The sequence below is a fragment of the Leucobacter albus genome, assembly GCF_039528015.1.
Taxonomy (GTDB): domain Bacteria; phylum Actinomycetota; class Actinomycetes; order Actinomycetales; family Microbacteriaceae; genus Leucobacter; species Leucobacter albus.
The window spans coordinates 206,737-433,924 of record NZ_BAAAKZ010000002.1 but is presented as its reverse complement, the minus strand read 5'-3'; the positions used below and the strand labels follow the sequence as shown (position 1 = coordinate 433,924).

Here is a 227,188-nt window from a genome sequence, read left to right as displayed (position 1 = left end):
CGGAGCCGACGAACCTCGTTCACCTCGTCGACGAGGTGGTGACCGCGCTCCGGCCGCTGTCGCCGAGCCTCATCGAGGTGCGGCCACTCGGGGGGTACACGCCGATCGACGTCGACGCGCGGCGCATCAGGCGCATCATCTCGAACCTCGTCGGCAACGCGATCGAGCACGGCGAGGAGCGGCCGATCGTCGTGACCGTCGACTCGAACCCCGCGGCGATCGCGGTCGCGGTGCGCGACTGGGGCGTCGGTATGACCGCGGCCGACGCCGAGCACGCGTTCGACAGGTTCTGGCGCGCCGACCCCTCGCGCAAACGCACGCTCGGCGGCACCGGGCTCGGCCTCGCGATCGCGCGCGAAGACGCAGCCGTGCACGGCGGGTTCCTCGAGCTCTGGTCGGAGCTCGGGCTCGGCACGAACTTCCGCCTGACCCTGCCGCGCCACGACGACGTCACCAACTACCTCTCGCCGCTGCCGCTGGTGCCAGAGGACGTCTCTGAGGCATCGAGCATGAAAGACACGACGGGCGGCTGGCTGCGGCGCCCGTTCAGGCGCAGCGTGCGCGCACCGAGGGAGGGCAAGGCATGAGCTTGACAACCCGCAGGCGCCGCGCGCCCTTTGTCGGCCTCGCGCTGCTCGCGGCCGTGACGCTCGCTGGCTGCGCCGGCATTCCCGGATCCGGTAGCGTGCAACCCGGGCTCACCGACATCAACCAGGCGGAGCAGCTCGTGCAGTTCAGCGCGTTCGGGCCGACAGCGGGAGCATCGCAAGAGGAGCTCGTGCGAGGCTTCTTGACCGCGGCGAACTCGCCGGGCGACGACTACTCGGTGGCCCGCGAGTACCTCACCCCCGAGTACGCGAGCCAGTGGGATCCATACTTCGGGGTGCTCATCTGGGAGGGCTCGCGGCCGTACAGACAAGACGGCGACGCCGCCGGCATGCTCTCGCTCTCGGTCGTTGCCGAGGTCGACCCCATCGGGAAACTGCTGCCGACAGAGGCGGGGGAGAGCACCGAGCTGAGGTTCGAGTTCACGCGGCGGGGCAGCGAATGGCGCATCTCCTCGGCGCCAGCCGGGGTCATTCTCGACAGGTCGACCTTCGAAGCGATCTGGTCGCAGCACCAGCTCATCTTTCTCGGCCCCGGCGACCGCCCGGTCGCTGACACCCGGTGGTTCCTCTCGCGCGCGGCCCTGTCGACCGAGATCGTCGGCGCCCTCATCGAGGGGCCGAGCAAGCGCTTCGAGCAGGTCGTGCGCACCGGCTTCCCGCAAGGGGTCACGCTCACGAAGGCCGCCGTGCCCGTCGAGTCTGGCCTCGCCCGTGTCGATCTGAAGGGCGAGGGGCTGAGCAACCCGCAGGCGCAGCAGGAGATGCTCACTCAGCTCCAGGGGAGCCTGCACGCGGTTCCCGGGGTGAGCCGCGTCGAGCTGCTCGTCGACGGCACCCCGGTGCGCGACGCGACGGGGCCGGCCTCGCCAGCGGCGCCGGTGCCGGCCGGGGCGAAACTCGCGGGCAGCGTCGACGGCCGCTTCGGAGTTGTGACAGCGGCTGGGGTCGAGCCGATTACCGGCGTGACCGCTGCCGTCGAGGCCCTGCACGGCGACGCCGTCGCACTGTCGCGCTCCAAGACCGTCGCGGCCGTGCGCGGAGACCAGGGCATGAGCATCGTCGAAGACGGCTTCACGGCGGTCATCGACACCCGCGAGGGTCTGCTCCCGCCGAGCGTCGACGACGACCTGTGGGCCTGGTCGGTCTCGGCGGCAGACCCGGGCGCCGTGAAGGTCGCCGCCCCCGCCGGTACACAGCACGAGCTCGACGCGCCCTGGCTCGACGGGCTCGATGTGCGCGCGGTCAGGGTGTCGCCAGGCGGCAGCCTTCTCGGCGCACTCGTGAGCCAGGGGGCGAAGAGCTACGTGCTCGTTGGCGGTATCGCGCGCGACCCAGACGGCACCCCAACCGCGCTCACCCCTGAGGCCGATATCGAGATGTGGGCAACCGGCGAGGCGATCGACTTCGACTGGATCGACGGGCAGCGCTTCGTCGCGCTCACGAGGCAATCTAACGCGGGCAAGGTGACCGTTGGCGGCACCGGTATGTTCGCGATCGAGCAGGGCTCGGTGCCCGACGCCGTCGAGATCTTCGGGGGAGGCAACCGCACGCAGCTGCGCGTGCTGACTGCCTCGGGCGAGCTGTATGCGCCGCAGGGGGCGAGCGGCTGGCAGCGGGTCATCGCAGACATGGAGCTGCTGGCCAAGCGGGGGTAGCGCGGCGGCCCGAGGTGCGGGTGCGATCGCGGCTTCTCCACACCCGGGTCGCTTCGCCGTTTCGCACCTGTGGGCTCCACGTTCCGCGGCGCGAGCCGCGCCACGCGCCGCTCGCGCGGAAGGCTGAGGCGATGAACCAACACCACACGAAACTCAAGCTGCGGGAACTCGCGCTCGACGCGCTCGCGCTCCTGTGGCCGACGGCCTGCGCCGGGTGCGGGGCGCTCGACAGGGAGCTCTGCGACGGTTGCCGCGACGAGATCGTCACGGGGCCGCCGGCGCAGCCGCTCGTGCGGGTCGACGGTGCCGGAGCGCCGTGCTACGCCGCGAGCGAGTACGCGGGGGCGCTGCGCAGCGTGCTGCTCAGCTATAAGCACGGCGGCGCCTACGGGTTTGTGCGCCCCCTCGGCGCGCGCCTTAGAACTACCCTCGTCGCAGCGCTCGCCGCGACTCCCGAGACCACGCCTGACGCCAGGCCCGGCGCGCGCCCGGGCAGCCCCATGCCGCTCGTCGTGCCGGCGCCCTCCCGGCGCCAGCGAACGCGCGAGCGCGGGTGGCGGCACGTCGATGAGCTTGTGCGGGTGGCGCTGCTGCGCGGGCGGCTGCCGCTCGAGCGCTGCTCGGCGCTCGCAGCATCGCGCGGCCGAACCGGGCAGGTGGGGCTGAGCGCCGTTGCGCGCGAAGCGAACGCTAGCCGCATCACGGTGAGGCGATCGAAGACGCGCACGGTGCACGGGCGAAGCGTTGTGCTTGTCGACGACATCGTGACAACCGGCGCGACGGCGCGGGCAGCGGTGGCAGCACTCGAGGCGGCGGGCGCCACCGTCGTCGCCGTCGTGGCACTGTGCTCGGCGGTGCGCCGCGACGCGCCACAAAAAACAGAGTGGAACCTCACAGGCGAAAGAGGGTAATGTTCGAGAAAGGCGTAGTGGTGCGCCACACTGGCCCACCCGCCCGAGTCACCTGGGAGGTCGTCATGGACGTCAGCATCCACGGTCGGAATGTCGAGATTACAGATCGGTTCGAGCAGTATGTCGAATCGAAAACGGAGAAGGTCGCAGGCCTCCTTCCGAAAGCGCAGGCCTTCGAGGTGCGCGTCTCGCGGCTGAGTGACAAGAGCCCGAAGCACGGTGATCGCGTCGAGATCACCCTCGTCGGGCCCGGCCCGGTGATCCGTGCCGAGTCAGTCGGGCCAGACAAGTACTCGGCCTACGACATCGCCTACGGCCGTGTGCTTGAGCGCATTCGCCGCTCGAAAGACCGCGCACACGACCGCCGTGGCAAGGGCCGCACGTCGCTCGGCGACGCGGCAGCGAACGACTTCGCCGTGGTCGACCTGCAGCCCGCCTCGGCAGAGGTGATCGACGCTGTCGCCACTGGCTCCGTGCCCGTCGTGGCCGAGACCGACGAGGCATACAGCCCCGTGGTCATTCGCTCCAAGGAGTTCCCGGCAGAGCGCCTGCCCGTGGAAGACGCGGTCGACCAGATGGAGCTCGTTGGCCACGATTTCTTCCTCTTCATCGACGCCGAGACCGACAAGCCGAGCGTCGTGTACCGCCGCAAGGGGTGGAACTACGGCGTCATCTCGCTCGCAGAGTAATCGCCTGCGCACGACTGACCGCCCCGAGCATCTTCGGGGCGGTCAGTTTCGTTGCGAGGCCCGCTGCGACGCCTGTGATCGCACCTCTTTGCCCCAGCGGAGCACGTTCGTGAACGCCTCGCGCATGATGCGCCACGACATTTTCGAACGGCCGGCCGCGCGCTCGACAAACGTGATCGGAACTTCGGTGACGCGGCACCCCTGCCGCTCGAGCCGCCACGCGGTTTCGACCTGAAACGCGTAGCCCTCGGAAACGATGGAGTCGAGCTGCAGTCGCGTGAGGCTCTCGCGTGAGAGCACCCGAAAGCCGCTCGTCAGATCGCGCAGCTCAGATCTCAGCGCGCGGCGGGCGAAGGCCGTGCCCCCCTTCGAAAGCACGCGGCGGTGCAGCGGCCAGTGGACGATCCGCCCACCGGGCATCCACCGCGTGCCGATGACAAGATCCGCGCCATCGCGCGCCGCGGCGAGGAGCCTTGGCAGGTCGCCGGGCTGGTGCGAGCCGTCTGAGTCCATCTCAACGGCGAAGTCGTACCCGCGCTCGAGCGCGGCGCGAAACCCCGCGATGTAGGCGGTTCCGAGACCGAGTTTGCCGCCGCGATGCATGACGGTGACCCTCGGCGAGCCCCCCGCGAGCGCGTCTGCGATGTCGCCAGTGCCGTCGGGGCTCGCGTCGTCGACGATCAGCAGATCGACGCCGGGAGCCGCGGCGAGCACGGCCTCCGCGACAGGTTGCAGCGATTGTCGCTCGTTGTAGGTCGGCAGCACGACGAGCACTCGCGGGCGCAGCTGGCGATCTCGGGCTTCAGAATGCTGCACGAACCAATCCTTTCAGACCGCGAGCATAAAACGCGAGGGCCGGGGCCAACCGTTTGGTTGACCCCGGCCCTCGCTCGTGAGAACTACTCGGAGTTACTTCGCGTAGTTCGCGCGCAGGGTCGCGCCGAGCTCAGCGTCGACGTTCGTCCAGTACTGGAAGAATGCCTCGCGAATGCGGTCGACGGTGATCGACTCAGCCTGGCCGCCGAGCACGGCATGGAAGCGCGCCTTCTCCTCAGCCGAGAACACGTCGCGGTAAAGGGTGCCCGCCTGGCCGAAATCGTCGTCGTCGGCGCGCAGCGTTGCCGCGGAGCGCACGAGTGCGCCGTCGGCCTCCCAGTTCGCCTCGACGCCCTTGATCGGGTCGGCGACGGGGCCGCCAGCCTGACCGTACGAGTTCGGCGAGTAGGTGCGGTGCTCTGCGCTGTTGAAGTGGTAGCGCATGTTGCCCTCGTGCTGGTAGTTGTTCACCTCGCCAGCGTGCGGCTGGTTCACCGGCAGCTGGTTGAAGTTCGCGCCGATGCGGTGACGGTGCGCGTCTGCGTACGAGAACACGCGAGCCATGAGCATCTTGTCGGGTGAGATGCCCGTGCCTGGAACCTGGTTGCCCGGGGTGAACGCGGCCTGCTCGATCTGAGCGAAGAAGTTCTCTGGGTTGCGGTTCAGGGTGAAGGTGCCGACCTTGATGCGCGGGTAGTCAGCCTTCGGCCACACCTTCGTGAGGTCGAACGGGTTGAAGCGGTAGGTCTTCGCCTCTTCGTACGGCATGATCTGCACGTAGACATCCCACGACGGGAAGTCGCCGCGCTCGATCGACTCGAACAGGTCGCGGCGGTAGTAGTCGGCGTCTGAGCCGGCAAGCTTCTCTGCCTCTTCGGGCGAGAGGCGCTCGACGCCCTGCTGCGAGATGAAGTGGTACTTCACCCAGAAGCGCTCGCCCTCAGCGTTGATCCACTGGTAGGTGTGCGAACCGTAGCCGTTGAGGTGGCGCCAGCTCTTCGAGAGGCCGCGGTCGCCCATGAGGTAGGTCACCTGGTGCGCGGACTCGGGCGAGAGCGTCCAGAAATCCCACTGCATGTCTGCGTCGCGCAGGCCCGAGGCGCCGAGGCGCTTCTGCGAGTGGATGAAGTCGGGGAACTTGATGCCGTCGCGAATGAAGAAGGTCGGCGTGTTGTTGCCCACGATGTCGAGGTTGCCCTCTGGCGTGTAGAAACGCAGCGAGAAGCCGCGCACGTCGCGCCAGGTGTCGGGGGATCCCTGCTCGCCGGCGACCGACGAGAAGCGGATCAGCGTCTCGGCCTTGGCGCCGGGCTGGAACACGGCAGCGCGGGTGTACTGCGACACGTCTTCGGTGACCACGAACTCACCGAAGGCGCCGCCGCCCTTTGCGTGCGGGTTGCGCTCGGGCACACGCTCGCGGTTGAACGAGGCGAGCTTCTCGAGCAGGTAGTGGTCGTGGAGAACCGTGGGGCCGTCGGGGCCGACGGTGAGCGAGTGCTCGTTGTTTGCGACGGGGGTGCCCGTCTGGGTCGTCAGAGTGTTCTTCTCAGCCATAATGTCTCATTTCGTGGGGTTGAGTCGGATGGGAGTTTGGGACAGAAAGATCGTGGGCTCGGCGCCCGCTCGGTGCTGCTAGTTTTCGGGTGCCGCGTGCCCTGTGCCGCGTGCCCTGTGGCGGCGGGGGCGGGCTAGCCGGTCGTCGCGCAGTCGCTGCACAGGCCGTGGAACGTCACCTCGGCAGATTCGATGCTGAACCCGTGGTCGGTCGACGGCGTGAGGCACGGCGCGGCCCCCACCGCGCACGGCACGTCTTCGAGGCGACCACACGACCTGCAGAGCAGGTGGTGGTGGTTGTCGCCAACCCTTGCCTCGTACCGCGCTGAACCGCCAGCCGGGGTCACCCGGCGCACGAGATTTGCCTCGGTAAGCGCTGTGAGTACGCCGTAGATTGCCTGAAGCGAGGTGCCCGGGAGCTCGTTGCGCAGGCGCTCGTAGAGCTCGCTGGCATCGAGGTGCCCACCCGGCTGCAGTGCGTCGAGCACCGCCCGCCGTGGCGCCGTTGAGCGCAGGCCGGCGGCATTGAGCCGGGCGGCTGACTCGGTGGCGTGGTGTGTGATGGGCATGTACCCAGTGTAGCCCTTATTTTGAATGATTCAAATTAAGGGAGGAATTCCCAGCGCAACGCCCACAGCCGTTGCTAAGCTGAGGAGTTGTCACAATTAGGCAACGACGATGCCCTGCGCCGCAGCTCATCGCGCACTACCGTACAGGAGACACAACGTGGCGACAGTCCTCGAGAAGATCCTTCGCGTCGGCGAAGGACGCACGCTCAAGAAGCTCGAGCGGTTGGCCAAGACCGTCAACGATCTTGAGCCCTCCTTTGAGAGTCTCAGCGACGAGGAATTGCGCGGGGAGACCGACGAGTTCAAGGCCCGCCTCGCCGCGGGCGAAACGCTCGACGATCTGCTTCCCGAGGCGTTCGCGGCCGTTCGTGAGGCGGCGAAGCGCACGATCGGGCTGCGCCCCTTCGACGTGCAGGTGATGGGCGGCGCGAACCTGCACCTCGGCAATATCTCCGAGATGAAGACCGGTGAGGGCAAGACGCTCGTGGCAACGATGCCCGCGTACCTCAACGCCCTCGCGGGCAAGGGTGTGCACGTCGTCACAGTCAACGACTATCTCGCGAGCTACCAGTCAGAGCTGATGGGGCGCGTGTTCCGCGCGCTCGGGCTCACGACCGGGTGCATCATCTCCGGGCAAGACCCGGTGGAGCGTCGCAAGCAGTACGACGCCGACATCACCTACGGCACGAACAACGAGTTCGGCTTCGACTACCTGCGCGACAACATGGCCTCGACCGCTGCCGAGCGCGTGCAGCGCAGCCACTTCTTCGCCATCATCGATGAGGTCGACTCGATTCTCATCGACGAGGCGCGCACGCCGCTCATCATCTCGGGCCCCTCCTCGGGCGAGGGCAACCGCTGGTTTGGAGAGTTCGCGCGCATCGCGAAGACGCTCGAGGCAGGCGTTGACTACGAGGTCGACGAGAAGAAGCGCACCGTCGGCGTGCTCGAGCCAGGCATCGAGAAGGTCGAGGATCACCTCGGCATCACCAACCTCTACGAGTCGGTAAACACCCCGCTGATCTCGTTCTTGAACAACTCGATCAAGGCGAAGGCACTGTTCACGCGCGACAAAGACTACGTCGTGCTGAACGGCGAGGTGCTCATCGTCGACGAACACACCGGCCGTATTCTTGCCGGGCGTCGCTACAACGAGGGCATGCACCAGGCCATCGAGGCGAAGGAGGGCGTGCAGGTCAAAGCAGAGAACCAGATGCTCGCCACCGTCACCCTCCAGAACTTCTTCCGCCTCTACGACAAGCTCTCGGGCATGACAGGTACCGCCGAAACCGAGGCCGGCGAGTTCATGTCGACCTACAAGCTCGGCGTCGTGCCGATTCCGACGAACAAGAAGATGCAGCGCATCGACCAGCCCGACCTCGTCTACAAGAACGAGGAGGCAAAGTTCGCGGCGGTCGTCGACGACATTGCGGAGCGGCACGAAAAGGGCCAGCCCGTACTCGTCGGCACCACGAGCGTCGAGAAGAGCGAGTACCTCTCGCGCCAGCTCGCGAAGAAGGGCGTGCGCCACGAGGTCTTGAACGCGAAGAACCACGCGCGCGAGGCCGCGATCATCGCGCAGGCGGGCCGCTTCGGCGCCGTCACCGTCGCCACGAACATGGCCGGCCGCGGCACCGACATCATGCTCGGCGGCAACGCCGAGTTCCTCGCCGTGCAAGAGATGACGGCGCGCGGCTTCTCCACTGAAGAAGACCCCGAGGGCTACGAGGCAGCCTGGGACGAGGTGTTCGAAGCGGTGAAGGAGGCCGTTGCGGGCGAGGCCTCGAAGGTCACCGACGCCGGTGGGCTCTACGTGCTCGGCACCGAGCGCCACGAGTCGCGCCGCATCGACAACCAGCTGCGCGGCCGCTCCGGCCGTCAGGGCGACCCGGGCGAGAGCCGGTTCTACCTCTCGCTCGCAGACGACCTCATGCGCCTGTTCAACTCGGGCGCAGCAGCTGCCCTCATGAACCGCGACAGCTTCCCCGACGACCTCGCGATCGAGTCGAAGATGGTCACCCGCTCGATTCAGAGCGCTCAGAGCCAGGTCGAGGCGCGCAACGCCGAGATTCGCAAGAACGTGCTGAAATACGACGACGTGCTCAACCGCCAGCGCAAGGCGATCTACAGCGACCGCGCGCAGATTCTTGACGGCGAAGAGATCGAGGAGCGCGTTATCGCGTTCCGTGAGCAGACCATCGACGCCATTCTCGACTCGCACGGCGCAGACGAGAACTGGGACTTCGACGCACTCTGGTCAGACCTCAAGCAGCTCTACCCGATCGGGTTGACCGTCGACGAGGTCGTCGCCGAGGCGCCGAACGGGCGCGTCGACAAGAACTACCTGCGACGCGAGATTCTCTCTGACGCCGAGGTCGCGTACGCGAACCGCGAGGCGTCGCTCGGCGAAGAGGCAATGCGCGAGCTCGAGCGCCGTGTCGTGCTCACCACGATCGACCGCCGCTGGCGCGACCACCTCTACGAGATGGACTACCTCAAGGAGGGCATCGGCCTGCGCGCGATGGCGCAGCGCGACCCGCTCGTCGAGTACCAGCGCGAGGGCTTCACGATGTTCGAGGGCATGATGGGCCAGATCAAGGAGGAGTCGGTAGGGCTGCTCTACAACCTCGAAGTGCAGGTTCGCCCGAACGAGCCTGGCCACGAGGGCCACGTGCACCTCGAGGGGGGCGGGCTCGACGAGCAGACGAAGCCCGACGAGGCGCAGCTCAGCTACAGCGCGCCAGACGAAGACGGCACGCCCGAGGTGAGCGGCGCAGCGGCGAAGGGCGCGAAGGGCAAGCAGCGCCCAGCGCAGCAGGCTCAGCCGACCACCCGCGGCGCCTTCGGGCAGCAGGTGCCAGCCGATGAGGCAGGCCCGGCCAACCGCGCCGAGCGCCGAGCTAAGAAGAAGTAGCAAGCGCACCAGCGCTTTGCCCATCACCCTGCATCGACCCACGATGTCTCTCTGGAGGAAACACAGCAATGTCGAATGACACCACGTCACGACTGTCGAAGAACGAGCGCCGTGCTCAGGCACGGGAGCAGGCAAAGCTCGCTCGTGAGGCAGAGAAGAAGCGCGAAAAGCGCCGCCGCCTCTATATTCAGGGAGGCGTCGTGCTCGGCGTCATCGCGATTCTCGCGATCGTCGGGCTCATCTTGACGCAGACGCTCAAGCCAGCAGGGCCCGGCCCGAAGAACATGAGCTCGGGCGCCGTCGTGTTCACGAAAGACCTCAAGGTCGTGCCGTCGCCTGCGCTCGCCGACCCGAGCGCAGAGCGCGTTGCGCCCGAAACGAACCGCGACGAGCTGCCGCTCGATGTCACCGTGTACGTCGACTACATGTGCCCAGCCTGCGGTAACTTCGAGGCCCAGAACGGCGTCATGCTTGAGAACTACGTTGGCTCGGGCGACGCGAACCTCGCGATCTACCCGATCAACTTCCTCGATTCGACCTCGCTCGGCACCAAGTACTCGACCCGTGCGGCGAACGCCTTCGGTTGCGTCGTCGAGCAGCAGCCAGACTTCGCCTTCGAGCTGCACAAGCGCCTGCTGAGCCCCGAGGTTCAGCCGCAGGAGCGCACCCCGGGTCTCGACGACAAGGAGCTGCTCAAGCAGGCAGAGGCCGCCGGCGCGAAGCCAACGAGCGAGCTCAAGAGCTGCATCCAAGATCGCCCGTTCAGCGCGTTCTTCACCGAGAACTACACGAAGGCCGGCGAGGGCATCTCGGGCCTCGCAGAGGGCCAGCGCCTGCTCATGCCGAACAGCGCGACCGAGCTGCAGCCCGAGGGCGGGCCGCAGCGCCTCGTCTCGACACCGCTCGTGCTCGTCAACGGTCAGCAGTGGAATGAGGGGCGCGATGGCTCGCTCGAAACCTTCATGCTGAAGATCAAGGGTGAGATCGAACAGGCCGGTGCCGCTGACGCGGCAACGGAGTAACAAATTTCCGACTAAGATCGGAGGGGCGGCTTCGGCCGCCCCAGCGCCTCCTTAGCTCATCTGGTAGAGCAGCAGCCTTGTAAACTGCAGGTGATCGGTTCGAGTCCGATAGGGGGCTCACACGAACGGCCCCGCCTCGGCGGGGCCGTTCTGCGTGTGCGCGGGCGTGTGCGTGTTCGCGGGCCCCGCGCCCCGGGCCCCGGGCCCCGCCCGACAACTTTCTGCGGGAAACGCGCAGTATGGGCGTCTCTAAACGCGCGTTACGTGCAGAAACCTGCGTTGGGGTGGGCGGGTCGGGGCGGGGCACGGCGGGCACGGCGGGCACGGCGGGCAGGGCAGGGCACGGCTGGGAGCCGATATAGTTGGGCAAATGGCGCACCCCAAACTGCAGCTCGCGGCGGCCCTTGTCGGCTCTGGGCTCGCCGGAGTGCTCGTGGCCCTGCAGTCTCGCATCAACGGGGGCCTCTCGCAGCAACTCGGCAACGGCTTTGTCGCCGCTGCGATCTCGTTCGGCGGCGGCCTCGTCGTGATGCTGCTTGTGCTGCTGGTGTCGCGGCGCGGCCGGCAGGGCATTGGCCTGGTGCGGCGCGAGATAGCCGCCGGCAGGCTGCCGCGCTGGGCGCTGCTCGGCGGGGCAGGCGGCGCGTTTCTCGTGCTCAACCAGGGTCTGATCACCCCGCTCATCGGCGTTGCACTCTTCACCGTTGGCATCGTGGCCGGTCAGGTCTCTGGCGGCCTCGTGCTCGATCGGCTCGGGCTCGGCCCCGGCGGCAGAATTCGTGCCACCCCAACGCGTTTGGTCGGGGCGGCCCTCGCGATCGTTGCCGTTGTCGTCACGGTCGCGGGTGCGCTCGACTCGTCGCTTGCGCTGCTCGTCTTGGTACCTGTGATTGTGGGCGCCGGCGTCGCTGCGCAGTCGATGGTCAACGGGCTCGTGCGGGCGGCGGCGCAGAGCGCGGTGACCGCGACGCTCACGAACTTCATCGTTGGCACCGCGCTGCTCGTGCTCGCAGCCGTCGTGTCGCTGCTGTTCACCGGGTGGCCGACGCACTGGCCGAGCGAGCTGTGGCTCTACAGCGGCGGCCTGATCGGCGTGGTGTTCATCGCCGTCGCTGCGATGCTCGTGCGCAGGGCCGGCGTGCTACTGCTCAGCATGTCGAACGTCGCTGGGCAGCTCGTCGCCGCGATCGCCTTCGAAATCGGGTTCCCGCTGGCAGGCGGGCTCACGCCGGCACTGGTTGCGGGCACGCTCATCGCGCTCGTCGCCGTGGTGATCGCGGCTGTTCCGAGCAAGCCGGTGGCGGGCCGAGAATGACGGGCCGCGCCGAAGCGGACCAGCCCGCAGCGGATTAGCCCGCAGCGACCAGCCCGCAGCGACCAGCCCGCAGCGGATTAGCCCGCAGCGACCAGCCCGCAGCGACCAGCCCGCAGCGGATTAGCCCGCAGCGACCAGCCCGCAGCGATTTAGTCGGCCGCGTCGAAGCCGAGAGCAAGCGAGTTCATGCAGAACCGGTTGCCGGTCGGGGTGCCAAACCCGTCGGGGAAGACGTGCCCGAGGTGCGAGCCGCAGTTCGCGCAGCGAACCTCGGTGCGCACCTGCCCGAGGGTGGTGTCTTCGAGCAGCTCGACCGCATCGGGGTTGATGCTGTCGTAGAAGCTCGGCCAGCCGCAGTGCGACTCGAACTTTGTGCCGCTCTTGAAGAGCTCGGCGCCGCAGCCGCGGCACGAGTACAGGCCGTCGCCCCATTCACCGAGGAGTTCGCCGGTGCCCGCGCGCTCGGTCGCCGCCTCGCGGAGAATCGCGTACTCATCTGGCGTCAACCGCGCCCGCCACTCGCTATCGCTGAGTTGGAACGGGTAGTTGCCCTCGCCGATTGCTGCCATCATGCACCTTCCGAAGTTTGCTGCTGCGCCCAGCATACGCGCGATTCGCCGGGCGCCCGCTGTGCAAACCAAGCGGGGCGGAGCGCTGCCGAGGGCATGGGTAAGTGCCAAAGTTGCATCATCAGACGATATTCGTCAGACTATTACGGTGTATGCGAACTTAGGTCAGCCTCAGTTCGATCCGATGTGTGCCTGGGCGCCCGCAAAGCAGCCAAGCAAAACGAATTCTAGGAGACGCCCGTAGTGAGCACTCTCGCCGCGAAGAATGGCCGCCTCGGCGCCAAAACTCTTGCCGTTATTACCTCCCTGCTCGTGGCTCTGAGCGGGCTGCTCATTACGCCTGCGGCGCAGGCTGCCGAAACCGCAGCGGGGGCGGCCGCGAAGACGACCGTGCAGTCGGCGAGCGCCGCCGGGCTCGAGATTCGCGTCGAGTTCTCGGGCGTCGCGCCCTCGCCGCTCGGGCCCCCGCAGAACATGGGCGTCTACGCCGCGCTCGTGAAGCAGGGAACCGTCGAGACCGTTGGCCAGGGTAACTGGGTCACCCCCGCGCAGATGCCCGATGGGGCGGGCAGCACGACCTTTGTCGCCGCGCCTGCCGACGGCCTGAACCGCGACACCGCCTACGAACTGCTCATCTGGTACGCGCACGGCAACCCCTCAGACGAGGCGATCGTGCTGCGGCAGGCGATGACGGTGACCGACGAGCAGTGGAACCTCGTGTTCCCGCCCGCCCCCGAGGCGACCGCGACGAGCACCACGCTCACCGCGGCCGCGACGACAGTTGAGGCTGGCGCGAGCGTCTCGCTGACGGCGACCGTCGCGCCGACCGAGGCGGCGGGCTCCGTCGCGTTCGTTGATGCGGCCGGTGCGCCCGTGGGGTCGCCACAGCAGGTCACTTCAGGATCCGCCACGGTCACCACCCAGGCCCTCGCGGCGGGTTCGCACGCCTTCACCGCCACCTTCACCCCCGCAGACGCCGCGGCGTTTGCGCCCTCGACCTCCGCCGCCATCTCGATCACGGCGACCGAGGAGACGACGCCCGTCGAACCGGCCGAGCCCACCGTCGCGGCGGCCGTGACCGGTGCCTCGACCACGGGGCTCGAACTGTCGGCCACGATTGAGAACATCGTGCTGCGCGCGGCGGCCGATGTGCCCGATACGGGCAAGGACGACCAGGGTGTGTACGTCGGCATCATCGAGAAGGATCGCGTTGACGAGTACGCTGCCGACGCCAAGGCCGGTGCCACACAGGATTTCGCCTACAAGACGCTCATCAAGGGCGGCAAGGTGACGCGCGACATCAGCGTGCCGGCAGACAAGCTCGATCGCTCGAAGCAGTACGTGGCGGTCTCATGGCTCGCGCACGGCATGATGACGAAGGAGCGCTACCTCGGCCAGGCAGACCTGAAGGTCTCGACGGCTCAGTGGGACGCCGTCTTCCCGCCGAAGATCGCCGTGAAGGCCGCGGTCAAGGCTGAGGAGGCAAGCGCCAAGAAGCTCGAGCTCGACGTGCAGGCGAGCGGCATCGCGCTGCGCCCCGGCTCGGAGACCCCGAGCGGCCGCCCCGACGCGGGCGTGTACATCGGCATCATCGAGAAGAGCCGCGTCGGCGAATACGCAACTGACGCGCGGGCAGGCGTCTCCCAGACGAGCATCGGCGCGGGCTCGATCGTAGACGGCAAGTTCACGCAGACCGTCACGATTGCCGCCGACGAGCTCACCGCGGGCGCCGAATACGTCGCAGTGATCTGGCGCTCCCACGGCTACCTCACCGAGGCGAGCTTCGTCGGCCAGGCCGACGTGCAGCTGAGCTGGAGCCAGTGGCAGGAGCTCACGGGCGAGGCGGCGATGCCGACCTCGGTCGCTATCACGAGCTCCGCTCCGTCTGTGAGCGCAGGCCACAGCGTCGGCCTCGTCGCAACAGTCACGGCCTTCGAAGCAAACCCGACCGACAAAGCGCTGCCCATCGGCACCGTGCAGTTCTTCGCCGACGGCCAGCCCCACGGCAAGGCGCTCCCCGTGAGCCTCGTAAAGAAGTCGAAGACCGGTGCGACGCAGATCACCAGCCCCGAGATCGCCGAGGGCGACGCACGCGTGTTCACCGCGGAGTTCACGCCGCTCGACGCAGGCGACTACGCGCCGTCGAAGTCGGCCGATGTGACGGTCACGGGCACCGAGGCTACGGGCCCGTGGAACCCGCAGATCGAGGTCTTTCTGAAGATCAACGGCGAGGTCACCCCGTACACGGGGCAGAAGGTCTACCGCGGCGACGAGATCGTCGTGCGCGGATCGGGCTTCGACCCCGAGGCAAACGTCGGCGGCCGCGGCATGCCGCTGCCGTACGGCCCGCAGGGCAGCTACGTCGTGTTCGGCAACTTCACGGCAGACAAGTGGCGGCCCTCGCAGGGCTTCCCGGCGACCGCGCGCGCGGTGAGCGCTGACGCCCAGGGTTGGGTGCTCGCGCGCTCTGTCTTCGACACGGTGCCGGCGATGTACAAGCCGGCCGTGCAGAAGCAGTGGGTGGAGCCGACGGAGGGCGGCAGCTTCGAGTGGACGACGAAGCTCGTCACCCCGAAGGAGCTCGCGCCGGGCGGCAAGTTCGGCGTCTACAGCTACGGCGCCGGCAGCGTGAACAACGCTGCCGAGGAGCTCGAGGTCGCCATCGACTACGTCGACGCGGTGCGCCCTGGCAACCCCGCCATCACGGTGACGCTGCCCAACGGCACCCCGTACACGAACCAGGAGCTGCGTGAGGGCGACAAGCTCGTCGTGAAGGGAACCGGCTTCGACCCGTACGCAAATCTTCCCGAGAACCCAGCGGGCGGCATGCCCATTCCGAACTCGCTGCCGCAGGGCACCTTCGTGGTCTTCGGCTCGTTTGCGAACGAGTGGCAGCCGTCGAAGGGCGCCGCGGGCGCGACGCGCACGATGCACAAGGATTCTCGCAAGTGGGCGCTCGCAGAAGACACACTCGAGGCCGTGCCAGCGCAGTTCCGCGAGACGATTCGCAAGGAGTGGGTCGAGATTGACCCGGCGACCGGCGCGTTCGAGGCGACGCTCACGCTGCACACCCCCGAGAGCCCGCTCGAGGGCGGCACGTTCGGCGTGTACACCTACGCCGGCGGCGCGGGCCAGGCGGCCAACGCGGCGCAGGAGCTGCAGCTGCCCGTGAACTACAAGACGAAGACGACCGAGCCCGAGGTGCCAGTCGAGACCGTTGGCGGCCTCGACTGGGCGTTCAACACGGGTTGGAACGGCTACGTGCGCTTCGTGGCGGGCGGCACGATCACGGGCTCGAAGGGTGCGACGACCGACGCGAGCGGCCTCACGAACTACACGCAGGTGAAGGGCGGCAACTACGACCCGAAGACCGGCATCGGCTCGATTCACTACGAGGGTACGGTGCGTTACCAGAGCCAGGCCCACGGCTTTGATATCGCGATTAAGGACCCGCGCATCACGTTCACGTCTGCGACCGTGGCCGAGCTCTCGGCAGAGATCTCGAACACCGACACCGCCGGGGTCGGCAGCATGTCGCGCGTTGTGATGGCGAAGATCGCGCCGGGGGCGAGTGCTCTCGACGACACGGGCCTGCGCTCGTGGGCGAAGGCCACTGGGGTGTTCGCAAAGCTCTCGCACCCCGAGGGCTGGGTCGATTACTCGGGCAAGGACACTGCGCCGCTGAGCTTCAGCTTCGGCACCGCCGGCACTGTTGACCCGGGCGGGCCAGACGGGCCAGGCATCACCCCGCCGAAGCCGCAGCCCAAGCCGCAGCCCAAGCCGGTCGGTTCGTCTGGCCAGGCGCAGGCGGGCTCGCTCTCGTGGGGCATTTCCGCTGGCTTCAAGGATTACATCACCGGTCGCATCGCCAAGGGCGCGATCTCGACGAGCGGCGTCGGCGGCAGCGGGGGAGCATACCTCTTCCCGCAGGCAGCCGGCGGCTCGTGGAACGCGGCCACCCAGACCGGCACCGTGCAGTTCTCGGGCGTCGTGACCTTCACGGGGCACAGGGGCCTGCTCAACGAGCCGTTCGCGAACCCCGTGATCACGGTCACGAGCGCGACCTCTGGCACGCTGAGCGCGGGCGGCCGCACCTTCGGCCTCGACCTGGGAGCCGCGTCGAAGAGCGTCGGCGCGAACGGCGAGGTGACGTGGAGCGGCGTGCCGGTGAGCGGCTCGATCTCGGGTGGCGGCAGTGCGGGCGGCGCGGCGGGCAGTGGCTCGTTTGCGGCGGATCCGCTGAGTTTCACCGTCGGTGCAGCGAGCCGCGTGCAGTTTGGCTCGACCACCCAGACCGAGCAAAAGGCCGAGCGCGAGCCCGCTGCGACGGCTCCCACCACCGAGGGCATTCGCGTGATCACGCCGAAGGAGGAGCTTGTGCCCGGCGGCACGATCGAGTTCGTCGCCGCCGGCTTCGAAGCCGACGAGCGCGATGTGCTCGTGGTGCTGTACTCCGACCCGATCGTGCTCGACAAGAAGGCTGGCGCGAACCAGTTCGGCGAGGTGCGATGGATCGGCCAGCTGCCTGACGACCTTGAGCCGGGCAAGCACACGATCACCCTGCAGGGTTCGAAGGATGCCGGCGCGATTATCGACGTCATCGACCCGAAGAAGGCCAAGCAAGACAAGCCCGTCGTGAAACGCCAGGATACGGGTGTCGCTGAGGCCCAGGCCGCCGGCGTTATCCCCGAGGCCGCTGGCGGGGCAGTGTGGATGTGGTGGGCAGGCGCGGGAGCGCTGCTGATTCTCGCCGCAGCGCTGACCGCGCTGGTGGTGCGGCAGCGCCGCGCCGCAGGCGGTGCTAACGTCGATTAAGGCAACGCCAGTTAGCCGCTTGACCCTCCCGAGGAGACACACGTGAAACGAGACACCGCGCGCCGCACCGTGGCAGCAGGGGTGGCAGCCGGGCTTGCCGGCGGGCTGCTTCTGCTTGGCCCGGCAGGCCCCGGCTTTGCGAGCACCAGCGAGGCAGCGACCTGCACGGTGAGCGGCGGCGAGCTGAAGTGGGGCGTGAAAGAGCGCTTCCGCAACTACATCAGCGGCAGCATCGCGAACGGCGAGTGGACGACCGAAAACGGGGCGACGTACGAGACACCGGCCTTCGGCTGGGCGAACGGCGCCGGGCAGGTGCAGCCCGATCTCGAGGCCGGCGCCGTGAGCTTCACGGGCGACGTGCACTTCACCGGGCACGCCGGCGCGATGAAGCTCGACCTGCAAGACCCCGCGATCGAGTTCACCGGCCCCGGTGCCGCGCAGCTCGTGCTCGGCATGGGCGCGGTCGACACCGAGGGCGCCGACGTCGAGCTCGAGCCCGTCGTCGCCGCGCTCGTCGACCTGAGCAAGGCCACCGCGACAGGCACGAGCTACTCGGTGGCAGACGCCCCGGTGCGACTCACCGCCGACGGCGCCGCGGCGTTCAACGGCGAGTACGGCGACTACGTCGCCGGCGACGACATGGACGCGCTGTCGCTGTCGTTCACGGTGTCGGGCTGCGAGCTCGGCCTCGCGCCCGTCACGGAGACCCCCACCCCGTCTGAGGAGCCAGAGGACGTCGCGGAGGATCCAGCGCCGGAGCCCCAAGCGGCCCCGATCCCGTGGCTCGCGATCGCGATCGGCGGCATCGCGCTTGTCGCCGTTGGCGTCACCACTGGCATGCTCATTGCCGGGCGTAAGAAGCCCTCGAGCGACGACGCAGCGGCGCAGACCTCCGACGGGGCGCCGCCCCGCGACTAACTGCCGCAGCGTCTCTACGACAAAGGGCCTGGGCCACACCCGAAGGTGTGGCCCAGGCCCTTTTGCTGCGCTGGGGCTTAGAAGTCCATGCCTGCACCCGGGTCAGCTGCCATGGGAGCAGCGGGCTCGGGCTTGTCAGCGACAACTGCCTCGGTGGTGAGGAAGAGGCCTGCAATCGACGCTGCGTTCTGCAGGGCCGAGCGGGTGACCTTCACCGGGTCGTTGATGCCGGCTGCGAGCATGTCGACGTACTCGCCGGTCGCTGCGTTGAGGCCCTGGCCCACGGGGAGCTCCGAGACCTTGTGCGCGACGACGCCGGGCTCGAGGCCAGCGTTGAGCGCGATCTGCTTCAGCGGTGCCTCGATAGCGACCTGCACGATTGCCGCGCCGGTTGCCTCTTCGCCGGTGAGCTCGAGGTTCGCGAACGCCTTCGCGCCTGCCTGGATGAGTGCGACGCCGCCGCCGGGGACGATGCCCTCCTCAACAGCTGCCTTCGCGTTGCGCACTGCGTCTTCGATGCGGTGCTTGCGCTCCTTGAGCTCGACCTCGGTCGCGGCTCCTGCCTTGATGACTGCGACGCCACCAGCGAGCTTCGCGAGGCGCTCCTGGAGCTTCTCGCGGTCGTAGTCGCTGTCGGTGTTGTCGATCTCGCGACGGATCTGCTGCACGCGGCCCTCGACCGCTTCCTTCTCGCCGCCACCCTGAACGATGGTGGTCTCATCCTTGGTGATGATGACCTTGCGAGCGGTGCCGAGCATGTCGAGCGTTGCGTTCTCGAGCTTCAGGCCGACCTCTTCCGAGATGACCTGGCCGCCGGTGAGGATAGCGATGTCCTGGAGCATTGCCTTGCGGCGATCGCCGAAGCCCGGAGCCTTGACGGCTGCCGACTTGAAGATGCCGCGGATCTTGTTGAGCACGAGGGTCGCGAGTGCTTCGCCCTCGACGTCCTCAGCGATGATGAGGAGCTGCTTGCCCGACTGGATAACCGGATCGACGACGGGGAGCAGATCCTTGATGTTCGAGACCTTGCTGTTGACGACGAGAATGTAGGGGTCTTCGAAGACGACTTCCTGGCGGTCAGCGTCGGTGACGAAGTACGCCGAGAGGTAGCCCTTGTCGAAGCGCATGCCCTCGGTGAGCTCGAGCTCGGTGCCGAAGGTGTTCGACTCCTCAACGGTGACGACGCCCTCCTTGCCGACCTTGTCGATAGCCTCGGCGATCAGTGCGCCGATCTGCTCGTCGGCTGCGGAGATCGAAGCGGTCGCTGCGATCTCGGCGGTGGTCTCGATCTCCTTCGAGTTTGCGTGCAGCTCGGTGATGACCGCTGCCACTGCCTTCTCGATGCCCTTCTTCAGGGCGATGGGGTCGCTGCCAGCGGCAACGTTGCGCAGGCCCTCGCGCACGAGCGCCTGAGCGAGCACGGTTGCGGTGGTGGTGCCGTCGCCTGCGACGTCGTCGGTCTTCTTCGCGACCTCCTTGACGAGCTCGGCGCCGATCTTCTCGTACGGGTCGTCGAGCTCGATCTCCTTGGCGATCGAAACGCCATCGTTGGTGATCGTCGGGGCGCCCCACTTCTTCTCAAGGACGACGTTGCGGCCGCGCGGGCCCAGCGTCACCTTGACAGTGTCAGCGAGGATGTTGAGACCCCGCTCAAGGCCGCGACGTGCCTCTTCGTCAAACGCAATCATCTTTGCCATGTAATTCGCCCCTCCCGGACGTCTAGGGAAAGCGGCAGACACCACAGGTGTACTGCGCCAGGTTTAGCACTCAGTCGATCCGACTGCTAACACTAATTTTGGCACTCTGGTGCTGAGAGTGCAAGGAGAGGCGCTCGCCCGGAGCGAACGCAGATCGCCCGCGGGGCTACGGCTTGCCCGGGCCGGCGTAGTCGGTGCCGATGAGCACGGTGAGTCGCGCGCCACTGTCGGCGTATTCGGTCGCGAGGTAGGTCGAAACCCCTCCGAGCTCCTTCGCGAGCCCCAGGGCAGCGGCCTCGTCTGCGGCGTCGGCGTAGAACACCGCTGAGATCTCAATATCGGCGCTCGCTGCGGGCCCAGCAAGCGCGATCACGCCCCAGCCCTGCTCGGTGATCGCGGCGGCGACCCCCGAGGCGACATCGCCCTGGCTCTCGGTGCCATCGAGCACGGCGACGGTGGCCTCGGGGTCGAGTGCCGGCTTCACCTTGGCGGGGGCCTCGGCAGTCTCGGTCTCGGGCATGAGCGGGAGCTTTCCACTCGAGCCAGCGAGCGTCACACCGACGATGCCGATCGTGGTCAGCAGCGCTGCGCCAATCAGCCCGCCAACGACGAAGTGCCAGGTCACCCTCGGCTGCGCGGTGACCCGGTGGCTGCCGACGGCGCGGTCGTTGGAAATGTCGTCGAAGCGATCCTTGGGGTAGTCGGTCGTGGCCGCGCGGCGCGGATGTGTTCCGTGCGCCGCCTCGTGATCCTTCGCCACCCGCAACTCCCATTTCATTCGCCAGCGTCGGGCCGGGCGGCCTCGACAGCATTACCGATACAGAATACCCCGCCGGTGTGCGGCGATTGCTGAACGGGCTGGGAGCAGCCTACAGCGAGTCGGGAATATATATCGCGCGAGCGAGGGCATCGATGACGTCGGGCGTGCGACCGGCGCTCGCGAAGAGCAGCGCGTCATCAATGTCGATGATGCGGCGCTTCTTGCCCGCTGTCGTGAGCGCGATGCTCGGCTGCGCCTCGATCAGGCCGTCGACACCGTCGGTGCTGTTAAGCCCCTTCGACATCACCAAGATGATGTCTGGATCCATCTTCACGAGCGCCTCGTCGGTCATGGGGCGCTCGCCCTTCCAGCCGACCTCCTCGGCAACATCGATGACGCCGAGGGAGTCGAGGAGCGTGTCGACCCCGCTGCCCTCGCCAAACAGGTAGAACACGCCAGCGCCGCCTCGCACATACAGGAAGGCGACGCGGGGGCGCTTGGTCTCGTCGCTGGGAATGAGCCGGGAAACCTCGGCCTCCTTCGCTGCGATGGCGTCGGCGACCTTCTGGTTGAGCTCGGCCGCGGCGTCGGCGACGCCCAGAGCGGCGGCAATCTGCTCGGTCGCGGCGGCGCTCGACTCAGGGTCGACCGATCGTTTCACCACAACGACGGGCACGCCGGCGTTGCGCATCATGGTCACGAAGTCGATGCCCCCGACGCTCAGGTCAGTGAAGATCACGGAGGGCTCGAGGCCCAGCACCGACTCGGCTTCGATATCGTGGCCACCGCGCACCACGAGTGGGAGCTTCTCTGCGCCTGGAAATGACGTCGTGGCGTCTCGGCCAATGAGCTGGTCGCCGAGCCCGAGGTTGTAGACGATGTCGCTCAGCGTGCCCGTCAGCGAGACCGCGAGCACGCGCGACGTGTCAGTCACCTCGACCGGCACATCGCCCGACCGGTCGTGCGATTGCACGGTCACCGGCAGCGAGGCGGTCGGTTTCTCGGCGAGCGGCGTCACCGTCGGTGGGCCAACGAGTGCGGTCGTCGGCCCCTCGTAACTCAGCGGGTCTGCGAGCGGGGTGAGCGAGTCGAGGGGAGCGAGCTCCGCCGCGGCGCTGCCACCGCCCGAAGCCTCGGGAGCGCCCGTCTGGCAGCCCGTCAGCGTGAGGGCAACGCCGAGGGCAATTACGAGTGCGGCTCTCGTGCGAGATGTGCGCGGCTTGTGCATCGATACCCTCTCAAAAGTGTGACCCGAGCAAGCTTAACCTCACAAAGGTATGATGATGCGGGGGATTCGCTGAAATTCCCTCTGTACACGGCGCGATCTGCGCCCGGATCTCCTAGAAAGCCCCCCGCGCGAGCATGAAAAGCACCGACCGAACCTCGCTGTCGCGGCGAGGCAGTCGCGCACCCCTGTTGTTTGGCGTACTCGCGATTCTGCTCGTGCTCAGTGTGCTGATCTCGGCGGGCACTGGCCAGCTGGCGATTCCGCCGCACGAGGTGCTCGGCTCCGTGCTGCACCGCCTGGGCATCGATTGGCTGCCGTTGCCCTCGGTGCCAGCTGGTGACGAGGCACTCTGGGCGATCCGCTTCCCCCGCGTCGCGATGAGCGTGCTCGTCGGTGTTGGCCTCGCGGTCTCTGGCCTCATCATGCAGGCGATCTTCGGCAACCCGCTCGCGGAGCCCGGGGTGATCGGTATCTCGTCGGGCGCCGCGGTTGGCGCGGGCATCTCAATCGTATTCGGGCTCACGATGTTCGGCCAGTGGACCACCGCGATTCTCGCGTTCGTGACCGGGCTGATTGCGACCCTCATTGTCTACTCGATGAGCCGCGCCGACGGGCGAACCGAGGTGGTGACCCTCGTGCTCACGGGCATCGCAGTGAACGCGATCGCCGGGGCCGCGATCGCCGCGCTGACCTTTGTCGGTGACACCCAGTCGCGTGAGGCCATTGTGTTTTGGCAACTCGGCAGCCTGAAGGGCATGAGCTGGTCGCAAGTCGCGATCGTCACCCCGATTATTGCGATCGGCCTGATCGCCGCCTACGTCACCTCGCGCAAGCTCGACCTGCTCGCGCTCGGCGAACGCAACGCCCGCCACCTCGGCGTGAACGTGGAGCTGCTGCGCATCGGCATGATTCTCGTCGTCTCGCTGCTCGTCGGAGCGTCGGTCGCCTTCGCCGGCATCATCTCGTTCGTCGGCCTCGTGATTCCGCACCTCATGCGCATGGTGCTCGGCCCGGCCCACCTGCCGCTCGTCACCGCGTCGGCGCTCGCTGGCGCACTGCTGATGACGCTCGCAGACCTCGCCGCCCGCACCATCGTGCCGATGGCCGAACTGCCGATCGGCATTCTCACCTCGCTCGTCGGCGGCCCCTTCTTCTTCTGGTTGCTTCGACGCACCCGCAAGCGCTCGGGCGGGTGGGGCTAATGAACGCACGACACATCGCGCTACCCGAGCTCACGCCAGTCGGCTCGGTGGTCTGCTCTGCGAACTCGGTGATGATCGAGCGCGGGCGCAAGAAGCTGCTCGATGACGTCTCGCTTGAGCTGCGCGCCGGCGAGGTGCTGTCGCTGCTCGGGCCGAACGGTGCGGGCAAGTCGACGCTGCTCAGCCTGCTGTCGGGCGACGTCGAACCAGACGCCGGGCAGGTGCAGTTCAGTGGCAGGGCGCTGAGCGAGTGGTCGCTCGTTGATCTGTCGCGCCGCCGCTCGGTGCTGCTGCAGGAGAACCAGCTGCTGTTTCCGTTCACGGTGCATCAGGTCGTCGAGATGGGCCGTGCCCCCTGGCGCCGCACTGAGCTCGAAGACGACGATAACGAGGCGATCGGCGAGGCGATCGATGCCACCGACATCGGTCACCTCGGGCATCGCCGGGTGCCATCGCTCTCTGGGGGCGAGCGGGCGCGCACGGCCTTCGCGCGCGTGATCGCGGGCCGCACGGGCGTGCTCATGCTCGACGAACCGACGGCTGCGCTCGACCTCGGGCATCAAGAGGCGGTGCTCACGCTCGCGCGGGAGCGTGCTGCCGCTGGCGACGCCGTGCTCATCGTGCTGCACGATCTGAACCTCGCGAGCGCGTACTCCGATCGCATTGCGCTGCTGCGGCAGGGGAAGATCGTCGCGAACGGGGCGCCGAATGAGGTGCTCGACGCTGAGGTGCTCACCGACGTCTATCGCACGCCGGTCGAGGTGATTCGCCACCCCGAAACGGGAGATCGGATCGTGCTGCCCAAGCGGGCCTAGCCGCGCCGCACCCGAACACACTGCGCGGTGCGAAAGATTTCGCGCGGGGCCGCCGTGGCTGATAAAGTAGTTCGCTGTACGGGCACCGCCCGCACGGGTCCTTAGCTCAGTTGGTAGAGCGCGTCGTTCGCAATGACGAGGTCAGGGGTTCAATTCCCCTAGGATCCACCATTGTGATGAGTCGCGAGATGCGACACAGTTAGCGGGAGTCAGGCCATCGGCCTGGCTCCCGTTCTTCGTTCCGCCAGAAGCTTCGTCGACGGGTTATGTTGCAAAAGCGTGTGGATAGGCCCGGGCGCGTTCTGCACTTGCCTGGCATCGCGTGCGGTGTCATAGAGCGCAGGGCCCAGGGCTGGTTCTGTGAACCGGGGTCGTCGTTTCTGCTTTGTGTGATTTTGCTTGAGTGGCAGGAATCTGTTTCAGGAGCGCTTCCCACGCGACCTGAGAGTCGGCCCCGCACCATTGCCATGCCGGCGGGTGTGGTGTTCGTCGGTCGCGATGAGTGGGCACCAGGATCTGAGATAGGTTCCATCGATCATCACGCACTTGGGTGGGATCGTGACCTCGGCACAGGTAAGGGTCCGGGGTATACCGTCCCTGATCTTGCGGCGTGATCGCGGGGCTAGATGCTTTCGAGTACAGGCGGAATGACCTCATCATGCGCGGGACTGCTATGTGAGATTCATGCGAAGCCGCTAAAGTGGTAAATTGGCCCGGAGGCATGCCCTGGGCTGGGCCATAGGGGGGGGCAAGAGAACATGCAACCAAGCGCACAACAGCTTGGGGAACAAACAGATCGACGCTTGTCGCTGACAGTGTCTCGGCGCAGCTACGTGCAACAGGTGATCGAGAAGTCGCAGCAGCAGAACGGGATGCTGTTTGTCGTCGACGGCGAGGCCGGCATGGGAAAGACAATTCTGCTGCGCGCACTGGTCGACGCAGGGGACGAAGCCAAGTGGAACACCACCTTCGTGCGTGCCGACGAGATCGAACAACTCGAGCCCTATAGCTTCATCGAACGGCTCACCGCGAGCAATCTCTTTCCCGATTGGTATTTCATTCCCGACGCGAACACGACCCCGGTCGATCTTGCCCGCGAATGCGTACAACGACTTACGGCGGAGAGCCGCGATCGTGGCAACGTCATCGTCATCGATGATGCCCAGTGGATCGACGAAGCCTCGCAGCGGGTGCTTCGCTACGTGATTCCCCGAGTCATACGCAGGGGCACGTTCCTCGCGTTCGGTGCTCGTGCGCCGCATGTGCCAGGTAGCTTTGGGGAATTCTTGGTCACCCTATGCGGTGACAGTTCGCGCGATGCCGCTCATCACCTCAAAGCGCTCACTCCGCTGGAGATCTCGGGTCTTGTGCTCGAGCGTCACGGTGCAATGATCTCGGCACAGTCCGCCCAGCGTATCCTCGACGCGACCGGAGGCACCTTTCTGGGGGTCGATAGTGTGCTGGCCGCCATGTCGGATCGTGAGGTCTCGCAACTCCATCTCAGTTGGGAAACTGACATCAAGATCGACTTGCCCACGGACGCCCTGGTCCACTCCTTCAGGCAACTCGACCCGGCTGCCCGGCGCACTGCCGAACTTGTGTGCCTCGCTGGTCACGAACTCACGCTGCAGCAGTTGCGTCTCGCGGCGTCGCTGCTCGGTGAGCCTGTGCAGTACGAGCGCGCCATCGATGCAAATGTACTCGCTCATTCAGGGCACGATGAAGTTATTCTGCCGCGGCATGCGTTGCTAGCCGAAGCGATAGCAGACACTGTTTCCGCGGAGCGGGCGCGGCAGGTGTTTCGTGCGCTTGCGGAGACAACCTCGGGCCACCGTTCGATCCGTCATCGCATTCGGGGCGCTGAATCGTGGAACGACGAGCTGCACGAGTTCGTCGATTCGTATGTGCACGATGAAGCATCACAGGGCAGGCTCGTCAACGCGAGCGAGGCCCTGCGGGAAGCTCTCGCCCGTGCCGAGCTTCCTGAGGCACGCGCAAAGCTGCTCGCCGACCTCGCACTGCTGCACATGGAGGCGAAGACGAGCTACCTCGTGCTTGACATTCTCGACGAGCTCGAAACGCTGCCGAAAGACATGTTGCATGAGATGCTCTGCGTCGTGCTTGCCGCGCACCGCGTGGGAGCCGAATCACCTCAGGAACGCATGCAGCGCTTGCTCATGATGCACCCGAAGAACGCTGACGAGCTCGTTGTGCTCTCCTACTTTGCGTTCATGGTTGTCATTCTCACGATGCGCAGTCCCGACACATCGGGAGTCGCTCAGATTATCGCGCTGGCCAAGGGGCTCGCAGCGCAGTTGCCGGCGGATCCCGCTACTGTTGCAAACCCTCGTCTGAGATGGATGGTTGACCCAGTCGCGCAGGCCGTGGTTCTCGATTGCTACCTCCTCGTAGGCGCGCAACGCATCGCCGACGCGGAAACCGTAAAATCATCGCTCCCAGACCTAGTTGCGCGCGCGGAGCAACTGCCCGAAAGCGCCCTCAAAGTCGATGCGCTAGTCGCAATTGCTGGCAGCGAAGTATCGATCGGCGACCTCGCCGCGGCGAGAAACCACGCGCAACAGTCGGTCGACATGATCGACCGCGTACCCGAGCCGTGGGCCGCGGGAACTGCGCGAGTGATACTCGTCGACTGCATGATCTTGCAGGGCGACTACCAGGCGGCGAACGACTACCTGAGTCTGCTTGAAGAGTTTTCGTTCACCACGATGGACGTCGAGATGAGGCCAGCACTCGCGGCGCTTCGGGCCAGGCTCGCGGCGATCACCCAAGAAGGCGATTGGGTAGCGCACGCGGAGCACGCGAGGCGTCAGCGTGACTTCGTGTGGGAAGCCTACGAGCCCGCGCTTAACCTCATCACCGACTGCGAGGTGTCGCGAGTCACAGGCGACGTTACGGGGGTGCTCGTTGCGAGTGAAGGGGAGTGGGTCGAACGACTCGAGAACACGAGACACGGATTTCTCACGTACCGGGCGCACGCGCTCATTGACGCGGGAGAGCTCGATGAGGCTGCAACCCTCATCGAGCAGCTCGCGGCTTGGCGGGGAACGCGCTGGCTCGAGTATTGGGGCAGCCTCGACTGGCTGCAGGCGCGGCTTGTGCAGGCACGTGGCGATCACGATACCGCGCTCTGGCACTACGCTGCAGCGATCGAAAACGAGCCATACCCCTTGCAGCTGGGCCTCTGCCGCGCCGACTACGGCGAGCTCCTGCATGTGATGGGACAACGCGACGAAGCGTCGCACCAGCTCAGTCTCGCGGTGCGAGGACTTGAAGAGATCGGCGCCCTCGGTTACGTGCCCCAGGTGCGAAACCGGCTCGCGTCGATGGGCGTGCCGGAAGCTAACCAGATCGATGATGCTGCGCTCGACCTGCTTACCGATCGCGAGCGGCAGATCGTGGCGCATCTCGCGAAGGGCCGCTCGAACAATCAGATTGCCGAATCGCTGGTCGTATCAGTCGCGACCGTTCGCACGCACGTGTCGAACGTATTGCGCAAGCTGGGGCTCTCGTCACGCGGCGAAGTGGCGAAGCTGCACTACGACTATGCTCCCGGTGGAGTGAGGAAACTCGAGGCCTGATCCTCGGCGAGCAGATCGTGGAGCTTCTCAAGCAGCTCGGCGCGATTCGATGCGCCGACCCTTCCCTTAATACGGGCCACATGGTGTTCGACAGTCTTCGGTGAGATGTAGAGCTGCTCGCCGACAGAGCGATACCCGTGGCCGTCGAGTACGAGCCTCGCAACCTCCACCTCGCGAGCCGTAAGCACCGACGGTTTCACCGCAGACGCGTGTGAGCCCTGCTCTCTCATAACTTCGCGAGCGAGCTGCATCAGTGACAGCGCACTCTCGCGTTCCGGATGCTGCAACGCTGCTTGCCCGGCGAGGCGCGACGCATCCCACGTATGGCCGATTGATGCGAGGGCTCGCACGCTACGCTCAACCGAGTCAGCGTCGGACTCACCACGCAGCACCTCGAGCCACGTGTGTCCGGCCGTCGCGAGCACCGCCGCGTATGGGCTCTCAGCGCCGGCGTGAGCGAGCGCTTGCGCATAGGGGATCAGCGAGGCGGGGTCTTCAGCCTGGAACGCAGATTGCACTCCCTGCCAGAAGAACGGGGCGGCCCAGACCGGAGGGTGATCGAGCGACTGCAGAAGGTCGGTCGCATCGATGACCAATTGCTCGATGCGGTGCTCATCTCGCAAGCGCGCGGCAAGCACCATCATCTCGCCGAGCGCAAGCAGATCGAAGAGTGTGAGACGGAGACCGAAAGTGTGGCCGCGGATCTCGCGCCACGCGTTGTACATCGCTGAGAGATCTGCACGCCTTCGCGCGATGCCACCCTGCAAGCACCAGTAGAGCAGGAGGTCGCGTTCGCTGAGCGCCTGGGGCTTGCCACACCTGGCAACGTGCTGCTCGGCAGCGTCGAGTCGTCCCTGCACCATGAGACCCCACGAGAGCAGTAACAGGTGCCGTCGCCTCCCGCCCTCGCCGCCGAGGTGGCTCTGTAGCGCTCGGGTGAGGATGATTTCGGCGGTCGCGGGATCGCCGGTGCCAAACGCGACAAGCGCGGCGAGCGCAGCCGGACTCTCGGGAAACACCTGGTCCGCGCCGATTGGGGTGAGCGCAGAAGCTGACTTCGCGAGCAGATCGAGCGCACGTGGACCGGCCTCGTTGAGGCTCGCGATGAGCCCGTCAGCGAGATTGGACATGCCGGCCGAATAGCTCGTGAGACCATGAGCTGGCATGGCACCGCGCCACTGCACCGCTGACTCGAGGTCGCCCAGCCCGACTGCCGCGACTACGGCCCACGCACCGTGAACTCCGATGTGATCCGCACCGATGGAGCGGTAAATTGCGCTCGCGCGCTCGCAACGATTGCTTTGCAGGTGGGCACCCGCCGCAAGCAGCGCTGCACTGCGCTGCTTGTCTGAAGGTTTCGAGTCGAGGAGCTCTTCGGTGAGTGCGAGCACGAAGCTAGGTCGACACCTCGCCGCGGCATCGGTCGCGCGCCGAATGCGTTGAGCCGCATCATCCTCGTTGCGGGCCCGCGCCACCATAGTGAACGCACTGAGCGCCGCCGCGTCGTCTGGTGTCGTACCGAGAGCTCGCGTGAGTAGCTGCAGGAGTGCCTCGTCTGCGCACCCCGATTCCGCGAGCGCGAGGAGCGTTGACGTTCTTGGTGCCCCACCCGAACGCAATTCGGCGAGCACCTGATCATGAATCTCGCGGATTGTGCCCGCGTCTGCCTCGGCGATCAGGCGGGGAGCGGCAGAGGTGCGTAGCGTCCCCTCGTGCACGTGCACGATCCCGTCACGCATGAGGGAAGTGAGGTCGTCGTGGATCGCCTGCTGCGGCCTCGCAATACGCATCGTCAGCTCGCCAGCGTTTGCCGGTGCCGACACCGCGATATGGAGGAGCAGCGTCGTGACCTCACGCTCTCGGTCAGCTGCAAGCTGCGTGGCGGTGCTCATCGAGTCACCACGCTCTGCTTGCTGGGTGCGGCGGTGTGTGAGGGACGCGGAGCGCCTGCCTGCCCGAACTCCGCGGCCTTAGAAATCTTCTCCAGGCGGACCAGGCGCGCTTGCTCTCATTCACACCTTGGTTCAACGCGTTCGCACCCTCCGCTATCACCATGCCTAGGTTCTCAGGGACGTGGACGTCGAGTTCGAGATCTGCCGACAGTCGCTGGGTGAGGAGCGGCATTGCGGCGAGCCCGCCCGTGATGAGTGCCGCCTGTACTTCCTTGGGTGACTGCTCGATCGCTGTGCGCACCATGCTCACTATCGTGTCTGTCCACGGGGTTGCGAGCTCGTCGAGTTCGCTTCGCGCAACCAGCACCGGGTGAGCCGATCCCGGAAGATCTAGCTGCAGCGACGCCGTCGAACGCTGCGACAGTGCCTCTCGCAGCTGCCGGCACTCAGCGAGCGCGACTTGCGCCGCGGAAATGGTTGCCGCGTTGCGCGTATCGATCTCATCACCCACGTTCTTGAGACCGACCACAAGATGCCTGAGCACGGCTGCATCGAGTGCATCCCCGCCTTCTCGGTGAATAAAGGTGGGACTCAGCAGGGCGTGTGGTCTTGCCTGGCACTCTTGCACCACAACGACGCTGGTGAAACTTCGACGCGCGTCGATGACCACCACCTGCTGCGGCAGGGAGGCGCCGTTCAGCCGGTAGCCCGCGACCGCGGCCTCAGCCGCGTTCACGAGCGAAACGTTCATGCCGTGCGTGCTGAATGCCGCGTTGATGCGGCTGAGTACCTGTGGCGACCACCATCCGGGCACCGCGAGCATGAGCTCCCCCGCGAGGCCCAGTTCGGTGGTGAGGCTCAGTTGCTGCCCCGCGAGACTACCCGCGCGAAGGGTGGCGGCGAGACGCGCGGCATAGAGCTCCGCCGCGTCCTCAATCACGGTCGTGGGCTCACCGTCGGCGCCGACGCCAACGAGTACTAGGGGGAGAGCATCACCTATGCGTACGAGGAGATCGCTGTGCTGCGAGACCGGCTTGTCGCGCGGCTCGAACGGCAGGCGTTCTCCAGAACTCAGTGTGATGCGAGACGTGCCCGCTGCAATGCCAACCATATGCTCCCCCGTGTGCAGCCCCCCGACTGCGCTGATGTATATCGCGGCGCCAGCTCCATGCGTTGCGACGCTCGACGCAAGGCAGTGCCGCGCTACCCCGTATATGAACGATAGCCGCATGAGGTCAGAAATACCGCACTCCTAACTACCGATCTTGTGCTTCGAATCCCCTCATCTATCCCCTAATCACCCATCATGCTTGGGGCCCTGCACGGATGGTGCATCGGGAGGCGATCAGGGGGGCCCTCCCCGTCGTGTTGGGGGTGCCTGCGAACTTACAGTTGCCTAGGCGCTCGCCGAATTTGCGGTGGGCCAGATCAGACCCAAGGAGCACGTAGTGTCAGTTACATCAACGGAGCTTCTCCGTTTCATCCTCGGGCTGCTCGGTGACTCGGCGAAGGCAGAGGAGTTCATGGCAAACTCCTCTGACGCGCTTGCATCGGCAGGCCTTGCGAACCTCACTTGCGCAGACGTCGACGCGATCACCCCGGTGCTCGCAAATGCGTCGCAGGGCGCGGTGGCAATTGCTGGAGTGGGTTCGACCCCGGCTGAAATGGTGCAGCATCTCATCCAGAACGTTGCCGTGAGCAACTTCGATAACAGTGGAATCATTCAGAACGTCTGGTCTGCCGGCGAGCTGCGTCAGGCGTTCGCAAGCGACGGTGGCCTCGCCTTCGGCGGCGACTTCCAGACTGACGCCCCGATTATCACCGGCGACGGCAACATCGTCGCAACCGACACCGCTCAGGCGTCGGGCCGTGACACCATTCAGAACCAGGGCGATGGCAACCTCGCACTCGGTGGCGACCAGACGATCGCGCAGGATACCGGTGTGATTGCGGGCGGCGACGCACTCGCACAGGGTGACAAAGTCGGCGGCAACAACAACGAAGCTGAGAACACCGGCAACCAGTCTTCGATCTCGTTTGGTGGGAACAACAACGCGGCAGAGAACACCGGGAACGACAACTCGGTCTCGATCGGTGGGAACAACAACGCTGCTGAGAACACGGGCAACACACTGTCGGTCGGCGACGTCGCGGTGGATCTGTCTGACCGCTCTGATAACTCGGTGAGCGTCGGCGGCAACCAGAACAACGCCGAAAACACTGGCAACACGGTCGGCGACGTTGCGGTGGATCTGTCTGACCGCTCTGACAACTCGGTGACCATTGGCGGCAACAACAATGCCGCGGAGAACACCGGGAACACCTCATCAATCGGCGGGAACAACAACGCTGCTGAGAACACCGGCAACACCCTGAACATCGGTGATATCGCGGTGGACAGCTCCGAGACCATCGGAGGCGACTACTGGGAGAACGGCTCGAATACCGGTGGCATCGGCAACATCGACAATCGTAACCAGGGCAACACGACTGACTCAGGCAACACTGTTGCGATAACCGAGAACCACGACATGTCGACAAACTTCGGCAGCATCGCGCTCGATCTGTCGGACCACTCTGACAACTCGGATCATTCGAACAGCTCCGACAACTCGACGAACACCGTGATCGACGATCACTCGGTGACCACGGGTGACACGTTCACCGACTCGTCGACCACCTCTGGCGACCTCGCGATCGACCTCTCCGACCACTCGGACAACTCGAACAGTTCAACGAATACCGTGATCGATGATCACTCGGTGACGTCGGGTGACACGGTCATTGATGCGTCGACCGAGACCACGGGATACGTTTACGACGATCACACCTACAACGCGGGTGACACCTATACGGATGCGTCTTCGAGTTACGGCAACTACTACGAGGAGGGCTCGGGCAACTCGAACGTGACTGAGACCACGGTCGCGCCGGTGACGACCGACTACTCTTACACATTCGGCGCGTAAGAGACTCTGACCAAGCCCGAGGGGCCCGCGCTGCCGCGGTGCAGGCGAGCGGGCCTCTTCGAGCATCCCCACCACAGAGGAACCCCATGACTCACCCCACGCAGGCGGCCACAAGCCTAGCAGCGGTCATCGACGAGATGACAGCGACGGCGCAGCGATCAGGGCGACCTGACCTTGCAGAACGTCTTGCTGCGGCCGCAGCCTCGGTCGCCGACTCCAGCGTTCGTGTGGTCGTAGTCGGGCAGTTCAAACAGGGAAAGAGCGCCCTGGTGAACGCACTCGTCACCGCTCAGGTCTGCCCAATCGACGACGTGATCGCGACCTCGGTGCCGACGGTTGTGCGGTGGGGAGAACGGCTCACCGCCACTCTCATCACTGAACTCACCGGAGAGGACCAGGTGATCCGCACCGCCATCGACCCCGCCGAACTCCGTGCGCACGTCACGGAACTAGCCGGTGACACGGGCACCTTCGGCAACCTGCGCGCAGAGGTGACCCTGCCGCGGCGGGTGCTCGAGTCGGGTCTCGTGTTCGTGGATACTCCGGGTGTCGGGCGCACCCAGTCGCGGGCGGCCACCAACCTCACTCTCCTGCCGCAAGCAGACGTCGTCGTCGTCGTGACCGACGCGACCCAAGAACTTACCGAGCCCGAGCTTGCATTCCTCTCGCACGCAGCGGAGTTGTGCCCCCGCCTCACCTGCGTGGTGAGCAAAAGCGACCTGCAACACAATTGGCGCGCCGTCGTCGAAGCAAATACCGAGCACCTCGTCGCCGCAGGAATCGAAGCCCAGATGCTTGTCACGTCGGCAGTGATTCACAATCTCGCCGTGCAGCGGCAGGACCGAGAATTGCTCGCCGAAGCGGGTGTGACCGCGCTCGCCAGGCACCTGCACAGCCAGTGGAGCTCGGTGCTCGCAGAGCGCTACCGTCTTGCGGTCGAGGAGATCCGCTCCGTGGGCGGCCTGCTCGCAATGGTGGTGAATGCCGAACTCGAAGTGCTCGCGAACCCCGAAAACGGGGCCGCGGTGATCGTGGACCTCACGCAGGCTGAAGAACGCGCCGAACGCCTCACCAGGCAATCGGCGAGGTGGCAGCAGACGCTGGCTGACGGGTCAATCGAACTCATTGATGACATCGAGTTCGATCTCAGAGACCGTCTTCGCGCGGTCGGGCGTGAGGCCGACCAGCTCATCGAGAGCAGCGACCCGGGCAAATCCTGGGACGACATCGGAACCTGGCTTGCAGAGTCCGTGACTCAGGCTGTCGCAGACAACTTTGTCTGGGCGCACACCCGAAGCATGCACCTCGCTGACGTCGTTTCGCAACACTTTGTGATTGACGGAAGAGCTTCGGTGCCGGGGTTATCACTCGCGGGAAGCGAGAAGGCACTTCGCGCCATTGGCAGCCTCGACTACGTGGAGTCCGACGCGCTCTCCATCGGGCAGAAACTCATGATCGGCCTCAAGGGCTCTTACGGTGGAGTGCTCATGTTTGGACTCATGACCACGCTCGCCGGCATGGCGCTCGTCAACCCGATCTCGGTCGCTGCCGGCCTCATTATGGGTGGGTTCGCATACCGCAACGAGGCAAAACAGCGGCTCGAACATCGACGCAATGAGGCGAAACATGCTGTTCGCCGGCTCATCGATGAGGCCATCTTCCAGGTGAGCAAGGAGTCGCGGGACCGTTTGAATGGTGTGAAGCGAGTGCTGCGCGACCACTTCATTTCGGCCGCCGAGGATTTCAAGCAGTCGCTCGCTGAGTCGATGCGCCGTGCCAAGAGCGGAGCGGCCATGCCGCCTACCGAACGGGCGACACGTGTCGCGAAGCTGCGTCGCGAACTGCGCGAGCTGCAACTGCTCGGCGACCGCGCCGACGCGTCGCTCGCCGGAACACCGAGGGTCTCTGAGACTGACGGCCAGCCCGTCGTTCAGGAACGGCGGGCACTATGAGAAACCCGACTGAGTCTGCGACGTCGTTGGTGAACGCCGCGCGACGGCTCTACCCTGTCACTGACGATGTGCATGCGCAGCTCGACGCCCTCGAAGCACGCCTCACCGAACCATTGCGCGTCGCGCTCGTGGGATCGGTGAAGGCAGGCAAATCCACGCTGCTCAACGGACTCATCGGCGAGCGCATCGCCCCCACCGATGCCAGGGAGTGCACCCGTGTCGTCACGCGCTACGAGCACGGCCGTGTGCCACGGGTCACGGCACACCTGCCACACGGTGAAATCGTCTCGATCCCCGCGCGACGACAGAGCGACCGGCTTGAGCTCGACGTCGCGGGCCTGAGGCCCGAAGACGTGAGGCAGATCGATGTCACTTGGCCGGCCGAAGGCATCGCCGGTATCACCCTCATTGACACCCCTGGCACCGCATCAGTCACACAAGAGGTCTCACGGTGCACCGACCAATTCCTCCTACCCGAGGAGGGGGCAGCTGGCGCAGATGCCGTCGTATACCTCCTCCGATCCCTGCACGAGACCGATGTGAGATATCTGCGGTTGCTCAAAGAACGCACGAGACACGGCAACGCGGCAATAGGAGCGATTGCCGTGCTTTCGCGCGCTGACGAACTCGGATCGGCCCGTCTCGACGCACAGGTCGCCATCAACGAGACCGCAAATCGTCTGCGCAACTCGCCAGAACTCGAGGGAATCTGTGAAACTGTAGTTCCAGTCGCAGGACTACTCGGCCTCGGTGCAATCACCATGAAGCAGGCCGACTACACAACGTTTGTGCGTCTTGCAGCGCTTCCCGCAGCCAAGACCGACGCCGTGCTGCTCACTGCCGAGCGCTTCATCACCGCACGCTCGACCGAGCTACCCGCCGAGCGTGAGCGCAACGACCTTATCGAGAGGTTTGGGCTGTACGGTATTCGTCTCGCGCTCGCCGCAGTGCGAGGTGGTATCGAGGATGCCGGTGCGCTCTCTGCCGAACTGCTCAGGCGCAGCGGTCTCGATGAGCTCAGGCGTGTCATTGACGTACACTTCACCGGGCGGCAAGCCGAGCTCAAAGCACAGTCAGTGGTGTTCGCGCTGCACCAGTTGCTACGGCACCATCCTGCTGAGGGAACAGAGGAGTTGCTCGCGTCTGCTGACCAGCATATGGCTACCTCCCACACATATGCGGAGATGCAACTTATTGGCCGCATCTCGAGCGGGCGCCTCGACCTACCCGGCCCCCTCACCGAAGAACTCGAACGTCTCGTCGGGGGGAGTGGTGCGAGTGCAGCCTGCCGACTAAACCGCGACGCGGACGCCACTGGGCCTGAGCTGAAATTAGCGGCGGTGGATCATCTCTTGCGATGGCGCGAGCTCCGCGAAAACCCGCTGCTCGACCGGAGCACCTCGATGGCCTGCGCGATCGCAGAGCAGAGCTGCGTGCGCCTCATTGCAGGGCTCGAAGAAAACGCCGAGGGCGCGTTCGCCTGAATGCGGGCCGCCAGGTCATTCCGTTGCGCCGCGGGAACCCGGCCTCACTCGCTGTCGCCCGCACGCCCGGTCACCGCGTCTGCGAGCACAATCGTGCGCCGTTCCTCGCTTTGACGCAGCCATCGAGTCACCCGAGGGGTGCAGATCAGCACGGTAGCGAGCAACACCAAGCAGCAGGCGGTTGCGCTGAGCGCAAAGTCCCAAGCGCTCGGCTCTCTGAGTACCAGGCCGACCCCGAGCGCCAGAATAACCGCGATGCTCGCCACTGAGAACGTCACGCGTGCCGCGCCGCTTCGTGCCCGAATACACGTGCTTAGGCTCATCGCCTGCACGACCAGCGCGACGATAAGCGACGCCGCTGCAAGCGCGAGCAGCACGCTGGCAGCCTGCTCCACACTCTCCTCCGAATATTCCGTCGTAATGTCGTCTGGGAGTGCCGTGACAAGGTATGCGCGAAGCGCATCGAGTGTCATCCAACCGCCCACGATCGATGTGAGGGCGCCAAGCGCGGCTGCGACAATCAAGGCCGCCGCGACAACCGTGCGCTTAGGTCTCGCAATGAGCGTCTCAGCGTTGAGGTTCGACAAAACTGCCGGTCGTTCCGGTAGATTTCTGCGCTCCGTCTCCCAGGAGATCGGCGCGGGGTCAGGGTGTTTCGCCATGGTTACTCCGCCAATTGTTCGATTGCATATTGCACTTCTTCGAGCCCCGGCATGGTTTCTTTACCGTCGGCGCTACGCAGAATTGTTACGTCGTTGACACGAATCGTCGGGGTTGACGTGACGTCCGCGTCAATCGCCGCGTCGAGCGCCTGCGCAGCCCAGCTCTCAAACGTACGATCCGCGATGCACGACACCGCATCTGCGACCCCTGCTTGCTCCGCGAACTCCGTGAGTTGATCATCGGTGAGGCCGGTGGCACCCTCCTCTGGTTGGTTCGCGAGCAACAGGTCATGCATCGCGATGAATGCACCCACTCCGCCGAGATCAGCGACACACGCCGCAGCATTCGACGCGCGCTGCGTGTACTCGTCAGGGGAAGCATTCACAAGGAACGCAATGGGGCGATATTCGACGTCGATCGTGCCAGCGGTGACCTGTTCTGCGAGGTAGTCGGCCGTCTCATCATGAAAGACCTTGCACGAGGGGCAGAGGAAATCCTCATAGATGGTCACGGTGACTGGATTTCGTCCCGCGGCGGCGTCGGAGGTGTGCAGAAAACCGAACTGCTCGGTCGAGTTCTGCGGTGCTGCGACATCGCTGTCAGCCGTTCCGGACGTCGCGAACTGCAACCACAGCACCGCTGCCGCGGCAACCACCGCGATGAGTGCGACGAGCACTTTGAACACGAACTTGCTGCGGCCGCTGCCGTGAAGGTGTTCGTCGCGGATCTTATCAGCGAGCGCCTGACGGCCTTCGTGTCGATCGCTCAAGCGCTGATCCTCCCGTCGTGAAATGGACGTCTTCAGCGTACCAATTGGGCGTGGCCGTTGGGCGGCACCCCGGTTCTCATTGGAAGGGCTACACCTAAGGTCGTCGGTTACGACACCTACGACTGAAAGGCGCTGCGCTTCCGTGCTCGCACGCTACCGCCACCCGACCCTTGGCGACCGAATCGAGATTGAATTCCGTCTCGCAATAGGCGACACCAAAGCCCAGAGCGCGCGCATGCTCGGTGTTCACCGCACCACGATCTGCCATGAACTCCGCGGGACTTCCTAGCGGCCCGAACGCGGGCACGCGCACGCAGGGTCTGTGGGGCTGCTGAAGGCCTGATTAAGTTCAGAGTGTTTTATGCTGCCAGCCTGGTGGCATCGACCGGTGTCAGGCGGCCCAACCCACGCTGGCGACGTTTCCGGTGATACTCGCCCTCGATCCAAGCCGCGATCGCGAGCTTGAGCTCATGCTTCGTTGCCCAGTACTGCCGATCGAGCACACTCTTCTGCAGCACCGAGAAGAGCGATTCTATCGCCGCACTGTCACCAGCACTGACCTTCCCATCCACCTCACAACGGGTGACGTCTCAAAGCGCAACGGAAATTCTTCGAACCAAGCTGAGGCCCGCGGTCTGAACGGATCACAACATGTGACGGGTACCCGCGCTGCACGACGGCGTTCTCCTACGCCCTGACCGCGAGCGAGGCTTTGATCCGGTCATCGACCGCGCATCTTTGATCGAGCAGAGATACAACTTGCCCTCATGCGCGGTCGGATGCTCGATGAGATCGGCAATCCCGCACTCGTTTGGCGCCCCTTGTTCTTGTGCTGATGCATGGTTCCATTCTCTTTCCCAAAGCATGAAGTCTCTGAAAGCACCTGGGTCAGTACCAGTAGGCGTTCAGCGGGATCCAACGGCTCATACCGAGATCAAGAGCGATCATTTTCAGTGTCTCCGTGGTTTTGTGTCGTTGTACCGCTTCCTGGAACACTAGGTCGGTCGAACGCGGCACAGGGAAAGGCGCCTTCTTGCCCGAACCGATTCCTCGGCATGTTAGAGCCAGCGGGCGAAACCGAGTAGTCGGGTGAACAAGAACGGGCATCAGTAGATCTGGGGCAAGCTTCGAACCCTGCCGCCTACTACCAAGGCTCTTCTCACCCACTCACCTCCCCGCTGCGCTCGGTATCGGATCTGCAGGAGATCGCCCGGATTCGATCTCTTGGGGCCGATCGACGGCGGATTAGCGATTGAGCGCAGGCATTCACTGGTTGGTGCGGCGGGCTCGGCTCCGCTAGCGTGCCTCCGCGAGCTCGAGCCGCAGTTCGGTGACCCTGGTCGCTGCCTCGCGCAGCCGCGCGTCAGGGAGTGTGCCAGCCTCGGCAGCTGCGGTCACCCCGTCGACGAGGGCGGCGACTCCCGGCGCGTCCATGCCGATGACGGTGAGCGCCAGGTCTGCGCCGGCGGCGAGTGCAGCGACGGTCGTCGCGGTCGCATCTTGGTACTCGGGCACCCCGCTTGCGCGCAGCATGCCGAGGTCGTCGGTCACCGCCACCCCGTCGAACCCCAGCTCGTCTCTCGCCAGCGCGTACCACTCTGGCGCGAGCGAGGCCGGAGCCAGTGAGAGTGACGGGTAGCTGAGGTGGCCGAACATCAGCAGCTCGGCGCCCGCGTCGATGCCTGCGGCGAAGGGCAGCTTGTCGTTCGCTCGCCAGGCATCGAGCGAGAGGTCTGTGCGCGGAATGCCGGAGTGAGAGTCGTCGTCGGTCGCCCCGTGGCCAGGGAAATGCTTCAGCGTCGAGGCCACAACGCCGCGCTCGCCGGCAACCGCAGCGGCAACGCGCGGGGCTGCCTCGGCCCCGGTCGCACCGAGCGTGCGCTGGTAGATGAAGCTCCATTCGGCTGAGGTGACGTCGGCGACAACGCCGAAGTTGACGTTCACGCCGCTCGCGCTGAGCAGGGCCGCGCGCTCCGAGAACGCGGCGAGCGTCGCCTCGGGCGGCTCCGATCGGAGCGTATCTGCGCCAGCCAGTGTGTCCCACGGCAGCCGCGTGACGAGCCCGCCCTCCTCGTCGATGCCGACGAGTGGCGGCAGCTCGGGGTCGACGGTGAGCTGCGCGGTGAGCCCGGCGAGCTCCTCTGCCGTGCCTGGCACGTTCGCTCCCATGAGAATGAACCCGCCGATGCCGGTTCCTGCCATCAGCTCGCGCAGTTGCCCAGGGTCGGTCGTCGGCACGCTCGCCATGATCACCGCTCCGGCGAGCTCCCTGGTCGAGGCGGCAGCCACCCACTCGGTCGCTCGCGCGTGCCGCTGCTCGGCGGCGGTTGGCGGCTTTGGGGCGGGCTGCGTATCGTGTGTCGGCTGCGGTGTGGGGGAGGGCTCAGGCGCGCAGCCCGCGAGCGCGGTTGTGGCGATCGCAGCGCATCCGAGCAGCGCGCGGCCCAGCCCGCAGGCAAAGCCGCCGCGACGGCCCGCCCTGCCGGCAAAACCGGTGCGCTGCCTGTGTGTCTGCATACCGAGAGTCTATGCCCGGGGTGCGGCCCCGGGGCCCGTGCACGGTCGACACAGGGGTCGCACGACCAGTCAAAGTGGTCTATTCGAATTTGCCCCAAGTGGGCCTTGTGGTAAACCAAAATGCTCGAAAGGGTTGACGGTATGAACTCACGAACCGAGACCAACAGCATTGATTTTTCTGCCATCACCGATCGCTTTCGCGGGGGCGTCATCATGGACGTCGTCACGCCCGAACAAGCGCGCATCGCCGAGCAGGCCGGCGCAGTCGCGGTCATGGCGCTCGAGCGGGTGCCGGCAGATATTCGTGCCCAGGGCGGGGTTGCCCGCATGAGCGATCCCGATCTCATCGACGGCATTCGCGCCGCGGTCTCGATTCCCGTCATGGCCAAGGCGCGCATCGGGCACTTCGTCGAGGCGCAGGTGCTCGAGGCGCTCGGCGTGGACTTCGTCGACGAGAGCGAAGTGCTCTCTCCCGCGGACTACGTGCATCACATCGACAAGCGAGGGTTTCGCGTGCCGTTTGTGTGCGGCGCCACGAACCTAGGCGAGGCCCTGAGGCGCATCGCCGAGGGGGCCGCGATGATTCGCTCGAAGGGCGAAGCGGGCACCGGCGACGTCAGCGAGGCAACGAAACACATTCGCACGATTCGCGCGGAGATCGCGAGCCTTGCGAGCCTCGCGCCCGACGAGCTCTTCGTGGCGGCGAAAGAGCTGCGTGCCCCCTACGAGCTTGTCGCTGCGGTGGCGCGCGACGGGGCGCTCCCCGTGCCGCTGTTTACCGCGGGCGGGATCGCGACACCGGCCGACGCCGCGATGATGCTGCAGCTCGGGGCCGACGGTGTGTTCGTCGGCTCGGGCATCTTCAAATCGAATGCCCCTGAGCGCCGCGCCGACGCGATCGTGCGCGCCGCTCAGAACTACTCCGATGCCGCGGTCATCGCTGACGTCTCACGCGGCCTCGGGGAGGCAATGGTTGGCATCAACGTCGCCGATCTGCCGGCCCCGCACAGGCTGGCCGAGCGCGGCTGGTAGCCCCGCGCGCTGCGACCGCGCGTACACTGTGCGAGTGTCGTTCTCGCTCTGGATCTCGCTGCTCACCGCCTGCGTGGTGATCAGCCTGACTCCGGGGGCCGGGGCGATCAACACGATGTCGAACTCGCTCGCGAGCGGGTGGCGTCGCTCGCTGTGGGGCATCATCGGCCAGCAGCTCGCGCTGATTATTCACATCGTGATTGTCGCCGCGGGAGTTGGCGTCTTTGTAGCGCGCTCCCCGGCGGTGTTCGCAGCCATTCGCTACGCCGGCGCGGCCTATCTCGTGTACCTCGGTGTGCGGATGATCTGCGCGCGGCCGCGGGCCGCAGACCCCTCGGAGCCGGTGAGCGTGGTGCCTCGCATCACGAACCGGGCGATGCTGGTGCGCGGGTTTTGGGTGAACCTGCTGAACCCGAAGGCGATCGTGTTCTTTCTCGCCTTCATTCCGCAGTTCGTGCGTATCGATGCCCCGCAGTTACCGCAATACATGCTCATAGCCGGCACCGTGATGGCGGTTGACATCGTCGTGATGTGGCTGTTTTTTGCGGCCGCCGCGCGGCCCTTTGGGAGGTTCGCGGCGACCGCGCGGGGGCAGCGGGTGCTGAACACGGTGTTCGGGGCGCTCTTCGTTGGAGTCGCGGGTTTGCTTGTGTTTATCCACTAGTTCGTATGAGACTTGTATCCTTCAGCTATGAAGCTAGGGGGGAGGGGGGGGTCGTTGGAGGGCGAGCACGGCGCGGCGTCGCGGGCCGCGGGAGAACACCCGCGCGGGCCAGCGGGCTCGCGAATGCCTCAGGCTCCGCCAGAACTGCCCTCGCGCGTGCCTCTCGGCAAAGCGGCGCTCACCGCAGTGCGCGACGGGGCCACCGTCGTCGTTTGCGGCCCGCACGGGGCAGGGCGATCCACGCTGCTTCGCCGGCTGGCTGCGCGCACGGTGGCGCCTACCGCAGCACACACCGCAGCGCTCACGGCGGCGCGCGCCGAACCCTGCGCGCCGCAGGGTGGCGCCATCGAACTCCAGGGCAGCGCGGCGCTCCAGGGCACCGCCTTTGCACACCTCGCGGCGCTGGCCACTCGACTGCCGGAGCTCGCGGGGTACGCGGCGGATCCGCTCACGAGCATGGGAAGGCTCCGCGCGCGCGTCGCTGCCGGCCGCGTGACGGTCTTCGTCGACGACGCCGAGCACCTCGACGAGCCCAGTGCTGCGGTGCTCGGGCAGATCGCGATGCTTGGCGGGCTGCAGCTCGTGCTCGCCACGACGAGCCTTTCGGCGCTTCCAATTGACCTTCGGCAGCTCTGCGACCGCGGCAGCGCGGCGGTGACGCGGCTCGGCGAACTCGACACCGACGACGCCAGGGTGCTGCTCGAAGCGCGCCTGGGGCAGCCCGTCAATGCGAGCGCCGTCACCAGGCTGATGGAGGCAGCGGGGCCGACCGCCGCGGCGCTCGCACGCGTCGCTGACGAGGCGAAGCTTGCGGGTCAGCTCGTGAGTTCGCGCGGTTATCTGGTGCTCGTGCCTGCGCACCTCGCGCCCGGGCCGGTGGCTGGCGCTGCCTCGCGCCCTGCGGCGGCGACACTGCCCCCTGCGGCGGATCCTGTGCCCCCAGCGGTGGCCCCCCACGCCGTCGCAGCCAACTCGGAGGCGCCCGATGCGGGCCGCGCTGGTGCCGATGGGCGCGCGGCCGACCTCGCCGGTGCGAGCTCGGCGTTTTACGCGGGCGATTGGGCGAGTGCGCTCGCACTGCTGGGCGAGCTCGACGAGGCTGCAACCCCAGACGCGCGGCTACTCGCGGGCCGCATCGAGATACTCTCGGGCGACCCCGAACGCGGCAGGCTACTCCTCACGGCGCGCACCGACGACACCGAACAGTTTCGTGCGATGAGCGCGCTCTGGCTCGCGCACGGGGGCGACGGGCTCGACCCGGCGGCGTTTGGTCGCTGGGCGATCGAGCCGGGCTTCCCAGCGGAGCTGCGGCTCGCGTTTGTCGCCGCGCTCGTCGTGTGGGACTGCTATGGCGGCGACCCAGAGGCGGCGCTCGAACGCGCATTTGCGGCCCTTGAAAGCCCCGACTGGCGCTATGCCGAGGGCGAGGAGCGCGGTGCGCTGCTCTACGCTCTGCACCTCGCGATGCTCTGTGAGGGCTCCCACGAGCTCGGGCACGCGCACCGTGTTGCCGACATCGACTGGGATTCCCTCGCGCTCGATCACGGCATATTTATTGCGGGGCGTGCGCAGGTAGCCCTCGAGTACGGTCGCGTCTCTGAGGCGCTCGAGCTCGTCGAACAGGTGCTCGCGCTCACCCAGTTCAGCGACCCGCATGCCATCGCCGGGTTCGCCGCTGGCATCGGCGCTGCCGCCGCCACGATGCTCGAAGACACCGACCGGGCGCGCGAGCTGCTCACGCTCTACCACCAGGGAGCCGCCGCGAGCGGCCAGCTGCTTCGCCCCGAGGCCGAGCGGCTCAGCATCGCTTCGACGCTCTGGGTCGAGGGCGAGGCAGCCGCCCGCCAGCTCTTTCAGCGGCTACGAGCCCGCGCGGTCGCGGCCGAGCAGCACTTCCTGGTGATGCGCCTCGAGCACGACGCGTGGCGGTTGCGGCTCACTGATTCGGTGGATGCGCTCGCAGCTGCCGCCACGGGTGTCACCGGGCAGCTCGCTGGCTCGCTCCGGGCGCTGCCAGACCCGGCCCTACTTGAAGACATTGCCAGCACTCAGCACGCCAACGGACGATCGATCTACGCCGCAGAATTTCTCGCGGCGGCCGCGACCGCCGAGCGCGCAGCGGGCAACCGTACACGCTCGCAGCAGTTGCTCGCCGAAGCCGCGGAGCTTGCCGACGGGCTGCCTGGCGTGAACACGCAGCGCATCGCGCGGGTGCGGATCGACCCCGCGAAGCTCAGCGCTCGCGAAGCAGAGGTGTGCGTGCGCGCGGCCTCCGGGCTCACGAACGCCGAGATCGCCGACGAGCTCTTCCTCTCGCCGCGCACCGTCGAGGGGCACCTCCAGCGTGCCTACACGAAACTCGGCGTCAGTGACCGACGGCAGTTGTTTCTGCCGTACCCGGCGGCAGAGCCTACCTGATTCGCGGCGCTGGGGTACGCAGATCGTTGCGTTAGGGCGATCGTCGGGGGAGAGTTAAGCGTTTGCGGCGGCCAGCCGTAGTCGTGCACCGAAGGACCGAGCCATGATTGATCAACCCTCCACGCCCCCCGCACTACCCGAACCGGCGCCCGCCGCGCCGGCGCCCGCGGGGCAGGCCGGGCCCACCGGGACCACCGCGCCCACCGGGCAGGCAGCGCCTGCCGCGCCAGCACGCGCCGACGCAACCGACGTAACCGACGCAACCGCGGCCGTGCCTCGCGGGAGCTGCCCGCTCGGGCACGGGGCTGGGGAGGCCGGCAGTGGCGGATCCGCCGCCCTCGCAGAATCGCTCCGCGCCGCCGCGCGCTCCGACGATGGCTACTTCGGCCCAGACAGCGTGAGCTGGCGCGTGTTCGCCGACCCTGCGACGAAACTCGGAGGCGTCGCCGCGGTGCTGCTGCAGTCGCTGAACCCGATGATGATGCGGTTGTTCGCCGAGACCAGCGACTACGCGACCGACATTGAGGGGCGCGGCGAACGCACCGGGCTGTACCTCGACACGCTCGTCTACGGCGATCGGCTGCACGCAGACGCCGCAGCCGAGGCGGTGAACCGGCTGCACGCGAACAGCGTGTGGACCGACCCGAAGACGGGCCAGACACTGCGTGCCGACAACGAAGAGTGGCTCGCCTGGACTCATAACTGCCTCATCTACGGTCTGCTGCGGGCCGCTGACTCGTTCGGGCTTGAACTCACCGCCGCGGAGCAAAACCGCTTTATCGTCGAGCAGCACGCGGCCGCGACACTGGTTGGCATCGAGGCCCCCGAGTACCTGCCGAGCACGCGCGCGGAGCTCGACGACTACATCGACGACAACCGCCACTGGATGGCGCTGACGCTGCCGGCAGCCGAGATCTCGCGGTCGCTGCGCAAACCCTCGCTCGCGGGCAACCCCGTCACGACCTGGATCACCGTGAACGTGCAAGACGGCATTCTCTCGCTGCTGCCCGACTGGGCGCTGTTGCTGTTCGGCATCGAGGGGCGCCCAATGAACCTCAGCGCGGCCGCGAAGACGACGAGGCGCATCATTGACTCCGCCCGAAAGAACTCCTCGACTGCTGACATCATCGCCGAGGTCACCTCCCGGGTCGAGACCCACCCATATCGCAAGGCAAGGCGGGCATGACCCGAATTCGTCGGATCCGCCGCATGACCGCACTGCTGCTCGGCGGCGCGGCGATGCGGCTCCGTGCGGCCGGGCTCCCGCTGCTCGCGGCGATTCTGCTCACCCAGCTCGCGGTGTTCGCGATCGTGCTCCCGGTCAACCAGTGGCTGTTTCGTGAGGCGCTGCGCGCCGTCGGGCATTCGGGGCTCGATCTCGCCGCGCCGATCCGCCCGGAAGGGGTGCCGTTCACCATCGCGCTCATCGCGCTCATCGTGCTCATCGCGTTCTGGGCGATGGCGCTGCAGTTTGTGCTCTTCACCGTGTTGCTCAGTTCGACGGGCGAGCGCCCGGCCGCGCGCGAGCAGCGTCGCCACCTCGCGCTCGTGCTCCGAAAGATGCTCCGCCCGAGTGCGCTCCCGCTCATCGGGTACCTGTTCTTCCTGCTGCCGCTGACGGGCTTCGGTTTCACCTCGCTGCTCGCCAAGGGAATCGCGATTCCGCCGTTCATCTCGGGCGAGCTCGGCAAGACTCTCACGAGCTGGCTCGTGCTCGTGCTGTTTCTCTTCGTGCTCGGGTCTATCAACACGCGCCTCGCGCTCACCGTGCCAATTTTCGCGCTCACGACCGCGACCGGCGGGCGCGCATCGCGCCTGAGCGTGCGGCTCACGCGCGGCGCTGCGCCCGAGTGGGGAATCGTGTTCGCGGTCGCCACGGTGCTCGCGCTCGCGGCGCTCGCCGCCGTCGCGCTGTTCGTCGTCGCGCTGCTGCCGACGCTGCTCGCCGACACGATCGCTCCGGGCGCGGCGCCAGCGGTCGCCGCAGTGTCGCTCGGCGTCGCCCAGCTCATCACCCTCGTGCTCACGGGCGGTGCGACCGCCGCAATCGCCGCCGTGCTCGTGCACGCCTTTGGGGTGCAGCGGGCGAAGCTGCCGGCCGATGTGCGCGAGCTCGCGCCGAGCGGGGCAGGGGGCGCTGAGCGCTTGGCGCTAAGCGGGCGAGTAGCGCGGGGCGGGCGGGGAGCGGTCGTGCTCCCCGCGCTGATCGTGTGCGCTGCGGTTGCTGGATCCGCGGCATTTACCGCCGCAGGGTGGAACACACTGCACCGCCTGCACGCCGCGCCCGACACCCTCGTGCTCGCGCACCGCGGCTTCTCCGATGGCGGCGTCGAGAACACGATCGGCGGGCTCGAAGCCGCCGCGGCCGCCGGCGCCGATCTCGTCGAGATGGACGTGATGGAAACGAAAGACCACCGCTTCGTCGTGATGCACGACGCGAATCTTGCGCGGCTGGCGGGGGAGCCCGCTCGGGTCGCCGACCTCACACTCGCGGAGCTCACCGAGGTCGCGGTAACCGACCTCCACGGAAACGCAGGCACGATCCCGTCGCTCGAGGAGTACCTGCTGCGCGCGGCCGAACTCGAGATGCCGCTGCTCGTGGAGATTAAGCTCGGTGGCAACGACAGCCCCGACCATGTGGAGCGGCTCGTCGCCGAGATGGAGGGGCTCGGGGTGCTCGACGACCACATGTACCACTCGCTCGATGCGGCGAGCGTCGAACGGTTGAAGCGACTCAGGCCAGACCTCACCGTCGGCTACACCATGGCGTTTGCGGCCGTCGAGGCGCCGCGCACCGACGCCGACATGATCGTGGTCGAGCAGTGGACGGCGACCGACGAGGTGCAGCGGTCGGCGGAGCGCGCCGGCCTGGGGTTCTTCGCCTGGACGGTCAACGACACCGGCTCGATGCGCGACCACCTGCGCCGCGGCACCGACGGCATCGTCACCGATCACCCCGACGAGGTCGTGCGACTGCGCGGGGAAATGGCGGATCGGAGCGGGCTTGCCGCGGTGCTGTTCGACGCGCTCGCCAGGTTCGTGACGCTGGGGTAGGTTTCTTCCGGGGGCTTTGCGAACATTACCGCAAGGGCGGTGGTGACCGGCATCGACAGGACGAGCCCGGCGGCGCCGATGAGGGTGCGGATGACCTCCTGGGCAATCTGCTCCGAGGTGATGAGGTCCATGAGGTCTCGCGGGTAGGTGTAGATCAACAGCAGCACTCCGAGCATGGCCCCCGCGTAGGCGAACACCAGCGTGTAGATACTCGAGGCGATGTGGTCTCGACCGATGCGCATCGCCGACAGGTACAGCCTGCGCTTCGGGGCCTGCGGGTTCAGCTCACGCATCTCCCACACCGCCGACGCCTGCGCGACGGTGATGTCGTTGAGCACGCCGAGACCAGCGATGACAATCGTTGCGGTGAGCAGATCGTTCATGTTGAGGCCGGGCACCGCGATTGCCAGGCTCGCGTCTTCGGTGGAAGCTATCCCGCTGAACCGGAGCCACCTCGTGGTGACGAACCCAGCGCCCGCCGTGAACACGATGCCGAATATCGCCCCGAACAGGGCAGCAGTGGTGCGGTGCGAAACGCCGTGGGCGAGGTAGAGCACGAGCGTCATGATGCCCACTGAGCCAGCGACGGCGACAGGAACCGGTGGTTTGCCTGCGAGCACGGCGGGGAGCACGAACACGATGAGCACTCCGATGGCCGCCGCGACCCCGACGAGCGACAGCGCGCCGCGCCACCGACCGACCCACACGACGATGAGTGCGAACACGATCGCAACCGCGAGCATCTTGCCGCTGCGGGGGTAATCGTAGAAGTAGTAGTGCGTCTGCGACTCTCCGGGGGCGCCGCTTTCGCTCGCGATCACCCGCACGCTGTCTCCGGGCTGCGGGGCGACGTGGTGGAAGTTCGCCGGGTCGATGGTGAAGCCTATCGGTTTGCCGATCGGGAGCGTCGCCCGCACTTCGAAGCAGTCGCTCGCCTCGGGGGCCTCACCGGGCTGCTGGCCGGGCTGTTCGCCGGGCTGCTCGCCGGGCTGTTGCTGGATCAGGCTCCCCGCGGTCGGGGCGCCGCTGTTTGCGCACGGTATCGGCGTGAGGTTAGTCACACGAACTTCGAGAATCTTGCTGCTCGGCTGCACGGTTTCAGCCTGCACGCGAACGTCTGCGGGGTCTGGCCAGAGCGCGATGATGGCGGCGGTTGTTGCGAGCAGCAAAGCAACGAGAATGCCCCCGAGGAGCAGGTTGAGGCGCCGGCGGGCCCGCTTGCCCGGGTCGCGGGGGAGCTGTGCATTGGGCGCGGGGCTGGCCATCATGCATTAATGATATTGGTTTTCATTTGCCTTTGGCTAGGGCGGGGCGCGGTTCGGGGCGCGGGCGCGGGCGTGTCTGTGCTGGTCGGCTTCGCGTGAACAAATCCGATAAGCTATTCGAGTTGGCCCCTATAGCTCAGCGGTAGAGCTACGGACTTTTAATCCGCAGGTCGTAGGTTCGATCCCTACTGGGGGCACAGTTGTGTGATCTGGTTTTGCTCTTGAGCGGCTGGCTGAGTCGGCGGGCTGGGGAACGGTGCGTGAGGTGCCTCGCGCACTTGGTTCGGGTTGTTACTAGCTCTAGCGGCCCCCACTGGGGTTGGCCAGTGTGCGTCTCGGGAACGCAGATGAGGCAAACTGTTCACTCTAAGCGCTTTTTCAACTATGCTGAACGTGCCCTTAGGGTGAACGGAGGTGTTGTATGGACCCGCTACTTGCGGAGGCTCTCTCCGCGCGTCTGCGCGACTACGGCCTCGACGTCGGAAGCGACCCCGATCTGAGTCGCATTGAGCCTTATGCCACCGTTCCATTCGCCCTGAAGTATCGCGGGCAAGAAGAGCGCTTCCAGGTGACCTATGCACCTCAGATGACTCTGTCTTCGCTCGAGCAACCTATTCACACCAAGCGCGGGGAAGGTAAGCAGCTCATTGTTGGGCCCCGGATTACCGATCGCAGCGCGGAAATATTGCGGAGCAATGGGGCCAACTATATCGATGGGGGCGGCAACGCTTACATTTCGTTTGGCGACGTGCTGATCGACGTACGCGGGCGCAAGCCTCTCACACGGTTGGAGCGGAACGCCCTTGTGCATTCTCGCGGTGGTGTGAACCTCATGAGCCCGAAGCGTGCGCAAGTGATCTTTGCAATCCTGTCTTGGGAGCATCTTCTTGATGGGCCCGTGCGCGCCTTGGCAGTTGTCTCGCAGGTTTCCGTCGGACAAGCGCAGCAGACACTAGATCTATTGACCGAGCATGGGTTCCTCGAACGAAACCGTACGATTCACCAGTTCAGTCGAGACCGGCTCCTCGAACAGTGGGTGCAGGCCTACCCCTCGGGGCTCGGCGCGACACAGCTTCGCATGCAACTCGTCGGTGAGACCTCGTTGCCCCTCGAGTCCGACAGCCCGCTAGTTCTCAGCGGAGAATCCGCCATCGGTGATGCGCTTCGTCCGGAAACGTTAACAATCTATTCTGCGCAATTGCCCAACGATCTGATTCGTGCAAGACGATGGCGGCGAGCCGAGGGTCAGCCCAATATCTTCTTAAAAATGAAGTTTTGGGAAGACCCTAACCAGCAGGGTAGTGGCGGAGACGCTGCCCCACCGCTCCTTGTCTACGCGGACCTTCTCGCCGCGCAGGATGGGCGTCAGCGAGAGGCAGCCGGTGAGTTTCGACGACAGCGTGATCAACTACGCGCAGGCTGACTCCAGACTTTTCGATGAACTCACCAGTGTCGTCGACGCACTTGTAAGAGAAACAGGTATCGATCCCGGTCAGATTCTCGTAGTCGGCGCAGGCTGTCGCGACATCATGCATTCGGCGCTTGGCCACCCATTCACGCTCAGGGGCACCAGTGACACCGATTTGGGTATTGCGGTCGCGGATTGGACGATGACGAAAAGTATCGAGCGCAGCTTCCCCCGTACGGGTCACACCGGAATTCGCTACATCATCGAAGGCATGCCGGTCGATATCATGCCGTTTGGTGAGATCGAAGACCCGGCTGGCATCTCGACCCCAGAACCGCGGGGTTCGGAGATTGTGGTCTTTGGCTTCAATGATGTGTACCAGAATGCCGGCCGGTTGCTTCTTCCTACCGGAACTCAGATCCGCATCCCGAGTGTTCCTGGATATGCGGCCCTGAAGCTTCGTTCCTGGATCGACCGGTCCCCGTCGGGCGAGGACAAAGATGCGAAAGATCTCGCGATAGTTACGTTCTGGTACCGGGAGTCCCAGTCAATCCTCAATCGTCTCTACGGCACCGCCCAAGGGATTGAGGTGCTCGAGTCCGTAGGTTTAGACGTTCCACTTGCCGCGGCCCAGCTTCTTGGAGCTGATGCCGCTTCGCAACTCTCGCCTGCTGGGCGTGCGGATCTCATAGCTCGATGGGTGGAGACTCCTCAAGAGCTGCTCGCTCGCCATTTCACGCTCCCTCCTGGCGCTTCTGGAGACTTTGGCCCGGAGCGGCGGCAGGAGATTGTGGCGCATCTTTCGTTGGGTATAGCGAACTCCGGCAGCTGACGGCAAACTCCATGATGGGCTCGTACAGCTAGAATTCCTGGGTAATTTCAAAGCGAGCCCGGCCGAGGAAACTCCTCGGCCGGGCTCGCTTGCTTGGCTCGTGCCTACTCCTTGCGGCGCCCCGTGATGAGGCCCCAGGCAAGCAATACGACGAGCGCGCCTCCGATGGCAAGCGCCCAGGTCTGTATCGACCAGAACTCTTCAAGCGGTGCGTTGAACAGCAGCGAGCCGAGCCAACCGCCGACGACTGCGCCGACGACGCCGAGTATCAGCGTCGCGAACCAACCGCCGCCGCTCTTGCCCGGCATGATTGCCTTCGCGATAGCCCCAGCGATGAGCCCGAGCACGATGAAAGCTAAGAATCCCATGAGTTTCCCCTTTCGCTTGGGTCATCAATTATTCTCTGTTTGCCATGTGAGTCAAGGAAACTTTGAGTTTTCACAGTTGCCTGCCGTCGCCGAATTCAGCCGAAAGCGCACCTCCGTGAATCGTCAGCTCCGAGCGCCTACAGTTGAAGACATGCGGGCGTGCGAGGCGCCCAGTGTCGGTCGCCGACCGACAGGCCGCGACGTGAAGGAGGCGCTGCGTGAGCTGGGAACTCATTCCCGACGGGGGCACTCCCGGGGGGCCGCGGCGCCGCTTTCCATGGGGTGTGCCGCTTGCCGTTGGCATCGTCACCGTGGTCATCGGGCTGAGCCTGTTGATCTGGCCCTTCTTCGCGGCAAGCCGCATTCTTGCGCTCCTCATCGGCGTCGCATTCATCGGCAACGGCATCGCCGCGATTGTTGGCTCTCGGGCACGTGGGCTCGCCACGCCAGCGGCGATCCTTTTCATCGTGCTTGGCGTGATCGCAATCGCCTTCCCCGAGCTGACCGTGAGCGTGCTCGTTGGCTTTGTCGCGGCGACAATGCTGTTTGTGGGCGTGGTCTGGCTCGCGATCGCGATTCGCATGCGCGCCGCAATGCACTGGGCGTTCGTCGCGCTGCCCGCCGTGCTCGTAGCGCTCGGCCTCGTCGCGTTCGTGTGGCCGTCGCTCGCGCTGGTGATCGCTGCGTTCGTCGCCGGGCTCGTGACGACGCTCGTGGGCGGTTCGCTCATTTGGGCAGCGGTCGCGCTCCGGCGGCGAAGCGCGTAACCTTGCTCACCGTATGACACGAGAACACCAGCGCCCCGTACTGCAACCCTCAGCGGCCTTCGACGGCATCATCGGATCCGACGACCCCGAAGCCGCGCACCGACTTGCCCAAGAAACCTCCTGGGCCCTTCTGCACCGTGTGCGCGACGGCGCCGACCCTGAAATAGTGCAGCGCGTCGTTGATGTCGCGGCAGGCGACGGTATCAACGACATCGCCGAGCTGTGGGCGCGCGAGAGTGCGCACTCGCTCGCGGGTGTGCTCTGGCGCCTCTACCTGCTGCGCAGAATCACACTTGCTGACCCGGTAGGCACGGCAGACCTGTTCGCGCGCGGGTCGCGGCGGATCGGCACCATCGACCCGATTGTCGTCGGTGCTGTCGAGCCCGCCACGCCCGAGACGATTGCGGAGCTGTGCGACCGAATCTTGCGCGGCGCGTTTGTCGGTGACCTCGGGGTGACCCTCGATCGTGCCGCTGCTTACTCCCGAGTAATGGCCGCGGGGGCGGCCGAACTCGCTGACGATCGCGACCCCCACGACGAGGCACACGGAAGTCAGCTCACCACCAGGGCCCTGCGCTATGCCATGATTGCGAGGGAACTTGATGGGGCCGCCAGGCGATGGCGAGACGGAACGCTCGGCTAACGCACTGCGGGCTCAGTAACTGCGGGTACACTTATTGGTGCCGGGCCGCATAACCCCGGGCTCCAAAAATTGCCGCTTCGAGCGGCCTTCCGCCGAGAGGCGTTTTGCGGTCCGGTACTTTTGTGCCCGAACGCGGGGCCTGAGATTTGGGGCGCTGCGCGCGCCGTCGGCGCTGCGCAAGATAGGCAATCGGCGCTGCGACGGTTCTCGGTGGCTGGATGCGGTCGTAGGAAGGCGGATCGCCTAGCGTGTGCACGCCCGGGCGCCTGACTCGGGCGCCTGCCTCGGGTGCCTGCCTCGGGCGCCTGCCTCGGGTGCCTGCCCGCGAGCCGAGGGCTAGCTTCGCGAGCCGAGGAGCCGCTCGATAACGATCGAACCATCGGTCGCGCGTGGGAGCAGTAGCCAGGCGATCGCGTAGGTGCCGAAGCCGATCACCGGCAGGAGAAACGCGATGACCGTCACGAGGCGCACGGTAGTTGGGTTCCAGCCGAACTTCGCGGCAATGCCGCCGCACACGCCGCCGAGCACGCGGTTCGGGCCGCGGTGGATCGGGGATCGACGGAGGGTGTCGAAGAAACTGCGATTAGCCAATGCACTCTTCCTCTCTGAGCGGTGAGTGGGGTGTACCCAGGCTACGGAAATAACGACGGCTCGTCGCGCTGAACCCGGCGATCTCAGGGGAACCTCGGGGCTGTCTCGGGGGCGTCTCGGGGCTGTCTCGGGGCATCTCGGGGGCGTCTTGTGGGGTTTCCAGGCGGCGAGGCAGGGTGCAGCCATAGCGTTGCCAGCACCCTGCCAGCACCCTGCCAGCGTGGGGCCAGGGTGTGGGCGGGTGGTGGCGGGAAGCCTGCGCTGGATCGGTGATCGGCGCAGCCAGGGATAGAATCGGCTGCTAGCGTGCGGTCGACTGCAGATCGCCTATTGAGCGCTGCGGCGAGGGGCGCGCGGAGGCGGCGAGGGGCGCGCGGAGGCGGCGAGGGGCGCGCGGAGGCGGCGAGGGGTGCGCGGAGGCGGCGAGGGGCGCGCGGCGGCGGCGAGGGGCGCGGCGGTGGCGCGCCCGCGCGCGGTGAGATGCGGGGTCGCTGCGCTGGTGGAGCGAGGGATATCGCGGCACACGATTGGTGCGGTGAGCCCGTGGGCGGGGCGGCTTGGGGGGCGGTGAGGTCGAGCAGCCGGGGAGCTGCGCTCGCTCTGGGATCTGCGAAGGAACGTGCTGAAGCGGCTTGGTGCATGCTCGGGACGGCTGATCCCATATCTTTGGCTGGTGGCTGGTGGCTGGTGGCTGGTGGCTGGTGGCTGGTGGCTGGTGGCTGGTGGCTGGTGGCTGGTGGCCGGGCCGGGCGGGCCTGGCCCGCGGCACGCGCAAAGAACCCCCGCGGCACGAATGCCGCAGGGGTTCAGTTTGCGCAGGGTTGAGGCTTAGCCGAAGCGGCCCGAGACGTAATCCTCGGTCGCCTGTACGGTGGGCGCGCCGAAGATCGTGGCAGTGTCGTTGTACTCGATGAGCTTGCCCGGCTTGCCGGTGCCCGCGATGTTAAAGAAGGCGGTCTTATCGGAAACGCGCGAGGCCTGCTGCATGTTGTGGGTCACGATGACGATCGTATAGTCCTGCTTGAGCTCGGCGATGAGATCCTCGATCGCGAGGGTCGAGATCGGGTCGAGCGCCGAGCAGGGCTCGTCCATGAGTAGCACCTCGGGGGAGACGGCGATCGCGCGGGCGATGCACAGGCGTTGCTGCTGGCCGCCGGAGAGGCCGGCGCCCGGCTTCTCCAGGCGATCCTTCACCTCGTTCCACAGGTTCGCGCCGCGCAGGCTCTTTTCGACGAGATCGTCGGCATCGGTCTTCGAGATCCGCTTGTTGTTGAGCTTCACACCAGCGAGCACGTTGTCGCGAATCGACATCGTGGGGAAGGGGTTCGGCCGCTGGAAGACCATGCCCACCTCGCGGCGCACAAGCACGGGATCAACGCCGGGCGCGTAGAGATCCTCGTCGTTCAGCAACACCTTGCCCTCGACGCGAGCGCCGGGAATGGTCTCGTGCATGCGGTTGAGCGTGCGGAGGAAGGTCGACTTGCCGCAACCCGACGGGCCAATGAACGCGGTGACCGAGCGGGGCTCGATCGCGAGCGAGACGTCTTCGACTGCAAGGAACTTCGAGTAGTAGACGTTGAGGTCTTCAACTTCGATGCGCTTCGACATGTGCTGCTTTCTTGTGGGTGTGGTCGGTGATTATCGCGAGACGGCGGAGAACCGGCGGGCGATGAGGCGGGCAACAAGGTTGAGCGCCATCACGATGAGAATGAGGAGGAGCGCGGCGGCCCAGGCGCGTTCGATGAACGCGGAGGCCGGGTTGCCCTGGTTAGCGAACTGCGTGTACACGTACACGGGGAGCGACTGCATGCGGTCGCTGAACAGGTTGTAGTTCATGCTCGCGGTGAAGCCGGCGGTGATGAGCAGCGGCGCGGTCTCGCCGATGACGCGGGCGATCGCGAGCATGACACCGGTGGTAATTCCGGCCATCGAGGTGGGGAGCACCACCTTCAGGATCGTGCGCCACTTCGGCACGCCGAGCGCGTAGGAGGCCTCGCGCAGCTCGCCGGGCACGAGCCGGAGCATCTCCTCGCTCGAGCGGACGACGACGGGGATCATGAGCACCGCAAGCGCCACCGCGCCGATGATGCCCATGCGCACGCCGGGCCCGAAGATGAGCACGAACGCGGCGTAGGCGAACAGGCCCGCGACGATCGAGGGGATGCCGGTCATGACGTCGACGAGGAAGGTGATGATCTTCGCGAGCCGGCCGCGGCCGTACTCGACGAGGTAGATCGAAGTCATCAGCCCGAGCGGCACCGCGATGATCGTCGCAGCGAGCGTGATGAGGAGCGTGCCGATCATCGCGTGGAGCGCGCCGCCGCCCTCGCCCGTGACGTTGCGCATCGACGAGGAGAAGAACTCCGGGTCGAACCGCGCGATGCCGTTGGAGACGACGGTGATGGCGAGCGAGACGAGCGGAATCAGGGCGACGAGGAAGGCTGCCGTGACGAGCGCGGTGACGAACCGGTCGGTGAGCTTGCGGCGCCTGGTGGTCGCGGTCGATGCTGCAGAGAGAGACATGCTTACGCTCCGGTCCGTGCGGTCTGGCGGCTCACGATCCACCGCGCGAGCGCGTTCACGAGGAAGGTGACGATGAAGAGGATGAGGCCGGTCGCGATGAGCACGTTCACGTTCTCGCCGTAGGCCTCGGGGAACGTGAGGGCGATGTTCGCCGCGATCGTTGACGGGTTATCGGCCGTGAGGAGCTTGAACGAGACGATGCCGCTCGCGGAGAGCACCATCGCGACGGCCATGGTCTCGCCGAGCGCGCGGCCGAGGCCGAGCATCGCGCCCGAGATGATGCCGGGCTTCGCGAACGGCAGCACGGAGAGGCGGATCATTTCCCACCTCGTCGCGCCGAGCGCGAGCGCGGCCTCCTCGTTGAGCTTCGGGGCCTGGAGGAAGACCTCGCGAGAGATCGCGGTCATGACGGGGAGGATCATCACGGCGAGCACGATGGCCGCGGTGAGAATCGTGCGACCAGTGCCGCTCGCGGTGCCGCCGAAGAGCGGGATCCACCCGGCGTGCTCGTTGAGCCAGACGTAGAGCGGGCGAACCGCGGGGGCGAGCACGAGGATGCCCCAGAGGCCGTAGACGACGCTCGGAACTGCCGAGAGCAGGTCGATGAGGTAGCCGAGGAACTGGGAGAGCTTGCGGGGGGCGTAGTGCGAGATGAACAGCGCGATGCCGATTGAGAGGGGGAGCGCGATGATGAGCGCGAGCACCGCCGCCCAGACGGTGCCGAACACGAGGGGACCGACGTAGTCCCAGAAGTTTGTGGTGAGCACCGATGCGGTCTCGCCAGTGGCGACAAACGCGGGGATGCTCTGCACGATGAGGAAGATCGCGACGGCGGCGAGGATGACAAGAATCATGCTGCCTGATGCGATTGCCGTGCGCGAGAACACTCGGTCGCCGCGGCTGAGAACCTGACGCGGCGCGGTCGTGGATGCAGTCACTGGGGAGTGCCTTCCGGTGGGAGTGGGTGAAGCGGCTGTGATGACGCGCTGGGCGCGATCGGGTGGACCCGGCTCGTGTGAGCGGTTGCCGGGTCCACCCGAGAGTGGCCTAGCTGATCGCTGCGACCGCGGCGCTAGCCTTCTCGCGGAGCGAGTCGGAGATCGGGGCGGATCCCGCTGCCTTCGCAGCGGCCTCCTGGCCGTCGGCGCTGACGATGTACTCGAAGTACGCCTTCACGAGCTCAGCGTTTGCCGGGTCTTCGTACTTCTCGCAGCCGACGAGGTAGCTCACGAGCACGAGCGGGTAGACGCCGTCTTCGGTGCTGGTGCGGTCGAGCTCGATCGCGAGGTCGTTCGCGCCGCGGCCCTCTTCGAGCGGCGAAGCATCAACGATCGCGGCTGCAGCCTCGGGGGTGAACGGCACGTACTTCTCGCCGACCTTCACCGAGACGGTGCCGAGGCCATCGGCCTTCGACGCATCGGCGTAGCCGATGGTGCCGACGCCGCCCTTGACTGCCTCAACGAGGCCCGAGGTGCCCTGAGCTGCCTCGCCGCCGGTGATCTCGGCGGGCCACTCCTCGACCGAACCCGCGGTCCACGCCTCAGGGGCTGCGGCTGCGAGGTACTCGGTGAAGTTGCCGGTGGTGCCCGACTTGTCAGAGCGGTGCACGGGCACGATCGCCTGGTCGGGGAGCGTAGCGTCAGCGTTTGCCTCGGCGATCGCCGGGTCGTTCCACTTCGTGATCTCGCCGGTGAAGATCTTCGCGATGGTCGCCGCGTCGAGGTTCAGGTTGTCGACGCCGTCGACGTTGAAGACGAGGGCGATCGGGGAGATGTATGCGGGGATCTCGACGATGTCACTCGTCGTGCAGGCATCGAACGGGCCAGCGGTGATCTCGTCTGCCTTGAACGCGCGGTCAGAACCGGCGAACGCGACAGCGCCCTGCTGGAACGACTCGCGGCCAGCTCCGGAGCCCGACGGATCGTAGTTGATCGTGACGTCAGCGTTGGCGGTCTGGAAGCCAGCGATCCAGCCCTGCTGCTGAGCCGCGTCCTGCGACGAAGCGCCAGCGCCAGCAAGCGTGCCGGAGAGCGACGAGGGAGTGGTCTCCCCGCCGGTTTCGGGTGCGGCCTCGTTGGTAGCGCAGCCGGTGAGGATAAGCAGGGCGGCGCCGCCGACAGCGGCTGCCTTCATCGTGGATGAGAACTTCACGAGTGTCGTGTCCATTCTGATGTGGTGTGATCCTGAATGCCGGGCGAGTGCCTGACGCTGTCCACGCTAAGGAGCGGGTGTGACCGGGAGTCGACCGAAAGGTAAACATGAGGTGAACTCGCGGTGATGCTCGGGAGACGCCCAAGCGGAGGCGAAGCTGACGTAGGATGGCGAGCATTCGCATCGACGTGAAGGAGCGCGACGTGATCGCTGCAATTGCGGGATATGACGGGTACCTGTTCGACCTCGATGGGGTGCTGACACCGACAGCCGAGGTGCACATGCGCGCGTGGCAGCAGGTGTTTGACGAGGTGTTCGCCGAGCACAACATCGCACCGCCCTACACGGCCGACGACTATTTCACCTACGTTGACGGAAAGCAACGCTACGACGGAGTGGCGAGCCTGCTGGCCTCGCGCGGTGTGGTGCTCGACTGGGGTACGCCGACAGACGGCCCCGAGCAGCGCACCGTGTGCGGGGTCGGAAACCGCAAGAACGCCGTGTTTTCTGCCCTGCTGTCGAGCGAGGGAGTCGCTCCCTACCTGGGTGCCGTCGCCCTGCTTGATGCCCTTGCCGGGGCACCACTGGCGGTGGTGTCTAGCTCAAAGAACGCGGCAGAGGTGCTGCGCGCAGCCGGGCTGCGCGATCGGTTTGCCGCCGTCGTCGACGGTGCAAGGGCCGAGCACGAGGGACTGCGATCAAAACCCGAGGCCGACATGTTTCTGCGAGGTGCGGAGCTCCTCGGGGTCGAGCCAGGGCGCTGCGTCGCCTTCGAAGACGCGCTCAGTGGGGTGGCCTCGGCTGCCAGCGCTGGCTGCGGCCTCGTAGTCGGAGTCGACCGGGCGGGCGCGGCGCATCCGGGCGCCGCTGAGGCGCTGCTTCGTGCTGGAGCGCATATGATCGTTGGCGACCTCGGGGAGCTCGTCGCGGGCGGCGAGCAGTAGCAGGCGGTCGCCGGGCGATGGCTGGGTGACGGCTGCGTGACGGCTGCGAGACGGGGCGACCGGCCCCGGGTACACGAAACTTAAGGAAAAAGGACTGTAGATGCTCTCAGGTGGCACCACCCCGGCCGATGAGTGGGTGATTTCGGAGCGCGAGTACAGCGCCGAAACCGCGGGGCGCAACGAGACGGTGTTCGCACTGGGAAACGGCTACCTCGGGCTGCGCGGCAACCACACGGAAGAGGCAGAGAGCTACGAGCTCGGCACGTTTGTCAACGGCTTCCACGAGAGCTGGCCGATTCGGCACGCCGAAAGCGCGTACGGCTTCGCCAGGGTTGGCCAGACCATCGTCAACGTGCCCGACGCGAAACCCATGGAACTCGAGGTTGCGGGGGAGCGCTTCGCGCTTTCGGCCTCGCGGTTCACCGACTATGGGCGCGAACTCGACCTGCGCGGCGGGGTGCTGCGCCGCTCGGTTGTCTGGCACACCCGCGCTGGCGCGCGCCTGCGCATCGAGCTTACGCGCGTCGTATCGTTCGCCGAGCGGCACGTCGCGGCGCAACGCCTGTCGGTGACGCACCTCGGCGGCGGTTCGGCAGAGCCCGGCGCCGGGCCGCTCGCCCTCACGGTGATCTCGGGGCTGACGAACAGGGACGCCGCGCCAGCGGTCGTGCAGTCTGGGCCGAACGACCCGCGTCGGGCCGAGCGCGCGGAGGGGCGCACCCTCATACCCGCGGCGGCAGAGTTCAGCGATGACATGCTGGGGCTCGCGTATCGCACGGCCGGCTCCGAGCTCGCGGTCGCGGTTGCCGCGAGCCACGACGCCCCGGGAGCGGTGCTCCAGGCAGCCTCTGGCTCCGATGACGAATCGACGGAGACGATTCTCTTCGAGTTGCGCGAGGGGGAGCGCGCCGACGTGACGAAATACATCGCCTATTTCGACGGCGATGTCACCGAGGTCTCGGAGCTCGTCGTGCGCGCAGAGGCCGCCGTGGCGAGCGCAGCGCGGCGGGGGTTCCCGGCGCTGCTCGCCGCGCAGCGAGAGTGGCTTGACGATTTTTGGCGGCGCAGCGACGTGACTATTGCCGGCCAACCCGAGGCGCAGCGCTCGGTGCGCTGGTGCATCTTTCAGCTCGCGCAGGCGGCCGCCAGGGCCGACGGCCGCGGGATCGCCGCGAAGGGCGTGACAGGGTCGGGGTACTCGGGGCACTACTTCTGGGATTCCGAGGTGTACGCGCTGCCGTTTCTGGCCTACGCTGATCCGCTCGCCGCTCGCAACGCGCTGCAAATGCGCGTCGACATGCTGCCAGCCGCCCGGCACCGCGCCTGGGAGATGAACGAGGCCGGGGCCCTGTTTCCGTGGCGCACGATCACCGGCGAAGAGGCCTCGGCTTACTACCCCGCAGGCACCGCGCAGTACCACATCAACGCCGACGTGTGCTTCGCGGTCGCGAAGTACGTTCGGGCCACCGGGGACACCGGGTTTCTCGCTGCCGGTGGCATCGACATCGCCGTTGAGACCGCGCGAATGTGGCTGAGCCTCGGGTTCTGGCGCGGCGATACGTTTCACATTCACGGCGTGACCGGGCCAGACGAGTACACGGCCGTCGTGAACGATAATTTCTACACGAACGCGATGGCCCGCTTCAATCTGCGCTTCGCGGCCCGCGCCCTGTCAGAGCTGGCAGAGCTCGACCCCGACGCCTATGCGCTTGCGATCGAGCGGCTGCGTGTGGCGGAGAACGAGCCGCTGTCGTGGCAGCGGGCTGCTGCTGGAATGCACATCGGGGTCGATGAAGCCCTCGGCATTCACCCGCAAGACGCCGCCTTCCTCGACCGCGAGGTCTGGGACTTCGACGGGACCCCGCGCGAGCGGTACCCGCTGCTGCTGCACTTTCACCCGCTGGTGATCTACCGGCACCAGGTACTGAAGCAGGCTGACGCGGTGCTCGCGCTGTTCTTGCTCAGCGACGAGTTTACGCCCGAGCAGAAGCGCGCTGACTTCGAGTATTACGACCCGCTCACGACGGGGGATTCGACGCTGTCGGGAGTCGTGCAGGCGATTATTGCAGCCGAGGTCGGCTACTCAGATCTTGCCGTTGAGCACTTCACGAACGCGTGGTCGGTGGATCTGCGCGACCTGCACGGCAACGCCGCAGACGGTGTGCACGTCGCGTCAGCCGGCGGAGTCTGGTCGGCGCTGGTCTATGGGTTCGGCGGGCTGCGCGATGCAGGCGGCGCGCTGTCGTTCGACCCTCGGCTGCCGGCCGAGTGGCCCGAGCTCGCATTCTCACTGATGGTCGAGGGGCGGTGCCTGCGCGTCACCGTGCGCCAGGAGTCGCTTTCGCTCGCGCTCGACGCTGCGGCGAGCGACGCGGGTGCCGCGCCATCTCGTGGCGGATCCGCGGCTCCCGGCGAGGGCGCGGGCGTGAGCGTGCAGGTGCGCGGCGAGGCAGTGTCGCTGACACCGGGCGAGGCTGTGACGATCGCGCTCGCGGGGCAGGGCCCGCGGCTCACAGGGCGGCCTCGACGGCGCTCACGCTAGCGAGGGCCGCCCGGGCCGCCAACCCTGCACTTGCCTCCGAGAGCGGGTAGGTATCTGCGTGAAAAGGTAGGGGGCCTCGGAGGGAAGTGCCGGGCTCAGCCGGCGCCGGTGGGTCGCGGCGCCGGTGGGCCGGGGCGCCGGCGGGTCGGGGCGCCGGTGGGTCGGGGCGCCGGTGGGTCGGGGCGCCGGTGAGGTCAGGGGGCCGAGGTCGAGGCGCGCAGAGCGAGCGCCGTCGGCTCGATGATTCGCTCGGGTGGCAGCGTGGGGTCGCCGAGCCGCTCGAGCAGCAGCTGTGCCGCTGCGATGCCCTGCTCGTGTGGGCGCTGCCGCACGGTGGTGAGCCCGAACATCTCGGCGTGCTCGTGGTCGTCAATGCCGACGATGCTGAGTTCGTTGGGCACCGAGATGCCGAGCCGCTGGGCTGCGGTGACCACGCCGATGGCGACCTCGTCGCACACGGCAACGATGCCGGTTGGCCGGGTGCGCTGGTCGCCGAGCAGCCCGGTTGCCACCTGGTATCCGCCGGGCACCGACACCTCGGATTGCGCGTGGCGCGATAGCTCATCGAGGCCCGCGTGCGCCATTGCCTCGCGGTAGCCAGCGAGCCGCTTCGCATCGCCGAAGCTCGACTTGCGGCCGTCGGGGTCGCCGCCGACGAAGGCGATATCGCGGTGGCCGAGCTGAATGAGGTGCTCGGTGGCGACCCTGGCCGCTGCGTGGTCGTCGATCGAGACCAGGCTCGTGCCGAGATCGTAGCCGCCGATGCTCACGAGCGGCAGCCTGAGCTGCGTGAGCTGCTCGACCTCGGCCATGTCGGGGTCGAGGCCCGCGACGATGATGCCGTCGAAGCGGCGCCGCCCGAGAAAGTACCTGAACACGTCGGCGCGCGAAGCTGTGCCGCGCCGCACGTGGTAGAGCACGAGGTCGTAGTGTGCCTGCTGCAGCGCCTCTTGAATGCCCTCGAGCACCTCGCCGAAAAACCACCGCCCGACCGAGGGGCTGACGACCCCGATCGCGTGGCTGCGGCCGGTGACGAGGCTCGCCGCGTTGATGTCGACTGAGTATCCGAGCTCCGCGGCGGCGTACTCGACCCTGGCCCTGGTCGCCGGCGCGACGGCGCCCCTGCCGGTGAGCGCACGGCTGGCGGTCGCCGGCGAGACGCCGGCTGCACGGGCGACGTCGCCGATCGTCGGTGACTTTGGAAACGTTTCCATGTCACCATCATGCCTCACGCCGCGCCGAGTCGGGCACATCTCACCCGAGATTCGGCGTTTCGCCGCTCCTCGGAGCAGAGAGACACAATCGAAATGTTCGGCACTTGATGAACTCGGCCGCTCGGGTTAGCGTAGGGATGAAAACGCTTCCGCTTTTCCGTGTTGCCACCCTGTATCGGCACACAGGGTGGGCGTCAGACACAAAGGAGTGCTCAGTGAACACGCAAACTCAACAACGGCTCCTCCGGGCCATCGGCGTCGCCGGTGTGGTTGGCCTCGCGCTCGCGGGCTGTGCTGGCGGGCCGGCGGGAGACGGCGGCGGGTCAGGAGACGGCGAGTTCGCCGGGACTACCCTCACCGTCGCGGCAGCCTGGTCGGGCGCAGAGCAGAAGAACTTCGAGGCGGTGCTCGACAAGTTCGAGGCTAACACCGGCGCGAAGGTCGACTACACGAGCTTCGGCGACAACGGCCCGACCTACATCAAGAGCCAACTCGAGGGCGGCGCGCCGCCCAACGTCGCTGTGCTCGGCCAGCCTGCTCTCATGCAACAGCTCGCGGCAGACGGCGATATTAAACCGGTGAACGACGCGGTGAAATCTGCGGTCGACGCCAACTACTCCGAGTCGTGGATTGACCTCGGCTCGGTCGACGGCGAGCTCTTTGGTGTCTGGTTCAAGGCTGCGAACAAGTCGACTGTCTGGTACAACGCCGACATCTACGACGAGGCAGGGGCCGAGGCTCCCGAAGACTGGGATGGCTTGCTCACCCAGCTCGGCCTCGTGAACGACGCCGGCTACGCTGGCGTGTCGGTCGGGGCCGATGTCGGTTGGCCGCTCACCGACTGGTTCGAGAACGTCTACCTGCGCACCGCGGGCGCCGAGAAGTACGACCAGCTCACCAACCACGAGATTCCGTGGACCGACCCGTCAGTGAAGGAGGCGCTCGACACGCTCGCAACCCTGTGGGGCAGCGACCTCGTGCAAGATGGCGGCGCCCAGCGCGACTTCCCGACGAGCGTCACCGAGGTGTTCGGGGCCAACCCGCAGGCGGGCACCGTCTACGAGGGAGACTTTGTCGCCGGCAACATCACCGAAGACGGCAACTCGACCGTGGGTGAGAACGCGCTCTTCTTCGACTTCCCGGCCATCAACGGATCGGCCCCGGCGGTTGTTGGCGGTGGCGACGTCGCCGTGCAGTTCACCGACGACGAGGCGACCAACGCGCTCATGGAGTATCTGGCCTCGCCAGAATCGGCGGCCGAGTGGGTGCCGAACGGCGGCCTGACCTCGCCAAACAAGGGCGTCGACACGAGCCTGTACCCCGACGACACATCGCGGCAGATTGCCGAGGCGCTGACTGCGGCTGAGACCTTCCGTTTCGACATGTCTGACCTCACCCCGAGCGCGTTTGGCGGAACCCAGGGCCAGGGGTTCTGGCAAGAGATGATCACGTTCTACGAAAAGCCGAGTGACGTGCAGGGCGCGATGGAGCGGCTCGAGGCCGCCGCGGTCGAGGCATACAAGTAGGCGTCGGCGGTTCACAGTGACTGACACGGTCACCGCGGCGCCCCGCGGCGGGGGGACACGGGCCCCCCGCCGCACGGGGGCGCTGCGCCGCGGCGCGCTGACTGCCTCGTTTCTGGCCCCGGCGATGGTGGTGCTCGGCGCGCTCGTCGTTTACCCCATCATCTACACGGTGATTCGTTCGTTCTTCAGCCCGGACGGCGAGGAGTTCGTCGGCTGGCAAAACTACGTGACGATGTTCACCAACGAGACTACGTTCACCGCCATTCGCAATAACCTCATCTGGGTGCTTGTCGCGCCGCTCGCGTGCACGGTGCTCGGCCTGATTTTTGCGGTGCTGCTCGAGAAGCTCAGGTGGCAGACGGCATTCAAACTCATCATCTTCATGCCGATGGCGATATCGATGCTTGCCGCCGGCGTCATCTTTCGCGGAATGTTCCAAGAGAGCCCGAACCTCGGCGTCGTCAACGCGACGATCGTCGGTGTGAACAGCGTGTTCTCAGACTCGGCGTCTTACCCCGGCGCAAAACCTCGCCCTGACCAGGGCGTCGCGCTCAACGACGGCATCATCGCTACCGAGAGCGCGGTGCGGCCGGGCAGCACGGTCGTGTTCCCGTTGACCGGCGTGAAGGCAGCGGCGGTGCCCGAGGGTGCCGAACAGGCGGCCGAGGCGCGCTCAGCCGCGGCGACGGAGGTGGCGGGGACGGTGTTTCTCGACGTCGTGCGCGGCGGTGGCGGGGTGAACGGCGAGATCGAGGCTGGCAAGACGGGTCTGCCTGGTGTGCGCGTCGATGCGGTCGCCCCAGACGGCTCGATTCACGGCTACGCGACAACGGGGGCCGACGGCACGTTCTCGATCGCTGGCCTCGACGGCGCGACCGAGTACCGGGTCGCGTTGCCGGCTGCGAACTTCGACGCCGGTTTCCAGGGGGTGTCGTGGCTGAGCGCGTCGTTCATCAATATCGTCGTGATTCTCTCCTACATCTGGATCTGGGCGGGCTTCGCCATGGTGATGATCGCTTCGGGGCTGTCTGCGATCGACCGGTCGCTGCAGGAGGCCGCGCGAGTGGATGGCGCGAGCGAGTGGAAGGTGTTCTCGAAGATTACGGTGCCGTTGCTCGCGCCCGTGCTCATCGTGGTGTTCATCACCCTGCTCATCAACGTGCTCAAGATCTTCGACCTGGTGTACGTCATACCGCCGGGCACCTCGAAACCCGCCGCGAATGTCATCGCGGTTGAGATGTGGACGGTGTCGTTCGGCGGCGGCAATAACCAGGGGCTCGGCTCGGCGCTCGCGATCTTGCTGTTGCTGCTCGTCGTGCCCTCGATGATTGTGAACGCTCGACGCATGCGCAGAGAACGGAGCGGCAGATGACCGCGCTAGACGACCCGGTAGCGACGCGCCCGTCGTGGGTGCAGCCGAAGGCCGTGACGCCGAAACCAAAGTCGCTCGGTGCCCGCCTGCTGCGCGGGCTGAGCTCAGGCTTCGTGAACGCGCTCCTGCTGTGCGTCGCGCTGTTCTGGCTCGTGCCCACAATCGGGTTGTTCTTCACATCGCTGCGCTCGGTCGGCGACAACGCGTCGAGCGGCTGGTGGACGGCGCTGACGGCGCCGACCCAGCTCACGCTCGAGAACTACACGAATCTGCTGCAGAACCCCACGATCACCGGGTCGTTCTGGAACACCGTGATGATCGCTGTGCCCTCGACGGCGCTCGTGGTGCTCATCGGGGCGCTCGCAGCCTACGCCTTCGCCTGGCTGAAGTTTCCCGGGCGCGATTGGTTGATGATCGCGGTGATCGTGCTGCTCGCGGTGCCACTGCAGGTGGCGCTCATTCCGCTCGCGCGACTGTTCGGGGCGATGGGCCTGTTCGGCAGCATCGTCGCGGTGATTCTGTTTCACACCGCGTTCGGGCTGCCGTTCGCCATTTTTCTGCTGCGCAACTTCTTCCTCGAGATTCCCGAGGAGATGTTCGAGGCCGCCCGCATCGACGGCGCGAGCGAGTGGCGCATCTTCACGCGAATGGTGTTGCCGCTCGGGCTGCCAGCGATTGCGTCGCTCGCGATCTTCCAGTTCTTGTGGACGTGGAACGACATGCTGGTCGCGCTGCTCTTCACCAATTCCGATTCGATGCCGCTCACGGTCGCGATTCAGACGCAGCTGCGGCAGTTCGGCTCGAATATCGATGTGCTCTCGGCCGGGGCGTTTCTCTCGATGCTCGTGCCGCTTATCGTGTTCTTCGCCTTCCAACGGTTCTTTGTGCAGGCGCTGCTCGCGGGCGCGCAGAAATAATGAGGGGCGGATCGGAGGCGAGCCCCACTCGGCTGCGCCTAGACTCAAGCTATGCGAATCCTAGGTAACGGCACCGCGTCGACGCGGGCCATCCGGCGCTCGGTCTGGCGCAGCGGCGCGACGCTCGCCGTGCTCGCCCTCGTCGCCGGGGCGGCGGGCTGCGCTCCGGAGCCCACTGCGGAGCCGACCAAGACCACGGCACCCGAGCCGGTCGAGACTCCCGAGCCCGAGCCCGCCCCAGAGCCGCGGCCCGGTGTTGGGCCTGCGTGCCCGACCGATCACTGCGTGAGCGTCGCGTTCGCCGGAGACTTTCTGTTTCACCCGGGGCTCTGGCGGCCCTTCGCAATTCCGACGAACGATGCCGGCCAGAACTTCGACTTCGTGCCGCTGCTCGAGGGCGCGAAGCCATACCTCGACAAGAGCGACCTCGCGATCTACCAGCAAGAGACCCCGCTCGCGGCTCCAGGCGGCCCGTACGCCGGGTTCCCGCTGTTCAGCACCCCGCCCGAGGTCGCCGCCGCGGCCAAGGCGATCGGCTTCGACGTCGCGACGACGGCATCGAATCACAGCGTCGACATGGGCACCGAGGGGCTCGTGCGCACGCTCGACGTGCTCGACGCGGCGGGTCTCGAGCACACAGGCACCTACCGCGCCGAGGGTGAGCGCGACGTGCCACTCATCGTCGAGGCGAACGGCGCAAAGATCGCCATCATCACCTCGACCTACGGGTTGAACGGCAACTTTAGCGAGTTCGATTGGCAGGTCGACTTCAGCGGCACCGACTTCGACCTCGACATCCAGCGCTCGATCGAGAAGGCGAAGGCGGCCCGCGCGCTCGGAGCCGATATTGTCATCGGGCTGCAGCACAACGGTGCCGAGTACTGGTCGGAGCCAACGAGCGAGCAGACCGCTGACGCGCACGCGCTCATGGACTCGGGCGAGTTCGACTTCATGTACTCAAACCACACGCACTCGATTCAGCCGTTCGAGCTGTACGAGGGCAAGTGGATCCACTACGGCACAGGCAACTTCATCAGCGAGAGCGCGCCGCCAGCAAACCGGGTGAACAACGAGTTTCTGCTCTCGCGAATCCAGTTCGCGAAGCAGCCTGACGGCTCGTGGAGCACGACCGATCTCGCGTGGGCGGCGGCAACGAACCTGCAAAATCAGGGCTACAAGTGGTGCTCGGTTGCGAGCGATGCGCCGCAGGGCGTGTGCCAGTGGGCGGAGTTCGACGCCGACGTGCGCGAGCGCACCAGGGCGACGGTCGAGTCGATGGGCGCGGCCGAGCACGGCCTGCGCGAGTGGCGCATCACCGAGGAGTAGCGGGGCCTGCTCCAGCGCTCACCAGCTGCGCTCACCAGCTGCGCCCGCCGGCGCTACGCCAGTAGCGTGAGCGCGCCGGGCGCGACCCGCACCTCAAACGGCCCGCTGCCGACGAGCTCGCCGTCTGAGAAGGCGAGCTCGTCGCCAGCCTCGATCTTCACGGCAGGGACCCGGGTGATGGTTACCTCTGGCAGGTGCTCGTGCTTCGCCCTGGCAAGCAGCCCGAGCACGCTGAGCACGCGCAGCTTCGACCCGTGCGACACCTCGACGAGGTCGAGCATGCCGTCGTGCACCGAGGCCGAGGGGGCGAGCGGAATGCCGCCGCCGATCGCGCGCGTGTTCATCACGGTTGCGAGGATGCCCATGAACGAGTGCTCGCGTGCCCCGATCTGCACGACGAAGCGCCGCGACTTCAGCACCGCGAGCTCGGCGAGCAGCGCGAGGTGGTAGCGCAGCGGGCCAAGCGGCAGCCTGATCGCGTTCGCGCGCCGGTTGATCGCCGCGTCGAGCCCGATCGAGAGGCCGCCGGCAAACCAGTGCGGGTCGTGGCCCGGGCGCTCGACGACCCCGAGATCGACCGACAGCGGTGCCCCCTCGGAGCCGAGCAGCCTGGCGACCGCGGCCGCGGGGGAACGCGGCAGACCAAACTGACGGGCGAAATCGTTGCCGCTGCCGGCCGGCACCACGCCGATCGGTAGCGCCCGCGCCTCGGCGACCTGCAGCACGAGCCCGATCAACCCGTCGCCGCCGACGAGCACGATCCCGCGCAGGCCGCGCTTGCACGCCGCGCGCACCCGTGCCTGGCAGTCGGCCGCATCGACCCCGGTGATCTCGACCGCGTCGACGCCCGCCGCCTGAAACGAAGCGAGCACCACGCGGGCGACCCGTGCCCCGCGGCCGAGCGCCGAGCTCGGGTTCACGACCACACCGTATGGCGCATCATCGCGCATTGGCACCCCTTGACTGACGAGCCCGCACTAGTGTTTGAGCGGATACGACTCAACGCCGAGAATACCGGCGCCGGGCCGGGAACGCGAAAAGTGGAAGACCGAGAACCCGGCTGGTGGCAGCGCCGCCGCGTCGGCGATGTACTCGCCCGGCAGGCTCCCGCTCGCGAGCATGAGCTCGCGCGCGAGGTCGCCGAGCACGGGGAGGTGGCTGCAGACCACCGCCGATCGCCCGCGCGTCACGATCTTGCCGACGAGCCTGCGGGTCAGCGTGAGATCGCCCTCCTCCCAGAAATCCTGGCTCAGGCACTCGTGCTCGCGCACCTCGCGCTTCGTGCGCTCGGCGAGCGGCGCGACGGTCTGCAGACAGCGCGTCGCGGTCGACGAGTAGATGCGGCGCGGCGCGAAGCTGCGCAGAATCGGCACGAGCGTCGCCGCCTGCCGCTCGCCGGTCTCGGTGAGCGGGCGCAGGTGGTCGACCGGCTGCGCCTCGTCGCGCGGCGCGGCCTTCGCGTGCCTGAGCAGCGTGACCGAAAACGTATCGAGCAGGCCGGGGCCAGCGAGCCGCATGAAGACGTCGAAGAGCTCGCGATCCGCCTCGTAACTCAGCAGATCGCGCGCGGCGGCGGCAGGCACCCACTCGAGCGCCTGCACCTCGGAGTTCGGCTTGAACGTCGACGCGAGCGCCGCCTTCGGGGTCACCTCGGCCGCCCAGTACTGCACGATCTTCGCGTTGCCGCCCGGCATCTCGTAGTGGATCGTGCCGAGCGTCGCGCCAAGCGTCAGCCTGAGCCCCGTCTCCTCGCGCGTCTCGCGCACGGCGGCCTGAGGCATGCTCTCGCCCGGGTCGAGCTTGCCCTTCGGAAACGACACGTCGCGCTGCTTGCGGCGGTGAATGAGCAGCACCATGAGCTCCTCGTCGCCCGACGGGGTGCGCACGCGCCGCCACGGGATCGTGCCCGCGGCAAAGACCTGCTTCGCCACAGCCGCTACCTGGCTCGCCTCGCCTGGGTGCGGTCGATCATCACCAGATCCTGCAGATCGGGGAGCGGCTCGCCCTCCTCGCTGACGACACGGCGCTGCCAGGTGCCGTCGGCAAGCATGCGCCACGACGACACCTCGTCGCTGAACGCGAAGCCGAAGAACCTGTCGATGCGCGCGAGGTGGTCGCGCTCGACGATGCTCACGAGCACCTCGATGCGGCGGTCGAGGTTTCGGTGCATGAGGTCGGCGCTGCCGATGAAGACGTCGCGCTCGCCGCCGTTTTCGAACCAGTAGATGCGCGAGTGCTCGAGGTAGCGCCCGAGCACCGAGCGCACACGAATGTTCTCGGAGAGCCCGGGCACGCCCGCGCGAATCGAGCAGATGCCGCGCACCCACACGTCAACCGGCACGCCGGCCTGGCTCGCGCGGTAGAGGGCGTCGATGATGGCCTCGTCGACCATCGAGTTCGCCTTCAACCTGATGCCGCTCGGCAGCCCTGCGCGCGCGTTCTCGGCCTCGCGCTCGATGCGCTCGAGCAGGCCGGAGCGCAGCTGCAGGGGAGCAACGAGCAGCCTGTCGTAGTCGGTCTCGATCGCGTAGCCCGACAGCACGTTAAACAGCTTCGTCGCATCGCGGCCGATGTCTGGCGAGGTCGTGAACAGCCCGAAGTCTTCGTAGATGCGGCTCGTCTTCGGGTTGTAGTTGCCGGTGCCAATGTGGCAGTAGTGCCTGAGCCTGCCGCCCTCTTCGCGAATCACCTGCACGAGCTTGCAGTGGGTCTTCAGCCCCACGATGCCGTAGACGACGTGCACGCCGGCCTGCTCGAGCTTACGCGCCCACGTGATGTTCGCCTCTTCGTCGAACCGGGCCTTCACCTCGACGAGCGCGAGCACCTGCTTGCCGGCCTCGGCAGCCTTGATGAGGGCCGCGACGATGGGGCTGTCACCCGAGGTGCGATACAGCGTCTGCTTGATCGCGAGCACGTCGGGGTCGGTCGCGGCCTGCTCGATGAACGCCTGCACGCTCGTCGCGAACGACTCGTACGGGTGGTGCACGAGCACCTCGCGGCGCGCGATCGCGGCAAACATGTCTGGTTTGTCGCTCGGCGAGCTCGTGCGGAACGCGGGGTGCGTGACCGGAATATGGGGCTGAAACTTTAGGTCTGGCCGGCGCAGGCCCGAGAGCGCGAACAGCCCGGAAAGATCGAGCGGGGCCGGCAGCGTGTAGACCTGCTCCTCATCGATGTCGAACTCGCGCACGAGCAGCTCAAGCGTCGCCTCGTCGAGATCATCAGAAATCTCGAGGCGAATCGGCGGGCCGAAGCGCCGCCGCAGCAGCTCCTTCTCGAGCGCCTGAATGAGGTTCTCAGTCTCGTCTTCCTCGATCTCGACATCTTCGTTGCGCGTGACGCGGAAGACGTGATCGTCGATCACCTGCATGCCGGGGAAGAGGCCGTCGAGCTGGTTGGCTATGAGCTCCTCGAGCGCGATGAAGCGCACGTTGTCGTCGCTCTCACGCCGATCCACCCGCACGTAGCGCGGAATCATCTGCGGCACCTTCAACCGCGCGAACTCGACCTTGTCGGTGTTCGGGTTGTGCACCCTGATCGACAGGTTCAGCGCGCGGCCCGAGATGTACGGGAACGGGTGGGCAGGGTCGACGGCGAGCGGCATGAGCACCGGGTAGATGCGCTGCTCGTAGTAGTCGGTGAGAATCTCGCGGTCGGCGTCGTCGAGCGCCTCCCACTCGACGATGTGCACGCCCGCGTCTGCGAGCTGCGGCTTCACCTGCTCGGCGAAGCAGCGCGCGTGGCGCAGCTGCAGCTCGGAGGCAATCCGGTTGATCTCAGCGAGCACGTCGGTGGGCGCGGTGCCAACGTTCGTCGGCACGGCGAGTCCGGTGAGAATGCGGCGCTTGAGCCCCGCGACGCGCACCATGAAGAACTCGTCGAGGTTCGTCGCGAAGATCGCGAGAAAGTTCGCGCGCTCGAGCAGCGGCACGGTCTCGTCTTCCGCGAGCTCGAGCACGCGCTGGTTGAACGCGAGCCAGCTGAGCTCGCGGTCAATGTAGCGATCGGCGGGCAGCACCCCGTCATCGATGAGTGGAATCTCGCGGGTCTCTTCGCTCATGGCTCTATTCTGACACCTGTGGGCCGCGCCACTGCGTGCTTCGTGAATCAATGGTGAACCCGGCAGCCTCGTACATGCGCACGGCGCGCTCGTTCTCGCCGTCAACATACAGCGTGACACGGCTCGGGTGGTGCTGCGCCATGCGGGCGAGCGTCACGTCGAGCAGGGCCCTGCCGAGGCCCTGGCCCGCGAACCCTGGCACGATGCCGATGGCGTAGAGCTCCGTTTCGACATGTTCACCCTCGCGCACCGTTTTCACCCAGGTGAAGCCCGCGAGGGCGGCGGGGGCCGGCGCGGCGAGCAGAAACAGGTCAGCCGGGTTAAACCACGGCTCCGCGCGCATGAGCGCGAAGTCTTCGAGCGTCACTTTCCCCTGTTCGGGGTGCGAGGCGAAGGCCGCGGCGTTCGCGGCCACCCAGGCGCGCGCGTCGGCGGGGTCAGAATCGGTGGGGTGCGCGTCGGCGGGGTGCGGATCGGCGGGGCGATGACCCTCGCCGCCAGCTCGGCCGCCAGGGCCGTCCACGCGATCCGCCCCGAACGTGCGCAGCGCGAAGCCCGCTGGGAGAGCGACAGCGAGCGGATCCACCCCGCCGCCGGGGAGCAGCGCCGGGTCGAGCGCCATGCGATACAGCGACCGCACGGGAACGAAGCCCGCGCCGCGCAACAGCGCGCTCGCCGCGGGGTTCTCGCCGTGCGCCCAGGCGAGCAGCCCAGTTGCCGGCGTGCTTGTCTGGCTCGCGGCCTGGTCGCCCGCCGGCTCGCCTGCGCCACCGGGTGCGGCGCCGGGCCGCGCCAGGAGCTCGCGCAGCGCCCGGGTGCCGATGCCGCGGCCGCGGGCGGGCGGATCAACGACGAGATCGAGCTCGCCCTGCCCGAGAATGCCGACCGCGACGACCCCCGCCTGTTCGCCTGCGGCCTCGTCGCTCGCGAACAGCAAGAGCTCGCGCTGGCCCTGGGCGACTGCGAGCAGCGCCTGATCCGACACCGGCGACGACCCGTCGGCGCGCTCCGCCCGTTCGATGAGTGGCCGCGCGAGCTCCGCCGACCCAGCCACCGTCACCCAGTTCTTCGCCATGTCGCGCTCCTTCGTTCGCCTTGTCTGCCCTGTTCGCCCGTGCGGCTGTGCCCGCGTTGCCCGTGCGGCTGTGCCCGCGTCGCCCGCGTGCGGCACGCCCCCACCCGCGGTGCCAGCTACGCCTCGTAGCCCTGCTGGCCGCGCTGCTCCGGCCGGCCGCGCGCGAAGCCGTACCCGACCCCGCGCACCGTGCTGATGAGCCACTCGTGTTCTCCCAGCTTCGCGCGCAACCGCCGCACGTGCACGTCGACCGTGCGCGCGCCGCCGAAATAGTCCATGCCCCACACCTCGCTGAGCAGTTGGTCACGGGTGAATACCCGGGCCGGGTGCAGGGCGAGAAAATGCAGCAGCTCGAACTCCTTGTAGGTGAGGTCGAGCGTGCGCCCGTGCACGGTCGCGACGAAGTTTGACTCGTCGATCTCGACGCCCGCGGTTTCAATGGCGGTTGTCTGGGCAGTTTCGTCTGCGGCGTCGTCGCCTGAAGCTGGGAGCAGTCGCAGCCGGGCCTCGATCTCAGCTGGGCTCGCGTCGGGGGTGAGAAAGTCTGCGACGCCCCAGTCGTGGGTGAGCGCCGCGAGGGCGGCGTCGTGCAGCAGGGCGATGCGGGGCAGCCGCGTTCGCCCGGCGAGCGCGATGGCAGCCTGGCGTGCCGCGCGCGGATCGGCGGTGCCGTCGAGCAGGATCGCGGCGACGCGGTGCGGGGTTCGCTCGTACGCGAGCGCGGCCTGCAGCGGGGTTGCGAGGTTCGCGACGGCAACGGTGTGCGGCAGAATCTCGAGCGAGGGGAGCGGGCCGCCGCGATCGGACCCCGCGCGAGCCTCGGAGTGCGTCGGGGTGTGCACCGGAGTATGCCGCGCGTTGTGCGCCGGCGTCTGCGGCGCGGTTTCGACCGCGGTGAGCAGGAGCAGTTCCATGACTGACCTCCCAGATTTCCCGTAGGGAATCATCCTACTCGGCCGCGCGCGTCGGCAGTGTGGGAAGATGTGGGAATGAGTGCAAGCGAAACGACCGAGGCCGCGAAGGTTTCGTGGCATCTGCCGCGTCTCATCATCGCGTGGGCGGTCGCGGCGGTGTTCGGCACCCTCGTGACGCTGTTCGTACACGAGTCGCGGTTTCAGTGGCTCGCGCTCGCCGTCGGGGTGTCCACGCTCGTGACGTTCGCGCTGCAGCTCGGCACCGCGCAGCGCGAGGGCTTCATCAGCAGGCTCGCGTTCAGCATCTCGGGTTCGGTCGTGATTATCGCCTTCATCGACGTGGTTGGCACGCTCATCAACTAGCGGGCCCGCAGTCTTGCTAGACTGGGCTCATGCTTATGGCGCTTGAACTCTTCTTCCTCGGCCTGCTCGGCCTCGCGGGTGTCGCGATCGCTTGGGTCTCTGGCACGGTTATTTACAACCTCTTCAAGGGTCAGCGCTAGGCGCTCACTCCCATGACGAGCCCGTTCCTCTCTCTTCCTGGGGCGGTCGGTGAGCCTGTTGCGCTCCATTACGGCTCGCCCGTGATTGAGCAGCGCGCGCTCGACGCGGGCAACGCGATCGTCGATCTGTCGCACCGCGGCATCATCACGGTCGCGGGAGCAGACCGGCTGAGCTGGCTGAACTCGATGACGAGTCAGCAGCTGCTCGGACTTGCGCCGGGTGTCGCGACCGAGACGCTGCTGCTCGACCCGAACGGGCGCATCGAGCACGCGATCCGCGTCGTCGACGACGGCGAGACCACCTGGCTGCTCGTTGACGAGGGGTCGGCTGAGCCCCTCGCCGCGTTCTTACTGCGGATGCGCTTCGCGCTGCGGGTCGAGGTTACCGACGTGTCGGCAGACTACGCGGCCGTGCTTGCATTCGAGGGCGGATCGGCGGCTGCCGCACTCCGCGCCCTCTCTCCCGCTATCGAGTGGGCCGACCCCTGGGCCGAGGTTACCCGCGGCGGCACCCAGTATGCCAACGGCGAGCACGCCGGGGCGGGCTGGAGTGCGGTGCAGTTCGTGTTCGCGCGTGCCGGCCTTGCCGAGGTGTCGCTTGCGGCCCCGGCCGCGGGGCTCATGGCACTCGATGCGCTCGAGATTCGCGCCTGGCGGCCGTCGCGGGTCGGCGACGTCGATGAGCGCGCCATTCCGCACGAGTTCGACTGGCTCCGCAGCGCGGTGCACCTCACGAAGGGCTGCTACCGCGGGCAAGAGACGATCGCAAAGGTGCACAACCTCGGGCACCCGCCGCGGCGGCTCGTGCTGCTGCACCTCGACGGCTCAGAGGGCGAGCTGCCAGTTGCCGGCGCGCTCGTGTTCAAGGAGGGGGAGGGCGCTGACCCCGAAGCGCGCCCAGTCGGGCGCATCACCCGCGCAGCGCTGCACCACGAGTGGGGCGCGATCGCGCTCGCGCTGCTCAAGCGCTCGGTGCCCGGCGATCTCACACTTGCCGTGCGCGCGGGCGCCGAGGCAGGCGACCCGGCCGCCCCCGTCGAGGGCGTTATCGCGGCGGCGCAGGAAATGATCGTGCCGACCGATGCCGGGGCGACGCGCACCATTCCGAAGCTCAAGCGGCTGTAGTTTTCAACGCGCGCCTGGCGAACCTCGCTAAGCTGGAAGCATGACCAACACGTTGATCCTGCTCCGTCACGGCCAGAGCGAATGGAACGAAAAGAACCTGTTCACCGGATGGGTCGATGTTCGACTCACTGAGCGCGGGCGGGGCGAAGCGGCTGCCGCGGGCGCGCTGCTCGCCGAGTCGGGGCTGCTCCCCGATGTGCTGTTCACGTCGCTTCTGAGCCGCGCGATTCAGACCTCAAACCTCGCGCTCGAAAGCGCCGATCGCATGTGGATTCCCGTCGAGCGCTCGTGGCGCCTGAACGAGCGCCACTACGGTGCGCTGCAGGGCCTCGACAAGGCCGAGACGCTGCAGCAGTACGGCGAGGAGCAGTTCATGGAGTGGCGGCGCTCGTACGACACCCCGCCGCCCGCACTCGACGATTCGAGCGAGTTCTCGCAGGCGAACGACCCTCGCTACGCAAGCATCGACGGCGACGCGCCGCGCACCGAGTGCTTGCGCGACGTTGTTGAGCGCCTCGTGCCCTACTGGGAGGGCAGCATCTTGCCAGAGCTGAACTCGGGCAAGACCGTGCTCGTGACAGCGCACGGCAACTCGCTCCGGGCGCTCGTGAAGCACCTCGAGGGCATCTCGGACGCCGACATCGCGGCGCTGAACATTCCCACCGGCATGCCCCTCGTTTACGAGATCAACGAAGACGGCACCCCGACCGGGCCGGGTCGCTACCTCGACCCCGAGGCGGCAGCGGCTGGCGCCGCAGCGGTCGCCGCTCAGGGCAAGTAGCGTACAAGCGAAAAATTCTGGCCGTCTCGGTACCTACTGAGACGGCCAGAACTCTCTGATGCGAGTGTCGGAGACGACCTACCTGTCGTCTTCCTCCGTGTCCTCGTCATCGACGTTGTACTTGTCGGCAAGATCCGCCCAACGCTCTTCGTCAGAGCTATGACCCGAAGCGAGCTCGCGCTCAAGCTCCGAGTAGTTGGTGGCCGGGCTGAAATATTTCAGCTCCCGAGCGACTTTAGTGTGTTTTGCCTTCTGACGGCCGCGCCCCATGCGTGACCCCCTTACACATTTCGGGCCCCGTAGGATGTTCTCCCACGAGGCAGTACTCAATCAACATGGACGTATGGGCATGATCTTAGCACGTTGGGAACCAGGGTTTGCGGCGCTAACATAAGGTCATGACCTCGCAAGCACCGCGCCGCTCGGTAAAGCGCATTGTTCTCATTGGTGTGCTCGTGCTTTCGCTCGTCATTCTTGGCGTGGTTGCAGCGATTGTTGTCCCTATCCTGACGCACGCCAACAGCGGCAGCTCCGGTCAGCGCGTGCCAACGGGCTTTGTCGCGGAGTCAACCGCAACCGGCGCAGACGGCAACACCCGCACGCTCGCGGTCGAAAACCCCGACGGCACACCGGCGAAGCTCGATGCTCTCGTGCCAGGTGATGAGGTCGTCGTGCGCGGCTCTGGCTTCGATGCCGGTCTCGGCATATACGTCGGTTTCTGCGCGATTCCGCCCTCGGCCGACGTGAAGCCGGGGCCCTGTCTCGGGGGCATCCCCGAGGGTGCAGAACAGGGCGAGGCAGCAGCGCAGGAGGCCCTCGCAAGCGCCTGGATCACCGACGACTGGGCATGGAAGGCGTTCGCCACGCAAACCTACGACGACGCGAAGCTCGGGAGTTTCGAGGTCACCCTGACCGTGCCAGAAGCCACGGTCGAGGGGCTCGACTGCACGGTCTCGAAGTGCGCGATTGCGACGAGGTCAGACCACACGGCGATGAAAGACCGCGTGCAAGACATGCTGCTCCCCTTCGCCTACCAAAAGTAGCGCCCCGCCCGGCCCGGCCCGGCCCTGCCCGCCCCGACCCCACCATCTTTCTGCACGTAACAGGTGTTTGTTGGGTGGGTTAGCGCGTGTTTCGTGCAGAAAGTTGTGGGCCTAGAGCCTAGGGCCCAGGGCCCGGGGCCTATGCCGCGAGCGAGAGGGGGGCGCGGGCCGACAGCGCCGAACCGAGCAAGATCATCCGAATGCAGCGCTCGGCCGCGTCGCGCAGCAGCCGCTCGCCCTGCTCCACGGCCTGCTCGAGCTCCATCGGCACGGTGAGAATCGACGCGATCGCGTCGATGCCAATGTCGTGCACGTCGGGCGCGCCCGACCCGAGCGAGCCTGCGATACCGAGCACGGGCACGCCGGCCTGGCGCGAGCGCAGGGCGACCTCTGCCGGAACCTTGCCGCGCGGGGTCTGAAAATCGATCGCACCCTCTGCGGTGATCACGAGATCGGCCTGCGCAATGAGGGTGTCGAGGCAGGCGGGGGCCATACTCGGGTCGAGCAGCACCTTGAACCGAGGCGCAAGCCGCGCCCCGAGCACCGCGGCAAGCCCGGCCCCGAGCCCACCGGAGGCGCCGGTGCCCGGGCCAGTACGCAGATCGAGCTCGGCGGCACCCGGCGACACCCGCCCGAGCAGCGCGGCCCAGTGCTCGAGCCCCGAGGCGAGCTCCTCGACCTGCTCCGGGGTCGCACCCTTCTGCGGCCCGAAGACCCGGGCGACGCCGCGGGGCCCGCAGAGCACGTTGTGCACGTTGCAGGCGAGCACGATCTCGACCTCCCGAGCTCGCGGGTGCAGGCCAGCGAGGTCGAGGCGCGCGGCCCTCGCGAGGTGCCGGCCCCCGTCGGGGAGCTCGGCGCCGTGTTCGTCGAGGATCCGCACCCCGAGCGCAGCGAGCGCCCCCGCGCCCCCGTCGCTCGTGCCCGAATCACCGCACCCCACGATGATGCGCGTCGCGCCGTCGTCGAGCGCAGCCGCGATGAGCTCGCCTACCCCGCGCGTCGACGTCGCGCCCGGGTCGCGGCGATCGCGCGGCACGAGCCTGAGCCCGGCCGCCGCGGCCATCTCAACGACCGCCGTGCCGCTCGCCCGCCCGCCGAGCCTGGCCCAGTGGGCGAGTACCGGCTCGCCGACCGGCCCCGTCACGCGCAGCGGCACGAGCTCGCCGCCCGTGGTGCTGGCGAGCAGCTCGGCGGTGCCCTCGCCGCCGTCTGGCACCGGGTACTCGTCGACCTGCACCCCGGGTATGACGCGGCGAATGCCGGCCGCGATCGCTGAGGCGACGGCGTCGGCGCCGAGGCTCTCCTTGAATCCGCTGGGGGCGACGAGAATGCGCTGGGGAATATGCATGGACATGGTGGGCCTCCGTGAGGGGTCGACGAAGCACCGGGGTGGCCCCGGGAGCTGCGTGTGGTGGGTAGTGAGAGCTGGGCGGCCAGGGGAGTGCCCGGCCGACGCGGTTAGGTGAACGCGGGCAAGCCGAGAAGCGGCCACACCCACAGCGAGAACGCCATGATGAGGGCGAACATGAGCGGGGCGAGCCACCGCGACAGGCTGAGTAGATCTGCGGGGTCGATGCCGGCACCGGCCTCGGCGCTGCTGAACATCGCCACAGGTTTCGCCGAGCTCGGCAGGGTGTGACAGAAGCCGGCGGCCGCGGTCGACGCGAAGGCGGCGGCAGCCGGGTCGACGCCGAGCCCAGGCGCGAGCGCGATGATCACAGGGATCAGCGCGGCCGACCGCGCCGAGCGCGACTGGATGACGAGGTGCGCCGCGAGCGACAGCGCAACCACTAGCACGAGGAACACGAGCCCCGAGCCCTCGCCGAGGCCGCGCACCGGGCCGAGCAGCGTCTCACCGAGCCAGGTTGCCGCGCCCGTTTGCGTGAGCGCGGTGCCGAGCGCGAGCGTCGCCGCGAGAAACAGCATGAGCTGCCACGGCACCCGCTTCACCGCGGTACCGAGCGCGATGCAGCCGAGCCGCGGTGTGGTCGCGGCGATCGCCCCGAGCAGCGCGACGAGCGCGGGCGAGAGGCCGTGCAGCGGCTCGGAGCACCACAGCGCGACGACCACGGCGAGCAGCGTGAGCGCGCGGCGCTCGACCCCGGTGAGGGGTCCCTGCACGGGAGTCTCGGCGTCGCGCGCGAGATCTGCGAGCGTGACGCGCACGGGCGTGCGGCGCTCCGCCCGGTCTGTGAACCGCAGCAGCACGAGCTCGCACGCGAGGTGCGACGACACCACGGCGAGCGGCAGCCCGAGCACGAGCCAGCGCAGAAAGCCGATGCCCTCGCCCGTCGCCTGGGCGAGCAGCTGGCTCGTGATGAGGTGCGCCCCGGCCCCGAGCAGTGACCCAACGGCCGACAGCAGAATCACGGTCGGGAAGATGAGCGCGAGCGCGCGCAGCAGCCTCTGCCGCCCGGGCAGCGCCGAGGCGAGCGCGGCATACACGGGCAGCGAGAGCGCCGCGCGGCCGCTCGTCGCGGGGATAGCGAACGCCGAGACGATGAGCGCGGCCGTGCTCGCGTGGGCGAGCGCTCGCGGGGTGCGCGCACGGGTGACGAGCTGCGCCGCCCCGCGCAGCGCGAGGCCAGAGGCCGCGACGCCCGCGGCAAGAATGCACGCGCAGATGAGCAGCCAGATCGTCTCATCTCCGAGGCTCGCGAAGAAGGTTTCGGCCGGGAGCGCCCCGACGAGAATCAGCGCGACGGCCGCGAGGAAGGCGACCAGGGTGTCGTCGAGCGGGGTGAACACCCACGCCCAAACGGCAGCGAGAAACACGGCGATCGTGGCCGCGGCTGGGAGCGCGAGCGCGCCGGTAGTAGCGCTCACCGCAGTACCCGCAGCTGCGAGGCCCGTGCCGGGGTCGGGCCCAGCCCCCGTCGCAGCGCCTGCGGCAGAGTCGCGCAGGGCTGCCGGCGCGATCAGCCAGGCAGCGAACACCACGACGAGCGCCGCCGCGCCCCACCGTCGCAGAGTAGCTGGGCTCGCCTGCGGCGCCGCCAGGCGCTTGTCGCTTCGAACGGCACCGGCACGGGCGCGGGCGACGGCACCGGCACTGGCCCGGGGCGCGACCCGCGGCGGCACGGTCGCGTAGCGCACGGTGCCCGGCTCGGCCGCCGTGGCCTGCCGCTCGGCCGCCGTGGCCGGCAGCCCTGCTGAGGTTTCTGTCGCACTCATCGCAGCCGGTACCCCGCCCCGCGCACCGTCTCGATGCGCTCCGGGCCGATCTTCGCGCGCAGCGCCCGCACGTACACGTCGACGACGTTCGACGCCGGGTCAAAATCCATGCCCCAGACGTGCCCGATGAGCTGGTCGCGCGAGAGCACCTGCCCCGCGTGCTGCAGCAGCACCTCGAGCAGGTCAAACTCGCGCGCGGTGAGGTCGGCCGCCTCCTCCCCGACGGTCACCCTGCGGGCGCGCACGTCGAGCGTAAGGTCGCCGTGACTGAGCACGGGGCCGGCCTGGCGCTGGTCGCCGTCGCCGATGCGGATCCGCACCCGCGCGAGCAGCTCCGCGAACTGGAAGGGTTTCGTGACGTAGTCGTTCGCGCCGCCCTCGAGGCCGCGCACCGTGTCGATCACCGAATCGCGCGCCGTGAGCACGATCACCGGCACCGTGACGCCCTCGCCTCGCAGCTGGCTGAGCACCGTGAACCCGTCAATGCCGGGCAGGCCGATGTCGAGCAGCACGAGGTCGAAGGAGCCTGAGCGGGCGAGTATCAGGGCCGTCTCGCCGTCGGCCGCGGCGGTGGTGTCGTAGCCGGCGGTGCGCAGCCCGCGCGCCACGAACGAGGTGATGTGCGGGTCGTCTTCCGCGATGAGAATGTGGCGCATGTTACGACTCCTGGTGTGAGGGGGCTGGTGGTGCGGGGGCCTGCCGCGAAGTCGGTGACGGATCGGCGGCGGCCCGCTGCGTTTCGGCTGCGCTGGCGAGCTCGGGTGCTGGCAGGTCCATTCCAAACGTCGCGCCCTCGCCGAGGGTGCTCTCCACCCAGGCCGAACCGCCGTGGCCGTCGGTGATGGCCCGCACGATCGCGAGGCCGAGCCCCGAGCCGTGCCGCGGGGAGGAGCCTGCGGTGTCGCTGCGGGCGGTGTCGCTGCGGGCGGAGTCGCTGGTGGCCCCGGGTGCGGCGCTGGCAACGACATGGCCGCCGTGGCTGACGTGGCCGCCGTGCACGAACCGCTCGAAGATGCGCGTTGCTGCCTGCTCGGAGACGCCGGGCCCCTCGTCGGCGACCCAGACGTTGAGGCGGCGCTCGGCTCCGTGCCCGTCGAAGCGCGACCCAATGCGAATGCGGTCGCCAGCGTCGGTCACCTGCACCGCGTTCGCCGCCAGCTGCAGTACGGCCTGCGTCACGCGCTGCGCGTCGACCTCGGCCTCGCCTTCGGCGACCTCCATCAGCTGCCACCGGCGATCGCCGAGGGCCTGCGCCTTCGCCTCGATATCGAGCGTCAACGCCGCGATGTCGTGGGCGGCGAGGCGCACGAAGTCGTGCTGCTGGGCGCGGGCGAGCACGAGCAGGTCTGAGACGATGCGGCTCATTCTGGCGAGCTCGTCGCTCACCAGCCGCAGCGTCGCGCGGCGCTCCTCGGGGTCTTCGCTCAACAGCTCGAGGTGGCCGCGCACGATAGTGATCGGAGTGCGCAGCTCGTGGCCCGCGTCGTCGACGAAGCGCTGCTGAGTGCGGTGCGCCTCCTCGAGCCGGTCGAGCATCTCGTTGAACGTCGCCGCGACCTGCGCGATGTCGTCGCTGCCCTCGACGGGCACGCGGGCGGTGAGATCGTGCTCCGTGATATCGCGGGCCACCCGGTAGACCTCGCGCACCGGGGCGAGGATCTGCCCGGCGACGAGCCAGGCGACGCCCGAGCAGAGCAGCAGCCCGGCCGCCGCGACCCAGGCGAGGGTGCCCACTGCGCGGTCGACCGCCTGCCGGTCGGCAGCGGTGAAGTGGGCGATGAGCAGCGCGCCCTCGTGCTCGCCGACGAGGAAGTCGACTCGGCCCCAGCGCACCGGCTCGCCGTCGCTGAGCTCTCCTGTGCCGGAGCGCCGCTCCGGGTCGGTCATGGTCTTGAGCATCGCGGCGTCGGCTCCGGGGGTGGGGCTTGGTGTGGGTGCGGGCGTCGTGCCTGCGTCGCCGGTGCCGGTGCCGGTGCCGCTGCCGCTGCCAGTTGACCCGGTGCCGGTTGCGCCGGTGCCGGTGGTGCCGGTCGACCCGGTGCCTCGCCCCGGCACGCCCGACAGCGTTCCGACGGGAGCGCCCTCGACGAGCCCGACGATGAGCTCGCCGTCGCTCACCGACTGGCGCGAAAGATAGACCTCGAGCAGCCGCTGGGGCGTCGCGAACGGCTTCGTCGTCTCGGGGTCGACGCCCTCGGTGACGAACCTGGTGAACTCCTCCGCCTCCTGCGTGATCTGCGCGTTGGCCTCAACCTCGACGGTCGCGAGCGACAGGCTGCGGCCGATGAGGGCGATCGCGCAGAGGGTAAACAGCGTGCTCAGCACGATCCACACGGTGATGCGCCACCTCGCCGGAAGCGTGCGGGTGCGCATAGTGCGCAGCCGCGACGGGGCGTGCGGCCCCTCGGGCGCGGGCTCCGGCGCTGACCCGGGTGTCGGTGCTGCCGGTACTGCCCCGGATGCCGCCGGCGCGGCAGCCGCACTGTTCTCAGGGATCGGCTCGAGCACCGTCGTCGGGAGCAGCTCGGTTGGCGTGTTAGTCATCGTCGCCCCAGTCGTCTGCGTCGTCGTCCCAGTCGTCGCCGGTCGGCGCAGGTGCGGGCGCGGGAGCAGGCGCAGGCGCAGGCGCAGGTGCCGGTGCTGGTGCCGGTGCGGGGGGCGGTGCCGGTGCCTCGGGCTTGGGCTTGGGCTGCTCGGGCGGGGGCGCGGGGGCAACGATGGGGCCGGCTGGCAGCTCGGGGGCGCCGGGGGCCTGAATCACTGCGAGGCTTCCGAGCGCGATCGCGGCGGGAACCGCGATGAGGGCCCCGGGGAGCAAGAAGCGGCGTGCGAAGGTCATGGAATAATCGTGCCCGATCATTGTGAAGCGCAGATGAGGCTCAGATGAGAGAACCTTCATCTCCGGCATCCGGGCCCGCTGATCCGCCCCGCGCCTCGCCGATCCACCCCCGCCCACTGAACTTTCTGCACGAAACAGGTATTTAGCGCGCCGCTATTTGCGCCTTTCCCGCAGAAAGTTGCCGCACCGGGCGCGCCCCGCACAGGGCGCGCCCCGCACCGCGTGGGCCGGTGGCCCGCCTAGCGGCCCGCGAGCGGCGCGATCACGAGCTCAGCGATCGTGAAGATCGTGAGCCCAGCGAGCGAGCCGATGACGGTGCCGTTGATGCGAATGAACTGCAGATCCTTGCCGACCTGCAGCTCGATCTTTTCCGCGGCCTCCTTCGCGTCCCAGCGCTGCACCGTGTCTGAGACGACCTGCGCGAGGTCGTGTCGGTAGGTGCGCACGAGGTACTCGACGACCTTCATCACCCACACGTCGATCTTGTACTGCAGCGTCGCGTCGCCCTCGAGTTTTCGGCCAAAGTCGGCGACGGCGGCGGTGATGCGCCCGCGCAGTTCGCTCTGCGGGTCTTCGAGCATCTCGACGATCGCGGCGCGGGCGGTCTGCCAGGTGCTCGCGGCGAGGGTGCGGATCCGCGGGCTGTCGAACACCTCGCGTTTGAACGATTCGAGCTGGGCCTGCAGCGCCTCCTGCTCCTGCAGGTCGCGCGCGAGATCGTTCAGAAACTTTGTGATGGCGTGGCGTGCCGGGTGGTCGCCGTCGGCGGAGACGTTCTGCAGAAACTTCACGGCCTCGGCGTGCAGCCGCTGATCGACAAACTTCTCGACGATGCTCGGCATCCACTGCGGCAGGCGTGACGAAATCACCCTGTCGAAGGCCTGCGGGTGCTGCACGAGCCAGAGCTCGAGCCGGTTTGCCGCGAGATCGACAAGCGACTCGTGGTGACCGCCCGAGATGAACGACTCGGTCGCGCGCCCGAGCAGCGGCCCCCACTCGGGGTCGACGACGTGGCGGCGCACGAGCGACTCGATGAGGTCTTGCACGTCGCGGTCGTCGAGCACGGTGAGGGCACCGAGCCCGATGCCGGCGGCCATGTCGCTGACGCGCTCGGCGTGGCCTGGCTGCCGCAGCCAGGCGCCGGCCATGCGGGCCCCGCTGATCTGGGAGAGCTTGTCGTGTACGACGTCGTCGGCGAGGAAGTTCTCTTCGATGAAGGATCCGAGGCCCTCACCGATCTCATCCTTCTTATTCGCGATGAGGTTCGTGTGGGGAATGGGAACGCCGAGCGGGTGTCTGAACAGCGCGGTGACGGCGAACCAGTCTGCGAGCGCGCCGACCATGCCGCCCTCGCTAGCCGCGCGCACATAGCCGAGCCACGGCACGCGATCTTGCAGCACGAAGGCGATGACGAAGACGACGGCCATGAAGATGAGCAGGCCGACGGCGATGCCCTGCATGCGTCTGAGCGCGTGCAATCTGTCGAAGTCGGCGGGGGTGACGGCTCCGAGCGTACGTCGGCGAATCAGTGGCACCCTTCCATTATGCGACCTTGCGCATTCCGCGACGCTATCAGTCAGCCATGGGATAATTCATCACATGCAATTTCTTACAGTGCTCAGTCTGAAAAACCGGGCACTCATTGCGCTCGTGACCGTCGTCGCGGCCGTCTTCGGCCTCATCGGAATGTCCTCGCTCAAGCAAGAGCTCATGCCCTCCGTGGAGTTCCCGGCGATCGCCGTCATCACGACATACCCTGGGGCATCGCCCGATGTGGTGAACAACGACGTCTCTGGCCCGATCGAGACGGCGCTGCGCGGTGTGCCGAAGCTCGAGAGCACCACTGCGACATCGAGCACCGGCATGTCGGTCGTGCTCGCGCAGTTCACCTACGGCGTCGATATCGCAGCGACCGAGCAGAAGGTCGAGCGGGCGGTCAGCCGCATCTCGCAGATGCTGCCCGAGACAGTCGACTCGCAGGTCGTCGCCGGCAGCGTCGACGACCTCCCCGTGATTCAGATCGCCGTCACCCCGCCGAGCGGCGAAGACCCTGAAGAGACGGCGAAGCTCATCGAGCGCGTCGTCGTGCCCGAAATCGGCGACCTCGACGGCGTGCGCGAGGCACAGCTCTCGGGCGCTCGCGGCGACCGCGTCACAATCGTGCCGAACGCCGACAAGCTCGCGGAGACGGGCATCAGCCAGCAGCGCATCACCGACGCGCTGCAGCAGAGCGGCGTGCTCATCGCCGGCGGTACCGTCGACGACGACACGAACACGCTCGCGGTGCAGCTCGGCTCGGAGCTGAACTCGGCGGAAGACATCGCGGCGATCCCGGTGCCGCTGAGCGCCGACGACTTCATGGCGTACCAGCAGGCCGCGATGGCGCAGCAGCAGGCGGCGCAGGCGCAGCAGGGGCAACAGCCGGGCGGCCAGGCCGGCGCGCAGCAGGGGCAGCAAGGCCAGCTGCCGCAGACCTTGCCGACGCAGCCAGGCGAGCAGCCCGCCCAGCCCGAGGCCCCGACGCTGCCGGGGGTCGTCGCAATCGGCGACCTCGCCGACGTCTCGCTCGAAGCGAACCCGGTCACGAGCATCTCGCGTATTAACGGCGAGCCGGCACTCACCATCGCCGTGACAAAGATGTCGCAGGCAAACACCGTCGAGGTGTCGCACGTCGTGCAAGAGAAGCTCGACGAGCTCTCCGACCAGCTCGGCGGCGTGAAACTCACGGTGATCTTCGACCAGGCACCATACGTCGAGCAGTCGATCGAGTCGCTCACCACCGAGGGCCTGCTCGGGCTGCTGTTCGCGGTGCTCGTGATTCTCGTGTTCTTGATGTCGGTGCGGGCGACGCTCGTGACCGCGATCTCTATTCCGACATCGGTGCTCCTCGCGTTCGTCGGCCTGAACTTCGCCGACTACACGCTGAACATGCTCACGCTCGGTGCGCTTACGATCTCGATCGGCCGCGTCGTCGACGACTCGATCGTGGTCATCGAGAACATCAAGCGGCATCTCGTTGAGGGGGAGGATCGGGGTACCGCGATCCTTCGCGCCGTTCGCGAGGTCGCCGGGGCGATTACGGCCGCGACGATCACGACTGTCGCCGTGTTCCTGCCGATGGCGTTCGTCTCTGGCATGGTCGGCGAGCTGTTCAGGCCGTTCGCGTTCACGGTGACGATTGCGCTCGCCGCATCGCTGCTCGTGTCGCTCACGATCGTGCCGGTGCTCGCGTACTGGTTCTTGAAGCCGGCGCCGCGGGTCGCTGCGGGTGTGGTGGAGGGCGCTGCGGTGGGCGCTGGTGGCGGCGCCGCGGCGCACGCCGGTGGCGCGGAAGCGGATCGCGCGAGCGCCGTCACAGCCAGCGCTGGCTCCGCAGCCGACGCCGAGCATCGCGGCAACTGGCTCGCCCGCGGCTACCGCCCGATCATCGAGTGGACGCTCGGCAAGCCCGGCCTCACCCTGCTGCTGTCGGTGCTCGTGCTCGGCGGCACCGTCGCGGCCTCGCCGCTCATGAAGACCACGTTCATGAGCGAAGACGAGCAGAACTCGGTGGGCCTCACGCAGACCCTCGCGCCCGGCGTGAGCCTCGACGAGCAGCTCGCGCAGGCTGAGCGCGTCGAGGGCGTGCTCGCTGACGTTGCCCAGGTCGAGACGGTGCAGGTAACGATCGGCTCAGCCGACGGCATGATGGCGATGTTCGGCGGTGGCGGCGATGGCGCGATCAACTACTCGCTCACGCTCGACCCCGACGCCGACCAGGCCAAAGCGAAAGACGATATTCGGGCTGCGGTCGCGAAGATCGACGACGCCGGCGAGTTCGCGATCGGGCAAGCCGGCGGCGGCATGTCGATGTCGAGCGCGATCCAGGTGAACGTGACCGCGCCAGACCAGGAGACCCTTGCGGGCGCGAGCGACAAGATCGTCGCCGCGCTGAAGGAGCAGTCGGGTCTCGAGCAGATCGAGAGCGACCTCGCGATGTCGCGGCCGTACGTGCGCGTCACGGTGGATCGCCAGAAGGCAGCCGAGGCAGGCCTCAGTGAGGCGGCCGTCGGCGGCATGACGGCGAAGAGCATGCAGCCGAGCCAGGTCGGTCGCATCACGATCGACGACTCGACGGTGAACGTCTACCTCGATCTCGGCACCGCGCCAGCAGACATCGAGGGTGTGAAGGCGCTCACGCTGCAGACCGGTGTCGGCGAGAAGCGGCTCGACGAGCTCGCGACCGTCGAGGTTGCCGACGGACCTGTGACCGTTCGCACCGAGAACAACGTGCGCATGGTCACGGTTTCGGCGCTACCCAAGGGCGACGACCTCGGGGCGGCCGGCGTGCAGGTGAACGCCGCGCTCGAATCGGTCGAGCTGCCAGTCGGTGCATCCGCGAGCATCGGCGGCGTGATGAGCCAGCAGGAGGAAGCGTTTGAGCAGCTCGGCATCGCGCTGCTCGCGGCTATCCTCATCGTGTACGTGGTGATGGTCGCGACCTTCCGCAGCCTGCTGCAGCCGCTGCTCTTGCTCGTCTCGGTGCCGTTCGCCGCGACCGGTGCGATGCTGCTGCTGATCGCGACCGGCATCCCGCTCGGCGTCGCCTCGCTCATCGGCGTGCTCATGCTCGTCGGCATCGTGGTGACGAACGCGATCGTGCTCATCGACCTCGTGAACCAGTACCGCGAGCGCGGCGATGGGCTGCGCGATGCCGTGCTGCACGGGTCGCTGCAGCGCCTCAGGCCGATCGTTATGACCGCACTCGCGACGATCCTCGCGCTCACCCCGATGGCCCTCGGCATCACCGGCAAGGGCGGCTTCATCTCGCAGCCGCTCGCCGTCGTGGTGATCGGCGGGCTGCTGTCTTCGACCGTGCTCACCCTCGTGGTGCTGCCGACGCTGTACTACCTCGTCGAGCGCAAGCGCGAGGAGTCGCGCGAGCGCCGCAGCGGGCGGCGTGCCGCGCGGGCTGGCGCTGGTGCTGGTGCTGGTGCTGGTGCTGGTGCTGGTGCTGGTGCTGGCGTGACTCTTGCGGGTGCGGGTGCGGGTGCGGGTGCGGGTGCGGGTGCGGTTGCGGGTGCGGGCGAAGGTGCGGGTGCGGTTGCGGGCGCAACTACGCGTGACGCGAGCGCGGAGCGCGCTGGCGACGACGAAGAGCGGAATAGCTAGACCATGGCACAGAAGAAGCGGCGCGGGTTCAAAGCCCCGGCGAACTACGACCCGAATCGCAGCCGGGCCCCGAAGCGCAAGTACGGGGGCGCCGCTGCGCGCAGCGACCAGGCCGCCCAGGGAGGGGGCCCTGCAGACCGCAGGCGATCTGCAGAAGATAGCCTCGATTCGGGCAGATCGGGCCGTTCTGGCGCCGATCGCCGGCCTACGGCCGATGGCAATGCGGGCGCGCGCGGTGGCCGCGGGGCGGGCGGCGCCCGGGGCGCTGCGGCCGCTAGGCGATCTGCAGAGGATAGGTTCGATTCGGGCGCACCGGGCCGTTCTACGGCCGATCGCCGATCTGCGGCCGGTCGCGCACCGGGTGCTGGTGGCGCCCCAGACAGGCACGAAGCGCGGGGGGCAGGTGCTCCCGGGAGATTTGACCGTACCGAGCGCCCGGGCGGCGCGGAGCGCGGCGCGAAGCGGCTGCGGCCGGCAGGGGAGGCACCCCAGAAGTTCACGGCCAAGGTGTGGGCGGCGGATAGCGCGTCTGGGCGCAGCTTCAAGGAGCTCGGGCTCGGGCAAAACCTCGTGCGCACCCTGGGGGAGCTCGGGGCTGAATCGCCATTTCCTATTCAGGTGGCCACGATTCCCGATGCGATCAAGGGCCGCGACGTGCTCGGAAGGGCCGAGACGGGCTCGGGCAAGACCATCGCGTTCGGGGCAGCCCTCGTCGAGCGCCTGCTCGCGCTCAAGGCGCAGGGCAAGCTCGGTGAGCCCGCACCCAAGAAGACGAAGCAGCCCAAGCGCGGCGAGCGCGTGCTGCGCGGCTCGGGGGCCGCGACGCGCAAACCCAAGGCGCTGATCCTCGCACCGACCCGCGAGCTCGCACTGCAGATCGACCGCACCGTGCAGCCGCTCGCCCGCTCGGTCGGGTTCTACACCGCGCAGCTCGTCGGCGGTGTGCCGAGCGAGCCGCAGGTGCACGCGCTCGAGCGCGGCGTCGACATTGTGATTGGCACGCCGGGGCGCATCCGCGACCTCGTCGAGCGCCGCAAGCTCGACCTGCGCGAGGTGCAGATCTCGATCGTCGACGAGGCAGACCACCTGTGCGAGCTCGGGTTTCTCGAGGAGACGCAGTGGACGCTGCGGCAGACCGAGCGCGGCGGCCAACGGCTGCTCTTCTCGGCAACGCTCGACCGCGACGTCGAAGAGCTCGTCGCAGAGTTTCTCGTCGACCCGGCAGCGCACGAGATTGAGCGAGCGAAGTCGACAGTGCCGCACCGCGTCTACATGGTGATGCGCGAGGACAAAGAGGCGGCGACCCTCGAGTTCGCGCGCACCCCGGGCCGGCTCATGCTGTTTACTCGCACGCGCGTGGCCGCCGAGAGCGTCACCGAACTGCTCGAGAACGCGGGCATCTCCGCGACCTCGCTGCACGGCAACCTCAGCCAGGCGCGGCGTGAGATCAACCTCAAGCAATTCGCTTCTGGGAAGGCGCGCGTGCTCGTTGCGACAGATGTCGCCGCGCGCGGCATTCACATCGACGACGTCGACGCGGTCGTGCAGCTCGACCCGCCGCAGGAGGCGAAGGCATTTGTGCACCGATCTGGCCGCACGGGCCGTGCGGGCCGCGGCGGCCAGGTGATCACGCTGATTCCGCGCACCGGGCAGAAGCGCACTCGCGAGATGCTTGAGGAGGCGGGCGTCGAGCCGCTCGTGTTCGAGGCGTACGAGCCGAAGCACGGCGGCAAGCGCTCGTCGCGAAAGTAGAGATAACTACCAGAGAACGCACCGCGAACTTGTAGCTTCTGCACAAGGGTGCGGCGGGCGCGCTCGGGCGGCGTTGTCGTAAGCACCGCGCAGGCTTGAGGGGTGGGCGAAGCCGACATACGCTGGCACCATCATCAGGGAGGGCGTGATGCGGGCGTTGCCGCTCGGTCGGCCCCGACCCGCCGCCGTCAGGTTCGAATGGGAGATATCGATGGCCAGCACCACACCAGGCACCACCCCGCGCATCAACACTCAGCAGGTGAGCGACGCGCTCCTCGGCAAGTGGAAGGCCGAGCGGCTGCAGTCGCGCGAGCTCGTGCGCAGCAACCCGAGCCTGCACACGATTCCCGGTCAGCCAATGGACGAGCACCGCATCCGCGTGCTGAACCAGCTTCACGAGCTCGTCGACGCTGGCGCGATTCAGCGCGCGTTTCCCACCTACCTCGGCGGCGCAGATAACCACGGCGGCAACGTCGCGGCGTTCCAGGAGCTCGTGCTCGCAGACCCGTCGATGCAGATCAAGGGCGGCGTGCAGTGGGGGCTCTTCGGCTCTGCAATTCTGCACCTCGGCAACAAGACGCACCATGAGAAGTGGCTGCCCGACGTCATGAGCCTGAAGCTCCCCGGTGCGTTCGCGATGACCGAGATCGGGCACGGCTCCGACGTCGCCTCAATCGGCACGACCGCGACGTACGACGCCGACACCGAGGAGTTCGAGATCCACACCCCGTTCAAGGGTGCGTGGAAGGAATTCCTCGGCAACGCGGCGATTCATGGTCAGGCCGCGGTCGTGTTCGCCCAGCTCATTACGCGCGGCGTGAACCACGGCGTGCACGCGTTCTTCGTGCCGATTCGCACGGCTGACGGCAAGCTGCTGCCCGGCGTCGGTAGCGAAGACGACGGTGTGAAGGGTGGCCTGAACGGCATCGACAACGGTCGACTGCACTTCACAAACGTCAGAATTCCGCGCGAGAACCTGCTCAACCGCTACGGCGACGTCGCGGCAGACGGCAGCTACACGTCTGACATCGAGAGCCCCGGCCGCCGCTTCTTCACGATGATCGGCACGCTCGTACAGGGGCGCGTCTCGCTCGACGGCTCGGCCGTGCGCGCGATGCAGGCCGCGCTCGCGATCGCGATTCGCTACGGCAGCGAGCGACGCCAGTTCCCTGGTGCATCGGGCCGTGAAACCGTGCTCATGGACTACGGCCAGCACCAGCGTAGGCTGCTGCCGAGGCTCGCGGAGACCTATGCGATGGCGTTCGCGCACGAGCGGCTGCTCACGGTCTTCGATGAGGTCTTCTCGGGTGCGAAAGACACCGACGAGAACCGTGAAGACCTCGAGACGCTCGCTGCCGGCCTGAAATCGCTGTCGACGTGGGCGGCGCTCGACACGCTGCAGGAGGCGCGCGAGGCGTGCGGTGGTGCAGGGTTTATTGCGAAGAACCGCATCACCGGGCTGCGGGCCGACCTCGACATCTACGTCACCTTCGAGGGCGACAACACGATTCTGCTGCAGCTCGTCGGCAAGCGGCTGCTCACCGACTACGCCGCCCAGTTCAAGGGCGGCGACAAGGCCGCGCTTGCCCGCGCAGCAGCGAGCCAGCTCGGTGACCGCGTGAGCCGATTCGGCTTGCGTCAGCTCGGCCAGAGCATCGCTGACCTCGGGCAGACCTCTCGGTCGGTCGAGAGCTTCCGCGCGGCCGAGGCGCAGCGCGAGCTGCTCACCGACCGCGTCGAAACGATGGTCGCCGAGGTCGCCTCCGCGCTTCGCGACGCGACGAAGGATGTGCCAAAGGCCGAGCGCGCAGCCCGCAGCGAAGACGCGTTCAACGCCCAGCAGCACAAGCTCATCGAGGCGGCCCGCGCGCACGCCGAGCTGCTGCAGTGGGAGGCCTTCACCGAGGAGGTCGACAAGCTCAGCGACCCCGACACGAAGCAGGTGATGACCTGGCTGCGCGACCTGTTTGGGCTCACGCTGCTCGAGCGCCACATGACCTGGTACCTCGTGCACGGCCGCATGTCGGGCCAGCGCGCAGAGGCAGTGACCGCGTACATTGACCGGCTGCTCGGTCGCCTGCGCGAGCACGCGCTCGACCTCGTCGATGCCTTCGGGCTTGATGACCAGCTGCTGCGCGCCGAGATCGCGACGGGCATCGAAGAGGAGCGCCAGCAGGAGGCGCAGAACTACGTCGATGAGCAGCGCGCTGCTGGTCTGTGGCCCGTTCACGAGAAGGAGCTGCGCGCCCAGGCGAAGGCTGCGGCGAAGGCCGCAGGGCAGGTCGCCACTGCCACGAGCTGAGTGCCGCACGCAGCAAGCGCGCCTCGCACCCTCACCGGCTGCGGGGCGCGCTTGCTGTTCGGCGCCGCTAGCCGAGGTGTTGTGCAACGCCAGCGATGAAAGCGAGGCCGCTCAGCGGGCCTGGCTGCCGGCCAATTTCGCACATGCCTGATGTCGGGAGGGCAGAGGCGAGACGGGCGACCTGCGCAGCCTCACCAGCTGCGCGATCTCCGTCTAGTGCTGGCGGGGTACGCCGATTCACGACCGTGGCGGCGAGGCGGATTCGCGCGGCGGCCAGCTCGTCTGCGAGTTGGATCGTCTCGGTGACGGGAACTGGTTCGGCGACGCACACGGCGACGAAGGCCGTGCGCTCTCGGTCGCTGAGGGCCGCAGCGAGGCGTGCGAAACGTTCTCGTCGGGTGTGGAGCGTGTTCATGAGCTGGGAAGAACGGGGCGACCGTCGAGGGGCTTCAGCCGGCATGAGCCCCTGGAGCGCGTTGGCGAAGCGCTCGGATCGCTCGCGATTGTCGATGAGGGTGTCGACCCAGTGGCCGAGCTGGGTCGGCAGGCTCAAGAGCCTCAGCGTGTGGCCCGTTGGGGCCGTGTCGAAGACCACCGAGTCGTAGTCAGCACCCGGCAGTTGGGCGAGATCGGCGACTCGTTCGAGCATGGCCGCCTCATGACTGCCGGGGGCGTTCCGTGCGAGCTCGAGGTGTGCGGCAGCTTGGCGGTGCATGCGCTCGGGGAGGATTTCGCGCATCGTTGCAGACACCGCAGCCAGGTGGCGGGACACCGTTGCTTCTGGGCTGATTTCGAGCGCATCAACCCCGCCGGTGTCGAACTCGACGGCCGGTAGTGCCTCGTCGCCGAACGACCGCTCCCAGAGATGGCCGAGATTGTGCGCGGGGTCTGTAGAAACGAGGAGCACCCGCTGGCCGGCCGCCGCACGGGCGTACGCGAGGGCCGACGCGACTGTGGTCTTCCCGACGCCGCCCTTTCCCCCGACAAACACCAGCGGGCTTGAGCGGGTGGCGGTCAACAGCATGCGACGTTCTCCAGCGGCGATCGCGGCATGCCCATACGTCGGTGCCAGGCGTGAAAATCCCGGTAGAGAAACGGCATGAGCTCCATCGAATAGTAGGCGGCGGGGTCGGGAACCCCCAGGGCTTCGCCGAGCACGATAAGCGTGAAGAAATCATCTTCGGTTCGCTGTTCGCGGGCCAGGGTCTGGCGGTAGGGGCCGTGGTAGAACTGGCTCAGACCATCGCGGAATGCGCGCCAGTTGCGAGCGATGCGTTGCACTCCCAACTGGCGCGCAGTGGTCTCGTCGGGGCTCAGACTTCCTCCCGCACAGCTTCGAGCTTTGCGTCGGCATCGACTGGTTCGGCGGGCGAGAGCGCCGCGCGCCGCATTGCGAGCACAGCCTCGATGACCACCCAAATGCTCACCACGATGATCACCAGGTCGATCGCGAAGAGCAGCCAGTCGGGGTTCTCTGGGTCAGCGAACGATGTGAGCTGCTCGATGGCGGCCCAGAACGACATCACGAATACAAACCCGAGCGGGATGAGCGCGGGCCAGGGCGAAGACCGCTTGCGAATGAGCATGACCGCGAGAATCGACAGCGTGAGTGCGGCCATGAGCTGGTTGGTCGTGCCGAAGAGCGGCCAGATGCGAAGCCCACCAGACCCGTCGAGCCCCTGCGAGAACGTGAGCCCGAGGCCAACCACGACGACCACGAGGGTCGCCGGGACCTTTCCGATACGAATCTTGACGGCATCGCCGATTTCTTGCACGACGAAGCGCAACAGGCGCATTCCGGTGTCCATCGTTGTCGCCGCGAAGAGCACGGCCATCGTTGCCAGAACGGTTGCAGACAGTGATGCGGGTAGCCCGATCCCGTCTTGCATGAGCATACCCCCACCGTCAACGAAGGCTTGCACCCCGCCGGCCCCGAACGCGGAGTACACGTTCTCCCACTCGGCGACGGTGCGGAAGCCGGCGACGACCGCGAGAATGGTGCCGAGCGAAAGCAGCCCCTCGCCGACGGCCCCGAAATAGCCGACGAAGCGCGCGTCGGTCTCTTTATCGAGCTGCTTCGAGCTCGTACCGGAGGAGACCATGCCGTGGAACCCCGAGATGGCGCCGCAGGCAATGGTGACGAAGAGCAGCGGCACCAGCGAGGGGGTGCCGGCCGGAACTGCGTCGTTGATCATCGGGGCGACGATGTTGTGTTTGACATCGGCGAAGATCGCGCCGACGAGCACTGCGCCGTAGAGCAAGATCAGCCCAACGAACAGCTGAACGCCGTTGATGTAGTCCCGTGGCTGCAACAGCACCCACACGGGTAGCAGCGACGCAATTGCCCCGTACACAAAGAGCGCGACGATCCAGAAGGTTCCCGGGCTCATTCCGAGCGTCTGCTCCGGGAGCACGACCGGGTACATGTCTCCCACAACAATGAGGGCGTACAGCGCGGCGACGCCGACGATTGTGACAGGGATCAGCGGCCACTTGAGCCGGTAGACCGCCACCCCGACAAGGAGCGCAACGACAATCGCACCCCAGGTAGGGATCACCGCCGACGGCGTGCCGATGAGCAGATTCTTGATCACCACCGCGAACGCCGCGATGACCATGAGCAGGAGCAGAAAAATGACCACGAGGAAGAGGTTTGCGCCCCGCTTGCCGATATAGCGACCAGACAGGGCGCCGATTGACCGCCCCTTGTTGCGCACGGACGCCCAAAGCGCGCCGAGGTCGTGCATGCCGGCGAAGAACACGGTTCCGAGCGTCACCCACAGCAGCGCGGGCAGCCAGCCCCAAATCACGGCGATCGCGGGGCCGACAATGGGCGCCGCACCCGCGACCGAGGTGAAGTGGTGCCCCCACAGGATGAACTTGTTGGTGGGCACGTAGTCAACGCCATCGTTGAGCTCGTGTGCCGGTGTTGTGAAGTTTTCGTCAAGCTTGTACACCCGCCGTGCGAGGTACTTTGAATACACGAAGTATCCGAGTGCAAAGATGATCAGGCCGATGATCATCAAGAGAACGGGGCTCATGAGTGTCGGTTTCCTTTCTGCACGAGCCCCTCTGAGGAGGAAGCAGAAAGCGCGCCTCGCAACAGAAGCGCGAAGGCAGCAGAATTTCAGCCCCCCATTGAAGGTGCTCGGAGGCGTACGGGTCGCCAACTGTCAGGGACGGCTCCTGTGCAGTTCCCCTCGAGTTGCACGCTCAGTTGAACGTACTCAACACCCTACAGAGACGTCTGCGGAATGGAAGAGCTCGAAATCAGGGATGCCAATTTGTTATCTCTCCGGCGCGGCGGCGCCGGGCCGCGGCGGCGCCGGGCCGCGGCCAGCGCGGCCTACCGAATCTTCGTGCGGTAGATCGCGATGGCGGCGCCGTACGCCACGATGAGGATGCCGACGAGCCAGGCGAGCGCAACCCACAGGCCGCCGCCGACAGGCACTCCCGCGAACAGGTTGCGAATCGAGTTCACAATCGACGTGACCGGCTGATGCTCGGCAAACCACGCGACGGGCCCCGGCATCGTCGAGGTCGGCACGAACGCCGAACTGATGAACGGCAGGAAGATCAGGGGGTAGCTGAAGGCGCTTGCGCCGTCGACGGTCTTGGCTGAGAGACCCGCGATGACAGCGACCCACGTGAGCGCGAGGGTGAACAACGCGAGTATGCCTGCGATCGCAAGCCAAGCCCAGACCGATGCCCCGGTGCGAAACCCGAGCAGAAGCGCAACCCCAATGACGAGCGCGAGCGAGACGAGATTGGCCGCGAGCGACGTGAGCACGTGCGCCCAGAGCACGCTCGAGCGAGCGATCGGCATCGACTGGAAGCGCTCGAAGATGCCGCCCTGCATGTCTAAAAACAGTCGGTAGGCCGTGTAGGCGATACCGGAGGCGATGGTGATGAGCAGGACGCCCGGCAGCATGTAGGTGATGTAGGAAGCGTCGGACCCGGTGTTGATCGCGCCGCCGAGCACGAAGACGAACAGCAGCATGAGGGCGATCGGGGTGACGGCGGTCGTGATGATCGTGTCGGGGCTGCGGAGGATATGGCGCAGCGACCGCCCGGTGAGCACGCGGGTATCGGTGAGGGCGTGGGAGGTCACGATTCGTCCTTTCGCTCGGCGCCGCTGGGCGTCGCTGGGCCGGGCGCCGCGGGGCCGGTGGGTGGGGCGGCGGTGGCGGATCCGCCACTCGCGGATCCCGCAGCCGCGGATCCGCCTCCCGCCTGCTCCCCGACGAGCGCGAGAAACACGTCTTCGAGCGACGGCTGCTTCTCGACGTACTCGACCTTCGCAGGAGGGAGCAGCGCCTTGAGCTCGGCGAGCGTGCCGTGCTGAACGATCGTGCCACGGTGCAGGATTGCGATGCGGTCGGCAAGCTGCTCCGCCTCGTCGAGGTACTGCGTGGTGAGCAGCACGGTCGCCCCGCTGTCAGCGAGGCCCCGAACCGTCTGCCAGACGTCGACGCGGGCCTGCGGGTCGAGGCCCGTCGTTGGCTCGTCGAGGAAGATGATGGGCGGGTTGCCGATGAGGCTCATCGCGATGTCGAGTCGACGGCGCATGCCGCCCGAGTAGGAGCCAGCGCGGCGGTTGCCAGCTTCGGTGAGCGAGAACCCGGCGAGCATCTCGTCGGCGATCGCCGCGGGGTGTGGGAGGTGTCGAAGCCTGGCGACGAGCATGAGGTTCTCGCGGCCGGTGAGCACCTCGTCTACCGCCGCGAACTGGCCGGTCAGGCTGATCGCCTCCCGCACGCGGTGCGGGGCTGTTGTGACGTCGTGCCCGTTCACGGCGGCGGTGCCGGAGTCGGCGCGCAAGAGGGTCGCGAGGATCTTCACGAGCGTCGTCTTTCCAGCCCCGTTCGACCCGAGTAGCGCGAACACGCTGCCGGGCTGCACCACGAGGTCGACGCCGCGCAGCACCTCGAGCTCGCCGAATGATTTTGTGAGGCCCGTCGCCGAGATTGCCGGGGGAGGTGCGGCCGGGGCCTCCTCGGGGAGGTTGGCAACCGCGACCGGCGGATCTGCGCTCACTGTTCAGTTTTCTGTCTCGCCTCAGCGGCGGCGATCGCGCTGTTGAGCCGGGTGCGCTCGCGGTCGATCCACTGCTTGCCCGAGTACGCCTTGGCGAAGGTCTCGGCGAACTCGACGGGGTCGTCGCCGACGATCGCGCGCACGGGGGTGCCGTCGACGGCTGCGCGCTCCCACAGGTCGACGTGATCGCCGATCATGGTGACGAGGGTGTCGCCGTCTTCGGCTGCGCCGGCGTAGGTGAGATAGCGCTGGATCGCCTTTGCTGCGTCGCCGTAGGGCTCCGGCAGCGCGTCGAGGCGTGCCATGTGCTGGCGGTACTGCTTCTTCTGCTCGAGGGATCCGGTGATGGTTTCAAGCCACTTTGCGGCCATGGGGTGCTCCTGAATGTTCGGTAAATCTGCGATTCGGTGGTGGTGAGTGCGGGTTAGCCCCGCTGCCTGAGGTGTTCGATGCGGTCGGAGAGGAGGCGCCAGGTCTGCCAGAACTCCGCGAGCTGTGCTTCGCCCTGCGTGTTCAGGGTGTAGACCTTGCGGGGAGGCCCCTTCTCTGAGGGGACCTTTGCGACGTCGACGATGCCGCGCTGCTCGATGCGCACGAGGAGTGCGTAGATGGTGCCCTCGGCGATCTCGGCGAAGCCCTCGTCGCGCAGCCTCGTGGTGATCTCATAGCCGTAGGCGGGCTGCTCGGCGAGAATCGCAAGCACGATGCCCTCGAGCGTGCCCTTGAGCATCTCGGTGAGTTGGTTTGCCATCGGCGCCCTCCTGGTACTTAGTTCAACTAGCTACCGCTACAAAGTAACACTAAGTACCGGTACTTAGCAAGGCCGAGTACCGCGGGCGGTGTGCCCCATCTGCGCTAACCGGGTGTTTCTGCCGTAGATCGTACCGCCGCGGCTGAACGCTGCCTATCTTGCGCAGATTGCCGATCTAGCGCAGGCCGCGGCCCGAGACATGCGAGCTTCGACCCGAAAATCGCGCGCCGGGGTGCCAAGACAGGCCTCAACCGGGCAGCGGCTGTGGCGCGACCCGGTGGAGGCCCGCTACCGGCTCGGCTGCTCGTATGCTGGAGGAATGACCGAGCTGCGCACCCTGTACCCACCCATCGAGCCCTATGACCAAGGCATGCTGCCCGTGGGTGACGGCCACGAGGTGTATTGGGAGGTCTGCGGCAACCCCGATGGCAAACCCGCGGTGTTCCTGCACGGCGGGCCAGGCGGCGTGCTCGCCGCCGACTACCGGCGCTACTTCGACCCAGCCCGCTACCGCATCGTGCTGCTCCAGCAGCGCGGCAGCGGGCGATCCACCCCGCACGTGAGCGCCCCCGACGCCGACATGTCAGCAATTACGACCTGGCACTTCGTTGCTGACATTGAGCGGCTGCGCGAGCACCTCGGCATCGACAAGTGGCTCGTGTTCGGTGGCTCGTGGGGCTCGACCCTTTCGCTCGCCTACGCGCAGACCCACCCCGAGCGCGTCACCGAGCTCGTGCTGCGCGGCATCTTCACGCTGCGCAAGAGCGAGATCGACTGGTTCTATCAAGACGGGGCGTCACACATCTTCCCCGATGTGTGGGAGGAGTACCTCTCGGTGATTCCCGAGGGGGAGCGGGCGGATCTCGTTGCCGCCTACCGGCGGCGGCTGACTGACCCCGACCCGGCGGTTCACACCCCTGCCGGGCTCGCGTGGACGGTGTGGGAGAACGCAACCGTGCGCCTCATTCCGAGCGAGGAGGCGATCGCCGAGGCCCGCGAAAACGCTGCGGGAGCTGTGGCCTTCGCCCGCATCGAGAACCACTTCTTTTCGCACGGCGGCTGGTTTGCCGACGGCCAGCTCATCGCCGACGCCGGCAAGCTCGCCGGCATCCCCGGCGTCATCGTGCAGGGCCGCTACGACGTCTGCACCCCGGCGCGCACGGCCTGGGATCTGCACCGGGCCTGGCCCGAGGCCGACCTCGAGCTCATCGGCGACGCGGGGCACGCAGCGAGCGAGCCTGGCACCGTCGACGCGCTCGTGCGCGCAACCGACCGTTTCGCCGGGAAATAGTCGCGGGCCTGCGCCAATATCTCGGCTCACCGTTGGCACAGAGACGGGATAGCATTTCACCATGACCTTCAACGACAACGTACGCATCGACACGAGTCAGGTGCAGAAGCGCAGCGGTGGTGGGCGGCGAACCGGCATGGCGATCGGTGGCGGTGGCATCGGGCTCATGCTCGTGCTGTTTCTCGGCTCGCAGCTGCTCGGGGTCGACCTCACCGGGCTCGCCCCCGCGCTGAGCTCGGGTGGTGGAGGGTCGTCGAGTGAGCAAATCGTCGAGGTCGAGAAGTGTGCCACCGGCGCCGACGCGAACGCGAACGTCGAGTGCCGCATGACAGCGACGAGCGACTCGCTGAACCGCTACTGGAGCACCCAGGTCGGCAATTACCGCGGCCCGCAGCCCGTCGCCCTCTTCAGCGGCCAGACCCAGTCGCAGTGCGGCACCGCGTCGGCGGCGACCGGCCCGTTCTACTGCCCGCCAGAGGAGCGCATCTATGTCGATACCGCGTTCTTCAACACGCTGCGGAGCGACTACGGCGCCTCGGGCGGCCCGCTCGCCGAGATGTACGTGCTCGCTCACGAGTGGGGTCACCACATCTCGAACATCACCGGGTCGCTGAACCAGGCTGGGCGGGAGTCTGGCGCAACCTCGGGGTCGGTGCGGCTCGAGCTCCAGGCCGACTGCTTCGCGGGCGCCTGGGTTGGGGCCGCCCAGACAGTGACCGACGACAGCGGTGTGCCGTTCTTGAAGCCCGTGACGCAGGCGCAGATCAACGACGCGCTGAGCGCGGCAGCGGCCGTCGGCGATGACCACATTATGCAGTCCTCTGGCATGCGCGTCGACCCCGAGCGGTTCACGCACGGTACCTCGGAGCAACGCCAGCGCTGGTTCATGACGGGCTACGAGCAGGGGCCGACGTCGTGCGGCACGTTCGAGGTGCCCGCGAGCCAGCTCTAGTCGCTCGGGGCCTGGGCCGGGGCCGGGGCCGGGGCCTGGGCCTGGGCCTGGGCCTGGGCCTGGGCCGGGGCCTGGGCCTGGGCCTGGGTTCCCGAACCCTGCACTTGCCTCCGAGAACACCCCCTTTCATCGCGAAACAAGGGGATGTTCTCGGAGGCAAGGCAAGGGTTCGCGGCAACGCGCGGGGCGCCCCGGGGGTGGCGCCGGGGTTACCGCCTGGCCTCGCCAGCGGCGACGAGCCCTCCCATCGCCGTGCGCAGGGCCTCGACGGTCACCTGCACCGAGCGGCGGTGCAGCGTCTCTGGGCGCGTGAGCAGGTCGATGCTGCGAGTCGCGTTCACTCCCGTGAGCGGGCGCAGCACGAGCCCGGAAAGGGCTGACCCGACCGTGTACCGCGGCACCATGCCGACAGCATCGCCCGTCGCGACGATTGCGGCGACCGAGCCGTAGTCGTTGATGCGGTGCACGACGTTGACAGGCCTGTCAGCGACAGCGGCGATCGCGCCGAGCAGGTCGTCGGGGGAGTAGCCCGAACGGCTCGTCACCCAGGGCTCGCCCGCAACATCGGCTGGCGTGAGCCGCTCGCGGGCGGCGAGCGGGTGGTCAACCGGCAGCGCGATGTCGAGCGGCTCCTGCGCGAGCCGAATGACGCGGAGACCCGCGGTGGGCCACGGCGGGCTGTGCTCGAGCCTGTGCGCGATGACGAGGTCGTAGCTCGCGGTGAGCAGCGGAAACTCGTCTTGCGCCACGTCTTCGTCTGACAGCCTGAGCGCTGGCGCTGCGGCGACGCCACGCAGCTCCGACAGCAGCGCGCCGAAGATCGCCTGCGAGGCGCTGTGAAACCCCGACACCCGCACGATGCCAGATGGCTCCTGCTCGAACGCCTCGACCGCCCCGGCGGCGGCAGCCATGGCCTCGATCACCTCGGTGCCGGCGCGGGCGAGCGCGTGGCCCGCCTCGGTGAGCACGAGCGTGCGGCCATCGCGCCTGGTGAGCGGTGCGCGGAAGCCGCGCTGCAGCGCCGTGAGCTGCTGCGACACCGCCGACGGCGTCACGCGTAGGCTCTCGGCGACGGCGGTGACGCTGCCGAGCGTGCCGAGCTCGCGCAAGATCTCGAGCTGGTAGATCTCCATGGTGCCCTCCCTGTGACGGGCCACGTCGCATACGCGGCGGAGCGGCAAACTCCGGCGCTCAGGTCTGGAGCACCGCGAGTCTGTCGACACAACTATTTAGCTCTAGCTTAATCAAATCTGAAGAAAGATGATCTTGTTCTGAAGTATTTTTCGTGGCGAAATAGCTCTATGCGAGCACTTACGAAGCCGGAGCCGGGCCCCGGGCTTACTCTCACCGAGGTCGCGGATCCGCACTGCGGCCCCGACGACGTCGTCATCCGCGTGCTGCGCACCGGCATCTGCGGCACCGACCTGCACATTCTCGAGTGGGATGCCTGGGCGGCGAGCAACATCGCCACCCCGCTCATTCCCGGCCACGAGTTCTACGGCGAGGTCGTGGAGATCGGCAGCGGCGTCTGCGACGTGCGCGTCGGCGACCGCGTCTCGGGCGAGGGCCACATCGTCTGCGGCACCTGCCGCAACTGCCGCGCGGGCCGCCGCCAAATGTGCATCCGCACGAAGGGGCTCGGCCTGCACCGCAACGGCGCATTTGCCGAGTACCTGTCGCTGCCGGCGAGCAACGTCTGGGTGCACTCCGACACGATCTCGCCCGAGCTCGGCGCGATCTTTGACCCGCTCGGCAACGCCGTGCACACCGCGCTCGCGTTTCCGCTCGTTGGCGAAGACGTGCTCGTGAGCGGCTGCGGCCCGATCGGGCTCATGTCGGTCGCCGTCGCCCGCCACGTCGGCGCCCGCTACGTCGTCGCGACCGACATCAGCGACGCGCGGCTCGAACTCGCGCGCGGGCTCGGCGCGCACGCCACGGTGAACGTCGCGCGCGAGTCGATTCGCGATGCGCAGACGCAGCTCGGCATGCGCGAGGGCTTTGACATCGGGTTCGAGATGAGCGGCGCGAGCCAGGCGCTTCCCGGCATGCTCGAGAACATGAACCACGGTGGGCGCATCGCGATGCTCGGGCTGCCGACAGAGGAGTTCGCGATCGACTGGGCGAAGGTCGTGACCCACATGATCACCCTCAAGGGCATCTACGGGCGCGAAATGTTCGAGACCTGGAACGCGATGGCTGCGATGCTTGAAACCAGCGAGCAGCTGCGCGACCGAATCACCTCGGTGATCGCTGAGACCATCCCGGCCCGCGACTGGGAGCAGGGATTCGCGGCCGCGAAATCGGCCACCACCGGCAAGATCATCCTCGACTGGACGGAACTGTAATGTACGGAGCATTCAAAGCACACCTCGGCGAGCAGCTCGCAGAGATCGAGGGCGCAGGCCTGTTCAAGCGCGAGCGCGGTATTGCCGGGCCACAGGGCCCCGAAATCACCGTCGGCGATAGCCAGGTGCTGAACTTCTGCGCGAACAACTACCTCGGCCTCGCGGACCACCCGGCGATCGTCGCCGCGGCGCACAGCGCGCTCGACGAGTGGGGCTACGGCCTCGCGAGCGTGCGCTTCATCTGCGGCACGCAAGACCAGCATCTCGAGCTCGAATCGCGCCTGTCTTCGTTTCTTGGCACCGAAGAGACGATTCTCTTTGCCTCGTGCTTCGACGCGAACGGCGGCGTCTTCGAGACGCTGTTCGGGGCCGAAGACGCGATCATCTCTGACGCGCTGAACCACGCCTCGCTCATCGACGGCATTCGGCTCTCGAAGGCGCGCCGCTACCGCTACGCGAACTGCGACATGGCCGAGCTCGAGGCCCGGCTGCAGGAGGCCGCTGACGCCCGCTTCCGCGTGATCGTTACCGACGGCGTGTTCTCGATGGACGGCTTCGTTGCCCCGCTCGAGGCGATCTGCGACCTCGCCGATAAGTACGACGCGCTCGTGCTCGTCGACGATTCGCACGCGGTTGGGTTCATGGGCGAGACCGGTGCCGGTACCCCGGAGCTCTGCGGGGTGGCGGATCGCGTCGACATCCTCACCGGCACACTCGGCAAGGCCCTCGGGGGTGCATCTGGCGGCTACGTTTCGGGGCACGGTGAGATCGTGCAGCTGCTGCGCCAGCGTGCCAGGCCGTACCTCTTCTCGAACACGCTTGCGCCCACGATTGTCGCGGGATCGCTCGCGGCCCTCGACCTCGTCGAGCAGGCCGGCGACGCCCGCGTGCGGCTGCAAGAGAACGCGCAGCTGTTCCGGTCGCTCATGGCAGAGGCTGGCTTCGAGCTGCTGCCCGGCAACCACCCGATCGTGCCAGTGATGTTCGGCGACGCGGCGGTGACGGCCCAGGTCGCCGCCGAGCTGCAGCGCCTCGGCGTGTTCGTGACGGCGTTCAGCTTCCCGGTGGTGCCCCGCGGCGAGGCGCGCATTCGCGTGCAGCTGTCTGCGGCGCACACCGAGGAGCAGATTCGCGCGTGCGTCGCCGCGTTTGTCACGGCGACTGGGGCGGTGCAGCCGGCATAGCTGGATCGGGTGTTTCGCGTGGGGTGGGCGCTTTGTGCTGGGTGGGCGCGGGCTGAGTAGCTTGGAGGCCGTGACCGCGGTGCCCGGCTGGGTGCCGCGCCCGTGGCGCTTGCCACTGCGGGCTATTCGGCGACTGCGACCCCTGCGAGCAGCCCGGCGGCGAGGCCGCGCGCTGTCTGCACCCAGGCGTCGGTGCCCTCGAGCCCAGACTTTGCCATTGACCCCTCAAGCAGCAGCGCGAGGTGGGCGGCAAGCTGCACGGGGTCGCCGCCCGCCGCCGCCCCAGTGAGCTCGCTGAGATGCGCGGTGAGGATCGCCTGCACCTCGTCTTTGTGTGCCCGCACGGCGGCGCGGCCCGGGTGGCCGACCGGCAGCTCGGCCGCGGCGTTCAGGAGCCCGCAGCCGCGCCAGCCGTCGCGGTAGTTCCCGTTCGCGTGGTCGGCGTAGGCGTCGAAGACGGCGAGCACACGCTCCGCGGGAGACGTTGCGGCCACGAGCCTGCCTCGGTAAAGCGCGAGCCATTCGTCGTGCCGCTCGGTGAGGTATGCGGCAACGAGCGCGTCTTTTGAGTCGAAGCTGTTGTACAGGCTCTGTTTCGCGACTCCGGCCGCCGCGATGATCGTGTCGATGCCGGTGCTGCTCACGCCGGTTGCGTAGAACTCCTCGTGGGCGGCGCGCAGCAGTCGGTCGCGGGCCGGCAGACGTTTTGTGGGGGCGTCGCTCACTGCATACTCCAAGGGTTCGGCGTGTCTCGCACAAGCATATCAAATTAGACATATCGGTCTACTAGGCTGGGGGAATGCGCTCCAACACCCCCACCCGCCCCGGCCTCGGGGTGCTGCTCGTGCTGCTCGCTTCGCTCCTGTGGGGAACCACGGGAACCGCGGCGACCTTCGCTCCCGAAGTGGGGCCGCTCGCGATCGGCGCAGCGGCGCTCGGCGTCGGCGGGTTGTTGCAGGCCGTCGTCGCGGGGCGAGGGCTCGTCAGGGCCCTTCCGCTGCTCCGGCCGCGGTGGCGCCTGGTGCTGTTGGGCGGCCTTGCGGTGTTCGCCTACCCGCTCGCGTTCTACAGCAGCATGCACACGGCAGGGGTCACGATCGGCACGGTGGTGTCGCTCGGCTCGGCGCCGGTCTTTGCCGCGCTGCTCGATTGGGCTGTCGACCGTCGGCGCCCCTCGCGCCGGTGGCTTGTCGCCGCCCTGCTCGGTCTGCTGGGAATGGGGGTGCTCAGCGTGTTTGGGGGCCACGGTGGCCCCGCGGCCGGCGGATCCGCGGCGGCAAACGCCATCGCAAGCCCCGCGGGCGACACCCTCGCGGGGGCGGGAGGCACCGGCCAAATTGGGCTCGGGGTCGCGCTCGGGCTACTTGCCGGAGTGAGCTACGCCGGCTACGCGTGGGCGGCGCACCGGCTGATCGGCCCCGGCGTCGACTCGCGCGTGGCGATGGGGGCCGTGTTTGGTCTCGGCGGGCTGTTGCTGATGCCCGTGCTCGTGGCGACGGGAGGGCCCCTGCTGAGCTCGTGGCGCGCCTTCGGCGTTGGCGCCTACATGGCGCTCGTGCCGATGTTTCTCGGGTACGTGCTGTTCGGGCTCGCGCTGCGCCACATCGACGCGACGAGCGCGACAGTGCTCACGCTGTCGGAGCCCGTGATCGCAGCGGGGTTCGCCGCGGTGATTGTTGGCGAGCGGCTCGCGGGCGGCGGCGTCGTTGGAGTTGTGCTCATCGGAGCGAGCCTGGTGCTGTTCGCGCTGCCGGCTAACCGGTCGCGGCCGCGGTAGGGGCCCGAGTCGCCCGAATCGCCGAGAGGCCACAGCAGCCGGAGGGGCCACCGCTGCTACTTGCGCTTCGCCCGGCGGCGCTCGGCCTTCTCTCGCTCGCGCTTCTCGGTCGCGGCCTGAAGCTGTGCGCCGCGGGAGTTCGGCTTCAGTTTGGGTTTCGCCTTCGCAGGCTGCTGCCGTTTCTGCGCCTTGGCGGCCTGCGCGGCTTCGGTCGCCCTGGTGTGATCAGCGCCTCGCGAGGAGCGGGCAGTGCGGCCGCGCAGCACGCCGGCGAGCTGCTGCATATCTGCGGCGTCGCGATCCACCAGCCACGTCGCCCAGATCGTCGCGCCAGCAATCGGCTCCGTGACCCGGATCACCGCGTGCGCTTGCTTGTCGGTAATGTGCCTCGCGAGCGGCGCGGGCAGGAGCACGCCGCCGAGCCCGGTCGCCACGAGCTGCAGTGTGGCGCGCGGGTTCGCGGGCATCCATGCCGGGTCTTCCCACGGGTCGGCGGCAGGCCACTGGGGTGAGTGGTCGGGGTGATCAAGCAGGCGGATCGCCGCGAGGTCTGCGAGCGCCACCGATTCCTCGCTCGCAAGCTCGTGATCCTTGGGCAGCACGAGTGCGACAGCCTCATCGTAGAGTTTGAGCGCGTGCCGTGCGCCGGTCGGTCGGGCAGACGATGCGCCCGGTGCACTCGGGTCTGCACTCTGCGCGCACCCCGCCGGCTCGAGCCCGGGGGCCGTGCGCTCAAGGACCATGTCGAACTCGTCGGAGTTGCCAGGGCGCCCGTAGGGCTTGGCAAACGGAACGATGGTGAGTGCCTGCTCGGGCGACACCGCTTGCCACCTGCGCACCCACTTGCTCGGCGCGATACCGCGGGTGAAGCCGAGGGTGAGCTCTGGCAACTGGGGAGTCTCATTGTTCATATCAGTCTCATTCACAGCATCACGTCGGCATAGATCTCGTGGGTGTACGGCAGCCGGGCTGACGACAGCGCGATGCGGTAGTGGTCGGCAGACTCGACGTGCCTGAGCGGCGTGCCCTCTGCTTGGTAGTGCGGGTACGCGAGCCGGGCGTGGCCCTGCGGCGGCAGCCCACTTGCCGGAACGACGCGCCACCACGTGGTCGCGTGGCCGAACAGCGCCATCACGCGGCCCACGGCGCGGGGAGCCTCCGAGCCTACGGCGATGCCAACATCGCCGTAGGTCATCACGCTCCCGGAAGGGATGCGTTCGACCACGGCGAGCACGGCTTCGGTGAAATCGGCGTCTGGCACGAGACAAGCCTACGCCCGAGTGAGCGAGTACGACTGCGCGGGAGGCGAACCTGGGCTAGATGCTCGAGACTCCCAGGAGCATGCCGATTGTGTAGGTTGCCGCGACGGCGATGCCGCCGAACAGCAGCTGTCGGCCGGCGCCAGCGAGCCAGTTGCGGCGGGTTGTGCGTGCGGCGAGGGCACCGGCGAGTAGCAGGCCGACGCCGCCGAAGGCAAGCCCCACCCAGAGGTTGCCGAAGCCGAACACGAACGGAATGATCGGCACGAACGCGCCAACGCCGAACGAGAGCAGCGACGAAAACGCCGCCACCCACGGCGAGGGGCGATCGTCGAGGTTCAGGCCGAGCTCGTGGGCGAGGTGCACCCGCACCGCGCTCTCGGAGTTTGCGTGCACCTGCGCCGCGGCGACGTCGGCGGTGTCTGCGTGCATGCCAAGCCTCGCGAACAGCGCAGAGAGCTCTGCCTGTTCGCCGACGGGGTTGCGCGAGTGAGCCTCACGCTCGGTGATGACCTCGGCGTCGAGCTGCTCGTTGGCCGTGCGCACCGACGTGTACTCGCCGAGCGCCATGGAGATAGCGCCCGCGATCAGGCCCGAGATGCCGGTGATCGCGACGATGGTGTTCGAGGCACCAGCCGCCGCAATTCCGGCGATGAGGCCGATGTTTGAGACGAGCCCATCCATCGCGCCGAAGACGGTTGCGCGCAACCAGCCAGACGAGACGTCGGTGTGACGATGGTCGTACTCGTGCGGCCGGGAGATATCGCGGGGCTCAGACAGGGTGGTCACGCGGTCCTTTCGCGGTGGGTGGATCGAGCCGACTAGCTCGGCGCCGCAGCCGGAGGCCGAGCGCGTAAAAGCCAACGCTAACAGGCATTTTGTGTGAGGGAGAAGCCCTTTTGCGACCTCGATCCGCCGATCAATCGGGCTTCGGCACAGCGAACTTTGGTGACCGCCCAGCCGAGCTTCACAGCACAGTGACCGAGGTCGCCTGCCAACGCTGTCGAATCAGCTCGAAGCGCAGTGCGACGGCCCGCGCCCTGCCGGCAGCGGTGAGCACTACCGCGGCCTCCGCTACAACGTGCCCCGGTTGCATCGCGCGCACCCGGCGCACGGTCGGCACGACCCGGCGTTCATCGCGATACAGCGAGCGCCGTTCGATGTTGAGGCGTCGCAGTTCGGCGAGTTCGCTGGCGACGCTCTCGGTGATCCACCGCCCGAGCTGCGCGATCTGGCGGGTTCCCTCGACCGCCTCGAACGCGAACACGGCGACCGCGCCGATGACCCGGGCATCGAGATGCTCCTCCGGTTCTGCGATGGGCGGTGGCGCGGCGAGCTCCGGCGGTGCGGTGCCCGGCGGTGCGGTGCCCGGCGGTGCGGTGCCCGGCGGCGCATCGACCAGCGGAGCGGCGGGAACGGCGCGCAACCCGGGGAGGTTCGTGACCGGAACTGGAAGGGGCTGGGAAGAGGAGAGGAGTGGCGCACCCATGGCGTGGCTTTCTGTGTGAGATCTGCATGCCCGCGACCCCCTACGCGGCCGAACTTGGAACCTTAGGGTACGGGCGAGGCGCAATGGGCAGTCAAGAGGCGCATGGGCGGCGGTGGTTTACTTCCCGGTGAGAGAGGGCCCGGTGTCGGCGGGCGTCGCGCTCACGCACGAGTCGCCCGACAGCAGTGTTTGTGCGCTCTCCGCAAGCCGCGATCCTCTAGGCTTAGGGCGTGGCGACCCTTCGAAATCTTGCAACGAAGTACTCGGATCTAACGGAAGAGGAGCTCGAGTGGCTTGAACTACTCGCGCTCGACCTGCCGTTGCTCGCAGACGTTGCGCTCAGCGACATTGTGCTCTGGGTGCCGTCAGAGAACGGCGACTACCTCGCCGTCGCGCACAGCCGGCCGGCCGGGTACATTACGCTGTTCTACCGCGACGTAATCGGCGACTTCTTGCGCCCCGAGTGGCGCGAGGTCGTCGAGCAGGCGCTCGAGACGGGCAAGCCGGCCGCCTCGACGTCGCCCGCGTGGTACGAAGAGAACCCGATGAAGCTGACGGCGTACTCGATCAGTCGACGCGACAGCCAGGGGAAGGTCTTTGGCCCCTTCGCGGTTGCAACGGTGCACACGAGCGCGCACGATACGCAGCACGCCTCGCGCATCGCAGCTGCGTTCATGGAGGTCGCGAGCGACCTGCTCGGCATGATTCAGACCGGCGCCTTCCCTAACCCAGGCGGCATGGGGGGCCAGCAGGGCGCTCCGCGGGCAACCGACGGCCTCATTCGCGTCAACCTCGAGGGCATCGCAACGTTCGTGAGCCCGAACACGCAGACCACGTTCACGATGCTCGGGTACCGCGACGAGATCGAAGACCAGAACTTCTCTGAGGTGCTCTCCGAGGTGCTCAAGGGCCAGTTCGACACCAACGAGTCGCTTCCGCTCATTAGCCAGGGCAAGGTCGCCAAGCGCACGGAGATCTTCGCGCGCGGGCTCTCGGTCGCGATGCGCTCAATTCCGGTGTATCGCGACGGCGAGCGCGTCGGCGGCGTGATTCTTACCCGCGATGTGAGCGAGCTGCGCCAGCAGGCACAGGAGCTCATCACGAAAGACGCGACGATTCGCGAGATTCACCACCGCGTGAAAAATAACCTGCAGACCGTTGCCTCGCTGCTGCGGGTGCAGGCGCGCCGGGCGCGCAGCGAGGAGGCGAAGCAGGTGCTCGGCCAGGCGATGCGTCGCGTTGCCGCGATCGCCGTGGTGCACGACACGCTGTCGACGGGTCTCGCGCAGATCGTCGACTTCGACGTCGTCTTCGAGCGGGTGCTTGGCCTCGCGGCCGAGGTCGCGAGCCTGCACGGCACCACGGTGCACCCGCGCAAGGAGGGTGAGTTCGGGGAGCTGCCGTCGGAGTATGCGACGCCGCTCGCGCTGGCACTCACCGAGATTGTGACGAACGCGGTCGAACACGGGCTCGCTGGCCGCGAGGGCGAGGTGTTTATCCGGGCGGATCGCACGCCCGAGCGCCTCGCCGTCGAGGTCGTCGACACCGGCACTGGCCTGCCGGGTGGCACCGTCGGCGATGGGCTCGGAACGCAGATCGTGCGCACCCTCATCGAGGGCGAGCTCGGTGGGTCGATTCAGTGGGGCGCCGATGTTGCTGGCGGCACCCGCGTTGCCATCGACATTCCGCTGCACTGGCTCGCAGCGCAGACGAGGCCGATCCCGAAGGTCGAGCGCTAGCGGGTCGGCGCCCGGCGCGGGGCGGCTGGCGCGGGGCGGCGGCTGGCGCGGGGCGGCGGCTGGCGCGGGGCGGCTGGCGCGGGGCGGCTGGCGGGCACTGGCGCGCACTGGTGGCCCGTGGCCGTGAGCCCTCGCGTTGCCTCCGAGACAGACCCCTGTTTCGGTGTGCAAGGGGGTGTGCTCGGAGGCAAGCGCGGGGCTCGAGGCACTGGGGCCTGGGGTCTGGGGCCTGGGGTCTGGGGCCTGGGGCCTGGGGCCTGGGGCACTGGGGCAAAGGCAAAGGCAAAGGCAAAGCCAGAGGTAGTAGCCGGGGACACCGGCGCATGGGCTAGCGTTTGTCGCGGGAGCTCCGCACGAGCACGGCGATGCCGACGCCGAGCAGCAGCGTACCGAGGCCGAGGATCGTCGTGATGAGCCACGCGGTCGGATCGATCGACCCGCCAGCTGTACTCACCGCGACGTAGGCGCAGAACATCAAGATCAGCGAGCCCCACACGATCGGACTCGTACGCGGCCGCGGTTTGCGCAGCGCGGGTGCCGCTCCGGCGCTTCCGGTTGCTCCGGCGCTTCCGGTTGCTCCGGCGCTTCCGGTTGCTCCGGCGCTTCCCGCTGCTGGTGACGCTGGTGCGGTTGCACCGCTCGCGGCTCCGGGCCCCGGGTACGCCGCGGCGGGTGCAGCGTCGGCAGTGGGCGGCGTCGAGCCAGCCTGCGCCGAGTCAGCCTGCGCCGCGCGAGCGAACGCCGAGTCAGCTAGCGCCGAGTCAGCTAGTGCCGAGTCAGCTAGTGCCGAGTCAGTTAGCGCCGCGGTCGGTCGGGTCGAGTCTGGCAGGGCCGAGTCTGGCAGGGCCGAGTCTGGCAGGGCCGAGTCAGCTAGCGCCGCGGTCGGTTGTGCCGAGTCTGGCAGGGCCGCGGTCGGCACCGCCGTGGTAGGTGCCGCCACCTTGTCGGAGCTTGTGGCAGCTTCAGGGGCGGGTGTCTGCTCGGTGCTCATCGTGCGAGCTCCTTCTCTAGCTGTGCGATCTCGTCGCGGGTGAACTCAAGCGTATTCTGCAGGCGCTGCTCGCGCACGTCGCTGAGCCCTGGCTGATCCAGCTCGCTGCGCAGCTCGTCCTGTTCCGCTCGCAGCTCGTCGAGCTCCTCACGCAGCTCTTCGCGCAACTCGTCGCGCGACTCGGCGTCGCGCGCAGCGGCATCGTCCAATCCCGAGCTCGAGCGCGCGCCCGTGCGCGGCGCATCTTCGATTCGCACGCTGCCGGCGAGCATGTACACGGTGACCCGCGTTGCCTCTTCGCTCGGGTCGTCGCGGGTGTCGATGGTGCGAATCAGGATCGGCCCGCCGGCCGTCGAGGGGTCGTCGCTCACGCGTGAGGCATCGACCGAGCCAGCGAGCAGGCGAACCGAAAGCACCACTGGGGCGTGCTCGGGGAGCGTGATCACGGAGCGCCCCGCGCCGTGCCAGACGTCGAGCCGGTCAGGGCCCGCGGCATCGTCGAGCTCCGTGAGATCAAGGTCGGTCGTGCCGGCGATGAGCACCGTGCTCGGTGCGGTGGTCGACACCTGCACGACTCCGAAGGGCTGGAAGCGGGTGCCCGCCGGGAGCACCGAGCTGAAGAGCAGTGCGAGCACTCCGACGAAGGCGAGAAACCCCACCCACCCGGTGTTGCGGCCGCGAATGCCGGCGACGATGAGCGAGATCGCAAGCACCCCGGTCGCGCCGAGCAGGGCCGCGGTCAGCACCGTGTTCCCCTCGAGCTGCAGATCCCACGCGATGAGCGCGGCGCCGCCCGCGGCGAGCAGTGCGATTGCGAGGGTGATGACCACGTGTGCGGCTCCGAGCCGCATCATGTCGTGCTGCTGCGCGTAGCGGGCGCTCCACTCGTCGGCCTGCTTACCGACGTCTTCGCCCCATCTCGCGGCCTTTTCGCTGACGCGATCGGCGCCGTCTGAGAGGCGCTGGGCCCAGTCTTGCTGCGGCGCGTTTGGCGCGGTTGGCGCGGACGGCGCGGTTGGCGCGGACGGCGCGGACGGCGCAGTGGGGGCAGCCTGCTGCCACTGCGAGGCCCCCGGCTCCACGGAGGATTGCGCCGTGGTCGTGGCCGCGTCGGCAGGAACGGCGCTCGCCGCCGGCGCGGGGTGGGCGGCGTACCCGGGGGCCTCGAACGCGTGCGGGGCAGTGGTGCCCGGCGCCGCGTAATGGGGGCCGGTGAACGCGTGCGGGGCGGATCCCGGGGTGTTCCCAGCCGCACCGCCTGCACCGCTAACACCGCCTGTACCGCCTGCGCTCCCCGTGCCGCCGGCCGTTGACTCATCGCGCACCTTACGCCCGTGTTCGAGCACGAGCCTGCTGATAAGGAAGCCGGCGAGCGCGAGCACGGCGATCCACACGATGACGGAGATCGTTGTGGAGAGCCAGTCGGGCAGGCCGAACACGTTCCACACGCCCCACCCGCCGAGCGTCGTCAGGCCGAGCACCCTGAAAGACACGGGGAAGACGACGAAGACGCCGACCGCGACGGTGGCGACTACCGCCGCGGCCCCTGCTCGCCCCCGAAATACTTCCTCCAGGTGAATGCGGCCGCCCTGGTCGGGCAGCAGCAGCCAGCCGACGAGGTAGAGCACGATACCCGGGCCGCCGAGCACGGCGAGCACGATGAAGATGCCGCGCACGATGATCGGGTCGATCCCAGCCCGCTGCGCGATGCCGCCGGCGACTCCGGCGAACCAGCGGTCGCCGCCGCGGCCGATGCCGAGGCCACGAATCCAGGCGAAGAAGCCTGCGCCGAACGGTGCGTTCTGGGGCGGGCCGCTCGGGGCGGCACCTGGGGGAGGAGGGGTGTGGTTCATACTTCGAGTGTGCCCCGGCGTCGGGGCCCTCGGCTATGAGGGTTCACCCTGAGGTCACCCTGGTTCGCCCCCGACGGGGCTGTGCAGGTGTGGCGCGGGTGCTTTGATAGAGACATGTCCACTACACACCCGCCGCGCGGCCCGCTCACGCGCTCTCCCTCCGAGCGCCTGCTCGCCGGGGTCTGCGGGGGGCTCGCCGAGCACCTGCGCGTGCCGGTCATCGCCGTGCGGGTGACGATGCTCGCGCTTGCGCTCGCCGGTGGCGCTGGGGTGATGCTCTATCTCTGGCTGTGGGGTACGGTTCCGCTCGCCGACGCGGCCTCGCCGGTCGCGCCGATGCGGCGCGCGCTGACGCGCGAGGCCCAAACGCCAAGCGTTGCACCGCCGCGGGTGGGCCAGGGGAGCGCCGCCGCGCGGAGCGCGGCACCCCGAGGAACGGCACTGTTTGGCACTGCAGCGCAGAGCGCAGCGGCGCCAAGTACAGCTGCGCCCGGCGCAGCAGCGTCAGGCGCAGCCGGATCAGACGCGGGAGGGCCCGGAAGAGCGGCGCCAGGTACCGCTCCGCTCTCGGAGGCCGCGCATCCGAGCGCCGTGCACCCGCCCGCCGCGCATCCGAGCGGCATGCAAGCAAACCCTGTCCACTCAGGCGCACGGACGCCCGCTGCCGCCGCTGCGGAGCCCGCCGCACTGCCTGCTGCGGAGCCCGCCGCACTGCCTGCTGCGGAGCCCTCCGCACGAACCGCAGTTGCGGGCGGCGCCGGCGGTGGCAATCGTGCTGCTGCTGCTGCTGCTGCTGCTGCTGTGGCCCCGGCGCCCACGCGCGAGCCGCACGGCCCGACGAGCGGCGCCGACGGCGATGATGCAGCGCGCCCCCGCACGCGGTGGCCGGTCGCCGAGCTCCTGCTCGGCGCCTGCCTGTTGCTCGTCGGGGTGCTGCTCGTCGTGCAGCGCCTCGGCGTTGAGCTCAGGCTCTCGGTGATACTGCCCGGCCTTGCGGTGCTCGTTGGCGTCGGGCTCACATGGTGGCAGATCGCCGACAGGAACCGGCCAGACACGAACTCGGTGCCTCGGGTGCTCGGAGCGCTCGCCCTCGTCGCCGTCGGCATACTGATGTTCTTCGTGACCGCAGAAGACCCCAACGTCTGGACGGTGATCGCCGCTGCACTCGCCGCATTGGCCGGGGTCGCCCTTGCAATCGCGCCGTGGCTGCTGCGGCTCAACCGCGAGCTCATTGCCGAGCGCGCCGGCCGCGAGCGCGAGGCTGAGCGCGCGGAGATCGCCGCGCACCTGCACGACTCCGTGCTGCAGACGCTCGCGCTGATTCAGCAGCGATCGGCCCCGGGCAGCGAGGTCGCGCGCCTCGCGCGCGGGCAGGAGCGCGAGCTGCGGGAATGGCTGTTTCGCGCAGCAGACGGCGGCTCCGCTGCCCCGAGGGAGACCGCACTCGAGGAGCTCCGGGCGCACGCGGCGACCCTCGAGAACGCGCACGCCGTGCGCTTCGAAACCGTCGGCGTCGGCGCAGAGGTGCAGGTGCCAGAGCCCATCGTTGCGGCGGCTCGCGAGGCGATGCTCAACGCCGCCCAGCACGCGGGCGGCGAGGTGACCGTCTATGCGGAGGTGACCCCCGACAGGGTCTCGATCGACATTACCGACCGCGGCCCAGGCCTCGACCCCGAGCGGCTGCCCGAGGGGCGCATGGGGGTCAGGGAGTCAATTCTCGGCCGTATGAGTCGGGCTGGCGGAACTGCGAAGATTGTCCCGGGCCCCGGCGGCAACGGGACCTCGGTGCGGCTCGAGCTGCCGCGCGAGCCGAAACACGATGCCGCGAGCGACGCGGGGACAGGAGCAACGCTGTGAGCGAGAACTCAGTGGGTACCGAGGGTGAAGGCCCACAGGCCGCAGCAGGCAGCGAGCACGAGGCGGGCGCCGCGGCGCCGATTCGCGTCGTGATCGTCGACGACCACCAAATCTTTCGCACGGGGCTCCGCGCCGAGCTCGGCCCCGAGATCGATGTCGTCGGCGAGGCCGCAACGGTCGACGAAGCTGTCGCGACGATTCCAGGGCTCGCCCCCGACGTCGTGCTGCTCGACGTGCACCTGCCGGGCGGCTCGGGTGGCGGCGGTGCCGAGGTGCTGCAGCGGCTCGCGGGGGTCGCGGGGTCGACCCGGTTTCTCGCGCTGAGCGTCTCTGACGCGGCCGATGACGTCGTGAGCGTGATCCGTGCGGGCGCCCGTGGGTACCTGACGAAGACGGCGTCGGGCGCCGAGGTCACAGCGGCCGCGCTGCGCGTGCGCGGGGGAGACGCGGTGTTCTCACCGAGGCTCGCGGGCTTCGTGCTCGACGCCTTCGGCACGGGGCTCGGCGAAACAGCCGCGGCCGACGACGAGCTCGACCGGCTCACGGCGCGCGAGCAAGAGGTCATGCGAATGATTGCGCGCGGCTACGCCTACAAAGAGGTCGCAGCCGAGCTGTTTCTCTCGGTGAAAACCGTCGAGACGCACGTGTCGAGCGTGCTGCGCAAACTGCAGCTCTCGAATAGGCACGAGCTCACCGCCTGGGCGCTCTCCAAGCGACTGCTGTAGCGCACCGGGTGCGCGCGGCGCGCGGCGCTACGCCCAGCCCGGCAGCCACAGGTGCCAGCGCCAGAACCACTCCGGCACCGGCACGCCGGCCCACACCGGGAAGAAGAGCACCGCGAGCAGCACGGCCCCAGCAAGGAAGATGCCGACCGCGATGCGCCTGCCCGAGACCTCGTCGCGCGTGCCCCTGCGTCGGCAGATCACGCCGATAACGAGCGCGAGCGCGATCGCCGAGAACGGCGTGAGCACCACCGCATAGAACTGAAACACCGCTGACCGCGAGAGCGTCAGCACCCACGGCAGCCAGCCCGAGAGATACCCGACGACGACGAACGCGGCGGCGTACGCGCCGGCGCCGGCAAGCTGCCGGTGCCGCACAATTCGGGCGGGGTGGATCAGGGCTCGGCACACCCACCACGCGAGCAGCGCGAGGGCCGCAACCCCGCCCCACGTGACGATCAGGTTTGGCAGCGGCGAGACGACCGACGTCAGCCCGGTCTCGAGCGTCTCCCGGTACATCGCCGTTGGCCGGAGCCCGAGCGGCCACGTCAGCGGGTGCGCCTGGTAGGGGTGCGGTGCCGAGAGCGTCGAGTGCCAGGCAAACATGTCCACGTGGTACTGCCACAGCGCCAGGGGCCACGGCCCGTCGGCACGGCCCCAGCCGCCGGCGGTGCAGATCCACCCCGCCCAGCTGGTGACGTACACCACGAGCGCGGTCGGCAGCGCGATGAGCCCGGTCGCAACGGCCTGGAGCGCGGAGCGGGAGAGCGCGACCGCGGTGCTCGCGTGCCGGTGCCGCGACAGATCGACCGTGAGGCCGAGCGTGCGGCGGGCCTCGCGCGCCGCGACAACGCGCACGATCGTGTCGCGCGCGGCCGTGAGCAGCAGGAACGCGGCGAGCGGGTACAACCCCGACCATTTCACGGCCGCCGCGGCCCCGAACAGCGCGGCGGCGGCGATGAGCCAGGGCCGCGCCCACAGCACGGGTGGGCCGAGGCGTGAGAACGCCCGGCGATCCACCACCCACTCGTGGTCGCGCCACATGCACAGCGCGCCGGCAACGACGAAGAAGGTGAGCACCCCGTCGAGCAGGCCGACGCGGCTGAGCACGACGTGCACGCCGTCGACGGCGAGCACGAGCCCCGCGATGAGCGACACGGCCGTGCTGCGGCTGACGCGCCACGCAAGCACCATCGTCAGGCCGACCGTCGCGACACCGACGAGCGCGCCGCCGGCTCGCCAGCCCCACCCGGTGCCGTCGCCGAACACGGCGAGGCCGAGCGCGATCACCCACTTGCCGAGCGGCGGGTGCACGGCGAACGACGGTTCGTCGGTGAACGGCAAGCCCATGAGAGTGTCGTCGTCGGGCCAGACTGTGGGGAATCCGTGCGCGAGCTGCGTGATCGCGTCGCGCACGTAGTAGATCTCGTCGAATACGAGCGAGCCCGGCCGGCCGAGCGCCCAGAAGCGCAGCACCCCGGCGAGCGCGAGCACGGCGAAGACACCGACGGCGGTGAATCGGCGGGAACGCCTGTGCAAACTGACGGGCATACGCTCAGCCTACGGCTAGCATGGGAGAGTGATCACACGGCTCAGCTCATACTTTTTCAAGACACTGCGCGAAGACCCCTCTGATGAGGAGGCGCGCAGCCACAAACTGCTGCTGCGCGCAGGCTACATTCGCCGCCAGTCGCCCGGCGTGTTCGCCTGGTTGCCGCTCGGCCTCAGGGTGAAGGCGAAGATCGAGCAGATCGTGCGCGAAGAGATGGCTGCCGCCGGCGCGCACGAGGTGCACTTCCCGACGATGCTGCCGCGCGAGCCGTACGAGCTCACCGGTCGCTGGGAAGAGTACGGCGAGACCATGTTCCGGCTGAAAGATCGGCACGGAGCCGATCACCTGCTCGCGCCGACGCACGAGGAGGCTTTCACGGTGCTCGTGAAAGACATCGTGTCGTCGTACAAAGATCTACCGCTGCAGCTCTTCCAGATTCAAGACAAGTACCGCGACGAGGCGCGCCCCCGCGCGGGCCTGCTGCGTGGGCGCGAGTTCACGATGAAAGACGCGTACTCGTTTGACGTGTCTGATGAGGGGCTCGACGCGAGCTACCAGAAGCAGCGCGACGCCTACGAGCGCATCTTCACGAGGCTCGGGCTCGAATACGTCATCGTCTCGGCAGACGCCGGTGCGATGGGCGGCTCGCGCTCCGAGGAGTTCCTGCTGCCGATTGCTATCGGCGAGGACACGTTCGTGCGCTCGGCCGGGGGCTACGCAGCGAACGTCGAGGCCTACGTCACGCCCGTGCCCGACCCGCTGCCCATCGAGGGGCAGCCGGCGGCCGTGGTGTTCGATTCGCCAGATACGCCGACGATCGAGACGCTCGTCGCGCACGTGAACGCGACGATGCCGCGCGAAGATGGCCGCGCCTGGACCGCGGCCGACACGCTCAAGAACGTCGTGCTCGCCGTGACCAACCTCGAGGGCGAGCGCTCGCTCGTCGTCGTCGGCATTCCCGGTGACCGAGACGCCGACATGAAGCGCGTCGAGGTCGCCTTCCCGAACTGCGAGGTCGAGCCAGCAACTGCAGCCGACTTCGCGAAGCACCCTGGCCTCGTCAAGGGCTACATTGGGCCCGGCTTTGCCGACGCTCCCGTGCTCGGGCTTGAGGGCTCGTCTGGCGTAAAGTACCTGCTCGACCCGCGCGTGGTGCCAGGCACCGCCTGGGTCACCGGCGCGAACGAAGACGAGAAGCACGTCGCGCACCTCGTCGCCGGCCGCGACTTCACGGCAGACGGTGTCGCCGAGATCGCATCTGTGCGCGCGGGCGACCCGGCCCCCGACGGCTCGGGCCCCATCGAGACCGCCCGCGGCATGGAGATCGGACACGTCTTCCAGCTCGGGCGCAAGTACGCCGAGGCGCTCGGGCTGAAGGTGCTCGACGAGAACGGCAAGCTCGTGACCGTGACGATGGGCTCGTACGGCATCGGAGTGACCCGCATTCTCGCTGCGCTCGCCGAGCTGAACAACGACGAGCGGGGCCTCGTGTGGCCGCGCGAGATCGCGCCGTTCGACGTGCACGTCGTTGCCACCGGCAAGGACCCAGCGGTGATCGAGATCGCGGAGCAGCTCGTTCATGACCTCTCTGCCGCCGGCGTCGACCTCATGTTCGACGATCGCCCGAAGGTGTCGCCCGGCGTGAAGTTTGGCGACGCCGAGCTGCTGGGCACGCCGCGCGTTGTTGTCGTTGGTCGCGACGCTGCCGAGGGCTTCGCCGAGGTCTGGGATCGTGCCGCCGGCACCAAGGAGAAGGTCGCGATCGTCGACGTGCCCGCGCTGTTTGCGTAGGGGCTTCGCGGGGGTGCTGCGGGCGCGGGCGCTAGGGGCGCGGGCGCTGGGTTGCGGGCGCTAGGGGCGCGGGCGCTCGGGCGCGGGTGCCTCGCTCGGGCGCGGGCGCTGGGTTGCGGGCGCTAGGGGCGCGGGCGCTCGGGCGCGGGTGCCTCGCTCGGGCCACCCGGCGAGCCTTTTGCGCGACCCCTTTGCTCGACCCCTGCACTTGCCTCCGAGATCCCCTAGCTGCTGCGCGAAACTTGTGACGCTCTCGGAGGCTGCGCAAGGGGTGGGTTCGGGGCGAGGGCGTCGGGGCGGTAGTGGCCGGGCGGCTGAGTGGCCGGGCGGCCGGCGCAGCTATCTGCCCCCAGCTGGAGATTTGCGGTTGATAGCACCGTTCCGGTCGGCAGGAGCCGACGGAGTGCAGATCGCCCCGTGGTGTGCAGGGCCACCCCGCTCGCGCAAGGGCCGAGATCTGTCCGTGGTCGTGGCATTCAGATACGATTGCACCCAGCAACGGCAGGTCGCACCGACGGAGGCGCACAGTGACGAGCACCGCACCCATGCCGGGACGAGCCGAGAGAGGCAAGCCCGGCACAGACGTTGAGATCGTCTGCGCAGATGGTTATGTGCTCTCGGCTCGAGCCTTCCGCCCCGCCCCGAAGGTCGACCGCGGCCTCACAGCGGTGATCACCACGGCGACGGGGGCAAAGGCCTCGTTCTACTGGCGCTATGCCGACTACCTGGCCTCGCACGGTTTGCGGGCGGTGGTTGCCGACTACCGCGGCGTTGGCAGGTCGGCGCCCGAAGGCTCACCGCGGGCGCTGCGCGGCATGCGCACCCGCTGGCATGAGTGGGGCACCCTCGACATCGATGCGGTCATCGGTTGGGCAATGACAGATGGCCCTGGCCGTCGCATCGTCGGTGTTGGCCATAGCTTCGGTGGTCTCGGTATCTGCCTTGCCCCGCGAGCTGGGGCGGTCGAGCGGCTGATCACCGTTGGAGCGCAGCACGCGCACTGGCGAGACTATGCGACCCGGAGCCCGCGCACGCTGTTGCGCTGGCACATCGCCATGCCTGCGATTGCTGCGGCCGTTGGCTATCTGCCTGGGCGCAGGCTCGGGTGGCTCGAAGACGTGCCGCGCGGCGTCGCGTTCGATTGGGCGCGCGGGCGACGAAACTTCGCCGACACCATCGGGCGTGGCGGTGACCTCGTGATGTCGCGCATGGCGGGGCTCGAATTTGCGATGCTGGCCGTGGCGGCGACCGACGACCCGTTTGCGACGCCGGCCGCTACCGATCGTCTGCTGGGGTATCTGCCGCGCGCGCGGGTCGAGCGGTGTGAGCTCTCGCCGAGCGAGCTTGGGGTCTCCGAGATCGGGCACCTGGCGGTGTTCCATGAGAGGTTCAAGAACCCGCTGTGGGCCCGCTCTGCTGAGTGGCTGCTGCGTGACGCAGCGGCCCGTCAGTAACCGCTCCGGCCCTCGCTGAGCGCAGCCCCGCCAACCACCAAAGCACACGATAATCACCGGAGCACACGTTGTTGGAAGCAAATAGCGTGTGCTCCGGTGAACTACGTGTGCTCCGGCGGGTACTTCTTGCAGAACCTGGGGCCACTCGTCTCCCGCGCAGCGGGCGGCGTCACGGGGCTACGAAGCGAGAACCTCGTCGAGAATCTCTCCGGCCTTCTCCTCGTCGGTCTTCTCAGCGAGCGCGAGCTCGGAGACGAGAATCTGGCGAGCCTTGGCGAGCATGCGCTTCTCGCCTGCGGACAGCGAGCGCACCTCTTGGTCGCGGCGCCACAGGTCGCGAACGACCTCGGACACCTTGATGACGTCACCGGATGCGAGCTTCTCGGTGTTGGCCTTGAAGCGGCGCGACCAGTTCGTTGGCTCTTCGGTGAACGGGGTACGCAGTACCTCGAACACCTCCTTCAGGCCCTCCTGGTCGATGACGTCGCGAACGCCAACGAGGTCGCAGTTCTCTGCCGGCACCTCAATGGTCAGGTCGCCCTGGTCGACCTGGAGCTTCAGGAAGAGCTTTTCTTCGCCACCGAGTTTGCGCTTCTTCACCTCGATGATCTTGGCTGCGCCGTGGTGGGGGTAGACGACGGTCTCTCCGACCTCAAATTGCATCGAGTTGCTCCTTGTGTTAAACCAACCACTAGAATACCACAGCTCGCTGGCATGCTCCCGGTGTATATTGCGACGCGGCGCTCCCGGCTCGCACCTACCCGCTGCGGGGGATAGTATTGACACAGGTCTGCGTGCTTCGGGCGCGCACGTTTCAGTTCATCCACGGCTCGGAGGCCCTCTTGAAGAATCGGATCGCCGCTTCACTCGCGCTTGCAGCAGCGCTCACGCTCGGCATGAGCGGGTGCAGCCTCATCGCACACAACGCGACCGGCGTCGAGTACGCGCCAAGCGACGGCGTGCAGGTCACGTCGGAGGGCGTCGCGCTGCGCAACATCATGCTCGTCGCAGACGAGGCTGGCGAGAACTTCAACCTCGTCTTCACCTCGGTTAACAACACCGGCGCTCCCGCGAAGGTCTCGCTGAACATGAAGAGCGAGGGGGCCGACGCTACCGTCGACTTTGTTGCTCCCGAGGGCACGACCTCGTTCGGCAACCCCGAGAACGACGAGGAGGTCATCGTGACGACCCTCGCTGACCTGCAGGCAGGCCAGACCGTCAAGACCTACTTCACGATCAACGGCGTCGGTGACCTCACTGAGTTCATCCCGCTGCTCGACGGCACGCTCAAGGAGTACCAGGCGTACGTGCTCGACGAGGGCGCTGTCGCGGCAACCGAGGCCGACCTGTTCGACCTCGCGGCGATGACCGAGGCCGAGATCGCCGAGGCGGCGAAGGCCGCGGGTGAGTCGGTCGAGGAGTTCACGGCTCGCATGGCCGAAGAGCTCGCGGCCGCGACCAAGGCTGGCTAACACCGAGGTGTAGCCGCGCGACACCGCGCAACAAACGGGACCAGGCGATGCGCTCGCCTGGTCCCGTTTTGGTATGCGTGCAGGGAGCCGCGGGGCTGCTAGCCGAAGCGGTACCCGACGCCGCGCACCGTCGAAATGAGCTTCGGCTGCGCGGGCTCCTCCTCGATGCGTGAGCGCACGCGCTTGACGTGCACGTCGAGAGTTTTCGTGTCGCCGTAGTAGTCGCTGCCCCACACACGGTCGATGAGCTGACCGCGGGTGAGCACGCGGCCGCTGTGCCGCATGAGCAGTTCGAGTAGCTCGAACTCGCGCAGCGGCATGGCTATCTCGGTGCCGCGCACGGTAACGGTGTGGCGGTCGGTGTCGAGGCGGATCCCGTTCGACTCGAGTGCACCACCGTCGTCGTCGACCTGCGCTTCTTCGGCGGGCACGGCTCGCCGCAGCGCCGCGCGCACGCGGGCGAGCAGTTCGCGGGTCGAATACGGCTTGGTGACGTAATCGTCGGCGCCGAGCTCGAGGCCAACGACGATGTCGATTTCGCTGTCTTTGGCGGTGAGCATGATGATTGGCACCTGCGAGCGAGACCGAATCTCGCGGCACACCTCGGTGCCGGGCAGGCCGGGCAGCATGAGATCGAGCAGCACGAGGTCGGCCCCGTCAGCGCCGAAGGTGCGCACTGCGTCATTGCCGTCGGCGACGACCGTGACACTGTACCCCTCGCGCTCGAGCAAGAACGAGAGCGGTTTCGAGATGGACTCTTCGTCTTCGACGAGGAGAATGCGTGGGGACACTAGGCGCGTCCTTTCGTGTCTGTGAGCTGTTGGAGTGCTTTGCGAGTGCGTTTGACGCGCTTCGCGCGCTTCTTTTTGGGAATGTCGGACAGCGGGAATGAGAGCGTAAAGCGCGACCCCTCGCCGGGGGTGGATCGCACGGTGACGTCACCACCGTGGGCGCGCAGTGAGTGGCGGGCGATGCTCAGCCCGAGGCCCGTGCCGCCGTCGTCGCGGCTGCGGGCTCCGTCGACCCGGTAGAAGCGTTCGAAGATGCGCTCGAGGTGCTCGGGCGCGATGCCTGGGCCGGCGTCGGTGATGGTCACCGTGAAGTGGCGTTTCTTGTGGGCGATACGCACCCGCACGGATGCGCCGGCGGGAGAGTGTCTGATTGCGTTGCTGAGAATATTTGCGACGGCGCTGGCAATCGCGCTCTGGCGCCCCTGCATTGCGGAGGTGCGCTTGGGGGTCGAGCTGTCAATGAACACCAGGTCTACGCCGCGGCGCTCCGCGAAGCTCTCGTGGGCATCGATCTCATCTTCGACGACGGCCCGCAGATCCACGTGTTCGAGCTGCTCGGGTCGCAGCGTCGACTGCGCCTCAGAAAGCTGAATGATGTCGCGGGAGAGATCAGCGAGGCGTTTTGACTCTTTCACGAGGCTCGCCGCGAACTCGCGCACGAGCTCCGGGTCGTCGGCGGCCTCCTTCACGGCCTCGGCGAGTAGCCCGACGGCCGCGATGGGAGTTTTCAGCTCGTGCGAGACGTTTGCAATGAAGTCGCGGCGCATTGCCGTGAGGCGCTGCTCCTCCGCGAGGTCTTCTGCGATGACCGCGAGGAAGTCGCCCTCGATGCGAATGACGTGGGTGCGCACGGGGGCGCCGGGGTCGTCGGGCTTCGGGTCGCGGTGCGAGGGCGTGCCGGTCGCGAGAACGCCCTCGGCGCGCTTGCGGAACTCGATCGTGCGCAGCAGCCCGAGTTCGGTTGGGTTCTCGCTCTTGCGGGCGACTTCGTTGGCGTACACGGCTCTGAGATCGCGGTCGAGAATGACCGCGAACACGTCGAGCCCGTCGAGAATCGCTGGGGCGGTCTCGGGGAGGCCGTGGAGCTGTGGAAGCTCGGCGAGCTGGAGCATGTCTTCATCGTAAACGGCGGCGAACGTTCTGCGCACCAGCGCGTGAAGAGTTCGCTCAGTGTTTACCTTGTCGTGACGGGTAGTTCACACTGGGAGGCGAAAGTAAGTATGCACTGAGGTTGCCCACGAAAGGACATCATGCGCGCAGTATTCCAGCAGTCGCTGAGTGAGTTGCAGGAACGACTCGCCCACATGGCCGAGCTCGTCGAAGCATCGATTAACGAGGCGACCACCGCCTTCGGAAGCTCAGACGCCGAACTCGCAGAAAACGTCATCGAGCGCTCAGACGAGGTCGACGCGCTCGCCCTCGCGCTCGACGAGCTCGCCTTCGACATTCTGCTCAGGCAGTCGCCCGTCGCATCAGACCTGCGGCTTGTCGTAGCGTCGTTGCGCATGAGCTCGGAGCTTGAGCGCATGAGCGACCTCGCCGAGCACATTGCCGAGCTCGCGCGCTACCGCTACCCCGACAGCGCGATCCCGAAGGGGCTGCGCAAGACGTTTACGCGCATGGGCGCGCTCGACGTCGAAATGGCGGAGGCGGTCGTGCGACTGCTGCGCGAGCAAGACCCGGCCATCATTCTCGAGATTCGCGACCTCGAGGACGACCTCGACAAGCTGCACGCAAAAGTCTTCACGAAGATGCTCAGCGACAAGGTCAACGCAGACGCCCTCGGGCTCGTCGACGCGACGCTCGCGAGCCGCTACCACGAGCGCTTCGGCGACCACGCGGTCGGCGTGGCAAAGCAGATGCAGTTCTTCTTCTCAGGAGAAATCGCCACCGACTTCAACTAGTCGCGGTGCGACCGAAACATTCCCCGGGGCGTCACGCTGCAAACGGTAGGCTTGCAGCGTGACGCAACGCATTTATGACTCGCACGAGCAGGCCGTAGTCGACTTCGTTCCGCAGAACGCGGGCAGGGTCGGCATCTACGTCTGCGGGCCGACTGTGCAGTCCTCGCCGCACATCGGTCACCTGCGCAGCGCGCTCGTGTACGACCAGATGCGGCGCTGGTTTCGCGCAACGGGGCACGACGTGACGCTGATCCGCAACGTCACCGACATCGACGACAAGATTCTCGACAACGCGCGCATCGCGGCCGAGGCCGGCGGCTCCGAAGAGTGGTGGGCGCTTGCCTACCGCGTTGAGCGGGAGTTCACAGCGGCCTATGACGCGCTCGGCGTGCTCGCCCCGACGTACGAGCCCCGCGCGACCGCGAACATCCAAGAGATGGTGCAGCTCATTGAGCAGCTCATCGAGCGCGGCCACGCCTACCAGGCGAACGACGGCTCGGCGAGCGTGTACTTCGATACCGCCAGCTGGCCCGACTACGGCTCGCTCACCAGGCAGCAGCGCGACCAGATGGAAGACGCGGCCGACTCCGAGCCCGTCGGCAAGCGCGACCCGCGCGATTTTGCCCTGTGGAAGGCGCACCGCGACACCGAGCCCGACACCGCCTCGTGGCCGTCGCCGTGGGGCCGGGGTAGGCCCGGCTGGCACATCGAGTGCTCGGCGATGGCCGCCCGCTACCTTGGCGACGCCTTCGACATTCACGGCGGCGGGCTCGACCTGCGCTTCCCGCACCACGAGAACGAGCTCGCGCAGTCGCGCGCGGCGGGCCAGGGCTTCGCGCGCCACTGGATTCATAACGGGCTCGTGAACACCGGTGGGCAGAAGATGTCGAAGTCGCTCGGCAACTCGCTGTTCGCGGCGGATCTGCTGGCGCAAACGCGACCGATCGTGCTGCGCTACTTCCTCGGCTCAGCGCACTACCGCTCGACGCTCGAATACTCCGCAGGCTCGCTCGACGAGGCAGCCGCGGCCTTCGGCCGGATCGAGGGGTTCCTCGAACGCGCCGAGGAGTACATGGTTGCCTCAGCCGAGGATCCGCTCGCGGGAGCGGCAGCGGCCCAGCTCTACCTCGGCCCGCTCGACGGCGCCGCGACGACCGAGTCGCTGCCAGCGGCGTTCACGCAGGCGATGCTCGACGACTTCGCGATTCCGCAGGCGCTCGCGGTGCTGCACGAGGCGGTGCGCGCCGGCAACTCGGCGATCGACTCGGGTGACGGCGATGTGCTGTTACATCGCGCGATCGAGGTCGTCGCGATGCTCGATGTGCTTGGACTCGATCCACGCGATAGTCTATGGGGCGCGGCTTCTGGGAACGCCGCTGCCGACACAGCTCTCGACGCGCTTGTGGTCGGCCTCATCCAACAGCGTGCCGATGCGCGCGCGAACAAAGACTTCGCCACGAGTGACGCGATCCGTGATCGTCTCGCCGGTGCCGGAATCATCCTTGAAGATAGTCCGACCGGAACCCGCTGGAGCCACGCATGACCAATAAGAAGGGGCGCACAGGCGCCGTACGTAAGAAGGGGCTCGGCAAGGGCGTCGGATCCGGTGGCCAGGGCCGCCAGGCGCTCGAAGGCCGCGGCCCAACGCCAAAGGCCGTTGACCGCGAGTACCACCCCGCCGCGAAAGCCAAGGCGGCCCGCGAGCGCTACGAGGCCGCCAAGGCGCGCCACCAGCGCGGTGGCGCAGGATCTGGTGGCGGCCAGGGGCAAAGTAAGCGCAAGACCGACGAGTCGGAGCTCGTCACCGGTCGCAACGCCGTGCTCGAGGCCCTGCGCACGAAGATCCCCGCGACCACGCTCTACATCGCTGCGCGCATCGAGATGGACGACCGGATGCGCGAGATCATGCGCATCGCGACCAACCGCGGCGTCGCCGTGCTCGAGGTCATGCGGCAAGAACTTGACCGAATGACCGACCGCGACACCGTGCACCAGGGCGTCGTGCTCAAGGTGCCCCCGATGGAATACGCGCACCCGATGGATCTGCTTGAGGAGGTGCTGGATCGCGGTGAGACGCCGCTGTTCGTCGCTCTCGACGGCGTCACCGACCCGCGAAACCTCGGCGCGATCATTCGCTCGGTTGCCGCGTTCGGTGGTCAGGGCGTCATCGTGCCCCAGCGCCGCACCGCGAGCCTGAACTCGGCAGCGTGGAAGACCTCGGCTGGCGCCGCGGCTCGCATCCCGGTCGCACGCGCATCGAACCTCACGCAGACGATCAAGGAACTCAAGAAGCAGGGCCTGTTCGTCGTGGGCCTCGACGGCGACGGCGACGTGAGCCTGCCCGGTCTCGACCTGGCCGGCCGCCCGCTCGTGATCGTCGTCGGCAGCGAGGGCAAGGGGCTGTCGCGCCTCGTCACCGAGACCTGCGATGCGATCGTGTCGATTCCGATCTCGGCTGCCACCGAGTCGCTGAACGCCGGCATCGCCGCGTCGGTCGCGCTCTACGAGGTATCGAAGCTGCGCGCGGCCGAGGCCGCAGCTTCGGAGTAGCTAACCGCTCCCACAGCCCCGGCCCGCGCGTGTGCATTCGCGGGCCGGGGCTGTGCGCTGCGCCTGCACGCTACAGCTGGCCGGCGAAGGCGAGCATGGCCGTTCCGATCGCGAGCGCGAGCATGCCCAGGCAGTTGAACCAAAATGCAACGCCAAAGAACGTTGCCCGCACGTGTGCGGCTACCGCGCAGCAGAAATACGCAATCACCCCGACGTGGGCAGCGAGTGCGACCCCCGGAACCCAGATGCCCGCGAGCAGGCCCGCCACCGCGACTAGCTTGATGACGATGAGCGTCCACCACCAATCGCGCGGAAAACCGACTCCGGTGAGACAACTGCTGATAAACCGTGGCGGTCGCAGTGAGAGCACTGCGTCGCCTGTAAGGACGACCGCGAGCAGCGCAGTCGCCCACCACGGTGCGGGGACGAAGATCATGTGCGGTTCCTTTCACGGGGTGCCCCGACAGCGTGAGACGAGGCGGGAATGCTGCCCGGTGACGTCACGCTTGAACCGAGGCTGCAACACGGCAACGGCAGGTGGGGAGCTGCGATTCCGACAGCTGCTGGAGCGCGGTCAGCAGCGCGCCTGTGTCTGCATCCAACTCAGGCGGCCAAGTAAAGAGCAGCCCGAGGTAGGCGAGGTAGATTGCCCTCGCGCGGGTGGCTTCGAGAGTCGCGTCCGCTACCCCGCACGCCCGGGAGCAGCGATCGAGCTCCGCAGCAATCTCGTCAGTGAGCGTGGCTGCGAGCTCGGAGAACACGCGGGAGGAGTGCTGCCCGCTGACGAGGATGCTCGCATAGCTGCGACTGAGCTCGGGCTGGCGGGTGAAGAGCTCTGCGAATGGCGTGAACAGGAGGGTGAGCCGCTCTGCGCACGGAGCCGTTTGCGCTGTGGTGACCGCGGGGCGAGCGCTGTGGATCTTGGCGATTCGATCGTCAAACACCGAAACGAGCAGGGCGTTCTTATCGCCGACAGACATGACTGTGCCGACGCTGAGGCCCGCGGCAGCGGCGATGTCTTTGACCGTGGTATCGACGAACCCGAACGTTGCGAAGAGTCGTTCGGCAGCATCAAGCACCTGAGCGACTGATGTGCGGCGTTGAAGCTGGCGTGTGCGCATCTCGCCCTCCCTCAATGAACTGGTTCAGTGAACGCGTTCAGCTTACCATGTCGCTCGCCCAGCGCCAGCCCTTTTCGGCGTGAGACACAGAGGGGGCCTCCCGCATGCAGCAGGAGGCCCCCCTCGTGATCGTTGGTACGCGCCGTTACAGCCGCTCGAGCACGTAGTCGATCGCGCCGGTGAGGGTGCGCACGTCGTCGGGCTCGATCGCCGTGAACGTCGCGATGCGCAGCTGGTTGCGGCCCAGCTTGCGGTAGGGCTCCGTGTCGACGATGCCGTTCTCGCGCAGCGCCTTCGAAATAGCCGAGGCGTCGACCGAGTCGTCGAAATCAATGGTGACAACAACCTGCGATCGATGCTGCGGATCCGCCACGAACGGCGTCGCAACCTCGCTCTTCTCGGCCCACTCGTAGAGCACGCCCGACGACTCGGCGGTGCGCGCGGCGGCCCACGACAGCCCACCGTTGTCGTTGATCCACCGCACCTGCTCGTCCATGAGCGCGAGCGTCGCGAGCGCCGGAGTGTTGAGCGTCTGGTTCAGCCGCGAGTTCGATAGCGCGCCGGCGAGGTTCAGCGACTCGGGAATGTAGCGGTCGCCGTTGGTCTGCTGCTCAATGCGCTCGATCGCGGCGGGCGATACCAGCGCGAACCACAGCCCGCCGTCTGAGGCGAAGTTCTTCTGCGGCGAGAAGTAGTAGACGTCGGTCTCGGAGGCGTCAAAATCGATGCCGCCGGCGGCGCTTGTCGCGTCAACGACCGTCAGCGCCCCGGGATCCACCCCGTCGCCCGCCGCTCGGCGCACGTCGGCCATCACGCCTGTCGAGGTCTCGTTGTGCGGGTAGGCGTAGACGTCGACGCCGGCCTGGGGGAGCAGCTCGGAGCGCGAACCAGGCTCTGCCTTGCGAATCGTGGGCTCCTCGAGGAATGGCGCGGCGGCGGCCGCGGCGCCGAACTTCGCGCCGAACTCGCCGAACGTGAGGTGCTGGCTGCGGCGCGAGATCAGCGAGTGCACCGCCGAGTCCCAGAAGGTCGTTGCGCCGCCGTTCGCCAGCAAGATCTCGTAGCCCTCTGGCGCGCGGAAGAGCTGCGCGAGGCCCTCGCGCACGCTGCCGACGAGGTTCTTCACCGGTGCCTGGCGGTGCGAGGTGCCGAGCACAGTGGGCTGCAGGCTTGACAGGAAGGCAAGCTGCTCGTCGCGAATCTTCGACGGGCCGCAGCCGAAGCGGCCGTCTGCGGGGATGAGCGATGTTGGCAGTTCAATGGCAGGCATGGGCTAATTCTAGAGAGTATTCTGCGACCGGGTCGGCACTTAACCGCCGCGATTCGGGCCTCGCTGGCGAGATCCTGCTGACCGATGGCTGAACTCTTGCGTGAGTGGGGCCGCGAGATGTCGTAAGCTGGGCCTTACGCAGACTGCTTGTGGGGTATACATTGACGGACCTGATCGACACTACCGAGATGTACCTTCGAACCATTCTCGAACTCGAGGAAGAAGGCATCGTCCCGCTGCGCGCGCGGATTTCCGAGCGGCTCGGCCACTCGGGGCCCACGGTTTCGCAGACCGTTGCACGCATGGAGCGACTCGGGCTCGTTGTGGTGACGGGTGACCGACAGCTCGAATTCACCGAGGAGGGTCACGCCCGCGCGATCCGCGTGATGCGCAAGCACCGCCTCGCGGAGCGGCTCCTAGCTGATGTGATCGGGCTCGAGTGGGAGTTCGTGCACGAGGAGGCGTGCCGGTGGGAGCACGTGATGAGCGAGCAGGTCGAGCGCAAGCTGCTCAGCATTCTCGACCGGCCAACCGTCTCGCCCTACGGCAACCGCATTCCGGGCCTCGAGGAGCTCGGCGCTCGCCCAGCACCTGCTGCCAACGGCAATGAACTCGGCATGATCGATTGGCTGGCCCGCCCAAACAACCCGGCCCGCGCCACGATTCGCCGCCTCGCCGAGCCTGCGCAGTACGCGCCCGAGATGCTCGCACAGCTCGCCGCGGCCGGGGTCGTTCCCGGAAACATAGCTTCCTTCACTCGCACGGGCGACGTTGTTCGCGTTGAGGTGGAGGGGAACAGTGATGCCATCGACATTCCAGTGGAGGTGGCGGCACACATTTTCGTCTCGTAGATGAGGCGGCGTCTATTTCTGCCATTTTGTAGACGTTCGATATCGCCTGTTTTGGCGAGCCCATGATTTATGGAGCTGATACCCCGAGGAGACAGCATTGTCACTTCCAACGCCGGAGGCGCACCTCAGCGCAGTTCTTGAAGCCGTCGAATGCCGCAACCAGGGGGAGCCGGAGTTTCTCCAGGCAGTGCGAGAAGTCCTTGAGACCCTCGCGCCCGTGCTCGAGGAGCACCCCGAATACATCGAGGCCGGAATTCTCGAGCGCCTCGTCGAGCCCGAGCGCCAGATTCTCTTCCGTGTGCCGTGGGTCGACGACCGCGGCAAGGTGCAGGTCAACCGCGGCTACCGCATTCAGTTCAACGCGGCGCTCGGCCCCTATAAGGGCGGCCTGCGCTTTCACCCGAGTGTCAACCTGTCGGTCGTGAAGTTTCTCGGTTTCGAGCAGGTGTTCAAGAACGCGCTCACTTCGCAGCGCATCGGTGGCGGCAAGGGCGGATCCGATTTCGACCCGGCAGGTAAGAGCGATGCCGAGGTCATGCGTTTCTCGCAGGCCTTTATGACCGAGCTCGTACACTACATCGGCGAGCACACCGACGTTCCCGCGGGCGACATCGGCGTTGGGGCGCGCGAGATCGGCTACCTCTTCGGTCAGTACCGCAGGCTCACCCACCGCTACGAATCTGGTGTGCTGACCGGCAAGGGTAAGGGCTGGGGTGGCGCCGAGGTGCGCACCGAGGCAACCGGGTACGGCGCAGTGTTCTTCGCCGAGGAAATGCTGGCCCGCGCGGCCGACGGCGTTGCCGGGCGCCGCGCGATCGTCTCGGGCTCTGGCAACGTCGCGACCTATGTCATTGAGAAGGTGCAGCAGCTCGGGGGCCGGGCGATCACCGCGTCTGACTCGAGTGGCTACATCGTCGACGAGGCGGGCATCGATGTCGACCTGCTGAAGCAGGTGAAGGAAACCGAGCGCGCGCGAATCTCTGAGTACGCTGAACGCCGCCCGGGTGCGCACTTCGTCGCCGGTGGCAGCGTGTGGGACGTGCGGGGCGAACTCGCCTTCCCGTGCGCGACGCAGAACGAGCTCGGCGTCGACGCTGCGCGCGAGCTCATCAAGAACGGTGTGCGTGCGGTCGCCGAGGGCGCAAACATGCCGACGACGCCAGAGGCGATCGAGGTGTTGCAGGGCGCAGGCGTGCTGTTCGCGCCGGGCAAGGCAGCGAACGCCGGCGGCGTTGCAACCTCGGCGCTCGAGATGAGCCAGAATGCGGCGCGCTCGCGCTGGGACTTCGACAAGAGCGAGAGTCGACTGCACGAGATCATGCGCGACGTGCATGAGCTCTGCTACTCGGCCTCCGAGCGCTACGGCAAACCGGGCGATTACGTGCTCGGCGCGAACTCCGCCGGCTTCGTTACCGTCGCCCAGGCGATGCTCGAGCAGGGCGTGATTTAGCTCTCGTAATCTGAGCGTGACAATTTCGTGATGTTCGGTTAGGCTTGCTTCAGTCTTCGCTTCAACGGTCGCATTTCGACCGCCAACAAGCACCAACGTAAGGTAGATATTTCGTGAATTCACAGCCCAGTACCGAGGTCGTCGCTGCGACCGACTCCGCAGCTTCGTCCAAGGCGAAGGTCAAGAAGATCGCACGAGTGAGCGGCGCCGCCGTGTTCACTTTCGCTATGTTCGGCACGCTCGCGCTGCCGGCCTACGCGTTCAACGACCAGGAGGCGCCCGTCGCCGCCGTCGCCGAATCACAGTCGATTAAGGTGACCGCGGGCCCGTCGCTCACCAAGATCGATGACATTCCGCTCGAGGTTGACACCAGCGTCGCCGACCAGGAGCGCCGCGACCGTCTCGTGGCTGAAGCCGAAGAGCGTGCCAAGGAGCTCGACGCGGCGGCCAAGGGCGGCGAGAAGTCGGCCCCCGCTGCAGTCGAAATTCCGGCAGGTGCTGGCGCAAGCGGCCTCGTTGCAGCAGCGCTCGCCCAGGTTGGCGTTGGCCAAGACTGCACCGACCTCGTGCAGAACGCGCTCGCAGCGATCGGTCAGACTCAGCGTCGCGACCAGGGTGGCTACGACCACGGCGTGAACGACTTCACTCGCTACGGTGCGACCACCGGGTACGTGCACGGCAGCACCGCGCTTGCACCCGGCGACATTCTCATCTGGCCGGGCCTCCCACACGTGGCCGTGTACATCGGTGGCGGCCAGGCCGTTCACGGTGGCTGGAGCGGTGGCACCACCGTTGTCGACGCGATCAGCGTCTGGGGCCAGCTCCCCTCGACCGTCGTGCGGATGAGCTAACACTCGTTTTTCAGTGGGGCGCAGCTTTCGAGCTGCGCCCCACTGGTGTTTGTGGGGCCGGCTAGCGCTGGCTGAGCGTGGTGCGCGCCATCGTCATTCTGGTGATGGGTCGCGGGAGAGCGCGCTCGGTGCGCTAGACTCGTTTCTTGGCGCACGTGTGCGCCTTACGCCTTGGTAGCTCAGTGGATAGAGCACTTCTCTCCTAAAGAAGGTGTCGGAGGTTCGATTCCTCTCCAGGGCACAGAATGTGTGGCGGCGGTGCTGTGGCGCCGCGGTGCGGCGTGGCCGCGGGGCGGCGGCGCCGTGGTGCGGCGTGGCCGCGGTGCGGCGTGGCCGCGGGGCGGCGGCGCCGTGGTGCTTCGCATCTGCAGTTCCGGGGGCGATCTGCGCAGCCAGGGCCGTGTGCGGCGGTGTGTGGGCTTGGTTCGGCAGATCTCCGTGTGAGTGCAGATTCCCGGGCCCGGAAGGCCGCAGCATCGAACGCCCCGCGCCGACCATTTCGTGCTTCACACCTGCCCCGCATGGACTTTTGTTATAGATTCGGGCTACAGTTGCAACCTGTTGGGTAACCGAATTGCCCGGGGTTGGCGGTGCACGCAGTTGCGAGGCGGCTGCCCGGGCCCTCAGAGCGGAGGGTGCGCTGATGGAACTCACTCAGGCCCTTGCGGTGCTTGACGACGCCTCCGAGGCTCTCGACCAGACAGTGAGCGCGTTGCCGCCGCGCAGGTGGTCACGCCCAACGCCCGCCCGGGGGTGGAATATCGCCACTCAGATTGGCCACCTCGTGTGGTCTGACGAGGTCTCGTTGCGGGCGCTGCGACGCGACCCCGAGCTCGAGCAGTTTCTCGCGCGGGTTGCCGGCAGCGCGGTGAGCGGGTTTGTCGACCGGGGCGCCAGGGAGCGCGCAGCGCTGCCGGTGTTGCATCTCTTGCACGAGTGGCGCGCGGGCAGGCGGGCGCTGGCTCGTGCGGTGCTCGAGGCAGACCCAGGGGGCAGGGTGAACCTTCTCGGGCAGCAGGTGCTGCCGCGCACGCTGGTTGCCGCACGCATCGTCGAGACGTGGGCGCACGCACTCGATGTCTACGACGCGCTCGCTATGCAGGCGCCCTCTACTGCGGGCGTAAACGTCGTTGCGCGCATGGGCATGCGCACCCGCGAGGCGTCGTTCCGTGCGCGCGATATCGAGCTTCCGGTCGCCGCGGTGCGGGTTGACCTGGCAGCTGCTCACGGCGAGCGTCTCGAGTTCGGCCCCGCAGACGCCCCCGAGAGCGTCGCAGGCGACGCCTGGTCGTTCGCGGCGGTTGTGACACAGCGCCGCAACGTTGCCGATGTGAAGCTCGATGTCGCGGGCGACGGCGCCGCCCGGTGGATGCGCATCGCCCAGGCCTTTGGCGGGGTGCCGACGAACGGCCCGGCGCCGGGTGCACGCCTCGAGTGGCACAGGTAGCCGCTACTGCGGCTCCCCGATGGGCGTGAGCTCCTTCACCCACTCTCGCAACTCGACCTTGCGCACTTTGCCGGTTGCCGTGAGCGGCAGGGCCTCGACAACGAAGTACCGTCGGGGCACCTTGAACCCCGCGAGGTGCGTGCGCGCGTGCTTGTCGAGACTGGCCGCGAGGTCTTCGCTGTTGCTCGCTCCGCCCGACACGATGATCGCGGTGACCGCCTCGCCCCAGTAGTCGTGCGGTGTTCCGATGACCGAGACGTCGGTAATGCCGTCGTGGGTGTGCAGCACCTGCTCGACCTCGATGGGGTAGACGTTCTCGCCACCCGAGATCACCATGTCTTTCTTGCGGTCGACCAGGAAATAGAACCCGTCAGCGTCGATGCGCGCGAGATCGCCCGTGAAGAACCAGCCATCGCGAAACGACTCGGCGTTGGCGTCGGGGCGATTCCAGTAGCCCGAGAACACCGACGGCCCGCGCAGAATCAGCTCGCCGACGGTGTCGCCCTCGACGTCGCGCCCCTGCTTGTCGACGACGCGGAAGTCAACGTTGGGCGATGGCTTTCCAATCGAGCCGGCCTTTGTCGTGATGAACTCGCTTGAGAGCGATGAGGCGGCCGCGGCGGTCTCGGTCATGCCGAAGCCCTCAATAAACGCCATGCCCTTCGCTTTGAGCCCCTCGATGACGGGGATGGGGCATGGCGCTCCGCCGGTGATCGCGACGTTCAGCGACGAGGTGTCGTGCGCATCGAGTTCGCCCGAGCGCAATATCGCCGTCCACATCGTCGGTACGGCGAATGCCTTGGTGCACGCATACTTTTCGACGGCGGCTGCCCAGGTGGCCGGCGCGAACGCCTCGAGAATGTAGTTGCTGCCGCCCCAATAGAGCGTGGCAAGCGTGTACACGGCTAGGCCGCCGACATGGAACATGGGCGCGACGACGATGTTGCGGTCGCGCGGGCTCAGCCCCGTTTCCATGCTGTTGTGGTACAGCGAGACCCAGAACAGGTTGGCGTGGCTGAGAACCGCGCCCTTCGGCTTGCCGGTTGTGCCCGAAGTGTACATGAGCAGCGCAGCGCTGTCTGGGTCTACCTCGGGGAGGGGCGCCCCTGGGTCGCCGGAGTCGATGAGCTGCTCGAACTCGCTCTGTGCGCCGGCGCGGCGCTCTGCTGCCGTGAGCAGCGGGATCGTCTCCGTGACAGATGTGCCCGCCGTGGCGGCGATGACGGCCTCCTGCAGCGGTGTTGAGGCGAACGCGAGGGTCGCCCCGGAGTCGGCGAGAATGAAATTGATCTCGGTCGCGGTGAGCCGGTGGTTGATAAGCACGGTCACCGCGTCGAGCTTCGCGACAGCAAAGAGAATCTCGAGCATCGCCGGGCTGTTGAGCGCACACACCGCGACCCTGTCGCCGGCCGCGACGCCTCGCTCCCGCAGGGCAGAGGCCAGGCGGGTCGTGCGTTCGTCGAGCTCCCGAAACGTGATCGACGTGTCCGTCTCGACGTCGACCAGGGCGGGTCGGTCGCCGGTGCGAAGCGCGTGGATTGAAACCCATTTTCCGAGAGGAACGCTCATGATTATTCTCCTTTGAATGACCAAGCTGTCGGCCTCCGCCGTCGGTAGCGGTAGCCAAATCGACGCTCGTTGGTTACTGTATGTGAAGGATCAATAACAATCAAGGAAGATTGTTTTTGACTCACGAGAGTCGAAGCGAACTTCCAGGGCAACGGACGGGGTGGGGCGCGAATGGACGTCACGCAGGCTTTGCAGGCGCTCGGAGAGACTTCGGAGCTGCTCGACGAGGCGGTAGCCGAGCTGCCGGCGCAAGAGTGGCTGCGGCCCACGCCGGCCGAGGGGTGGAGCATCGCAGACCAGATCGGTCACCTCCTCTGGACAGACGAGGTGACGCTCACCGCGATCACCGACCCAGAGGGCTTCCGTGCCCTCGTGGCCGAAGCTTCGCGGGCGGCCGAGAGCGGCCAGGCAGACCTCGTCGACCGTGGCGCCCACGAGCGCGGCAGCGCACCGGCCGACGAACTCCTCGCAGCGTGGCGGTCGGGGCGGCGCGAGTTGCAGCTGGCGCTCGCGGCCGCGGATCCTGCTGGCCAGATTCCCTGGTTCGGCCCGCCGATGCGGCCGGTAACGATCGCGACCGCGCGCACCATGGAAACGTGGGCGCACGCGCTCGATGTATTCGACGCGCTCGGCCGCACGCTCCCTGCGACCTCGGCGTTGTGGGCGGTCGCGCGCCTCGGCGTGCGCACGCGCGAGTTCGCCTTCAAGATTCGCGGCCTGCCCGTGCCCGCCGCGGAGCCGCGCGTCGAACTCGAGATGCCGGGCGGCGCGCGCTTCGAAGCAGGCCCCGAGGGCGCGGCCGACCGCGTGACGGGGTCGGGCTGGGCGTTCGCCGCGGTGGTCACTCAGCGCAGAAATATCGCTGATGTTGAGCTCGTCGCGCAGGGAGAGGGGGCCGCGGAGTGGATGCGGGTCGCGCAGGCGTTCGCCGGCGCCCCGACCAGCGGGCCCGCGCCGGGGGAGCGGATTGCGTAGGGCGCGCCAGCCCGAGGTCTACATTGAGTGAGAGGAGCGACGCGGTGAACACATACGAGTCTGAAGTGATTGGTCGGGAAGAGATTACCGAGCTCAAAGCTGTGACAAAGCAATTCGTTGCTGCCGAGGTGCTTCCCGAGCAGGCCGAGTGGGAGCGCGCCGGAGAAATTCCCCGAGAGCTGCACCTCGCCGCGGGCCGGCTCGGGCTCATCGGCGCCGGGTTTCCGGAGGCGGTGGGCGGCGGCGGAGGTGGGCTGCTCGCGACCGTCGCAGTTACGGAGGCGGCCCACGAGGCCGGCATGTCTGGCGGAGTGTATGCGTCGCTGTTTACCGCCGGAATTGCGTTGCCGCACATGGTGCTCGCCGGCACGAGCGAGCTGATTGACAGGTTTGTGCGGCCGACGATTGAGGGCGAACTCATCGGCTCGCTCGCAATCACCGAACCCAGCGGGGGCAGCGATGTCGGGCACCTGCGCACGGCGGCGGTGCGCGACGGCGACGACTACGTCGTGAGCGGATCCAAGACGTTCATCACCTCGGCGACCCGAGCGGATTTTGTCACAACGGCGGTGCGCACAGGCGGGCCGGGGGCGAGGGGAGTCTCGCTCGTCGTTGTGCCGACGAACACTCCGGGGTTCAGCGTTGCGAAGAAGCTTGACAAGATGGGCTGGCGAGCCTCTGACACGGCGGAGTTGTTCTACGACCGAGCTCGCGTTCCCGTCTCGATGCTCGTTGGTGAGGAGGGGGCGGGCTTCAGCTATATCTCGCATGGGTTCGTGAGCGAGCGCGTGAGTCTCGCCGCGCAGGCCTACGCGAGCGCGCAGCGGGCGCTCGATCTCACGGTGCAGTGGTGCCGCGACCGAGAAACGTTTGGGCAGCCGCTCATCGCGCGCGAGACGGTGCAGTCGACGCTCGCTGAGATGGCGCGCCGCGTAGATGTGGCGCGGGTCTACACGCGCAGGGTCGCAGAGCGCTGGGACGAGTTCTCGGCGTCTGGTGCCGTGTCTGTGCCTGACGGCGACGCTGAGGGGTTGAGCATCATCTCGGCCGCGTCGTTTGCGAAGAACACGGCCACGATCAATAGCGAGTGGGTGAACCGCGAGGCGGTGCAGCTCTTCGGTGGCATGGGTTTCATGGCCGAAAGCGAGGTCGAACGAATCTACCGCGACAGCCCCGTGCTCGCGATCGGCGGGGGCACCGTGGAGATTCTCACTCGCCTGGCGGGGAAGCACCTCGGCTACCAGCCCTAGCGGTGCGCGGGCATCAAAAATGCGCATACTTGCGCAAGTGATTGAGTGTTGTTAGGCTTGCACTGCGCTTCGTTCGGTGAGGCTCTTGCGTGAACACAGGCCACTGATCTGACGACATCGAGAGATGCCCAAGGTTAAGACAGGCGCCCTCGGCTTAAGGGGGTGCCCGAGGTGGCTGCGTTTTGGCTACGTCACGCAATGCCGAAGCTCTGACATGGAAGCGCATTTCCCGAGCCGTAGGGCTCTTTTTGGTGTGCCCTGAGAGGAACAAGCAGCATGCGCACAGCACTCTATGAACCAACGATGCCGGGGGTGGCGGTCGGGCTCCCCGACGTCGCGGACTGGCCGGCACAGACAGCCACGGCACGCCGTGCCCCGGCGCGGTGGCGGAGCCAGGTATTCGAGGCCCCAAGCGTCGAGCGGGCAGGCAAGCGACGCGCGACAAGGTATGAGCGCTTCACCACGCGCATGGTGCTGGTGAGCAGCGTCATCATGCTCGGGGTCACGGCGTGCCTACACGTCTTTAATTACGGGCTCGAGACCAAGACCTCGTCGACCTCCGGCACGCACGGCAGCTTCTACAAAGAGAACGACTAGCGCCGTGACGAGTGGGCCGCGGGGCGCAGGCCACAGGCTATCGGCCGGGGGTCACCGGCCACCGGGTGCAGGCCACCGGCGATCGGCCGCGGGGCAACGCCGCGCAGAAACAGAAAGTGAAATTCATGAGTAAAGAGCAGGGTACGACGACGTTGTCAGGCAACGTGCAATCCCTCATCGGGGGCCGCTGGGTGCGCGTGCGGGGCGAGAGCCCGCGCCTGCACGCCGAGCTTCGCGACGCGTACGGTGTCGATTTCGAAGACGCAGCGGCTGCGTCGTTCAGCGCAGAGAACGGGTTCAGCTATGTGCCCGTCTCATACGTCACGCGAGCTGGCAGCGGCTATCGCACGATGCGCATCATGGTCGCGGTGAGCACCTCGACCGTCGTGACAATCGAGCCGGAGGAGGCGGCTGACGCCCTCGACCTGGCCGTGGCGCGCATGGGCCGCGACGGTCGCGAGAACGACAGCGCGGTCGAGGTTGTCGGCAGCATTCTGCAGGCGATCGCAGATACGACTGACGAGCTCGTGAGCGCGATGAGTCTCGGCACCGAGCGCATGATGATTGAGACCGGGGCGATACTTGAGAGCCTCGAGGCAAAGAAATCTCGCGAGTTTGGCGTGAGCGATGTCACGTACACGCAGCAGGAGCTCGCCGACATGGAGTCGCTGCTCTCGTATTGCATGGAGAGCCAGCTCGCGCTCGCCGAGGCCGCGCGGCACCTGCGCGCGAAGCTCTGGGGGCTCGGAGCGCAAGTTCGCACCGATCTTGCGCGCCTGATTGACGATATCGAGGCGATCGAGCCGCATATCGAGTTCGTGCACGATCGCGTGCGGCTGCTGCAGCAGACGAACAACCTTGCGCTCAACGTCAAGCAGAACCAGATCATTAAGGTGTTCTCGGTTGTCACCGCCGTCTTCCTGCCGGTGATGCTGCTCTCGACCTACTACAGCATGAACTTCGAGAACATGCCGATTCTCGAGTGGCAGTTCGCGGAGCCAATGATCATCGTGCTGAGCTTCGTGTTCGCACTCGCGCCGCTGCTGTATGTGCGCCAGCGCGGCTGGTTGCGCTAACCCCTTGCATTTCACTATTTATCTGAAGGAATCACACATGACCACCACACCAACCACCGAAGCCCGTTCCTCGGCCACGAGGCCGGTTGCCTGGAGCTCGCGCATCGATGTTCACCACCTCGGTGGCGAAAGCACCCATGCGAGCGCCACCCCGGGAACCTCGCGAAAGCGCGGGAGTTCAAAGATCGAGCGAGAGATCATCTGGGCCGTCGTCGTGCTCTACGCGGGCCTGATTGCGTGCTTTGCCGGCCTGCACCTGTTTGGGCTCACGCTCGGGTAATCTCCCGGCGTCAACGAGACCGATCCCACGCATGTGGGGCGGTCGTACTTTGAAAGTGTGACTATGCAAGACAACACTGAGTCGAGCGTGCAGCTCGAAACGAATCAGCTGCCGCGGCAGGGGTGGCTCCGCGTAAGGGCCTCAGACCAGATAATGCTCGGCAACATTCACCGGCAGTACGGGTTGCGGCTCGACCAGCCGGTGAAACACGCTGTCGAGGAGCAGGGCTTTGTGCTGCTGCCGCTCGACCTGCCGCTGCCCGACCGCGAGCCAGACGCGCAGGCCGCAGCGTCGTTCTCCTCCGCCGAAATCTTGATCGCCTTCACGCCGGAGCTGCTCATCTCGGTCGAGCCAGACCACCCCATCGATGCGCTGCGGCGTGCGCAGAACCTGTTGGCGCGATCGAGTGCCGCGCCGACGAGCCGCGATGCGCTGATTCTGGTGCTCGAGGAGCTCAACGACGCCATGCAAGAGACCGTTGCCCGCATCTCGCAAGTGCTCACCAACCTTGCCGACCAGGCGGTCGACAGCAGCGGGGGCTTCAAGATGGAGGGGCGTCAGGTTGGCGTCGCCGACATCGCGCAGACCGCGGTGCTGCTCGGGGGCGCCGAGGAGCTTATTGCCCGCACCGTGCAGGGGCAGCTCATGCTCGAGCGGGCGGCGCGGTGGGTGCGACGGGGTGGCGGCGAGGTCGATTTTGACTACTCGACGACACTCTCAGATATCGAGGGCGGGCGACGCCACGCCAGGTTTCAGCACGCGAAGGTGCGCAACATTCAGCAGTCGCTCATGACGACGCTTGATTTGAAGCAGAATCAGATCATCAAGGTGTTCACGGTCGTGACCGCCGTGTTCACACCGCCGACGCTGATCGCAGCGTATTACGGGCAGAACTTCGCCAATATGCCCGAGCTTGCGCTCGGCTGGGGTGAGTGGTTCGTGATGGCAACGACCGCGCTATTTGCCCTCGTGCCGCTCGCGTATATCAAGCGGAAGGGCTGGCTGCGATGAGCGTGCGGAGTATCACGCGCGACACCTGGACACGCGTTTTCGTCGACTCGGGCAGCGACTTTGAGACGGCCGAGCGTGTGGTGGCGAACCGCCTGCGTGGCAGCGAGGTCGACCACGAGCGGCGGCTGCCGGTGACGTTTGTCGCCGCCGGGGGCGGGGCTGCGCATGTGTATGAGCTAACCGTCATCGTGCTCCCTGACCAGATCATGACGATCGAGCCGGGCGCGGGGGTGCCGCTGCTGCAAGACGTCGAGGCGCGGCTGCAGTGGTCTGAACGCCCGGGTGAGGGCCCGCATCAGGCGTGGTACGCGATTGCCCAGGCCGGTTTTCAGGCCGCGGTTGCTGCGCTCGGCCTCATGGAAGCAGACATTAACACGGTGCGCGCGCCGATGGCTGAGGCGGCGCGGGCTGAGGCGTCGCGCAGCCTGGGGGTGAGCGATCTGCCGCGGGTGAACGAGCTGCTCGTTGACATCGATCACGCGCTCACGCATGTCGCCTCGTCGATCGCGACACTCACGCAGCTTGCCAGGCTGCTGCGCCGCGAGTGCACGGTACCGGGGGCCGGGGTGACCCGGCCGCAGGTCGACGCGCTGATTCAGCAGGGCGAGGCGCTGACCCGGCGGGTTGAGTTTATGGTCGATCGACACCGCTTCCTGTCGCAGGGGGTTTCGCAGCAGATCTCAACGAGCGACCTCAACATCGTGAAGATCTTCACTGTGCTCTGGGCGATTCTGATTCCGGGGACGACGCTGATCAACTGGTACGGGCAGAATTTCGAGGTCATGCCCGAGCTGAGTTGGGAGTACTCGAGCTGGGTGCAGATTCTCGGCGTGTTCCTGCTGGCCGTGATTCCGATCTACACCGTGAAGCGCGCGGGGCAGTTGCGGTAGCGGCGGGCTCGCGAGGCATGCCCGCCCGGGCATGTGTGTGGGGCGGATCGACCTGAGGTCGACCCGCCCCACACGTTTTGGTGGTTGTCGGCTAGTGGCGCCGCCCACTCCCGCCGCGTGTGACGGCGAGCGTGCACACGATCGCAACTGCAACGCACGCTCCGGCGATGCCGAACGGCATCGACTCGCTCTCGCCGTTGACGAGCACGGCAACGAGTTCGATGATCGCCGCGAGCGTCAGAAGCATCGCGATGAAGGCCAGCATCGATCGTACCCAGAGCCTGGTCGATGCCCGCACGGGGCGGGGCTGCTCGGCAGGGTCGGGTCGCTCTGGCGGGAACCCCTCGGTGTTGACCGGCCGGCCGATGCCGGAGTGAATGAACCAAATCGAGTGACGCATCTGAGCCTCCCCTGGGGGTCTGGCTGCCGTGGCAGCGAGCGCGATGGGGGCGGGTTCGGCCCCTCTCAACCCTAGCTCATTTGCGCAGTCGCGCAAGCATTCGAGGTGTTTCGGGAGATCGCATGGGTTCTCAGGGGTTATTCGGGGCTCTTAGGGGGCCTCGGGCGGCTTTTGCTCGGTCGCTTCGCCGGTGCCGGTGCCCTCGCCGATGTCGGTGCCTTCGCCGGGTTCGAGGAGCGACGCCAGCCCAGACGCGACCTCTGAGAGCATCACCTCATCTGTGTCGGCGTCGTAGTCAAACAGTTCGCCGTAGCGGCCCCAATCGATCGCGAGCGTGAGCTGGCGCTCCGCGTCGGCCTCGTTGAAGCCGCGGCGCAGCAGGTCACGGAAGAAATCGGCGCGCAGTGTTCCGGTGTCGCTGTTCTCGAGGGCCTTTACGATCGTGCGCACGAGCGGGGCCCTGGTGACCGCGAGGTGAGCGAAGCTCGCCTTGCTCTCCTGGATTCCGGCCCAGTGCCAGGCGTGCCCCGCATCGGTAATGAAGCTCTGCGCGCCGTCGACCTCGAGCAGGCCGAGCATGCTCGCGGCGTCGACGAGCGGCAAGAGGGCGTCGATGTCGAACGATAGCTCGTCTGCCAGGTCTGGCAGATCGGTCTGCCCGCCGTGCGCAACCACAATCTCGACGAGCCCCGCGAGACCTCCGCTCGTTGCCTCGGGCAGCGGGTGCGTGAGCGGCCCGGGAAGCGGCGTGTGCGCCCCCGGGGCGCCGGCGGGCCTGCCGGTGAGCAGCGCGTAGAGCTTGTCGACCGCTGCCTCGAAGGTGGGGCTCCGCTTGTCGCGGGGGCGCGGAATATGAATGGGAAGCTCGGCCTGTATCGTGCCGGGCGACCCGCCCAAGACGAGCACGCGGTCTGCCAGCTGCACCGCCTCCTCGATGCTGTGAGTGACGATGCAGATGCTCTGATCGGCGAGCTCCCGCTCGCCCCAGACCGCCATGAGCTCGCTGCGAAGGTTCTCGCCGGTGAGCACGTCGAGGGCAGAAAATGGTTCGTCCATTAACAGCAGGTCAGGGCGCTGCACAAACGCGCGCGCAAACCCGACCCGCTGAGCCATGCCACCCGAGAGCTCGCGGGGGTAGGCGGTCTCGAACCCGTCTAGCCCGATCGCGTCGATGGCCGCCAGAGCGCGCGCCCGCCGCTCCGCGCGCGGTACGGCTGCGGCGCGCAGGCCGAGCTCGACATTCTCGAGCACGGTCAGCCATGGCATGAGCGCAAACGATTGAAACACCATGGCGACGGCGGGCTCGGCCTCCGCCACAGGGACGCCGCGGTAGCGCACCTCACCGCTCGAGGGTTGCAGCAGCCCCGCGAGAATGCGCAAGAGCGTCGACTTTCCCGACCCCGAGCGGCCGAGCAACGCCACGATCTCGCCCTCTCGAATTGTCAGGTTCACGCCGTCTAAGACCTGCAGCGTGCCCCCGTCGGCAGAGGGAAAAATCTGAGCGATTTGCTCGACGCTCGCGAGTACACGCCCGGGGGGTTGGGTGCTGTAGACCTTCGTCATCGATTCAGTTCTTTCTGCGTTGGCTGCGGCACTACGCCAGAGAATATCGGGTTTCGGCGAGTCTGTAGAGCCTGCGCCAGACGAGCCGGTTCGTCGCGACGACGAGCACGCTCATGACGGCTACGCCAACGATCACGTGGCCGGTGTCGCCTGCGGTGGTTGCCTCGGCGATGTAGGCGCCGAGCCCTGCCGCGGTGAGCGTGGTGTCGCCGTAGCTCACCACCTCGGCCACGATCGAGGCGTTCCATGCGCCGCCCGCGGCGGAGAGCGCCCCCGTGACCCAGCTGCCGAACACCGCCGGCCCGTAGAGCGTGCGCCACGTAAGCACGCGATCGAGGCGAAGGCTGCGCGCAGACTCGCGAAGATCTATGGGAATCGCCGCGGCCCCGGCGATGACGTTGAACAGGATGTACCACTGCGAGCCCAGGGCCATGAGCAGCACGCCGCCGATGTCGAGGCGCACCCCGGTCGTGACAAGCGCGAGCGCAAAAAGGGGAAACAGAAAGTTCGCGGGAAAGCTCGCAAGAACCTGCACCATGGGTTGCGCGACGCGCGTGATTCTCGGGCTGAGGCCGATCCACACCCCGATTGGCACCCAGACGACCGTGCCAAGGAGCACCACAACCGCGACCCGAGCGAGGGTGATGAGGCCGAGCCCTGCCGTCACGGCGAACTGGTCGAGGCCTACCTCGGTAGCGACGAAGCGAAACGAGAGTACGAACCCCAGCGCGAGCGCCGCGAGCGCCAGAGTGCTCGCGGTAGCACGTAGCCAGCGGGGGAGCGCGGTACGCGAGCGCAGCGGTCGGCGGGCCGTGCGACCGAATACTCGCATCGCGTGATCGAGCCAGTTGCGCAGCGGCAGGGTGAGCGCGCCTACGGCTGCGGGAATGGCGGATCGGCGCAGCAGGTCATACACGACACTCGTTTGAGGGTCGGAGGCATCGGTATCGCCGAGTCTAAAGCGCTCGGCCCACGCGGTGAGCGGTCGCCAAAACACGACATTCACACCGATCACCAGCACCACCATGACCGCTGCCGCGAGCATCAGTAGATCGATGCGTTCCTGCTGCGCGGCGGCCGCAGCGAAGGCACCTATGCCTGGCAAGGCATATTCGCGTTGGTCGATCGTGAGCACCTCGGATGCGATGAGAAAGAACCAGCCCCCGCCAAAGCTCATCATGCCGTTCCACACGAGCGGAAAAGCACCCGATGGCGCATCGAGCTTCCAGAATCGCTGCCATCGAGTGAGGCGGAGCGCCCGCGCAGCCTCGTCGAGGTCGCGCGGCTGTGCGATGAGCGCCTGGTAGAAGGCGAACGTCATGTTCCACACCTGGCTGGTGAAAATAGCGAAAACTGCGGCGCTCTCGAGCCCGAGGGTTGAACCCGGGAAGAGGGCAAGCCAGAGTGGCAGCGTCACCGCGAGGAACCCGAGCACGGGCACCGATTGGAGCACGTCGAGCACGGGAATCATGATGCGCTCGGCCCCACGAACCCTCGCCGCTACCGTTGCATACACGAACGAAAAGACGACCGACAGCGCGAGCGCGGCAAACATGCGCAGCAGCGACCGGGCCGCGTAGTAGGGCAGCTGCGCGGGGTCGGTCGCTATCGTGCCGTGCGCATGCGAGGGATCGAATGGTGCCGCGAGGCTGGGAGAGACCTGCGACACCGCCCAGAACCCGACGAAGAGCCCTGCGAAGATGACGACGTCTGCGAGGCGGCTGCGCCCCCCGCGGTAGCCCGGGGGCTGAGCTCGGAGCGAGGCGCTGTGTACCTGATCGATTGCAGCCTCCTCTCTCTGGGCAGGGCGACATGGCGCTGGCTGGGCGAACCCAGCCTACGACATGCAATAACTTGCGCAAATCTTCAAATGATGGATCATTGAAAGATGGACGACCATCATTTGCCCGAGATCACCGAGGCGCAGCTGCACGCCGCCGCTGCGACGTTCGACATGCTGTCGACCCCCACCCGACTGCACCTCGTGTGGTTGCTCGCCGGGGGCGAATACGATGTGTCGACGCTGTCTGAGCTGGCGCAGGCGAACGTCCCGGCGATCAGCCAGCACCTTGCAAAGCTCCGGGCGGCCGGGCTCGTCGCCGCCCGCCGAGAGGGTCGGCGGCAGCTCTACAGGGTCGAAGACCCGCATATTCTTGCCGTCGTCGCCCAGATGTTCAGCCATATTGCGCCCGACGGCACGCTGTCGACAGGCCCCGATGCGCGCCGGGCGCCGCGGGCCCCGCGCTTCAACGTCGCTGGCCAGCCGGCCTAGCCGCGGGCTGCGGGCAGGGCCGGGGCCTGTCTGCGCTGGATAGGTGATCTGCGCAGCCAGGGGTGGATCGGGCCGGCTCGGGCCTGTGTTGTACTGATTACCGATGTTCTGCAGCCCCGCGGGCTGCGGGCAGGGCCGGGGCCTGTCTGCGCTGGATAGGTGATCTGCGCAGCCAGGGGTGGATCGGGCCGGCTCGGGCCTGTGTTGTGCTGATTACCGATGTTCTGCAGCCCCGCGGGCAAGGCAGCCCCAGCGGGCAAGGCACCCCCAGCGGGCAGAGCGGGCAGAGCGGGCAGAGCGGGCAGAGCCGGCACAGACCCGCAGTGCGCGCTCCAACCGGCTAGTTGGCCCCCTGGGGCGGGTGCACGAGCAGCTCCACCCGCTCAGCGAGGTAGCTCGCGAGCGTCTGCGCCCCCTCGAGCGGGGCACCAGCCCGCCACCGTACCCGCAGCTCGCCAGCGACGACCCCGAGGGGCAGCTCGGCGGGTAGTGCGAGGAGGGCGGGCTCGTCGAGCGCGACGAGCTGCGCGTCAAAGTTCACCGTCGTGCCCTCGGTGTACCCACCGTGCAGGGCGGCGGCGGCGAGGTCACGTCGCTGCTCGCGCGAGACGGACTGGTTGCCCGGGTGCGGGCGCACGGCAGCCCGAGTGGTTTTGCCCGCAATGAGGAGGGCGGGTGACGCCTCGGGATCCGCACCGATGAGTAACGTACCAACCCGCCAGACCTCCCCGAGCGGGCGCATCGTCGCCGCGCGGGGAATCAGTAGCTTGCGGCGCGGGGCAACGTAGGCGGCGAGGACCTCGGTCGGCACCCCGCCCCCGCGCAGGGCGGCGCCGGCCTCGCGCACCGCAGCCACCACAGAATCAACAAGCTCGCTCACGATGTTAAGTGTAGGCACCCCGCTGGGCCTAGGCTTGGGAGGATGCAGACCCAGCCCAACCGCTCAGCGACGATCCGCGCCATGCTCCTCGTGCTCGTGGGGTCGATCGGCATGCAAATCGGCGCCGCAATTTCGCTCTCGCTGTTCGCCGATCTCGGCGCGGCGGGCACGAGCGGTCTGCGCATGCTCATCGCCGCGGCCATCATGCTGGCTCTGTTCCGCCCGCGGCTGCGCGGCAGGTCGCGCGATGAGTGGATCGGGATCGTGCTGTACGGCACCGCGATGGCCGCGATGAACATGCTGCTCTACCAGGCGATCGAGCGCATTCCGCTCGGCGTCGCGACAACGCTCGACTTTCTCGGGCCGTGCATGGTCGCCTTCCTCGCCTCGCGACGGTTGCGCGAGGGGCTGCTCGCGATAGCGGCGTTCGCCGGCGTCGTGCTGCTCGCTGGCTTCGGCGGCCCGTTCGACCCGATCGGCCTGGTGTGGGGCGCCCTCGCGGGGGTGAGCTTCGCCGGCTACACGCTGCTCGCGCCGCGAATCGGCAAGACCGAGGGAGGGCTGCAGAGCGTCGCGCTCTCGGTAACGGTTGCCGCGCTGCTCACGACACCGTTCTCGCTGCCGGTGATCACCCAGGTGCAGCCGGCGCAGTGGGGGCTGCTCGCGCTGTCGGCGCTCGTGGGAACCGCGCTCGCGTTCTCCGTCGACACGATTGCTGGCAGGCTCACATCGGCGCGGATCCTCGGGGTCTTCTTCGCGTTCGACCCCGTCATGGGCACGCTCGTCGGCGTGCTGTTCTTAGGCGACGTGCTGACGGTGACCGCGCTCGCGGGCATCGCGCTTGTTGTTGTCGCGGGCGCGGGGATCGTGTGGTCGGCCGGCCAGCGGCAGGCCCCTGTTACGGGCGCGCAGCCGGGCAAAGCGGCGCACCCGGGCGGGGCTGCGCCCGGAGACGGGGCTGCGCACGCTGATGCGGCCGCACACCAAGGTGCGGCGGCTCACACAGGCGGTGCAACGGAGTCGCTCGAGATTGAGCGCAAGTACGAGGTACCTGCCGACGCCGCAATACCCGGCGCCGAGGCGTTTCGTGCGGTGGGGCTCGGCGTTGGTGTTGCCGAGACGAACGAGCTCAACGCGCGCTATTTTGATACCCCGGAGGGAGCGCTCGCTGCGCTCGGCCTCGCGATGCGGGTGCGCGAGGGCGGCAGTGACGCCGGCTGGCACCTCAAGGCGAAGACCGCGGGCGGCACCAAAGAGCTGCACTGGCCGCTCGCCGCGGAGATTCCGGCGGGGCTGCGCACCGAGCTCCGCGCACGAGTCGGCGACGTTGCCGACGGCGTGCGGCCGATCGCCGAGCTGCGCACGGAGCGCCGCACCGTTCGCCTCGTCGACAGTGCTGGGGTCGAGGTCGTCGAGCTCGCCGACGACAGGGTGCGCGCTACCGAGCTGCGCGGCGATACCAGGGTCGAGCGCGCGTGGCGCGAGTGGGAGGCGGAGCTTTTGCCAGGCGCTGACGAGGCGTGGCTCGACGCCGTTGGCTCGGCGCTCGAGAGCGCAGGGGCGAAGACATCGCTGAGCACCGCCAAGATCGCCAGGGCTATGGGCGCGCTTGTGGCGGTGGCGACCGCGCGGGGCGCTTCGCCCGAGATTATTGCGCGGTTGCAGGAGATGGACAGGTCAGACAGGGCCGCCGCGCGTAGGCTGGGCGCATGAGCAAATCATCGAAGCCCGGAAATCGCCCCCAGGGCAACGGGAAAGGCGACGAGCCGACGCCCGAGGCGAGGCGCAAGCAGATCTTCCTCGGTCTCGCGGTCGGCGCGGTGATGGGGCTCGTGCTCGGCTTCTTCACGCAGTTCTGGCTGTGGCTGCCGGCCGGGCTCGCGGTCGGCCTCGCGACCGGCGCGATCATGAAGCCGCCCGCGAAGTAGCGGGGAGGGCGCCGCAGTCGCCAGGGGAGCGCGCGGCGGAGCGCAGTGTGCGCGAGAGTGCGCGCTTGGTGCGCGAGAGTGCGCGATTGGTGCTTGAGTGTGCGCGATTTGCGCGCGATCGATGAATAATCACGGCGAAAGCCGAGGCGCCCGCTCCCGCGGCCGGGGGAGGATCTGGTTGGTGGATGTCCCACCCGATCAGGAGGCAGCAATGTCGATGAAATTGTCCCCAAGCTCGGAAGCCACGGTCGCCGCGACGGCGGCGGTGGTGGCTGCGAACGCCGACGAGATCACGCGCACGTTTTACCCGGCGATGTTCGCCGCGCACCCGGAGCTGAAGCGGGTGTTCAACATGGCGAACCAGGCCATCGGCGAGCAGCCCAAGGCGCTCGCGGCGTCGGTCGTGGCGTTTGCCGTGCAGCTCATCGACCCCGACGCCCCCGACTTTACCCCCGTGATGCAGCGCATCGCGCACAAGCACGTCTCGCTCGGCATCAAAGCTCGGGAGTACACGATCGTTGGCCACCACCTGCTCGCAGCCGTTGGCACGGTGCTTGGCGACGCGGTGACGCCCGAGGTTGCCGCGGCGTGGGACGAGGTGTACTGGCTGTTCGCGACTGCGCTGATCGCCGAAGAAGCGAAGCTGTACGCGCTCGGCGGCACCGACCCAGAGCAACCGTGGCGGCAGTATCGAGTCACCGAGCGCTTCGAAGAGAGCGAGGAGGTGTTCTCGCTGCTGCTGGCCCCGGTGGCCGGCACGGTTCCGGAGCACCGAACGGGGCAGTACGTTGCGATTGCGGTGGATCTGCCCGACGGGCAGCGACAGCCGCGCCAGTACACGATCTCGTCGGGGCCGCGCGGCGACTCGCTGCGGGTGACGATCAAGCGCGTTCGCGGTGCCGACGGTGCGCCAGACGGGCGCGTGTCTGGTTGGCTGCACGAGCACGCACAGCCGGGCGCAGTGCTCGACGTTTCGCAGCCCGCTGGCGATGTCGTGCTCGACGACAGCGATGCCCCGCTCGTGCTTGTGTCGGCCGGCATCGGCATCACCCCGGTGGCCGCAATCGTCGACGACGTGTCGAAGCGCCAGCCTGGCCGTACCGTGCGCATCTTCCACGCCGATCGGTCGCACGCAGACCACGCGCTCTACGCCGGGCTGCGTCGGCAGGTGCAGTCGATGACTGACGCCCGCGCACAGAACTGGTACGAGGAGGCCGCTGACTCCGCCCCGACGCTCTCACCAGCTAAGAGCGGGTACATGGATCTGACGGGAGTCGACCTGCCCGCAGCGGCGCGCGTCTTCATGTGCGGGCCGCTGCCGTTTATGCAGGGGGCCCGACGCACGCTGCTCGAACGGGGAGTGCCAGCGGCGAGCATTCACTACGAGGTGTTCGGGCCAGACATGTGGGCGCAGCACCCGAGCTAGCCGCGCGGCCGCCGGCCGCGGCTGGGGTGGCGCGCGCCTGGGCGTGGCTAGGCGGCCGAAGCGGCGTCGGCGCGCACCTCGAGCGCGATCTCGCAGCGGGTTGGCGTGACGAACGGCTTGACGCTCCGCACCCTGACGGGGCCAGGCACCTGCTGCAACTGGTGCTTGAGCAACTGAATGTGCACGGAGCAGACGAGGGCGCGCTCGGTCTCGATGGCGAACGCGTAGCGACAGGGCGTCACATCGACGTTCAGCTGTGACGCGTCGGGCCGCGGCTCGAGCCCGATGTCTTCGAGGTGCTCGTACAACGCATCGAGTTGCTCCAGCGCCGCGCCCCCGAGTTCGCCTCCGCGGTCGAGCTCGGGGGCGAGCCGGCGTAGCAGCGCGCCGCGCTCGCGCGCGCCCTCGGCTCGCTTGCGCGCGGCCTGGTTCTCGGCAAGATCCGTGACGGGGTGAAAGGCAACCGGCGGGCGGCCGCGAACGCCCGTGACGAGTGTCAGGCTGTTCACGAGCCCCTCGGCCTCGAGAATCGCGAGGTGCTCTCGTGCGGTGTTCAGGTGCAGCCCGACCTCTTCCGCGAGCTCCGCGAGTCTTCGGCCGGGCACCCGGTGCACCGCGTGCAGCAGGCGCAGCCTGCTGAGACGTGTGAGCCCACGAAAATCTTCGACCCTGCGAGGCATGCTGCCAGCCTAGCAACGCCGATTGCGCGCCCCGAAACCGCCAGAAGTTGCTATTGCCGGCCTGGGGGCGAGCTGTACACTCGCGGTACGGGACCCACGGACTGAGGACTGGTAGCGATCATGGAGCAGACGGTTTTTGAGACGCACCGCCCCGCTGCGCGCATCGTCGACGAATCGCTCGCCGACACGAGGCTCGGTGTGTACTGGATTGAAGACGTCGCTGCGAGTGCCGACCGCTACCCACAGCTCAGCGACAGCATCACCGTTGACGATGCCGTTGTCGGCGGCGGGTACGCCGGGCTCTGGGCCGCAATCAAGCTCAAGCAGGCGCACCCAGAGCGCCGGGTGGTGCTGCTCGAAGCGGTGAGGGTCGGGTGGGCCGCCTCGGGCCGCAACGGCGGCTTTTGCGAGGCGAGCATCACGCACGGCGAGCCGAACGCCGAGGCCCGCTGGCCCGACGAGACCGGCACACTGCGCCGCCTCGGCTACGAGAATCTCGACGCCATCGAGCGGTTCGTCACGGAGCACGGGCTCGACGTCGATTGGGAGCGTACCGGCCAGCTGTCGGTGGCGAACCAGCCGCATCAGGTGAGCTGGGTGGGGGAGCACCAAGACCCCAACGTGGTGGGTCTCGACGCCGCGCAAGTGCGGGAGCGCGTCAACTCGCCGACCTTTCTCGCCGGGGAGTTTTCTCCCCGCGAAAACGCGAACCTGCACCCGGCGAAGCTTACCGTCGCGCTCGCGAAGTTCGCGGCGAACATCGGCGTCGAGATCTACGAGGGCACCCCCGTCGATCGGCTCGACGGCCGCGACGACGAGCCGATCGTGCTCGAGACCACTCGAGGCACCGTTACGGCCGAGCGCGTTGCGCTCTGCACGAATGTGTTCCCCTCACTGCTCAAGCGATATCGGTTTCACACGGTGCCCGTGTACGACTACGTGCTCATGACGGAGCCGTTGAGCGCGGAGCAGCTCGACTCGATCGGGTGGGCCGGGCGCGAGGGGCTCGCCGACATGGCCAACCAGTTTCACTACGCGAGGCTCACGGCCGACAACCGCATACTCTGGGGCGGCTACGACGCGGTGTACCACGCGGGTGGAAAGATCAAGCGCGCCTATGAAGACCGCATGGAAAGTCATCGGCGGCTGGCGAGCCACTTCTTTACGACCTTCCCGCAACTCGCTGGGGTGAAGTTCTCGCATCGCTGGGCCGGGGTGATCGACACGTCGACGCGCTTCTGTGCGTTCTTCGGGCAGGCGTTCGGAGGCCGCGTACAGTACGTCGCTGGCTTCACTGGTCTCGGCGTGGGGGCCACGCACTTCGCGGCAGACGTCGTGGTGGATCGGCTTGAGGGTCACATCACTGAGCGCACCGAGCTCGAGCTGGTTCGCAGCATTCCCCTCCCGTTTCCGCCCGAGCCCTTGGCGACCATCGGTATCAACCTCACCCGCTGGTCGCTCGACCGCGCCGACCACAACCGCGGGAAGCGCAACCTGCTGCTCAAGGCGCTCGACGCGCTCGGCCTCGGGTTTGATTCTTAGTACGCCTGCTGTCGCCCGGGCTCGGCTGCCCGGGCTCGGCTGTCCGGGCACGGCTGCTCGGCCGCCCGGCCCTGTCGCCTGCCGTCGTCGCCTGGCATTCACCTATTCTTAAGCTTCGCGCCACCTTCGGCGAGTAGTTTCGTACCCCTACATGCGAGGCCGAATGTGCGGGGGAACTGTGAACAAGGTTGGTGCGCGTGCCCTTACGGCCGCGGTGATCGTATTCCTGTCGGGGGTGGCCGCCGGCGCGAGCCCGGCGGCGGCGCAGGAGATCGGGGTGCCAGCTGCGGCACCCGAAGCGCTGTTTACCGTGACGCCCGAGCGGCTCGTTGCCACAACGGCCGTCGGGTCTGAAGAGACCCGCACGGCAACGCTTGTGGCGAATCGACCGCTGAGGCTTACGGGCACCTCCGGCGGCGCGGGCTCCGACACCGAGACCACCAGGTCATTCTCCGAGGGCTGCCCGGCCGGCTGGTTCGGGTCGCGCACGATGCAGGCCGGCGACACCTGCGAGCTCACGTGGACGACGCACCCGACGAAACTGCAGTCGCTGTCGCAGGGTGTGAGCTTCACTGCGCAGGAGCTCGACGCTGCGGGCACACCCGTTGGCGAACCCACGCTCTCCTCGTTTGCGCTTGAACTCACATCCGCGGCACTGGAATTCAACCCGGCGGTCGCTCACGGGGAGGTGCCCGTTGGCCGCAACTCCTCCGAAACGCTGCGGTTGACGAACCGGGCCTCCGTCGATGCGCTGGTGACGCTCTCAAACTTCTCGGGCCCCTTCGCCGTAGATGAGCGCTTGCTCGTGCAAGAGCTGCGGGTGCCAGCACGCGGCAGCCTCGACATCGCCGTAGACTTTCGCCCCCTCGAGCAGGGCGCGCTCACGGGCTCTGCCGATCTGAGCTACCGGCTCGACAACGGCTCCACCGAGCGGCGCTCGAGCTACCTCAGGTTCTCTGGGGTAGGGACCGATGAGCAGCCGCCGGTCACAGTGACGGCGCCTCCCGTGGACTTCGGTACGGTGCGGGTTGGCCAGGCCGTCGAGCGCACGCTCACGCTCACGAACACGGGCGTTGATGAGGTCGCGATCGAGACGGTGAACGCTGCAGCCCTGCAACGACTGGGCATCACCCTCGGCGAGCTTCCAGACTACGGCTATATTGGCCGGGGCGACAGCATCGAGGTGCCGGTGACGTGGGCGCCGAAGACCGCGGGCAAGCTCGCGCAGCAGGCGACCTTCAACGCCTTTCGACTGATGCCAGCGCGTGCAATGGCCGAGGATCCGCCGGGCGACATCGTGGTCACGGTGGCGCTCAGCGGCACCGCGACCGAACCGACGCCTCCCATCGACACGGGTGATGGCGGCGACACTGGGGGAACGGGCGACACTGGCCAGACCGCTCGCCCCGTGCCGCATGCGCCGACCGCGCTCGCGAGCACGGGCGGGGGCGCCGCCATGGCCGGCTGGGGGGTCGCGCTGATGCTGCTGCTCGCCGGGGGAGCTGCGGCCGCGCTCGGGCTGCGTAAGAGGGGCTGACCCGGCCCGGGCGTCGCGTTCCTGAGCGTTCGCTGTATGCTTGACTTTTGGTCGAGCGCCTGTGGGGTGGACGCGCGGCTCGCACGAATCGCCCGCCCCCAAAGGAGCCCCTATGGCGCTGCCCTGGAAGCTGCACGGAGACGGCAAGACCGTTTCGCAAGACGCACTGGTTCTCCCCGAGGAGCGCCTGGGGTGGGGCCGCACGATCGGTTTTGGTGCCCAGCACGTCGTCGCGATGTTCGGCGCCACGTTCCTTGTGCCGCTCATCACCGGCTTCCCGCCGACCGCGACGCTGTTCTTCTCGGGCCTCGGCACCATGATCTTCCTGCTCATGACGGGCAACCGGTTGCCGAGCTACCTCGGTTCGTCGTTCGCCTTCCTCGCCCCGATCGCGGTGGCGACCGCCGGCTTCGACTACGGCGACGTCGCTGGCCTCGCCCGCGCCTCGTTCGCGATCATCGCGATGGGCGTGCTTGTCTCGCTCGTCGGCATTCTCGTGCAGCGCTTCGGCACCGGCTGGGTGAACGCGCTGATGCCACCCGTGGTGATGGGCGCGGTCGTCGCCCTCATCGGTTTCAACCTCGCCCCCGCCGTGAAGAACAACTGGTTCGGTAACCCCGCGGCAAACCCCGACGTGAACCAGGGGCTGCACTCGACGGCCGCGCTCATCACGATCGCGTCGATCCTGCTCATCACCGTGCTCTTCCGTGGGCTCATCGGTCGCCTCTCAATCGTGCTCGGCATGGTCGTGGGTTACATCGCGGCCGCGCTCATGGGCATCGTCGATTTCGACGCGGTGAAGAGCGCTGCGTGGGTCGGGTTCCCCGAATTCCACCTGCCGGCGAACCCGTTCCAAGACCCCTCGCTCTGGGGCCTGCTGCCCGCGTTCCTGCCCGTCGTGCTCGTGCTCATCGCCGAGAACGTCGGCCACGTGAAGAGCGTCGGCCTGATGATCGACCGCGATCTCGACCCGGTGACCGGCCGCGCGCTGCTCGCCGACGGCGTTTCGACGATTCTCGCTGGCTTCGGTGGCGGATCCGCGACGACGACGTACGGTGAGAACATCGGTGTGATGGCGGCAACCCGCGTCTACTCGACCGCGGCGTACTGGGTGGCCGGCATCATCGCGATGCTGCTGAGCTTCTCGCCCAAGGTTGGGGCGCTCATCTTCTCGGTGCCGGCCGGTGTGCTCGGCGGCGTGACGGTTGCGCTTTACGGCCTCATCGGCCTCATCGGTGTGAAGATCTGGATCGACAACAAGGTCGACTTCTCGAAGCCCATCAACCAGTTCACCGCCGCGATCGCGCTCATCGTGGGCATCGCCGACTTCAGCATGCAGCTCGGCAACGTGATGTTCAACGGCATCGCACTCGGGACGCTCGCCGCGGTTGGCGTGTACCACCTCATGCGCCTGGTCGCGCGAGCGCGCGGCACAGCGGTCGACACCGCGATCATCCGCTAGCGGAGCGCAATTCACAGTGACTTCGTCGCCCGGCGCACAGCGGGCGGCGAAGTCACAGCTACGACGCGCGAAGAAACACCGCAATAATGCGGCGAAATTCAGCCGACACCGCTTAGGGTGGCGGTGTGTGGAGTGTGGAACGTCGCAGGCGACCCGAACCAAAGGGTAGCGCCGCAGTAGCACCGGAGGTCACCGAGGTGGCGGAGCCGGCGAACAGTCACGCGCCCGAGGGGATCGCCACGAACTACCCCGAGCCCGAGCTCGGCGGGCCAGTTGCGGTCGTCAACCCCTTTGCCGAGGAGCACGCGGCCTGGCTGCGTGAGCTCACCGAAATCGGTGGGCGCAACCCGCTGCTGCACTTCGATGATCACCCGGCAAACCGCATCGAGCTGTCGTCGACCCACCCCGGTGGGCTGCCGCAGTTCATCTCGGGCAACAAGATCTTGCTGTCGGCGCTGATTCGCGACGACCTTGCGCTGCGCCACGCTCGCGCCGCCGCCGCGCGCGTCACCGACAAGGCCGTCGAGATGCGCACCATGCGCGGGCTTGAAACCGTGAACCTCGCGGTCGGGCTCGCCAAGTGGAGCTTCGAGGGCACCGAGTTCACCGCGCCGGTGCTGCTCAGGCCGCTCGCGATTCGCCGCTACGGCCGAGACTTCGAGCTCAAGCTCAAGAACTTCCCGGTTGTGAACTCGGAGCTGATCCGCGCGCTCCGCGACCAGTTCGGCATCACCATCGACGCCCGCTCGCTCATCGAGCTGTCGCAGGCCGAGGGCGTGTTCAAACCTCAGCCCGTCATCGACCGGCTCAGGCAAATGGTTGCGGGCGTGCCCGAGTTCGTGGTGCAGCCGCGACTCGTTGTGTCTTCGTTCCACAACATCTCGCAGGGCATGCGCGCCGACGCGGTGCGGCTCGACACCCCGATTCTGCAGGCGATCTGCGGCAGCGAGCCCGCCAAGCGCACCCTCGCCGAGAACTACCACCCGGTGAACCCGGTCTCGCCCGACGTCGCTGCGCCCGAAACTGATCGCTGCCTGTACGACTCCGACCCGGAGCAAGACGATGTGCTCGCGCAGATCGACGCGGGGCAGTCGATCGTCGTGCGTCAGCTGCCGGGCACCGGCGGCACCCAGACCGTCGTGAATGCCATCGGAAACCTCGTGCGCGACGGAAAGCACGTGCTCGTCGTGACCCCACGCCGATCCACCATCGACGGCATCACACATCGGCTCACCCGCGCCGGGCTCCCCGGCCTCGCCGTCACCCCGCGCAGGCTCCGCCGCAATCTCGTCGAGGCGATCAGCCGCAACGAGAACGCGACGGCCGAGCAGATGCGCGACGTCGACGAGGCGCTCGTGCGGCTGCGCGGCGTGCTGCTCGACTACCGCGACGCGCTCGCGAAGCCAGACGAACGCTTCTCGGTGACCCCGCTCGAGGCGCTCAGGCAACTCACCAACCTGTCGCTCGGCGACAACCCGCCGTCGACGACGGTGCGGCTTGACCCGCAAGCGCTCGGCCAACTCACGATCGACCGCAGCTCGGTGGCAGACGACCTCACAGAGGTCGCGCGGCTCGGCCAGTTCCAGTACGGGCCAGAAGATTCGCCCTGGTACGGCGTCGACTTCTCGAGCACCGAAGAAGCGCGTGCCGCCTACGGCATCGCCGTTGACCTCGCAGAATCGCAGCTGCCCCGCCTCATCACGATGGCAAACGAGGTCGTCGAACAGACGTCGATGCGGCCGTTCGAATCGATCTCCGAGCTCGGCGTGTACCTGCGCCTGCTCATGGGGGTTCGCGACACCCTTGACCGCTTCACGCCCGAGGTGTACGACCGCTCGCTCGCCGAGGTGATCGCGGCGCACGCCCCGCGCGGCAGCGACGAAGACATGACGGCCGCGAACAAGCGGCGGCTGCGCAAGCTCGCTCAGGAGTACGTGCGCCCCGGCGTGAGCATCACCGACATGTACTCCCGACTCGTGCAGATTCAGCAGCAGCGCGTGCTCTGGCAGCGCTACACCACGGTCGTCGGCGCCCGGCCCGAGGTGCCGCTCGGCATCTCCGACGTCGTCGTCGCCTTCCAGTCTGCATACCAAGACCTCGACAAGCTTGACGCGGTGCTCGGCACGACTGCCGAACCCGACCGCATGAAGAACCTCGGGCTGCACGACCTCGCATCGCGGGTCTCGGAGCTTGCGAAAGAGTCTGAGGTGCTGCAGAACATTCAGGAGCGCACGACGATCGTCGAGCGGCTGCGCAGCGCACGTCTCGGGCCGTTGCTCGACGATCTGTCGGCGCGTCACGTGCCGGCCGACGCCGTCGCGGCAGAGCTCGAACTCGCGTGGTGGCAATCGGTGCTCGAGCGCATGCTGCAGACCAACCCGGCGCTGCTGAGCGCGAACACCGGCGTCATCGAGCGGCTCGAGGCCGACTTCAGGCTCGTCGACGACGCCCACGCGGGCGCGAACGGCTCCTTGCTCGCCTCGAAGCTCGCAGACGCGTGGCGCGTTGCCGTGCTCGACAACAAGCAGGAGGCGCTCGCGCTGCGCGGGCTCTTGCGCAGCGGCTACGCCTCGATCGCGGCGCTCGCGCAAGACTCGCCCGCGCTGTTTTCGACCCTGGCCCCGGTGCTTGCGATGTCGCCCTACGAGGTCTCGCAGCTGCCAGAAACCGCACGGTTCGACACGGTGATGCTCGTCGACGCTGGCGCGACGACGCTCGCCGAGAACCTCGGCGCTATTCGCAGGGCAGACCAGGTCGTTGTGTTCGGGGACGACACGACTCAGACTCCGAGTGCCTTCGAGATCGGTGTGCACAGCCCCGGCGCCGAAGATGCGGGGGAGACCCCTGCGCTGCGCTCGGCGCTCTCAGAGCTCGCCGAGGTGCTGCCGACGCTGAAGCTCACGCGAAGCTACCGCGCCGGGGGAGAAGACCTCACGAACCTCGTGAACAACCGCTTCTACGGTGGCGAGATCAAGACGCTGCCGTGGGCGGGCAGCTTCCTCGGGCACTCGAGCTTGACCTACGACTTCGTGCCGGCCGGGCAGGGGCTGCCCGACCAGCACACCGGCGCCGTCGAGAGCACCGAGGCAGAGGTCGATCGAGTCGTGCAGATGGTGCTGCAGCACGCCGACGAGCGACCGGGCGAGTCACTCATGGTGATCACGGCGAGCGAGAAGCACGCCGTTCGCGTGTACCGCGAAGTGCTGCAGGCATTCTCAAAGTTTCCGCAGTATCGCGAGTTTCTGCTTGGTGAGCGGGCGGAGCCGTTCGCGGTGCTTACCCTCGAACAGGCAACTGCACAGAGCCGCGACCGCGTCATTTTCTCCATCGGCTACGGCCGCACCCCGCACGGCCGCGTGCTCTCGAACTTCGGGGCGCTCGGGCGGCCTGGGGGCGAGCACCTGCTCGCCATCGCGATGACCAGGGCACGCCGGGCAATGACGATTGTCAGTTGCTTTAAACCCGAAGATCTTGACTCGTCGCGATTGAAGCACGGCGTCGTCGAGCTCGCCGAGCTGCTCGCATTCGAGCACCCCGAGCCCGCACCGATCTCGCTGCCGGCTGAGACCGACCCGCTGGTTCGCGAGTTCGCTGACCGTCTCGGCGACCACGGCATCACCGTTGCGCTCGACTACCGCGGCGAGATTCCGATCGCAGCCTCGTACGGTGATCGCGCGATCGCGATCGATATCGACCTCGGTACCGCCGGTGCGAGCGATGGTGGCGCCAGCCTGCGCGAGGCGCTCAGGCTGCGCCCCGCCGTGCTGCGGCGTCTCGGGTGGCACTATCACCGCGTGCAAAGCTTCGACCTGTTCGCAGACCCCGAGGGTGTCGCGGCGCGCATTGCCCGTGTGCTGGGGGCGCCCGGTGCTGGGGCTGGTGCTGGTGCTGGTGCTGGTGCTGGTGGCGCTGGCTCCGCGGTCGCTCAGTAACGGGAGCGAGTGAGAGATGAATCAAGCGGGCACCCCCGAAGCCGCTGATCGTCGGGGCGCCGCGCGCGTGGCTGCGGCGCGCGTGGCCGGTGATGCCGAGGCCGCTGTGCGCGAGGCCAGTCTTGCCGAGGCCGGTCAGCGCGACCCGGGCTCACCAACCGGGCAGGGCGTGCGGCGAGTGCGCGGCTCGCGTCGCGCTCAGCGACCGGCTGCTGCTGGCGTAGACCCGAGCCCGGGCGACCACGCCCTGACCGCGCGAGCGGCAGAAGACAAGCCCGAGGCCTGGGGCGGCGCCCCTGTGCGCCGCGCCACACAGGTGGGCGAGAACGACGACCGCCTGCGCGCCGACAAACCCCCGCACTGGGGGTAGGGGCCAGGTGCCGGCTGGCTGGCTGACTGGCTGGCCGGCGCACGGCCCCGAAAGCGAACCCTGCAGCTGCCTCCGAAGCACCCCCGTTACCTGCGCCGGTAAGTAGGGGGTTTCGGAGGGAAGTGCGGGGTTGACGGTGTCTACGGGCCGCCCGGGCCGGGTCTTAGACCCCGAGCCCTAGGAGCCCGAGCCCTAGGAGCCCGAGCCCTAGGAGCCCGAGCCCGAAGACCCCGAGCCCGAAGGCCCCGAGCCAGACGAGCTTGACCCGGAAGACCCCGAGCCCGCTCCGCTGCCGGCGCGCGAATCGGTGCGGTAGAAGCCTGAGCCGTTGAAGGTAACGCCGAGCGAACCGAAGACCTTGCGCAGATCACCGCCGCACTCGGGGCACTCGGTCAGCGTCGAGTCTGAAAAGCTCTGGTAGATGTCAAAGCTGTGACCGCAATCGGCGCAGCGGTAAGCATAGGTAGGCACAATCGTCGAGCCTACCCGAAGTGGTGAATTCTTGCCTCGGTGACGGCCCCGTGCACCGCGACATCGTGCGCCTCTGTGGGCAAGTTCGTGTCGAGCACCTCTGACTCCCATACCACCGCGTACACCTCCTGCGGCGTTCGGTGGCAAGCACCGCCGCCCGCGTCGTCGCCCGCGTCGCCGCGACCGGCAAGCCGCGCAAGCTCGCGATCGAAGAACCCGCGCCCCCAACCAAGGCGGTTGCCCTGCAGGTCGACCGCTGCGGCGGGAACGAACAGCAGCTCCGCGGCATCCGCGGCTCCTTCGGGGCTTGCCGGGCCCGTGGGCTCGGGGATGCCGAATGCGCCGATCGCAAAACAGTCAGGCCGGTACGGCACCCACTCGAGCAGGTCGCCCGGCAACACCCGTGGTAGAAGCACCTCGATGCCTTGCCCGGAGGCCCACCTGAGATATTCGGAGGTGTCGGGTTCGCCAGCGACACCGACGAAACACGAGACCCGCTGTGCGCCCGAGCGTTCAGTCAACGCGACGAGGTTCGCCGTGATCGCGCCGTTGGCATCACCCTGTTGATCAACACCTTGCTTGTCGTGACCCTGCTTGCCGTCACCCTGCTTGTCGTGACCCTGCGCGGCGGTCTCCGACTTGCCGTAGCCGTGCGTGGCGGCCAGCTCACCGGCGAGATCGGCAGCGAGCGCAGCCCGTGCGACTCGGGCGGCTCGAATAGCGGAGCGCAGCCTGCGCTTGTCATCCATGCGTAGAGCCTACCGCCGCCACCGGGCCAGACGAGGCCCGAACCCAACCTCAGCCCCCAACTCAAACCCGAATGCGATCTCTGCCAGCGCCGGGTACCCGCGTGCCCGGGTACCCGCATGCCAGCGTGCCCGCGAATACCGCCACCACAGCCGCACCGAGATAGGCTTGCCCTATGACTGAAATCCGACCGAACGTCGTCAAAGCGGTGATTCCGGCGGCTGGCCTCGGCACCCGCTTCCTCCCCGCGACGAAGGCGATGCCCAAGGAAATGCTGCCGATCGTCGATAAGCCGGCGATCCAGTACGTTGTCGAAGAGGCCGCGAGCGCTGGCCTGAACGATGTGCTCATCATCACCGGGCGCAACAAAGACAACCTCGTCAACCACTTCGACGGTGTCCCGGAGCTCGAGTACACGCTGCAGAACAAGGGCGACGACAACAAGCTCGGCAAGGTACACCAGGCGAGCGAGCTCGCCGAGGTCCACTTTCTGCGCCAGGGCCAGCCGCTCGGTCTCGGCCACGCGGTTGGCCGCGCCCGCATGCACGTCGGCAACGAGTCGTTCGCGGTGTTGCTCGGCGACGACCTCATCGACGCTCGTGACCCGCTGCTCGATCGCATGGTCGACGTGCACAACACCCGAGAGGTGACGGTCGTGGCACTCATGGAGGTGCCGATGGAGTCGATTCACCTCTACGGCTGCGCCGAGGTCGAGGCGACCGACGAGGCAGACGTAGTGCGGGTGACCGCGCTCGTGGAGAAGCCGAGCCGCGAAGAGGCTCCCTCGAACCTCGCGGTGATCGGGCGTTACGTGCTGCGGCCCGAGATCTTTGACATCATCGACGACCTCGAGCCCGGGCGCGGCGGCGAGTACCAGCTCACCGACGCACTCAACGTGCTCGCGGCTGGCGAGGGCGAGGCTCCCGTGTACGGTGTGGTGTTCAAGGGGCGTCGCTACGACACCGGCGATCGCGCCGATTGGATTAAGGCGAACGTGCTGCTCGGCGTCGACCACGCGGAGCTCGGCGATGAGATCCGTGACTGGGTGCTCGGCTTCGCGGCTAAGCTCGCAGCAGAGACTCCCGCCGTCGACCCCGCGCAGGCAGACTAGCCGCGCGCCGCGGGGCCGACGGTGTTTTCAGGCGGAGCTGAGCTGCCCAGCTCGCTCGGGTCGGGGCGGGTCGGCATTCGGCTGATCCACCGCCGCGACGCGCGCACGCTCGAGCGTTTGCTCCGCGAGAACCGGGCCTGGCTCGAACCGTGGGAGGCGACGTACCCCGGAATTCCCGGGCCGACGCCCGGCGAGGTGTCGCTCAGGCCGACCATCAAACGGATGCTGCGGCAGTTCGACGAGGGTCGCGGAGTGCCGTTTGTCATCACCTACGATGGTGCCGTTGTCGGGCAGCTGAGCGCTTCAGACGTGTCGCGCGGTGCGCTGTGGTCGGCGAGCGTCGGTTACTGGATCGATGCCGGGCACGCGGGCAGAAACATCACTCCCACCGCGGTCGCGCTCGCGATCGACTACCTGTTCGCGACCGTGGGCTTGCACCGGGTTGAGATCTGCATTCGCCCGGAGAACGCCGCGTCGCTGCGCATCGTCGAGAAGCTCGCACTCAGGTACGAGGGGCGCCGGCTTCGTTACATTCACATCGACGGGGCGTGGCGCGATCACGACAGCTTTGCGATCACGCGCGAAGAGGTGAGCGGTTCGATGGTGGATCGCCTCGCCCCGCCCAGCTAACACCTGTTACTGGCCGGTGCGGCTGCTGAGAACCCGAGGCTTTGCGGCGCGCCGGGATGCTGCCCGGGCGCAGCGGTCGTTACAGTTACCACATGAGTACCGGAGGGCTTGGCGGCGGGGTGATGTTCATCGTCATCGCGCTCCTCTGGGGTGCGGTGCTCGTGCCGGCCTGGTTTCGGCGACGCGAGTTCAACGCCGCGGAGCGGAATGCGCTGCGGCTGCAGCGCACACTGCGGGTGCTCGCCGAGACCGCCGAGGTGCCGCAAGAGGTGCGCGTCGAAGCGACTGCGCGGGAGGCGCTGGCGCACGAGCGGTTGCTCCGCACAGCCCAGCGCAGGCAGGAGGCCGAGCGTGAAGCCGAGCTCGCCGCAGCGCGGGCCGAGCAGGTGCGCGCGGAGATCCGTGCGCAGCAGATGCAGAGAAAGCAGGTAGCGATGAATCGGGCGGCGAAGCTTCGGAAGCCAATCGTGCGGCGCCTGCGCTCGCTCGCGGCACTGCTGGGACTCGCCGGGGTGCTCGGTGCGCTCGTGGGGCTTGGAATGCTCATCGCGGGCATCGGACCGGCCGTGCTACTCGGGTCGCTGCTCGCCTTCACTGTCGGGGTCGGAACCCTGGTGCTGCTCGCACCGGGGCGCGCCAAACTCGCGCCAATCGCCGCCGAGCAGGCAGTCGTGTCTGCGGTCGCGGAGGTTCCGTCGTTCGAGCAGGCCGTCGCCACCGGGGAGACTCACGATTCGGCTGCGGCCCATGCCGCCGCACAGCGCGCGGCCGCCGAGCGGATCGAACGGGCGCGCACGATGGCTCGCGCACGGCAGGCACGAGCATATGCCCCGCGCGAGAACCAGACTGATTCGATGCTGCTGCGTGAGGCGCGCGAGCAGGTGGCACGTGATCGCGCAGGGGCTGCGCGCGCGGGAGTTGAGCGCGCCTCTGCTGGCGAGGCCGAAGCACCCTCACAGGGCGGAGCGCAGGAGCAGGCAGCGGGCCAGCGCAAGGAGCAGGCAGCGGGCCAGCGCAAGGAGCAGGCAGCGGGCCAGCGCCAGGGGCGGGCCGCCGGGCGAGCAAACTCGCGGCTGAGTGAGCTCGGGGTCGTCGGCGACACGAGCGAAGGCATGCCAAACCTCGACCAGGTGCTTCGCCGCAAGCGCAACGCCGGCTAGCCGGAACCGGCACCGGCACCGGCACCGGAACCGGAACCGGCACCGGGCACCGGCACCGGTGCATCTTTCTGCACGTAACGCACAGTATGAGACCCGCTAAACGCGCAAAGCCCGCAGAAAGTCGGGTCGACGGTGGCTGAGGGGCCAGGAGCCCCTAGGCACCTGCCTGTGGTGCCGCATCGGCAGCCGAGCCCGGCGCTGCCTGCGGGGTATCTGCCGACGATGCCTGCGGCAGGTCGACCCTGAACGTCGCGCCGCCACCGGGCGTCTCGTGCACGGTAACGGTGCCACGGTGCGCCTCAACGATCGATTTCACAATCGCAAGCCCGAGGCCCGAGCCGCCGGTTTCGCGGTTGCGCGAGCTGTCTGCTCGCCAGAACCGGCCGAAGATCTTGTCTCGAACCTGCTCGGGAATGCCCTCGCCGTGGTCGACGATCTCGACGCGGGTCATCTGCTGGGGCACCTGAATCACTCCGGTTGAGCCCGTTGTCGGCGAGCCCGAACTCGCACGCCTGCCGCCTGCGGCGCTGGCCAGGGCGCCAGAGGCGCCACCAGCACCAGCGCCTGCACCAGCACCAGCACCAGCACCTGCAGAGCCAGCAGCACCCGCCGCGCCAGCCGCACCTACGCCAGCACCAGCACCGGCCGCACCGGCATTGGGGCCAATAGAACCGCCACTCCCAGTCGCGCCAACGCCGAGCTGATGCGTTGGCGTGCCGGGGGCCGGGAGCGCGCTCACGACGATCTCGATCGGGCTCCCAGCGGGCGTGTGCTGCTTGGCGTTGCCGATGAGGTTCGTGATCAACTGGCGAATCTTGTTTTCGTCGCCGAGGGCGTGCGGGTTGCTCGGGTCCTCAACAACTGAGATCTCTCGATCGGGCGCGCCTGCCCTGGCATCGAGCGCGGCGTCGAGCGCGAGTTGGTTCAGGGGGAGCGGCGCGAGCTGCAGCGGGCGGCGCTCGTCGAGGCGGGCGAGGGCAAGCAGATCCTCGACCAGCGAGGTCATGCGAATTGCCTCTTTCTCGATGCGCTCCATCGCCTGGCCCACCTGCTCTGGGCTCTGCAGCGCGCCCATGCGGTAGAGCTCGGCGTAGCCGCGCACCGAGACAAGGGGCGTGCGCAGCTCGTGGCTGGCGTCACCGACGAAGCGGCGCATGCGCTCGATCGTGCGCTCGCGCTCCTCGAGGGAGCCGTCGAGCCGATCGAGCATCACGTTGAGGGAGTCGCCGAGGTGACCGACCTCGGTGTGCGGGCTCGCCACGAGAATGCGCTTCGAGAAGTCGCCGCGCGAGATCTCGAGGGCGGTCTGCTCGACCTCGGCGAGCGGCAGCAGGGTCGTCGTGATGAGGATCCGCGTGAGCGCCGCGCCCAACAGAATCACGGCGATGCCGAAGCCCGTAAACACGATGATGTACTGCGCGACGTGCTGATTAATGACGGTCGTCGAGTCGGCGATGAGCAGTGTGCCCGTGGGGCTGTCGTTCACGAGCAGCAGCGTGGTCACGCCGCGCCAGTGGGTGCCGTCTGCGCTCGACATCTCGATCGGCGGGAAGTTGTCGCTATCGCGCGCCTGGGCGGCCTCGAGGGTGATGCCGTAGCGGCTCACCTGGGGCAGCGACGCCGAGCGCCTGTCGCGGGAGTTGTCGAAGCGCACGTTGCCGTTGTGATCGAGCACGGCGACGTAGTAGCGGGCGTCGGCGCTCTCGACGTCGTCTTGGGTGACGCGGGCCGGGTTGGTGCCCGGGGCAAAGACGTTCGTCGGGTTGTTGCGCAGCTGTGCGAGCTCGGCGCTCTGCTGGTTGATCAAGATGGGGCGGAGCACCGAGAAGGTGCCCACCCCGGCGACGATGAGACCGAGGAAGAGAATGAACACCGTGACGATGGTGATCTTCGTGCGAAGCGAAACATCTGCCCAGTGGTTCCCGAAGTCGCGCAGCTGTGTCACTAGACGGCGTCTGCCTTCAGCATGTAGCCGAACCCGCGCTTGGTCTGAATGAGCGACTCGTCGGTGAGAGGGTCGAGCTTGCGTCGCAGGTACGAGATGTACGATTCGACGATGCCGGCGTCGCCGTTGAAGTCGTACTCCCACACGTGGTCGAGAATCTGCGCCTTCGACAGCACGCGGTTCGCGTTCTGCATGAGGTAGCGCAGCAGCTTGAACTCGGTGGGGGAGAGCTCGACCGAGGTGCCCGAGACGGTGACCTCGTGCGTGTCTTGGTCGAGGCTGATGGGCCCAACCTCGAGCATCGTCTCCTCGTCCTCTTGAATGGTGCGCCGCAGCACCGCGTTGATGCGGGCGATGATCTCGTCGAGGCTGAAGGGCTTGGTGACGTAGTCGTCGCCGCCGACGTTCAGGCCCTCGACTTTGTCTTCGGTGTCGTCTTTCGCGGTGAGGAAGATGATGGGGGCGGTGTACCCGGCAGACCGGAGCCGCTTTGTCACGCTGAACCCGTTCATGTCGGGGAGCATGACATCGAGAATGATGAGGTCTGGCTCTTCTTCGAGTACCGCCGAGATTGTCTGTGCGCCGTTGCCCACCGACCGAACGCCGAAACCGGCAAAGCGCAGGCTCGTGCTCAGCAGCTCGCGAATGTTCGGCTCGTCATCGACGATGAGGATCCTGGGGCCTTTTCGTTCAATGTTCATGTTCTCAGTCTCTGATGATTTGCTATGAACTTGCTGGAAGTGATCGGGGTGCCGCGACGTCTTCAGCGTCGAGTATCGTGTAGGCATAGCCCTGCTCCGCGAGGAACCGCTGCCGGTTCTGCGCAAAGTCTTGATCAACGGTGTCGCGCGCGATGAGGGTGTAGAACGATGCCTTCACGTCGCTCTGCTTGGGTCGCAGCAGCCGACCGAGGCGCTGCGCCTCCTCCTGCCGGGAGCCGAACGAGCCGGAGATCTGAATCGCGACCGACGCGTCTGGCAGATCCACCGAGAAATTCGCAACCTTCGAAACGACAAGAATGCGCTCCTCGCCCGAGCGGAACGCGTTGAACAGCTGCTCGCGCTCGTCGACCGGGGTCTGGCCGGTGATGAGCGGGCAGCCGAGCGACTCGGCCATTGACTCCAGCTGATCAATGTACTGGCCGATGACGAGCACGCTCTCGCCGGGGTGGCGCTCGATGATGTCGCGCGCGATGCGCTCCTTCTGGGCGGTCGAGGCGGCGAGCCTGTACCTATCTTGATCTTCAGCAACCGCGTACTCGAGCCGCTCGCTCTCGGGCAGATCGATGCGAATCTCGAAGCACTCGGCAGGGGCGATGAAGCCCTGCGCCTCGATGTCTTTCCACGCCGCGTCGTAGCGCTTCGGCCCGATGAGGCTGAACACGTCGCCCTCGCGCCCGTCCTCACGCACGAGCGTCGCCGTGAGCCCGAGGCGGCGGCGAGCCTGCAGATCGGCGGTGAGCTTAAACACGGGCGCCGGCAGCAGGTGCACCTCGTCGTAGACGATCACGCCCCAGTCCTGTGCGTCGAGCAGCGAGAGGTGGGCGTACTCGCCCTTTCGGCGGCTCGTGAGAATCTGGTAGGTCGCGATCGTGACGGGCTTCACCTCTTTTACCTGACCCGAATACTCGCCGATCTCGTCTTCGGTGAGGTTCGTGCGCTTGAGGAGCTCGTCGCGCCACTGGCGGGCCGAGACGGCGTTGGTGACGAGGATCAACGTCTTCGCACCAACCGCAGCCATCGAAGCCGCGCCCACGAGGGTCTTGCCCGCGCCGCAGGGCAGCACGACGACGCCGGAGCCGCCGCGCTGGAACGCCTCGACCGCCTTCGCCTGGTAATCGCGGAGCTCCCAGTCGCCCTCTTCGAGTGAAATGTCGTAGGGTTCACCCGGCCGGTAGCCCGCGAGGTCTTCAGCTGGCCAACCGCGAGCCACGAGCTGCTGCTTCAGCTCACCGCGTGCCCATGCCTCGACAGGCGCCGTGAGATCGTCGATCTTGTTGCCGAGCAGCGGCGCGATTTTCTTCGCCGACGACACCTCACGCAAGATTGCGGCGTCGTCGGAGCGGAGGATCAGGTCACCCTCGGCATCGCGCTCGATCGTGAGGCGCCCGTAGCGGCGCATCGTGTCGGCAATCTCTGCGGCTACGCCGCTCGGCACCGGGAATTTTGCGTGCCGGTTGAGGGTGTCGAGAATCTCCTCGGCGGTGTGACCGGCGGCCCGCGCGTTCCATAGCCCGAGCCGAGTGACGCGATAGGTGTGGATGTGCTCGGGGGCGCGCTCAAGCTCGGCGAAGACCGCGAGCTCGTGGCGCGCGTCCTCGGCATCTGGGTGCGCGACCTCGAGGAGCACGGTGTGATCGCTCTGAACGATGAGGGGGCCGAGAGTCATAACAGGCCATTCTACTCCGGTTCGCTGCGCGCGGGGAGTGTGCTGATGGTGAACGCGGCGCTACGCTGGCGGAGCGATCGCGGTAATCGAGGTAATCGCGTCGAGCGGCAGTGTGCGCTCCACCCCGGCTGCCTCGTCGAGCGCGCGCAGCCGCCCGGCCGCGAGCGAAACGGGCAGCACGGAGAAGGTGCGCACGGCGCCGCGAATCTCGACGGTGACGCTGAGTTTCGTGCGGTCGCGGATCGCGAGCGTAACCTGCCGGCTCACGTCGGTCGGCCCGTCTTGGCTCGACTCGAGCACGCGTTCGATGAGTGCCTCGATAGCAGAGGCGGAGGCGGAGGCGGAGGCGGAGGCTGAGGCTGAGGCTGAGGCTGAGGCAGTGGCGGGGGCAGTGGCGGTTGCCACGGAAGCGTCGGCCCGCTCGCCAGGCCCCTCGGTCGGTGCCGCACCGGGTGCCGCACCGGGTGCCGCAGCGACTGCCGTACCCGCTGCCCCGCACGGTGCCACGTCGGCTGCCCCGCCCGGTGCCACGAGCCCGGCGCCCCCGCGGGCGGGGTAGCGGGCATCGAGCAGGGCCGCGAGCACGTGATCGGCTCGCAGCCGCGACAGCAGCGGACGCACCTGCTCGTCGCCGGTCGTCACGCCGGCAGAGGTGCCGCGGGCCGCGGTACCGCCGGCAGCCCGGTCGGCGGCGGAGTCGAACGGGCCGCGCGCTGCTGGTTCCTGTAGCTGCAGGTGGGCGAGTCGGCGATCCACCAACACCGTCGAGCGCAGCTCGGGGCGAGCGAACTCGACCCGGGTGCGAGCGTCGTCACCGAAGTGCGGCACGACCACAATGCTGCCAGCGCGCTCGCTCAGCGTGGTGATGAGGTAGTCGACGGGCTGCGGTATGCCCGTGAGCGTGAGGCCCTCGATGAGCTCCCTGATGGTGTCGCCGGTGAGGCCGCGATGAAAGGCGTCAGACAGGGTGGCCTCCGAGATGCGCAGCGTTGACGCGACCCCGAGCTGTTCAGGGAGGGCGATGGCGGCCAGCGCGGCCTCGTCGCGCGCAGTGAGCGGCCCCGGCACAATGACCGAGAGGTCGGGCTGAATATAGATGCCAGGGGCTGTTTCTGGCACGCTGAGGTGCGCCGCGAGGTCGGGTGCGGCCGAGCCGGTGAGGGCAGCGACGCCGGCAGCGCTGAGATGGCCGCCGACGGTGACGCCGAGCCGTTCCCAGAGTTTCGCTGCGCGCTCGATCGCGGCGAACGTGGCCTCGGTGGCGAGCGGGTAGCGGTGCGGGAAGGCGCTGAGCAGCGGTTCGATCGCCGAGCCAGCCGTTGCGCCGGCAAGGCCGCCGCGAAACTCCGGCGGCATCAGTGCCACCGACGCGATGGCGAGCGCCGCCCATCGGTCGCCGCGTTCGGAGGTGAGCCAGGCGGATCCGCGGGCCACACAGAAGCCGCCCTCGGGGCGGGTGAGATCGGCTGTACGCAGCACCTCGAGGAGCTCGTCGGTGTGTGGGATGGCGAGCCGGTCTTCGGCCGTGCGCATCCAGGCGGCTGCGACCTCGCCGTTGCGATTGAGCTTCGCTGGCGTGCGCTCGAGATCGCGGAGCAGCCAACCGGCCTGGCCCGTCGCGGTGAGGGCTGAGGCGAACCACGACGAGGTATCGCCAGGCTCGGCTGGCACCGTGGTGGGGTTGCTGGCGGCCGCGAGAGACGCTGCTGACAGCCCGCGCGCGGTCAGCAGTGTCTCGAGCGCGTGGCCGACCTCGGCGAGCGGGGCGTTGTCTGCGCCAATGAGCCCCAGGGTGCGAAGCCGCACGTACCCTGTGTCGCTGGGGTCAGCGGTCGCTGCCGGGGTTGCGAGCAGCAGGAGTTCTGCCCGCGGGAGCATGGTGAGCGCCTGCGTGATGGAGTCGGATTTGAGTAGCTCGGTGGCGAGATCTAAGGGGTCGTTCACCGAATTTGGTGCCGCGATGCGGCGGGCGCGCGCGAGCTGGCTGAGCGCCGCGCGGTCGAGCGACGCAATCAGGGAGGACAGCGCGAGCGTGCCACTCATTGCGGGGCCGAGTCAGTTTTTCCCGCGGCTGACGGCTCGACTGCGGCGGCGCTGCGCAACGACAAGGAGCACTATGAGCAGCACAAACCCAACTGGCAGAGCAAACAGCGAGATGCCGTAGACCACCGGCCAGAAGCCCTCGGCGACCGCCTGCCGGTCATTCATGCCGACGATGAGCGTCGCAAAGAACGAGCCGAGGGCCACAACGATGATGCTGACGGTCGCGAACGCGAGTATCCGCTCGAACAGCGACGGGTTGCTGGTATCTTCGGTGCTCATTCCACCGAGTTTAGCGCGCGGAGATGTGGGAGGGCGCCAGGCTGTGATTTCGCACAGTTCGTGAAGCCCGAACGGCTAGACTGCTAGACAACGCGCGGTGCAACGGCCGCGCTCGAATACTTTCGGTCGCGAGACCGGTGCGGCGGCTGCCGCGAAAGGGAAGGGCGAGACATGCCGAACGGCAAGGTCAGGTTCTACGACGAGGAAAAGGGCTTCGGCTTTATTCAGGGCGAAGACGGGCAGCAGGTGTATCTGCATGCGTCGGTGATTCCGGAGGGCGCTGAGGTGCGCGCCGGTAGCAGGTTGGAATACAGCGTGGGCGAGGGGCGGCGCGGCCCGCAGGCGCTGTCGGTGCGCGTGCTCGACACCCCGCTGCTTGCGAAGCGCGGCAGGAAGTCGGCCGACGAGATGGCGCTGATCATTGAAGATCTCGTGAAGCTACTCGACGGCGTCGGCGGCAGGCTGAAGGCCGGCCAGTACCCCGAGCGACAGGCCTCACGCCAGGTGGCGACGATGCTGCGTCGCGTGGCGGATGATTTCGATGTCTGAGCGCGGCGAGTTCGACGAGGCGGCTGAGGCCGCTGAGGTGGCTGAGGCCGCTGAGGCGGCGACCGTCGAGGCGGTTGAGATCGCTGAGCGCGCGACTGCCGCGGTTGAGCTCGACGAGCCCGCTCCGGCCGTCGCCGACCCCGTGCTGCTCAGCGACCAGGCCCGCGAGCAGGCGCGTGCCGCGCTGGGTGAGATCACCGACGCAGCGACGATCGGTGTGGCCGTTGGCCATGAGGTGCACGATGCGCGCACCGTGACGCTGTTCTTCGAGAGCACGTTGGCCGGCTACCCCGGCTGGCGGTGGGCCGCTGCGCTCGCGCGGGTCGACGCTGAGGCGCCCGTGACCGTGCTCGAGGTCGAACTGCTCCCCGGCGAGGGAGCAATGCTCGCCCCCGAGTGGGTGCCCTGGTCCGAACGACTCGCGCAGTACCGCGACGCCCAGTCGCGGCAGGCGCGCCAAACGGCCGCCGAGCGCGCTGCCGCTGAGGAGGCCGCCGACGAGCTCGCGGAGTTTGACGACGCCGACGAAGACGCGCTCGAAAACGACTACGCAGATTTCGACGACGACCTTGACGGGGTCGATCTCGACGAGTCAGAACTCGATGAGTCAGACCTCAACGAGGGCGATAACGACGACGATAGCGACGACGACAGCGACGATCGCTAGTCGCGTGTGCTCGCGGCCTCGCGAGTAAGCTCCCGAGCCTGCGTGTCCCAGGTGAAAGTTGTCGGGGGCAGAGAGGCGTCGGGTGACGCCCCGCCGGGGGTCGCCGATACTCCGCCCGCTCTGGCCGTAATCGAGTGCTTTGAGAGCCGCGACACGAGTGGCTCATCGGCCGTGGGAGCCGGGGTCGCGGTGCCGATGAAGTCTTCGAAATGGAAGAGCAACAGGTGGGCCGTCGATGCGCCATCGGCCCCCGGGGCGGCCGCCGGCAGCACTGCCCAAGACAGCGGCAGGCAGGCGTCAAACGTGCTCTCCGCGCGCGCGGCCGCACCGGCAACGTCCCAGCCCCCATTGGCGGGCGGGCCCGCGAGCTCCGCGGCTTGTTCGACCGGAGAAATCTCGGTGACAGCGGCTGCGATGGCGGCCTCCGCACCCCGATCCACACACGACATGCTGAACTCGTCGGCGAGCCGCGGGTTCGCACCGAGAAACGCGTCGAGCGCCGACTGCTCGTAGGCCGCGACGGTGTTCTCGATGAGCACGATCCACGCATTGCCGACGAGGGTGTGTGAGATCGCTATCGTGCCACGCATGTCGCCCGTCGCAACCGACCGGGTAAACGACGTGGCCGGGCCGCGGTTCGATTCGGTGAACTCCGCGGCGCGCAGATCCGCCGCGAGTTGTGCGATTGCCGCGGCGGTGAGCTCAGCCGTGAACTGGTACAGGTACACGCTGTCGAGGTACACCACCCAGTTGCAACTGCGCTCCTGCCGCACCGCAGCAAGCGCCTGGCGCGTGGCCTCATCGCTGAACTCGTCGAGCAGTGCGCGGTCGGACTCGCCGTAGCTCGCGGTGACACGATCGGCACCGAACGAGGCGAGAAACGCGGCCTGCTCGGCCTCGGCGCTGGGGTTCGCCCTGTCGCAAGCTGGGAGCACCATTCGCTCGCCTCGAGCGGGCCGCTTCGCGTGCGCACCGTTGCGGTCAGAGGGGTGCGTGTCAGAGTGCGGCTCTGAAGCATCGGAGCCGTGGCACCCGCTGAGCAGCAACGTCATCGTGAGTAGCGCGCCAAGCAACGAGGCAGCCCGCCGCGCCGCGTGTGCGCGTGTGAGTATCATATCGCCGCCCCGTAACCGCCCTGTGGTGAGCGCTCTGCCTCCCACCATAGGGCCCCGGCGGGGGAAAATGGCGTGAATGTCGCGAACTCGTCTGAAGATGACGCATTAGCGAGCGGCGTGCGCCGCTGCGCGGCCCAACCAGTCGCGCACGAGCGCGCCGACCGTATCTGGCTGTTCAAGGTGTAGGTTGTGCCCGGCGCCGTCGAGCACGACAAACGCGCCTCGCGGGTAGTGGCCCGTGAACGCGAACGCATCGGCGAAACCGACAACGTGATCCTGCCGCCCGAACACATGGAGCGCAGGTGAAGCGAACGGCCCCGCCGCGCCGCGCTCGGGGGAGTATGCGTCGGTGTAGGTCGCGTTCAACCGGGCCAACACGCGCAGGTTCGACCCGCGAATGCCCGGTAGCACGAAGCGCTCGAACCCGCGCAGTGTCCGCTCGGTGTGCACGACGGCCATCTCCGCATACTCCGTGCGCGCATCGCCGGCGAGCTCAAGCACTGCCTCATCGTGCCGCACGACCTCGCGAGGCGGCAGGGAGCGCTTGTCCCGATCCAGCTCGAACGCGCCCGCCAGCGTCGCGAGCCCGACGCACTGCGCTGCGAGCTCGTGCGCAACGTGCCTGGCGACCATCGCCCCAAACGAGTTGCCGATAATCGCGAACGGCCCGCCGCCCGCGATCTCGCGCACCTCGGCGAGCACCGCATCAGCAACCTCCCGGGGCGTCGCGGCGCCCGTATCGCTCGCGCCCTCGGCCCACGGCAGATCGAGATACACGCGCCTCCACCCGTCGTCGGGAGCCATGTCTTCGAGCGGCAGCATGATGCGGTGATCGACACCGAACCCGTGCACCGCAATCAGGGGCACGCCGTCACCGTATGTCTGCGCAATCACGCTACGAGCCTAGTCGCGGTGCGCACGCTCCGCGGGGCGGTGAGTGTTAGCGTCTGAGGCATGAAGTTGCGTTCCTTCATCACCTCAGACACCCCGAAGCTCACTGCGATGCTCCACCGAGCCTATGCTGAGCTCGGAGCAGTGGGGCTGAATTTCAGGCTGTCGATCAGAGCGAAGCGACGGTGGACAGCGTGCAGTGGCCGGGGAAGACCTATCGCAGCGTCGTGATGGTGCGGGATCTCCCCGGAATAGAACCAAGCAACCCGGCAGGTTCTGCTGCGAGGGTTGATTGATCACTCCTTGGCATGAGAACGTGGGCGAGGACCAACGTATCGAAACTGAGCGAAGGCGATGCGATGCATTCGGATGACGCGACTGGGGCTGTGGGCCGTGCGGTGCGCGTGCGGGAGCGGATCAGTCTCGCGCTGATGCTGCTGCCGCTCGCCGGGTTGCTGGCCTTCTTAATGCTGCGGCCCGCGGTCTGGGCAACGAACCTCGCGGTGTTTTTCGACGGCGACGGCAACCTGGTTCGGAGCGATGCCGGGTGGATGCTCTCGGTGCTCGCGCTCGCCGCAGCGACGCTCTGCGCCTGGGTCGGGGCGCAGGGCCTCCGCGCGCAATGGAAGGTGAACCGGCGGTGGCAGCGCGGGTTTCTCGGTTCGATCGCGGCAGTGCTTGTCACCCTGGTGGTGAATTCGTGGACGATGACGCAGGCCATCGACGCGGGCGGCGCGCCGAACGTTGGGTGCGCGATTCTCGCCACGCTGGCCGCGATGCTCTACGGTGTTGTCTGCGCGTGGGTGTCGCCGCCAGACAGCGAAGATGTGTGGGCGCACACCTTCGACGGCGACCGTGATGCCGCAGCAGCCCTCCCGAACTAGCCGGTGACGTCGGCGAGCGGCACGAGCTCGCTCGGCATCGGCCAGGCCAGCCGGTGCGCGGGCAGCGGAACGCCGCCGATCGCGTCGCCGTAGTCATCCTCTTGCACGACGATGCCGTCGGGGGAGACCTCGATGATCTTTACCCTCGTCCAGCTGCTCGGGGTCTTCCAATACGCGAAGCGGTCGGCGAGATAGCCGATGCCGAGCTCTTCGAGCCGCTCCTCCGCGGTGAGCCAGTCGACCGCGGTTGAGCGCCTGCCGAGCAGGTCGATGGTCGCAAAGTCTTCGCCCTCGGGCACCATCCAGCCGATGAGTTCGTTGTCGCCGCGTCGGTGCTCGATCCAGTCGGTGGGTACAGCCATCACCCCAGCGTATGCGCCGGGGCATGAGAAGGCTAGCGAAAGCTGCGGCCTGTGCCGCTCGTCTGGGCGCTACGCGCGCAACCACGCGTGATCAGCGACGACCTTGCGACCGATGGCGCCAGAGAGAATCACCCCGGGGTGCGCGACCGCGAGGTACAGACCCCGCACTCCGTTGGCAGCGCCGACCAGGGGCTCGCCGCCCGCGGGCATCGGGCGATCCGCAATCAGCGCGGCCTCCACGCGCACGCCGGCGGTCGCCAAGAGCGCTGCCGCACCAGTACCGGCGGCGAGCACCACGCTCGCCGCGTCGATGCGCCCGGCCGGTGTGTCGACGCCAGTGACCAGGCCGTCGGTCCCGGTGAGCCGCAGCGCCGGGGTATCGAGGCGGATCTCTGCGCCGTGGCGGCGCGCGCTTTCGAGCAGCGCCCGGGTGAGCCCTACCGGATCCACCCCGGCATCCTTTGGTGCGTAGGCCACAGCGGCCGGCGCGCTGCGAAGCGACGGCTCCATTGCGAGCGCCGCGGCACCCGTGACGAGTTGCATGGGGCTGCCGCCCGCCCGGTGCTCGGCGACGAACTCGCGCGTGAGGGCGTCGGTCTCCTCCCACGACAATGCCCCGAACGGGCGGTGGCCGACGGCGCCGGGTAGCCCCCGGTCGAGCACCGTCACCGCGTGGCCCGCGCGCGCGAGCGAGTGCGCGATCGCTGCACCAACGATGCCCGCGCCCACAACCACGATGCGCCCGGGCTTCGCGCTGTGCGTTGTATGTCTTTGTGCCAGCCATGGAGTGTATCTGGGGTGCCGCGGGGCCAGCCCGGTTGCCGCCCGTGGACCCTGCACTTCCCTCCGAAACCACCCGCGTGTTTCGCGAGGGAACGGGGTGGTCTCGGAGGGAGCTGCAGGGCTCGGTGGGGCGGAGCCCAATCGAACTGAGTCGCCCCCGCGCCCGCCCACACGCGCAGCGCGTGCATGCGCGATCTCGCCCGGGCCCGCTTGCCCGCACCCGCGCACGCCGGCGCGGCTTACGCCTCGGTGAGAGTTTTTCTCATCTTGACGCTTGTGGTTTCGTAGCCGAGGGATTCGTACAATCCGCGCGCAGTCGCATTGAAGCCGAAGACGCTCAAACCTGGCGTGACCGCGCCCTGGGATCGCGCGTAGTCCTCGGCGAGCTGCATGCTGGATCGGCCGTAGCCGCTGCCGCGAAAAGCGGGATCAATCGTGATATCCCACACCCACCATGACGTCGGGTCTGTCGAGCTATCGCGCCCAACCCAGACGTATCCGACATGTTCATCTGCCTGGCTGAGCACGCCGAAGACTGCGTTTGTCGAGGTCGACTCCCCGCTGGGGAAGGCCGCGCTGATGCTCTGCTCGGCCTGCTCCTTGGCGGCCTCGGGAGAAACGCCTGCCTCGATGAGGTCGGCCGCGTAGGCGGCGATGCTGCTGGCCTGCCACGTCGGAAACTCTTCGTGCGTAACTGGCGAAAGGTGGGTGCTCATCTGGTTAGTATTGCAGGTTGGCGAATCGTCGCTTGGCCTGGCCCCCAAGCCAGGTGCGGTGAGGCGGCAGCGTAGCAACACCTAGTAGTCGGGGTAGATTACTTCGAGCTCGGGGAACGACGCTGGAACGTGCCGTTCGATCGGCTTGCCCGGTTCGATGTCGACGAGCAGGGTGGCGGAATCGAACCCAATGGTGCGTGTGACGATGCCCAGCTCGGTGTCAAAGACCATAGTGCTGCGCATCGCCGGGTCGGAGCCGTGCTCGAAGGTGAGCAGCATCGATTTCCTTCCGACGCGCTCGACGAGCACCGGCCGGTACCCATGGTCGTGCTCGCCCCACCACCCCAGTGTCTCGGGGAACGCCGGCTTGATGGCCGGCGGGAGAAAGTCTGCGAGCTTCGCCGGCAGCTGGAACACCTCGCCGCGATCAAACCTGACGCCGCCACGAAACTCCTCGACGTGGCCGTGCTCAGCAGTTGCGAACCAGGCCTCGCCGGCCCGATCCACTTCGATGTGCCACTGCTCGACCCTGTCGCGATCTTGCACTAGCGCACGCGCATGGAAACTCTCGAAGGTTTGCAGCGCCTGCAGCTGTGCAAGCACCTGCCCGCTCTCTTCGGGTGAGAGGATTCGGTCGAAGATCATACTTCGACAGCGTAGCCTGGCATCGGAGTGCTCGTTCCAAAGAGGCTGTCCAGGCAGATTCCTTACCGGTAAATCTCGCGTCGATGCCCAACCTCGATGGCGAGCACGACGGGTTCGGCGTCGCAGATTTCGCACAGCACTCGATTATCGCCCAACCGATACCGCCATTTGCCGCTTTGACCGCCAGTGAGGCCCTTGCCGGTGCTGCGTGGATTCACGCACCCGTCGATGTGCTTGTTGAGCCATGCCACGATGATGCGCCGCACTCCAGGGCCAAGCTTCCCGAGCTGTCGGTCCGCTCGCCGGGAGTAAAGGAGCCGCCACATCTAGAGGTGTTTCGCGGCGGCCCCGGACGCCGGCAGGGTCTGTGGGGTGTCGTCGAACTCGCGTTTCACTCCCTCCCACACACGAAGAACGAGCTCGTCTTCAATGAGAGACAGCGCGGCGGTGCGCACGAATTCAGACACGGTCATGCCAAATGTCTTCGCGTAGTCCACGAGTGCCTGCTTCTCTGCTTTTGCGAGTCGCAGCGTGATCGTCGTCGCGGTCATAGCACCCTCCCGTGTTACGGCGTAACACGTTGCTTGTTGAGGGCTGCCCGTCATCCGCCACCCGCACGCCCCAACGCGAGCACGAGAAAGCGGGGAGTAACCAGGGCTGGCCACTCCCCGCTTCAGGAGCTCCTGCTTAGACCGCGTCGCCCTCCGCGGGCCCCTCGGTATTCGGCTTCCAGCCGAGCGCGGGAGCAACGTGCTTCGCGAACGAGTCGAGAATGTGCAGGTTGTACTCGGGCCCAAGCTGGCTCGGGATGGTCTAAACTGCATCCATGAACAACGCTGCTATCTACTGCCGTATCAGTCGAGACGCTGAGGGCGAGGGCACAGGCGTAGCGCGCCAAGAGGAGCTATGTCGTGAGCTTGCGGCACGGCACGGGCTAACCGTGGTCGAGGTCTATACAGATAACGACATCGGAGCGAGTGAGAAGACTGACGCGAAGAAGGTGCGGCACGGTTTCAACAAACTTGTTGCGGACACGCGTGCGGGATTGTTTCAGCACATCATTGCATATTCAAATTCAAGGCTCACGCGACGAATTCGAGAGCTTGAAGATCTGATACAGCTCCATGATGAAACGCGCGTGGAGTTCAGAACGGTCGTATCTGGTGATGATGATTTATCAACATCGGACGGGCGCATGATTGCACGACTAAAAGCGACTGTGGATGCTGCGGAGTCGGATCGAATTTCAGAGCGTCAGAAAGCTGCTTTTCGATTTAAAGCCATGCAAGGAGAGCCAAAGATCACCCGCCAGCGTGCTTTTGGATGGGAGCCGGATGGGATTACGGTCAGAGAAGAGGAAGCCGCCAGGGTGCGGGCTGCTGTCGAGAAGATTCAGCGAGGGAGTTCAATCACCGCGATAGCACGAGAGTGGGAGCGGGCTGGGGTGCTAACTGCGGCGGGCGGGTCGTCATGGGATTGGACTACCGTGCGCCAGGTTTGTATTGGTTGGAGAAGTGCAGGCATTAGAACTTACAAGCGTGAGCCGCTCACAGATAGCGCGGGGGAGCTGGTGCGGGGGACATGGGAGCCACTCATCAGCTTGGAAGATAGGGCGTTGGCTCTGGCTGCGTTAGAAAAGCGAAGCCGTAAGAAAGTGCGCGAGGGTCGTTGGAAGCTCACCGGATTACTGTGGTGCGGTGAATGCGCGAAGCCGCTATATGGTCAGTTGTCTTCTGGCTCCCGAGGGATTGACACATACGCATGTAAGTCGGGCGATGTTTCTATCTCTGCTTTGAAGCTTGAAAATGTCATTCAATCTGCACTTTTATCGCGTATGAATACGCGAATGCATGAAATTGCTGAGCGTGCTGGGCTAAGGGAATCAGCTGCACCCATCGAATGGGATCAGGCTGAGGAGCTGGAACAAGTGAGCACACAAATCGCGGAGCTAACAGAGGCTTACAAAGCTCAGGAACTTCCGGGCACCGTGTTCATTCCATTAGTTCAAGAACTCGAAGCGAAGCGCACAGAGCTGCGCAAGGCGCGCGAAGAGTTCTATGCGTCTCAGGCTCTTGAAGAGTACGAACTCACAAACTCATTTGAAATCTGGAACAAACTGGGCGCAGATGTTCTACTTGCTCCCGAGATTCAATATGACACCGATGGGAACGAGTTCAAGCAAGTCGATGAAAAGCGCGAAGAAAAGCTTCTACTCATGAGAAGCGAGATAGAGCGGGTCATTGTTAAGAAAGGGCTACGCGGTCGAGCAAATCGCAACTTTGATAACTTTCTTGAACGGCTTGAGTTCCATTGGAATGATCAAATTTAAGGAACGGGGGCGCCCCCGGACGGCGTGCGCAAAGCGGCGCAAACGCTCACAAATGAGCCGATTCGATTGTAAAATATAACAGTGTCGAACCGGCTCACTTGTGCAATTCCGCCAGGTCTGCGGGTGGGTCTTATTTTGTTCATGCCAGTGGATAACAAACATGACACGCCAGATACTCGCAAGGGTCGTAATAGATAGTGTCTCCCTCTTTGATGGGCGCAACGACATCGAAGATGTGGAAGAAGTCAGGTTCATCAACGACTTCACCAACTTCGTAATCACGGTCAGCAACGCCGAACAGATAACTACGTTTTTTCGCCATAGTCATCACCTACTTCCAGATTGCGGGAAGTAAGCAAGATTGCCCATTCTGAAAAGTCACGAGCAATTCAGCCGAGCCGTTCGCGTGCTTCTTCCCGGTGAGATGCACCGACTTAGCAACGCCGTTGTTGTTGCATGTAGTTGGAACCGGTGCCGCTGCGTGTGCTGCTGTTGCTCCGCCTATTGCAATTAGTGCCGCGAGTGCTGCGGCGATAAGTCCTTTCTTCTTCATCTTCTTGCTCCTTGTTCGTGTAGAGGCTTACGCGCCTCAGCTTTTGTTTGTTCTGTGTGGTCGATGAATTCCCCCGCTCGGGTGATTTCTTCAAATGTGCCAATGGACTCCGTTAGCTCGATGCGCTCTTCTTGCTCCGCGATTTTCTCCGCCTGATATTGCGACTCCCACGGGTATGCGCTTGAAATCACGACAGTGCTGAAACATGCGGGCTTATTCCTAAAACGCGCTTCCAGCGTCTTACTGAAAGGGCTAAGAATCTCCGCCAGTCTGCCCATTTTCATGCTCTTGGAATCAAAGCCGGTGAGTAATAGAACGCTCTCGCCTTGGTAGTCATCAAATGGATGCGTGCGGGCTGCGTTAGCGATATACACATTTTCAGCGCCGTAAGCTTCCAGCGTCATACGGGTTCTAAAAGCGTTAGTAGCGCCCCAGAGGTAGCCAGCTGCAATCTCGCGCGTTATGCCCCTTGCTGCGGCTCTCTGCTTAGCGTGCTGCAAGTCTTCGAGGTGCTTCCCGTAGCGCCATGCCCCACCGTGCGAGAGAATCACATCGTCCGGGGTCTTGTTCTGCCACAAGATTGCGTCTTTCATCGCATCGAGGTCGGTGCGTCTGCCCTGTGTTGTATCGAGGTCGATAGAGCCTTTTTCTAAGCGTTCTATGCCAGGCTCACGGGTGCGCTCTTTGGTGCAATATGTGTAGGCGTCGCGCTTTGTGCCGTATCGAGTGCGCCAGTCTCCGCGTAGCTTGTTCCGTAGTGTGCTGCGGCGTATTTGGTGCGTGTGCTCGATGTAGATGTGGAAGTGTAAGAAGCCCTCGGGGTTCTTCTCTGTGCGTTCTTCGCCGCGTTCCATCTGCCCCACATATGCGGCGTAGGGTTCCAACGCCTCAATAATCTGCTCGCGGGTGTAGAGGGCTGCTGAGAGGGTGCCTACCCAGCTGCGGGATTCGGTTGCGTCGGTTTCTTTCTTCCAACTTTCTGAATTCTTCGCCATTGTCGTACTCCTGTATTTCTGCGGGGTTTGTGCCCTGCTTTCTGTCTCGTGCCTCAAAGCTCTGAGGCTGAATTAATGCCGTAGTGTCTCGGCTTTTTGTCTTGTCTCATAAGTGGGGGGAAACTATACGAACATGCGTTCGCCCCCACTTCTCAGGCGCTACGCGCCTGAGAGCACAGAGGTATTCGCCTACTCGGGTTGCTCTCACCTGCATCACTACGCCTCTCCCTGCGGTCGAGTCTTCGTTCTGCCTGTTCGTGCGCGCCTCGTATTCGCCCACCTCTGTGCTTTCAGGTTTATAGCTTGTGCGCATTGTGCCGGTGCCAGTCCCGCATAACCGCCACATCTTCAACGGTCAGCCATGCATAACCGTCAATATTTAGCGTTTTGATGCCTAAGCGTCGCGCCAGCTTCCTGACATACTCCGTAGAAGTGCCAGCGCCAAACTCTGCCGCACAATCAACTACTTTCACGCGCTCCCAGGGCTGCGGGGTCTTCCTGAAAATCTCAGGCGTTGAGCTCCTATAAAAATCGCTTAATTTAGCCATTGCGCTGCTCCTCGGGTGGTAGCTCCTTGAAAGCTTGAAACTCTGCGCTCAGGTCTTCATTAGGCTGCCGCGGCTCTTCCAGAGCCTTGCCATCAGTCTCAAAATCGCGAGTTGGTAGCGGCTCACGAATCTCGGGAACGAGTCCGACAGCGCCGAGAAAGCAATTACACAAAGATGTATCAACTACTTGCCCGCGTAGCTTCATGCTCATCAAATGGTCATCAAACTCTTTGAGTGTCCTACATAGGTGCGCCATTATTCTGCGCTCCCAGCTTTGAGGGGCTTGACGGTTGTAGCGGTGATTGAATATGCAACGCGTCCATTAGACACATACGGTGTTATTTCGATTTCGCCGACTGCCGCATACATGACACCAGGAACTAAATCGACAGGCTGTTCGACTGAAAGCCCGACATTCTTGTTCTCGTAGGTGATTTGTCCATCTTCATGCGCGAGAGCTTTTAAGCCAGTTGCATATTGAGTCTTACCGCTCTTAGTCAGCTTAGGTTTGCCGGTTGGTTTGCCGTCTTCATACTCCTGCTTTACCGCCTGCGCGCTTGCTTCCATTTTGACGAGAGTCATAAAGATAAATGGTGTTTCTGATGCTTTGAACATTGTTGTTCTCCTTGGGTTAAGTTGTGCGCGTTGTTGCTCACACTTCTAATATCAACATCAGAGACTTTTGAGGGCTGATAACACCACTGAAATAAGCAAAACCCCTGTTCAGCGTATGTATTTGAGATATGCGCATACCTACAAAAATAGGGGCTGATTCACCCAAGAAAATCAGCCCCCAGAGAGCCAAAGCCCTCACTTTAAATATCAGATTGGATACCCCTCGACAGGTCCTTCTGTGTTCGGCTTCCACCCCAATGCGGGAGCCACATGCTGCGCGAACGCTTCCAAGATGTGCAATGAATAAGCACTACCGAGCTGGTTCGGGATGGTGAGCATGAGCGTGTCAGCCGCCATCACCGCCTCGTCGGCCTTGAGCTGCTCGATGAGCCGGTCGGGCGTATCGGCGTAGGTCTTGCCGAACGTCGAGCGGAACCCGTCGATGACACCGATCTGATCCTGCGACTCCGAGCCTGGCCCGCCCCCACGGAGCCCGAAGTAGAGCTCGTCTTGCTCGGTGACGATTGGGAACACGCTGCGGCTCACAGAGACGCGCGGCTTGCCCGTGTGGCCGGCTTCCCGGTAGGCCTCACGGAACGCGTCGATTTGCTTGCGCTGGAGAATGCCAAGGGGTTCGCCCGTAGCCTCGGTGACGAGGGTCGAGCTCATGAGGTTGACCCCCATCTTGCCGGCGTTGATCGCGGTGTCGGTCGAGCCCGCGCCCCACCACACCCGCTCGCGCAGGCCCGGCGAGTGCGGTTCGATCGCGAGCCTGCCCGGAGGTGACATCTTCGGGTCAGCCTCGACGAGCGCCTCGCCCTCGATCGCGCGCAGGAACAGGTCGAACTTGGGCCTCGCGAGATCCGCCCCCCGCGGATCCTGCGAGCCCGTGTACCCGAACGCTTCGTAGCCGCGCAGCGCGGTCTCGGGTGACCCCCGGCTCACGCCGAGCGCGAGCCTGCCGTCGGAGATGAGGTCGAGAGCCGCCGCCTCCTCGGCCAGGTAGAGCGGGTTCTCGTAGCGCAGGTCGATGACGCCGGTGCCGACCTCGATGCGACTCGTGCGGGCCGCCATCGCGGTGAGCAGCGGGATGGGCGATGCCGCCTGGCGCGCGAAGTGGTGCACGCGCACGTAGGCGCCGTTCACACCGATCTCGTCGGCGCCCTCTGCGAGTTCGATCGTCTGCTTGAGCATGTCGCCCGCGGTGCGCACGCGCGAGCCTGGGACGGGGCCGTAGTGGCCGAAGGAGAGGAATCCGAATGATCTCATGCTCGGTGTAACGCGCCTCCGCGAATTACATTCCCGCGCATGTAAATCGGGCATGCCTGATCGTGGCGCGGCCGATCTCGCGGCGGCGCGTCGCCTACCCCAGCTGCGCCACCACCACGCACAGCACCGCGAGCAGCAGGGCGATGTAGCCCCATGCGTGCAGCCGATCGGGGAGCCGTGGCGGGCGCCTGCGCCACAGCACCACCACGGGCACGGAGCCCGCGAGCAGCGCGAGCGCAGCTCCGAGATCCACCGCTCCAACGGCCCAGATGCCCGCCTGCGCTGGCGCGTGCGAGGTCAGTAGGAAGACCGCAAACGCCGGCACCGCGACGGCGAGCGTCAGCGGGTTCGCGAGCGCCGCCGCCGTCATCATGGAGTGCCCTGCGCGGCGCATGAGCGGCACTGTCATGACGCTGCCGCCGACGCCGAGAAACGAGGCGAGCGCGCCGATCGGGGTGCCAAGCGCGGGGTGGATCGCGAAGCGCTCACGCCCCGCCCTCCGCCCGCCCGCCCCGGCTGGGCGCAGAAACCCGGGCCGCACGAGCGCGTCGAGTATTGTGACGGCGAGGTAGCCCACGAACCCCCAGGCGATGAGTGCGCCAGGGGCCGCGGCGGCGGCGAGTGCCCCGAGCGCCCCGCCGAGTGCGAGGAATATGAAGAGGGAGCGGGTGCCGCGCAGCTCGGTGAGGACACGCCGCGGGGTTGCCGCGGTCGCCACCGCCGCGTTCACCGCCATGACGACCGCCGAGGTCGCGACTGCCGTCACCGCGCCCCCGGCGCCAGCTTGCGCCCCCAGCCAGAGGATCACCGGAACGGTGACGAAGCCGCCGCCGAACCCAAATAGCACTGTCGTTGCGCCGGTGAAGACGCCTATCACGAGGAGGAGAATGATGCTCACTGCACCCATTCCACTCGGTGAAGGGCTGGCCGACAATCGAAGTCTGCTCCATTTCATTCGAGCTTCGGCCTAGGGTGGTGGTATGCGCAACGCATCGCTCGCCGACCTCGATCGCACGCCCATCGCCGTGCTACCCATCGCGACCGACTACCCGCCAGGCCACCTGCTCGACTGGCACGAGCACCGCAGGGCGCAGCTGCTCTACGCGGCGACGGGCACGATGCTCGTAGAAACCGCCGACGGCGCGTGGACGGTGCCGGGGGAGCGGGCGGTGCTCATTCCGCCGCGCACTCGGCACCGGGTGCGCATGCTCGACGTGCAGACCAACAGCCTGTACATCGAGCCCGAGGCTGTGCCCTGGTGGCCCGACACCTGCCGCGCGGTCGACGTGCCGCCGCTGCTGCGCGAGCTGTTGCGCGCTGCCGCCGATATTGGGGTGGGGGAGGGCGCGGGGCCTGGTGCCGGTGTTGGCGCTGGTGCCGGTACTGGTGCTGGCGTGCGCAGGGCCGAGGCGCTGCTTGGGCTGCTGCTCATCGAACTCGAGCGGGTGCGCGAGGTGCCGCTGCACCTGCCGCTGCCTGAGCATGGGCCGCTGGCCGAGCTCTGCCGGGCATACATCGCGAGCCCCGAGCTCGCGGTCACCAACGCCGACTGGGCGCGGGCAGCTGCGATGGGCGAGCGCACCCTCAGCCGCGAGTTTCGCGAGCTCACGGGCATGAGCCCCGCTGCCTGGCGCGCCAGGGCGAGGCTGCTCGCGGCCATCCCGCTGCTTGCGCACCAGACCGTCACCGAGGTGGCTGCGCTGCTCGGGTACGCCACCCCGGCGGCGTTCTCCTATGCCTTCGCTCGGGCCTTCGGTGCACCGCCCTCAGCGCTGCGAGCCCCCTAGCCGCTGCGCCCCCTGCCCTGCACCTGGCCTGGCCCTGCCCCGGCCCTGCCCCGGCCCTGCCCTGGCCCTGCCACCCGGCCCCGGCCCTGGCCCCTACCCTGCCCCTGGCCGCCGACCGCTCCGTCACCATGTTTTCGCTCCGTCACCATGCAAATGACGGGTATTTGCATGGTGACGGAACGAAAAGGCTCTGACTGACGAAGGGGCGGGCAAGGCTGGGGCCCGGTCCCGCGGCCGGGCCAAGGCCAGTGCCAGTGGGGGCAGTGCCAGAGGCCAGTGCCAGGAGCCAGCTCCAGGAGCCAGCTCCAGGAGCCAGCTCCAGGAGCCGCAGGGCCTAGGGCGCGCCGCCGAGGTCTGCCCGCGCGGGGCGGATGGCGTCGAGCGTGGCGCGCACGAGCCGCATCCGCTCAGCGGGCGGCAGGTCTTCCGCGTGCAGCATGACCTCGGTGAGCACGCCAAGCATCGAGCCGACGAGCGCGCGAATGACAAGCCTGATCTCCGGGTCCTCGGTGTGCCTGGCTGGGTCAGCCTGCCACCTGTCCCAGAGCGCGTCGCCGAGCTCGCGCTGGGAGTCTGCGACGTGCGCGAACTGGCGCGCCATGAGCTCGGGGGAGGCCGCGAGAATCTCGCGCACCTCGCGGGCCTTCGTGAACTCTACGTCGTTATCAAAAGAGGTGAGCGTCAGTTCGACCGCGGTCTGCAGCGAGATCCACGGGGCCTCGCCGGCCGGGCGCTCGAGCACGCGCTCGATGAAGGCGGCGGTGTACTCGGCACCGCGCGCGAAGAACACAGCGTCTTTCGTCGCGAAGTAGCGAAAGAACGAGCGCTCTGAGATGCCGGCGGCGGCCGCGATGTCTTCGACCGTGGTCGACTCGTAGCCGCGCTCTAAGAAGAGATCGATCGCCACATCGCTCACCCGCTGTTTGACGGCCTGGCGGGAGAGCTCTCGGAGCGTGGGCTTCGGCATGCTCACAGGTTAACAGCGTTGTTCTGGCATAGGCTGTCATTTCTGGCAGTGACTGCCACAAATGCGAAACCGGAGGAATAGTGAGCTCAACCACCCCCACAGCGCAGCACCAGCAGAGCGCGCCAGCGGAGCAGCGGTCGCGTGGCAACGCGCTCATCTGGATCCTGCTGTCAGGCGCGTTCGTCATGGTGCTCAACGAGACCGTCATGGGCGTCGCGCTGCCGCCGATCATGCGCGAGTTCGGGGTGACCGCCTCTGCTGGGCAGTGGCTCACGACGGCGTACATGCTCGTGATGGCCGTGCTCATTCCGATGGCTGGCTTCCTGCTGCAGCGCTTCACGCCGCGCGCGATCTTCGTTGCCGCGCTCGGCCTGTTCGCGCTCGGCACGGCGGCCGCCGCGTTCGCCCCGGCGTTTGCGGTGCTCGTGATCGCGCGCGTCGCACAGGCCGCAGGGACCGCGCTCATCATGCCGCTCATCACGACCACGATTCTCACGCGCATTCCCGAGGCGAGGCGGGGCCGCATGATGGGCCTGATCGCGATCGTGATGTCGGCCGCGCCGGCGCTCGGCCCGACCGTGTCAGGCCTGCTCATCACGGCGCTCGGCTGGCGGGCCGTGTTCTTCGTGGTGCTGCCGATCGCGGCTGTCGTGCTCGTTGTCGGGGCGCTGCTCATCGGCCCGGGCGACAGGGGCGAGCCCGTGAGGTTCGACGTGCTCTCGGCACTGCTGTCGCTCGTCGCTTTTGGTGGCCTCGTGTTCGGGCTCGGCAGCATCGGGCAGGCGATCGACGGGAGCGCACCGGTCTCACCGGCGGTTCCCATCATTGGCGGTGTCGTCGGGCTTGCGCTGTTCATCTGGCGGCAGCTCGCGCTGCAGCGTCGGGAGGCCGCCTTCCTCGATCTCCGCCCGTTCGCTGCCAGGCCGTTCTGGGTCGGCATCGTGCTGATCTCGGTCGTGATGCTGTCGATGTTTGGCTCGCTCATTCTCCTCCCGATCTACATGCAGAACGTGCTCGGGCTCACGCCGCTCGCGGCCGGTCTTGCGGTGTTACCTGGCGGGCTGCTCATGGGGCTCGCCGCCCCGTTCGTCGGGGCACTGTTCGACAGGGTTGGGGCGCGGCCACTTGTGATACCCGGGGCCTTTGTCGTGTCGGTTGCGCTCGTGCTGTTCACCCAGCTTGGCGACGCGAGCCCGGTCTGGCTCGTGGTCGTCGCGATGCTCGTGTTGAACCTCGGTATCGCGTTCATGATGACGCCGCTCATGACCTCGTCGCTCGGGTCGCTCGCCCCTGAGCTCTACAGCCACGGCAGCGCGATCTTCTCGACCGTGCAGCAGCTCGCCGGCGCGGTGGGTACCGCGCTGTTCGTCACGCTCATGGCGGTCGGCACCGCGTCGGGCGCGGCCGTTGGGCTCGGAGCGACGGCGGCGACGGCGCAGGGCATCCACACCGCGTTTCTCGTTGCCGCGGCGAGCTCGGTGCTCGCGCTCGTGCTCGCGTTCTTCGTGCCGAAGAAGCCCGCGGCGGCGGCCTAGCGGCGGATCCGCGACGCTTCGGAGATCATCGGGCCACAGCCCTGGCCCCACAGCCCTGGCCCCACAGCCCTGGCCCCACAGCCCTGGCCCCATAGCCCGAGCCCCACAGCCCGGGCCCGCGGTGCCGACACCGCCCCGAGTCGGTACCGCGGTACTACCCACGCGGCACCCGGGGGCGATCCGCCGGCACCACCGTGCGACGTACCGTCGAGGTATGAACGCACAAGCAGCAGCAATTGAGACGGTCGCGGGCGTCGCGAACCTCGGCAAGTACTACGGCAACGGGGAGCAGCGCGTCGTCGCGCTTCACGACGTGTCGGTGGGGATCGGTCGCGGCCAGTTCACCGCAATCATGGGCCCGTCGGGCTCGGGCAAGTCCACCCTCATGCACGTTATGGCCGGCCTCGACACCCCGAGCGCTGGCAAGGTCTGGCTCGGCGGCGACGAGATCTCAGGGCTCGGTGACGCCGAGCTCACGAAGCTGCGCAGGCGCCGCATCGGCTTCATCTTCCAGGCGTTCAACCTCGTGCCAACGCTCGACGTGCGCGGCAACATCATGCTGCCGTTCCAGCTCGACGGCAAGAAGCCGAGCCTGCAAGAAATGGCGTGGATCGACGCGCTGCTCGGCCAGCTCGGCCTCGCCGAGCGCCTCGACCACCGCCCCCACGAGCTCTCGGGTGGCCAACAGCAGCGCGTCGCGATCGCCCGCGCCCTCGCGACCAAGCCCGACGTGATCTTCGCCGACGAGCCGACCGGCGCGCTCGACTCGCGCACGGGCCGCGAGGTGCTGAAGCTGTTGCGCTCGGCGGTTACGAACTCCGGCCAGAGCATCGTGATGGTGACGCACGACCCGATTGCGGCGAGCTACGCCGACCGCATCGTGTTCCTCGGCGACGGCAAGATTGTGGCGGATCGCGGGGCAATGACCGCCGAGGAGATCTCGGCCACCATGCTGAATCTTGAGGGGCACGGGGCATGAGCGCCGCGAACGGATCCGCGCTCCGTGAGCACGCGGCCACGGTTGTTGTCTCGGCGCTCAGCACGATGTTCGCGGTCGCGCTCATTCTCACGACGGGGGTCATGGGGGCCGCGCTCGACCCGACGCTCATCGAGGAATCCGGCACGTTCCGCATGACCCTGCTCATGGTGTCGTTCATCTTCATCATCATCGCGCTGTACGTCGGCGCGATCGTCACCGCGAACACGTTCGCGACGATCATCGCGGGGCGCACCCGCACGATCGCACTGTATCGGCTCGTCGGGTCAACGTCGGCGCGGATCCGCTCCCGCGTCGCTGGCGAGGGCCTTTTGATGGGCGCGATCGGAGCTGTGATCGGCTTCGTGCTCGCCGAGGCGCTCATCGCCGGCGTCGTCGCGATCGGCCCCGGCCTCGGGTGGCTGCCCGAGGGGCGCGACTACCCGCTGTTCGATCCGCTCGCGATCGTCGCGGTCGCGATTGTCGCGCTCACGACCTGGGCCGCGGCCTGGGCGGGCTCGCGCCGCGTCGGCTCGGTCTCGCCGATCGCCGCAACCGGCGCCTCCGTCGAGCTGCGCCCCGAGGAGTCGCGCGGTCGCCGTGCGCGCACGGTGTGGGCGTGGATCCTCATCGTCATCGGCGTCGTGCTGCTCGCCCTCGGCATCGTCGCGAGCATCTTCAGCCCGATGGCGCTCATGATCGCGTTCTTCGGCGGGCTATTCTCGTTCACCGGCATCGCGATCGGCGCGCACTTCATCATGCCGCCAATTCTGAAGCTCACCGGCAAGCTCATCGACCGCGGGCCGACAGGCTCGCTCGCCGCGGCAAACGCCGTCCGCTTCCCCGAGCGCAGCGCTCGATCCACCATCGGCCTCGTGATCGGCGTCACCCTCGTCGTGATGTTCGCCGTCGCCCTCGATAGCTACCGCGCGATGACCCTCATCGCGTTCGACAACGACCCGATGATGGCGGCGATGCTCAACGAGACACTCGCGATCACCACCGCGATCTTCACCGGGCTCGTCGGCTTCTCCGCGATCATCGCGGCGGTCGGCCTCGTGAACACGCTGTCGCTCAGCGTCTTGCAGCGCACCCGCGAGCTCGGGCTGCTGAGAGCCCTCGGGTTCACCGGGTCGCAGGTGCGGCGCATGGTCGTCGCCGAGAGCGCCCAGATGACTGTCGCGGCCCTCGGCTTCGGCATCGTGCTCGGCGTGTTCTATGGCTGGGTCGCCGCGCAAACGCTGCTCGGTTCAGAGGTCGGGTTTGCCGCCCCGAGCGTGCCGTGGCTCGTCGTCGCGGGGGTCGTCGTCTTCGGCGTTGCGCTCGCGCTCATCGCGGCCGCTGCCCCAGCCAGGCGCGCGGTGCGGGTGTCGCCCGTGACGGCGCTCGCGGTCGACTAGTAGAGCACTCCCAGCCCCGAGCCGCCGATACCAAAGCTGGCCCCCACGAATGCGCCGTGGGGGCCAGCTTTGTGTGCGCTGCTGTGCGCTGCTGTGCGCTAGGAGGCCGCGAGTTCGCCTGCGGCGTCGAAACCAAACTCCCCGCCGATCATTGTCGCGCGAACCTCAATGTCGCGGATCCGCTCGGGGGCAACCGCCGCCGGGTCGTCAGAAAGCACCACGAGGTCGGCGAGCTTGCCACGCGAGAGCGAGCCCTTGCGGTGCTCGTCGTGCACGGCGTAGGCGGATCCGTGAGTGTAGGCACGCAGCGCCTGCGCGGGGGTGAGGGCCTCGGCAAGCCCGATGGGCGCGCCCGACTCCGAGCGGCGGTTCACCATGTCGTGCAGGCTGAGCATTGGCTCGCCGGGAACGACCGGTGCGTCGGTAGAGCCGGGAAGCTCGACGCCAGCTTCGACGAAGCTCCGCATGCGGTAGGCGAGGTCGACCCGGTCGGCTCCGAGCGCCGCGGTGAAGCCGTCGCCGAGCTCAGAAATGAACCTGCCCTGGGGCACCGGAATATGCCCGCCGGCGGCGATGCGCGCGACCTGTGCGTCGGAGGCCACCGCGACGTGCTCGATGCGGTGCCTGGCGTTCTCGCGGGCGAGCTTGCGCTGCCCGGCCTCGAACGCGTCGAGCACGACATCGAGCGCCCGGTCACCGATAGCGTGGGCTGCCACCTGCCAGCCGTTGAGGTGCGCGGCAACGATCTTGTCGTGCAACTCCTGCTGCTCCCACTGTAGGTAACCCGCGTTGCCGGGCGTATCAGCGTAGTCGCAGCACATGGCGGCCGTGCGGCCGATGAGGGAGCCGTCACTCAGCACCTTCACCGGCCCGACGCGCACCCACTCGTCGCCGAGCCCGCTGCGAATGCCGAGATCGATGCCCCAGCCGTCGCCGCCGTCGCCGATGGGGCCGAGGTCGTGCAGCGCATCGATGTATGGCATCAGGGTGAGCCTCGTCTGCAGCGCGCCGCGCTCCCGCGCGAGCTGGAAAGCGCGAATGTCTGCGGGGCCGTGGCCAATCATCGTGCCACCGATGCCTGGCTCGGTCGCACTCGTGAGGCCGTGCCTCAGTGCCCAGCGCGACGCCGCGCCAAGCGCCTCGACGAGATCCTCCTGCGGCACCGGGCGAAACAGGTGCGTCACGAGCGACATCGCCTGCTCCTGGATGAGGCCCGTGAACCGGCCGGTCGCATCGGTGCCCAGGCTGCCCCCGACGGGGGCCCGGAGCGCGGTGACGTCTGCGTGCCCCGCGAGCGCGAAGGCCGCGGTATTCGCTACGGCCATATGGTGCGAGTTGTGCAACAGGTACACGGGGCGGCCGCCGGTGATGCGGTCGAGCACGTCGATGTCGGGGTGCTCGCCGCCAAGCTTGTTCTGGTCGTACCCCTGGCCGCGCACCCAGGCCCCCTCGGGCCTACTCGCCGCGAACTCCGCGACGCGCGCGTACAGCGCCTCGAGCGTCGGCGCGAGCTCGGGCGAGAGGTCGAGCTGGGTCATCTCGAGGCCGAGCATCGAGAAATGAAAGTGGGCGTCATTGAACCCAGGGACGACGGGTGCGCCGCCGAGGTCGATGCGGGTGTCGGCGGTGAGGCCGTCGAGCTCCTCGTCGACGCCGACGATCAGGCCGTTCCAGATGCCGAGCCGGCTCGCGCTCGGGCGTGCGGGGTCGACGGTCGTGATGCGGGCGTTTTCGATGATCGTGTCGATGCGCATGGGGCTCCTTGTTCGGTGGCTGCTGTGCTGGTGCCCGTAAGGGGCGGATCCCCCGGGTGCCGGTGGCGCGCGGGGAAGGCGCGGGGCCGAGGGGAGCGGCCCCGCACCCGGGGGGGGGGCTAGGCGTCGGCGGTGCGCTGTGCGCGCTCGCGTGCGGCGGTAAAGCCGGTGAGCGAGGCGAGCGCGAGCACGCCGGCGATGGTGACGGCGACGAGCACGATGTTGAAGCCCGCGACACCCTGCCAACCCATAGAGACAAGGAATGACTGGGCGAGCAGCGGGGTGGTGCCGCCAATGAGGGTCGACGAGGCCTGGTAGGCAAACGAGACGCCCGTGTAGCGCACCTCGACGGGGAACGCCTGTGCGAGGAAGCCCGCGAGCACCGCGTAGTAGCCCGCGCCCGCGATTGTCGAGGCGATGATGCCAGCGGCGATCGCGATGACATTGCCGGTGTTCACGAGGAGGAACATCGGGATCACGAGGATCGCCTGCGCGGCAAGCGACCAGGCCATGAACTTCGCGCTGCCAACTTTCTCGGCGATGCGGGTCGCGATGGGCTGCCACAGGAACTGCACAATCGCGTTCACGAGCAACACATTGAGCATGACGCCACGGTCAATGCCGAGCGAGGTCGTCGTGTAGGCGAGCATGAACGCGCTTACGAAGTACGCCATGCCGATGCCGATCGCGCTGGCGAAGACGCCGGCGATGACCTGCCGCCAGTGGTGCTTGAACAGCTCGGCGATGGGTACCTTGATCTCCTCGCGGCTCGCCTGCTGCGCGAGGAACTCGGGGGACTCATCGAGGCGGGCGCGAATCACGAGGCCGATGATGACGAGCACGGCCGAGAACAGGAACGGGAGGCGCCAGCCCCACGCAATGAATTGCTCTGCGGGCAGCAGCGCCGCCAGGGCGAACGCCGCGGTTGCGAGGATGTTGCCCGCCGGGGAGCCCTGCTGCACGAACATTCCGCCGCGAATGACCTTGCTCTTACTGCCAGATTCGGAGGCGAGCAACACGGCGCCGCCCCACTCGCCGCCGACCGCGAAACCCTGGAGTGCGCGCAGCGCCACGAGCAGAATGGGGGCCATCACGCCGATCTGGTTCGCACCGGGCAAAATGCCGATGCAGAACGTGGCGATGCCCATGATGAGGAGGGTCGCGACGAGGGTGTTCTTGCGCCCGAACTTGTCGCCGAGGTGGCCGAACACGACGCCGCCGATGGGCCTGGCGAGGAAGCCGGCCCAGAACGTGGCGAACGAGAGCAGCAGGGCGGTGCCGGCTGATTGATCGGGGAAGAAGACGGGGCCGAACGCGATCGCCGCGGCGGTCGAATAGATGAAGAAGTCGTACCACTCGACGGTGGTACCGAGAAACGCGGCGAGCCTGGCCTTCTTTGCGTGGGCCTCGAGCGCGTGAGCGGAGCGGGGTGTTGACATGTGCTTCTCCGTTGTAGTCAGTGATGTCAGTGCGACCTCTCGAATGTAGGGCCAAACCGTCATGCCGTCTAATATCTAAAAAGCACTTTCTTCATGCATTGGAGGCATGCCATGGAACTTCGGGTCTTGCGGTACTTCGTCGCGGCTGCAGAGGCGGGGTCGGTGACGGGCGGCGCCGCGCGCGTGCATGTGTCGCAGCCTGCGGTGTCGCGGCAGCTCGCCGCCCTCGAACGCGAGGTTGGGGCCGCGCTCTTCGAGCGGGGCAGGGGAGCGCTGCAACTCACCCACGCGGGGAGGCGATTCCTCGAGATGGCGCGCGACCTGCTGCGGCGAGCAGACGAGGCGAAAGCGGTGACCTCACACAGCGACCCGGCCGACGTGCGTCTGCTCGCGGTAGCGCAGTCAACGACGATCGAGCGGACGATCGCGGCATTCAGCGCGCTACACGGGGCGGGCCTACCACTCGTCGACGCGGTCGCCGCGAGCCCCGCTGAGGTGTTTGACCGCGTTGAAGCAACGGGGGCCGACTTCGGCATCTCGACATTTGCCCCGCCGGCAAACTGGGCCTCTCGTCTCATCACGCAGGTGGGCATCACCGCGCATGTGCCCCCGGGGCACCCGCTGTTTGACCGCGCCAGCGTTGAGGTCTCGGAGCTCGTCGAGTACCCACTGCTGTGCATGGACCGCACTCACACGGCTCGAACCTCATTCGATACCGCGGTCGCGCAGGCGGGGGTCGGTCTCGCCCAGATCACCGAGATGCGCACCGCAAGCCTTGCACAGGCCCATGCCGCTTCGGGCAGAGGCATCGCGATTCTCACCGACCAGGCAAGCTTTGGGGTGCGTACGGTGCGCATCATGCTCGACGGGTCGCAGGTGCGGATGCGACTGTACGCGGGCTGGTACGCCGATCACTTCGCGGCCGCGCATATTCGCACCTGGGCCGATGCTCTCGCAGCGTGGGTGCCAACGCTCCCAGATGTTGCGCTCATTGATGCCCCTCCACAGGTCAAGCTGTGGGGCCTGCACGAGGAGCCAAGAGAGTAGGGTGGGGGCATGAGTGTAGTGATTGACCCATCCTTCGATCCTGTCCCTTCGCTCGCACAGACGACCAACGTCGTCATCGGCTCCGTCGCCGATGTCGAAACGGCTGCCGTTCGTGCGTGCTTTATCGCCGCTGAGGGTGATCTGCCATCATGCGATCACCTCGCGGGGCAAACCCGTGACTCCCTCGCGGCCGCCGGTTTTACCGGCAAGCCCGGGCAGACCCTGCGCCTGCCCGGTGAGACTCTGTGCGTGCTCGTCGGCACCGGTGAGGGCATCAAGACCGCCGCAAAGTTGCGTGACGCGGTCGCCTCGTTTACCCGCGCCGCAAGCGAGTCTGCGGTGCTCGCGATTGACCTGACCGGCGTCGTCGCCGGCGGCCTGAGCGCGCACGACGCGGCGCTCGCCGCGACCGAGGGTGCACTGCTCGCGCGCTACCGCTTCGAACAGCTCAAGGGCGAGGCAAAGAACGTCGCGCTCGAAACGCTGACCCTCGCAGTTGAAGACGCAGCTGCAGCGCAGCAGGGCGTCGACCGCGCGCTCGTGCTCACCCGTGCGGCAGCAGTGTCGCGCGATCTCGGCAACACCCCGCCGCGCCACCTGACCGCCGAGAAGTTCGCCGAGATCGCGGCGAAGCTCGGCCCCGAGTACGGCCTCGAGGTCGAGGTGTTCGACCGCGACGCTCTCATTGAGCTCGGCACCGGCGGCCTGCTCGGCGTGAACGCGGGCTCGGTCGACGAGCCCCGCATGGTCAAGCTGCGCTACACACCGGAGGGCGCCACTGCAGACACGGCTCACCTTGCGCTCGTCGGCAAGGGCATCATGTTCGATTCGGGCGGCATCAGCCTGAAGCCCGCGAACTCGATGGGCAGCATGAAGCTCGACATGATGGGTGCCGGCGCGGTGTTCGCAGCGATGCTCGGCCTGCGCGAGCTCGGCGTGAAGAGCAAGGTCACCGGGTGGCTGATGTGCACAGACAACATGCTCTCGGGCACCGCAACGAAGATTGGAGACGTGCTCACGATTCGTGGCGGCAAGACCGTCGAGGTAAAGAACTCCGACGCCGAAGGTCGCATCGTGATGGCCGACGGCCTCGCGCTGGCCACCGAAGAAGAGCACCGCCCCGACGCCATCGTCGATATCGCGACGCTCACCGGCAACGCGATGGCCGCCCTCGGACTGAGCACCGCGGCGACACTCGCGAACAACGACGAGGTCGCAGCGCAGCTCGCAGCAGCAGCCGAGCTCACCGACGAGCGCGTGTGGCCGCTGCCGCTCGACCACCGCTACGCCGACCAGATGAAGTCGAACGTCGCCGACCTGTCGAACATCGGCGGGCCCTACGGCGGTGCGATTCTCGCGGCGCTGTTTCTCAATGAGTTCGTCGGCGACATTCCGTGGGGCCACCTCGACATCGCGCCGACGATGGAGGTCGCGAGCGATGACCTGTGGCGCTCGACCGGCTCGACCGGGTTCGGTGCGCGGCTGCTCACCGAGTTTGCAGCACAGTTCACGGCCCCGGCACCCGCGGCGGGCCCCCAGCGAAGCGAGATGAAGTAACACGATGACTGAGACGCTGCTGGGAAACCGCGACGAATACATCAACGAGTTCATCGGTTTCGTAGGTTCATCGCCGAGCTCGTACCACGCTGCGCGCTTCTCGGCGGCGATTCTCACATCGGTGGGTTTCACCGAGCACCGCGAGGAAGAGGCATGGGGGCCGGTCGCGGCCGGCTCCCGCGGCCTCGTCGTGCGAGAGGGCGCAATCATCGCGTGGCACGCGGGCGAGGGCGTCACTGCGACCAGCCCCGTGCGCGTGCTCGGTGCACACACTGACTCGCCCGGCTTCGTCTTGAAGCCCCAACCAGATTTCACCGCGGCGGGTTGGTCGCAGGCGGGCGTCGAGATCTACGGCGGCCCGCTCATCAACTCCTGGCTAGACCGCGACCTTGGGTTCGCTGGGCGAGTGGTCACCCGCTCGGGTGAGGAGCGCCTCGTCTGCACGCAAGCGGTCGCGCGCATTCCGCAGCTCGCGATCCACCTCGATCGCGAAGCGAACGCCGGCCTCACGCTCGACCGCCAGCGCCACACGCAGCCGATTCTCGCGGTGTCGGCGCCCGAGACCTCGGTGATGGATCTGCTTGCCACGGCCGCGAACATGCCGCAGCCTGGTGAGGAGTTCGCCGCGGAGCCGACGGCAGTTCTCGTGGCGGATCAGGGGCGCCTCACCGCGGGCGACATCGCCGGCGCTGACGTGCGGCTCTACGACACCCAGCCCGCGAGCAGGATCGGGGCGCGAAACGAGTTTCTCGCCTCGCCGCGACTCGACAACCTGAGTTCGACGTTCGCGGGCCTCGTCGCGCTCATCGAAACCGAGCCCGCGGCGGGCACGATCTCGGTGTTCGCGTCGTTCGACCACGAGGAGCTCGGCTCCGAGACGCGCTCCGGCGCCGCAGGCCCCTTCCTCGAAGACGTACTCGTGCGCCTGCGTGCCGGGCTCGGGGCAACGCCAGACGAGGCCGCACGCGCGCTTGCGGCGTCGTGGTGCCTGTCGGCCGATGCCGGGCACTCGGTGCACCCCAACTACCAGGAGAAACACGACCCGAACGTGCGGCCGCTGGCTGGCCAGGGGCCGATGCTCAAGGTCAACGCGAACCAGCGCTACGCGAGCGATGCGCACGGCGCCGCGCTCTGGCAGCGCGCGTGCGACACTGCCGGGGTGCAGACACAGGCTTTCGTGTCGAACAACACGGTGCCATGCGGTTCGACGATCGGGCCGATTACCGCGACGCGCATCGGAATTCGCACGGTCGACGTCGGCGTGCCGCTACTGTCGATGCACTCGGCCCGCGAACTTGTGCACGTCGATGACCTCCACGGGTTGGCCCGCGCGATCGGGGCGTTCTTCGCCGGGGCATAGCTGTTTGCTCCCTGAGTGTTTCGCAATCGAAATTTTATGTTCGGTTCGATAAGATCAGGCCATGAGCGAGGTGCAACGACAGGGTGAGAAGGTACTAGCGCTCCCCACAGACCGGCTGATGCCCAACATTCAACGGTTCGGGCAGCAGTCGATCGAATTCACATTTCTAGGCCCGAACCTGCACGGGCAGCCGACGTGGATCATGTGGAACGCGAGCGAACCGCACCTCATCGGCATGCTCAGCCAGGGCAAGATGGGCTACCACTTCGAGCAGCGCACAGGCGACGGCGTGCAGCGGCTCGAGAATATCTCGCTCAACCGCGTGCAGCGCGCGCTTGGGGGGTAGCGGCTGCCCCGCAGTCTTCGAGCGTCGCGACACGCCAGGGAAACCGAATGGCTGCCCCGATTTGCGCGACGTGGCATTGTTGCCATAAGCTCATATCTCGGTAGCAAGGCAAGAAATTGTCTCGGCCCCATCGTTTAGCGGCCTAGGACACCGCCCTTTCACGGCGGCAGCACGGGTTCGAATCCCGTTGGGGTCACTGGTACCGAACACAACTAAATATGCATGGCCCTGTAGCGCAGTTGGTTAGCGCGCCGCCCTGTCACGGCGGAGGTCGCGGGTTCAAGTCCCGTCAGGGTCGCTGGCGTGAGGAGCCCTTCTTCGGAAGGGTTTCTTCATTCCCAAGGCGATTGCCAGAGTTGGTCACCCAGTTCGAATGATCGTCTGGCTCTGTAGCTCAGTTGGTAGAGCGTTCGACTGAAAATCGAAAGGTCACCGGATCGATGCCGGTCGGAGCCACGTAGCGGCTATTACACCGTTACTGAACCCCCGTGTAGCTTCTACATCACGGGGGTTCTCTAAATCTTGCTTCGCTTTGCGCGCTTGTCGCGCGGGGTGGCAACACAATTTCATATCTGGCCCTGTAGCGCAGTTGGTTAGCGCGCCGCCCTGTCACGGCGGAGGTCGCGGGTTCAAGTCCCGTCAGGGTCGCCATTTTCTTGTCCCACCGGCCTGGCCATGAGGTTGGCAGCAGGGCTCGTGGGCCCTACGCCGAAGCTAGGGCGATCGCGAGGAACGCCAGGGCGCCAGTGCTCGTGACAGAGCGCGCGAGGTCTCGGCGGTTCCAAGGAACTTCGAACCGCTGCCGTGCACTCCGGCGCTGAGCTTCGGTGTTCACGGGTGCGCGCTCGAGCTCGGTATTGAGCGGAACGTTTCCGGCTGCGGTGATGCCAAACGTCAACACCGAGCAGACCGCCCCCGCAGCGCGCGAACTGATGCGCTCGCTTCCCGCGGTGCTGTCTCTCGGCGGTGACGCTGTCTCGCCAGCATCTGCCATTCGAGACACCCTGCGCATCATGGCCGGCGAGCTTTTGCGGCCGCAACTCGGCGTCACCCCCATCGCCTACCTCGCACGGTGGCGCATGAGCGTCGCGCAGTCGCGACTGGCAAACGAGGAGGTGCCGATAGGCGTGCTCGCCGCGGAGCTGGGGTATAGCTCTGAGGCTGCGTTCAACCGCGCCTTCTCGCGGATCGTTGGGTGCACCCCCGGGTCCCTTCGCAAGAAGTCGAGATAGGCGTGGCTGGCTCCCCTCCTTGGCCCTCGAACTGCACCGTGCGTGCGGGTCGAGTTAGACGTCAGAAGTGTGGGTGGCGACGATGGCCTTATTGGCCAAGCACTTGCTGTCGCTCAATCTCCGCGTAGATAGATCTCGACGTGTGCGCTTGTCCATGTTGCGACCCCCGAGCCAAAGAAATCCCGATCTTCTGTCCAGATTGGGCAATCGAGCGCGAGCGCAGTGGCAACTATCGGCCAATCCATCGGGTCGCGAGAACCGATGCGCGGCAGTGCGATGTCCCGTAGGGGAGTGATAACATTCTCGTCCACAGTCTCAACAACGGCTCGCAGGCGCTCGAGGGATGCAATCAGTGCTTCGGGGTTGCGATCCCGTTTTGCGGCGATAGCGGGGAGGTGCCGTTCTGCCTCCTCGAAAGCGACTACCGGCACGAAGAAAGCGACTTCTGCCCCGTACTGGCCTATGAGCTCCCTCACGCGCTTCCCAAGCACCGCTCGAACGAGGATGTTTGCATCGAGGACGATGCGTCGTGGGGTCATGCGCTCTGTTACAGCTGACGGGCTTCTCGACGCAGCGCATCGAACTCGGCCACGACCTCGTCCTCGCTCGTGCCCCATTCCTCTAGAAGCGAGTGAGCCTTCTGTGCAGCCTCGACATAGGCTGCGATGTCGGCTTTGCGATCGCGATGCACAGGAATGAATAGGCCAACCGTCTGCCCGTGCCGGGTGATGGTCACGGGCTCGGCCTGGTCGATGAACTCAGCGAGACCTTTTCGGAACTCGCGAACTCCAACGGTGGTGATCATCGCCTCCCCTTTGGGTTTTGTGTATCTGTGTGTACACAATATCACTCGTTGCCTGGCGTGTCGAGAGTGGTGACCCCCACGGGCCGCCAGGTGTTTTTCGAGGTCCACCGGTCTACACGCGGCTTTAAACGCTCTAGTACCCCGCCTTGGCGAGCGGGAAGAAGAGAACCGTGAGTAGCACTGCGCCGGCGAACAGCGCAACATAGCCGATGATGAGGCCAGCGAACGCCAGCCCCCAGCCGCGTTCATGAGTGCGCTTGATCTGCGAGAGCGCAATGTGGCCCAGCGCAATCGCCGCGACAGCAACGAAGAATGAGAGCACGAACGACAGGATCGCAAGCGTGTTGAACTTCTCAGTAGTGACGAAGTCGGCGCTTCTCAACCTTTTGGCCCTTGTTCCCGCGCCGATGGCGATGATCACCCCGATGATGAATACGAGGATGATCAGCAGTCACAACGGCTGCCACTCAGCGCTCATCTGCTGACCCGCATGCGCAGCGCAACCGCGCTTCGGCTGATTAGCCGGGGCCCGGCAGCGTTAGTGCAGTATCGGCCGCGGCCAGGAGTGCAATCGCTGGCTCACCGCGCCGAGCACCCTCCCCGGCGTGAGCCGCAGCGCCGTGTTGCGCAAGGCCGCGGCGACGGGGCCGCTCGCCTGTGCCACCCGGCCAGCCATGCGTGAGCGTTGCATGATTGCCCTGGTGCGCTTCTGCCGCAGCGTCGAATACCGGGCGAGCGCTGCTCCCAGCTCACTCGGGCGGGTGTCGCGCAGCAGCAGCGCGAGCGTCGCCGCGTCTTCGATTCCCTGCCCAGCGCCCTGGCCGAGGTTGGGCGTCATCGCGTGCGCGGCGTCGCCGAGCAGTACGGTGCGACCCCGCGCAAGTGTGTCGAGCGGCCGCGCCAGGTCGTAGATGTCGTGGCGAATCACCGCGGCGGGGTGGGTAGCGGCCAGGCAGTGGTGGATCGGGGCGTGCCAGCCCGCAAAGTGTCGCGTGACGGCCTCGTGCTCGTCTGCGAAGGTCGTGCCCGGAGCAGTGTTGAGCGTGCCGAACCAGTACACCCGGCCGTCGGGGAGCGGCACGATACCGAAGAGCTGGCCGCGGCCCCAGGTTTCGCCTGCCTCGCCGTTGATATCCACGGGCTCGCTGGTCACCCCGCGCCACGCTGTGTAGCCGGCGTAGCGCAGCCCAGGGTCCATCCCGAGCGCGGCCCTGTTCGCACTGCGCGCGCCGTCGGCGACGACCACGAGGTCGAACTGCTCGGTGCGGGTGCCGACGGTGACGCTCGGGGATCCGCCACTGGCCACGCGCGCGGCTGCTCCCGCGCGGATCGTCCCGTCGCGCAGCTGCCCGGAGAGCGCGCGATGCAGCTCGACCCGGTGCACGCTGCGCAGCGACGCGACCGCGCTCGGCGGCACGGTGACCAGCCACGAGCCGGAGGGGTGACGTTGGCCGGCGCGCATCGTCGCGATCGCGTCGCTCGACACCGCTCTGACCGCATCGCCGAGACCCAGCATGTCGAGGGCCTCGAACGCGTTGCTGAAGAGCGTCAATCCGGCGCCGTCGGGGCTCGGCGAAGCTCTCCGTTCAAACACAGTGACCTCGTGGTCGTCGGCCTGCAGGCCAGCTGCGGCGACGAGGCCGCCGACCCCCGCACCGATCACTGCGATTCGCATCGATGCTCCGTCGGCCGAATCGGGGAGGGGTCGGCAACACGGTCTGCACGAAGGCCATCGCGAACGACCTCGCTCTCGCTCGCGTTTGCGCCTGAGACGACGCGCTCTTGCAAAGCCTCAGCCATGCTGTTCGGCAGGGTATCGCTGAGCTGCTTCGCCGTGCGCACGGTAGAACCTCGCTTCTCGAGCCTATTCAATCTTACCAGCGAGTGTGATGCGTCGTAGGGTGCGCTCACATGTCGTCGGGGTGCTCCGGCCTCCATCGGTGCTTGTCGCGGTGTGGCCTGAGAGGTGCAGCGTGCGCGCTTCGCCAGAACGGGCTCGCTGGTCACCCCGCGCCACGCTGTGTAGCCGGCGTAGCGCAGCCCAGGGCCCACCCCGAGCGCAGCGCGGGCCACAGGGCATAACCCGGTGGCAAGTGCACCGGCCCCCAGGCGAGCACTGCTGACGAGTCTGCTTTGCCCGTGGCGCGGAAACGCCGCCAGATTGTTGGCCTCAGCGCCAGCTTTTTCGCTCACGGGTTGTTATTCAGCAAGTTTGGTTGTATTGTTTTGCCCTGACGGCAACTCAAGAGGTTGGTTGCTGCTCTCTATGCAAGTTCATTGTTGAATTTGTTCTCAATGCCGAGATGGAAAGTGCGCCTTCATGACTAAGACGAACCCCACAACCAAGTGGGTGATGCTGAGCCTGTCCTACCTGGTTCTCATTGCCTGTTTCATCCCCTACATCGGATGGACCCCGAGCCTGCTCGAGATCTCCGAAGAGCTGTCGCTCAGCGCGAGCCAGGCCGGTCTGCTCGCCTCAATCACCGCGCTCGTCGGCGGCATCATTCTGCCGTTCGCCGGAGTGATCGGTGACAAGATCGGAATCAAAAAGATCATCCTCGTTGGTCTTGTCGCTGCGATCGTCGGCCAGTTCGTCTTCGCGGTCGCGCCTGACTACGGCGTGCTCATGCTCGGCCGCGCCATCAGCGGCCTCGGCGTCGGCCTGCTGTTCGTCGGCCCGTACACGATGGCGATCAACTGGTTCGAGCGCGAGCGCAAGAGCGGCATCGCGCTCGGCGTGATGTTCACGACCGACGGCATCGGCTCGGTGTTTGCGCTCTACCTGTTCGCAATCGTGCTCGTCGCGTTCGGTTGGCGCACTGGCTCGACCATCGGTGGCGTCTTCCTCATCGTCGTGCTCGTCATCGCCGCACTCTTCCTCAAAGACGTGCCGCCCGCCCAAGCCGACGAAGCCGCCCATGAGTCTGACACCAGCGGCCGATCCGCCGTCAGCTGGCTGTTCAGTCGCAACGTGCTGGTTGCCGCGGCCTTCTTCATCGGCGAGTGGGGCATCTTCGCGGTCGTCGCGGTCTGGATGCCGACGATCCTCATCGAGGACGCCGGCTGGTCGACCACGGCCGCGGGCTTCTTCGCGTCCTGCTATGTGCTCGCCGGCATCGCGACCTCGATCATCTTCGGCCTCATCTCCGACAGCCTGGGCAAGCGGAAGAACCTGATCTTGCTCGCCGGTCTCGCGATGACGCTCTTCATGGGCGCACTCACCGTCAGCATCGCCTCCGGCAACTACGTGTTCGCCGCGATCTGCCTGCCGCTTGTTGGCCTGGGCGTCTACACCGGCATGCCCCTTGCCCTGGCGCTCGCGACCGAGTCCGTGCCCGCGCGCATGGCCGGCGCGGTGAACGGCTTCGTGCTCGGTATCGGCTTCATCGTTGGCGGGTTCGTGTACCCGTACGTGATGGGGCTGGTGAAGGACTCCACCGGAGACTACGTGCTCGGGTTTGTTGGCATGGTTGTGGCCACCGCGCTGCTGAACCTCTGCCTCCCCTTCTTCGCCAAAGATGTGCGGCGCGCGCAGCCGGCCGAAGCGCTCGTGCGCTAGGCGGCCAGCGCGGCCGACCGTCGCGCACGCACACTGTCACGAGAACGAACGACAAAGGAGTGTTCATGGCTGACGTTTCACGTCGAGGCCTCTTGGTCGGGGCCGCCGCGGTCACGGGCCTCGCCGCCGCTGGAATCATCGCGGGCAGCGTCATCACCCGGCAAGCCGGTCGTGACGAGCGCGGCAATAACTGGGACGTCATCGTCGTAGGCGCCGGGTCGGCAGGGATCGGCGCGGCCCGGCGCCTCATCGACCAGAACCCGAGCCTTCGGGTAGCGATCGTTGAGGCCAGGGACAGGATCGGCGGGCGCATGTTCACCGATCGCACGTCTATGGGGATTCCGGTGGAGCGGGGCTGCGAGCTTGTGCACGGTGGCCCCTACGCCGACACCTACCCGTGGATCAAGGAGGCCGGGTTCGACATGCGGATGTTCTCCAAGAACTACATTCGTTTGAACAACGCTGGCGACAGCTCGCCCTCCCACGCGTGGCACGCCCCTGATGCTCCAGCGTCGTGGGCGTTCCCTGCGGGTATCCCTGACGGTCTCGTGAGGTTTGACCCCGCGGGGGAGGGGCAGCCGCTGCCTGAGGTGCTGCCACGGGAGAAAGCTGACGCCTACCTCGCCCGCCTGGGTATCGCGCCCGACAACATCCCGAGTGGCCTCCGGTACCTGCTGACCGACGACGCGGAACCGCTGTACGCGACCGACGCAACCGCGGTCGGTGAGGTTCTGACAGCGTGCATTCGCTACTCCTTGCACCCTGAAGAGGCGCCCGAGCCCGAGAAGCTTGACCCGGATGACCCGAAGTACAACGACGGCGACTACAAGATCATCGGCGGGTACGACCAGCTGCTGACCTTCATCGCCGACGACATTCCCGTATTCCTCGACACGGTGGTTGAAGAAGTGCAACACTCGAAGAGCGGGGTGGAGCTGGTTACGTCGCAGGGCACCATGTCGGCACGCCGCGTCGTGATGGCCGTTCCCGCCGGGGTCATGCAGCGCAGGGGCATCGACTTCACCGCCGGGCTTCCCGACCGCAAGTGGGTGGCATTCGACGAGTTCCAGTACAGCCATATCTTCAAGTGCCTGCTCGAGTTCGAGGGGCAGGTGTTCACGCCCGACGGCAGCGCGACCTGGGGCTACGCCGAGTCAATGGACCTTACCCCGACGACGCTGTGGAACGCGTCGATCGCCCAACCTGACTACGGCGGGCAGGTCATTGTCGGCTGGGAAACGGGCGAGGCCGCTCGGGAGCTCCATGCGCTGCCGCTCGAGCAGAAGTACGAGGCGGTCTTGGATGTCGTTCGCAAGAGCGCGGGAGACCCAGGGCTGCGATACAAGAAGGCCCTCATGACTGACTGGGCGAACGAGCCCTTCAGCTGGGGAGCCTACGGGCACGGCGGCAACGAGAAAGATATGTCTGCGCCGACCGATGACGTGCTGTTCTGGGCGGGGATGCGCACGAGTACGGTGACGGCGTCTTATGTGTCAGGCGTGGATCAGGCCGATGAACTGCTTAAACACCTGTAGCGCGCGGTCGCTCACTCCCAGCCGCTGAGGGGTCTCGCCGCCCGCCTCGCGCAACGCTGTGCTGGTATAACGCCCACCCGAACACGATCGTGCCGAGCAAAAGGATGACGCGGGCGAGCGTGATCGCCGCGACCGTGAGCGTGCTCGGCAGACCGCCGGCGACGAGGAGCCCGATCATTCCGACCTCGTAGGCGCCGACCCCGAGCGGCTTCTATGCTCGAAAGATATAACCAGGATGCTTGGGTGCATGATTCTTGCCTGCACCTCGCTAAGTCGGGGGCAATCTGCGACACTGACAATATGAGGCTCTCCGCTCCCCTCGACGTCGCAGCGATTCGCCATGCCTGTGAAAAGTACGGCGTGGCACGGCTGCGAGTTTTCGGGTCGTCGGTTACTGACCGGTTTGCCCCTGAGACGAGCGACATCGACTTTCTGGTGACGTTCAAAGACGGGAGGGACAACCTCTTCGACGACTACTTCGACCTGAAGTTCGAACTTGAACGTATTGTTGGCCGAAAGGTTGACTTGGTGACTGAGCGATCTTTGAGAAATCCCTTCTTCATCGCGAGCGCCCTCGAGAACGCTCAGGAACTCTATGCAGCCTGAAGCAGGAAGCCATCTCTGGGACGCTGCTGAAGCGGCGAAGCTGGTTGCAGAATTCGTTCGGGATAGGACACTTGCCGAATTCAATTCTGATCTCCTCTTGCGGTCGGCGGTCGAACGTCAATTGGAGGTCTTGGGTGAGGCGCTGAACCGGCTCCGTCGGGAAGACCTAGACACAAGCAGACGGGTACCTGACCTGGACAAGATCATCGGAATGCGGAACGTCATTGCGCATGAGTACGGCGAGATCGACTACGAGATCGTATGGCAGGCTGCCACGACCAGATTGGTGTCATTAATTCCAGTTCTCGGCGCACTTGTAGACGAGGCAAAGCAGGAGACTGGGATTTAGCTGGTCCTTTCCCGCCCGAACCTCGCAACGCTGTGCTGGTAGAACGCCCACCCGAACACGATCGTGCCGAGCAAGAGGATGACGCGGGCGAGCGTGATCGCCGCGACCGTGAGGGTGGTCGGCAGACCGCCGGCGACAAGGAGCCCGATCATCACGACCTCGTAGGCGCCGACCCCGTTCGGGGTCGTGATCACCATGCTCGTCACCGTCGCGAGCCCGTATGCGACGAACACGAGCGCGGGGTCGGCGAGCACGCCGATCGATGCGAGCGCGACCCAGAACAGGCCCGCGTCGCAGAAGTGCAGCAGAAACGACCACGCAAACGGCGGGAGCAGGGTGCGGGGCTCAGCGAGCAGCGCCCTGAGCTCGAGGTGTAGGCCGTCGAAGAAGCGCACGAGGGGCTGTGAAGCGGCGATGGCGGGTCGCCCGAGGACGCGCCCGGCGCCGTTCGCGAGCCGGGTGAGCACGCCCGCGAACCGGTGAAGCGCGCGGCGTCGCCCGAGCAGCAGCACGCCGCCAGCGACCGCGAGCACCGCCAACGCGCCGACGCCCGCGGCCGCCCACATTACCGGGGCCGTACCCCGCCCGCTCGCGATCAGCCAAATCGCCGCGGCGAGGAGCAAGAGGCTGAACGACACGAACGTGACGCCGAAGCGCGCAAGCTGCGCGAGCGTGCCCTTCGCGGGCGCGACCCCGAGCCCCGCGAGTTTCCAGCTCGTGTAGGTGATGCCCGCGGCGCCGCCAGACGGCAGCATGTGGTTCGCGAAATTGAATTCGAGCGACATGCGGATCGCGGTGAGCGGCCGCACGCCGCGTAGCTCCCCGCGGGCGCGCAGGTACGAGAACAACGCCTCGCCGGTGGCCGCGAAGCTCGCGAGCTGCACGGGAACGAGGAGGGAGAGCGTCCACGGGTTCACAAGGTGAAGGCTCCCAAACGCCTCCAACACCGTCGGCCAGGCCGCCCACACGATGGCCGCGACGATGAGCAGGGTGATGGCGCTGACCCAGAACCGCGGCGACCGGTGCCAGGCCCCCGTCACTCGGTGAGCTCCCGCTGCACCCACCGCTTGCGGTTGCCGACGCCGTGCCGGGTTAGCGTCAGACTGTCGGTCTCGTAGTAGCGCCCCAACTTCTCGCGATCCACCGAGCGAAACAACCTCGCCTGCACGATGAGCCGCCGGTCGTAGCGCAGGGTGTGCCCCGTGCGCAGCAGCGCGATGGTCACGTCGACGTCTTCGCTCACGTGCTCGTCGCCGAGCTCGATGAGTTCGCGCGCGGTCAGCCACGCGTCGCGGCGCAGCGCGCTGTTGAAGCCGTAGAGCATCGGTGTGATGCCGATGCTGCGCTCGTGCCACCACCTGAAACCGCGATACCACCACGAGAACCAGAGCGCGGCCCCCGGGGAAAGCTCCGCGATCGCCGCGCCCCCGCCGAGCGCATCGAGCGTCGGCTCGCGAAAGGCCGTGCGGATGCGCGCGACCCAATCGCTTGGCACTAGGGTGTCGGCGTCGATGCGAGCGATCACGTCGCTCTTGGCCGCGTCGAAGCCGGCGGTGCGGGCGTAGGTGACGCCCGCGCGCTCCTCGCTGACAACGCGAACGAGCGGAAACTCGCGGGCGATGCGGGCGCTGTCGTCGCTGCAGGCGTTGTCGACGACAACGATCTCGTCTGGGCGGTCGGTCTGCTCGTGCAGCGCCCGCAGGCACCGAGCGAGAATCGGTGCCTCGTTGTGTACGGGAATGACGACGGAGATGGTGGGGGAAGTCACCCCTCAATTCACCCGCGATTTCTTCGCCCCCGCGATGACCTGGCCGCGACATTCGGGGTAGCGCTGGCGCTACCCGGGGCGGGCGACGTTTCGCTAAGTGTTCAGTTTGGTGGGCGGGTAACCCATCGGGCGATGGGGTCTTATTAAAGGTTATCTTGGCAAGCTTTAATATGATCAATTCATGCCAAAGGAAACTGTAGAAAGCTCCGGGTGGCCGGCCGTGCAACTCGAGGCGCGCCCCTGGCAGCGCAGCGGGAGCGAAGTCGCATCGCGGCGGGCGCTGTTGCGCGCTCACGGCGAGTACCGAGCGGCGGTTCCACCCGAAATACGAGAAGCGTCACTCTCGCTGTCGAGTGAGACAGTCGCGTTGGCAGACGACGCGAGTGCGGCTCTCGCACGCTTCGACGCTGAAGCCGGTCCCATCGCTGCACCGTTCGCGGCGATCTTGCTGCGAACCGAATCTGCTTCTAGCTCGGAAATTGAGCAGCTCACGGCGAGCGCCAAACAGGTCGCACTGGCTGAACTTGGGGCTTCAACTTCAGGCAACGCCAGGCTCGTTGTCGCAAATGTGCGTGCGATGCGCGCCGCGCTTGAACTCGCGAGCGGCATCAGTGAAGCAGCGATCATCGCGATGCAAGCGTCGCTGCTCGGAGAGAGTAGACCGGAGCTCACGGGGGCGTTTCGCGACCAGCAAGTGTGGATTGGGGGAGGAAGCCTCTCTCCGCACGGCGCCCTCTTTGTGCCGCCGCACCAAGACCGAGTGCCTGCGCTGATGGCAGACTGCGTCGAGTTTGCGGAGCGTACCGACATTCCCGTTCTCGTGCACGCGGCGCTTGCGCACGCGCAATTCGAGACGATCCACCCGTTTCCAGACGGCAATGGGCGCACCGGGCGGGCACTCATTCACTCGATGCTGCGCGCCTCGGGCCTGACGAGAAACGTGACCGTCCCCGTGTCGGCGGGCCTGCTGCGAAACAACGAATACTACTTCGCCGCACTGACCGAATACCGCGCGGGCAACCCCGCGCCGATCGTCGCAGCGGTGGCTGAAGCTGCGATCTGGGCGGTGGACAACGGCTCCGCACTCGTCGCTGAACTGCGAGAACTCAGCGAATCTTGGGCGACAGAGATTCCCTCGAGGCGGGGCTCGGCAGCTGCTCGACTCGGAGAACTGTTGTTGCGGCAGCCAGCCGTGACCGCTCAGCTAGTTGCAGATGAGCTGCGCGTCTCGATCCCCGCGGCCCAATCGGCGATCGATCGGTTCGTGGCGCATGGTCAACTGCGGCAGACCAACGAGTGGCGGCGCAACCGCATTTGGGTCGCTCACGGTGTGCTCGCGGCGCTCGACGGCTTTGCCGCTCGAGCTCGCCGCCACCCACCCCAGTAAACTCCAACAGACGGCACTCAGAGAGGGCGGAAGCGATGACCGGACTGGACTACCTGGTGTTCGACGATGCCCTGCGGGACCCGAGCGCGCGTGCGGTGTTCGACCGCGCGGTCAAGGCGGTGAGCGACGACACAGCGCAGAAGGTGAAGCTCAGCCGCGGGCACGGCTTCGAGATCGACGGGCAGGGCATCCTCGGGTCTGCGGTACTCGAGTACGTGCTCGGGCTCGTGCCGGCTGACGAGTTCGACTTCGAACAGACGCGCGCTTTCACCGAGCGCATGCGCGTGCTGCTCGGTTGGCACGACATCTCGTACACGCTGCGGCTGTGGGCAGAGACACGCCTGTGCGAACCGTACTTCGAGAACCTCGGCGAGGAGTGGAGCCCCGACTGGCAGCTGCGCGACGGTGCCGGTGGCAACCACCTGCCAGAAGCATTCTTCCAATTCTCCTGCTATGTCGCGATCGGCGAGCTGAAGCACGGGCCGAGCTACGCCTCGGTGAGCGCGAACCGCATCTTCGATTGGGTGACGCGGCTTGGCAGCGATCTCCCTGCGCAGCTCACGAAGCACGGCACGGGGGAGCTGCCGAAGGAGCTTGCCTCGTTCCGCGGCGACGGCGACGCTGCTGGCGTCACGATCAAGGCGAACGATGCGCTCGCAACGATTCGCATCGCCGTGAAAACCGAGAACGAAGCGAGCTACCGGGCGGTGCTCGACACCCTCGTGCGACTGCTCGAAACGACCGACTTCCCGCGCTCGTACGCGATCGAGTTTCGGGGGCCAACGAAGCAGTACCTGCCGGTGAAGAAGCTCCCGAAGAAGGGCGCCAATCAGCTGTTCGCCTACGCGGTGGTCTACCCGGCGCTGTGGCCTGCGATCGAGCGCTACGCGCGCGCCGCGATGGGCGAGTACGAGTGGTACACGAACCTCGACGACGAGCACTGCGCGATGCCGGGGAGCTTCGCGGTGTTCGCCCTCGCGATCGCTGACGCGACGGGTGGCGGATCGGCGTACGTTCAGCTGGCCCTCGACTATCTCCGCGAGGTCGACGGCGAACACCAGTCGCTGCAGCAGCACTTCGTCGACTGGTACCTCGCCGAGCACGGCTTCGATGAGACTGGCATCGCGTACCTGCTCGCCTGCGCAGCGAACAGCCAGCAGATGCGCCACCACAAGACCTACCCGGCGCTGATCGCGAACGAGGCAAGCCTCACGGCGCTGCTCGCTCATCGCGGCACGCAGCCCACGTCGGGGGTCGCGGCGCTCTCTGCGAATCTTTCGGGCGAACCGGTCGACGACTACGCCTGGCGCCACGCCCTGTACGTGATCTGGGGCGACGCCGCGGAGCAGCGCGATTCCGCGGGTGTCGTCGGCGCGAAGCTCATCGCGAAGGCGCCCGACGTGCTTCGGCCGCTCTACGAAGCGGTGCTCGCGTAGCTCCGTTTGGTCGCTGGGGTGGTCGGGTGGCCGGGCTGCCGGGGTGGTCGGGCTGCCGGGCTGCCCTGTGCGACTGCCTAGAACAGGTGGGCGCAGCTTTCGAGTGTCTCCTGCAGTTCGCCCATTACCGACAGATCCTCGACGAGACGCTGTTCGAGGTCCGTGAACTCGGCAAACGAGTACTTCGCTTCGAGGCCCTCAAGCGAGCACTCGCAGTAGGCTTCGGCGCCGTCTGACGTGCGCAGGCACTCATTCGTGAACGCCTCGCGGTTCTCTGCCGGCCACGCCGTGCCAGCCGGTGCTTCTGAAGCTGAGGGCGCCGCTGCTCCGCAAGCTGAGAGGAGCAGTGTGGCCGAGACGGCAGCGAGGGTGACCGAGAATTTGGATAGGAAATGCATAGCTATCACCCTATCGGTGAACGAGTAGCCCCTGAGGTGGGCGAGCTGTCGCATTGCGGGCGCCGCCGGGCGCGCGAATAGCCCCGGCACCGTTGCCCACAACTTGCGATGCGGCCGAGGCCCTGCGCGGTTGTCCACGAATGACTCATGCGCGTGAATCGCTCCGGGCAACTCCGTATCGTGGGGCTCCAGGCAGCAAATGGTGACCCAGTCTGCATCGAGGTGAGCTTGCATTAGTGCAACTGATTCTCCAGATTTTGCTGCACTCACGCAGCCTCACTCGCCCCGCGCCGGCGCATCGAGCACGGCCCACAGTACCGGCCGCGTAACCGCGACGCCGGCGCGCACGAGCAGCAGCCCGAGGCCGAGCACCAGCGCCGCCGCGAGCAGGAAGAGCGGGGCGACCGCCGCGGCGATGAAGACGAGCGGCGCGGCGATGATTACCGCGGCGAGCGCGGCCCCGACGACAGCGAAGGCGGTGGGGGAGAGCGCCCGCCGGGCGCGTGTACTGTCAATGGTCGAGCGCGGCATTCCCATCCGGTCGAGCGCGATGGAGAGTTCGCGCCGCTCGAGCACGGTAGCGGTTTGCGTGAGCGCCGTCTGGCAGGCGACCACGGCGAACGAGACGGCGACGAGCGCGACGAGCATCGTTCGCGCGTCGGCGAACAGGAGCAGCTGGTCTGGGGTCATGATCTCGCGGCTCTGGCTGCGGCTGATCGTGTCGAGGTAGCCGAGGAGGGAGCCCGCGGGGATGAGCACAAAGGTTGCGAGGGCGAGCGCGGAGACGCTGCGCCAGGCCGTTCGCGGGTCGTCTTCGATGCCGCGGGCGGCGACGAGCGTCGCCGCGTCTGCGGTGCGCGACGCGGTGCGCTTGGCGCGCAGCGCGATGGCGAACGGGCCGACCAGGCCGAGCACGCCCTGGATTGCCAGCACGGCGACCGTGAGCGCCGCAACGGTGACCACGACGCCCCAGCCGGGCGACGCGAACTGCACGACGAGCAGCGCCCCGCCGACGGCGAGCGCGGCGACAAGCACGCGGAGCCAGCTCAGCCTCGGCGCCTCCTGCCTGGTGCGTACGCCGAGTGGCGAAAGCACGACCCGGCGCAGCCCGAACAGCGCGCTGAGCGCCGCGATCGCGACGAGTGCGGGTGGGATCGCACCGGCGATCCACCACGGCAGCCACCGGTCGAGTCGCAGCCCCGTCGCGCTCAGCGGCTCCCCGTAGACGGTGAGCGGGCCGAGCGCGAGCGGCAGCAGTGCGGCGAGGAGCGTGCCGGCGAGCACGCCGATCGCCGCCATGAGGGTGATCTCGGTGACGGCGAGGGCGCGCACGCGCGCCGCCGTCACCCCCAGGAGCCGGAGCGTTGCGAGGCGATCGTCGCGGCTGCGGGCCGCGAGCCTGGCGGTCGCGGTGCCGAGCGTGATGAGTGGGACGAGAAGGAGACCTGCGAGCCCGATTGCGAGGATCGGGTACCCGGGCTCGGGTGACGACACCCGCCAGAACGCGAAGGCGAGCATCGCGACGGCGAAGCTCAGGAGCGTCGTCGCCCCAGCCGCAGCCACCTGCAGCGTGTGCACCGTTGCCGCTTTGCCCCGCGGGCGGGCGAGCATGACAATCGCGAACCCATTCATTGCGCCTCCTCGACTCGGCCATCGCGCAACCGAACGACCCGGCCGCAGCGGGCCGCGACCTGTTCGTCGTGCGTGACGACGACGAGCGCCCGCTCGGGGCCGGTCGATGCCGCGACGAGCGCGTCGAGCACCTCGCTCGCGGTGCCAGAGTCGAGCGCGCCAGTCGGCTCGTCGGCGAAGATGACACTCGGCCGCACCGCGAGCGCTCGGGCGATCGCGACGCGCTGCGCCTGCCCGCCCGAGAGCTGCCCGATGCGGCGGGGGTCGAGCCCCGCGAGCCCGAGTCGGTGGAGTTCGGTGGCGGCGCGGGCGTTCGCCTCGTGGCGGGAAATGCCTGCGAGCAGGAGTGGCAGCGCCACATTCTCCCCGGCGGTGAGCTCTGGGATGAGGAGCCCCTGCTGAAACACGAACCCGAATCTGCGGAGCCGGAGCCCCGACCGCTCGGCGTCGGTGAGCGCGGCGAGGTCGTCGAATCCGTCGCCGTCGGGCCTGCGGAGCAAGACCGTGCCGCGGTCTGGCGGCAGCACCCCGGCGAGCGCGTGCAGCAGCGTCGACTTGCCCGAGCCCGAGGCTCCCATAATGGCGACCGCTTCCCCCGGTCGTACTGTCACGCTTGCGTCGCTGAGCGCGAGCGTCTGCCCGAACGTCTTCGTCAGCGATTCCGCGCGCAACAGCCACGGGTACGGGTCGGCGCTGTGGGTGGGGTGCGGGCTTCGGGGCGTATGTTGCATCGTGTGGGTTCCTCTCGCAGTGCGATCGCCTCCCACGCTACGAAGCCTGAGTGGGGCCCGAAGCCGCCCGCGGGCCCAAGAAACGGATCCCGGTGTCCACCCTGGGGTGGTAGCCGACACGGCGAAGCGCGGGCGCTGCGTTCCGTGCTGCGGCAAGGGTCGTGCCCAATCCCCGACGACGACTCCAAGAGTTCAGCTAATTCCACTCTTCCGCAGGCGACGGAAATGATTTATTATCTGAACATGAGCAATCGTGTGCGGCCCGAATTTGAGGGGAGAGGGGAAGAACTTCTCGCTGTCGTTGAGTCAGCGTTGCGGGATAGGCTCCCCGGAGGCTGGACGTTCACGCGCGAGACGGAGCGCTCGGCCACGGACCGGAGCGTGGACGCGTGGTACACGCTCCAGACAGCGAAGGGTCTGTACAGCCTGGTGGCCGTCGAAACGAAACGGCTGATCGAGCCGCGCGACGTGCCCCGGCTCGCCGAGCGCCTCCACGGTGCGCTACCGTCAGATCGGTGGGGCATCCCCATACTCGCTGCTCGCTACCTCTCGGAGTCTGTTCGCGCCCGCCTCAAGGAAGCCGGGTTGTCATACGTTGACGCGACGGGCAACATCTATGTCCACGCCGACGAGCCGGCACTCTACATTGCCGACCGGGGGCTAGACCATGACCCTTGGCGCGGGCCCGGGCGCCCCAGGGGCACGCTGAAGGGCGCACCAGCTGCCCAAGTCGTGCGGGCACTCGTCGACGCCCCGGGCCCTTGGAAAATGCGGGCGTTGATTGCCGCCTCCGAGGCAGCAACCGGCTCCGTGTACCGGGTGGTCGACTTCCTCGACAGCGAGGGGCTCATTTCACGCGATGATGGCGGACTCATTCACGTCACCGACTGGACCAAGCTGCTTCGCCGTTGGAGCCGCGACTACGAGTTTCTGCACACGAATACAGTCACCAGGTGGATCGCGCCTCGCGGTGTCGAGCACGCCCTCGAGCAGCTGCGAGTCAACGCCGGTGACGGATATGCGGCCACCGGAACAATCGCTGCGTCAACCTGGGCGGAGTATGCACCGGTTCGCTCAGCGATGATCTTCGCGAAGGACCCGGCAGTGGTCGCTGAGCTGATGGGGGTGCGGGCTGCGGATACCGGCGCCAACGTGCTGCTGGCTGCGCCCGCCTTCCCCGCGCTCATGCGTGGGGCGTTCGAGCGCGCCGACGGGCTTCGCATAGTGACCCCGGCCCAGGCAGCGGCAGACCTCATGACCGGGCCCGGTCGCGCCCCCAGCGAGGCAGAAGAATTGTTGGAGTGGATGAAGGGAAACGAAGATGCCTGGCGCAAGGTCTGAAGACATTCTTGTCCGTGCACGATCCGCCCTCTTGGACGTACTCGAGGCGCTGTGGGAACAACGCGACGCGATCGTCGTGGTGGGAGCTCAGGCCGTCTATCTGCGCACGGGATCGCTCGACGTTGCGCTCGCAGAGACGACGAAAGACAGCGATGTCACGATCGACCCCGGCCAGCTTCGCGCCGACCCGCGCCTCGAGGAAGCCATGAAAGAAGCTGGGTTTCTCCCGACAGGCAACCCTGGGGCGTGGCTACGACCCGACGGAGTTCCCATCGATCTGATGGTTCCGGAGCAACTCGCTGGCAAGGGTATGCGCTCCGCGGAGATTCCGCCGCACGACAACCGAGTCGCCCGCCGGGCGCTGGGGCTTGAGGCAGCGCTTGTCGACAACAACGAGATCGTTATCGCCTCGCTTGACCCGCAAGATTCACGAACGGCTAGCGCCAAGGTTGCGGGGAGCGCTGCGCTGCTCGTCGCAAAGCTCCACAAGATCGGCGAGCGCATCGACACGCCCCACCGGTTGCAAGACAAAGACGCCCACGACCTCTATCGGATACTCCGCGCAATTCCAACCGAGAGTCTCGCGCAGGGGGTGACGAGACTGCTTTCCGACAACCTCAGCCAAGAAGTCACCGAGATCGCCATGAGGTACCTGAGAGACCACTTTGCGGCTGGCCCAGACGCGACCGGCTCGATGATGGCGGGCCGCGCCGAAGCAGGCGTTGGCGAACCCGAGACCGTCGCAGCCGCAACAGCATTCCTCGCCCAAGACTTGATCGAAGCACTTGCGACAGGCGACCTGGGCGGAGCCTGACCCCGAGCCAGAGGCGCACCCCACGCTACGAAGCCTGGGTGGGGCCCGAAGCCGCCCGCGGGCCCAAGAAACGGATCCCGGTGTCCACCCTGGGGTGGTAGCCGACACGGCCAAGCGCGGCTAGCGTTAGGAACCGGGCACCCGTGCGATGGGCGGGCGGCGCGGGAGAGGGGAGAAGCCGATGAGCGCAACCGCTGCTTCGCCGCGCGACGGCACGATCCGCGAGGAACAAATCCGCAAGGATCGGATCCGCACCGGCGCGACCGGCGACCGCGCACCTGCCGACCTCGCGCTCCCGGATCGCCCGCGCATCGTGCGCTGGTTCGCCGCCCGGCCGCGCATCGCCGACATCGCCGTGATGCTCGCCTGCGCGCTTCCAGCGAGCGCGGCGCTCCTGCTCGCCGGGCCCGAACCAGCCTGGCTCGGGTGGGCGTGCATCGTTGGTGTTGCGGTTGCGCTGTGGTGGCGGCGCCAGCACCCGCTCGCCGTGCTCCTCGTCATCGCTGGCGTTGGCGCGCTGAACCCGGTCTACGCCCACGCTACCGGCGGGCCGGTGCTCGAGCTCGCGTTCGGAATGTTCGCGCTCGCCTCGCGCGTGCGGCTGCGCACCGCGGTGCTCGGCGCGCTTGCCGCAGCGGGGATTATTGTTGCGGTGGCGGGAATGACGGCGCTGCTCGGCATTCGCACCGGCCCGCCCGTCGTGTTGCTGCAGCCGAGCGAGCTCATCGCGCTGGCCGCCGGCGTCGCCGTGCGCCAGGCGCGCGAGCGGCGGGAGGCGCTCGCGCAGCTCGTCGCGCTGCGCGAGGAGCGCGCCGCAGCGGCCGAGCGGGCGCGCATCACCGCCGAGATGCACGACGTCGTCGCGCACTCGGTGACCGTGATGGTCGCGCTCGCGGGCGGGGCGGCAGCGGGCTGGGAGAAGTACCCCGAGCGGGCGCGTGAGGCACTCGGCCAGCTCGGCGACGTCGGGGCAGACGCGCTCGGTGAAATGCAGCGGATCCTGCGCGTGCTGCGACACGGCGACGACGCCCTTGACCGCGACCTCGAACGCGCCGGTCACAACCTCCCCGACCTCGGCGAACTCATCGAACGAAGTCGTCACGCGGGGCTCCCCGCCTGGCTGACGATTGCCGGCGAGCTGCCCGCAGACCCGGGGCTCGCGACAACGGTGTACCGCATCGTGCAGGAGTCGCTCACGAACGCGCTTCGGCACGCGCGAGGGGCGACGCACGTCGAGGTGCGCATCGCGCGCGAGGGCGACGCGCTTGCGGTGAGCGTCACCGATAATGGGCGCGGTGACGCGGGGGATCGGCGCGGCGCGGGCGTCGGCCTGCGAGCGATGCGGGAGCGAGCGCACGCGTTCGGCGGCGAGCTCGCGGCAGGGCCGCTGCCCGTCAGTGAGGCGTCCCCGGGCTCCGGCTGGCAGACCCGAGCGCTCCTGCCGCTCAACGAAAGGCACCCATGACCGTACCCGTTCGCGTGGTCGTCGTCGACGATCAGCCGCTCGCCCGCGCGGGCAACGCGCTTATCCTCGACTCCGACGACGGTATCGAGGTCGTCGGCGAGGCCGGCACCGGCTTCGAGGCGCTCGAAGTGGTCGCCCGCGAGCTCCCCGACGTCGTGCTCATGGACGTGCGCATGCCGGTGATGGATGGGCTCGAGGCCACCCGCATTCTCACCGAGCGCCACCCGGGAACGCGCATCATTGTGCTCACCACCTTCGACCTCGACGAGTACGCGTTCGGGAGCCTGCGGGCGGGGGCGAGCGCGTTTCTGCTGAAGAGCACGAAACCCGCGGCCCTCGTCGACGCGGTGCACACGGTCGCCGACGGGGCCGCGGTCGCCGCGCCCCGGCTCACCGCACAGCTGATTGAGCATTTCGTTGGGCAGAAGCAGGAACAGAGGCAGGGGCAAAGGCAGGGGCAGACGCTGAGCCGGGAGGGGCAGCGCGGTGTGGCGGATCCGCGACAGGCTGATCGCGCGGCCGACCCGTCGAGTGACCCCCTCGGTGCGCTCAGCCCGCGCGAGCGCGACGTCTTCGCGGGCATCGTCGCCGGGCAGACGAACGCCGAGATCGCGGAGGCGTTGTTTCTTGCACCCTCGACCGTGAAGTCGCATGTGAACCAGATCTTCGCGAAGCTGCAGCTGCGCGACCGCGTGCACGCCGTGATTCTCGGCTACGAGCTTGGCCTGGCAGACCGTGAGGGGAGCGAGAACCGGGAGGCGGAGCCCGGCGGTGAAGGCGGCCGAGGCGAACCCTCGCGACCGTAGCGAAATCACTGTTTATTAAAACATTTCGCATAGGAATTGATAGACCGCCGCCTGTTTCCTGGATATGGTGATGGGGTCTGGCGACTGCTTCGGCCGCGGTTTTTCGATGCCTCGGCGACGCACTGCGGTCGCTTGCACGCCGATAGCCGAAGTTGGGGAACGAGCAAAGGGGAGCGATGTCGCGCGTTCAGTACAGCCGCAAAGAGGGTTTTCGATCGGGTGGGCGAGCGCGCCGTGTGCTCGCCGGTATTGCGACAATCGCAATGCTCGGTGGGCTCGGCGCTGTCGGCGCCTCGCCAGCAGTCGCTGAGCCGGCCGGAAGCGACCTCGTCGTCTTCGCAGACACCGAGCTCGCAGCGTGCGTGAACAATCAGATCGGAGGCCGGGCTGCTGATGCGCCCATTACGCATGACGATCTCAACAAGCTCTATGGGCTCTCGTGCAACCAGAAATTTGCGGTAACGTCGCTCGACGGGCTGGAGCACGCTCAGAAGATCACCAACATCTTCTTCGCCGGCGGCAACCACGACTTCTCCGCCACCGCGTCGCTTTCGGCCGCGGCTGCCATGCCGAAGCTCAACAGCATCACGCTCACCGACGCAAACGTCAGCAATGCGTCGTTTCCAGCGCTCGCCGGCGTGGCCGGGCTTTCCACGCTCAGCCTGACCGGCAACCCGGCGCTCACCGACCTGGCCCCGCTCGCCGAGATGCCGAAGCTCAGCAAGCTCGACGTCTCGCGCAACGAGCAGTTGAGCGACCTGTCGCCGCTCGCGAGTTCGGCGAAGCTCAGGGACTTCACGGCTTCGCAGAACCCGCAGCTGAGAGACCTCGGGCCGCTCACCGAGCTCACCACGCTCACCTCGGTGAGCGTCTACAAGACCGCGGTCGCGACGCTCGAGCCGCTCTCGAACCTCACCGAGCTTACGAACCTCTCCGCAAGCTACACCGAGGTCGATTCGCTGTTGCCGCTCCAAAAGCTCACGAAGATGCGCAACCTCAGCTTCGACTACGCGAAGCTGGAGAGCCTCGACGGCATTGAAGACATGGCCGACCTGCGCACGCTCGAGGTGAACTACAACGGGAATATCGGCGACGATATCGACGCGATTCGCGGCAAGCCCGAGCTCACCCGCCTCCACATGAACGCGATTGGCGCGACAAAGCTTGACCCGCTGTTTGAGCTGACCGGCCTGACGAACTTGCAGGCGATGGGAAATGAGATCTCGTCGCGCGTTGGGCTCCAGGCCGCGCCCGCGAGTGCATCCACAGGGTCGTTCGCCATCACCGCGCAGCGCATTCCGGGGGATCCGAAGTATGTTCCGAAGGGTGCGGAAACGTACCGACACGATGCCACCGGGCAGCTTGCAAACCGTGACGGCAGCTTCCCACAACCCGGGGGCAACCTTGCGCCGGAGCCGGCTCCGAAACTACCGATGATGAACATCAAGGTGTTTAAAGCCTGGCCCGATCTCGAGTACACCTTTGCCGAGGAAGGCACCCAGAACGACCGCTTTACCGGCACCGTAATGATGCCGATCGTCTGGAGCCAGATCACGAGCGAGGACAGCGCGACGATCCCGTTTGGCGAGGAATGGTCACATGAGGTGACGTACACGGAGGGCTTCCCCGTCGCCGAGATCAGGCTCGAACCCGTCCCGGAGTCGAAAACGGGCGTTCCTGGGTGGCTCAAGGTCTCGGGGTCGAACCTTGTCGGCACGCCAAACGCGTTCGGCGACTGGAGCTTTGACATTGTGGTTGCAGACGCGCTCGGCAACCAGCTCACGCAGCGATTTGACCTCACCGTGCCCAAGCCGGGGAACACGGTGTTCGAGCTCGGCGCAGACGCCGCTGTTGCTGCCGGGGCGCCGGCCGAGTTCGTTGTGACCCGCGCCAACGCTTCACTGAATCCGTTCACCGGAGAGGCGAGCGTCACCGTCGAGACCGTCGACGGCACGGCGAAGGCTGGTAAAGACTACACGGCGCTGACACGCACGCTCGTGTGGGCAGCTGGGGAGACAAACCCCCAAACCGTCACGGTGCAGACGCACCCAGGTAAGGCTGGCGACGACGAGCGGGAGCTCTCGCTGCGGCTCACGAACCCTCAGCCCATGGAGGTCGCCGAGCTCGGGGGCGGCTTCTCAGCAGACCTCACGATTGTGTACCCGACCCCTGGCATCACCACCTTCTCGATCAGCGAGCCCCAGATCGTCACCGGTGCGGTGGCGCAGCCGGGCGATCAGCCCGGCGACGGCGAGCAAGAAGTGGAGTTTACCGTGCAGCGCACAAACAGCATCGTCGACCCGTGGACCGGCGAGGCGGGCGTCTCGGTGAAGATCTACGACCCGGCCGCAACTCCCGGCGACGACTACTCTCGCACCGAAACCCTCACGTGGGGCCCCGAGGAGAACACCCCGATGACCGTGAAGGTGCGCGTGCGGCCGGGCGCGGCAGGCGACCCGAAGCGCCTGCTCGCGCTTCGCCTCACGGAGGCTACGCCCGCTGCATACGCGAAGCCAGGCCCGAACCAGGTCACCGGCCTTGCGATCGTGTACCCGGAGCCCGAGGCAACAGTGTTCGAGCTTGGCGAAGACGCGCGCGCCGACGCGGGCGACTCGGTGACGATCACCGTCACGCGAGCAGACGCCCTGTTGAACCCGTGGACGGGTGAGGCGAGCGTGCGCGTGCGAACCGCAGACGGCTCGGCTGCTGTCGGCACCCACTATGAGGCTATCGACGAGGTACTCACGTGGGGCCCTCGCGATGCGGAGCCACAGTCGGTGACGGTGCGCACGCTACAGACGCAGTCAGGCGAGCGCGAGCGCACACTCGTCGTTGCGCTGAGCGAGCCGAGTAAGTTCTCGGAGCTTGCTGAGCGCAGCGCAGCGACCGTCACCATTGCATACCCCGCAACGAACCCACCCGTTCCCGGCGGTGACGACGGTGCGAAGCCCGGCCTGCCCGGCGGCGGGCTGGCAGACTCTGGCAGCGGTGAGCGCGGAGCGTTGCTCGCTGCGGGAGCTGCCGTGCTCGCGCTGCTCGGCGGGGCCGGTGCCCTCGCGCTGCGCCGCCGCACCCTGCGATAACCGGCTCCTCGCCGCCATGCTCACCCCCAGTCGACCCCGAGCATGGCGGCGCTGAGCTGCCAGTGGCGCTCGGTAAGCCCGGCGTCAGCGGCTTGACGGTGGGTGCGCCCGACCCTGCCTGGCGCGGAGTAGTAGGTGCCCGACGCCCAGCCGTGCCCTGGCTCGCCGTCGATGAAGAACCTCAGGCGGGCGCCACCCGCCGATGGCGACGAGAGAACTGACTTGAGTGCGCCGTGGTAGATGGCCTGAAAGTAACTGTCTGTCGCAGACGCAAAATTCGAACGAATAAGGCCAGGGTGAAACGCGACAGAGCTCAGCCCAGCCGCGTGCAGGTGTGCATGCAACGACTTCGCAAACAGGATGTTCGCGAGCTTGCCGTTGCCGTAGGCCCTGTTGGCCGAGAAACTCTCCCAACCGTTGAGGTCATCGAGGTCGATGTTGCCGAAGAGTCTGGCGCCAACACTCGCGGTGAGAACCACAGACGCGCTCGACGCGATGAGTCTCTTGCGAAGCAGATTGGTGAGGAGGTAGGGCGCCAGATGGTTCACCTGAAAGGTGCGCTCGAAGCCATCGCCCGTCGCTATCGGCCCCGAGAACATTCCGCCGGCATTGTTTGCGAGCACGTCGATGCGATCGCACTGCGAGTTCAGGCGCTCGGCGAGCTCTCGCACCTCATCGAGCCGGGTGAAATCGGTGACGTGAAACTCTGATCGGGTCGCAGTCGCCACTTCGCGGGTCTTCTCGGGCGAGCGGCCAACAAGAATCAAACGCGTGTTGGGGCCCGCAAGCTGGTGCGCCGCGGCGGCGCCGATACCGTCGCTGCCTCCGGTGAGAACGACCGTGCGGGTCTTCGTTGACCGCATGAGGGAACCCTTCGTGTCGGGCCTGTGGGGCCATCGGGATGATGCGGGGTCGGTTCCTTTGTAGGCTACGGAGCTTGAGAGCAGCTGGGCAGTGTGGTGAACGCAATATTTCGGTATTCGGAATCGGTGCGGATCAGCCGACAGAACACCGGTCTCGGCAGTTTCGACCCGCTGAAACAAGGGAAAGCGCTGCACGGACACCTTTGCCACGAAAACTTGCGAGTGACTGTGCAAAAGTGCGGATGGGTGTGCCGAGGTCGCTGCGTAGCCTGTGTGAATCCGCAGTGACGCGACGATAGGGCAGGTATGAAAGCGAATTACGATCGACCGGTTTCACCAGCGACCTCGGTTGCGCAGGTGATTCCGCCGAAGGGCGCAGGCAAATCGAAGAAACTGGCCTCCCGCCACATCACGATGATCACCCTTGGCGGCATTATCGGCGCGAGCCTCTTCGTCGGTTCGGGCAACGTGATTCGCAGCGTCGGCCCCGCGGCGCTCGTGAGCTACCTCATCGGCGGCGTGCTCGTGTTCCTCGCGATGCGAATGCTCGGCGAAATGGCCGCAGCCCGCCCGACGACGGGCTCGTTCATGGAATACGCGCGCGTCGGCCTCGGCGATTGGGCCGCCTATTTCGTTGGCTGGCTGTACTGGTATTTCTGGGTCGGGGTGATCGCCTTCGAGGCCGTCGTGAGCGGTGCGATTCTGCACGGCTGGATGCCGGGCGTGCCCGAGTGGGTGTTCTCGATCGCGATGATGCTCATCTTCACGATCACGAATGTGGTCTCGGTGCGCTCGTTCGGCGAGGTCGAGTTCTGGCTCGCGAGCATCAAGGTCGTCGCGATCGTCGTGTTTCTCGGTGTCGGTGTGCTGTTCGCGCTCGGCTTCTGGCCTGGCGGGTCGTTCTCGCTCCCGAACCTGTGGGAGCACGGCGGTTTTGCCCCGAACGGTGTCTGGCCGGTCATTGCGGGCGTCGCGATCGTCATCTTCTCCTACTTCGGCACTGAGATCGCCGTCATGGCTGCCGCCGAGTCAGAAAACCCCGCGAAGGGCGTGCGCCAGGCGACGACCACTGTGGTCTGGCGCATTCTGCTGTTCTTCGTCGGCGCCGTCTTCCTCATCGTCGTCATCGTGCCGTGGAATGAGCTCCCAGACCCGCAGGTCGAGGGCCCCTTCGTGCACGTCTTCACGCTCTACGGTATTCCAGCGGCAGGCGCAATCATGAGCGCCGTCACGCTCACCGCCGTGTGCTCGGTGCTGAACTCGGGGCTGTACTCGGCCGCGCGCATGTTCGCCGCGCTCGCCGAGCAGGGCTATGCGCCGGCGCTTGTCGCGAAGCGCTCGCGCAATGGCGTGCCGATCGCCGCGGTCATCGCCTCGACCCTCGGTGGCTACGCGGCGGTCATCGTGAACTTCGCAGCCCCTGAGTCGGGCATCTTCGACTTCATCATGAACTCCGCGGGCCTCGTCGCGCTCTTCGTCTACGCGTTCATCGCTGCCACGCAGATTCGCATGCGCCAACGCATGTCGAAAGACGAGGTCGCCGGGCTCGAACTCAAGATGTGGCTGCACCCGTGGCTCGGCATTCTTGTCATCGTTGCGGTGATCGGCATCGTTGTGATTATGGTCGTGAGCGGCGACGGCACGCGCACGCAGGTATGGACGAGTCTGGTCTCGGTCGGGGTGCTGGCGATCTTCTGGCCGGCGGTGCGCAAGCGCCTCGCTCGGGTGCGCGCAGCGAAGGCCGCGACCGAGGCCTCCTCCAAACCGGCAACCGCGCAGCCCGAGCCTGGCCCAACCGAGCACTAAGCCAGCGCGAGTACACTCGGAGCCATGAGCTACCGAGAGCTGTACGCGCAGCGTCAGGAGGTCGTCAGCGAAGCACTCGCTGACGGTGAGTGACGGCCCCGTTCTCGCCGCGTTCACACTAACGTGTGAGCACGGCGAGATTGGCGAACCCTCACTCGAATCTCTGCGGAGCACACGGGCGGTCACGTGACCCCGCGCTCCCGAAAGGCTCACTCATGCACCCCCTGACAGAATCATTCATCCGCTCCTCGTTCGTCAACGCGTCACGCCGCGAAACGAAGGAGCTCTCACTGCCCGATCACTTCGAAACGCTCTCAGAGGCCGACTGGGCCGCGCTTGACTACTACGGCTGGCGCGACCCGAAGTTCGCTAGGCGCGCTTACGCGGTGTTGCCGCTGCTCGACGGCGACCCGGTTGGCGTGTGCTTCACGCAGGCCGAGGCAACGCCACGCTCGCGCGCGATGTGCAACTGGTGCCGTGATGTGCGGCTGCCAAACGACGTCGTGTTCTGGGCGGCGAAGCGCGCCGGTGCGGCCGGCCGCCGCGGCGATACCGTCGGAATTCTGTTGTGCCGCGATTTCGAGTGCTCGAAAAACGTGCGCAACGACCCGCCCCCCGCCTACGAGGGCTACGACGTCGCAGCCGCGCGCGCCGAGCGCATCGACACGCTCCGCCTCAAGGCTGCGAGCTTCGCCGACATGCTGGTTACCGGCCGGTAGCGGCAGGCGGCGGGCTAGCATGGGGCCATGAACAGGTCTGACTACGCGGCAGCGCTTCGAACGCTACTCGAACCCCAATCTGTGGTGACTAGCGACCGGCTCGCGAGCTTCGCGGCGGCCGCGGCCGACGGTGCCGCCGACGCGATCGTCGTGAACGTGTTTGTCGATCAAGACGGCGAGGGCCCGTTCGACGTGTGGGCGCGCTTCGAAGGGCGCGACGCCTTCGCACTCGATCGTAGGTTCGACGATGCCCGGCAGCTATTCGGTGTCGAGTGGGGCGAGCTAGGGTGGGAACCCGACGTGCCTGGCCGCCCGGCCTCCTGGTCGCGCGACGACCTCGAAACGGCGGTCGTGGCAATCGTCGCTGGGTGGCTGCGCGAACTCCTACCGCCTGAGCGGCCGACGCTGACTTGGCGGGTCGAATCGCCTGACGGGGCCGTGACTGGCGAACTCGGACGCTAGCGCGCGTCGCCGGTGAGCTGCGCGGCGAGCCCCGCTGCGTCCTGCTGAATCCAGTACTCGACGATCATTCCGTCGGCCACGCGATACACGGCGCTGCCGACCGTTTCGAGCGGCCTGCCCGTTGGCTCGTGCCCGTCGATCACGCCGAGGTGGTGACCACGTTGGATCCACCTCGCGTACGCCCTGTCGCCGTCGACGAGCAGTTCGTCGACCTCGAGGTCGAAGGGCCCGAACATGTCGCGCATCTCTTCGACGTGCTCGGTGTAGTTCGCCGGGCTGCGTTCGAGGGTTTCGCGCGCGCCGGCGCGCACCTGGTTCGCGAGCACGACGGGCGCGAAGAACTCCGCGGCCCGCTCTGGCGAGCGCCCGCTGCGCACGTGCAGCAGAAATTCGCGAACAGTGGTCTCGGTGGTGCGGGTCATGCATCGAGTGTACTGGGGCCGCGGGGGCGCAGAGCGATATCGGGGCAGGGGCGGGCGAGTGGAGCGGCGCTCGATAGGCAATCAGCCTGGCCAAGGTCTCGAGGCGCGGATCCCGGGCTCGCGAGTGCAGATTGCCCTTGGTTGTGCTGCGGGCTCCTCTGGCGGGTGGTGCCTGCGGGCGCTGCCGTGGAGAGCAAATCTGCCCAGTATCGGGCGCAGGCCTCGGAATCGAGCCTAGGGAGTGCCGATCACCCCGGTGGGCGCAGAGCTCGGGGCCGCCCACACAAGGGCTGGCGCTCGCGAGAGGGAGTATCCTTTTCTCGTGACCCGCATCCTCTTCTTCGAGCCGCGCATCGCCGGCAACACCGGCAACACGATTCGCCTCGCCGCTGGTACCGGCGCCGAGTTGCACATCGTCAACCCGCTGTTCGATTTCGAAGACTCGAAGCTGAAGCGAGCCGGCCTCGACTACCACGACCTCGCGGTCGTGCGCCTGCACGACTCCTTCGAGGCCGCGCTCAAAGCCCTTGCCCCGGGCCGCATTTTCGCGTTCACCGCGCACGCGACCAGGCCCTACACCGACGTCGCCTACGAACCGAGCGACGTGCTCCTGTTCGGGCCCGAACCCACGGGGCTGCCGCCGGAGATTCTCGCGCACGAGGCAATCACCGACAGCCTGCGCATTCCGATGCTGCCTGGCCCGCGCTCCATGAACCTCGCCAACTGCGCGGCGATTGCGAGCTACGAGGCGTGGCGCCAACAGGGGTTCGCCGGCGCCCAGTAGCGAACTCGGTCAATTCGGTGCCACGCGACGCTAGTCGATGCGCGCATGCTCCGGGGTCGCCGCGGTCGCCGGGTAATCTGCGTGAGCTGCGTGCTCTGCGCTTGCCGACCCCTCCGCGGCCGACTCCGCAGCGGTAGCCGAATCTTCCGCGGTCGCCGCGTGCTCCGCGGTGGTTGCATCGGCGTGCACGCGGCGCGGGCCGTACCCCGACCGCCACTCCCACACGCCGATGACAACGAGCCCGGCGCCGAATGCCACGAGCCACCAGGGGAACCCCGGTACTTTCGGGCCTGTGCCGGCATCGTCGAGATCTCCCTGCGGGGTCGGATCGATGCGTTCGCCGGTAACAAGAATGCGGTGGGTGTTCACGCCGAGCGGGGTGCAGGTGATGAGCGTCATGAGGTCGCGGCCCGGAACGGCACGAATCTCCTCGGTCTCGTGCGGTTCGACAACCTTGGTTTCGAAGACGCGGTAGGCGTAGACCTGATCGAGCACCTCGACGGTAAAGGTGTCGCCCACCTCGACGCGGTTGAGATGGCTGAACATCGTCGCGTTCGCGAGCCCGCGGTGCCCGGTGAGCACGGCGCGCGTGCCCTCGCCACCGACGGGCAGCGAGGTGCCCTGCAGGTGCCCGATGCCCCGCAGCAGGGTCGCGTCACTGGTGCCGTGGTAAACAGGCAAATCGAGCTTGATGGCGGGAATGCGGATTCTGGCGAGCACGCCGTTGGGCTGGACGTTGAGGGTGTCCCAGTACAGCGCTGGGTCGACCGCCCCGAGCAGCGCCTCGCCCGTACCCTCGGCAATATTCGCGCCGCCCGCGAGCAGCGCTCCCGAGCTGAGCGCGGCGTTGTAGGCGTTGGCCTGCGCGAGCATGTCATCGATCTTCTGCTGCGCGAGCTCCTCGTTCGCCTGCGTTTGGTTGAGCACGATGTTCGATTGGTTCTGCTGCGACACCCAGGCGGCGGCGAACGGGTACAGCAGGAGTACCAGGCCGACGAGCAGCAGCGCAGAGACAGCGGTGTTCAGCCAGGAGTGGCGCCACTGGCGGGCGCCAGCGCTCGCACGGCGGTGCTTGGGTGCATCGGTCACTGCGGTCTCCCTTCCTGGTGATCAGAGCTGCCCGCGAGGGGTGGAACGCCGAGTGCGGCGGGCGATCTACTCGGGGCGGCCGCCCGCGGGGTGGATCGCCAAGTGCGCGTGACGATCCACCCCTGGCAGCGGCCGGGCGTGCGCGAGCGTCTACTCGACGCGCGCCTTCTTGCGGCGCGAAATGATGATGCCGGTCGCGATCGCGATGAGCGCGACGCCGCCGGCGACGAGCAGCACGCTGCCCATTGCGCCGGTGATCGGCAGGTTGGGGAGGTCGCCCTCGTCTGCGCCGACCTGCGTGTTTACGACGGTGACCGAGGCATCTTCATCGGTGACCGAGAGAATCAGGCCGCCGACGAGCGGCTTGTAGCCGCTCGGAGCTTTCGTCTCGTAGACGCAGTAGTTGCCGGCGCCGAGTACCTCTGTCGGGGTCTTGCCGTCGTCGCCAGACACGATTCCCTCGAGCACCTTCGTGGCCTGAGCCGCTGGCTCATCGGGGCAGCTCGTTGCGGCCGCTCCCGCGGAGTAGACGTCGAACGTCGCTCCCGCAAGCGGCACATTCTCAGCGCTGCCCTTGTTCTTCGCCTGCTTGAGCACGTGCGCCCCAGCGAAGAACTCCTCGGGGCCAATAACCTCCGGGCCCGTGGAGGTGGTGCCGTTC

203 protein-coding genes, 8 tRNA genes, 1 pseudogene and 1 riboswitch (2 of these 213 running past the window's edge) are annotated in these 227,188 nt (G+C 67.1%); of the genes and pseudogenes, 110 read left to right on the top strand and 102 right to left on the bottom strand.

The genetic code is table 11. The features are described 5' to 3' along the window. The 4 genes from mtrB to hpf form a co-directional block, all read left to right on the top strand. On the top strand, positions 1-587 hold the final stretch of the coding sequence (gene mtrB, locus ABD115_RS03545) for an MtrAB system histidine kinase MtrB (RefSeq protein WP_343958263.1). Its footprint begins 1,126 nt before the window's first position; 587 of the gene's 1,713 nt are visible here — the last part of the coding sequence; its start codon lies off the left edge, out of view; the stop codon is at positions 585-587. Further along, positions 584-2,263: an LpqB family beta-propeller domain-containing protein gene (locus tag ABD115_RS03540; protein ID WP_343958261.1), complete on the top strand. Its 1,680-nt coding sequence runs from the start codon at positions 584-586 to the stop codon at positions 2,261-2,263. Before mtrB ends, ABD115_RS03540 begins: the two co-directional genes overlap by 4 nt. Before the next feature lie 131 nt (positions 2,264-2,394). After that, positions 2,395-3,174, top strand: a complete 780-nt coding sequence (locus ABD115_RS03535) for a ComF family protein (protein ID WP_343958259.1) — start codon at positions 2,395-2,397, stop codon at positions 3,172-3,174. Between the two features lie 65 nt (positions 3,175-3,239). Beyond that, positions 3,240-3,863, top strand: a complete 624-nt coding sequence (hpf, locus tag ABD115_RS03530) for a ribosome hibernation-promoting factor, HPF/YfiA family (protein WP_343958319.1) — start codon at positions 3,240-3,242, stop codon at positions 3,861-3,863. Positions 3,864-3,905: 42 nt separating this feature from the next. Here the strand turns inward: hpf and ABD115_RS03525 are convergent, their stop codons facing one another. The 3 genes from ABD115_RS03525 to ABD115_RS03515 all read right to left on the bottom strand — a co-directional run bounded on the left by ABD115_RS03525 (position 3,906) and on the right by ABD115_RS03515 (position 6,802). Next, a complete protein-coding gene (locus ABD115_RS03525; protein ID WP_343958257.1) occupies positions 3,906-4,679 on the bottom strand; it encodes a polyprenol monophosphomannose synthase in 774 nt (257 codons plus the stop codon). Positions 4,680-4,772: 93 nt separating this feature from the next. Next, a complete protein-coding gene (locus tag ABD115_RS03520) occupies positions 4,773-6,233 on the bottom strand; it encodes a catalase (protein ID WP_343958255.1) in 1,461 nt (486 codons plus the stop codon). A 134-nt stretch (positions 6,234-6,367) separates the two neighbouring features. Next, a complete protein-coding gene (locus tag ABD115_RS03515; protein WP_343958253.1) occupies positions 6,368-6,802 on the bottom strand; it encodes a Fur family transcriptional regulator in 435 nt (144 codons plus the stop codon). Between the two features lie 157 nt (positions 6,803-6,959). Between ABD115_RS03515 and secA the strand changes: the two genes are divergently transcribed. The 4 genes from secA (at position 6,960) to ABD115_RS03495 (ending at position 12,053) form a co-directional block, all read left to right on the top strand. After that, positions 6,960-9,716 carry a preprotein translocase subunit SecA gene (secA, locus tag ABD115_RS03510; RefSeq protein ID WP_343958251.1) on the top strand — a complete coding sequence of 919 codons (2,757 nt, stop codon included), beginning with the start codon at positions 6,960-6,962 and terminating at the stop codon, positions 9,714-9,716. Positions 9,717-9,784: 68 nt separating this feature from the next. Further along, the gene (locus tag ABD115_RS03505; RefSeq protein WP_343958249.1) at positions 9,785-10,738 is read left to right on the top strand and encodes a DsbA family protein; all 954 of its coding nucleotides are present in this window, start codon (positions 9,785-9,787) and stop codon (positions 10,736-10,738) included. Between the two features lie 45 nt (positions 10,739-10,783). Further along, positions 10,784-10,856 (top strand) — tRNA-Thr (locus tag ABD115_RS03500). A 252-nt stretch (positions 10,857-11,108) separates the two neighbouring features. Then, on the top strand, positions 11,109-12,053 hold the full coding sequence (locus ABD115_RS03495) for a DMT family transporter (RefSeq protein ID WP_343958247.1): 945 nt from the start codon (positions 11,109-11,111) through the stop codon (positions 12,051-12,053). 149 nt (positions 12,054-12,202) lie between these two features. Here the strand turns inward: ABD115_RS03495 and msrB are convergent, their stop codons facing one another. Beyond that, positions 12,203-12,622: a peptide-methionine (R)-S-oxide reductase MsrB gene (gene msrB / locus ABD115_RS03490; protein WP_343958245.1), complete on the bottom strand. Its 420-nt coding sequence runs from the start codon at positions 12,620-12,622 to the stop codon at positions 12,203-12,205. Positions 12,623-12,865: 243 nt separating this feature from the next. On the opposite strand from msrB, the gene ABD115_RS03485 reads away from it, so the two are divergent. Together ABD115_RS03485 and ABD115_RS03480 are read left to right on the top strand one after the other, a co-directional pair. Continuing rightward, positions 12,866-17,437, top strand: coding sequence for an HtaA domain-containing protein (locus ABD115_RS03485; protein WP_343958243.1), 4,572 nt, complete (start codon positions 12,866-12,868; stop codon positions 17,435-17,437). A gap of 42 nt (positions 17,438-17,479) precedes the next feature. Beyond that, entirely contained in the window at positions 17,480-18,355 is an 876-nt protein-coding gene (locus tag ABD115_RS03480; protein ID WP_343958241.1) for an HtaA domain-containing protein, read from the top strand. 77 nt (positions 18,356-18,432) lie between these two features. Here ABD115_RS03480 and groL read toward each other — a convergent pair whose 3' ends face one another. The 3 genes from groL to ABD115_RS03465 all read right to left on the bottom strand — a co-directional run bounded on the left by groL (position 18,433) and on the right by ABD115_RS03465 (position 22,040). Further along, positions 18,433-20,052: a chaperonin GroEL gene (gene groL, locus ABD115_RS03475; protein WP_121078806.1), complete on the bottom strand. Its 1,620-nt coding sequence runs from the start codon at positions 20,050-20,052 to the stop codon at positions 18,433-18,435. A 166-nt stretch (positions 20,053-20,218) separates the two neighbouring features. Next, positions 20,219-20,812 (bottom strand): LytR C-terminal domain-containing protein, encoded by a 594-nt coding sequence (locus ABD115_RS03470; protein ID WP_343958239.1) that lies wholly within the window; start codon positions 20,810-20,812, stop codon positions 20,219-20,221. 109 nt (positions 20,813-20,921) lie between these two features. Further along, positions 20,922-22,040 carry a heme/hemin ABC transporter substrate-binding protein gene (locus tag ABD115_RS03465; protein WP_343958237.1) on the bottom strand — a complete coding sequence of 373 codons (1,119 nt, stop codon included), beginning with the start codon at positions 22,038-22,040 and terminating at the stop codon, positions 20,922-20,924. A 134-nt stretch (positions 22,041-22,174) separates the two neighbouring features. On the opposite strand from ABD115_RS03465, the gene ABD115_RS03460 reads away from it, so the two are divergent. From ABD115_RS03460 to ABD115_RS03445, 4 genes are all read left to right on the top strand, one after another. Further along, positions 22,175-23,242: a FecCD family ABC transporter permease gene (locus tag ABD115_RS03460; protein WP_343958235.1), complete on the top strand. Its 1,068-nt coding sequence runs from the start codon at positions 22,175-22,177 to the stop codon at positions 23,240-23,242. Next, positions 23,242-24,057: a heme ABC transporter ATP-binding protein gene (locus tag ABD115_RS03455; protein WP_343958233.1), complete on the top strand. Its 816-nt coding sequence runs from the start codon at positions 23,242-23,244 to the stop codon at positions 24,055-24,057. Before ABD115_RS03460 ends, ABD115_RS03455 begins: the two co-directional genes overlap by 1 nt. A gap of 95 nt (positions 24,058-24,152) precedes the next feature. Further along, positions 24,153-24,228, top strand: a tRNA-Ala gene (locus ABD115_RS03450). Between the two features lie 644 nt (positions 24,229-24,872). Then, the gene (locus ABD115_RS03445) at positions 24,873-27,656 is read left to right on the top strand and encodes a helix-turn-helix transcriptional regulator (RefSeq protein WP_343958231.1); all 2,784 of its coding nucleotides are present in this window, start codon (positions 24,873-24,875) and stop codon (positions 27,654-27,656) included. On the opposite strand, the gene ABD115_RS03440 is transcribed toward ABD115_RS03445, so the two are convergent. Next, entirely contained in the window at positions 27,620-29,548 is a 1,929-nt protein-coding gene (locus tag ABD115_RS03440) for a LuxR C-terminal-related transcriptional regulator (RefSeq protein WP_343958229.1), read from the bottom strand. The genes ABD115_RS03445 and ABD115_RS03440 overlap by 37 nt on opposite strands. Positions 29,549-29,552: 4 nt before the next feature. After that, positions 29,553-30,659 (bottom strand): Hsp70 family protein, encoded by a 1,107-nt coding sequence (locus ABD115_RS03435; protein ID WP_343958227.1) that lies wholly within the window; start codon positions 30,657-30,659, stop codon positions 29,553-29,555. 337 nt (positions 30,660-30,996) lie between these two features. Between ABD115_RS03435 and ABD115_RS03430 the strand changes: the two genes are divergently transcribed. The 3 genes from ABD115_RS03430 (at position 30,997) to ABD115_RS03420 (ending at position 35,953) form a co-directional block, all read left to right on the top strand. Further along, positions 30,997-32,517, top strand: coding sequence for an IniB N-terminal domain-containing protein (locus tag ABD115_RS03430; RefSeq protein ID WP_343958225.1), 1,521 nt, complete (start codon positions 30,997-30,999; stop codon positions 32,515-32,517). Between the two features lie 86 nt (positions 32,518-32,603). Further along, positions 32,604-34,469 carry a dynamin family protein gene (locus ABD115_RS03425; RefSeq protein WP_343958223.1) on the top strand — a complete coding sequence of 622 codons (1,866 nt, stop codon included), beginning with the start codon at positions 32,604-32,606 and terminating at the stop codon, positions 34,467-34,469. Then, positions 34,466-35,953, top strand: a complete 1,488-nt coding sequence (locus tag ABD115_RS03420) for a dynamin family protein (protein ID WP_343958221.1) — start codon at positions 34,466-34,468, stop codon at positions 35,951-35,953. The genes ABD115_RS03425 and ABD115_RS03420 overlap by 4 nt, the downstream gene beginning before the upstream one ends. Positions 35,954-35,997: 44 nt before the next feature. Here ABD115_RS03420 and ABD115_RS03415 read toward each other — a convergent pair whose 3' ends face one another. From ABD115_RS03415 to ABD115_RS03400, 4 genes are all read right to left on the bottom strand, one after another. Further along, a complete protein-coding gene (locus ABD115_RS03415; RefSeq protein ID WP_343958219.1) occupies positions 35,998-36,615 on the bottom strand; it encodes a hypothetical protein in 618 nt (205 codons plus the stop codon). Between the two features lie 2 nt (positions 36,616-36,617). Next, positions 36,618-37,385, bottom strand: a complete 768-nt coding sequence (locus ABD115_RS03410; RefSeq protein ID WP_343958217.1) for a DsbA family protein — start codon at positions 37,383-37,385, stop codon at positions 36,618-36,620. Between the two features lie 359 nt (positions 37,386-37,744). After that, the gene (locus tag ABD115_RS03405; protein ID WP_343958215.1) at positions 37,745-37,903 is read right to left on the bottom strand and encodes a hypothetical protein; all 159 of its coding nucleotides are present in this window, start codon (positions 37,901-37,903) and stop codon (positions 37,745-37,747) included. Between the two features lie 778 nt (positions 37,904-38,681). Then, positions 38,682-39,902: a glycoside hydrolase family 3 N-terminal domain-containing protein gene (locus ABD115_RS03400; RefSeq protein WP_343958213.1), complete on the bottom strand. Its 1,221-nt coding sequence runs from the start codon at positions 39,900-39,902 to the stop codon at positions 38,682-38,684. Positions 39,903-40,043: 141 nt separating this feature from the next. On the opposite strand from ABD115_RS03400, the gene pdxS reads away from it, so the two are divergent. The 5 genes from pdxS (at position 40,044) to ABD115_RS03375 (ending at position 47,070) form a co-directional block, all read left to right on the top strand. Continuing rightward, positions 40,044-40,934, top strand: coding sequence for a pyridoxal 5'-phosphate synthase lyase subunit PdxS (gene pdxS / locus ABD115_RS03395; protein ID WP_343958211.1), 891 nt, complete (start codon positions 40,044-40,046; stop codon positions 40,932-40,934). A gap of 34 nt (positions 40,935-40,968) precedes the next feature. Next, positions 40,969-41,598 carry a LysE family transporter gene (locus tag ABD115_RS03390; RefSeq protein WP_343958209.1) on the top strand — a complete coding sequence of 210 codons (630 nt, stop codon included), beginning with the start codon at positions 40,969-40,971 and terminating at the stop codon, positions 41,596-41,598. A gap of 156 nt (positions 41,599-41,754) precedes the next feature. Beyond that, positions 41,755-44,016 carry a LuxR C-terminal-related transcriptional regulator gene (locus ABD115_RS03385; protein WP_343958207.1) on the top strand — a complete coding sequence of 754 codons (2,262 nt, stop codon included), beginning with the start codon at positions 41,755-41,757 and terminating at the stop codon, positions 44,014-44,016. A gap of 103 nt (positions 44,017-44,119) precedes the next feature. After that, positions 44,120-45,202 (top strand): oxygenase MpaB family protein, encoded by a 1,083-nt coding sequence (locus tag ABD115_RS03380; protein ID WP_343958205.1) that lies wholly within the window; start codon positions 44,120-44,122, stop codon positions 45,200-45,202. After that, positions 45,199-47,070 carry a glycerophosphodiester phosphodiesterase family protein gene (locus ABD115_RS03375; RefSeq protein WP_343958203.1) on the top strand — a complete coding sequence of 624 codons (1,872 nt, stop codon included), beginning with the start codon at positions 45,199-45,201 and terminating at the stop codon, positions 47,068-47,070. Before ABD115_RS03380 ends, ABD115_RS03375 begins: the two co-directional genes overlap by 4 nt. Here ABD115_RS03375 and ABD115_RS03370 read toward each other — a convergent pair. Beyond that, positions 46,968-48,338, bottom strand: coding sequence for a YibE/F family protein (locus tag ABD115_RS03370; protein ID WP_343958201.1), 1,371 nt, complete (start codon positions 48,336-48,338; stop codon positions 46,968-46,970). The genes ABD115_RS03375 and ABD115_RS03370 overlap by 103 nt on opposite strands. A gap of 122 nt (positions 48,339-48,460) precedes the next feature. On the opposite strand from ABD115_RS03370, the gene ABD115_RS03365 reads away from it, so the two are divergent. The 3 genes from ABD115_RS03365 to ABD115_RS03355 all read left to right on the top strand — a co-directional run bounded on the left by ABD115_RS03365 (position 48,461) and on the right by ABD115_RS03355 (position 50,575). Then, a tRNA-Lys gene (locus ABD115_RS03365) sits at positions 48,461-48,532 on the top strand. Positions 48,533-48,756: 224 nt separating this feature from the next. Beyond that, on the top strand, positions 48,757-49,758 hold the full coding sequence (locus tag ABD115_RS03360; protein WP_343958199.1) for a type IV toxin-antitoxin system AbiEi family antitoxin: 1,002 nt from the start codon (positions 48,757-48,759) through the stop codon (positions 49,756-49,758). Next, on the top strand, positions 49,718-50,575 hold the full coding sequence (locus tag ABD115_RS03355) for a hypothetical protein (protein ID WP_343958197.1): 858 nt from the start codon (positions 49,718-49,720) through the stop codon (positions 50,573-50,575). Before ABD115_RS03360 ends, ABD115_RS03355 begins: the two co-directional genes overlap by 41 nt. A 104-nt stretch (positions 50,576-50,679) precedes the next feature. Here the strand turns inward: ABD115_RS03355 and ABD115_RS03350 are convergent, their stop codons facing one another. Further along, entirely contained in the window at positions 50,680-50,943 is a 264-nt protein-coding gene (locus ABD115_RS03350; protein ID WP_343958195.1) for a GlsB/YeaQ/YmgE family stress response membrane protein, read from the bottom strand. Positions 50,944-51,161: 218 nt separating this feature from the next. Between ABD115_RS03350 and ABD115_RS03345 the strand changes: the two genes are divergently transcribed. Both ABD115_RS03345 and ABD115_RS03340 read left to right on the top strand, forming a co-directional pair. Further along, positions 51,162-51,710 carry an HdeD family acid-resistance protein gene (locus ABD115_RS03345; RefSeq protein ID WP_343958193.1) on the top strand — a complete coding sequence of 183 codons (549 nt, stop codon included), beginning with the start codon at positions 51,162-51,164 and terminating at the stop codon, positions 51,708-51,710. 13 nt (positions 51,711-51,723) lie between these two features. Beyond that, the gene (locus tag ABD115_RS03340) at positions 51,724-52,353 is read left to right on the top strand and encodes a hypothetical protein (protein ID WP_343958191.1); all 630 of its coding nucleotides are present in this window, start codon (positions 51,724-51,726) and stop codon (positions 52,351-52,353) included. Between the two features lie 336 nt (positions 52,354-52,689). Here the strand turns inward: ABD115_RS03340 and ABD115_RS03335 are convergent, their stop codons facing one another. The 5 genes from ABD115_RS03335 to pstS all read right to left on the bottom strand — a co-directional run bounded on the left by ABD115_RS03335 (position 52,690) and on the right by pstS (position 57,618). Next, positions 52,690-52,944 (bottom strand): PspC domain-containing protein, encoded by a 255-nt coding sequence (locus ABD115_RS03335; protein WP_343958189.1) that lies wholly within the window; start codon positions 52,942-52,944, stop codon positions 52,690-52,692. Between the two features lie 828 nt (positions 52,945-53,772). Next, positions 53,773-54,552, bottom strand: coding sequence for a phosphate ABC transporter ATP-binding protein PstB (gene pstB, locus ABD115_RS03330; protein WP_343958187.1), 780 nt, complete (start codon positions 54,550-54,552; stop codon positions 53,773-53,775). A gap of 30 nt (positions 54,553-54,582) precedes the next feature. Beyond that, positions 54,583-55,467 carry a phosphate ABC transporter permease PstA gene (gene pstA / locus ABD115_RS03325; protein ID WP_343958185.1) on the bottom strand — a complete coding sequence of 295 codons (885 nt, stop codon included), beginning with the start codon at positions 55,465-55,467 and terminating at the stop codon, positions 54,583-54,585. 2 nt (positions 55,468-55,469) lie between these two features. Further along, positions 55,470-56,405, bottom strand: a complete 936-nt coding sequence (pstC, locus tag ABD115_RS03320; protein ID WP_343958183.1) for a phosphate ABC transporter permease subunit PstC — start codon at positions 56,403-56,405, stop codon at positions 55,470-55,472. Positions 56,406-56,514: 109 nt separating this feature from the next. Further along, positions 56,515-57,618, bottom strand: coding sequence for a phosphate ABC transporter substrate-binding protein PstS (gene pstS, locus ABD115_RS03315; RefSeq protein ID WP_382389370.1), 1,104 nt, complete (start codon positions 57,616-57,618; stop codon positions 56,515-56,517). A 167-nt stretch (positions 57,619-57,785) separates the two neighbouring features. Here pstS and ABD115_RS03310 point away from each other — a divergent pair, with 167 nt between their 5' ends. Further along, complete coding sequence (locus tag ABD115_RS03310) at positions 57,786-58,562, top strand: HAD family hydrolase (protein ID WP_343958179.1); 777 nt, start codon at positions 57,786-57,788, stop codon at positions 58,560-58,562. Between the two features lie 100 nt (positions 58,563-58,662). Next, positions 58,663-61,104: a glycoside hydrolase family 65 protein gene (locus ABD115_RS03305; protein ID WP_343958177.1), complete on the top strand. Its 2,442-nt coding sequence runs from the start codon at positions 58,663-58,665 to the stop codon at positions 61,102-61,104. Positions 61,105-61,298: 194 nt separating this feature from the next. On the opposite strand, the gene ABD115_RS03300 is transcribed toward ABD115_RS03305, so the two are convergent. Next, positions 61,299-62,318, bottom strand: coding sequence for a LacI family DNA-binding transcriptional regulator (locus tag ABD115_RS03300; protein ID WP_343958175.1), 1,020 nt, complete (start codon positions 62,316-62,318; stop codon positions 61,299-61,301). Between the two features lie 215 nt (positions 62,319-62,533). On the opposite strand from ABD115_RS03300, the gene ABD115_RS03295 reads away from it, so the two are divergent. The 4 genes from ABD115_RS03295 to ABD115_RS03280 are packed head-to-tail and all read left to right on the top strand — an operon-like array spanning position 62,534 to position 67,459. Beyond that, on the top strand, positions 62,534-63,844 hold the full coding sequence (locus tag ABD115_RS03295) for an ABC transporter substrate-binding protein (protein WP_343958173.1): 1,311 nt from the start codon (positions 62,534-62,536) through the stop codon (positions 63,842-63,844). A 16-nt stretch (positions 63,845-63,860) separates the two neighbouring features. After that, entirely contained in the window at positions 63,861-65,216 is a 1,356-nt protein-coding gene (locus ABD115_RS03290) for a carbohydrate ABC transporter permease (RefSeq protein WP_343958171.1), read from the top strand. Then, positions 65,213-66,133 (top strand): carbohydrate ABC transporter permease, encoded by a 921-nt coding sequence (locus ABD115_RS03285; protein ID WP_343958169.1) that lies wholly within the window; start codon positions 65,213-65,215, stop codon positions 66,131-66,133. Before ABD115_RS03290 ends, ABD115_RS03285 begins: the two co-directional genes overlap by 4 nt. A gap of 51 nt (positions 66,134-66,184) precedes the next feature. Continuing rightward, positions 66,185-67,459 carry a CapA family protein gene (locus tag ABD115_RS03280; protein ID WP_343958167.1) on the top strand — a complete coding sequence of 425 codons (1,275 nt, stop codon included), beginning with the start codon at positions 66,185-66,187 and terminating at the stop codon, positions 67,457-67,459. 53 nt (positions 67,460-67,512) lie between these two features. Here the strand turns inward: ABD115_RS03280 and ABD115_RS03275 are convergent, their stop codons facing one another. The 5 genes from ABD115_RS03275 to ABD115_RS03255 all read right to left on the bottom strand — a co-directional run bounded on the left by ABD115_RS03275 (position 67,513) and on the right by ABD115_RS03255 (position 73,508). Next, positions 67,513-68,409, bottom strand: a complete 897-nt coding sequence (locus ABD115_RS03275; protein WP_343958165.1) for a diacylglycerol/lipid kinase family protein — start codon at positions 68,407-68,409, stop codon at positions 67,513-67,515. Between the two features lie 27 nt (positions 68,410-68,436). Beyond that, positions 68,437-69,390 carry an NUDIX hydrolase gene (locus ABD115_RS03270; protein ID WP_343958163.1) on the bottom strand — a complete coding sequence of 318 codons (954 nt, stop codon included), beginning with the start codon at positions 69,388-69,390 and terminating at the stop codon, positions 68,437-68,439. A 5-nt stretch (positions 69,391-69,395) separates the two neighbouring features. Continuing rightward, a complete protein-coding gene (locus ABD115_RS03265) occupies positions 69,396-71,519 on the bottom strand; it encodes an RNA degradosome polyphosphate kinase (protein WP_343958161.1) in 2,124 nt (707 codons plus the stop codon). A 4-nt stretch (positions 71,520-71,523) separates the two neighbouring features. Then, positions 71,524-72,594, bottom strand: coding sequence for a mycothiol synthase (gene mshD, locus ABD115_RS03260; protein ID WP_343958159.1), 1,071 nt, complete (start codon positions 72,592-72,594; stop codon positions 71,524-71,526). A gap of 116 nt (positions 72,595-72,710) precedes the next feature. Then, entirely contained in the window at positions 72,711-73,508 is a 798-nt protein-coding gene (locus tag ABD115_RS03255) for a winged helix-turn-helix domain-containing protein (protein WP_343958157.1), read from the bottom strand. 75 nt (positions 73,509-73,583) lie between these two features. Between ABD115_RS03255 and ABD115_RS03250 the strand changes: the two genes are divergently transcribed. The 3 genes from ABD115_RS03250 to ABD115_RS03240 all read left to right on the top strand — a co-directional run bounded on the left by ABD115_RS03250 (position 73,584) and on the right by ABD115_RS03240 (position 75,917). Further along, positions 73,584-73,871 (top strand): hypothetical protein, encoded by a 288-nt coding sequence (locus tag ABD115_RS03250; protein WP_343958155.1) that lies wholly within the window; start codon positions 73,584-73,586, stop codon positions 73,869-73,871. A 152-nt stretch (positions 73,872-74,023) separates the two neighbouring features. Further along, positions 74,024-75,136, top strand: a complete 1,113-nt coding sequence (ygfZ, locus tag ABD115_RS03245) for a CAF17-like 4Fe-4S cluster assembly/insertion protein YgfZ (protein WP_343958153.1) — start codon at positions 74,024-74,026, stop codon at positions 75,134-75,136. Positions 75,137-75,176: 40 nt separating this feature from the next. Next, positions 75,177-75,917, top strand: a complete 741-nt coding sequence (locus tag ABD115_RS03240) for a phosphoglyceromutase (RefSeq protein ID WP_343958151.1) — start codon at positions 75,177-75,179, stop codon at positions 75,915-75,917. A gap of 78 nt (positions 75,918-75,995) precedes the next feature. Here the strand turns inward: ABD115_RS03240 and ABD115_RS03235 are convergent, their stop codons facing one another. Next, positions 75,996-76,187 (bottom strand): DUF3073 domain-containing protein, encoded by a 192-nt coding sequence (locus ABD115_RS03235; RefSeq protein WP_343958149.1) that lies wholly within the window; start codon positions 76,185-76,187, stop codon positions 75,996-75,998. Positions 76,188-76,315: 128 nt separating this feature from the next. On the opposite strand from ABD115_RS03235, the gene ABD115_RS03230 reads away from it, so the two are divergent. Further along, positions 76,316-76,960 (top strand): hypothetical protein, encoded by a 645-nt coding sequence (locus tag ABD115_RS03230; RefSeq protein WP_343958147.1) that lies wholly within the window; start codon positions 76,316-76,318, stop codon positions 76,958-76,960. Between the two features lie 139 nt (positions 76,961-77,099). On the opposite strand, the gene ABD115_RS03225 is transcribed toward ABD115_RS03230, so the two are convergent. From ABD115_RS03225 to ABD115_RS03200, 6 genes are all read right to left on the bottom strand, one after another. Continuing rightward, positions 77,100-78,317, bottom strand: coding sequence for a glycerate kinase family protein (locus tag ABD115_RS03225; RefSeq protein WP_343958145.1), 1,218 nt, complete (start codon positions 78,315-78,317; stop codon positions 77,100-77,102). 104 nt (positions 78,318-78,421) lie between these two features. Continuing rightward, entirely contained in the window at positions 78,422-80,137 is a 1,716-nt protein-coding gene (locus ABD115_RS03220) for an SLC13 family permease (protein ID WP_343958143.1), read from the bottom strand. Continuing rightward, entirely contained in the window at positions 80,134-80,793 is a 660-nt protein-coding gene (locus ABD115_RS03215) for a response regulator transcription factor (protein WP_343958141.1), read from the bottom strand. The genes ABD115_RS03220 and ABD115_RS03215 overlap by 4 nt, the downstream gene beginning before the upstream one ends. A gap of 1 nt (position 80,794) precedes the next feature. Further along, on the bottom strand, positions 80,795-82,681 hold the full coding sequence (locus ABD115_RS03210; RefSeq protein WP_343958139.1) for a sensor histidine kinase: 1,887 nt from the start codon (positions 82,679-82,681) through the stop codon (positions 80,795-80,797). Continuing rightward, positions 82,674-82,976: a hypothetical protein gene (locus ABD115_RS03205; RefSeq protein WP_343958137.1), complete on the bottom strand. Its 303-nt coding sequence runs from the start codon at positions 82,974-82,976 to the stop codon at positions 82,674-82,676. The genes ABD115_RS03210 and ABD115_RS03205 overlap by 8 nt, the downstream gene beginning before the upstream one ends. A gap of 239 nt (positions 82,977-83,215) precedes the next feature. Next, complete coding sequence (locus ABD115_RS03200; protein WP_382389372.1) at positions 83,216-84,436, bottom strand: DUF445 domain-containing protein; 1,221 nt, start codon at positions 84,434-84,436, stop codon at positions 83,216-83,218. A 139-nt stretch (positions 84,437-84,575) separates the two neighbouring features. Between ABD115_RS03200 and ABD115_RS03195 the strand changes: the two genes are divergently transcribed. The 3 genes from ABD115_RS03195 to ABD115_RS03185 all read left to right on the top strand — a co-directional run bounded on the left by ABD115_RS03195 (position 84,576) and on the right by ABD115_RS03185 (position 92,181). Then, a complete protein-coding gene (locus tag ABD115_RS03195) occupies positions 84,576-88,127 on the top strand; it encodes an efflux RND transporter permease subunit (protein WP_343958132.1) in 3,552 nt (1,183 codons plus the stop codon). A gap of 507 nt (positions 88,128-88,634) precedes the next feature. Continuing rightward, complete coding sequence (locus ABD115_RS03190; protein ID WP_343958130.1) at positions 88,635-89,879, top strand: DEAD/DEAH box helicase; 1,245 nt, start codon at positions 88,635-88,637, stop codon at positions 89,877-89,879. 211 nt (positions 89,880-90,090) lie between these two features. Further along, positions 90,091-92,181, top strand: a complete 2,091-nt coding sequence (locus tag ABD115_RS03185; protein WP_343958128.1) for an acyl-CoA dehydrogenase family protein — start codon at positions 90,091-90,093, stop codon at positions 92,179-92,181. A 67-nt stretch (positions 92,182-92,248) separates the two neighbouring features. Here ABD115_RS03185 and ABD115_RS03180 read toward each other — a convergent pair whose 3' ends face one another. The 7 genes from ABD115_RS03180 to ABD115_RS03150 all read right to left on the bottom strand — a co-directional run bounded on the left by ABD115_RS03180 (position 92,249) and on the right by ABD115_RS03150 (position 97,969). Next, positions 92,249-93,205, bottom strand: coding sequence for an ArsA family ATPase (locus tag ABD115_RS03180; RefSeq protein ID WP_343958126.1), 957 nt, complete (start codon positions 93,203-93,205; stop codon positions 92,249-92,251). After that, positions 93,196-93,462: a cory-CC-star protein gene (locus tag ABD115_RS03175; RefSeq protein WP_343958124.1), complete on the bottom strand. Its 267-nt coding sequence runs from the start codon at positions 93,460-93,462 to the stop codon at positions 93,196-93,198. Before ABD115_RS03175 ends, ABD115_RS03180 begins: the two co-directional genes overlap by 10 nt. 32 nt (positions 93,463-93,494) lie before the next feature. After that, the gene (locus tag ABD115_RS03170; RefSeq protein WP_343958122.1) at positions 93,495-95,222 is read right to left on the bottom strand and encodes a carbon starvation CstA family protein; all 1,728 of its coding nucleotides are present in this window, start codon (positions 95,220-95,222) and stop codon (positions 93,495-93,497) included. A gap of 305 nt (positions 95,223-95,527) precedes the next feature. After that, on the bottom strand, positions 95,528-96,292 hold the full coding sequence (locus ABD115_RS03165; RefSeq protein ID WP_343958120.1) for an ABC transporter permease: 765 nt from the start codon (positions 96,290-96,292) through the stop codon (positions 95,528-95,530). Next, entirely contained in the window at positions 96,289-97,149 is an 861-nt protein-coding gene (locus ABD115_RS03160) for an ABC transporter ATP-binding protein (RefSeq protein WP_343958317.1), read from the bottom strand. The genes ABD115_RS03165 and ABD115_RS03160 overlap by 4 nt, the downstream gene beginning before the upstream one ends. A 65-nt stretch (positions 97,150-97,214) precedes the next feature. After that, a complete protein-coding gene (locus tag ABD115_RS03155) occupies positions 97,215-97,589 on the bottom strand; it encodes a DUF1048 domain-containing protein (RefSeq protein WP_343958118.1) in 375 nt (124 codons plus the stop codon). 53 nt (positions 97,590-97,642) lie between these two features. After that, positions 97,643-97,969, bottom strand: a complete 327-nt coding sequence (locus ABD115_RS03150; protein ID WP_343958116.1) for a PadR family transcriptional regulator — start codon at positions 97,967-97,969, stop codon at positions 97,643-97,645. Positions 97,970-98,288: 319 nt separating this feature from the next. Between ABD115_RS03150 and pip the strand changes: the two genes are divergently transcribed. Beyond that, positions 98,289-99,260 (top strand): prolyl aminopeptidase, encoded by a 972-nt coding sequence (gene pip, locus ABD115_RS03145; protein ID WP_343958114.1) that lies wholly within the window; start codon positions 98,289-98,291, stop codon positions 99,258-99,260. Positions 99,261-99,321: 61 nt separating this feature from the next. Beyond that, positions 99,322-100,212 carry a KPN_02809 family neutral zinc metallopeptidase gene (gene ypfJ / locus ABD115_RS03140; protein WP_343958112.1) on the top strand — a complete coding sequence of 297 codons (891 nt, stop codon included), beginning with the start codon at positions 99,322-99,324 and terminating at the stop codon, positions 100,210-100,212. A gap of 209 nt (positions 100,213-100,421) precedes the next feature. Here the strand turns inward: ypfJ and ABD115_RS03135 are convergent, their stop codons facing one another. Then, complete coding sequence (locus tag ABD115_RS03135; RefSeq protein WP_343958110.1) at positions 100,422-101,345, bottom strand: LysR family transcriptional regulator; 924 nt, start codon at positions 101,343-101,345, stop codon at positions 100,422-100,424. 168 nt (positions 101,346-101,513) lie between these two features. Here ABD115_RS03135 and tdh point away from each other — a divergent pair, with 168 nt between their 5' ends. Together tdh and ABD115_RS03125 are read left to right on the top strand one after the other, a co-directional pair. After that, positions 101,514-102,557 carry an L-threonine 3-dehydrogenase gene (gene tdh / locus ABD115_RS03130; protein ID WP_343958108.1) on the top strand — a complete coding sequence of 348 codons (1,044 nt, stop codon included), beginning with the start codon at positions 101,514-101,516 and terminating at the stop codon, positions 102,555-102,557. Continuing rightward, positions 102,557-103,741, top strand: a complete 1,185-nt coding sequence (locus ABD115_RS03125) for a glycine C-acetyltransferase (protein WP_343958106.1) — start codon at positions 102,557-102,559, stop codon at positions 103,739-103,741. Before tdh ends, ABD115_RS03125 begins: the two co-directional genes overlap by 1 nt. Before the next feature lie 122 nt (positions 103,742-103,863). Here ABD115_RS03125 and ABD115_RS03120 read toward each other — a convergent pair whose 3' ends face one another. Beyond that, positions 103,864-104,466 carry a TetR/AcrR family transcriptional regulator gene (locus tag ABD115_RS03120; RefSeq protein WP_343958104.1) on the bottom strand — a complete coding sequence of 201 codons (603 nt, stop codon included), beginning with the start codon at positions 104,464-104,466 and terminating at the stop codon, positions 103,864-103,866. Positions 104,467-104,540: 74 nt separating this feature from the next. Here ABD115_RS03120 and ABD115_RS03115 point away from each other — a divergent pair, with 74 nt between their 5' ends. Then, the gene (locus ABD115_RS03115; RefSeq protein WP_343958102.1) at positions 104,541-105,518 is read left to right on the top strand and encodes a DMT family transporter; all 978 of its coding nucleotides are present in this window, start codon (positions 104,541-104,543) and stop codon (positions 105,516-105,518) included. 56 nt (positions 105,519-105,574) lie between these two features. On the opposite strand, the gene ABD115_RS03110 is transcribed toward ABD115_RS03115, so the two are convergent. The 4 genes from ABD115_RS03110 to ABD115_RS03095 all read right to left on the bottom strand — a co-directional run bounded on the left by ABD115_RS03110 (position 105,575) and on the right by ABD115_RS03095 (position 108,266). Continuing rightward, a complete protein-coding gene (locus tag ABD115_RS03110; protein WP_343958100.1) occupies positions 105,575-106,429 on the bottom strand; it encodes a LysR family transcriptional regulator substrate-binding protein in 855 nt (284 codons plus the stop codon). A gap of 11 nt (positions 106,430-106,440) precedes the next feature. Next, positions 106,441-106,779, bottom strand: a complete 339-nt coding sequence (locus ABD115_RS03105; protein ID WP_343958098.1) for an MGMT family protein — start codon at positions 106,777-106,779, stop codon at positions 106,441-106,443. A gap of 55 nt (positions 106,780-106,834) precedes the next feature. Continuing rightward, the gene (locus tag ABD115_RS03100) at positions 106,835-107,566 is read right to left on the bottom strand and encodes a VIT1/CCC1 transporter family protein (protein ID WP_343958096.1); all 732 of its coding nucleotides are present in this window, start codon (positions 107,564-107,566) and stop codon (positions 106,835-106,837) included. A 178-nt stretch (positions 107,567-107,744) separates the two neighbouring features. Then, positions 107,745-108,266 carry an Rv3235 family protein gene (locus ABD115_RS03095; RefSeq protein ID WP_343958094.1) on the bottom strand — a complete coding sequence of 174 codons (522 nt, stop codon included), beginning with the start codon at positions 108,264-108,266 and terminating at the stop codon, positions 107,745-107,747. A 230-nt stretch (positions 108,267-108,496) separates the two neighbouring features. On the opposite strand from ABD115_RS03095, the gene ABD115_RS03090 reads away from it, so the two are divergent. Then, the gene (locus ABD115_RS03090) at positions 108,497-110,005 is read left to right on the top strand and encodes a sensor histidine kinase (RefSeq protein ID WP_343958092.1); all 1,509 of its coding nucleotides are present in this window, start codon (positions 108,497-108,499) and stop codon (positions 110,003-110,005) included. 328 nt (positions 110,006-110,333) lie between these two features. On the opposite strand, the gene ABD115_RS03085 is transcribed toward ABD115_RS03090, so the two are convergent. Then, positions 110,334-110,996 carry a hypothetical protein gene (locus tag ABD115_RS03085; RefSeq protein ID WP_343958090.1) on the bottom strand — a complete coding sequence of 221 codons (663 nt, stop codon included), beginning with the start codon at positions 110,994-110,996 and terminating at the stop codon, positions 110,334-110,336. Next, on the bottom strand, positions 110,993-112,849 hold the full coding sequence (locus tag ABD115_RS03080; protein ID WP_343958088.1) for a PspC domain-containing protein: 1,857 nt from the start codon (positions 112,847-112,849) through the stop codon (positions 110,993-110,995). Before ABD115_RS03080 ends, ABD115_RS03085 begins: the two co-directional genes overlap by 4 nt. A gap of 114 nt (positions 112,850-112,963) precedes the next feature. Between ABD115_RS03080 and ABD115_RS03075 the strand changes: the two genes are divergently transcribed. Together ABD115_RS03075 and ABD115_RS03070 are read left to right on the top strand one after the other, a co-directional pair. After that, positions 112,964-114,706 (top strand): ATP-binding protein, encoded by a 1,743-nt coding sequence (locus ABD115_RS03075; protein WP_343958086.1) that lies wholly within the window; start codon positions 112,964-112,966, stop codon positions 114,704-114,706. An 89-nt stretch (positions 114,707-114,795) separates the two neighbouring features. Next, the gene (locus ABD115_RS03070; protein ID WP_343958315.1) at positions 114,796-115,431 is read left to right on the top strand and encodes a LuxR C-terminal-related transcriptional regulator; all 636 of its coding nucleotides are present in this window, start codon (positions 114,796-114,798) and stop codon (positions 115,429-115,431) included. A 27-nt stretch (positions 115,432-115,458) separates the two neighbouring features. On the opposite strand, the gene ABD115_RS03065 is transcribed toward ABD115_RS03070, so the two are convergent. Continuing rightward, a complete protein-coding gene (locus ABD115_RS03065) occupies positions 115,459-116,979 on the bottom strand; it encodes a phospholipid carrier-dependent glycosyltransferase (RefSeq protein WP_343958084.1) in 1,521 nt (506 codons plus the stop codon). A gap of 28 nt (positions 116,980-117,007) precedes the next feature. On the opposite strand from ABD115_RS03065, the gene ABD115_RS03060 reads away from it, so the two are divergent. Then, positions 117,008-118,771, top strand: a complete 1,764-nt coding sequence (locus ABD115_RS03060; RefSeq protein ID WP_343958082.1) for a proline--tRNA ligase — start codon at positions 117,008-117,010, stop codon at positions 118,769-118,771. Positions 118,772-119,298: 527 nt separating this feature from the next. Then, positions 119,299-120,225 (top strand): alpha/beta hydrolase family protein, encoded by a 927-nt coding sequence (locus tag ABD115_RS03055; RefSeq protein WP_343958080.1) that lies wholly within the window; start codon positions 119,299-119,301, stop codon positions 120,223-120,225. A 177-nt stretch (positions 120,226-120,402) separates the two neighbouring features. On the opposite strand, the gene ABD115_RS03050 is transcribed toward ABD115_RS03055, so the two are convergent. After that, a complete protein-coding gene (locus tag ABD115_RS03050) occupies positions 120,403-120,888 on the bottom strand; it encodes a CarD family transcriptional regulator (RefSeq protein WP_343958078.1) in 486 nt (161 codons plus the stop codon). 116 nt (positions 120,889-121,004) lie between these two features. On the opposite strand from ABD115_RS03050, the gene ABD115_RS03045 reads away from it, so the two are divergent. Beyond that, positions 121,005-121,697 (top strand): DNA modification methylase, encoded by a 693-nt coding sequence (locus tag ABD115_RS03045; protein WP_343958076.1) that lies wholly within the window; start codon positions 121,005-121,007, stop codon positions 121,695-121,697. A gap of 98 nt (positions 121,698-121,795) precedes the next feature. On the opposite strand, the gene ABD115_RS03040 is transcribed toward ABD115_RS03045, so the two are convergent. Both ABD115_RS03040 and ABD115_RS03035 read right to left on the bottom strand, forming a co-directional pair. Continuing rightward, positions 121,796-122,488: a winged helix-turn-helix domain-containing protein gene (locus ABD115_RS03040; RefSeq protein ID WP_343958074.1), complete on the bottom strand. Its 693-nt coding sequence runs from the start codon at positions 122,486-122,488 to the stop codon at positions 121,796-121,798. Continuing rightward, on the bottom strand, positions 122,488-123,600 hold the full coding sequence (locus ABD115_RS03035; RefSeq protein WP_343958072.1) for a sensor histidine kinase: 1,113 nt from the start codon (positions 123,598-123,600) through the stop codon (positions 122,488-122,490). Before ABD115_RS03035 ends, ABD115_RS03040 begins: the two co-directional genes overlap by 1 nt. Before the next feature lie 138 nt (positions 123,601-123,738). Here ABD115_RS03035 and phoU point away from each other — a divergent pair, with 138 nt between their 5' ends. Genes phoU through rlmB form a run of 3 tightly spaced genes read left to right on the top strand, consistent with a single transcriptional unit; the run spans position 123,739 to position 126,942 of the window. Next, positions 123,739-124,392, top strand: a complete 654-nt coding sequence (phoU, locus tag ABD115_RS03030) for a phosphate signaling complex protein PhoU (RefSeq protein ID WP_343958070.1) — start codon at positions 123,739-123,741, stop codon at positions 124,390-124,392. A 58-nt stretch (positions 124,393-124,450) separates the two neighbouring features. Continuing rightward, positions 124,451-125,935: a cysteine--tRNA ligase gene (cysS, locus tag ABD115_RS03025; RefSeq protein ID WP_343958068.1), complete on the top strand. Its 1,485-nt coding sequence runs from the start codon at positions 124,451-124,453 to the stop codon at positions 125,933-125,935. Next, positions 125,932-126,942 (top strand): 23S rRNA (guanosine(2251)-2'-O)-methyltransferase RlmB, encoded by a 1,011-nt coding sequence (rlmB, locus tag ABD115_RS03020; protein ID WP_343958066.1) that lies wholly within the window; start codon positions 125,932-125,934, stop codon positions 126,940-126,942. The genes cysS and rlmB overlap by 4 nt, the downstream gene beginning before the upstream one ends. 70 nt (positions 126,943-127,012) lie before the next feature. Here rlmB and ABD115_RS03015 read toward each other — a convergent pair whose 3' ends face one another. The 3 genes from ABD115_RS03015 to serC form a co-directional block, all read right to left on the bottom strand. Beyond that, positions 127,013-127,378, bottom strand: a complete 366-nt coding sequence (locus ABD115_RS03015) for a DoxX family protein (RefSeq protein WP_343958064.1) — start codon at positions 127,376-127,378, stop codon at positions 127,013-127,015. Between the two features lie 64 nt (positions 127,379-127,442). Continuing rightward, a complete protein-coding gene (locus tag ABD115_RS03010; RefSeq protein ID WP_343958062.1) occupies positions 127,443-128,063 on the bottom strand; it encodes a TetR/AcrR family transcriptional regulator in 621 nt (206 codons plus the stop codon). 145 nt (positions 128,064-128,208) lie between these two features. Next, complete coding sequence (serC, locus tag ABD115_RS03005; protein ID WP_343958060.1) at positions 128,209-129,333, bottom strand: phosphoserine transaminase; 1,125 nt, start codon at positions 129,331-129,333, stop codon at positions 128,209-128,211. A gap of 161 nt (positions 129,334-129,494) precedes the next feature. Here serC and ABD115_RS03000 point away from each other — a divergent pair, with 161 nt between their 5' ends. The 5 genes from ABD115_RS03000 (at position 129,495) to ABD115_RS02980 (ending at position 133,932) form a co-directional block, all read left to right on the top strand. Further along, the gene (locus ABD115_RS03000; RefSeq protein WP_343958058.1) at positions 129,495-130,184 is read left to right on the top strand and encodes an iron-dependent transcriptional repressor DtxR; all 690 of its coding nucleotides are present in this window, start codon (positions 129,495-129,497) and stop codon (positions 130,182-130,184) included. A 97-nt stretch (positions 130,185-130,281) separates the two neighbouring features. Next, the gene (gene gdhA / locus ABD115_RS02995) at positions 130,282-131,634 is read left to right on the top strand and encodes an NADP-specific glutamate dehydrogenase (protein WP_343958056.1); all 1,353 of its coding nucleotides are present in this window, start codon (positions 130,282-130,284) and stop codon (positions 131,632-131,634) included. 113 nt (positions 131,635-131,747) lie between these two features. Then, positions 131,748-132,485, top strand: coding sequence for a hypothetical protein (locus ABD115_RS02990; RefSeq protein WP_343958054.1), 738 nt, complete (start codon positions 131,748-131,750; stop codon positions 132,483-132,485). 168 nt (positions 132,486-132,653) lie between these two features. Continuing rightward, positions 132,654-132,726: transfer RNA gene (locus ABD115_RS02985), tRNA-Arg, on the top strand. A 402-nt stretch (positions 132,727-133,128) separates the two neighbouring features. Next, positions 133,129-133,932, top strand: a complete 804-nt coding sequence (locus tag ABD115_RS02980) for a maleylpyruvate isomerase family mycothiol-dependent enzyme (protein ID WP_343958052.1) — start codon at positions 133,129-133,131, stop codon at positions 133,930-133,932. Between the two features lie 3 nt (positions 133,933-133,935). On the opposite strand, the gene ABD115_RS02975 is transcribed toward ABD115_RS02980, so the two are convergent. After that, a complete protein-coding gene (locus ABD115_RS02975; RefSeq protein WP_343958050.1) occupies positions 133,936-135,501 on the bottom strand; it encodes an acyl-CoA synthetase in 1,566 nt (521 codons plus the stop codon). A 171-nt stretch (positions 135,502-135,672) separates the two neighbouring features. Between ABD115_RS02975 and ABD115_RS02970 the strand changes: the two genes are divergently transcribed. From ABD115_RS02970 to ABD115_RS02940, 7 genes are all read left to right on the top strand, one after another. Continuing rightward, positions 135,673-136,476, top strand: a complete 804-nt coding sequence (locus ABD115_RS02970) for a TIGR03084 family metal-binding protein (protein ID WP_343958048.1) — start codon at positions 135,673-135,675, stop codon at positions 136,474-136,476. A 44-nt stretch (positions 136,477-136,520) separates the two neighbouring features. Continuing rightward, a complete protein-coding gene (locus ABD115_RS02965) occupies positions 136,521-137,726 on the top strand; it encodes an acyl-CoA dehydrogenase family protein (RefSeq protein WP_343958046.1) in 1,206 nt (401 codons plus the stop codon). A gap of 61 nt (positions 137,727-137,787) precedes the next feature. Beyond that, positions 137,788-137,953: riboswitch (M-box (ykoK) riboswitch) on the top strand. Between the two features lie 49 nt (positions 137,954-138,002). Continuing rightward, complete coding sequence (locus ABD115_RS02960) at positions 138,003-138,323, top strand: hypothetical protein (protein WP_343958044.1); 321 nt, start codon at positions 138,003-138,005, stop codon at positions 138,321-138,323. Between the two features lie 125 nt (positions 138,324-138,448). Further along, positions 138,449-139,399 (top strand): CorA family divalent cation transporter, encoded by a 951-nt coding sequence (locus tag ABD115_RS02955; protein WP_343958042.1) that lies wholly within the window; start codon positions 138,449-138,451, stop codon positions 139,397-139,399. A 37-nt stretch (positions 139,400-139,436) separates the two neighbouring features. Further along, positions 139,437-139,679: a hypothetical protein gene (locus ABD115_RS02950; RefSeq protein WP_343958040.1), complete on the top strand. Its 243-nt coding sequence runs from the start codon at positions 139,437-139,439 to the stop codon at positions 139,677-139,679. 63 nt (positions 139,680-139,742) lie between these two features. Then, positions 139,743-140,690: a CorA family divalent cation transporter gene (locus tag ABD115_RS02945; protein WP_343958038.1), complete on the top strand. Its 948-nt coding sequence runs from the start codon at positions 139,743-139,745 to the stop codon at positions 140,688-140,690. Continuing rightward, positions 140,687-141,580 carry a CorA family divalent cation transporter gene (locus ABD115_RS02940; RefSeq protein ID WP_343958036.1) on the top strand — a complete coding sequence of 298 codons (894 nt, stop codon included), beginning with the start codon at positions 140,687-140,689 and terminating at the stop codon, positions 141,578-141,580. The genes ABD115_RS02945 and ABD115_RS02940 overlap by 4 nt, the downstream gene beginning before the upstream one ends. Positions 141,581-141,671: 91 nt before the next feature. On the opposite strand, the gene ABD115_RS02935 is transcribed toward ABD115_RS02940, so the two are convergent. The 3 genes from ABD115_RS02935 to ABD115_RS02925 all read right to left on the bottom strand — a co-directional run bounded on the left by ABD115_RS02935 (position 141,672) and on the right by ABD115_RS02925 (position 145,212). Beyond that, positions 141,672-141,980: a hypothetical protein gene (locus ABD115_RS02935; RefSeq protein WP_343958034.1), complete on the bottom strand. Its 309-nt coding sequence runs from the start codon at positions 141,978-141,980 to the stop codon at positions 141,672-141,674. Between the two features lie 150 nt (positions 141,981-142,130). Further along, complete coding sequence (locus ABD115_RS02930) at positions 142,131-143,543, bottom strand: ABC transporter ATP-binding protein (protein WP_343958033.1); 1,413 nt, start codon at positions 143,541-143,543, stop codon at positions 142,131-142,133. A gap of 31 nt (positions 143,544-143,574) precedes the next feature. Beyond that, on the bottom strand, positions 143,575-145,212 hold the full coding sequence (locus tag ABD115_RS02925) for an ABC transporter permease (protein ID WP_343958031.1): 1,638 nt from the start codon (positions 145,210-145,212) through the stop codon (positions 143,575-143,577). A gap of 219 nt (positions 145,213-145,431) precedes the next feature. Between ABD115_RS02925 and ABD115_RS02920 the strand changes: the two genes are divergently transcribed. Then, on the top strand, positions 145,432-145,815 hold the full coding sequence (locus tag ABD115_RS02920) for an ArsR/SmtB family transcription factor (protein WP_343958029.1): 384 nt from the start codon (positions 145,432-145,434) through the stop codon (positions 145,813-145,815). A gap of 340 nt (positions 145,816-146,155) precedes the next feature. Here ABD115_RS02920 and ABD115_RS02915 read toward each other — a convergent pair whose 3' ends face one another. Beyond that, on the bottom strand, positions 146,156-146,695 hold the full coding sequence (locus ABD115_RS02915) for a hypothetical protein (protein WP_343958028.1): 540 nt from the start codon (positions 146,693-146,695) through the stop codon (positions 146,156-146,158). Between the two features lie 42 nt (positions 146,696-146,737). On the opposite strand from ABD115_RS02915, the gene ABD115_RS02910 reads away from it, so the two are divergent. The 3 genes from ABD115_RS02910 (at position 146,738) to ABD115_RS02900 (ending at position 150,049) form a co-directional block, all read left to right on the top strand. After that, positions 146,738-148,408 (top strand): EamA family transporter, encoded by a 1,671-nt coding sequence (locus ABD115_RS02910; RefSeq protein WP_343958026.1) that lies wholly within the window; start codon positions 146,738-146,740, stop codon positions 148,406-148,408. Then, the gene (locus ABD115_RS02905; protein WP_343958024.1) at positions 148,405-148,623 is read left to right on the top strand and encodes an HPP family protein; all 219 of its coding nucleotides are present in this window, start codon (positions 148,405-148,407) and stop codon (positions 148,621-148,623) included. The genes ABD115_RS02910 and ABD115_RS02905 overlap by 4 nt, the downstream gene beginning before the upstream one ends. A gap of 211 nt (positions 148,624-148,834) precedes the next feature. After that, a complete protein-coding gene (locus tag ABD115_RS02900; protein WP_343958022.1) occupies positions 148,835-150,049 on the top strand; it encodes a globin domain-containing protein in 1,215 nt (404 codons plus the stop codon). Positions 150,050-150,096: 47 nt separating this feature from the next. On the opposite strand, the gene ABD115_RS02895 is transcribed toward ABD115_RS02900, so the two are convergent. Beyond that, positions 150,097-150,729: an ArsR family transcriptional regulator gene (locus tag ABD115_RS02895; RefSeq protein ID WP_343958020.1), complete on the bottom strand. Its 633-nt coding sequence runs from the start codon at positions 150,727-150,729 to the stop codon at positions 150,097-150,099. A 120-nt stretch (positions 150,730-150,849) separates the two neighbouring features. Here ABD115_RS02895 and ABD115_RS02890 point away from each other — a divergent pair, with 120 nt between their 5' ends. The 5 genes from ABD115_RS02890 (at position 150,850) to ABD115_RS02870 (ending at position 159,572) form a co-directional block, all read left to right on the top strand. After that, a complete protein-coding gene (locus tag ABD115_RS02890) occupies positions 150,850-152,271 on the top strand; it encodes an NAD(P)/FAD-dependent oxidoreductase (RefSeq protein WP_343958018.1) in 1,422 nt (473 codons plus the stop codon). Positions 152,272-152,449: 178 nt separating this feature from the next. Beyond that, positions 152,450-153,808, top strand: a complete 1,359-nt coding sequence (locus ABD115_RS02885; RefSeq protein WP_343958016.1) for a choice-of-anchor D domain-containing protein — start codon at positions 152,450-152,452, stop codon at positions 153,806-153,808. A gap of 112 nt (positions 153,809-153,920) precedes the next feature. After that, positions 153,921-155,270, top strand: a complete 1,350-nt coding sequence (locus ABD115_RS02880; RefSeq protein WP_343958014.1) for a uracil-xanthine permease family protein — start codon at positions 153,921-153,923, stop codon at positions 155,268-155,270. Between the two features lie 125 nt (positions 155,271-155,395). Beyond that, the gene (locus ABD115_RS02875; protein WP_343958012.1) at positions 155,396-159,202 is read left to right on the top strand and encodes an AAA family ATPase; all 3,807 of its coding nucleotides are present in this window, start codon (positions 155,396-155,398) and stop codon (positions 159,200-159,202) included. Positions 159,203-159,218: 16 nt separating this feature from the next. Continuing rightward, on the top strand, positions 159,219-159,572 hold the full coding sequence (locus tag ABD115_RS02870; RefSeq protein WP_343958010.1) for a hypothetical protein: 354 nt from the start codon (positions 159,219-159,221) through the stop codon (positions 159,570-159,572). Positions 159,573-159,779: 207 nt separating this feature from the next. On the opposite strand, the gene ABD115_RS02865 is transcribed toward ABD115_RS02870, so the two are convergent. Together ABD115_RS02865 and ABD115_RS02860 are read right to left on the bottom strand one after the other, a co-directional pair. Continuing rightward, positions 159,780-160,043 carry an FmdB family zinc ribbon protein gene (locus tag ABD115_RS02865; RefSeq protein ID WP_343958008.1) on the bottom strand — a complete coding sequence of 88 codons (264 nt, stop codon included), beginning with the start codon at positions 160,041-160,043 and terminating at the stop codon, positions 159,780-159,782. An 11-nt stretch (positions 160,044-160,054) separates the two neighbouring features. Next, positions 160,055-160,792 carry a 5-formyltetrahydrofolate cyclo-ligase gene (locus ABD115_RS02860; RefSeq protein WP_343958006.1) on the bottom strand — a complete coding sequence of 246 codons (738 nt, stop codon included), beginning with the start codon at positions 160,790-160,792 and terminating at the stop codon, positions 160,055-160,057. A gap of 173 nt (positions 160,793-160,965) precedes the next feature. On the opposite strand from ABD115_RS02860, the gene galU reads away from it, so the two are divergent. The 3 genes from galU (at position 160,966) to ABD115_RS02845 (ending at position 163,691) form a co-directional block, all read left to right on the top strand. After that, on the top strand, positions 160,966-161,901 hold the full coding sequence (gene galU / locus ABD115_RS02855) for a UTP--glucose-1-phosphate uridylyltransferase GalU (protein WP_343958004.1): 936 nt from the start codon (positions 160,966-160,968) through the stop codon (positions 161,899-161,901). Positions 161,902-161,922: 21 nt separating this feature from the next. Continuing rightward, positions 161,923-162,531 carry a GNAT family N-acetyltransferase gene (locus ABD115_RS02850; protein WP_343958002.1) on the top strand — a complete coding sequence of 203 codons (609 nt, stop codon included), beginning with the start codon at positions 161,923-161,925 and terminating at the stop codon, positions 162,529-162,531. Positions 162,532-162,623: 92 nt separating this feature from the next. Continuing rightward, on the top strand, positions 162,624-163,691 hold the full coding sequence (locus tag ABD115_RS02845; protein WP_343958000.1) for a hypothetical protein: 1,068 nt from the start codon (positions 162,624-162,626) through the stop codon (positions 163,689-163,691). Between the two features lie 154 nt (positions 163,692-163,845). On the opposite strand, the gene ABD115_RS02840 is transcribed toward ABD115_RS02845, so the two are convergent. Genes ABD115_RS02840 through ABD115_RS02820 form a run of 5 tightly spaced genes read right to left on the bottom strand, consistent with a single transcriptional unit; the run spans position 163,846 to position 170,346 of the window. Then, on the bottom strand, positions 163,846-165,636 hold the full coding sequence (locus ABD115_RS02840; RefSeq protein ID WP_343957998.1) for a sensor histidine kinase: 1,791 nt from the start codon (positions 165,634-165,636) through the stop codon (positions 163,846-163,848). Further along, a complete protein-coding gene (locus tag ABD115_RS02835; protein ID WP_343957996.1) occupies positions 165,636-166,337 on the bottom strand; it encodes a response regulator transcription factor in 702 nt (233 codons plus the stop codon). The genes ABD115_RS02840 and ABD115_RS02835 overlap by 1 nt, the downstream gene beginning before the upstream one ends. Positions 166,338-166,359: 22 nt before the next feature. Next, positions 166,360-168,024 carry a DNA repair helicase XPB gene (locus tag ABD115_RS02830; RefSeq protein WP_343957994.1) on the bottom strand — a complete coding sequence of 555 codons (1,665 nt, stop codon included), beginning with the start codon at positions 168,022-168,024 and terminating at the stop codon, positions 166,360-166,362. A gap of 60 nt (positions 168,025-168,084) precedes the next feature. Then, positions 168,085-170,067: a helicase-associated domain-containing protein gene (locus ABD115_RS02825; protein WP_343957992.1), complete on the bottom strand. Its 1,983-nt coding sequence runs from the start codon at positions 170,065-170,067 to the stop codon at positions 168,085-168,087. A gap of 12 nt (positions 170,068-170,079) precedes the next feature. Further along, positions 170,080-170,346, bottom strand: a complete 267-nt coding sequence (locus ABD115_RS02820; protein WP_343957990.1) for a hypothetical protein — start codon at positions 170,344-170,346, stop codon at positions 170,080-170,082. A gap of 171 nt (positions 170,347-170,517) precedes the next feature. On the opposite strand from ABD115_RS02820, the gene ABD115_RS02815 reads away from it, so the two are divergent. Together ABD115_RS02815 and ABD115_RS02810 are read left to right on the top strand one after the other, a co-directional pair. After that, entirely contained in the window at positions 170,518-170,895 is a 378-nt protein-coding gene (locus tag ABD115_RS02815) for a cold-shock protein (RefSeq protein WP_343957988.1), read from the top strand. Beyond that, positions 170,888-171,562, top strand: a complete 675-nt coding sequence (locus ABD115_RS02810) for a DUF3027 domain-containing protein (protein WP_343957986.1) — start codon at positions 170,888-170,890, stop codon at positions 171,560-171,562. Before ABD115_RS02815 ends, ABD115_RS02810 begins: the two co-directional genes overlap by 8 nt. Here the strand turns inward: ABD115_RS02810 and ABD115_RS02805 are convergent. Next, complete coding sequence (locus ABD115_RS02805) at positions 171,559-172,677, bottom strand: LppP/LprE family lipoprotein (protein WP_343957984.1); 1,119 nt, start codon at positions 172,675-172,677, stop codon at positions 171,559-171,561. The genes ABD115_RS02810 and ABD115_RS02805 overlap by 4 nt on opposite strands. A 105-nt stretch (positions 172,678-172,782) precedes the next feature. After that, positions 172,783-173,571 (bottom strand): alpha/beta fold hydrolase, encoded by a 789-nt coding sequence (locus ABD115_RS02800; RefSeq protein WP_343957983.1) that lies wholly within the window; start codon positions 173,569-173,571, stop codon positions 172,783-172,785. Positions 173,572-173,927: 356 nt separating this feature from the next. Between ABD115_RS02800 and ABD115_RS02795 the strand changes: the two genes are divergently transcribed. Then, positions 173,928-174,452: a hypothetical protein gene (locus tag ABD115_RS02795; protein ID WP_343957981.1), complete on the top strand. Its 525-nt coding sequence runs from the start codon at positions 173,928-173,930 to the stop codon at positions 174,450-174,452. On the opposite strand, the gene ABD115_RS02790 is transcribed toward ABD115_RS02795, so the two are convergent. The 7 genes and pseudogenes from ABD115_RS02790 to ABD115_RS02760 form a co-directional block, all read right to left on the bottom strand. Beyond that, positions 174,449-174,814: a hypothetical protein gene (locus ABD115_RS02790; RefSeq protein WP_343957979.1), complete on the bottom strand. Its 366-nt coding sequence runs from the start codon at positions 174,812-174,814 to the stop codon at positions 174,449-174,451. The genes ABD115_RS02795 and ABD115_RS02790 overlap by 4 nt on opposite strands. Before the next feature lie 69 nt (positions 174,815-174,883). Then, positions 174,884-175,549, bottom strand: a complete 666-nt coding sequence (locus ABD115_RS02785) for an NAD(P)/FAD-dependent oxidoreductase (protein WP_343957977.1) — start codon at positions 175,547-175,549, stop codon at positions 174,884-174,886. Positions 175,550-175,836: 287 nt separating this feature from the next. Beyond that, positions 175,837-176,313 carry a GNAT family N-acetyltransferase gene (locus ABD115_RS02780; protein WP_343957975.1) on the bottom strand — a complete coding sequence of 159 codons (477 nt, stop codon included), beginning with the start codon at positions 176,311-176,313 and terminating at the stop codon, positions 175,837-175,839. Between the two features lie 81 nt (positions 176,314-176,394). After that, the gene (locus ABD115_RS02775) at positions 176,395-176,958 is read right to left on the bottom strand and encodes a flagellar basal body rod protein FlgC (RefSeq protein WP_343957973.1); all 564 of its coding nucleotides are present in this window, start codon (positions 176,956-176,958) and stop codon (positions 176,395-176,397) included. 62 nt (positions 176,959-177,020) lie between these two features. Next, positions 177,021-177,284 carry a type II toxin-antitoxin system RelE family toxin gene (locus ABD115_RS02770; protein ID WP_343957972.1) on the bottom strand — a complete coding sequence of 88 codons (264 nt, stop codon included), beginning with the start codon at positions 177,282-177,284 and terminating at the stop codon, positions 177,021-177,023. Further along, positions 177,285-177,509 carry a DUF6290 family protein gene (locus ABD115_RS02765; RefSeq protein WP_343957970.1) on the bottom strand — a complete coding sequence of 75 codons (225 nt, stop codon included), beginning with the start codon at positions 177,507-177,509 and terminating at the stop codon, positions 177,285-177,287. Positions 177,510-177,645: 136 nt separating this feature from the next. Beyond that, positions 177,646-177,771 (bottom strand): annotated as a pseudogene (locus ABD115_RS02760) (LLM class flavin-dependent oxidoreductase); the annotation flags it as partial. Between the two features lie 13 nt (positions 177,772-177,784). Between ABD115_RS02760 and ABD115_RS02755 the strand changes: the two are divergent. Beyond that, positions 177,785-179,287 (top strand): recombinase family protein, encoded by a 1,503-nt coding sequence (locus tag ABD115_RS02755; RefSeq protein WP_343957968.1) that lies wholly within the window; start codon positions 177,785-177,787, stop codon positions 179,285-179,287. Positions 179,288-179,426: 139 nt separating this feature from the next. Here the strand turns inward: ABD115_RS02755 and ABD115_RS02750 are convergent, their stop codons facing one another. The 7 genes from ABD115_RS02750 to ABD115_RS02720 form a co-directional block, all read right to left on the bottom strand. After that, positions 179,427-179,609, bottom strand: a complete 183-nt coding sequence (locus tag ABD115_RS02750; RefSeq protein WP_343957966.1) for a hypothetical protein — start codon at positions 179,607-179,609, stop codon at positions 179,427-179,429. A gap of 9 nt (positions 179,610-179,618) precedes the next feature. Then, complete coding sequence (locus tag ABD115_RS02745) at positions 179,619-179,840, bottom strand: hypothetical protein (RefSeq protein WP_343957964.1); 222 nt, start codon at positions 179,838-179,840, stop codon at positions 179,619-179,621. Beyond that, positions 179,837-180,835 carry a hypothetical protein gene (locus tag ABD115_RS02740; protein WP_343957962.1) on the bottom strand — a complete coding sequence of 333 codons (999 nt, stop codon included), beginning with the start codon at positions 180,833-180,835 and terminating at the stop codon, positions 179,837-179,839. Before ABD115_RS02740 ends, ABD115_RS02745 begins: the two co-directional genes overlap by 4 nt. A gap of 296 nt (positions 180,836-181,131) precedes the next feature. Then, positions 181,132-181,383, bottom strand: coding sequence for a hypothetical protein (locus ABD115_RS02735; protein WP_343957960.1), 252 nt, complete (start codon positions 181,381-181,383; stop codon positions 181,132-181,134). Between the two features lie 255 nt (positions 181,384-181,638). Then, on the bottom strand, positions 181,639-181,998 hold the full coding sequence (locus ABD115_RS02730) for a hypothetical protein (protein WP_343957958.1): 360 nt from the start codon (positions 181,996-181,998) through the stop codon (positions 181,639-181,641). A 207-nt stretch (positions 181,999-182,205) separates the two neighbouring features. Beyond that, positions 182,206-183,267, bottom strand: coding sequence for an LLM class flavin-dependent oxidoreductase (locus ABD115_RS02725; protein ID WP_343957956.1), 1,062 nt, complete (start codon positions 183,265-183,267; stop codon positions 182,206-182,208). A 94-nt stretch (positions 183,268-183,361) separates the two neighbouring features. Then, positions 183,362-184,165 carry a TSUP family transporter gene (locus ABD115_RS02720; RefSeq protein ID WP_343957954.1) on the bottom strand — a complete coding sequence of 268 codons (804 nt, stop codon included), beginning with the start codon at positions 184,163-184,165 and terminating at the stop codon, positions 183,362-183,364. 82 nt (positions 184,166-184,247) lie between these two features. Between ABD115_RS02720 and ABD115_RS02715 the strand changes: the two genes are divergently transcribed. Beyond that, positions 184,248-185,054 carry an AraC family transcriptional regulator gene (locus tag ABD115_RS02715; RefSeq protein ID WP_343957952.1) on the top strand — a complete coding sequence of 269 codons (807 nt, stop codon included), beginning with the start codon at positions 184,248-184,250 and terminating at the stop codon, positions 185,052-185,054. 334 nt (positions 185,055-185,388) lie between these two features. On the opposite strand, the gene ABD115_RS02710 is transcribed toward ABD115_RS02715, so the two are convergent. After that, positions 185,389-186,021 carry a TetR/AcrR family transcriptional regulator gene (locus ABD115_RS02710; protein WP_343957950.1) on the bottom strand — a complete coding sequence of 211 codons (633 nt, stop codon included), beginning with the start codon at positions 186,019-186,021 and terminating at the stop codon, positions 185,389-185,391. Positions 186,022-186,101: 80 nt separating this feature from the next. Between ABD115_RS02710 and ABD115_RS02705 the strand changes: the two genes are divergently transcribed. The 3 genes from ABD115_RS02705 to ABD115_RS02695 all read left to right on the top strand — a co-directional run bounded on the left by ABD115_RS02705 (position 186,102) and on the right by ABD115_RS02695 (position 189,932). Next, positions 186,102-187,556: an MDR family MFS transporter gene (locus tag ABD115_RS02705; RefSeq protein WP_343957948.1), complete on the top strand. Its 1,455-nt coding sequence runs from the start codon at positions 186,102-186,104 to the stop codon at positions 187,554-187,556. Between the two features lie 214 nt (positions 187,557-187,770). Then, positions 187,771-188,535: an ABC transporter ATP-binding protein gene (locus tag ABD115_RS02700; protein ID WP_343957946.1), complete on the top strand. Its 765-nt coding sequence runs from the start codon at positions 187,771-187,773 to the stop codon at positions 188,533-188,535. Next, positions 188,532-189,932, top strand: coding sequence for an ABC transporter permease (locus ABD115_RS02695; protein WP_343957944.1), 1,401 nt, complete (start codon positions 188,532-188,534; stop codon positions 189,930-189,932). Before ABD115_RS02700 ends, ABD115_RS02695 begins: the two co-directional genes overlap by 4 nt. 98 nt (positions 189,933-190,030) lie before the next feature. Here ABD115_RS02695 and ABD115_RS02690 read toward each other — a convergent pair whose 3' ends face one another. Then, entirely contained in the window at positions 190,031-191,686 is a 1,656-nt protein-coding gene (locus ABD115_RS02690) for an amidohydrolase (RefSeq protein WP_343957943.1), read from the bottom strand. Between the two features lie 119 nt (positions 191,687-191,805). Next, positions 191,806-193,125, bottom strand: coding sequence for an MFS transporter (locus ABD115_RS02685; protein WP_343957941.1), 1,320 nt, complete (start codon positions 193,123-193,125; stop codon positions 191,806-191,808). A gap of 111 nt (positions 193,126-193,236) precedes the next feature. Between ABD115_RS02685 and ABD115_RS02680 the strand changes: the two genes are divergently transcribed. The 8 genes from ABD115_RS02680 (at position 193,237) to ABD115_RS02645 (ending at position 198,086) form a co-directional block, all read left to right on the top strand. Next, positions 193,237-194,172 carry a LysR family transcriptional regulator gene (locus ABD115_RS02680; RefSeq protein WP_343957940.1) on the top strand — a complete coding sequence of 312 codons (936 nt, stop codon included), beginning with the start codon at positions 193,237-193,239 and terminating at the stop codon, positions 194,170-194,172. Between the two features lie 9 nt (positions 194,173-194,181). Beyond that, positions 194,182-195,729 carry a leucyl aminopeptidase family protein gene (locus ABD115_RS02675; RefSeq protein WP_343957938.1) on the top strand — a complete coding sequence of 516 codons (1,548 nt, stop codon included), beginning with the start codon at positions 194,182-194,184 and terminating at the stop codon, positions 195,727-195,729. A 4-nt stretch (positions 195,730-195,733) separates the two neighbouring features. After that, complete coding sequence (locus ABD115_RS02670) at positions 195,734-197,089, top strand: M18 family aminopeptidase (protein ID WP_343957936.1); 1,356 nt, start codon at positions 195,734-195,736, stop codon at positions 197,087-197,089. A gap of 61 nt (positions 197,090-197,150) precedes the next feature. Then, the gene (locus tag ABD115_RS02665) at positions 197,151-197,435 is read left to right on the top strand and encodes a hypothetical protein (protein ID WP_343957934.1); all 285 of its coding nucleotides are present in this window, start codon (positions 197,151-197,153) and stop codon (positions 197,433-197,435) included. 123 nt (positions 197,436-197,558) lie between these two features. Then, positions 197,559-197,631 (top strand) — tRNA-Glu (locus ABD115_RS02660). 28 nt (positions 197,632-197,659) lie between these two features. Next, positions 197,660-197,733 (top strand) — tRNA-Asp (locus ABD115_RS02655). An 85-nt stretch (positions 197,734-197,818) separates the two neighbouring features. Continuing rightward, positions 197,819-197,891 (top strand) — tRNA-Phe (locus ABD115_RS02650). Between the two features lie 118 nt (positions 197,892-198,009). Beyond that, a tRNA-Asp gene (locus tag ABD115_RS02645) sits at positions 198,010-198,086 on the top strand. Between the two features lie 52 nt (positions 198,087-198,138). On the opposite strand, the gene ABD115_RS02640 is transcribed toward ABD115_RS02645, so the two are convergent. Continuing rightward, a complete protein-coding gene (locus ABD115_RS02640; RefSeq protein ID WP_343957932.1) occupies positions 198,139-198,429 on the bottom strand; it encodes an anthrone oxygenase family protein in 291 nt (96 codons plus the stop codon). Between ABD115_RS02640 and ABD115_RS02635 the strand changes: the two genes are divergently transcribed. Further along, positions 198,320-198,667 (top strand): helix-turn-helix domain-containing protein, encoded by a 348-nt coding sequence (locus tag ABD115_RS02635; protein ID WP_343957930.1) that lies wholly within the window; start codon positions 198,320-198,322, stop codon positions 198,665-198,667. The genes ABD115_RS02640 and ABD115_RS02635 overlap by 110 nt on opposite strands. 113 nt (positions 198,668-198,780) lie before the next feature. Here ABD115_RS02635 and ABD115_RS02630 read toward each other — a convergent pair whose 3' ends face one another. The 4 genes from ABD115_RS02630 to ABD115_RS02615 all read right to left on the bottom strand — a co-directional run bounded on the left by ABD115_RS02630 (position 198,781) and on the right by ABD115_RS02615 (position 201,147). Further along, positions 198,781-199,206, bottom strand: a complete 426-nt coding sequence (locus ABD115_RS02630) for a PIN domain-containing protein (RefSeq protein ID WP_343957929.1) — start codon at positions 199,204-199,206, stop codon at positions 198,781-198,783. An 8-nt stretch (positions 199,207-199,214) separates the two neighbouring features. Continuing rightward, on the bottom strand, positions 199,215-199,472 hold the full coding sequence (locus tag ABD115_RS02625) for a type II toxin-antitoxin system Phd/YefM family antitoxin (protein ID WP_343957927.1): 258 nt from the start codon (positions 199,470-199,472) through the stop codon (positions 199,215-199,217). Between the two features lie 133 nt (positions 199,473-199,605). After that, on the bottom strand, positions 199,606-199,854 hold the full coding sequence (locus ABD115_RS02620) for a DUF4190 domain-containing protein (protein ID WP_343957925.1): 249 nt from the start codon (positions 199,852-199,854) through the stop codon (positions 199,606-199,608). Between the two features lie 156 nt (positions 199,855-200,010). Beyond that, complete coding sequence (locus ABD115_RS02615; RefSeq protein WP_343957923.1) at positions 200,011-201,147, bottom strand: FAD-dependent monooxygenase; 1,137 nt, start codon at positions 201,145-201,147, stop codon at positions 200,011-200,013. Positions 201,148-201,792: 645 nt separating this feature from the next. On the opposite strand from ABD115_RS02615, the gene ABD115_RS02610 reads away from it, so the two are divergent. Together ABD115_RS02610 and ABD115_RS02605 are read left to right on the top strand one after the other, a co-directional pair. After that, a complete protein-coding gene (locus ABD115_RS02610; protein ID WP_343957921.1) occupies positions 201,793-203,031 on the top strand; it encodes an MFS transporter in 1,239 nt (412 codons plus the stop codon). Between the two features lie 65 nt (positions 203,032-203,096). Then, positions 203,097-204,566 carry a flavin monoamine oxidase family protein gene (locus ABD115_RS02605; RefSeq protein ID WP_343957919.1) on the top strand — a complete coding sequence of 490 codons (1,470 nt, stop codon included), beginning with the start codon at positions 203,097-203,099 and terminating at the stop codon, positions 204,564-204,566. Here the strand turns inward: ABD115_RS02605 and ABD115_RS02600 are convergent. Further along, positions 204,553-204,744: a hypothetical protein gene (locus tag ABD115_RS02600; RefSeq protein WP_343957917.1), complete on the bottom strand. Its 192-nt coding sequence runs from the start codon at positions 204,742-204,744 to the stop codon at positions 204,553-204,555. The two genes, ABD115_RS02605 and ABD115_RS02600, sit on opposite strands and share 14 nt — an antisense overlap. A 122-nt stretch (positions 204,745-204,866) precedes the next feature. On the opposite strand from ABD115_RS02600, the gene ABD115_RS02595 reads away from it, so the two are divergent. Further along, entirely contained in the window at positions 204,867-205,172 is a 306-nt protein-coding gene (locus tag ABD115_RS02595) for a nucleotidyltransferase family protein (protein ID WP_343957915.1), read from the top strand. Next, positions 205,162-205,521, top strand: a complete 360-nt coding sequence (locus ABD115_RS02590; RefSeq protein ID WP_343957913.1) for a HepT-like ribonuclease domain-containing protein — start codon at positions 205,162-205,164, stop codon at positions 205,519-205,521. The genes ABD115_RS02595 and ABD115_RS02590 overlap by 11 nt, the downstream gene beginning before the upstream one ends. Here ABD115_RS02590 and ABD115_RS02585 read toward each other — a convergent pair. After that, complete coding sequence (locus ABD115_RS02585) at positions 205,518-206,561, bottom strand: lysylphosphatidylglycerol synthase transmembrane domain-containing protein (protein WP_343957911.1); 1,044 nt, start codon at positions 206,559-206,561, stop codon at positions 205,518-205,520. The genes ABD115_RS02590 and ABD115_RS02585 overlap by 4 nt on opposite strands. Continuing rightward, on the bottom strand, positions 206,558-207,289 hold the full coding sequence (locus ABD115_RS02580) for a glycosyltransferase family 2 protein (protein ID WP_343957909.1): 732 nt from the start codon (positions 207,287-207,289) through the stop codon (positions 206,558-206,560). Before ABD115_RS02580 ends, ABD115_RS02585 begins: the two co-directional genes overlap by 4 nt. Before the next feature lie 181 nt (positions 207,290-207,470). Between ABD115_RS02580 and ABD115_RS02575 the strand changes: the two genes are divergently transcribed. Together ABD115_RS02575 and ABD115_RS02570 are read left to right on the top strand one after the other, a co-directional pair. Beyond that, a complete protein-coding gene (locus ABD115_RS02575; protein ID WP_343957908.1) occupies positions 207,471-208,676 on the top strand; it encodes a Fic family protein in 1,206 nt (401 codons plus the stop codon). 35 nt (positions 208,677-208,711) lie between these two features. Next, complete coding sequence (locus ABD115_RS02570; RefSeq protein WP_343957906.1) at positions 208,712-210,112, top strand: DUF6138 family protein; 1,401 nt, start codon at positions 208,712-208,714, stop codon at positions 210,110-210,112. Positions 210,113-210,189: 77 nt separating this feature from the next. On the opposite strand, the gene ABD115_RS02565 is transcribed toward ABD115_RS02570, so the two are convergent. The 3 genes from ABD115_RS02565 to ABD115_RS02555 all read right to left on the bottom strand — a co-directional run bounded on the left by ABD115_RS02565 (position 210,190) and on the right by ABD115_RS02555 (position 212,873). Beyond that, positions 210,190-210,510, bottom strand: a complete 321-nt coding sequence (locus tag ABD115_RS02565; RefSeq protein WP_343957904.1) for a hypothetical protein — start codon at positions 210,508-210,510, stop codon at positions 210,190-210,192. A gap of 276 nt (positions 210,511-210,786) precedes the next feature. Continuing rightward, positions 210,787-212,142, bottom strand: coding sequence for an FtsX-like permease family protein (locus ABD115_RS02560; RefSeq protein ID WP_343957902.1), 1,356 nt, complete (start codon positions 212,140-212,142; stop codon positions 210,787-210,789). Next, entirely contained in the window at positions 212,139-212,873 is a 735-nt protein-coding gene (locus ABD115_RS02555) for an ABC transporter ATP-binding protein (protein WP_343957900.1), read from the bottom strand. The genes ABD115_RS02560 and ABD115_RS02555 overlap by 4 nt, the downstream gene beginning before the upstream one ends. A gap of 243 nt (positions 212,874-213,116) precedes the next feature. Here ABD115_RS02555 and ABD115_RS02550 point away from each other — a divergent pair, with 243 nt between their 5' ends. The 5 genes from ABD115_RS02550 to ABD115_RS02530 all read left to right on the top strand — a co-directional run bounded on the left by ABD115_RS02550 (position 213,117) and on the right by ABD115_RS02530 (position 220,382). Then, entirely contained in the window at positions 213,117-214,214 is a 1,098-nt protein-coding gene (locus ABD115_RS02550) for a hypothetical protein (RefSeq protein WP_343957898.1), read from the top strand. Beyond that, positions 214,195-215,028 (top strand): hypothetical protein, encoded by an 834-nt coding sequence (locus ABD115_RS02545; protein WP_343957896.1) that lies wholly within the window; start codon positions 214,195-214,197, stop codon positions 215,026-215,028. Before ABD115_RS02550 ends, ABD115_RS02545 begins: the two co-directional genes overlap by 20 nt. A 181-nt stretch (positions 215,029-215,209) precedes the next feature. Continuing rightward, a complete protein-coding gene (locus ABD115_RS02540) occupies positions 215,210-216,493 on the top strand; it encodes a sensor histidine kinase (protein ID WP_343957894.1) in 1,284 nt (427 codons plus the stop codon). Further along, positions 216,490-217,299, top strand: coding sequence for a response regulator (locus ABD115_RS02535; protein WP_343957892.1), 810 nt, complete (start codon positions 216,490-216,492; stop codon positions 217,297-217,299). The genes ABD115_RS02540 and ABD115_RS02535 overlap by 4 nt, the downstream gene beginning before the upstream one ends. 176 nt (positions 217,300-217,475) lie before the next feature. Then, complete coding sequence (locus ABD115_RS02530; protein ID WP_343957890.1) at positions 217,476-220,382, top strand: Calx-beta domain-containing protein; 2,907 nt, start codon at positions 217,476-217,478, stop codon at positions 220,380-220,382. 20 nt (positions 220,383-220,402) lie between these two features. Here ABD115_RS02530 and ABD115_RS02525 read toward each other — a convergent pair whose 3' ends face one another. Then, positions 220,403-221,245, bottom strand: a complete 843-nt coding sequence (locus tag ABD115_RS02525; protein ID WP_343957888.1) for an SDR family NAD(P)-dependent oxidoreductase — start codon at positions 221,243-221,245, stop codon at positions 220,403-220,405. Between the two features lie 306 nt (positions 221,246-221,551). On the opposite strand from ABD115_RS02525, the gene ABD115_RS02520 reads away from it, so the two are divergent. The 3 genes from ABD115_RS02520 (at position 221,552) to ABD115_RS02510 (ending at position 224,232) form a co-directional block, all read left to right on the top strand. Further along, on the top strand, positions 221,552-223,051 hold the full coding sequence (locus ABD115_RS02520) for an amino acid permease (RefSeq protein ID WP_343957886.1): 1,500 nt from the start codon (positions 221,552-221,554) through the stop codon (positions 223,049-223,051). Positions 223,052-223,266: 215 nt separating this feature from the next. Continuing rightward, complete coding sequence (locus ABD115_RS02515; protein WP_343957883.1) at positions 223,267-223,770, top strand: FBP domain-containing protein; 504 nt, start codon at positions 223,267-223,269, stop codon at positions 223,768-223,770. Between the two features lie 27 nt (positions 223,771-223,797). Next, complete coding sequence (locus tag ABD115_RS02510) at positions 223,798-224,232, top strand: DUF6389 family protein (RefSeq protein ID WP_343957881.1); 435 nt, start codon at positions 223,798-223,800, stop codon at positions 224,230-224,232. Here the strand turns inward: ABD115_RS02510 and ABD115_RS02505 are convergent. Beyond that, a complete protein-coding gene (locus tag ABD115_RS02505; protein WP_343957879.1) occupies positions 224,229-224,654 on the bottom strand; it encodes an ester cyclase in 426 nt (141 codons plus the stop codon). The genes ABD115_RS02510 and ABD115_RS02505 overlap by 4 nt on opposite strands. A 322-nt stretch (positions 224,655-224,976) precedes the next feature. Here ABD115_RS02505 and ABD115_RS02500 point away from each other — a divergent pair, with 322 nt between their 5' ends. Further along, positions 224,977-225,438 carry a tRNA (cytidine(34)-2'-O)-methyltransferase gene (locus ABD115_RS02500; RefSeq protein ID WP_343957877.1) on the top strand — a complete coding sequence of 154 codons (462 nt, stop codon included), beginning with the start codon at positions 224,977-224,979 and terminating at the stop codon, positions 225,436-225,438. A gap of 30 nt (positions 225,439-225,468) precedes the next feature. On the opposite strand, the gene ABD115_RS02495 is transcribed toward ABD115_RS02500, so the two are convergent. Both ABD115_RS02495 and ABD115_RS02490 read right to left on the bottom strand, forming a co-directional pair. Beyond that, positions 225,469-226,527 (bottom strand): class C sortase, encoded by a 1,059-nt coding sequence (locus ABD115_RS02495; protein ID WP_343957875.1) that lies wholly within the window; start codon positions 226,525-226,527, stop codon positions 225,469-225,471. A gap of 150 nt (positions 226,528-226,677) precedes the next feature. Continuing rightward, positions 226,678-227,188 carry the final stretch of a SpaH/EbpB family LPXTG-anchored major pilin gene (locus ABD115_RS02490; RefSeq protein WP_343957874.1) on the bottom strand. The gene runs 956 nt beyond the window's last position, so 511 of the gene's 1,467 nt are visible here — the last part of the coding sequence; its start codon lies beyond the right edge, outside the window — the gene reads right to left on this strand; its stop codon occupies positions 226,678-226,680.

Bases quoted from the DNA above. Each gene is read 5' to 3' on its own strand.
- ABD115_RS03540 (WP_343958261.1), top strand. From the start codon at position 584: ATGAGCTTGACAACCCGCAGGCGCCGCGCGCCCTTTGTCGGCCTCGCG.
- ABD115_RS03535 (WP_343958259.1), top strand. From the start codon at position 2,395: ATGAACCAACACCACACGAAACTCAAGCTGCGGGAACTCGCGCTCGAC.
- hpf (WP_343958319.1), top strand. From the start codon at position 3,240: ATGGACGTCAGCATCCACGGTCGGAATGTCGAGATTACAGATCGGTTC.
- ABD115_RS03520 (WP_343958255.1), bottom strand. From the start codon at position 6,233: ATGGCTGAGAAGAACACTCTGACGACCCAGACGGGCACCCCCGTCGCA.
- ABD115_RS03515 (WP_343958253.1), bottom strand. From the start codon at position 6,802: ATGCCCATCACACACCACGCCACCGAGTCAGCCGCCCGGCTCAATGCC.
- ABD115_RS03505 (WP_343958249.1), top strand. From the start codon at position 9,785: ATGTCGAATGACACCACGTCACGACTGTCGAAGAACGAGCGCCGTGCT.
- ABD115_RS03495 (WP_343958247.1), top strand. From the start codon at position 11,109: ATGGCGCACCCCAAACTGCAGCTCGCGGCGGCCCTTGTCGGCTCTGGG.
- msrB (WP_343958245.1), bottom strand. From the start codon at position 12,622: ATGGCAGCAATCGGCGAGGGCAACTACCCGTTCCAACTCAGCGATAGC.
- groL (WP_121078806.1), bottom strand. From the start codon at position 20,052: ATGGCAAAGATGATTGCGTTTGACGAAGAGGCACGTCGCGGCCTTGAG.
- ABD115_RS03465 (WP_343958237.1), bottom strand. From the start codon at position 22,040: ATGCACAAGCCGCGCACATCTCGCACGAGAGCCGCACTCGTAATTGCC.
- ABD115_RS03460 (WP_343958235.1), top strand. From the start codon at position 22,175: ATGAAAAGCACCGACCGAACCTCGCTGTCGCGGCGAGGCAGTCGCGCA.
- ABD115_RS03455 (WP_343958233.1), top strand. From the start codon at position 23,242: ATGAACGCACGACACATCGCGCTACCCGAGCTCACGCCAGTCGGCTCG.
- ABD115_RS03440 (WP_343958229.1), bottom strand. From the start codon at position 29,548: ATGAGCACCGCCACGCAGCTTGCAGCTGACCGAGAGCGTGAGGTCACG.
- ABD115_RS03435 (WP_343958227.1), bottom strand. From the start codon at position 30,659: ATGGTTGGCATTGCAGCGGGCACGTCTCGCATCACACTGAGTTCTGGA.
- ABD115_RS03425 (WP_343958223.1), top strand. From the start codon at position 32,604: ATGACTCACCCCACGCAGGCGGCCACAAGCCTAGCAGCGGTCATCGAC.
- ABD115_RS03420 (WP_343958221.1), top strand. From the start codon at position 34,466: ATGAGAAACCCGACTGAGTCTGCGACGTCGTTGGTGAACGCCGCGCGA.
- ABD115_RS03415 (WP_343958219.1), bottom strand. From the start codon at position 36,615: ATGGCGAAACACCCTGACCCCGCGCCGATCTCCTGGGAGACGGAGCGC.
- ABD115_RS03400 (WP_343958213.1), bottom strand. From the start codon at position 39,902: ATGCAGACACACAGGCAGCGCACCGGTTTTGCCGGCAGGGCGGGCCGT.
- pdxS (WP_343958211.1), top strand. From the start codon at position 40,044: ATGAACTCACGAACCGAGACCAACAGCATTGATTTTTCTGCCATCACC.
- ABD115_RS03380 (WP_343958205.1), top strand. From the start codon at position 44,120: ATGATTGATCAACCCTCCACGCCCCCCGCACTACCCGAACCGGCGCCC.
- ABD115_RS03375 (WP_343958203.1), top strand. From the start codon at position 45,199: ATGACCCGAATTCGTCGGATCCGCCGCATGACCGCACTGCTGCTCGGC.
- ABD115_RS03370 (WP_343958201.1), bottom strand. From the start codon at position 48,338: ATGATGGCCAGCCCCGCGCCCAATGCACAGCTCCCCCGCGACCCGGGC.
- ABD115_RS03360 (WP_343958199.1), top strand. From the start codon at position 48,757: ATGGACCCGCTACTTGCGGAGGCTCTCTCCGCGCGTCTGCGCGACTAC.
- ABD115_RS03350 (WP_343958195.1), bottom strand. From the start codon at position 50,943: ATGGGATTCTTAGCTTTCATCGTGCTCGGGCTCATCGCTGGGGCTATC.
- ABD115_RS03340 (WP_343958191.1), top strand. From the start codon at position 51,724: ATGACACGAGAACACCAGCGCCCCGTACTGCAACCCTCAGCGGCCTTC.
- pstB (WP_343958187.1), bottom strand. From the start codon at position 54,552: ATGTCGAAGCGCATCGAAGTTGAAGACCTCAACGTCTACTACTCGAAG.
- pstA (WP_343958185.1), bottom strand. From the start codon at position 55,467: ATGTCTCTCTCTGCAGCATCGACCGCGACCACCAGGCGCCGCAAGCTC.
- ABD115_RS03310 (WP_343958179.1), top strand. From the start codon at position 57,786: ATGGCGAGCATTCGCATCGACGTGAAGGAGCGCGACGTGATCGCTGCA.
- ABD115_RS03305 (WP_343958177.1), top strand. From the start codon at position 58,663: ATGCTCTCAGGTGGCACCACCCCGGCCGATGAGTGGGTGATTTCGGAG.
- ABD115_RS03300 (WP_343958175.1), bottom strand. From the start codon at position 62,318: ATGGAAACGTTTCCAAAGTCACCGACGATCGGCGACGTCGCCCGTGCA.
- ABD115_RS03285 (WP_343958169.1), top strand. From the start codon at position 65,213: ATGACCGCGCTAGACGACCCGGTAGCGACGCGCCCGTCGTGGGTGCAG.
- ABD115_RS03280 (WP_343958167.1), top strand. From the start codon at position 66,185: ATGCGAATCCTAGGTAACGGCACCGCGTCGACGCGGGCCATCCGGCGC.
- ABD115_RS03275 (WP_343958165.1), bottom strand. From the start codon at position 68,409: ATGCGCGATGATGCGCCATACGGTGTGGTCGTGAACCCGAGCTCGGCG.
- ABD115_RS03265 (WP_343958161.1), bottom strand. From the start codon at position 71,519: ATGAGCGAAGAGACCCGCGAGATTCCACTCATCGATGACGGGGTGCTG.
- mshD (WP_343958159.1), bottom strand. From the start codon at position 72,594: ATGGCGAAGAACTGGGTGACGGTGGCTGGGTCGGCGGAGCTCGCGCGG.
- ABD115_RS03255 (WP_343958157.1), bottom strand. From the start codon at position 73,508: ATGGAACTGCTCCTGCTCACCGCGGTCGAAACCGCGCCGCAGACGCCG.
- ABD115_RS03250 (WP_343958155.1), top strand. From the start codon at position 73,584: ATGAGTGCAAGCGAAACGACCGAGGCCGCGAAGGTTTCGTGGCATCTG.
- ygfZ (WP_343958153.1), top strand. From the start codon at position 74,024: ATGACGAGCCCGTTCCTCTCTCTTCCTGGGGCGGTCGGTGAGCCTGTT.
- ABD115_RS03240 (WP_343958151.1), top strand. From the start codon at position 75,177: ATGACCAACACGTTGATCCTGCTCCGTCACGGCCAGAGCGAATGGAAC.
- ABD115_RS03235 (WP_343958149.1), bottom strand. From the start codon at position 76,187: ATGGGGCGCGGCCGTCAGAAGGCAAAACACACTAAAGTCGCTCGGGAG.
- ABD115_RS03230 (WP_343958147.1), top strand. From the start codon at position 76,316: ATGACCTCGCAAGCACCGCGCCGCTCGGTAAAGCGCATTGTTCTCATT.
- ABD115_RS03225 (WP_343958145.1), bottom strand. From the start codon at position 78,317: ATGTCCATGCATATTCCCCAGCGCATTCTCGTCGCCCCCAGCGGATTC.
- ABD115_RS03220 (WP_343958143.1), bottom strand. From the start codon at position 80,137: ATGAGTGCGACAGAAACCTCAGCAGGGCTGCCGGCCACGGCGGCCGAG.
- ABD115_RS03215 (WP_343958141.1), bottom strand. From the start codon at position 80,793: ATGCGCCACATTCTCATCGCGGAAGACGACCCGCACATCACCTCGTTC.
- ABD115_RS03210 (WP_343958139.1), bottom strand. From the start codon at position 82,681: ATGACTAACACGCCAACCGAGCTGCTCCCGACGACGGTGCTCGAGCCG.
- ABD115_RS03205 (WP_343958137.1), bottom strand. From the start codon at position 82,976: ATGACCTTCGCACGCCGCTTCTTGCTCCCCGGGGCCCTCATCGCGGTT.
- ABD115_RS03200 (WP_382389372.1), bottom strand. From the start codon at position 84,436: ATGCAGGGCATCGCCGTCGGCCTGCTCATCTTCATGGCCGTCGTCTTC.
- ABD115_RS03195 (WP_343958132.1), top strand. From the start codon at position 84,576: ATGCAATTTCTTACAGTGCTCAGTCTGAAAAACCGGGCACTCATTGCG.
- ABD115_RS03185 (WP_343958128.1), top strand. From the start codon at position 90,091: ATGGCCAGCACCACACCAGGCACCACCCCGCGCATCAACACTCAGCAG.
- ABD115_RS03180 (WP_343958126.1), bottom strand. From the start codon at position 93,205: ATGCTGTTGACCGCCACCCGCTCAAGCCCGCTGGTGTTTGTCGGGGGA.
- ABD115_RS03170 (WP_343958122.1), bottom strand. From the start codon at position 95,222: ATGAGCCCCGTTCTCTTGATGATCATCGGCCTGATCATCTTTGCACTC.
- ABD115_RS03155 (WP_343958118.1), bottom strand. From the start codon at position 97,589: ATGGCCGCAAAGTGGCTTGAAACCATCACCGGATCCCTCGAGCAGAAG.
- ABD115_RS03150 (WP_343958116.1), bottom strand. From the start codon at position 97,969: ATGGCAAACCAACTCACCGAGATGCTCAAGGGCACGCTCGAGGGCATC.
- pip (WP_343958114.1), top strand. From the start codon at position 98,289: ATGACCGAGCTGCGCACCCTGTACCCACCCATCGAGCCCTATGACCAA.
- ypfJ (WP_343958112.1), top strand. From the start codon at position 99,322: ATGACCTTCAACGACAACGTACGCATCGACACGAGTCAGGTGCAGAAG.
- ABD115_RS03135 (WP_343958110.1), bottom strand. From the start codon at position 101,345: ATGGAGATCTACCAGCTCGAGATCTTGCGCGAGCTCGGCACGCTCGGC.
- tdh (WP_343958108.1), top strand. From the start codon at position 101,514: ATGCGAGCACTTACGAAGCCGGAGCCGGGCCCCGGGCTTACTCTCACC.
- ABD115_RS03125 (WP_343958106.1), top strand. From the start codon at position 102,557: ATGTACGGAGCATTCAAAGCACACCTCGGCGAGCAGCTCGCAGAGATC.
- ABD115_RS03115 (WP_343958102.1), top strand. From the start codon at position 104,541: ATGCGCTCCAACACCCCCACCCGCCCCGGCCTCGGGGTGCTGCTCGTG.
- ABD115_RS03110 (WP_343958100.1), bottom strand. From the start codon at position 106,429: ATGAACAATGAGACTCCCCAGTTGCCAGAGCTCACCCTCGGCTTCACC.
- ABD115_RS03095 (WP_343958094.1), bottom strand. From the start codon at position 108,266: ATGGGTGCGCCACTCCTCTCCTCTTCCCAGCCCCTTCCAGTTCCGGTC.
- ABD115_RS03085 (WP_343958090.1), bottom strand. From the start codon at position 110,996: ATGAGCACCGAGCAGACACCCGCCCCTGAAGCTGCCACAAGCTCCGAC.
- ABD115_RS03080 (WP_343958088.1), bottom strand. From the start codon at position 112,849: ATGAACCACACCCCTCCTCCCCCAGGTGCCGCCCCGAGCGGCCCGCCC.
- ABD115_RS03075 (WP_343958086.1), top strand. From the start codon at position 112,964: ATGTCCACTACACACCCGCCGCGCGGCCCGCTCACGCGCTCTCCCTCC.
- ABD115_RS03065 (WP_343958084.1), bottom strand. From the start codon at position 116,979: ATGCCCGTCAGTTTGCACAGGCGTTCCCGCCGATTCACCGCCGTCGGT.
- ABD115_RS03050 (WP_343958078.1), bottom strand. From the start codon at position 120,888: ATGCAATTTGAGGTCGGAGAGACCGTCGTCTACCCCCACCACGGCGCA.
- ABD115_RS03035 (WP_343958072.1), bottom strand. From the start codon at position 123,600: ATGCTCCAGCTCGCCGAGCTTCCACAGCTCCACGGCCTCCCCGAGACC.
- phoU (WP_343958070.1), top strand. From the start codon at position 123,739: ATGCGCGCAGTATTCCAGCAGTCGCTGAGTGAGTTGCAGGAACGACTC.
- rlmB (WP_343958066.1), top strand. From the start codon at position 125,932: ATGACCAATAAGAAGGGGCGCACAGGCGCCGTACGTAAGAAGGGGCTC.
- ABD115_RS03015 (WP_343958064.1), bottom strand. From the start codon at position 127,378: ATGATCTTCGTCCCCGCACCGTGGTGGGCGACTGCGCTGCTCGCGGTC.
- ABD115_RS03010 (WP_343958062.1), bottom strand. From the start codon at position 128,063: ATGCGCACACGCCAGCTTCAACGCCGCACATCAGTCGCTCAGGTGCTT.
- serC (WP_343958060.1), bottom strand. From the start codon at position 129,333: ATGCCTGCCATTGAACTGCCAACATCGCTCATCCCCGCAGACGGCCGC.
- ABD115_RS02980 (WP_343958052.1), top strand. From the start codon at position 133,129: ATGGAACTCACTCAGGCCCTTGCGGTGCTTGACGACGCCTCCGAGGCT.
- ABD115_RS02975 (WP_343958050.1), bottom strand. From the start codon at position 135,501: ATGAGCGTTCCTCTCGGAAAATGGGTTTCAATCCACGCGCTTCGCACC.
- ABD115_RS02970 (WP_343958048.1), top strand. From the start codon at position 135,673: ATGGACGTCACGCAGGCTTTGCAGGCGCTCGGAGAGACTTCGGAGCTG.
- ABD115_RS02960 (WP_343958044.1), top strand. From the start codon at position 138,003: ATGCGCACAGCACTCTATGAACCAACGATGCCGGGGGTGGCGGTCGGG.
- ABD115_RS02955 (WP_343958042.1), top strand. From the start codon at position 138,449: ATGAGTAAAGAGCAGGGTACGACGACGTTGTCAGGCAACGTGCAATCC.
- ABD115_RS02950 (WP_343958040.1), top strand. From the start codon at position 139,437: ATGACCACCACACCAACCACCGAAGCCCGTTCCTCGGCCACGAGGCCG.
- ABD115_RS02945 (WP_343958038.1), top strand. From the start codon at position 139,743: ATGCAAGACAACACTGAGTCGAGCGTGCAGCTCGAAACGAATCAGCTG.
- ABD115_RS02940 (WP_343958036.1), top strand. From the start codon at position 140,687: ATGAGCGTGCGGAGTATCACGCGCGACACCTGGACACGCGTTTTCGTC.
- ABD115_RS02935 (WP_343958034.1), bottom strand. From the start codon at position 141,980: ATGCGTCACTCGATTTGGTTCATTCACTCCGGCATCGGCCGGCCGGTC.
- ABD115_RS02930 (WP_343958033.1), bottom strand. From the start codon at position 143,543: ATGACGAAGGTCTACAGCACCCAACCCCCCGGGCGTGTACTCGCGAGC.
- ABD115_RS02920 (WP_343958029.1), top strand. From the start codon at position 145,432: ATGGACGACCATCATTTGCCCGAGATCACCGAGGCGCAGCTGCACGCC.
- ABD115_RS02910 (WP_343958026.1), top strand. From the start codon at position 146,738: ATGCAGACCCAGCCCAACCGCTCAGCGACGATCCGCGCCATGCTCCTC.
- ABD115_RS02905 (WP_343958024.1), top strand. From the start codon at position 148,405: ATGAGCAAATCATCGAAGCCCGGAAATCGCCCCCAGGGCAACGGGAAA.
- ABD115_RS02900 (WP_343958022.1), top strand. From the start codon at position 148,835: ATGTCGATGAAATTGTCCCCAAGCTCGGAAGCCACGGTCGCCGCGACG.
- ABD115_RS02895 (WP_343958020.1), bottom strand. From the start codon at position 150,729: ATGCCTCGCAGGGTCGAAGATTTTCGTGGGCTCACACGTCTCAGCAGG.
- ABD115_RS02890 (WP_343958018.1), top strand. From the start codon at position 150,850: ATGGAGCAGACGGTTTTTGAGACGCACCGCCCCGCTGCGCGCATCGTC.
- ABD115_RS02880 (WP_343958014.1), top strand. From the start codon at position 153,921: ATGGCGCTGCCCTGGAAGCTGCACGGAGACGGCAAGACCGTTTCGCAA.
- ABD115_RS02870 (WP_343958010.1), top strand. From the start codon at position 159,219: ATGAATCAAGCGGGCACCCCCGAAGCCGCTGATCGTCGGGGCGCCGCG.
- ABD115_RS02860 (WP_343958006.1), bottom strand. From the start codon at position 160,792: ATGGATGACAAGCGCAGGCTGCGCTCCGCTATTCGAGCCGCCCGAGTC.
- galU (WP_343958004.1), top strand. From the start codon at position 160,966: ATGACTGAAATCCGACCGAACGTCGTCAAAGCGGTGATTCCGGCGGCT.
- ABD115_RS02845 (WP_343958000.1), top strand. From the start codon at position 162,624: ATGAGTACCGGAGGGCTTGGCGGCGGGGTGATGTTCATCGTCATCGCG.
- ABD115_RS02835 (WP_343957996.1), bottom strand. From the start codon at position 166,337: ATGAACATTGAACGAAAAGGCCCCAGGATCCTCATCGTCGATGACGAG.
- ABD115_RS02830 (WP_343957994.1), bottom strand. From the start codon at position 168,024: ATGACTCTCGGCCCCCTCATCGTTCAGAGCGATCACACCGTGCTCCTC.
- ABD115_RS02825 (WP_343957992.1), bottom strand. From the start codon at position 170,067: ATGAGTGGCACGCTCGCGCTGTCCTCCCTGATTGCGTCGCTCGACCGC.
- ABD115_RS02820 (WP_343957990.1), bottom strand. From the start codon at position 170,346: ATGAGCACCGAAGATACCAGCAACCCGTCGCTGTTCGAGCGGATACTC.
- ABD115_RS02815 (WP_343957988.1), top strand. From the start codon at position 170,518: ATGCCGAACGGCAAGGTCAGGTTCTACGACGAGGAAAAGGGCTTCGGC.
- ABD115_RS02810 (WP_343957986.1), top strand. From the start codon at position 170,888: ATGTCTGAGCGCGGCGAGTTCGACGAGGCGGCTGAGGCCGCTGAGGTG.
- ABD115_RS02805 (WP_343957984.1), bottom strand. From the start codon at position 172,677: ATGATACTCACACGCGCACACGCGGCGCGGCGGGCTGCCTCGTTGCTT.
- ABD115_RS02795 (WP_343957981.1), top strand. From the start codon at position 173,928: ATGCATTCGGATGACGCGACTGGGGCTGTGGGCCGTGCGGTGCGCGTG.
- ABD115_RS02790 (WP_343957979.1), bottom strand. From the start codon at position 174,814: ATGGCTGTACCCACCGACTGGATCGAGCACCGACGCGGCGACAACGAA.
- ABD115_RS02780 (WP_343957975.1), bottom strand. From the start codon at position 176,313: ATGAGCACCCACCTTTCGCCAGTTACGCACGAAGAGTTTCCGACGTGG.
- ABD115_RS02775 (WP_343957973.1), bottom strand. From the start codon at position 176,958: ATGATCTTCGACCGAATCCTCTCACCCGAAGAGAGCGGGCAGGTGCTT.
- ABD115_RS02770 (WP_343957972.1), bottom strand. From the start codon at position 177,284: ATGTGGCGGCTCCTTTACTCCCGGCGAGCGGACCGACAGCTCGGGAAG.
- ABD115_RS02765 (WP_343957970.1), bottom strand. From the start codon at position 177,509: ATGACCGCGACGACGATCACGCTGCGACTCGCAAAAGCAGAGAAGCAG.
- ABD115_RS02755 (WP_343957968.1), top strand. From the start codon at position 177,785: ATGAACAACGCTGCTATCTACTGCCGTATCAGTCGAGACGCTGAGGGC.
- ABD115_RS02750 (WP_343957966.1), bottom strand. From the start codon at position 179,609: ATGGCGAAAAAACGTAGTTATCTGTTCGGCGTTGCTGACCGTGATTAC.
- ABD115_RS02745 (WP_343957964.1), bottom strand. From the start codon at position 179,840: ATGAAGAAGAAAGGACTTATCGCCGCAGCACTCGCGGCACTAATTGCA.
- ABD115_RS02740 (WP_343957962.1), bottom strand. From the start codon at position 180,835: ATGGCGAAGAATTCAGAAAGTTGGAAGAAAGAAACCGACGCAACCGAA.
- ABD115_RS02735 (WP_343957960.1), bottom strand. From the start codon at position 181,383: ATGGCTAAATTAAGCGATTTTTATAGGAGCTCAACGCCTGAGATTTTC.
- ABD115_RS02730 (WP_343957958.1), bottom strand. From the start codon at position 181,998: ATGTTCAAAGCATCAGAAACACCATTTATCTTTATGACTCTCGTCAAA.
- ABD115_RS02725 (WP_343957956.1), bottom strand. From the start codon at position 183,267: ATGAGATCATTCGGATTCCTCTCCTTCGGCCACTACGGCCCCGTCCCA.
- ABD115_RS02715 (WP_343957952.1), top strand. From the start codon at position 184,248: ATGCGCAACGCATCGCTCGCCGACCTCGATCGCACGCCCATCGCCGTG.
- ABD115_RS02710 (WP_343957950.1), bottom strand. From the start codon at position 186,021: ATGCCGAAGCCCACGCTCCGAGAGCTCTCCCGCCAGGCCGTCAAACAG.
- ABD115_RS02700 (WP_343957946.1), top strand. From the start codon at position 187,771: ATGAACGCACAAGCAGCAGCAATTGAGACGGTCGCGGGCGTCGCGAAC.
- ABD115_RS02695 (WP_343957944.1), top strand. From the start codon at position 188,532: ATGAGCGCCGCGAACGGATCCGCGCTCCGTGAGCACGCGGCCACGGTT.
- ABD115_RS02690 (WP_343957943.1), bottom strand. From the start codon at position 191,686: ATGCGCATCGACACGATCATCGAAAACGCCCGCATCACGACCGTCGAC.
- ABD115_RS02685 (WP_343957941.1), bottom strand. From the start codon at position 193,125: ATGTCAACACCCCGCTCCGCTCACGCGCTCGAGGCCCACGCAAAGAAG.
- ABD115_RS02680 (WP_343957940.1), top strand. From the start codon at position 193,237: ATGGAACTTCGGGTCTTGCGGTACTTCGTCGCGGCTGCAGAGGCGGGG.
- ABD115_RS02675 (WP_343957938.1), top strand. From the start codon at position 194,182: ATGAGTGTAGTGATTGACCCATCCTTCGATCCTGTCCCTTCGCTCGCA.
- ABD115_RS02670 (WP_343957936.1), top strand. From the start codon at position 195,734: ATGACTGAGACGCTGCTGGGAAACCGCGACGAATACATCAACGAGTTC.
- ABD115_RS02665 (WP_343957934.1), top strand. From the start codon at position 197,151: ATGAGCGAGGTGCAACGACAGGGTGAGAAGGTACTAGCGCTCCCCACA.
- ABD115_RS02635 (WP_343957930.1), top strand. From the start codon at position 198,320: ATGCCAAACGTCAACACCGAGCAGACCGCCCCCGCAGCGCGCGAACTG.
- ABD115_RS02640 (WP_343957932.1), bottom strand. From the start codon at position 198,429: ATGGCAGATGCTGGCGAGACAGCGTCACCGCCGAGAGACAGCACCGCG.
- ABD115_RS02630 (WP_343957929.1), bottom strand. From the start codon at position 199,206: ATGACCCCACGACGCATCGTCCTCGATGCAAACATCCTCGTTCGAGCG.
- ABD115_RS02625 (WP_343957927.1), bottom strand. From the start codon at position 199,472: ATGATCACCACCGTTGGAGTTCGCGAGTTCCGAAAAGGTCTCGCTGAG.
- ABD115_RS02615 (WP_343957923.1), bottom strand. From the start codon at position 201,147: ATGCGAATCGCAGTGATCGGTGCGGGGGTCGGCGGCCTCGTCGCCGCA.
- ABD115_RS02610 (WP_343957921.1), top strand. From the start codon at position 201,793: ATGACTAAGACGAACCCCACAACCAAGTGGGTGATGCTGAGCCTGTCC.
- ABD115_RS02605 (WP_343957919.1), top strand. From the start codon at position 203,097: ATGGCTGACGTTTCACGTCGAGGCCTCTTGGTCGGGGCCGCCGCGGTC.
- ABD115_RS02600 (WP_343957917.1), bottom strand. From the start codon at position 204,744: ATGATCGGGCTCCTCGTCGCCGGCGGTCTGCCGAGCACGCTCACGGTC.
- ABD115_RS02595 (WP_343957915.1), top strand. From the start codon at position 204,867: ATGAGGCTCTCCGCTCCCCTCGACGTCGCAGCGATTCGCCATGCCTGT.
- ABD115_RS02590 (WP_343957913.1), top strand. From the start codon at position 205,162: ATGCAGCCTGAAGCAGGAAGCCATCTCTGGGACGCTGCTGAAGCGGCG.
- ABD115_RS02575 (WP_343957908.1), top strand. From the start codon at position 207,471: ATGCCAAAGGAAACTGTAGAAAGCTCCGGGTGGCCGGCCGTGCAACTC.
- ABD115_RS02570 (WP_343957906.1), top strand. From the start codon at position 208,712: ATGACCGGACTGGACTACCTGGTGTTCGACGATGCCCTGCGGGACCCG.
- ABD115_RS02565 (WP_343957904.1), bottom strand. From the start codon at position 210,510: ATGCATTTCCTATCCAAATTCTCGGTCACCCTCGCTGCCGTCTCGGCC.
- ABD115_RS02560 (WP_343957902.1), bottom strand. From the start codon at position 212,142: ATGAATGGGTTCGCGATTGTCATGCTCGCCCGCCCGCGGGGCAAAGCG.
- ABD115_RS02555 (WP_343957900.1), bottom strand. From the start codon at position 212,873: ATGCAACATACGCCCCGAAGCCCGCACCCCACCCACAGCGCCGACCCG.
- ABD115_RS02550 (WP_343957898.1), top strand. From the start codon at position 213,117: ATGAGCAATCGTGTGCGGCCCGAATTTGAGGGGAGAGGGGAAGAACTT.
- ABD115_RS02545 (WP_343957896.1), top strand. From the start codon at position 214,195: ATGCCTGGCGCAAGGTCTGAAGACATTCTTGTCCGTGCACGATCCGCC.
- ABD115_RS02540 (WP_343957894.1), top strand. From the start codon at position 215,210: ATGAGCGCAACCGCTGCTTCGCCGCGCGACGGCACGATCCGCGAGGAA.
- ABD115_RS02535 (WP_343957892.1), top strand. From the start codon at position 216,490: ATGACCGTACCCGTTCGCGTGGTCGTCGTCGACGATCAGCCGCTCGCC.
- ABD115_RS02530 (WP_343957890.1), top strand. From the start codon at position 217,476: ATGTCGCGCGTTCAGTACAGCCGCAAAGAGGGTTTTCGATCGGGTGGG.
- ABD115_RS02525 (WP_343957888.1), bottom strand. From the start codon at position 221,245: ATGCGGTCAACGAAGACCCGCACGGTCGTTCTCACCGGAGGCAGCGAC.
- ABD115_RS02520 (WP_343957886.1), top strand. From the start codon at position 221,552: ATGAAAGCGAATTACGATCGACCGGTTTCACCAGCGACCTCGGTTGCG.
- ABD115_RS02515 (WP_343957883.1), top strand. From the start codon at position 223,267: ATGCACCCCCTGACAGAATCATTCATCCGCTCCTCGTTCGTCAACGCG.
- ABD115_RS02510 (WP_343957881.1), top strand. From the start codon at position 223,798: ATGAACAGGTCTGACTACGCGGCAGCGCTTCGAACGCTACTCGAACCC.
- ABD115_RS02505 (WP_343957879.1), bottom strand. From the start codon at position 224,654: ATGACCCGCACCACCGAGACCACTGTTCGCGAATTTCTGCTGCACGTG.